Below are 219,114 nucleotides of genomic sequence, written 5' to 3' on the forward strand. Positions count from 1 at the left end.
GTCGCCAGACGCGCCCGCGACCGCACGGGCGCTGTCGAGAAGCGTCATACCCGAAATCGGTGCCGTGTCGGGATAGGCCTTGTCCTCAGTCGGGAGCCGCTCAGATCTCGGTGTCGGTCGCGGCGCCGCCCAGCTTGCGCTTGACGAGGAGCCCGGTGACGACGAGGAAGCCGAGGACGACGAAGAGGCCGAGGGCCTTGGACTCGCCGCGGCCGCACCCGACCCCGGCGCCGTCGACTTCGTCCGTCTCTTCCCCGTCGACCGGCGCGATGCCGACGTCGCCGCTCGATTCGTCGCCGAACTCGGCCTCGAAGGAGAGGCCGTCGTGCACGTGGAATTCGATGATGCCCATAGGCGTACGTCGTCGCGGAGGCGCAAGTGGGTTGCGACCGTCGACGCGTCCGCCGCGGACCGCGGGCGCGTCCGCCGCGACGGAGGCGACGGCGGCGACGAAGCGTCACGGTCGGTCGGGTTCCGGTGGCTTCTTCCCCGCGCCGGCCGCGCCGGTCGGTATGGACGACGATCAGCGGGAGTTCCTCACCGACCTGCTCGCCACGGCGAGCCCCTCGGGCTTCGAGACGCCCGCCCAGCGCGTCTGGATCGAGTACGTCGAGCGCTTCGCGGACGACGTCCGCACCGACGACTACGGGAACGCGATCGCGGTCTACGACGGCGGGAGCGGCCCCGAGATCGCCGTCGGCGGTCACGCGGACGAGATCGGCTTCGTCGTCTCGGCGATCAACTCCGACGGGTACCTCCACCTCGCGCCCGTCGGCGGGAGCGACAACTCCGTCTCGAAGGCCAGGCGGGTGCACGTCCACACCGCCGACGGGCCCGTGAACGGCGTGATCGGACAGGCGGCCATCCACGTCCGCGACCGGGACGACGCGGAGTACGACGACATCGAGGAGATGACCGTGGACGTCGGTGCCGCCGACGAGGCGGCGGCCCGCGAGATCGTGAGCGTCGGCGACCCGGTGACGATCGCGCAGTCGCCCGCCCCCCTCCGCGGATCGCTGCTCACCGGGCGCGGCCTCGACAACCGCGTCGGGATCTGGGTCGCCGCCGAGGCGCTCCGACGCGCCGCCGAACGCGGCGCCGAGTCGACCGTCTACGCCGTCTCCACGGTCCAGGAGGAGGTCGGCCTCTCCGGCGCGAAGATGGTCGGCTACGACCTTGATCCGGACGCGGCCGTGGCGGTCGACGTCACGCACGCGTCCGACCACCCCGAGTTCCCCGGGAACAAGCACAACGAGATCGCGCTCGGCGACGGGCCCGTGGTCGCGCGCGGGTCGACGAACCACAGCGCGGTCGTCGGGGCCGTCCGCGACGCCGCGGCCGACGAGGGGATCGACGTCCAGCTGCAGGCCACCGGGATCCGCACCGGGACGGACGCCGACGCCTTCTACACCGCCCGGAGCGGGGTCCCGTCGCTCAACCTCGGACTTCCGAACCGCTACATGCACACGCCCGCGGAGGTCGTCGACACGGACGATTTGGACGCCGCCGCGGACCTCCTCGCGGCGTTCGCCGTCGACGCGGCCGGGCGCGAGTCGTTCGCCGTCGAGCTCTGAGCCCGGGCCGGCCGGCGTTTCGAGTCGCGGCGCGGTGCCCTCGCGGGACCGCGGCGGTGAGTGCGGCCGTCAGACGCGTTTCGCGCGCCGGATGAGTCGGTACGTTTAAGCGTGCGACGGGCACCCGATGTTGTATGAGCGGCCGACCGCTGGACGTCCTCGAGGCTTCCCTCGAAGAGACCGTGACCGTGGCACTCAAGGACGGTGGAGAGCACACCGGCGTCCTCACTGGCTACGACCAGCACATGAACCTCGTTCTGGAGAACACCGACGCAGGTGAAGACACAATCGTTATACGCGGCGATAACGTCGTAACGATCAACCCATGACTGGAGCCGGTACGCCGAGCCAGGGGAAGAAGAACAAGACGACGCACGTCAAGTGCCGCCGCTGTGGCGAGAAGTCGTACCACTCGCGGAAGAAGGTCTGTTCGAGCTGTGGCTTCGGCAAGTCCGCGAAGCGCCGCAGCTACGAGTGGCAGTCGAAGCAGGGCGAATAACCCGTTCTCTCTTTCGTTCTCACGCCGCGTAGCCGCGGCTCCGTCTGCGACTATCTACGGCCACCCGCGATCGTTCGCGATCGGTGTCAACTCCGCCGCGTTCAGTGTCGCCTCGGTCGCGTCTCGTGACCGCGGCGGTTCGCTCCCCGAACCGACGGCCCGTGCGTTCCTGTCCGGCACCGTCTCGGTACTCCGCCTCGTCAGTCTCGTCGCCGGTCGGTCGGCGTACGGGCGCACGCGTCTCGATCGGGACGACCAGTGGCGTTACACGAACGTGTATACTGTGGGCGGTATAGCGGCGGATCGCTTCACAACCACGGATGTTTTACGTGATGCGAACGCAGGAGAGACCATGACAGGGCGGGACGAGACGGTCGAGAGCGGACCGCGGGAGAAGTGCGGCGTGGTCGGTGTCTCCCTCGGCGAGCGCCCGGCCGCGCTCCCGACGTACTACGCGCTGTACGCGCTCCAGCATCGCGGGCAGGAGTCCGCCGGGATCGTCACCCACGACGGCTTCCAGCAGCACGACCACGTCGAGATGGGTCTCGTCGGCGACGCGTTCGACGAGGACGACATCGAGGCGCTCCAAGGCAGCGCGGCCATCGGCCACGTCCGCTATCCCACCGCGGGGAGCGTCGACAAGTCGTGCGCACAGCCCTTCACGGTCTCGTTCAAGGGCGGCGCGCTCGGGCTCAGCCACAACGGCAACCTCGTCAACGCCGCGAGCGTCCGCGACGAACTCGCCGCCTCCGGCCACGCGTTCACGAGCGACGGCGACACCGAGGTCATCGCGCACGACCTCGCGCGCAACCTCTTGGAGGAGGACCTCGTGCGCGCCGTCAAGCGGACGATGAACCGCATCCACGGCTCGTACGCGCTCACGATCAGTCACGACGACACGATCCTCGGCGTCCGCGACCCGGAGGGGAACCGGCCGCTCTGTATCGGGGCGGTCGACGACGGCTACGTCCTCGCTTCGGAGTCCGCCGCCATCGATACGCTGGGGGGCACTCTCGTCCGCGACGTCCGTCCCGGCGAGCTCGTCGTGCTCCACGAGGACGGAAGCGGATTCGACTCGTATCAGCTCGTCGAACGCGACAACACCGCCCACTGCTTTTTCGAACACGTCTACTTCGCGCGCCCGGACTCGACCATCGACGGCGAGCTCGTCTACGAGGTTCGACGCGAGCTGGGCCGGAAGCTCTGGGAGGAGTCCAACGTCGAGAGCGACGTCGTGATGCCCGTCCCCGACTCGGGGCGGGCGTTCGCCTCCGGCTACGCCGACGCGTCCCAGGAGGGCGACGGCGAGGGCGTCGAGTTCGCCGAGGGGCTGATGAAGAACCGCTACGTCGGCCGGACGTTCATCATGCCGACGCAGGAGGCCCGCGAGCGCGCCGTCCGCCTGAAGCTCAACCCCATCCGCTCGACCGTCGAGGGCAAGTCGGTGACCATCATCGACGACAGCATCGTCCGCGGGACGACCTCGAATCAGCTCGTCCAGCTCGTCCGCGAGGCGGGCGCAGAGGAGGTCCACATCCGGATCGGCGCGCCCGCCATCGTCGCCCCCTGCTACATGGGGATCGACATGGCGACCCGCGACGAACTCATCGCCGCCGAGCAGTCCGCCGACGAGATCGCCGAGCAGATCGGCGCGGACAGCCTCTCCTATCTCTCCGTCGACGCCGTCACGGAGGCGCTCGGGCGCTCGCGCGCCGACCTCTGCCTCGGCTGTGTCACCGGCGAATACCCCTACGACATCGACGGCGAGACCACCGACCGGGACGTGCGACGCCCCACCGCCGGTGCCGACGCCCCCGCCGACGACTGAGACGGCGGGTCTCGAAGCCGATGTCCGCCGCCGACCGCGTCCGTCCTCACCGTCGCGTTCGTTCCGCGGCCCGCTCTCGCTTCGAGTCCGCTCTCGCTCCACGCCCGCTCTCGACCCCCTCCCCCCGTTCTGCAAATGTTCCGCGGCGATCTCCAGCGGGGGTGTCGGCGTCTGGACGCGACGTGACCGCCGTCGGGTTCGTCCCTCCGCGCTCGACTCCCTCTGTCCCCGGCTCCATTCACCTTCGACTCCACTCGCTCGCTCTACCGTCGCTTTCGTTCCACGCCCGCTCTCGATCCCCTCTCCCCGTTCTGCAAATGTTCGGGCGGGCGATCGACGGGCCCGGTTCGCCCCCATGCGTGCCGTCCGTCGCGTCTCGCGGTCGGCTGTGTCGTCGGGGCGATCGGCGCGTGCCGCGCGACGACTCGGTTCTGAACCTACCGCGCACGACACGACCGACCGGTCGCGCGCCGTGGATGACGCGAACACTCGAAATCCGGGGGTCGTGTGAAACACGTGAAACACTAGAATCAGTAGAAGAATACCTTTATGGAGAACGTCGTCGAACGGGGATTCGGATAGCGATGGACACGCCGTTCCGAAAGCGCACGGGCGTCTTCACGGACAAGAACGTCCTCAAACAGCAGTACGAACCCGAGGAGATCCTCGAACGCGACGAGGAGATCGAGGCGTACGCGAACGCGCTGCAGGACGTCGTGGACGGGTGGGAGCCCGAGAACGTCTTCGTCTACGGGAAAACCGGCGTCGGGAAGACCGCAGTGACGCGCTACATGATGGACATGCTGCGCGTCGAGGCCGATCAGCGCCCGGACGTCGACGACGTCCACGTCGCGGAGGTGAACTGTCATCACCATCCCTCGTCGTACCAGGCGGCCATCGCGCTCGTGAACGAACTCCGGGCTGACACCGAGCGGGAGGCGATCACCACCGGGCTCTCGACCTCCGACGTCCTCACCGCGCTCTTCGAGGAGATCGAGGACCGCGAGGGAACGGTGCTGGTCGTGCTCGACGAGATCGACAACCTCGGTGACGACGACGTGCTCCTCTATCAGCTTCCGCGCGCGAAGGCGAACGGCAACATCGAGCACTCGCAGGTCGGAGTGATCGGTATCTCGAACGACTACACCTTCCGGAACGACCTCTCCTCGAAGGTACAGGACACGCTCTGCGAGCGGGAGATCAAGTTCCCGCCCTACGACGCGAACGAGCTCCGGACGATCCTCTCGGATCGCGCGGAGAAGGGCTTATCGAGCGGCGTCCTCGACGACTCGGTTATCCCGAAGTGCGCGGCGCTCGCCGCCCAAGACCGGGGGAGCGCGCGTCAGGCCATCGACCTCCTCCGAGAGGCCGCGAACGTCGCCGTCGAGGACGGGTGCGAGACGGTCGCGGAGGCGGACGTCGACGCCGCGGAGAACCGCGTCGAGCGCGGCCGCGTGAAGGACTCGATCCGTGATCTGACGACGCACGGCCGCTACACGCTCCTCGCGGTCACGAACCTCGCCATCGAGGCGGAGACGCCGGTCCGGGCGAAGGAGGCGTACGGGATGTACGAGCGCGTCTGTGCGGAGAGTGGCGCGGACCCGCTCAGCCAGCGCTCCGTCCACGACCACCTGATCGACTTAGCGATGCTCGGCTTCTTGGCGCAGTACGACCGCAACCACGGTCGCGGTGGGGGCCAGTACTACGAGTACGAACTCGACGTCGAACCCGGCATCGTCACCTCCGTTCTCGGTGCCGAGGAGTGATAGTCGGCTCGGTAGGCTCTGCGGGAGACGCGTGGAGGAGACGCATAGACAGAGGCGTCGGCGTGTCCACGTCGACGAAGCCGTTTCTCCGCGGTGTCGACCTTCCGGCCGTCGCCGCGACGCCGCGCGTGCAGTCGCGGACAGCGACCGTCGCGCGCGTAACCGTAGACGCCGACCGTCGTGCGTGCAACCATAAACGGCGACGACGCCCCCGATCGCACCGCAGAACATTTGCAGAACGGGGTGGGGGAGCGTTCGCCGACGCGTGACGCGCCGGACGCACCGTGCTGTTCGCCGTCCTGTCACCCCGACTTCGACGTCCGGAAACATTTGCAGAACGGGGTGGGGGTGGTGTCCGTGCGATCCGTCGACGAGTCTCGGCCGGTCCCCGGAACGGTACCAGATCGCACGGAGACGGCACCAGCGGCGCGAAACGCCGCGCCGCTCCCTGCTTCGGTGTCGCACTCCGGGGTCGAATCGCAAGTCTCTTACTTAACCCAGCAGTACGAAGAAATGCGAACGCGAGAGCGAGCGTGGGTAGCCAAGCTAGGCCAAAGGCGCAGCGTTGAGGGCGCTGTCCTGTAGAGGTTCGCCGGTTCAAATCCGGTCCCACGCATCGCACTCACGCGGGCACTCACCCGCGGCAAAGCGATGCACGGTGATTCCCTTTCGGGACATCACCCACGCACAACTTCCTACTCCGAACGACGACGCACAGCGGGGCGACTACCCCGCGAAGCGCCGTATTGAAATGGTACCTCCGCCTACCGGGGGGTATGGCAAAATACTCCACGGGCGGCTCCTCCGGTGGCGGCGGTGGAGGGACCTGTGAGCTCTGCGGAACGTCCACAGACTCCCTCACGACCGCGTCCGTCGCGGGTGCCGAGCTCACCGTCTGCCAGAGCTGTGCGGACCTCGACGAGAGCAAGAAGCGCTCGCGGCGCGACGCGAACTCCGGCAACGGATCGCCCAGCGGGAGCAGCGGCGGGAGCGAGCGCGAGCGCAACAGCGCGGTCCGCACGGCCGCCAAACAGATCGACGCGACGCGCGGGGACTCCTCGCACTGGGAGGAGCACGGGACGAACTACGAGCGCGACCGCCTGCCGTACCTCGTCTCGGGATACGGCGAACGCGTCGAGGCGGCACGACAAGAAGAAGGGCTCCAGCTCGCCGAGCTCGCAGAGGAGCTCGACGTCGACGAGAACGACCTGTTGGCGATCGAGCAGGGCCGCGCGACGCAAGCCGGCGTCGGCGGAAGCGTCGTCCGCGCGCTCGAGGAGCGCCTCGACGTGACGCTCGTCTCGGAATAACTCGCCTCGGAGTACCTACCCTCGGAATCGGCGCGACGTCTCGATCCTCCTCGGCGGAACGCCGATCTAGTCGTCGCCGTCGGCTCGGGTCGCGTCGTCCGGCGTGGCGACCTCCGACTCGTCCGCGTCCGCGTTCCGATCGACGCGCTCGGCGGGGACGCCGATCATCGTCGCGCCCGGCTCCACGTCCGTCGTGACGACGGCACCGGCGCCGACCTTCGCGCCGTCGCCGATTTCGATGTCACCGAGGAGCGTCGCGTCGGCGCCGATGGTGACGCCGTCGCCGACGGTCGGGTGTCGCTTCACGGGGCGTGGGTTCGCGCCGCCGAGGGTGACGCCGTGGTACATATGCACGTCGTCGCCGACGACCGCGGTCTCGCCGATGACGACGCCCATCCCGTGGTCGATGACGACGCGCTCGCCGAGCTCCGCGCCCGGGTGGATCTCGACGCCGGTGAGCCAGCGGACGAGCTGGGAGACGACGCGGGCGAGCAGGCGTTCGCCGTCCTCCCAGAGGGCGTGCGTCAACAGGTGCGCCCAGACCGCGTGGAGCCCGGGATAACACAACAGCACTTCGAGGCGGCTCTTCGCGGCCGGGTCGGCCTCCAAGACGGCCTCGACGTCCGCGCGGAACCGTGCGAGGCTACCCACGGTCGTCACCGTCGCGTCGACCGCGACCGAACGCGAGGGTCACCTCGCCGTCTGCGTCTCTCATCATGCACTCTCGTGCGCCCGCACACGGCAAAAGGCCAGCGCTTCCGGCCCCGCGCGCCGAAGGCGCTATGACCGCCGGCGCTCAAAGACGTGACATGAGCGATACGGACGCGGACGACGGGTACGAAGGCGTCGTCTACGACCTCGACGGGACGCTCGTTCGCCTCGCCGTCGACTGGCGGGCCGTCGAACACGACCTCACGGACCTCTTAGCGACCGTCGACGTCGACACGAGCGGCTTCGGCGCGTGGGAGTACCTCGACGCCGCCGAAGAGGCCGGGATCGGCGCGGAGGCCGACGCGCTCATCAGCGATCACGAGCACGCCGGGGCGAAACGGGCACAGCGACTGCCGCACGCGGACGAGCTCCGCGACGCCACGCGACCGGCCGCGGTCTGCTCGCTCAACTGCGAGCGCGCCTGTCGCGTCGCACTGGAGAAAGAGGGACTGGCGGAGCGCCTCCGCGCGATCGTCGGCCGCGACACCGTCCCCGCCCGCAAGCCCGATCCCGCGCCGCTCCTGCGCGCCGTCGACGCCCTCGATCTCGACCCGGGCGACGTCGTCTTCGTCGGCGACTCCGAGCGGGACGCCGAGACCGCGCGGCGAGCTGGCACGGGCTTTCGGTACGTGTGAGCGGAGCGCTGTAAGCACGCTCACCCCTCCGCGTCCGCGTCGACGGCCGTCCGCCGCGCGTAGAGGTAGACGGCGACGGCGGTGACGATCCAGACGACGGCGCCGACCCGGATGGCGAAGGCGGCCTGCGCGCTCCACGTCGGGATCGAAACGCCGCTGACGAACGCGACGAGCGCCACGACGGGCGCGCCGACGACGATGGTGAGGACGAACGTCGTCTGCATCACCCACCCGTAGTCGACGCCCTCGGGATCGGTCTCTTCGACGACGTCCGGCATGCCCGTCCCTGCGTGGGCGTCCCGGATAAAAGCCGCGTGTTTAACGGTCTGCCCGGGGTAGACGACCGCATGACGTCCGTGCAGGACATCCGCGAGCGAACCGGCGACGACCCGATCACGATGCTGACGGCGTACGACACGCCGACGGCGCGCATCGCCGACGAGGCGGGCATCGACGTCCTACTGGTCGGCGATAGCATGGGGAACGCCGTGATGGGGTACGACTCGACGCTCCCCGTGACGATGGACGACGTCGCGTCGCGGACGGGCGCGGTCGCGCGCGGCGCGGAGGACGCCCTCGTCGTCGCGGACATGCCGTTTCTGAGCTACGGCGCGGACGACGCCGACGCGGTGGAGAACGCCGGCCGACTGATCCGCGAGGCGGGCGCGGACGCGGTGAAGTTGGAGTGCGGGCCGCACACCGTCGGCCTCACCGAGCGGCTCGTGAACCTCGGGATCCCGGTCATGGCGCACGTCGGACTGACCCCCCAACGGATCAACCAACTCGGCCTCGAACAGCAGGGTGCGACGGCGGAGGCCGCCGCGGAGATCGAATCGCTCGCGGAGGCTCACCAGAGCGCCGGGGCGTTCAGCGTCGTGCTCGAACACGTACCGGACGACGTGGCCGCCGACGTCACGGACGCGCTCTCCACGCCGACGATCGGGATCGGCGCGGGCGACGCGACCGACGGTCAGGTGCTCGTCATCACCGACGTCCTCGGGCTCTCCGAGCGCGTCCCCCCGTTCGCCGAGCGGTTCGGAGACGTCGCCGCGGAGATGCGCTCGGCGATCGAGGCGTACCGGGACGCGGTCGACGACGGCTCGTTCCCGCGCGACGACTGAGTGGGGCCAGAGGGATCGTCGCTCGACCCGTCGACGAACGACGACCGACCGCTCGCGTCGGCCGTCCGTGCGCCGTCACTCGACGGCCGGCTTCGACGGCGACGGTGGGACCGCAATTCAACCGCTCGCGCCGTTCTTTATAACAAGCGGCCGATTTCTACGACAGGTTTATATGCTCTCGAACCTAACCAGAAGTTAGCAACAATGAAGCCACAGAACACGCTGACCGACCAGCGCGGACTCGTCGAACGCTACGATTACGACGGCGAGACCGTCGTCGTGGCCGACACGCCTTTCGCCGACGAGCGGGTGGCCGTCGACGTCGTCGACGGCACCGCCATCGTCGTCGTCACGGGCGACGACGAGGACGCGCAGCACGAGATCGAACTCCCCGCGGGCGAGGTCGCCCGCGCGTTTATCAACAACGGGATCATCACCGTCGAGGTGAAGCGATGAAACTGACGGTCAAACCCCTCAAACAGGACCAGGCCGGTCGCGGCCTCGCGGCCGTCGACCGCCGGGCCATGGACGAACTGGGCCTCGACAACGGTGACTACATCGTCATCGAGGGTAGCGGCGACGGCCGCGCCATCGCCCGCGTCTGGCCGGGCTATCCCGAAGATCAGGGCGAAGGCGTCGTCCGGATCGACGGCGACGTCCGCCAGGAGGCCGACGTCGGCATCGACGACAGCGTCACCATCGAGAAGGCGGACGTCAACCCCGCGAAGTCGATCAGCGTTGCCCTCCCGCAGAACCTCCGCATCCGGGGGGACATCTCGCCGTACATCCACGACAGGCTCTCCGGGAAGGCCGTCACGACGGGGCAGACCATCCGCGTCCCCTTCGGCTTCGGCGGCTTCGGTCAGATGAGCGGCCAGCGCATCCCCGTCCGAATCGCCGGAAGCGACCCCGAGGGGACCGTCGTCGTCACCGACTCCACGGAGATCCAAGTGAGCGAGATCCCCGCCGAGGAGATCGGCGACGGACGCACCGGTACCGGCGGCGAGAACACGCCGAACGTCTCCTACGAGGACATCGGCGGTCTCGACGACGAACTCGAACAGGTGCGCGAGATGATCGAGCTCCCGATGCGCCACCCCGAGCTCTTCCAGCAGCTCGGCATCGAACCGCCGAAGGGCGTCATGCTCCACGGCCCGCCCGGCACCGGGAAGACGCTCATCGCCAAGGCCGTCGCCAGCGAGATCGACGCGCACTTCCAGACGATCTCCGGTCCGGAGATCATGTCGAAGTATTACGGGGAGTCCGAGGAGAAGCTCCGCGACGTCTTCGACGAGGCCGAGGAGAACGCGCCCGCGATCGTCTTCATCGACGAGATCGACTCCATCGCGCCCAAGCGCGAGGAGGCCGGCGGCGACGTCGAGCGCCGCGTGGTCGCCCAGCTGCTCTCGCTGATGGACGGCTTGGAGGAGCGCGGCGACGTCATCGTCATCGCGGCGACGAACCGCGTCGACGCCGTCGACCCCGCGCTCCGACGCGGCGGCCGTTTCGACCGCGAGATCGAGGTCGGCGTCCCCGACCAGGAGGGCCGCAAGGAGATCCTCCACGTCCACACACGCGGCATGCCCCTTGCCGACGGCGTTGCGGTCGACGAGCTCGCGGAGAACACGCACGGGTTCGTCGGCGCGGACATCGAGAGCCTCGCGAAGGAGGCCGCGATGAACGCCCTGCGGCGCATCCGTCCCGACCTCGATCTCGAATCGGACGAGATCGACGCCGAGATCCTTGAGTCCATCCGGGTCACCGAGGACGACTTCAAGGAGGCGCTGAAGGGCATCGAGCCGTCGGCGATGCGCGAGGTGTTCGTCGAGGTGCCGGACGTCACGTGGGCGGACGTCGGCGGCCTCGAAGACACGAAAGAGCGCCTGCGCGAGACGATCCAGTGGCCCCTCGACTACCCCGACGTGTTCGAGTCGATGGATCTCGACTCCGCGAAGGGCGTCCTGATGTACGGGCCGCCCGGCACGGGGAAGACCCTGCTCGCCAAGGCCGTCGCCAACGAGGCGAACTCGAACTTCATCTCGATCAAGGGCCCCGAGCTCCTCAACAAGTACGTCGGCGAGTCCGAGAAGGGCGTCCGCGAGGTCTTCGAGAAGGCCCGCTCGAACGCACCGACGGTGGTGTTCTTCGACGAGATCGACTCCATCGCGGGTCAGCGCGGTCGGAACCAGAGCGACTCCGGCGTCGGCGAACGCGTCGTCAGCCAGCTCCTCACGGAGCTCGACGGCATCGAGGACCTAGAGGACGTCGTCGTCGTGGCGACGACGAACCGGCCGGACCTCATCGACTCCGCGCTCCTCCGACCGGGTCGTCTCGACCGGCACATCCACGTGCCCGTCCCCGACGAGGAGGCCCGCCGCGCCATCCTCGACGTCCACACCGAGCGCAAACCGCTCGCCGACGACGTCGACCTCGACCGGATCGCCCGGCGCACCGAGGGCTTCGTCGGCGCGGACCTCGAAGCGCTCGTCCGCGAGGCGACGATGGCCGCGACGCGCGAGTTCGTCAACACCGTCTCGCCCGAGGACGCCGCCGACTCCGTGAGCAACGTCCGCGTGACGATGGCGCACTTCGAGGAGGCGCTCGGCGAGGTCGGTCCCTCCGTCACCGAGGACGTCCGCGAGCAGTACCAGGAGATCGAACAGCGATTCGAGACGGCCGAGTCGCCTGAGAAGGAACGCGACACCGGCCGCGCCTTCCAGTAACGCGACTCCCCCTTCTCCGATCGCTTCCGTAAGCCGTTTCTCCGCGTATCGCCCACTCGACCGGCATGGAAATCGCGCGGTTACGCGAGGCCGACCTCGACGGGTTCGTCACGGAGCTGTGGCTCCCGGCGAAGCGGGAGATGGCGGCGTCGATGACCGGCTACGAGATCGACGAGCGCGACGGCCTCCGCGAGACCGGCCGCTCGCACTATCGCTCGCGGCTGGCCGACGAGGGGACCGTGACGTACGTCGGGCGCGAGGACGGCGAGCGCGTCGGCTACGTGAGCGCCGAACTCCGCGGGCCCGCACCGATATTCGAGGACGTCCGCGAGTGTCACGTCAGCGACCTCTACGTCGTGCCAGAGACCCGCCGCCGCGGGGCCGGGCGCGCGCTCCTCGCCGCCGTCGAGGAGTGGGGTCGCCTACGCGACTGCGCGCACCTCGACCTCAACGTCGACGCCGATAACGAGGCGGCGCTCGCGCTCTACGAGGCGTCGGGGCTCACCGCCGAACGCTACCAGATGCAGAAACCGCTCGATTAGTCGGGTCTCGACTCACAGCTCCAGTTCGCTCTCGACGTCGTCGAGCCAGTCCGTGTTCGTCCGGTTCGCGTCCTCCTCGTAGACTCCGTTCGAGAGACCGATGAGCTTCCGATACGATTCGTCGATAGCACCTCTCGACGGGAGCCCGGCCAGATGGCGAACGTCCGAGTAGAACGGGACCCGATTGGTCGCGGCACGCAGCTCTGCGCCGTCCATGCGGAGCGCCTCGGACGCCTCGTCGAGCTCCGACGCCGCGTGACTGTTCGGTCCCGGGCTCGTGATCACGTCACGGTAGTAGCGCAGATCCGTGTCCACCTGTTGGATACAGGACGCGACGTCCGACAGCGGTTTGATGTAGAACCAGACGATGGTTGAGGAGACGACGCCGAGAACGAAGCTCGCGAGAACGGTGAACACCGCGATCAGTCCAGTTTCTCCGCGGCGTCGCGCGCGAGCAGCGGCTCGGCGTTCTCCACGGGGAGCGTGACGACGTCGTCGGCCTCGAGGGTGTACGCGCGCTCGTCGATCCCGTACACTTCGCCGACGTCCGTCGTGATGCGGACGGTCGAGCGCTCGATGTCGGGGTCGTCGGCGCTCGCGTCGGTCCCGACGTTCGCCTCCTCGCCGTCGGCGTCGTCGCCGTCGAGCGACGCACCGTCGCCGCCCATCGCCGCGGCAGCGGTGGACGATTCTGCGGCCGCGTCGTCCGCGTCCGCCCGTTCGTCGGGCGCGGGCTCGTCCGGCGGCGGCGTCGGCGCGCCCGCCCCGGACCCGGATGCGTTCGCTCCCGCCTTCTCCGTCCCGTCGCCCACCGCTCGGTCGTTCACGACGTCCGCCGGGTCGGGCGACTCGTCGCGTTCCGGCGGCGCGTGGGCGTCCGGGCCGGCGTCGGTCGCGGCGTCCGTCTCGCCCGCGAGGACGTCGAGGACGCGCGACTTGTTCGACTCGATACGCGCGACGAGGTCGGTGTAGAGGGCTCGCTCCTCCGCGGTCAGCCCGTCGGCGTCCGCTCCCATTCCGGCGGCCGAGAGACTGGCCTGCTTCACGATCTTGCCGACCCGACGCTCGTAGATGGCCTCCGCGACCTGCTCTGCGGTCTCGATCTCGTCGGTGAGCGACTGGACCTCGTCGTCCCCGAAGGGATCGTCCGCTTCGGCGGCCGCCTGCTCGCGGCGCTCGCGGAGGTCCGCGATGTACCCCGCGGCCTCCCGGTAGAAGGAGTCCGGCAGGTCCTGTAAGCCGTCCGTCGTCCGTTCGCGCGTCTGTGCCGCGCGGAGGTCGTCGATGTTCATGCTGTCATTCGGCCGCTTTCTCCGCCCATCCGCGGGCCATCAGGAAGACGCCCGCGTACTCCGGTAGTGTCTGCTCGCCCGGCGCGACCGTAATCGTTTCGCCCCGCATGGCGAGTTCGTACTCGCGCTCGACGTCCACGCGGATGTCGTGACCGACGAAGGTCTCCGGGACGGCGTCCACGAGGGGGTCGAACTCCCCGAGATCGTCGCGCTCGATCGGCGTCACGGCGAGTCCGCTCCCGCCGTGGAGCGACCCCGGAAGGCGGATGAGTCGGTGGGTGTCCGTCGTCACCGGCTCGTCGATCGGGGCCTCCTCGGCCTCGACCGTCTCCGCGAGGAGCTGGCGCGCGACGTTGAGGAAGGCCGGGTGGACGTCGACGTTCCCCGAGCGCACCGCCTCCGTGTTGTTCTGGACGACGTTGAGGACGGCCTCGGCGTTCTTCTCCCCGACGCCGTCGAACGTCTGCAGGCGTACGAGGGCGTCGCGCTCGTCCACGGCGAGCAACTCGTCGACGAAGTCGTCGATGTGCTCGACGGCGCGCCGCCCCCACCCCCCGTCGGCGGGCAGCGTCCGGCGCGTCGTCGGGTTCTTCACGCCGAGGCCGCTGACCGTCTCCTCGCGGACGAGCGACTCGAAGCCGAGACCGGTCCCGCGAACGTAGTCCACGATCTCGCGGCGCTCGTCGCGTTCGAGCGGGAAGACCGCGTCGTCGCGGACGTGGACGTGGTAGCCGCGGCCGCCCGAGAAGACGATCGAGAGGTCGTCGAAGCCGAAATCGGCCTCCAAGAAGTCGAGCAGTTTCACGAGCGCGTCCTTGCTCTTCGCGAGCATCTCCGCGTAGGTGTCCTCGCCGAGCGTGACTGTCGGGAGGTGGTCGGCGTCGATGTCGAAGACGAGGTCGGCGCCGCGCCACTCCTTCTCGGCCATCGTCGCGGCCCCCGGTGTCTCGTAGCGCCCCGCGGAGAAGTAGACGTGTCGGGGGCGTTTGCGCCTGAGGAACGCGCCCACCTCGCCGAGGTCGAGGAGGTCGCGGTGGCGGACCATCGTCTCGTCGGGGCCCTCCGTCCACGGGATGAACCCCCACTCGCGCTCGTCCGCGCTCGGCGGGAGCGGGACGTCGGCGCGCCGATAGTAGTCGCTGAACCGCCCCCGTAGGTACGCGCGCGTTCGCTCCTCCATCCCTCGCACGTACGCGTCGGGGTCGAAAAAGGCGTGTCGGTCTCCGGGTCGGGACGACGCGCGTCGACGCGTCGACACGCGCTCGACCGGCCGTCGAAGGCGGCTGATACCCACTCGAACCGTCCGGGACGGGCCGAGCGCGGTGCGCTACCGACGGAGGTACTCCGAGAGCCGATCACGCAGGCGCTCGCTCTCGCCGAGTCGGAGGTAGTAGGCCCCCTCGCCGTCCTCGTAGTAGTTGCCGATCTCGCGGACGATCTCGAAGCCGAGGTGTCGGTAGAATCCGAGAGCGGCGTCGTTCGAGACGCGGGCGTGACAGGAGACCGTCTTCGACCCTTCCGCGACGGTGGCGACGAGGCGCTCGCCGAACCCCTCGCCGCGGTAGTCGGTGTCGACGGCGAGGAAGAGTATGTAGCCGTCGTGTCGCGCGGCCGCGAAGCCGACGAGGTCCTCGTCGGGCGTGACGTAGACGTAGACGGTCGCGCGCCGATAGGCGTCCGCGAAGAAGCCGTACCGCTGTCGGAGGAGCCCTTCGCGTTCACGGATGCGTTCCTTGAGGTCCCACGCGTCGTCGAGGAACTCGTCGCTACCGCGCGGGACGATCCGTTGCTCGACCGTGACGCTCACTGCCCGCCTCTAGCCCACCGGAGAATATAGTTCCACCGTCCCCCCGGACGCGTGCCGCGGTTCCGCCGACGGCCGGACGCACGCTCCCGGACCCGACGGATGCCACAACCCTTTCGGTCACCCCCACCCGAGGTGAGACCGATGTCCTCCGACGGGCCCCGGACGCGACGGCGGATGCAAGCGGCCGGCCAGTCGGCCGCCTCGCACGTCAGAGAGGCCTTCATCACCGGGATCGCGGTGATGGTGCCGATCCTCATCACGTTCTACGTCCTCCACGCCGCGCTCGGCCTCTTCACGAACGTCCTCGATCCGCTCGCGTACGGCCTCCAGCGCCTCGACGTCGCCCCCGAACGCCGGTTCGTCATCGTCCAGTTGACCGCGGCGTTCCTGCTCGTCGCCCTGACCTTCTCAGTCGGCTTCTTCGCGTCCTTCCAGTCGGGCGAGCGCGCGCTCGAATACTTCGACCTCCTGATGGAGCGCATCCCGGGTATCGGCTCCGTCTACGCGAGCTTCCGGCAGATGAGCGACGTCATGCTCGAATCGGACGCGGAGAACTTCCGGAAGGTCGTCCTCGTCGAGTACCCACACGAGGGGGCGTACACGCTCGGGTTCGAGACAGTGCGGACGCCGGAGCCGATCCGCGACGCCGCCGGCGACGAGAGCCTGCGGACGCTCTTCCTCCCGCTCGCGCCCAACCCCGTGATGGGCGGCTTCCTCGCGCACGTCCCCGAGAGCCGGATCATGGACGTCGACATGACCGTCGAGGAGGGGATGCGGACGGTCATCACGACGGGCGTCGCCGTCGCCGACACGGCGGAGGCGGAGGGGCTCTCTCGCGCGCAACTCGAAGAGCTCGGCGGTGCCGAGGTCGGCGAGCGCTTCGTCGACGACGAGACGGAGGAGGAAGAGCGATGACCGACGCCTACACCCTCCGCGAGCACACCGCGGACGTCGCCGTCGAGGCCCGCGGACCCACCCTCGGGGCGTGTTTCGCCGCCGTCGCCGACGGGATGGCGGCCGCGATGTGCGACGAGATCCCCGCGTCGGGCGGCGAACGCTTCGCGCTCACGGCGCGCGCGACGACGAAGAAACGCCTCCTCTACGACTACCTCGACGATCTCATCTACGAGCGCGACGTCCGCGGCGTCCTCCCGGTCGACAACGAGGCGACCGTCGCACGCGACGGCGACGGGTGGACGCTCGACGCCTCGGCCCGCGGACTCTCGCTCGCCGACGTCGCCGCCCGCGATCTGAAGGCCGTGACCTTCTCCCAGATGCAGATCGAGGAGCGCGCGGACGGGTGGGAGGCCTACGTCGTCTTCGACGTCTGACGCACGCGCCGATACACGCGATCGACCCTCCGAGCCCCGTCTCGACGGCGCGGAACGGTCCTTTTACCACCGCCGGGCCGAACACTCCGAGTATGACTACGTTCGACGCGGGCGACGTCACCCTCAGCGAGGTCGAGGAGTTCGTCTGGGAGATCGCCCGAGAGGACGGGATGAACACGCCGGCGCGCGTCCTCGCCAGCGAGAGCCTCCTCGAAGCGATCGCCGACGACGACACCCTCCGGCAGATCCGGAACGTCACGCACCTCCCCGGCGTCGTCGAGCACGCGCTCTGCATGCCCGACGGCCACCAGGGGTACGGCTTCCCGGTCGGCGGCGTCGCCGCCATCGACGCCGAAAACGGCTGTATCAGCCCCGGCGGAGTCGGATTCGACATAAATTGCGGCGTCAGGATGGTGAAGACAAACCTCGAATACAGTGATATAACGGGACGCGAGGAGGAGCTCGTCGACGCGCTCTTCGACGCCGTGCCGACGGGGCTGGGCGGCGGCGGCGTCGTGACGGGCGACGCGGAGACGATGACGGGCGCGCTCGAACGCGGCCTCGACTGGGCGCACGAGGCGGGGTACGCGACCCGCGACGACCTGAAACACTGCGAGGACGGCGGCTACCGCCCGGACGCCGAACCCGAGAAGGTCTCGCAGAAGGCGACGGACCGGGGACGCAATCAGCTCGGGAGTCTCGGCTCGGGTAACCACTTCCTCGAAGTCCAGCGCGTCACCGACATCTACCGCGACGACGTCGCGGCGACGTACGGTCTGGAGGCCGACCAGCTCGTCGTCCTCATCCACTGCGGCTCCCGCGGGCTCGGCCACCAGGTCTGCTCCGACTACCTCCGGCGAATCGAGGAGGAGCACGCGGACTTCCTCGACGACCTGCCGGACGACAACCTCGCGGCCGCACCCGCGGGGAGCGAACTCGCCGAGGACTACTACGGCGCGATGTGCGCGGCAATCAACTTCGCGTGGGTGAACCGACAGCTCATCACCCACCAAGTGAGGGAGACGTTCGCGGACGTCTTCGACACGCCGTGGCCCGAGCTCGGCATGGAGCTCCTCTACGACGTCTCGCACAACATCGCCAAGCGCGAGACCCACGAGGTCGAGGGAGAGGAACGCGAGGTGTTCGTCCACCGGAAGGGCGCGACGCGGGCGTTCCCGGCGGGTCACCCCGAGGTCCCGACGGCGTACCGCGACGCTGGCCAGCCGGTCATCATCCCGGGGAGCATGGGTGCGGGAAGCTACGTGCTCCGGGGCGGCGCCGAGTCGATGGACCGGACCTTCGGATCGACGGCCCACGGCGCCGGGCGGCTGATGAGCCGGACGCAGGCGAAACGCGAATACCGCGGCGAAGAGATCCGATCCGACCTCCGCGAGCACGAGCACGTCTACGTGAAAGCCGAGTCGGGCGCGACGATCGCCGAGGAGGCCCCCGGGGTCTACAAGGACGTCGACGAGGTCGTGCGCGTCAGCGAGGCGCTCGGCATCGGCGATACGGTCGCCCGCACCTTCCCCGTGCTGAACATCAAGGGATGAGACGCTGACTCGACGACTGGGCCGCCACCGCCGGGTCGCGGCGGACCGGCGTCAGCCCGAGAGTACCGCCGCGCATCGAGACGGGCTCAGCGGTTCGTCGGCCCGCTCGGCCCGTTCGGTCCCCGCGGCCCGCGCGGTACGCGCCCCTCCGCGAGTTCGACGTACTCGCTCTCGCGCGCTCCCGCGGCCTCGACCTCCTCGCCGTCCTCGTACGTCACGAAGTTGAGGTAGAACGGCTCGCCACAGCCGCCGGCGTCCGTCTCCGTCCCCGCCCCCGCCCTCGCCCCGGTCTCCATCTCCGTCCCACCCGCCCGAGCTTCGGCGCGGGACCACTCGCAGCCGTCGCTCTCCCCGCAGACGAAGCGGACGCCGTCGACGTCCGACTCCTCGTAGTCCCCGTCGGGCGCGACGTACGTCCACCCCTCGAGCGGGTAGGGCGTGACCGACTTGTCACTGAGATAGGCGTCGCGCTCGACGGCGACGACGGTCTCGCATCGCGGACAGTAGTAGCGAACGGCGACCATACGCGCACCAGGAGCGCGAGAAAGTTAGGTCACGCGGCGGTGCGATCGGTATCACGGGCTCGGCAGTGTCGGCGGCGCCGTCGGGGCTCGACACGGCCTCGATCGATCGCACGCTCCCCGTCTCCGGACCTCCCGACTGGCGACTGCCCCCTGTCGGAAGCTTCAGGGTATCGCGGGTCGGTCGTTCGACCATGATCGACGAGACCGCCGAGGAGATCGCGGAGATGCGCACGCACTCCGCCTCGGCCGTCGCCGTGAAGGCCGCTCGCGCGCTTGAGGACCTACTCGACGACGAGTTCCCGACGGTCGAGGAGTACGTGCGCGCCCTCGAACGCAACAGTTCGGCGCTCCGTCGCGCGAGCCCCTCCCACGCCTCGCTGGTCACGACCCAACACGAGATCGTGGCCGCCGTCGCGGACGCCGACATCGAGACGGTCGCGGCGGCCAAAGAGCGCACGCGAGCGGCGATCGACGCCGTCGTCGAGCGCATCGAGACGGGCAAACACGAGGCCGCGACGGCCGTCGCCGAGGAGCTCGCCGACGGCACGACGCTGTTGACGCACGACTACTCCACGACCGCCCTCGAGGCGATCGAGACGGCGGCCGAGGGAGGCGCGTCCCTCGACGTCTACGTCACGGAGAGCCGCCCGCGATACATGGGCCGGCGGACCGCGCGCCGCCTCGCCGAGGTCGAGCGGGTGCGCGCGACGCTGATCGTCGACGGCGCGGCCGGCCACTACATGGACGAGGTGGACGAGGTCCTGCTCGGGATGGACTGCATCGTCGACGACTTCCTCTACAACCGCGTCGGCACCTACCCGATCGCGGCGGTCGCGGACGACGCCGACGTCCCCGTCGTCGTCACCGGGTCGTCGGCGAAGCTCGTCGACGGGGGCGGCTTCCGCTTCGAGAACGATTACCGGACGCTGACGGAGGTCCTGCTCGAACCGCCCGAGGGCTTCGACGTCGAGAACCCCGCGTACGACGCGACGCCGGTGGACCTGCTCGATCGCGTCGTCACGGACGCGGGCGTTCGCCAGTTCTGAGCGCCGCTCACTGGGCTTCGTCGCGCGCGACCGTGATCTCGTAGGCCTCGATGTCCTCGTAGGCGGCGACGCGGCCGCCGACGGTGACGACGTCGCCGTCCGCGGTTTCGACGTCGATGCTCGCCACCTCCTCCGTCTCCTCGTGTTCCGTGCTGACGATCCGTCCGCGGACGGTGCGGGTGTTCCCGCGTTCGACGTCCCGCCCCTCGACGGTCGCGTAGAGGTCGCCTTCGAGGGTTTCGAGGTCCTTGACGCAACGCCGGATGGAGGCGTAGCGTCGCGGGAGCGCGGGCGCCTCGCCGTCGGCGAGGAGCTCGGTCTCGGCGGTCGTCCAGAGGACGGTGCCGAAGAACCCGAGGACGAGGAAACCGAGCGCCGACCGGTTGAAGATGACGGCGTACTGATCGGGGTTCGACCCGACGGCGCCCTGCGTGGCGTAGATGGAGTAGTCGCCGTCGGCGACGGCGAGCAGCGGCGTCGTGACGCCGCGGCGGGCGCGCGCCGCGCTGGCGATCCGGCCGTAGTCGTACGTCCGCCGGTCGGGCGCGTCGGCGGCCGGGGTGACGATCAACTCGATGTCGACGCCGCGTTCGCGCGCCGCCGCGAGTTCGTCCTCGAAGCGCCCGACGAGCGACGGCGTCAGCGAGAGCGCGAGCTCGTATTCGGCGCGGGTGATGACCTCCTCGAAGTACCGCAGAATGGTCGTCCGACTCTTGACGAGCGAGACGGCCTCGGTCTCCCGCTCGGGGGCGGTGTAGAGGCTCTCGAGGTCGTCGACGAGATCCGTCAGCGAGGAGCGAAGCCCCGCGAAGGCCTCCTCGGGATCGACGGCGACGACGGTCATCGGCCGGGACTCGCGGATCTCGACGAGCCCGCGGTCCCCGAGGCTACGGACGGTGTCGTAGACGCGGGGCTGTGGAACGTCGGTCCGGTCCGCGATCTCGCTCGCCGTCAGTTCGCCGTGTTCGAGCACGACGAGGTACGCGGCGATCTCGTACTCGCCGAGGTCGAACCCCTCTCCGACGTGTTCGAGGACGGTTCGGAGGTCGGACTCACTCATGGGCGCACGTGCGCGTCCACCGGGCTAAAAACCCCCCGCTTCCGCGGGACGCCGAGGACAACCCTTTTCGCCGCGCCCGACGATCGACGCGTATGCCGTGGCCGAGCACCCTCCCGGAGTTCGTCGCCCGCGTCGGGGCCCTAATGCACAACTTCGGACCCGTCGTCGCGGTGCTCGCCATCGTCGCCGGCTGGTACCTCGGTCGCGTCCTCACCGGCGTCCTCGGCCGCCGCGTCGCCCGCCGCTTCATGCGTCCGTCCGTGACGCGTACCGTCCTGCGGCTCATCCGCACCGGCGTGCTCGGGGTGGGCGTGCTCGTCGCCATCTGGTCGCTCGGGCTCGGCCTCGGGAACCTCGTCGTCTCCGTTACGGTCTTCTCGGCGGTGCTCGGCCTCGTGCTCGCGCCGATCGTCGGCAGCGTCATCAACGGCGTCTTCGTCCTCGCCGATCAGCCCTACGAGATCGGCGACATGATCGAGTTCACCGACACGGGCCAGCGCGGCTTCGTCGAGGACATCACGCTGCGCTACACGAAGGTGTTCACTCTCGACAACACCTTCCTCGTGATGCCCAATGGCGAGATGCGCGAGATGAACATCGTCAACTACTCCGCGGAGGACGAACGCACGCGGTGTTCGCTGACCGTCCAAGTCACCTACGAGAGCGATCTCGCGACCGCCCGCTCGGCCATCGAACGCGCCGCCGCCTCCTGCGAGGAGGTCATCGAGGGAGGCCCCGACATCCGGATCGGAAGCGCGCGCTACCCGGCGAAACCGCGGTGCTACATCGACGAGTACGCCGACAGCGGCGTGACCCTCACGCTGCGCTACTGGGCGAAACAGCCCTACCGACTCGGGGCCGTGCGTTCGACCGTCCAGACGAAGATCTGGGACGAGCTGCAGGCACGCGACGACGTCACGTTCGCGTACCCGCACGTCCAGCACGTCTTCGACGAGGAGAGCGGCGAGGCGAGAGTGGCGCTCAGACGGGAACAGTGACGAGCTCGCAGTCGAGCTGTTCGCGGAGGTAGGACTCGACGTCGGGTTCGCCGAGGAGCGAGCGGAGGGCCTTACGCCAGCGCGAGACCTGCGCGCTCCCGATCACGACGACGTCGGCGTCCTCCGCGGCGACTTCGTCGAGGATCGTCTCCTCGACCATGAAGGAGCGACGGACGACGTACCGCGTTCGCTGGACGGTTCCGAAGGCGCGCTCGACGGCGCGTTTGAGATCGGTCCACGTGACGCGGCGATCGTTCTGGTAGAGATCGACGTGGAGGACGGTGAGGCTGGCGTCGCGTTCCGCTGCGAGGTCGATGGCGGCCCGGAGCGTCGCGCGCGAGTGTTCGGTGAGCGGGTAACGGACCGGCACGACGACGGTTGTCATCACCGTCCTCCAGGGTTCCCCCCGGCCTAAGCGTTCCCCACTGCGACGGGGAGAGTTAAGGGCACGACGCGCCGACGACGGTGTATGATCGAGGTGGAGACCGACGACGGAACGTTCTACGCCGCGGAGGACGAGGGCGAGCGCGGCGACGAGGGTGCGTTCCTCGTCGTCTACCGGACGCCCGACCAGGAGACGCGGTACGGGTGGTACTGCACGAACTGCGAGTCGATCGACAACGCGATGGACGCGATGGGCACTATCGTCTGCAACGTCTGCGGGAACTATCGGAAGCCGGACGAGTGGGACGCCGCGCACGAATAGCGTCGTTCCGAGCGTCAGCGAGGAACGACGGAGAGACGAGCGGAGAGCGCTAGCGATCCGCGAGTAGCGTCGAACGTCGCTACGCTCCGTTGTCGGACAGATGAGCGGGGAGCGTTAGTGACCCGCGAGTGCCGCGACCGCGCCGCGTTCTGAGCGTGACAGCCCGCGCGGCGGTTTCGTGGCCGGGCTCGGCGGCTCCGCGACGCGTGGTGTGATAGTGGTGCGCGCCACCGCGAACGCCTGAGCCGTCTGGACGGTGCCGCATCGACGCTGAGGCGGGGAAAACGTCCCAACGACCCGGACACAAGAATTACCGTTTCTGAGAGAACACTTCTACGCGGGTGACTTCCATGACCGGATCACTATCGGACGCGATCGACGAGGCGGGGAGCGCGCTGGAGCTGGTGCGGGGCAACTACCTCTACCCGGAGGACCTGCTGGACCTCGGGGGCGACATCCCCTCGGAGTTCTCGAACTGGCGCGAGGAACAGCGGGCGTGGACGGAGGGCGCGACGCTGATGGACCAGTCCCAGCACATGGTCGACCTGATCCTGGGTGGGCCCGACGCGATCGACCTCCTCGCGGACCTCGGGATCAACGACTTCGAGCGCTTCGAGCCGGGGAAGGCGAAGCAGTTCGTCGCGTGCAACCCCGAGGGCTACCTCATCAGCGACGCGATCCTGTTCTACCTCGACGAGGGGGAGCTCGATCTCGTCGGGACGCCGCCGGCGGCGAACTGGGTCGAGTACCACGCCGAGACGGGCGAGTACGACGTGACGGCCGAACGCGAGGAGAACGCGCTGCGACGCGACGGGCCGCCACGGCGCTTCCGCTATCAGGTACAGGGACCGAACGCCCTCGACATCATGCGGGAGGCGATCGACGGGTCGCTCCCCGACGTGGCCTTCTTCAACTTCGATACGGTGACGATCGCGGGACACGACGTCGAGGCGCTGCGCCACGGGATGCTGAACGAGGCGGGCCTCGAACTCTTCGGCCCGTGGGAGTACCGCGAGGACGTCCGCGAGGCGATCGTGGAGGCCGGCGAGGGGTACGGGCTCGTCCCCAGCGGGATGAAGGCCTACTTCACAAACAACGTCAACGGCTGGGTGCCCGCGCCGCTCCCCGCCGTCTACGGCGAGAGCATGTCGGAGTATCGGGAGTGGCTCGACGACCGGGGGTGGGAGGCCGGTTTCTCCGTCGGCGGGAGCCTCCACGCCGACGACGTGAGCGACTACTACCTGAACCCCGTCGAGGTCGGCTACGGTTCCTTCGTCGACTTCGACCACGACTTCGTCGGGAAGGAGGCGGTACGCGAGATGACGGAGCGCGAACAGCGCACGAAGGTCTCGCTGATCTGGGACCGGGACGACGTCGTCGACGCCGCGGCGGGGCTCTTCGAGGACCCGACGACGAAGTCGATGGACTTCCCGCGCCCGCAGTACGCGCTGTCGATGTACGACCGCGTGGAGGTGGACGGGGAGACCGTCGGCGTCTCGAAGTGGCCGTGCTACCGCGATCACGTCCAAGAGATGATGTCGCTCGGGATCGTCGATCCGGGGCTCGCGGACCCCGGGACTGAGGTCACGGTGGTCTGGGGTGAGGCCGACTCGCCGAAGGCGAACGTCGAACCCCACGAGGAGGTCGAGATCGACGCCGTCGTCGAGTCCATCCCCTATCACGACGAGGACAAGCGCAAGTCTATCGATTACGGCGGCCAGTGAGGTCGCGACGGCGACAACCGACGGGCGGTGACGCGGGTGCGGGCGGACGCGGGGACGCGCCGGTCGGTGCCGCCGGCGGTAGCCTTCACCTTTAGGGTCGGCTCGCGCGAACCACGTGGCGTGACCATCACCGCAGCACGGATGGCGGCCGTGGACCGGAACGCAGCCGCCCTCGACGTCTCGACGAAGCAGCTGATGGAGTCGAGCGGGCACGCGCTCGCCCGCGCGGTCCGCGACGTCGCCGCCCCCGGCGATTCCGTGACCGTCCTCGCGGGCCGCGGGAACAACGGCGGGGACGCCTTCGTCGCCGCGCGCTTCCTCGACGGCGATGTCGACGTCTCGGTCCGCCTCCTCGGACGCCCCGAGACGATCACGACCGAGATCGCCCGCGAGAACTGGGCGGCCCTCCAGTCCGCGGAGATCGACGCCGAGCGCGTCCTCGACTCGAAGTCGCTCGCACTCGGCGATCCGGATGTCGTCCTCGACGGCGTGCTCGGGACGGGCGTGACGGGCGCGCCGCGCGAACCCGAACGCTCGGCCATCGTTGCGGCCAACGAGGCGGACGCGACGGTGGTCTCGGTCGACGTCCCGTCCGGGATGGACGCGGACACGGGCGAGGTGGCGGACGTCGCCGTCGAGGCGGATCGGGTCGTCACCTTCCACGACCTGAAGCCGGGTCTCGACGGCCGCGACGACGTCACCGTCGCGGACATCGGTATCCCGGAGGCGGCGGAGACGTTCGTCGGCCCGGGCGACCTCCTGTCGCTCGAACGCGACCCGCAGGCGCACAAGGGGGACTTCGGGCGCGTGATGGTGATCGGCGGGGGCCCCTACACGGGCGCGCCGGCGCTCTGCGCGCAGGCGGCGCTGCGCGCGGGTGCGGACCTCGCGTACGTCGCCTGTCCGGACGCCATCGCCGACACGGTGCAGGGGTACGCCGAGGACCTCATCGTCGAGTCCTACGAGGGCGAACGCCTCCGTCCCCGCGACGTCGACGTCCTGCTCGCGGCCGCCGCCGACCGCGATGTCGTCGTCATCGGCCCCGGATTGGGCGGTGCGGACGACACGCTCGACGCGGTCCGCGACTTCCTCGCGGGCTACGAGGGGACGGCCGTCGTCGACGCGGACGCTCTCCAAGTCGTGCCCGACGTCGACACGGACGCGACCCTCGTCTGTACGCCTCATCAGGGCGAGCTCGCGACGATGGGCGGCCCCCGCGTCGACGACTGGGAGGAGCGCGCCGCGCTCGTCGCCGAGTTCGCGGCCGAACTCGACGTCACGCTCCTCGTGAAGGGCGCGTACGACGTGATCTCGGACGGCGACGTCACGCGCGCGAACCGCACCGGGAACCCCGGCATGACCGTCGGCGGGACGGGCGACGTCCTCGCGGGAATCACGGGCGCGATGGCGTCCACGCGAGCGCCCGTTCAGGCCGCGGCGATCGCGGCGTACGCCAACGGGAGCGCGGGCGACGCGGTCGTCGACGAGCGAGGATACGGCCTGCTCGCCTCCGACCTTCTCGGCGAGATCCCGCCGGCACTGTGGGGGGAGCGATGAGCGACGACGCCGGACGTGACGTCGAGGCCGACGCCGACGGACCCGAACCCGACGAGTTAACGCACACGACCGAGTCGGGCGACGTCCAGATGGTGGACGTCGGCGGAAAGCCGGACACGGCACGTCGGGCGGTCGCGCGCGGCGAAATCCGACTGGGGGCGTCGACGATCGCGGCGATCCGCGGCGACGAAATCGGGAAAGGGGACGTGCTCGCCACAGCGCGCGTCGGCGCGATCCAGGCCGTCAAACACACGTGGGAGACCATCCCGATGTGTCACCAGATCCCGATCACGAACGTCGAGACGACGTTCGACGTGCGGGACGAGCGCGTCGTCCTCACCGTCGCCGTCGAGACGACCGGGAAGACGGGCTGCGAGATGGAGGCCTTGGAGGGCGTGACGACCGGTCTGAACGTCGTCTGGGACATGGTGAAGGCCGCCGAAAAGGACGACAGCGGTCGGTATCCCGGGACCGCCGTCGAGGGAGTCGAAGTCGTCGAGAAGACGAAGCGGCCGATCGAGTAACCCTCAGAGCGTCGTCGGATCGTCCCGGCCGCCGTCGAGGCAGTACCAGGCGAGCGCGAGCGCGCCGAGCGAGAGCAGCGGCGTCACCCAGGGGAGGGGGCCGGTCGTCGCGCTCCGGAGGTGCGGGTGGAGATCGAAGGCGTAGTCCGCGACGTCGTTCGCGACGAACCAGCACGCGGTGACGCCGAGCGCGAACCGACTCGTCCGCCCGTAATAGGGGAGGAGGAACGCCTCGGCGACCATCACGAGGTGCGTGAAGAGGATGCCCCAGTAGCTCCAGACGTCCGGGTAGTACGCGCTGAAGAAGTAGTTGAGTGTGAACGCCGTCCAGAGGCCGTACTTCACCATCGACGCGAACGCGATCGTGTTCAGCGCGTCGAGGAAGGGCGAGGAGGGGTAGTAGCGTCGTCCCAGCCCCCAGAGCGTGAGGAGGCTGGCGGTCATCCAGCACAGCGAGAGCGGACTGTCGACGAGCAACGGCCACGTGAGCGCGCCGCGCGTCGTCATCTGTCCGAGGTAGAAGTTCAGCCCGACGAGGACGCCGATGGCGTTCGCGGCGAGGAGGAGGAACCGCGAGAGCTCGACGTCGAGGTAGGGAGCGGCGATCCGCTCCGGGATGGGCGACCACATGGCGGGGCGCTACACCGCGCCGCGTTGTAGGTTTCCCGCCTTTCGTCGCCGGGTCGGGTCGCGTCCGTCGCCGCCTACGCCGAGGCGAGCGTGCTTGCCTTGTCCCGCGACTGCTCGACGATCTTCGGGCGCGCCTCGAAGGCGACGACGACCTCGTCGTCGCCGTACGTCACGTCCTCGACGTGGGCGTTGTCGTGGAGCCACGAGACGACGCTCATCGTCTCGTCGGTCATCGGGAGGACGAGACGCTCCTTCTCCCGCCGCGGGAGGGCGTACGTCACGCGCTCGCGGAGGTCGTCGAGTCCGGTTCCGGCGAGCGCGCTCACGGCGATTGGGTTCGGCGCGAGCGCCGAGAGTGCCTCGCGCTTCTCAGCCAGTTCGTCCTCGGAGATCCGATCGACCTTGTTGAACACGGTGACGATCGGTGCCTCGTTGCGCTCGTAGAGCGTGTCGTGGGAGGTCGCGAGCTTCTCGCGGATCTCCTCGACGGGCTCGCTCGCGTCCACGACGAGCAGGACGAGGTCGGCCTGATACACCGAGTCGAGCGTCGACTTGAACGACTCGACGAGCCAGTGGGGGAGGTCGCTGATGAATCCGACCGTGTCCGTGAGGAGGACGTCGCGCTCGTCGAGTTCCATCCGGCGCGTCGTCGTCCCGAGCGTCGTGAACAGTTCGTCACGGGACTCGGCGGTCGTGTCGAGATCGGGGTGGAGCGCCTCGTTCTCGTCCAGGTCGAGGTCGGCGGCGAGCGCGCGCATCAACGTCGACTTCCCCGCGCTCGTGTAGCCCGCGAGCGCGACGAGGTCGAAGCCGGACTCGCGGCGCCGGTCGCGGCGCTGACGCTCCGTCGTCTCGATCTGTTCGAGCTCGTCGCGGATCCGCGAGATCTGGGCCTTGATGTCCTGCTCGCGCGACTCGTCGTACTCCCCGAGACCCATGAACCCCGGGCGCTCGTCGCGCTTCGCCAGACTCGCCTTTGCCTCCGCGCGCGGCAGTTCGTAGCGGAGCTCCGCGAGCTCGACCTGGAGTTGGGCCTTGCGCGTCTGTGCCCGCTGGCCGAAGATCTCGAGGATCAGCGTGAAGCGATCCATCACGGTCACGCCGTCCGGGAGGTGATCGCCGAGGTTGAACGTCTGGTAGGGGCCGAGGCGGTTGTCGAACACCACGGTCTCCGCGCCGGTCTCCGCGACGAGCGCCGCGAGCTCCTCGACCTTCCCCTCCCCGAGCTGGAGGGCCGGATCGGCCGTGCGGCTCTGTGTGACCTCGCCGGCGACCTCGTAGCCGGCCGCGCGGACGAGTTCGCGGATTTCCTCCGTGTCGGGTTCCCCGTCGTCGACGCGTTTCGCCACGACGGCGGAAGCGGTAGATGCGCCTGTCACTCGGATCGACCGTACGCTCCGAACCCACTTAAGCCCAATCCGTCCCGCGGGCCGTGGGCTCAGCGCCGGATCTCGAACCCCGTGATCCCCTCCGGGGCCTCGGACGCCACGTCGACGCCCTCGACCGACGCGGCGGGGCTCCCGGTCTCGCACCACTCGACCATCGCCTCGACGGCGTCTCCGGGGCCCTCGAAGACGGCCTCCACGCGCCCGTCGTCGAGGTTCCGCACCCACCCGTCCACGCCGCGCTCGCGCGCCGCGTCGCGGGTGCTCGCCCGGTAGAAGACGCCCTGCACGCGCCCGGTGACGTGGACGTGCGCGCGCACTCGGCCGTCGTCACTCGTCGCTCGCTCGTCGTCGCTCATGGCCGGACGCTCGACCGCCGGCCACTTAGCTCCCGTCCACGTCGTCGCCGCTCCGGAGATAATGGAAGACGTACGTCTGCGTGTATCCCGCGTTCGAGCCGAACGCCTCGCGGATCGCGCGCGATGTCTCGGCGTAGTTCCCCCTCGCGCAGTCGGGATAATACTCCTCGATGGCCGTGCGAATCCAGGTGTCCAGCGGGACGGCGTCGCGGTGGCCGAGCGAGAAGAGCGCGACGCAGTCCGCGACCTTGTCGCCGACGCCGACGAACCCCTTCAGGGCCTCGCGGGTCGTCTCGAGGTCCTCGCCGCGGACGTCCGACTCGGTCAGCTCGCCCGAGGCGACCAGCTTCGCCGTCCGGGCGACGTACGGCGCGCGGTAGCCGAGGCGTAACTCCCGGAGGTCGTCCTCGCTCGCGTCGGCGAGCGCGTCGGGCGTCGGGACGGCGTGATACGTCCGGCCGTCGAACGTTATCGTCTCGCCGTACGCCTCGCGGAGCGCCGCCTGCATGGCGAAGATCCGTCCGACGCGCATCTGCGCCGAGCAGATGAAGGAGACGAGACAGCCGAAGAAGGGATCGCGGACGATCCGCAACCCCCAGTACCGCTCGTAGGCCGCACGGATCAGGTCGTCGTCGCTCGCCCCCTCGCGGATCGCGGGGAGGTCGTCGTCGAGCGCGAGGAGGTCGAACAGACGCGACTCGGCGTCCGTCGTGCTCTCCCACTCCAACAGGCCGTCGCGCTGGCGGACGCGGATCACCTCCCCGTCGACGACGGTGCTGTACCACGCGTCACCGCCGCGGGCGCCGTCAGCGGCGTACGTCGCGTCGTCCTCACGGGTCCAGAGGTAGGTCTGGCCGCTCTCCAGCGTCGCCTGCAGGTCGAAGCCGCCGGCGAGGTCGGCGAGCGGCACCGAACCGGTTCGCATTGCGTACGCTCGGTTTCGCGGGGGCCAAAGCGTGTCGGTTTCGTCCGCGAGAACAGCCGTCGCTACGCGGTACGTGGATACGGACCCGGCTCGTCGTCGGGTTTCAGTCGGCCTGCGCCGCGACTTTCTCCGTTCCCTCCTCGGAGTCCATCGCGGTCGTGATGTCGTCGGCCAGCGCGAAAACAGCCGCCTTGTGGTCGGTCTTCGATTTGTGGATCGATGTCGGTCGAATGCCCAGTTCTTCGTAGCCGTCGAGGTCCAGGGAGGTCTCGCCCTCACACTTCGCGTAGTAGTTACCTACCTCTGCGAGAAGCCCGTGAAGGTGGATGAGCTCCTGTTTCTTCATGACATCACTCCCTATCGCCCGGAGGGTTATAGTATTATCTTGATAACTGTTATCACACGGTTATTCGGGCCGCAGAACGCGAGAGACGGCGATCGGGTAGTCGGGCTGAAACGCTTTTAGGCCGCCGGCGTTTCGGTCCGTCCATGGGATACGACGAGCAACTCGATCGGGCGATGACGGAGAAATCCGAGATCGACGCCGACGAGTCGCGCTTCGACGTTCCGGACCCGAACGTCCGCATCGAGGGCAACTTCACCGTCTACGAGAACTTCCAGGCGACCCTCGAACGCCTCGACCGCCAGCAGCGCCACGTCCTCCAGTTCATCCAGAACGACCTCGGGACGGCCGCGCAGATCGACGAGAACGGCCGCGTGCGTCTCACCGGGGAGTTCGACGGCGACCGGATCGCCGAGGCGCTCGACGACTACGTCGAGCGCTACGTCCGCTGCCCGGAGTGTGGCCTCCCGGACACGAACCTCGTCGAGGAGAACGACACGACGCACCTGCAGTGCGACGCCTGCGGTGCACGCACGCCCGTCTGAACGCGCCTTAGGACTGCAGCCGTTTCAGGTTCTCCAGGTCGCGCTCGGTGCGCATGAACTCGCTCGTCCGGTAGGTCGCCGCGCAGCCCGGACAGTCGAAGTTCTCATCGGACGCCGGGAGGTCGTTCGGCGACTCCTCCCACTGCTTCGTGCAGTCGGGGCACAGCAGTTGGACGTAGGCTTCGTTCGGCATACCCGTGAACTGGGCGGGCTGGCGAAAAAAAGGTACTGGCGAACGGTTCAGTAGTACGACTCGTCTCCGAGGAGTTCGAAGAGGTCGTCGTAGTCGGCGGGGAGCTGCGCGGTGACGTCGTCGAGCTCCGACTCCGGGACGGCGTCCGCGACGACGTCGACGACGACCTTCGCGTAGAAGGCCGCCTCGGCGGGGTCGACGCGAGCGCGCTGCGAGACGCGCGCGACGTACTCGTCGAAGTCGAAGAGCTGGCCGGAGTCGGCCGCGTGGAGGAAGCGGTCGATCTCCATCGGGAGCGGCCCGGCGAGGTCGGCGGCTTCGTCCGCTTGGAGGCGCTCGCCGAGCGTCTCCAGGACCGCCCGCGTCGCTCGGATGGCCTCGCCTCGGGAGGCGAGTTCGAGTCGATGCTGGACGTCGCCGACGAATTCGTCGTGGTCCATGCGCTTCGACGATACCGGCGCGTCTCGCCTAAGGATGGCGGCCGTCGGGACACCTGTTCACCGAGTCACTCGGTGAACAAGTGTCCCTCCGTCGGGACGTCGAAGAGGCCGATCCGAGCCCCGGCGTCCAGCCACGCGTGGCCGTAGCTGAACGCGGCGAGGGCGTTCACGGGGTCGTCGTGCTCGCGGAAGTGGCGACCGTCCTCGAGGTACGAGCGCGCCATCTCCTCGTACTCGTCGGTGGCGTCGGCGAGCGGCGTCCCCTCGGGTGCGACCGGCTCGGCCGCCGCGAGCGCTTCGGCGAGCAGCGCCTCGTAGCGATCCGTCTTCTCGGCGAGGTCGGCGGGCATACCCCTACTGCGTCGCCCGCTCGGGGTAAGGATATCGTCGTGGCCTCCGTGCACTCGCTTTTTCCGCCTCGCTCGTGCGCACGCGACACCGGCCAGCCTCCCGGGTGGCGCAACCTACAAGCCCCCGAGCCACGTTCTAGCGGGTATGAGCGATCATCCCCGCGTAGAGATTTACACGAAGACGGACTGCCCGTACTGTGAGAAGGCCAAGGACCTCTTCGACAGTAAGGGCGTGGACTACGTGACGTACAACGTCACGGGCGACGAGGAGCGCTTCGAGGAGATGAAAGAGCGCGCGAACGGCCGCGAGACCGCCCCCGAGGTCTTCATCGACGACGAACTCATCGGCGGCTGGGACGACACCTCCGCGCTCGACGCGACGGGCGCCCTCGACGAGAAGCTCGGGATCGCCGAGGAGACCGACGACGTCGTCGAGCACCGGAACCTCATCATCACCGGGACGGGCATCGCGGCGCTCACCGCCGGCATCTACGCGGCGCGCTCCGACAACGACCCGTTGCTCTTCGAGGGCGACGAGCCCGGGGGCCAGCTCACCCTCACCAGCGAAGTCGACAACTACCCCGGCTTCCCCGAGGGGATCAACGGCACGACGCTCGTCAACGACATGAAAGAGCAGGCCAAGCGCTTCGGCGCCGAACTCGAACACGGGATCGTCGCCTCCGTCGACGACGGTGTCCGCCCCTTCCGCGTCACGCTGGAGAACGGCGACGTCTACACCGCCGACGCCGTCATCGCCGCCTCGGGCGCGTCGGCCCGAACGCTCGGAATCCCCGGCGAGGACGAACTGATGGGGTACGGCGTCTCGACGTGCGCGACGTGTGACGGCGCGTTCTTCCGCGGCGAGGACATGGTCGTCGTCGGCGGCGGCGACGCCGCGGCCGAGGAGGCCGTCTTCCTCACGAAGTTCGCCGAGACCGTCTACCTCGTCCACCGCCGCGACGAACTGCGCGCGGAGGACTACTGGGAGAACCGCGTGCGGGAGCACGTCGAGTCGGGGGACATCGAAGTCCTCTGGAACACGGAGGCCACCGAGATCCACGGGAGCCCGCAGGACGGCGTCGACAGCGTCGACCTCGTCTACCACCCCGAGGGGCACCCGACGGCGAAGCTCGACGACGCGCAGACCGAGGAGCGCGCGCTCGACGTCGGCGCCTTCTTCGTCGCCATCGGCCACACGCCGAACACGTCCTACCTCGAAGAGACGGGCGTCGAACTCGACGACGAGGGGTACCTCCGCACGCAGGGCGGCCACGGCGCCGGTCAGACGAAGACCGACGTCGAGGGCATCTTCGGTGCGGGCGACGTCGTCGACTTCCACTACCAGCAGGCCGTGACGGCCGCCGGGATGGGGTCGAAGGCCGCGCTCGACGCCGACGAGTACCTCGAAGGCGCACTCTCCGGCGCCACCGGCGAAGCCGAGGGGAGCGCCGAAGCGCCCGCGGACGACTAGCGCGGTCCCGACGACGAGAGGACCGCGTCGTAGAACGGGCGTAAGCGAGTGACGCGAGCAGCGCGATCGTTACGCGATCGCGTTTACGCGAACGACGAATCCGTGAACAGCGCGATCACGTAGCCGCCACCTTCGCGCGAACGGTCACGAACCGGGGAGGATGTCGCCGAGTGCGGCACCGACGGCGGTCGGCGCCCACGCGACCGCGACGACGCACGCCGAGAGCCACGGCTCGGCCGTCCAGTCGACCTGTCCCCACCCCGTGAAGAGGAGTGTGGTGACGCCCATCGAGATGGTGACGACGCCCGCGAGACGACGGGGGATGACGCCGAAAATCGGGTTCTTGACGCGGACGTCCTGAATCTCCGCGACGTAGAGGATGCCGTACACCATCGCGACGGTCGCACAGAGGGTCCCGAACAGGTGGCCGACGTGCGCCGCCACGTAAGCGCCGACGTCGTGCGTTCCGCCTTCGACGACCATCGGGATGGCGAAGAGGACGCTCCCGAGCGCGGCCTCCGCGGCGTCCGCGCGGTCGAATCCGCGGATGACGCGCCCGAACGTCCCGCCATATCGGAGCTCGACCGCGGTCTCCATCGCCTCCGCGACCGCCTCGCGGGCCTCCTCGCTCTCGACGTGCGCTTCGAGCGCTTCGAGGTCGTCCATGAGGTCGGAGACGTCCGCGCCGTCGTCATCGTCGTCGTCCGTCGCCGTATCGCCCATGTCCTCGATGACGGCGCGCCGATACAAAAAGTCGGCCGCCACGCCCTTGTCTCCCGAGCCGTTCACCGCCGCACATGCCCGAGTATCCGAAGCCGCACGAACTGGAGACCGGGATGACCGTCGAGATCGAGCGCGGTGCGAACAGGGAACCGATCATCGGCGAGATCGGTGCGGTGATCGGTGAGGCCGACCCGACGGGGGCGGACGTGAAGCTGAAGTCCGGCGCTCGCGGTCGCGTCCGGAAGGTCACGCACCAGTAACGTCCCGTCTCCGCCGCCCCGCGTTCGGGAACGCCTATACGACCGGGCGGCATAGCCCGGCGCATGACCGAACAGACGCCCGCGGGTGACGCGGGCTGGTTCGCCGGTGTCGAGCGCGACGACACCGACGCCGCGGCCGCGGCGATACGCGAGGGCCGCGCGGACGCGCCCGCCGACTGGCCGGAGCGAGCGCTCGACGCCGGATTCGCGGCCGACGCCGACGACTACTACGACGCGCTTCACGAGGCGACGGTGGCGGCGACGCGCCGCGCCGTTCGGGAGGCCGAGTCTGCCGACGACAGGCAGCTCGTCCACGCGATCCGCGCGATGGACGACCTCGCGTCGACGACGAACGAACTCGCCGAGCGCGTCGCGGAGTGGGGCGGCACGCTCGACGACGAACCCGGGACGGGCGTGGCCTACGCCCGCGATCTGGCGGCCCGCGATCCCGAGACGGCGGCCGAGGAGCGCGTCGTCTCGCTCGCGGCGCGGGTCGTGGCCCTCGCCGACGAACGCGACGCCGAACGGGAGTTCCTCGAACGGACGGTCTCGACGGTCGCGCCGAACCTCGCGTCGATGGCCGGCCCGGTCCTCGCCGCGCGCCTGATCGAACTCGCGGGCGGTCTGGAGTCCCTCGCCAAGATGCCCTCGGGCACCGTGCAGGTGCTCGGCGCGGAGGACGCGCTGTTCGCGCACCTTCGCGGAAACGCCCCCTCGCCGAAGCACGGCGTCATCTACACCCACGAGTACGTCCGGGGCACCCACCCGGACGAGCGCGGGTCGGCCGCGCGAGCGCTCGCCGGCAAGCTGACGATCGGCGCGCGGATCGACCACTACGCGGGCGACTACCGCCCCGAGGTCGAGGCCGAACTCGACGAACGCATCGAGACGATCCGCGCGCGACGCGACGACGGAGGCGCGAAATGAGCGACGACGACCCCGACCTCCCGGCGGGCGTCGCGCGCCGCGACTTCGGCGACGGACCCGCGCTCGCCACGCGCGGCGAGTCGGTCTACGGCGAACCCACTGGCGACGGCTGGCGGCGCTGGGACCCGCACCGCTCGAAGCTCGGCGCGACGATCGAGAAGGGACTCGACACCGGTCTCAGCGCGGACGCCTCCGTCCTCTACCTCGGCGCGGCGAACGGGACGACGGTGAGTCACGTCGCGGACGTCGCCGGACCGACGTACGCCGTCGAGTTCGCGCCGCGCTCCGCCCGCGACCTGCTCGGCGTGTGTGACACCCGGTCGAACCTCTTCCCCCTGCTGAAGGACGCCCGCAAACCGGAGACGTACGCGCACGTCGTCGAAGCGGATCTGGACGTGCTCGTACAGGACGTCGCCACCCGGGGCCAAGCGCGCGTCGCGGTCGAGAACGCGCGGTTCCTCGCCGACGACGGACGTCTCGTCCTCGCGGTCAAGGCCCGGAGCGAGGACGTCACCGCGGCTCCCGAAGCGGTCTTCGACGAGGCGCTCGCCGACCTTCGGGAGGCCTACGACGTGCTCGCGCGCACACCCCTCGAACCGTACCACGACGACCACCTCGCGGTGGTCGCGACCCCGCGCTGAGGGCCGCCTTCGGTACTTATAAACTCGCCCCTCTCGAAGGCCGGGTGAATGACGACGGGTTCGCCGGACGCGTTCAGTGAGCTCGGGACGCTCGGCGTCGAGGAGGAGTTCTTCCTCGTCGACGCCGGTGGGCGTCCGACGGCGGGCAGCGACACGCTCGTGTACGAGGCCGACCCCCCGGAACTCTTGGCCGACCGCGTCGACCACGAGCTGTTCAAGTTCGTCGTCGAGACGCAGACGCCGAAACTCGACGGGGTCGAGGACGCCGGTGCGGCGATCCGTGACGTCCGGGAGGCGCTCGTCTCCTACGCGGCCGAGCACGGGTACGGCGTCGCCGCCGCCGGCCTCCACCCGGGCGCGCGCTGGCGCGACCACGAACACGCCGAGAAACCCCGGTACCGATCGCAACTCGATCGCATCCAGTACCCCCAACACCGGAACACGACCGCGGGGCTCCACGTCCACGTCGGCGTCGACGACGCCGATAAGGCGATGTGGATCGCCAACGAGATCCGGTGGTACCTCCCCGTGATGCTCGCGCTCTCCGCGAACTCGCCCTTCTGGAACGGCCACGACACGGGTCTCGCCTCGGCCCGCGCGAAGGTCTTCGAGAACCTCCCGAACACGGGGATGCCGACGGCGTTCGACTCGTACGCCGAGTTCGACGCCTTCGAGGAGCGGATGGTCGAACACGGATCGATGGAGGACCGCGGCGAGATCTGGTGGGACGTCCGCCCCCACTCGGGACACGGCACGGTCGAGGTTCGCGCGCCCGACGCCCAGCACGACCCCGCGGTCGTCGAGGCGTTCGTCCGCTACGTCCACGCGCTCGTGCTCGACCTCGCGGAGCGCTACGCGGACGGCGAGACGGGGTACGGCCACCGACGCGAGCTCCTCGACGAGAACAAGTGGCGCGCGACGCGCCACGGCCACGACGCCTCGTTTATCGCCCGCAGCGGCGAGGACACGGTGACGCTCGGTGACGTCGTCGAGCGTGAGTGCGACCGCCTCGGCGTCACGGGCATCCGCGACGTCTACGAGGCCGAGAGCGGCGCGGCGTTCCAGCGGCGCGTCCGCGACACCGAGGGGGCGCGCGCGCTCTACGACGCCATCCGGCTCTGAGGCGAGCGAGGACGGGGCGAGCAGGAGGTTTTTACGCTCCCGGGGCTTGTGTTCTCCCGAGAACGACATATGTCCGAGGACACCGACACACCCGAGGAGGGAGAGCGAAGCGCGCGCGACCGACTCGGCGAGAGTGCGGATCGGGCGCGTTCGGGGTTCGACGAGCGCGTCGTCGACATCCTCTCGTGGATGCTCGACACCGAGACCCGCGCCCGCATCTACGTCTACCTCCGCCAGCACCCGTGGAGCACGAGCGAGGAGGTCGCCGAGGGGACCGGACTCTACCCGAGCACGGTGCGCGAGGCGCTCGCCGAGCTCGCCGACGAGGACACCGTCGAGCGTCGCAAACGCGAGAGCGAGGGGGCCGGCAACAACCCCTACGAGTACACCGCGATCGCGCCGAGCGACCTCGTCGGCGGCGTCGTCGGCGGCGTACAGGACGAGCTGAACACGATCTTCACGCTGGGACGCGAGGACGAACGCGACGATCAACCGGTCCGTATCGAGGTCCACGGGGACGAGAGCGACGCCGACGCGTCCGACGACGCGGACGCCGCTGCGACGGGCGAGGACGCCGCCCCCGCGGGCGACGACGCGCCGGACCGGAACGCCTGAGAACCAAACTGCTAAACATGATGGAACCCTCGCCCGGTGTATGAACGTTGCGCTGGGCGGGACGTTCGACCCCATCCACGACGGCCACCGCGCGCTCTTCGAGCGCGCGTTCGAACTCGGGGACGTCACCGTCGGCCTGACGAGCGACGACCTCGCGCCTCGGACCCGTCAGGAGGAGCGCTACGTCCGCTTGTTCGAGGAGCGAAAACGCGATCTCGCGGACGAACTCGAACGGTTCGCCGACGAGTACGGCCGTGACTACGAGATCCGTACGCTGACCGAGCCGACGGGTATCGCCGTCGAACCCCAGTTCGATGCGCTCGTCGTCTCCCCGGAGACCGAAGCGGGGGCCGAGCGCGTCAACGAGATCCGCCGAGAGCGTGGCTATGACTCCCTCCGAATCGAGGTCGTCCCGCGCGTCGCGGCCGACGACGGCGGCGTCATCTCCTCCACCCGGATCGTGAGAGGCGAGATCGACGAACACGGCACCGTGACGCCCGACGCGACGCCGCGCGAATAACCACCGACCCCGCTACCACGACGGCGGTTCGAGACCCGCGTCCGCGAGGAGGTCCTTCCACCGGCTCTGTACGGCCTGCCGCGAGACGTCCGCGGCCTCTGCGACCGCCGTCTGCGAGCGCTGATCGCCCGCGACGAGCGAGCCCGCGTAGACCGCCGCCGCGAGCGCCGCGCGCTTCGAGCGCTCTTCCTCTGGAACCCCAGAGAGGAAGAGGTCCTCCGCGCTCGAACGCGCCTCGGCGTCGAGATCGAGTCTGTCCGCGACGCGGTCGAGTTTCGCCACCCACTCGGCGTTCTCGAACGCATCGCCCGCGCGATACATGTCTCGCGTGAGGTGGTGAAGGGACATAAGCCCACGGCGAAGGCGACACGCTCTTAGGGAACTCGGCCGTTCGTCCACGTGCGCACGGGTAGCCAAGCCTGGCCAACGGCGTAGCGCTTAGGACGCTATCCCGAAGGGGTCCGCCGGTTCGAATCCGGTCCCGTGCATTTTCTGTCCGAGCGAAGCGAGGACGAAAACCATCCGGGCCGGATTCGGGCCCTATCAGGCGCGCGCAGCAGCGCGAGCACGTCTGATTTCGGTTCGAATCCGGTTCCGTGCATCCCCTCCATCTTTTCCCGACTCGGCTCGCCTCCGGCGACTCCTCGTCGCAGAAACATGGGTGAAAAAGACCCGCGCGATTGAGTTCGCTGGCGAGTCCGCGACTGAACCGTCACAACCGTGGCGCATCCGACCGCCACTCCACCGCCCCGTTTCCGCCCTACTGACCGGTGATGACCTCGTCGGCCCGGATCCGCAGGAGGACGCGCTCGCTCTCGATGGGGACGGCGTAGTCGTCGCCGGTGTAGCGGTGCGCGAGGGCGTCGATGTGTTCGCGCGCGCCGTCGGTCGTGATCTCGGCGACCTCGCCGGTGACGGAGAGGAAGCGGTAGTCGTCGTCGGGGTCGGTCATGCTCGCGGCGACCGTCGGGTCGCGTTCGGCGTTGCGGGCCTTGCGGCGGTGGCGTTCGGTGTTGACGAGTAGGCGGTCGTCGTCGGCGTCGTAGCCGATCCAGACGGGCGTCGCGTGCGGCGTGCCGTCGGGGTTCATCGTGGTGACGTGTGCGATGGTCGCCTTCTCGAAGAGGTCGTGGTACGCGTCGGGGATCGTGGCCATGCGCGTGAGTTCGGCGGCCGGCCACGTAGTCCTTCGTCCCCCGGCAGACGGACGTCAGACGGGTCACAACCCTTTTTGCCGGCCCACGAGTCGTAACGCTAATGTCTGCGCTGAAGGATCTTCTCGGCGAACTCGTGACGGACGTCGACGCGCTGGTGTCGTTCTCCCCCAGCGGGTCGTATTACGAGCGCGCGCGGGACGCCACCGACGGGGGCGACGTCGACCTGATCGTGGTGGGCGCGGAGAACACGGTCGGCGCGGACGCCTTCGTCGAGCTCCCCCTCGAGTTCGCCGAGGTCACGGAGCGCGTGCGGTTCGGGATCGAGGGGGCGCTCGACAACGAGTACCTCTCGGACGGCGACGACGTCGCCTGCGCCACCGCGGTGTTCGACGACGACGTCGACACGGTCTCGCGGGTGCGCGTCGACGCCGAGCGCCACTCGGGCGTCTACGACCTCTTCGTCAACTCGCGGGCCGATCCGGCGGTCATCCGCGACGTCCTCGACGTCGTGATCGAACTCGGACAGAAGGGTCAGAAGGGCAAGCCGGTGGGCGCGCTGTTCGTCGTCGGCGACGCCGGGAAGGTGATGAACAAGTCTCGGCCGCTCTCGTACAACCCCTTCGAGAAGAGCCACGTCCACGTCGGCGATCCGATCGTGAACGTGATGCTCAAGGAGTTCTCGCGGCTCGACGGCGCGTTCGTCATCTCCGACTCGGGAAAGATCGTCTCCGCGTACCGCTACTTGGAGGGGTCGGCGGAGGGCGTCGACATCCCGAAGGGGCTCGGAACGCGGCACATGGCGGCGGCGAGCATCACGCGCGATTCGAGCGCGATCGCGGTGGTGTTGAGCGAGAGCGACGGGCTCGTCCGCGCGTTCAAGGGCGGTGAGCTCGTCCTCGAACTCGATCCGGAGGCGTATTGATGGACGTGCAGACGCTCGTGACGCGGGACGTCGACTACCTGCTCGCGCTCGGCGTGCTCGTCGTCGGACTCGTCGCGGGCTACCTCGTCGGACGGCTGAACGCCCGCCTCCTCCGGGCGGCCGGCGTCCCGACGGCCGTCGAGGGGACGAGCGTCGAACGGACCGCGCGGCGGTTCGGCACGTCGATCGTCGCGCTCCTCGCGCGCTTCTCCTCGCTCGTCATCTACGCCGTCGCGGTCGTCCTGGCGCTCGCCATCACTGACCTCGTCGACCTACGCGCGCTCTGGTACCGACTCGTCGGCTACCTCCCCGCGGTCGTCTTCGCGGTCGCGGTCCTCGTCTTCGGCGTCCTCGTCGGCGACAAGGTCGAGGTGGTCGTCTCGGAGCGCCTGCGCGGGGTGAAAGTCCCGGAGATCGGCGTGATCCCGCTCGTCGTCAAGTACGGCATCGTCTTCGTCGCGGTGCTCGTCGCGCTCGGCCAACTCGGCGTCGCCACCCTCCCGCTCGTCATCGTCTTCGCGGCCGTCATGCTCGCGCTCATCGTCTTCGTCGCCGTCGCCGCGCAGGACCTCCTCGCGTCCGCCGCGGCGGGCGTCTACGTCCTCCTCAATCAGCCCTACGGGATCGGTGATCACGTCCGCATCGGCGAGACGAGCGGGATCGTCCAAGAGCTGGACGTCTTCGTGACCTACATCGAGGACGACGGCACCGAACACGCCGTCCCGAACGCCCACGTCTTCGAGTACGGCGTCGTGAAGGAGCGCTAACCCCCCTACCCCTCCTCTACCCCTCACCCCTCGTCCTCCCGCCCCGCCTCGTCCGTTTCGCCGCCGCCAGCGTCCGCGCTGTCAGCGCGCTCGTCGCTCGTCCCGTCTCGCCCGCGTTCGAGCGGTTCCGCCGGAACGCCCGCGACCGTCGTCTCGGGGGCGACGTCCTCGGCGACGAGCGAGTTCGCGGCGACCTGCGCGTCGCGGCCGATCGTGACGCCAGGGAGGACGATCGCGCCCGCTCCGATCATCGCTCGCTCGTTGACGACGACCTCGCCCGTCCGGTACTCGTCTTGGAGGAACTCGTGGCAGAGGAGCGTGGCGTCGTAGCCGACGATGGCGTCGTCCGCGACGGTGACGAGCTCGGGGAAGAAGACGTCCGGCGTCGCCTCGAGTCCGAAGGAGACGCCGTCGCCGACGGTCATCCCGAGCAGCCGGTAGAGGACGACCTTCAGCCGGAGGCTCGGCGAGTGGCGCGCGAGCACGATACAGGCGTAGTTGAGCGCGACGCGAACGACCCCCTTCGCGTCCGGCCAGTGACGCAGCGCGTTCCCGGGTCCGGGCGTGGAGTGGCGCGCCAATCGGTCGTGGCGGCGATCGGTCATACCCCGCGTTCGTCACCGTCTCCCGTGAATCCCGCGCTCCGCCCACGGAATTTCGACGACTGTCGTAGCTAGGGTTTATGGTCGTCGTACCCATCACTACGCGTAACGAGATGCAAGCGCGACAGATGCCGAAGGGAGTTCCCGAAACGGTCGAATCGGCGCGAGGAAAGCTCGTCTATCTCTTCTTGCAGTTCCACGAGGGGGCGACTCTCGACGAGCTCCGCGATGGCCTCGACCTCCAACGGATCACGCTGTTCAGTATCCTCAAGACCCTCAAGGAACGCGGCGTCGTCGATCGCGACGGCGAAGTGTACGTTACCGCTCGACCGGCCTGAACTCGCCCGTTACGTCCCAGTCGTGGATACAGGCTACTTCCCCCTCGTTACCCTCGGGTACGCGCCACGCGTCGACGTCTTCGTTCCAGGCTTCCGTTCGTCCACATCGGACGCAGGAGCGCTCTTTCGGCGAGCGAATGGTGAGACTCATACGCACACGTAACGCGCCGATGTGTAAAAGCCTACGCTTCTTCGGCAACGATTGTCACCCGCGGCCACGGGTTCCTCACGGTCGTTATCCCCAGAATCCGTCCAACTTCGGTCCGAGGAACTCCGGCGTCATCCGGACGAACTCCTCGCGCTCCTCCCGGCCGAGGTAGCCGTGAACCGATCGGGGTGCGTCCGCCGTATAGCGCTCGTCGACGAAGGCGCGCACGCCGCGCTCGTCGCGTCCCCGCACGACGCGTCCGATGGCCTGTCGCGCGCGCCGGACCGCCGGTACCGTCAGCGCGTACTCGAAGGCGTTCTCCTCGCCGAACGCGTCCGTGTACGCCCGCTTCACCGCACGGATCCGCGGCGACGCGACGTTCACGAGCGGGACGCCGACGACCGCACAGCAGTGGAGTTTCTCGCCGTCGTAATCCACCCCCTCCGTCAGCGTCCCCCGCGTCGAGGTGACGAGCACCTTCCCCGGCCCCCGGAAGAACGCCCGCTTCAGCCGCTCCGTCTCCTCGTCGCTCGAACTCGAGTCCACCAGTACCTCCTTCTCCACCGCGTCGGTGAGGTAGTCGCCCGCCCACGCCGCCTCGCGGTAGTTCGGCATGCAGACGAGGACGTTCCCGTGGCTCCGCGCGAGCGTTCGGAGGACGTAGCGGTACTCCTCGCGGGTCGCGTTCGCGTTCTCGCTCGTCGGCGCACCCCGGTTCCGCGCGGTGAACGCCTCCGCCGCCACCGTCCACGACGCCCGGTTCTCCTCGGGGAACGGCAGGTCGTACGAGCGCTCCGCGACCGGCCGCGGGTCGTCCGGATCGTCCGCGAGCGCGTCGAGGCCGACGACCTCGCGGAAGACGTCGAGCGGTTCGAGCGTCGCGGACATCAACACGCCGCCGCCGAGGCCGGCGAACACGTCGCGGACCGCCCCGCCCGGCATGCAGTTGTACGTCACGAGCCCCGCGGTGTACGTGGCCTCCCACGGCTCGCCGCTCGGGGCCTCCGTCGGCGCGTGTTCGAGTTCGATCTCCCGGAAGTGCGTCGCGTGATCCCGCTCCCACCAGTTCGTGAAGACGCTCCCGACGGCCTCGCAGACCGTCGCGCGGTCCTCCTCGTCGAGGACGTCCTCGACCGCCGTCCCGACGGCGCGGAGGCGCCGCCAGAGATCACCGGTGTATCCCTCCCGCTCCGCCCACCGGGTCAGCTCGTCGGGTTCGGCGACGTCCGGATCGCGCAGCGGGAGTTCGACGTCGTGCGCCGGCCAGTCGCGCTCGCCGTCGAACTCCGCGGCGAGGCGTTCGGTCACCTCGCCGGTCAGCCACGCCGCGACGTCGTCGTAGAAATCCCGGGCGCGCTTCACGTCGCCGACCGTCACGTCGAAGTCCGCGAGATGCGCCGCCACCTCCTCTTTCGCGCCTTCGCTCTGGTTCGTCCGCGCGACGAGTTCGCTCAGGTCGTTGCGCGCCCGCCGGAGCGTCTGGCGACCGATGCGCTCCGAGAGCAGATCGCGCACGCGCTCCTCGATCCGGTGGGCCTCGTCGACGATCACGAACGTCTCCTCGCCGACGACGCCCTCGATCAGCGGTCGGCTCTGCGGATCGAAGAGGTGGTTGTAGTTCCCGACGATCACGTCCGCCTCGCCGAGGAGGACGCTCTGGACGCGGTGGGGACACGTCCCGGCCTCGACGGCGGCCGGCAGGAGATCGCGCGACGTGACGACGTGTTCGTCGCCCGCCGAGAAGTCGATCGGCGACCCGCGATTGCGGCCGTACCAGTCCGCCTCGAACGGACAGAACAGCGGTTCGTCCTCGTCGAACTCTGCATCCGCACTCGGCTGGACCGGGACGTACGGCGAGGCCGCCCCCGCCGTCTCCAGCGTCGACTGATCGATCGACTCCCGGCCCGGACGCGCGCTCTTCGCCAACGCACGGGCCGTCACCGGGTCCCACCACGCCTCCTCGATATCCTCGTCCGTCCGGATCGCCGTGAGGTCGTCGAGTTCCGCGCCGTCGTCGCGCGCCCCGCCGTCGCCCGCCTCGACCAGCTCGGCGGTCGTCTCCCGCAGGTCCTCACAGCGCTCGTGCGTGCTCGCGTCCGCGGGGAAGACGTCCTCGCGGCCGTACGGGCAGAGGTCGCGCTTACCGACGAGCGCCACGCTCCGCAGGGGATCGTCGCTTTCGGCGTTCATCGTCCGCAGGTCGTCGACGAACTGCCGGAGCTGCTGTTTGACCGGCGTGACGACGAGGACGTTCTCGTAGACGCCACGATCACAGAGCGTCGCGGCGGCCGTCAGCGCCGCCATCGTCTTCCCCGTCCCACACGCCCCCTCCATGGCGAGATAGCCGCCCTCGCGCCCGACGTCGACCGCGGCCTCGATCGCGTCCGCTTGGTTCTCGTACGGCTCGTCGAAGCCGAAGCGCTCGCGCCACGCGGCCCCCGCCTCCCCCTCGACGTCGGCGTCGCTCATTCACTTCGACTGGGGCCCGCTCGCATTTGAGTGTCGGGATCGTCGCGCCGACGGTTCAGAACCCGAGGTCGATGGGGAGCGCGCCCTTCGTGTATCCCTCGACGCGTCCGCTCGGACGCACGCGGAAGACCGCGGCGGGCCGGTGTTGGACGTCCGGCTCCGCCGCGAGGAGCGCGCGCCAGTCGTCGTCGGGGAAACTCGAACAGTCGACGAGGAGCGTTGCGCCGCCGCCGTGTTTCGCCAGCTGGCCGTCCGTCTTCGTCGCCACGGTGTCGCGGATCGCGGCCGTCGGCGTCCCCGCGGAGCGCTCGTTCACCGGGAGCGGGCGCGTCACCTCGACGAGGTGGGCCGCCGATCCGTCGGGGCGCTCCGCGCGGAAGTCCAGCGAGTGACCGGTCGCCACCTCGATCTCCGGGGTGACGTCGTAGCCCGCCTCGTGGAGGAGCCACGCGGCGTCGAACTCGCCCATCGCGGCGCTCGTCCGCGTCAGATCGAGGTACTCGGAGGTGCCGAGCTTCCCCGCCATCACGTGCCGGTGCGGTTCGAGGATCCCGGTCTTCAGGAAGTCGTCGTAGAACGCGAGCGCGTCGTCCCGGTCGGCGTCCGGGAAGCCCGCCGCGTGCTCGCGGAAGAACTCCCGGGAGGTCTCGCGGCCGTCCTTCGAGCAGAAGACCGGGAGGAAGAACCACGAGAGGTAGGTGTAGGGTTCGAGCCACGGGGCCTCGTCGTGGAGGCCGGCGAGGAACTCGCGTTGCGCCCACCGCGAGACGCCGTGCGGGGCCTCGTCGAACCCCTCCTTCTCCGTCCGCCAGAGCGCGCTCGGCGTCTCCGTGTTCCCCAGCCAGTACCCGCCGCTCCCGCTCTCGGCGTACGCGAAGAGCGCGACGTCGCCGTTGTCCATCTCGAAGCGCCGCGCCGCGTATCCCGACGGGGCGCGGTACCACGGCGACGTCGCCGTCGCGCCGATGTTCGCGTCGAGCGCCGCCAGCAGTTCGTCGCGGACCCGCCCCGCGCTCCACGTTTCGGTCGAACGCCTGAACCGGAGCGGTTGTGCCACGACCGACGGTAGTCGATCTGTCCGTTTACGTCTTCCGTCGGTCGGTCTCAGGCCGGCGCGAGCGGCGGAGGGCGGGCCTCACCGAGCTTCGGGTACCGCGGCGGACGCCGGTCGGGTCGCGGATGCGGATCGATCGCCCGCCCCGCCGGACCGCCCGCATCGCTCGATCGCGGACCGCCGCGAGTGCGCTTCCCTTTTGCCGCCGCCGCCCCCAGACCGTGGCGTGCGCGACACCGTGAACGACCGCTGGCTCTACGCGTGGGCGGGTGCGAACGTCGCCGTCGGCGCGCTCTCGCTGCTCGTCCCGCTCTTCATCGTCGGCCTCGGCGGCACCGCCTTCGACCTCGGCCTCTGCTGGTTCGCCACCTCGATCGCCATGGTGCCGGGCGCGCTCGGCGTCGGCACGCTGGTGGATCGCACCGGCCGCCACCGCCCGTTCGCGCTCGCCGGCCTCGCCGGGATCGCGCTCGCCACGGCGATCCTCCCGTTCCTCGACACCGTGGCCGCCGTGATCCTCGTCGACGCCGCCCTCTGGCTCTGCGTCGCCAGCGCCACTCCGGTGTTCACGACGCTCGTTCTCGCCGACGCGCCCGAACGCGAGTGGAACGGTCGCATCGCGCGTCTCAACCGCTATCAGGGGTACGGGTGGGCCGGCGGCCTCGTCCTCGGTGCGCTCTGGACGCGCCTCGCCAGCGGCGCGCTCGCCCCGCTCGCGTCCTCGTCGCTCGCCCTCCCCGGCGGCGTCGCCCTCGGACCGGTTACCCTGCCCGTCCAACGCTCGCTGTTCCTCGTCTGCGTCGCCCTCCTCACCGGCGCGACGCTCGCGGCCGCGCGGTGGCTCCCGACCAGCGACGCCGCGCCGAGCGCGAGCGCGCTCTCGCGCCGCCCGCGCCTCCTCGGCACCGCCCGCGGGGCGCTCAGCCCGCTTCTCCCGGGGCGACTCGTCTCGCTCGCGCGGACGTCGAACCCCCGCGCGCTCCTCCGCGGCGTCCGCCGCCCCCTCGCCGTCTACCTCGTCGCCGTCTCCGTCTTCTTCGCGGGGTTCAGCGTCTTCAGCGCGCCCCTCCCCGACTTCCTCGCGGGCGTCGGCTTCGGCGACGACGCCGTCTACGCCCTCTACGTCGTCTCCAGCCTCTCCTCGGCCGCGTTCTACGTCGGCGCGGGCGCGCTCGCTGACCGCTACGATCTCCGCCGCCTCCAGACGGGCGCACTGGGCTTCCGCGCGCTCGCGTTCCCCGCGGTCGCCGCCGCGGCCTCCGTGCTCGGCGCGCCCTCCGTCCCCAGCCTCGTCGGCGTCGCCGCCCTCAACGTCGTCGTCGGCCTCTCATGGGCCGTCGTCGCCGTCACCGCGAACACGCTCGTCGCGCGCTACGCCGCCCCCGACCGGCGCGGCGCGGCGCTCGGGCTCTACACCGCGCTCTCCTCGGGCGCCGGCGGCGTCGGCGGCCTCGTCGGCGGCTGGCTCGCCGCCCGCACCGACTACCTCCTCACCTTCGGCGTCGCCGGCGGCCTCGTCGTCCTCGGCGGCCTCGTCGTCTTCGCGCTCGGCTGGCTCGCGGACACGGGCCGCGTCGCGGGCGCGGCCGGCGCGGCGAACGCCGACTGACCCCGGACGCGGGGATGGGCTTTTCTTCGCCCCCGACGACGGGACAGTATGGCACCGCACGGCCACTACGTCGACGGCGACTGGCGCACCGGACAGGGAACCGCGACCTTCGAGAGCCGCTCGCCGGCGACGCGCGAGCGTCTCGGCGAGTTCGCCCGCGGGACGCCCGCGGACGTCGAGGAGGCCGTCGCGGCCGCGGAGGCCGCTCAGGACGAGTGGCGCGCGCTCTCCTACATCGACCGCGCGGAGTTCCTCTGGGAGATCTATCACGAGCTCAGAGACCGACACGACGAGCTCGGCGCGGTCGTCTCGCGGGAGTGCGGAAAGGAGATCAGCGAGGGGAAGGCCGACGTCACGGAGGCGTGGCACATGGTCGAGTGGGCGGCCGGGAACGCCCGCCACCCGCACGGCGACGTCGTCCCGAGCGAGATCGCCGCGAAGGACGCCTACATGCGCCGCAAACCCCGCGGCGTCGTGGGCTGTATCACCCCGTGGAACTTCCCCGTCGCCATCCCCTTCTGGCACATGGCGCTCGCGCTCGTCGAGGGGAACACGGTGGTGTGGAAGCCCGCCGAGCAGACGCCCTACTGCGCGCAGATCGTCGCCGAGATGTTCGACGACACCGGGATCCCCGACGGCGTCTTCAACATGGTGCAGGGGTACGGCGACGCCGGGAACGCCGTCGTCGAGAACGACGCCGTCGACACCGTGCTCTTCACCGGGAGCGCCGAGGTGGGACACTCCATCGCGGAGAAACTCGGGGGCGTCCCCGGGCGCGACGTCGTCCTCGAGATGGGCGGGAAGAACGCCGTCGTCGTCACCGAGGAAGCCGACCTCGACATCGCCGTCCACGCCGCCGTGATGAGCGCGTTCAAGACGACCGGCCAGCGCTGCGTCTCCGCCGAACGGCTCGTCGTCCACGAGGACGTCTACGACGACTTCAAAGCGCGCTTCGTCGACCTCGCCGCGGACGTCGCCGTCGGCGATCCGCTCGACGAGCGCACCTTCATGGGCCCGCTCGCCGACGCCGATCAGGTCGAGAAGTTCCGCGAGTACAACGCGCTCGCCCGCGAGGAGGGCGTGGACGTCCTCGTCGACCGCGCGGAGCTCGCCGACGGCGAGATCCCCGACGGCCACGAGGACGGTTTCTGGGTCGGGCCGTTCGTCTACGAGACCGACTACGACCCCGACCTGCGCTGCATCCGCGAGGAGGTCTTCGGCCCGCACGTCGCGCTCATCCCCTACGCGGGCGGCATCGAGCGCGCCGTCGAGATCCACAACGCCGTCGATTACGGTCTCGCGGGGGCCGTCATCAGCGAGGACTACCGACAGCTCAACTACTACCGCGACCACGCCGAGGTCGGCCTCTCCTACGGCAACCTCCCCTGTATCGGCGCGGAGGTCCACCTCCCCTTCGGCGGCGTGAAGAAGTCCGGCCACGGCCCCGCGTCGGCGCGCGAAGCCATCGAGGCCGTCACCGAGCGCACCGCGTGGACGCTCAACAACGCGACGGAGATCGAGATGGCTCAGGGGCTCTCCGCGACCCTCTCGACCGACGACGGGTAGCGCTCAGGAGAGCACGGCGCGCGCGGCGAACACGAGGTTCTCGCGGCGCTCCGCGACGCGCCGGTAGAAGTACTGGAGCCACTTCCCGCCGTAGGGCACGTACTGCGCCACCGCGTACTCCTCGGCGAGCGCGAACTGGGCGTCCTCACGGACCCCCATCAGCATCTGGAACTCGAAGTCCGTCCCGTGCTCGGCGGCGAGCGTCTTCGCGTGGTCGATCATCGCGGGGTCGTGGCTCCCGACCGCCACCTCGCCGTCGTCGTAGTGTGCGAAGAGGTAGTCGAGGCCCGCCCGGTACTGCTCGTTCACGGCCGCCTTGTCCGTGTACGCGACGGACGCCGGTTCGTCGTACGCGCCCTTGACGAGCCGGACCGCCGCGGGGACGTCCGCGAGGCGTTCGAGGTCGCCCGCCGTGCGACGGAGGTTCGCCTGCAGCGCGACGCCGACCCGTCCCGGGTGCGTCTCCGCGGCGCGTTCGACGACGTCCAGCGTCACGTCCGTCGTCGCGTGATCCTCCATGTCGACCCAACAGAAGACGTCGCTGTCGGCCGCGGCGTCGACGATCCGCAGGAGGTTCTCTCTGAAGACGTCCTCGCTGACGCTCACCCCGATCTGGCTCGGCTTCACCGAGACGCGGGCGTCGAGGTCCGTCGTGGCGATGTCCGCGAGCAGGGAGACGTAGGCGCCCGCATCCACGTCCGCGTCGCGGCGATCGCGGTAGTGCTCGCCGAGGAGGTTCAGGATCGCGTTTACGCCGCCGTCGTCGAGCGACGCGGCGTGCGCGAGCGCGGTCGCTGGTGACTCGCCCGCGACGAACCGGTCCGCGATTGGCGGGATCATGTCGCACTCTTGGTCGCTCGCGGGGATAAACGCACCTCCGGTTCGGAGGCGGCGCGATCCCGACTGCGCCGCTCGCGCTCGGAGCGTCGCCGAGACGGTGCACACAACGGTCGACAGGGCGGGCCAGCGGCGATCGCTGTCGGAACCCCCTCCCGATGAGAGAAGACCAGCGCTCGGGCTGACCCGCGGGTCTCCTGCTCCCCGACGACGCTCGTGCCGTCACGGGGAGACACCGTAGGAAAAACCGACGGTCCTTTCGCTGGCGGACGTCTCAGGAGTGGACCCTAAGCACTCGGTCGGAAGCCAAGGGAGGGATTTGAACCCCCGAATTCTCGATTACAAATCGAGTGCTTGAACCGCCCAAGCTCCCTTGGCGCGTCTCAGCGTTCGTCGCCCTCCTTTGTGTGCGTGTCGCTTTCCCCCGGCTTCTCCAGCACGCAGCGCTGTGGCCGATAGCCGCGGTCCTCGTAGAGGGCCCGCGCACGCTCGTTGTCGGCCATCACGGCGATCGAGAGGACGTCGACCCCGGCGTCACGGAGCGTGGCCTCAGCCGCGTCGAGCAGCGCGCTCCCGATCCCGCGATCGCGATGTGCGGGGTCGACGTAGACGTTGTCGACCACGCCGCGTGAGACGTCCTCCTCGTAGAGGCCGCTCTCGGGGTGGAACATGACGAACCCGACCGGCGTCCCGGCCTCGGTGCGTCGCGCGACGAGCACCCGATCGGTCGCCACGTACTGCGAGAGGACGTCACGGGCGGTCGTGCGGTTCTCGGCCGCGAGGAGATGCGTGCCGTGCGCGCGCTGGTCGGCGACGAGCGCGACCCAGAGGTCGACGAGCGTCTCGAGGTCGTCCATCGTCCCCGCCTCGATCACCACGCCGTCCGGTGCGCGTCGCGCCATCGCCGAAATCGACGAGCGCGTCGGCCTTAGGGCCGTCGCCTCCGCCTCACTCGCCGGTCGGGCGGTAGTCCCAGAGGTCGCCGTCGCGCATCCCCTGACCGACCTGCCTCCAGAAGTCGACCTTATCGGAGTACTCGTCGGCCTCGACGTGCTCGAAGATGTCCGCGACGGAGACGACCTTCCGGTAGTTGATCCGGACGGGATCGTCGCCGTACTCCGCGACGAACGCTTCCTTTTCGAGGGGGAAGTCCTCGTCCTCGTCGACCTTCTTCGAGAGGACGGCCATCCCGTACTTGCGCCCGCCCTCGCTCCCCTCCTCGCCGTCGGGGTCGTGGGGCCAGTCGCGGCCCGACTCGTCGTACATGTCCTCCATACACGGACGTGCGGTAGGGGTACCCAAAACGGTTACTCTCCACGCGCGCGTCGGCGTCGTGCTCACGTCCGCGCGCTCGCCTCGGACCGCCGTGCACGTCTCGTCTCGGTTCGATCGGCAGAAACGGCGAGACCGGGGTTCGAACTGGACGAGACGGGTCGCCCGTCTCGTATGCTCGCACCCAGCACGCCGGGCGTCTCACTCCGCTCGACAGCAACGGCGAGGCTGGGATTCGAACCCAGGAGGCTGAATGCCACCGGTTTTCAAGACCGGCGCGATAGGCCGCTCCGCCACCTCGCCGCGCAGCGTGTCGTTGTCGCTGGTCCCGTATGCGGCTTTCGGCATCGATCCGTGCCGGCCGTGGTCGTCGTCCCCGCGGCTACGCTTCGTCGGCGTCGTTCTCGGCCGGGGCGACGCGTTCGAGCGTCTCGACGAAGGTCTGTCGCCGGATGGGCTTCGTGAGATAGCCGTCGACGTCGTCCTCGCTCAGGACGGTGTCCTGCTCGTACGCGCTCACGACGAGGACTCGGCCGTCGAAGTCGGTCTCGTGGAGTCGTTCGACGATTTCGGGGCCCGTGAGGTCGGGCATCCGGCGATCGAGGACGAGCACGTCGACGTCGGCGTCGAGGGCGTGCAACGCCGCCTCACCGTCCGCGGCCGTCCGGCAGTCCCACCGATCCCCCGAGAGCCAGAGCCGGAACGTCTCGCGGAGCTCGTCGTCGTCGTCGGCGAGCAACACGGTGTCGGTCCGGTCGACGCCGGCGTCCGACTCGGCGTCGGAGATCGGCGCGAGGAACTCCTCGCCGGCGCCGCACACCTGGCAGGTCGCGTCGGATCGCAGGATCGAGAAGTTCTGCGCTGTCGAACACGCCTCACAGATCATCAACGCCATCGAGTCGCTCCTCCGGGCGCTCCTCGGACGCCCACGGTTCGGGACATATGCGCGTACTGATACAGTGGCGGTGGCCTCCCTAACCGTTTCGGTCACACCGACTCGCCGGGCCGTCGGTGGCGCCTCCCGCCAGCGCGGGCGTTCACGCGGGGCGTCGGTGACGGTCGCTCAGAGGTCGCGCGAGCGCGAGAGACTCCGGAGCGGACCGCCGCAGCCCTCACAGACCCGGGTCGCCGGGGCGACGACGCGCGCCCCACAGCGGAGGCACTCGTACGTTTCGCTGTCTTCCGTCTCCACGACTGGTCGCATGTCTATTGTTAACACGCTACCAAACATAAGCGTTTCTCCGACGCCGTCACGTTCGAACGAGCGTCCGCTCTCCGCCCCGGTCAGCGACGCGTACTGGAAGATCGTCGAGGAACGCGGCCGTGTGTGCCGGGACCGACCGCCCGGCGCGGCGGCGCGCCGCGATCCGGGGGAGGAGCGTGCGCAGATCCGCGCCCGTCCGCACCGCCGTCGACGGCGGGATGAAGTCCACGTCGCAGTCGGCGTCGCGCGCTCGCGCCGTCAGCGTCTCCAACTCCGGGGTGGCGTACGCCCCCGCGAAGTCGATCGGCTCACCGAACGCCGCGTAGTGGACGCGGCCGTCCGCCGCCGGCCCGAGCACTACGTCGCGACGTCGCAGTTTCATCGCCGCCGCGTCGAGCGCCGAGCGATCGAGCAGCGGCGCGACCGGCTCCGCGACCGCGACCGACGACCGCGCCTCCGTCTCCAAGAGGTGCGTCACCGTGTTCCCCACCCGTGCGTCGTAGCTCGACCCCACCTGGATCTCGAAGCGCGTTCCGTCCAGTTCGTCCCCGTCGAGCGCCTCGGCGACGAGTGCGCGCACCGCGTCCTCGCTGGTCCGCTCGCGCACGGCCGGCTCCGGCAGGAGGTCGTCCGGCCGGTAGTTCACGAGCACGTCGCCGCCGCTCTCCATGCCGGCGCGCAGGAGGTCCTTCGTCATCGCGCGGTAGAGGTCGACGACCTCCGCGGGCGTCAGCGGCGACGTGTCGGCCAACCGCGGGAGGACGAGTCCCTCGCGGGGCGGGTCGATCATGGCGACGAGGAGCGTCATAGCCCCTGATCCGCGTGCGCCGCCCTTCAACCCCCGCGTTCGCGGCCCGCGATTCGCCGACCCGTCCCCGTTCGGTGAGCGCCCTATCGCCCGCGCCGTCCCTTCGTCTGTCGGTAATCCGTATCGAGGAGGTCGAGGAAGGCGGTCACGAACGCGTCCGCCTGCTCGGTCGTCATCGACCCCGGGTGGATCATCGGCATCAGCTCGAAGCCGCGCCCGCGGATCCGCTCCGCGTGGTGTTCCACCACGTCGAGGTCGTCGGCCGGCGTCGTCGTGTACTCGGTGCCGATCTCCGCGAGCGCGCGTTCGCCGACCGGCACGATGATCTCGGGGTTGATCATCCGCAGGTCCGCGTTCAAGAAGGGCTCACACGTCGCCACCTCCGCGTCCGTCGGGTCCCGATCCGGGTGGCGACACCGCGTCAGATAGGTCAGATAGGCGTTCTCGATCTCCGGCTCGTCGCTCGTCGGGAGCGAGTGGTTCAGCCCGATCTGCCCGAGCACGTCCTGGAAGCGCTCGCCGGCCGCGTCGCCCGTGAACGGGACGCCGGTCCGCTCCGCACCGGCGCTCGGGCGCTCGCCGACGAAGACGAAATCCGCACCCGCGTCACCGTAGCCGTGGACGACGCGCTCGCGGACGTCGCAGAGGCCCTCGCAGTTGCGACAGTCCTCGTCCATCCCGAAGGGGTTGTACCGCGTCTCCTGTGCGGCGTCCATGCCGTGTCCGACGCGGGCGTCCCGCAAAGACGTGCCGACTCCCTATCGCCGCCAGCGCCGCGGCCGCACCCGATCTCGGAGGAGCCATCCCACCCCGAGCAGGACCGCGAGGACGCCGAACGTCGGGGCGACGCGTACGAGCCCGTCCGAGAGCGACCCCGCGGTCAGCGACCAACCGGGGCGCGCGAGCCCCGCCGCGGTCGTCGCGGTGACGGCGACGAGGACGATCGGGATCGCGTACTTCACGACCGGGTACGCGCGACCGAGCTCGGCGCGCACGACCGCGGTGTCCGCGGCCCACGTGAAGACGACGGCGAGGAGGAACGCCGTGACGGGAAGGGCGAACGTCCCGACGGACGCGTCAACGAAGTCGAGGAACGGGACGCCGAGGACCGCCGCGCCCGCGGGCGTGTAGCTCAGCGCCGAGGGGACGCCGAGGCAGAAGACGCCGCCCATCAGGACCGCGGTCGCGCGGGGGCGCGACCACTTCGAGGAGCGACACCGCGGACGTGAGCGCCGCGAGGAACAGCAGTCCGAAGAACGCGACCGCGACCACGCGCCCGAACGGCATCGCCGCGAACGCGCGCGGTAGCGTCGTGAACGCCAACTGGGTGCCGGCGCTCGGTTCGACGCCGAGCGTGAACACTATCGGAAAGACGACGAGGCCGGCCGCGCAGGCGACCGCGACGTCCGCCACCGCGATGACGCCCGCCGACTTCCAGAGCGACGTCCCCTCGTCGACGTACGCCGCGTACGTCAGCATGATCCCCTGTCCGACGGAGAGCGAGAAGAACACCTGCCCGAACGCCGCCGACCACACGCCGGGATCGGCGAGCACCGAGAGCCGCGGCGTCAGGAAGAAGGCGACGCCCGCCGCCCAGCCGGGGAGCGTCACCGCGTAGCACGCCAGCCCGCCCAACACGACGAAGACGATCGGCATCACGGCCGTCGAGAGCCGCTCGATACCGGCCTTCACGCCCGCGCTCACGACGACGGCGACGACCCCCGTCACGACGACGAACGCGACGGCCGGCCAGTACGTCGCGGCGAACCCGTCGAAGGTGAGCGTGACGCCGGCCAGCGACGCGACGAAGAAGGAGAGCACCCACCCCGTGAGGACGAGGTAGTACGAGAGGATCACGAGCACGGCGCCCGCGACGACCCACCCGAGCGCCGCGTATCGCCGCCCGACCGTCCGGAAGGCCGAGACGACGTCCGTCCGCAGCGAGCGTCCGACCGCGAACTCGAGGACGAGCAGCGGCACCGCGAAGACGAACGCCGCGAAGAGGTACGGGACGAGGTACGCGCCCCCGCCGTTCTGCCCGACGACCGAGGGGAACCGCCAGATGTTCCCGAGCCCGACCGCCGCGCCGATCGTCGCTAGAAGGAACCCGAGCCGGGACGACCACTGTTCTGCCATACTGACTCGGGCGCGTCCCGAGACCATCAACGTGCGCCCGATGCCGAGCGCTTACTCGACGTGCGTCTCGGCGTCGTCCGGATCGTTCTCCGGGCTCGCGGGATGGTAGTCGGTGTCGTACTCGCCGGGGTTCCCGTCCATCCGGTCGGGGTTGATCCGGCCGCCGAGGAGCATGAAGTCGAGGATCGTCAGCCGGCACATCGCCTCGACGACGGGGACGCCGCGGGGCGGCAACACGGGGTCGTGGCGGCCGATGACCTGCGCGGTCTTCTCCTCGCCCGTCTCCCAGTCCACCGTCGTCTGCTCCGACGGGATCGACGTCGGCGCGTGCAGCGTCAGCTCGCCGTAGATCGGCTGGCCGGTCGTGATCCCGCCCTGGAGACCGCCGTGGTCGTTGCCCACCGGGACGGGGTCGCCGTTCTCGTCGAACGTCCAGTCCTCGTTGCGCTCGCTCCCGCTGTACTCGCGCGCCTCGCGCCCGAGGCCGAACTCGAACGCCGTCGTCGCCGGCACCGACATGAGCGCCTGCCCCAGACGCGCCTCCACGCTGTCGAATCGCGGCGCGCCCAGCCCCCGGGGAACGCCGCGGATCTCGAAGTAGATCGATCCGCCGATCGAGTCGCCGCGCTCCTGATACTCCTCGATGCGCTCTTGCATCGCCGCGGCCGCATCGGGGTCCGCACAGCGCACGTCGTTCTCCTCCGTGTGCTCGAGCATCTCCTCCCACGACACCTCGCCCGCCTCGATGTCGTCGATCTGGTTCACGTGCGCCTTCACACGCACGCCGTTCTCGCGGAGGACCTTCTTTGCGATCGCCCCCGCGGCGACCCAGTTCACGGTCTCGCGCGCGGAAGAGCGTCCGCCGCCGCCCCAGTTCCGCGTCCCGAACTTCGCCGAGTACGTGAAGTCGCCGTGCGAGGGGCGGGGCGCCGTGATGAACGGCTCGTACTTCCCCGAGCGCGCGTCCTTGTTCTCGATCGTCAGCCCGATCGGCGTCCCGGTCGTGTAGCCGTCCTGCACGCCCGACTGGATCGTCACCGCGTCCGGCTCGCCCCGCGACGTCGAGATCATCGACTGGCCGGGCTTGCGCCGGTCGAGTTCGTACTGGATGTCCGACGCGTCGAGTTCGAGGCCCGCGGGGACGCCCGAGACCGTCGCACCCATCCCCTTCCCGTGGCTCTCGCCGTACGTCGTCACCTGAAAGAGCCGCCCGAAACGGTTCCCGTTCATTACTACGGGGTTCGACGGCGCGTGGTTAAAGGCCTTGCACAACGCGCAAAATCGGACCCGGAGCCGAGCGCGCGACTTCTTGATCCGGGACGCGACGACCCCGGGCTATGCACTGATCGACGCACTCGGGGCGGACGAGCGAAACTCGCCGGCGACCCGCCCCGGCGGACGGAGACCGGCGTGTCAGCCCTCTTCGCGCGAGACGCTCGCGCCGAGATCGTAGAGCGCGTCGAAGAACCCCGGGAAGGAGACGTCGACGTCCTCAGCGCCCGTGATCGTCGTCTCTCCCTCGGCGACGAGCGCCGCGACGGCGAGCGACATCACGACGCGGTGATCACCCAGTCCGTCCACGTCGGCCCCGACGAGATCGCTCTCCCCGCCGTGAACGATCAGGGCGTCGCGTTTCTCCTCGACCGCCGCGCCCATCTTCGTCAGCTCCTCCGCCATCGCGCTCACTCGGTCCGTCTCCTTGTAGCGGACGTGCTCCGCGTTCACGATCTCGGTGGTGCCGTCCGCGGCCGCGCCGAGCACCGCGAGCGTCGGGAGGAGGTCCGGCGTGTCACCGACGTCGACGGTCGTCCCGTCGAGGTCAGAGCGCCGCACGACCGCGAGCCCGTCGTCGCGGTGCCAGTCGAGATCCGCACCCATCTCCTCCAGGATCCCGAGGATCGCGCTGTCGCCCTGTGCGCTCGGATAGACGCCGCGCACCTCGACTTCCGGGTCGCCAGCGAGCGCGCCCGCCGCGAGCAGGTAGGACGCCGAGGAGAAGTCGCCGGGGACGGCGTACTCGCCCTCCGGCGGCTCGTACGTCTGGTCGCCGTCGACACGGTAGCCCGCCTCGGTCCGCGCGGCGTCCACGCCGAAGTCGTCGAGCAACTCGATCGTGATGTCGACGTACGGCGCGGACTTCAGCTCCGTCGAGAGTTCGATGTCGATCCCGTCGTCGGTCGAGGCGCCGGCCATCAGGAGCGCGGAGATGAACTGCGAGGAGACGTCACCGGGAATCGTCACCGATCCCCCCTCGATGGGGCCCTCGACGACGAGCGGCGCCTGCCCGTTCCCGCGCGTCGATCGCGCGCGTCCGCCGAGCTGTTCGACGGCGTCGAGGAGCGGTGCTTGCGGCCGCGAGCGCAGCGAGGCGTCACCGGTGAGGACGGTCCCGCCGTCGACGAGCGCGGCCGCACCGGTGGCGAGGCGCATCGTCGTCCCCGAGTTCCCGCAGTCGACGACGTCTGGCGGGGATTCGGGGGTCCCTCCGAAGCCGTCGATTTCGAGGACGCCGTCGACCTCGACGACGTCGCCGCCGAACGCCTCCACGGCGCCCATCGTCTCGCGGGTGTCGGCCGATTTCAGCGCGTGCCGGACGAGCGCACCCTCCGCGTAGCCAGCGGCGAGGATCGCGCGGTGCGTGTAGCTCTTCGACGGCGGTACCTGCGCGTCGCCGTGTACGCGCGACTGCGGGACCGTGACCTGCATACGCGAGCGGACGCGTGAGGCGCCCGTAAGCGTTCCGGGGCCGCCCGAGAGCGACGGCAAACCCTTTTGTCGCGGCGGGCGGACTCTCGCGCATGAACGACGAACGCGACTACGGCGCGCTCGACGCGTTCCTCCGGGAGACGGGCCGCGACGGCTACCTCCTCCACGCGAGCGCCGACCTCGCCGACCAGTACTACCTCTCCGGATTCGACGCGCCCGATCCGTTCGCGACGCTCTACGCGCCGGATCGGACGGCGATCCTCGTCTCTGGACTGGAGTACGGCCGCGCGACGAACGAGGCCCGCGCCGACGTCGTGCGCCGCTACGCCGACTACGACTACCACGCGCTCGCCGCCGACCACGGTCGCGAGGAGGCGTCCCGGCGCGTCCTCGCCGCCTTCCTCGACGAGTTCGCTGCCACGGACGTGGCGACGAACGAGCGCTTCCCGCTCGGCGTCGCGGACGCCCTCCGCGAGCGCGACGTGACCGTGACGGCCGACCGCGACGACCACGTCGGCGGCGTGCGCGCGGTGAAGACCGAGGCGGAGGTCGAGCACGTCCGCGACGCCCAGCGCGCCAACGAGGCGGCGATGGCGGCCGCCGAGGACCTCCTCGCGGAGGCCGACGTCGTCGACGGCGTGCTCCTCTACCGCGACGATCCGCTCACGGCCGAGCGCGTGAAAGAGGAGATCGAGGTGACGCTCCTCCGACACGGCTGTGCGCTCGACGAGACGATCGTCGCCTGCGGGGCGGACGCCGCCGAACCGCACAACCGCGGACGCGGTCCGCTCCGGGTGAACGAACCGATCGTGATCGACATCTTCCCGCGCGAGAAGGACTCGAAGTATCACGCGGACATGACGCGAACGTTCGTGAAGGGCGAACCCACCGAGGCGGCCCGCGAGTTCTACGACGTGACCGAACGCGCGTTCGACGCGGCGTTCGACGCGCTCGAACCCGGCGTGACGGGCGCGACCGTCCACGCCGCGGCCTGCGAGGTGTACGAGAACGCGGGGTACCCGACGCTCCGATCCGATCCCGACGCCGAGACGGGGTTCATCCACTCGACGGGCCACGGGGTCGGCCTCGACGTCCACGAGGCGCCGCGGCTGAGCGAGGGCGCGGACGAGACGCTCGAACCGGGACACGTCGTCACGATCGAGCCGGGGCTCTACGATCCGGCGGTCGGCGGCGTGCGCATCGAGGACATCGCCGTCGTCACCGAGGACGGCTACGAGGACCTGACGGACTACCGCGTGGAGTTCGTCGTCGAGTAATCCCACTCGTTGGCGAGCGTGATCGAGTGGGTGACCAGATCGTCCATCCGGTCGAGCGCGTCCTCCACGTCGTCGAGCCCGTCGATTCCGGGGTTCGACGCCTGCACCGAGTCGAGGGCGACACGCGCGTTGTCGATGGAGTCCGCGAGGTCGTACGAGAGGACGCTGGCGAGTTCCATCAGGTGATCGCCGCGCGTCGACTCGCCGGCGACGGTCTGGCGGAAGTGAATGGAGAGGCCGTCCTCGGAGGGGTACGCCCGGACCTCGAAGTGCTTATCGAGCGGGCCGAAGGACTCCTCGAAGGTCACTGGCTCCTGGATGGCGATCGCCCGGTGGAACTCCGTGTAGAACGTCGAGCCAACCGACTCGGGGAACACCTCCCAGACGTTCTGGCCGACGAGGCGCTCGGCGGTGACTTCGAGGAGGTTCTCGGCCTCCTGGTTGATGTAGGTGAACCGCCAGTCCCGATCGAGCGCGAAGAAGGCGTCCGTGATGCGTTCGTAGACGTTCCGTGCGAGGTCGTTCAGGAGCGCGACGTCCTGTTCGGCCTGATACCGCCGCGCGGCGGAGACGAGCGTCTCGACGAGTCGATCGAAGCTCTCCTCGGCGTCGGCGCGAACGTAGTCGGTGACGCCGGCGGAGATCGCGTCGGCGGCGAGCTTCTCGTCGCCGCCGGTCGCGTAGAGGACGAAGGGGACCGCGGGGTCCGCCTCGCGCACGAGTCGGAGCACGCCGAGCGCGTCGACGTCGGAGAAGCCGCTCTCACAGGCGATGCAGTCGACGTCGTGCTCGGAGAGGGTGTCGGCCACGGACGCGCCGTCCGGTTCGGTGACGACCTCGGTAATCTCCGGGGACGCGTCGAGTTCGCGCACGCGTGACCCGTCGGCGCCGTCACCGACGTAGAGTACGCGGACACCGTCGTCCATACACTATCGGAGAGTAGCAGTCGGACCGTCAAAAGCGCGTTGGCGGATCCTACTCGTCGCCGTGCGCGCGCAGCGAGCGGAAGACGGCGGCGACGTCGTCGTCGTCGAGATTGCTGAGCTCCTCGTCGAGATCGCCCTCCAACGCCTCGATGTCGGCGACGAGGCGCTGGTACTCCTCGTTGTCGGCGAGCTGATCGGCGTCCTTCTGGGTTTCGAGCGCGGCGCGTTTGGCGGCGAGCGAGAAGTACTCGCGGACCTCGACCGTGTACAGCCGGCGGGCGAGGAGTCGACTGACCAGGTCGGTGAGTTCGTCGCGCGAGACCGGCTTGACGAGGTACGCGTCGAACCCCATCTCGATGATGTCGAAATCGGGGTCGACGGCGCTCACCATCGCGATCTGCACGTCGCTCCCGGTCTCGCGTAGCTCGGCGAGCACGTCGTCACCGGATGACTCCGGGAGTCGTCGATCCAGTAACACGACGTCGATGTCGCCGTCGAACTGGTCGAGGGCCTCCGCCGCGGAGTTGGCGGTGCGGACGTCGTGGTCGCCCTCGAGCCACGCGGCGTAGAGATCCGCGAGGTCCCGGTCGTCTTCGACGACGAGTACGGTCGGCCGGTCGGTCATTCACTATCCGGTTCGGTACCGCGACGCTTAAAACCTCCCGACGGACCGACGGGAACGAACTCCTTTTGCCCGCGCGTGGGCTATCGATTCGCCATGGACGTACTCGTCGTCGGCGCGGGCGAGATGGGCCGCTGGTTCGCGGCCGCCGTCACGCCCGACGTCGCGTTCGCGGACGCGGACCCCGCGCGCGCCGAGGCCGCGGCGGACGCGCTCGGTCCGCGGGGGCGCGCCGTCCCCCTCGACACGACCGATTCGTTCGGTATCGTCTGTCTCGCCGTGCCGATGCGGGTGGCGAGCGAGGCGATCGCCGACCACGCCGGGAAAGCCCAGCAGGCCGTCGTGGACGTCACGGGGTCGATGCGCGCGCCGCTCGACGCGATGGCGGCCGCGGCGCCCGCGCGCGAACGCGTGAGCTTCCACCCCCTCTTCGGCGGCGACGCCGCGCCCGGGACGGTCGCCGTCTCGACCGCCGCCGGCGGCCCCGCGACCGACGGGATCAGACGCGACATCGAGGCCGCGGGCAACGACCTCGTCGACGTCACCCCCGAGGTACACGACGACGCGATGCGGACCGTCCAGGGCCGGACGCACGCCGCGATCCTCGCGTTCGCGCTCGCCGCCGCCGACGCCGACGACGACGTGCCGGACGAACTGCGGACGCCGGTGTACGAGCGCCTCGCCGCGCTCGCCGAGCGCGTCCTCAACGGGACGCCCCGCGTCTACGCCGACATCCAAGCGACCTTCGACGGCGCCCGCGACGTCGCCGCGGCCGCCGAGCGCCTCGCCGACACCGACCCCGACGAGTACGACGCCCTCTACGACGATGCCCGTAAATAAGGACGAACTCCGATCGAACGCGAAGTACCTCCGGGGCGTCCGACCGATCGACCCCGAGGAGATCTGTGACTACCTCAGCACGCCGCGTCACCCCGCGGTCGTCCGACGGGCCCTCCGCGAGGAGGCCGCGTCGCTCGGGCTCGTCGAACGCGAGGACGGCACGTTCGTCCCGGTCGAGACCGGCCCGGCCCGCGTCGAGCGCGAGTCCGTCACGGCGCTTCCCGACGAGCACGCGCGCGTGCTGGAGGACCGCCTCGTCGAGACCTACGGCCCGGACTGGCACCGCGGCGAGAGCGGCGATGCCCTCCGCGAGGCGATCCGCCGCCTGAAGGCCGATTACTACTACGAGAACGCCGTCACCTACGACGCGACGGCGGCGCTCGGCTACGCGATCTATCACCTCCCCGATTACTACGCGGTCGGTCGGTACGTCGCCGCGGACCTCGCCGCTGACGGTCTCCTGCCGCGCGACGCGCGCGTCCTCGACCTCGGCGCGGGCGTCGGTGGACCGTTCCTCGGCCTCGCGGACGCCCTCCCGGACGACGGTCTCCTCGACTACCACGCCGTCGAGCCGAGCCCCGCCGCCGACCTCCTCACGGACTACTTCGACGCCGCGGATCCGAACGTCCGCGGGACGCTCCACCCCGAGACCGTCGAATCACTCGATCGCGGCGCGCTCACCGACGAGGGCGACTTCGACCTCGTCACGGCGTTCAGCCTCCTCAGCGAACTCGACGATCCCGTCGCGGTCGTCGAGTCCTACCTCGACGTGCTCGCGGACGACGGCACGCTCGTCCTCGTCGCGCCCGCGGACCGCAACACGAGCATCGGCCTCCGGGACGTCGAGCGCGACCTCGAAGCGCGCGGCGTCACCGTCTACGCGCCGACCGTCCGCCTCTGGGACGGCGAACGCCCGACGGACCGCGGCTGGTCGTTCGTCGAGAAGCCCGACGTCGAGGCCCCGGGCTTCCAGCGGCGCCTCGCCGAGGCGTCCGAGCGCCCCGCCGAGTTCCTGAACGAGACGGTGAAGTACAGCTACAGCTTCCTGCGGACCGACGGCCGGCGGAACCACGACGTCTCGCTCCCCTCCTCGCGGTACGCGAAACTCGGCGACGCCGATCGACACGTCTCGAACCGCGTCGACCTCGTCGCCGCCAAGCTCTCCGGCGACCTCTCAGAGGGCGGCAATCCCCTGTTCAAGATCAGCGACGGGAGCGAGGACACGGACTGCTACGCCGTCCTCGTCGACCGGAGCGCGCTCAACCGCGACCTCCTCGGTGCCGACTACGGGGACCTCCTCTCCTTCGAGTCCGTCCTCTGCCTCTGGAACGACGACGAGGGCGCGTACAACTTCGTCGTCGACGACGAGGTCGTCGTCGATCGCCTCGGCTGAGACCGAACCGCTTTCTCCATTCGGCTCATCGTCATTCCGCTCGGTGGCTCTACCTATCCGTATCTACCGGCCTCACGTCGACATGAGGTGGATCCGACGTCGAATACGGAACGCGAATCAGAACTGACGGCCCGGATATTCTCGCAATATCTAGCCGAGTAGGTGCTTCAGACGAGGAATATGCTATCTGGTTCGTCCTATACGAGACTTTATGTGGGTTGCTTTCGTGTTACGCTTATGGATACTTCTCTCCCACGGCGGGCGAACCCGGAAATAGTGTACGAGATCTGCCGCGAGATGAAGGGTGCCGACGAATTCACCCGGAACGAGGTATACGAGGAGGTGTCGGGAAAGACGCGTGACCTCCGGCGTGGGCTCACGCTCGCCCGTCGCCTCGGGTTCTTGCGGGCGGTCGATAGCGGTACCGACGACGTGTTCCGACTCACCACACGGGGGACCGGGCTCGGCTATCAGTCGTCCTACGAGGGCAATGGGACCGTCGAGGAACTGTTCCGTGAGGCGATAGAGGAGTTCCGACCATACCGGGAGATTCTCGTTCGGGCCCACGAAGGGAACGCGACGTCCGAAGTGATGGGGGACACTTGTGTCACGCAGAGCGCGTTTCGGGAGGCCGCGGGCTCCGTAATCGACGACGAGGTGAAAGACCGGGAGGTGAACCTCCTGATAAAGACCGCTCAGGCGGCGGGTCTCGGCGAGTACCGCACGGGAAAGCGGGGGTACGAGACACGCCTCATACTCTCGGACGACTACGCGCCCTTCGTTGAGTCCCTCAGCCGAGAACACCCGTCGCCGACAGCGGCCACAGATCGGACGACCGATTCGGAACGGGAGACGGCGGCTGAGACGGAAGGTGCGGCGTCCGGGGACTCATCGGATTCGTCCGACGTGACCATCTCCGTCGAACTCGACGTCGGCGACCGCACGAGCGAGGAGATCGCCGCAATCGTCGACGAAATCCGTCACGTGACGGACGAGTAACGTGCCGGGGAACGACGTCAACGAGGAACTCTCGCGCCTCGTTGCGCGGCGGGTGGCCGGCCTGTCGATGGTCCGCGGCGTACGGACGTTCCCGCCGGCGAAACCCGACAGAGTCGTCGCACGTCTGGAGCGCGAACACTACCCGCCGGTCGTCGAGGACGTCACGGTCGACTTCCGGTTCGCGCGAGCGGACGAGTTCAACGTCGTGTACGTGGAACACTGGTCCGGCGAAACGTGGTCGTGTCGGTGGGACCGTCACGAGAACCCACATAGCGACCGTGATCACTTCCACCCGCCACCGGACCCGAACAACGCGTCCCGAGACGCGCTCGCCGCCGTCTATCCCGATGGCCAGAGCGCGGTTGTCGGCGTCGTCTTCGACGCACTCCGTGAACGCTACACTGCGCTCTGGGAGAACCCCGACGAACCGACCTATCCATCCGAATACGGGTTCGATCCCGGCGACGGCGACTGGCCGTTCCTCGGCGACTGACGCGATCGGCCAAGACCACTCATATATACGCCCATCCGCAGATTAATGTACGTGTACGCCCGAGAGGGTAGCATGACCGACGGGAGTGCCCCTCCGACCGACTTCTCCTTGACCGACGAGTGGGAGGACGTCGAGGCGAACCGGACCGTCCGCGAGCGGGTCTACGAGGTTGCCACCACGCTCACCGAACCGACCGCAGTCGGTGACGTCGCGGAGCGCGCCGACTGTGGGAAGGAGGGTGCGCGGACGCACCTCGAATGGCTCGTCGACCTCGGTGTGCTCGAAAAGGTCGCCGACAATCCCGCGCTCTTCACTCGACACGAACCGTACTTTGAGTTCCGCCGAGTGACCGAGCTCGCCCGTGACGCCGGCTCGGCAGATGCGCTCGACGAACGGTTGGACGCCTACCGCGAGCGCGCCGACTCCCTCTCTGAGCACTTCGACGCCGCGACCCCGGACGCGGTCGTGCTCGACGACGTTCCGGACGCGGAGTTCGAGGACGCCGCGGACAAACTCGGCGAGTGGCGGACCGTCGAGCGTCGCCTCCGCGAGGTCCGGCTGGCGAAGCTCCGCTTCGAGGGCGGTCGCGGGGCGTCGTCGAGCGTCGGCCCCTGATGCGGTCCGAATAGCAACATCGAAGGGACGCCTCCCCGACCGCCCGGTATGAAGATCGTTCTGACGAACGACGACGGGATCGAGAGCCCCGGGCTCGCCGCGCTCTACGAGTCCCTTTCGGCCGTCGGCGACGTCACCGCGGTCGCGCCCGCCGAGGACATGAGCGCGACCGGCCGCGCACTCTCCCGCGAGGTCGTCGTCGACGGGCACGAGTACGGCTACGCGGTCCGCGGGACGCCCTCGGACTGCGTCGTCGCGGCGCTGGAGGCGCTCGTCCCCGACGCGGACCTTGTCGTCTCCGGGTGCAATCGCGGGGGCAACCTCGGCATGTACGTCCTCGGCCGGTCGGGCACCGTGAGCGCGGCCGTCGAGTCGGCGTTCTTCGACGTCCCCGCGATCTCGGTGTCGCTCGCGCTGACGAGCGCGGACTTCGAGTCCGGCGAGACACCGAAAGCGGACTACGCCGAGGCCGCGGCCGTCACGCGCTACCTCGTCGAGCACACGCTCGACTCCGGCGTCTTCGAGCGCGCGGACTACCTCAACGTGAACGCCCCCCGTCCGGGGACCGAAACGGGCGACATCGCGGTGACGCGGCCGACGCACGGCTACGAGATGCACGTCGAGCGCGCGGGCGAGCGCCTCCGGCTCCACGACGAGATGTGGGAGCGGATCGACCGGGGGATCGTCGCGAACGAACCCGACGACAGCGACCTCCGGGCGGTCGTCGAGGGGGAGACGAGCGTCTCGCCGCTCACGGCCCCGCACACGACCGAGCACCACGAGATCCTCGATCACCTCGCCGCGGACTACTGACCGGACGGGTCGAGCTCGTCGACGAGGGATCGCACGCGCTCTTCGATCTCGTCGCGGATCTCGGCGACCGCCTCGGGATCGCGGCCGTCCGGGTCGTCGAGGTCCCAGTCGCGGCTCTCGCCCGCCCACCCCGCGGGGCAGACGTCGTCGGCCGAACAGCCCATCGTGATCACGTAGTCGGCGCGCTGGACCTCCTCGAACGTCACCTCCCGGGGCGCCCGGTCGCCGAGGTCGATGTCGATCTCGCGCATCGCCGCGACGACCTCCGCGTGGACGCGCTCGGCGGGGTCGGTGCCGCCCGTGACGATCTCGATCTCCTCACCGAGACCGCGCGCGGCGACCTCGCGCTCGGCGAACGCGGTGGCCATCTGGGAGCGACCCGCGTTCTGAACGCAGACGAAGGCGAGCGTGACGGTCATCGGTGTCGCAGTCGTCGGTGAGCACTAACACCGTGTCGATCTGCGAGCACGGCGTCGGTGGGAGCCACGGGGGCGTGGCTGGCGGCGCGTTCGCCGGGGTCGTGCCTGTCGTCGGGGGACGCGCTCGCGCACTCGGCGACGGGACCGGAGCCCGCGGCGTCGCGCCGATTCCCGGAGTACGCGGAGGCGAAGTCCCTTTGCCGGTGTCGGGGTAACGATCCGATATGCCTGCCGAAGACGTCGACGAGGTCGATCGGGCGATCCTGTACGCGCTCCAGGAGGACGCGCGGAACCTCTCGTCGAGCGACATCGCCGAACGAACCGGGACGTCCGGGAGCACGGTCAGGAAACGCATCCAGCGCTTGGAGGAGGCGGGAGTCATCAAGGGGTACAGCGCCGAGGTCGACTACGAGCGCTCGGGCTACCCGATCCGGATGCTCCTCTTCTGCACGGCGTCGATCCACGAGCGCGGCGATCTCATCCCCGACGTGTTGGCTCTCGACGGCGTCGTCTCGGTACAGGAGCTCATCACCGGCGAGCAGAACCTCCTCGTGACCGCGGTGGGGACGTCGGACAGCGACATCACGCCCATCGCCGAGTCGCTCCTCGAGATGGGCATCACCGTCGCCGACGAAGTGCTCGTCAAGAGCCACGTCACGACGCCCTTCGGCCGCTTCGAGGAGGAGTGAGCCCGGCGACGAGTCGATAACGAAAGATCACACACTCACGCGAACGGACTGGGAACAGACGAAGGATTTATTGCCCGATCTGTTCGTATTGTGGGGTAGGTGTGACCGGGCCCGCTCGCCCGCGTCACGATTCACACACGATGTCGGACACTCACCCCACTCGGACGGTCGGCGCACTCCCCGACGCGGCGTCGGAATCGACCCGTGCCCCCGTGTGGCTCACCCGACTCGTGTGGCTGCTGTGGGCCGCGAGCCTCGGCGTCCTCGGGGTGCACGCGCTCACCGGCGCCACGTGGGCCGTCCCCGGCGTCGTCGCCGTCGACGGCCTCACCGTCGTCATGTGGGCCGCCGTCACGTTCTTCAGCGGCATCGTTCACAGCTACTCGCGGCGCTACATGGCCGGCAGCGAGCGCCTCCGTTCGTTCTTCGCGCGCATCTCCGCGTTCACGCTCGTCGTGATGGTGCTCGTCGCCGCCGCGAACACCGCGCTCTTCGCCCTCGCGTGGCTCGCCATGGGACTGCTCATGGCCGACCTCGTCGGCTACGCCCGCGGCTGGCCGCAGGCGCGCGCCGCCGCCTCGCTCTCCCGCAGGTACTTCCTCGCCAGTAGCGCGCTCGTCGGCGTCGCCGCCGCGACCCTCTGGACGACGACCGGCGCGTCCACGTTCTCGGGCGTCGCCGCCGTCGCCGACTCGCTCCCCACCACCGTGTGGCTCGTCGTCGCCGGGAGCCTGTTGCTCGCCGCGATGATCCAGTCGGCGCTCGTCCCCTTCCACGGGTGGCTGCTCTCGTCGATGACGGCACCCACGCCCGCGTCCGCGCTCATGCACGCCGGCTTCGTCAACGCCGGCGGCATCCTCCTCGTCCGCTTCGCCCCCGTCGTCACCGTCGAGGCGCGCTTCATGCTCCTGATCGTCGCCGTCGGTGCCGCGAGCGCGCTCGTCGGTAAACTCCTCCGCACCGTTCAGACGGACGTCAAGGGCCGCCTCGGGTGCTCGACGACCGGCCAGATGAGCTTCATGCTCATGCAGGCCGGCCTCGGCTTCTTCGCCGCCGCGATCACCCACCTCATCCTCCACGGTTTCTACAAGGCCTACGAGTTCCTCTCGAACGGGAGCGACGTCTCGCGCACGACCCCCGGCCGCGGGCACGGCGAGACGCCGTCGCTCACCGCCGTCGGTGCCCTGGCGACCGGCGTCACCGCCGTCGCGGGCGGGGCGGTCTTCGCCCGCCTCACCGGCGAGGGCCTCCACGCCGACAGCGGCCTCCTCCTCGCCGGCCTCGTCGTGTTGACCACGCTTCACGCCGCCCGGCAGGCGATCGGCCACGCCGGCGTCTCGCCCGCCGTCCGCTACGGTGCGGTCGCCCTCGTCTTCCTCCCCGCGATCGCCGTCTACGGCCTCGTCTACGCCGCCATCGGCGACCTGATGGCCGGCTCGGTGATCGCGGCCGCCCCGACCGACCTGACCGCCGTCCACGCCGCCGTCGCGCTCGCGTTCGCCGCGATCTACCTCGCTATCGAGACCGGCGTCTACCGCCGCAGCACGCGGCTCTACGTCGCGCTCCGCACCGTCGCGCGGCCGGACGGCCGGACCGTCCTGACGAACACGGAGGCCTACGATGAGTACTGATACGACCCACGACACCGACGACGTCCGCGAGCGCATCAGCGACGCCGCCGAGACCGTCGGCACGAACTGGCCGCTCCACTCGTTCGTGACCGCGAACCCCCTCGCCGGCTACGAGGACCGCCCCTTCCACGAGGCCGTCGAGCGCGCGACCACCCTGCGCGGGGGCCGGGCCTACCCGGACCCGGACACGTTCCGCGCCGCGTGGGAGCGCGGCGACATCGACCCGTCGGTCCTCCGCGCCGAACTTGACGCGCACGGCTACTCGCTCGACCCAGAGGCGGCACTCGACCGGCTGGCCGACGCGGCGGGAGACGACGCGCGCACCGTCCGCGACGAGGCGACGGCGCGCGTCGATCACGCGCTCGCGTCGTGGCTCGCGGCCTTCTGCGACGAGGGCGAGGCGTCGTGGCCGATGCCGAACCGCGAGGCCGGCTTCTACGACGCCTTCCGCGCCGTCGCGCGCCACGACTCGACGATCCCGGACGCGGCCTCGCTCGCCGACGCGCCCGACGATCCCGCCGCCGCCATCGCCGACGTCCTCGCCGACCACCCGGGCGAGCGTCTGCCGGCGGTCTTCGAGGCGCATCTGAACGCGCTCCCCGGCTGGACCGGCCTGCTCAAGTACCGCGCCGAGCGCGGCGACGAGTGGCAGGACGCCTACCCGATCACGCTCGTCGGCTATCTCGCCGCTCGCCTCCTGCTCGCCGAGCGCTTCGACGCGCCGATCGATCCGCTCGCCGACGCGGGCGACGAGACCGACGCGAACGGCGCCGGCGCGATCGACGGGAGCGACGACGAGACCGACACCGCCGACGACGGCGTGCCGCTCGCAGAAGTCTGGCTGCGCGCGTGGGAGCAGTCCTACCGCGGCGACGTCGTCGACGCCGTCGCGGACGCGAGCGCGGCCCGCGCGGACCCCGCGGACGACGGGAGCCCCGACGGCCGCGCCGACGCCCAGCTCGTCTTCTGTATCGACACGCGCTCGGAGGTCTTCCGCCGCCACCTCGAGGCCACCGGCGACTACGAGACGCACGGCTACGCTGGCTTCTTCGGCGTCCCGATGCGCTACGAGGGGTACGACGAGGCCAGCGCGGACGCCTGCCCGCCGATCGTCGACGCCGAACACCACGTCCACGAGCGCCCCGACGGCGCACGCGCCGACGAGCACGCGATCTACGATCGCTGGACGGGCCGCCTCCGCGCGGCCGAGTCCGTGCTGAAGGCCGTGAAGTCCAACGCCGCGACGGCGTTCAGCTTCGTCGAGAGCGCGGGCAGCGCCTACGGGGCCGCGCTCGCCGCGCGCACGCTCGCACCCGAGCGCGTCCACGACCTCCGTGACGCCCTCGACGATCGCCTCCCGAGCGTCCCCGACTTCTGCACGCCGAGCGTCGAACGCGAGGGCGAGCGGGTCGGCGACCTCCCCGTCGGCATGACGCACGAGGAGCGCGTCGCGTACGCCGCCGCGGCCTTCGAGACGATGGAGTGGGACGAGTTCGCACGCCTCGTCGTCTTCACCGGCCACGCGAGCGAGACGACGAACAACCCCTTCGAGGCGAGCCTCGATTGTGGCGCGTGCGCCGGCAATCCCGGCGGGCCGAACGCCCGCGTGCTCGCCGCGATCTGCAACGACGACGCCGTCCGCGACGCGCTGGGCGAACGCGGGATCGACGTCCCCGACGACACCGTCTTCCTCGCCGCCGAGCACAACACGACGACGGACGAGGTGACGCTCTACGACGGCGCCGTCCCCGAGAGCCACGAGCGCGACGTCGAGCGCCTCCGCAGCGACCTCGATCGCGCGCGCTCCGGCGCGGCCGCCGAACGGGCGGAATCCATGGGCGCCGATCCCGAACGCGCCGTCCGCGACGCCGAGCGCCGCGCCGCCGACTGGGCGGAGACGCGCCCCGAGTGGGGGCTCGCCGGGAACGCCGCCTTCGTGATCGGGCCGCGCGACCTCACCGCCGACCTCGATCTCGGCGGGCGCGCCTTCCTTCACTCCTACGACTGGACGCAGGACCGCGAGGGCGACGCGCTCGACGCGATCTTCGCCGGCCCGGTCGTCGTCACGCAGTGGATCAACGCCCAGTACTACTGCGCGACCGTCGACAACGCGGCTTACGGGAGCGGGTCGAAGATCACGCACAACCCCGTCGGAAACGTCGGCGTCTATCAGGGCAACGGCGGCGACCTCGTCACCGGCCTCCCGCTCCAGTCGCTCATGGCCGCCGACGACGACCCCCACCACCAGCCCCTCCGCCTCTCTCTCGTCGTCCACGCTCCCGTCGAACGCGTCCGCGGCGTCCTCGCCCAGCACGAACACGTCCGCACGCTCTGCGAGAACGGCTGGCTCTCGCTCACCGTCGTCGATCCGACGCGCGGCCACGACGCGTACGCCTACGACGGAGGGTTCACCCTCGACGAACCCGAGGACTCGACGGCGGAGCGCGAGCCCGAACGCGAACCCGACCCGGAGGCGCGCGTCGCCGTCGCGGACGACTAGTCGCCGAGCAGGCCGGCGAGCGACTCGAACCACGCCGCGACCGACCGCCCGGGCGCCGTCGCGTCCCGGACCGTCGGATCGACGCCGAGACGCGTGACGGTCGCCGACACCGGTCCCGCGCCGCGTTGTCGTTCGAGCACCCACGCGTACGTCGCCGCTTGGAGGTCGTAGCGCCGGCGCGTCTCCCGGTCCGAGGGGGCGAGCGCGACCTTCAGGTCGTCGACGTGCCACGTCCCGTCCGGGCCGCGCGAGACGACGTCCGCGACGTTCTGCGTCTCGACGGCCGCACCTTCGCCGACGCGGACGACGGCGTCCAGCGACTCCTCGACGAACACCGGATCGCTCGCGTGCAGGCGCGCCCACGTCTCGCTCGCGGCGAACTGCGGGCACACCCGATCGGCGACGAACGCCCGGACGGCCGCGCGCTCCGCCTCGCTCACGTCCCGCCCGGCGAGCGCCTCGTCGAGTCGTCTGCGCAGCGGTCCGGCACACGCCGCAAGCGTCTCCGTCTCGACGCCCGCGGAGACGGCGCGCGCGAGCACCGCGTGCGCGACGGTGCCGACCGCGTCCGGGCCGAGCGCATCCAACGGGAGTCCGAGGTCGTCGGACGGCGCCGCCCGCTCCGTGTGGAGCGCGCGCCGCTGGAGGTGTGCGAGCAGGTGTCGCTCGGGATCGCTCGCCAGCGGGTAGAGCGTGCTCGCGTTGACGTATCGCGGAGTCCAGCCGGTCCGCTCGCGCACCGCGGGCGTCGCTGCGGCCGGCGTCGGCGGCGATTCGCGCGACGGCACCCGATCGACGAGCGGGACGTCGTTGACGCCGACCGCGAACGCCCGCTTCGGGTCGCCCGGACGCGGCGACGCGACGGCGTGCGTCTCCCCGCGCGTCGCGCGCTCCATCTCGAACGCCTCGGCGAGCGCGTCCGCCCAGTTCTCCCGCGGTCGGCGCCGCGACGCGTCGCGGTCCGCGGGGAGCGGCACGACGAGGTGGTCGCGGGCGCGCGTCATGGCGACGTAGAGCACGCGCCAGCGCTCCGCGCGCTGTGCGCCCGCGGCGGCGACGAGCGGCGGCGGGCCGGCGAGTCGCGTCCCGTCCGCGACCCATCGCTCGCTCGCCCAGCGGAGGCCCGCGTCGCGGCGCGTGTCGTTATCGTCGTGGCCGCCGTCGCGCTCGTCGCTGATCGGGTCGCGCGCCGGGTGCGCGTAGACGCCGGCGTCGAAGCCGGCGAGCGGTGGGGCGTCGTCACCGACGCCGGCCGGTGGCGCGAGCGCGAGGTGGTCGGCGCGCGCGACGAACGCGTCGGTGTGCGGCCCGTGGAAGCCGAGCCACGCCCCGAGGTCCGCGAGAGCGATCACGTCGGCCTCGTCGCCCTTCATGCCGTGGACGGTACGGAAGACGACGTCGTGGGCCGCCGCGTCCGGGACGGGGACCGTCGGGCCGTCGCCCGGCGCCGCGAGGAAGCGTCCGAGCGCGTCCGCGAGGTCGTCGAGTCCCTCCTCGTCACTCGTCCACTCCGCGACGCCGTCGCGGAGCGCGTCGAGCGCCGCTACTCGGCGCGCCGGATCGCCCCCCGCGAGAGAGAGCGGATCGGCCGCGAGATCGAGCGCGTCGAGCACGTCGTCGACGGCGGCGACGGGCGCGGCGACGTGGCGTGCGCGCCGGGCCGCGAGCGCCGCGAGGCCGTCGAGAAACGCGTCCGTGGAGTCGTCGAGCGCCGACCCCGTCGCCACAGCGGCCGCGCGCACCGACCACTCGGCGTCGGCGACGGCGTCTCGGAGCGCCGCGGGGAGCGTCGTTCCGTCGCCGCCGAGGTCGGTCCCGAACAGCGCGCGCGTCCGGTCGGGGTCGAACGGATCGACCAGCCACCGGGCGACCGCGGCGGCGAGACGGACGAGCGGCCGATCGAAGAGACGCTCGCTCGCGTCCGCGACCGAGAGCCCGCGCGCGTCCAGCTCCGCGGCGAACACCGCCATCCGCGTCCGCCGCGGGAAGAGGACGGTCACGCTCGGCCGCTCGCCCTCGTCTCTGTCGCCCCCGTCGCTCCCATCGCCCTTCTGCTCTTTCCCGTCGCGTCCACCGCCGCTTCCGTCGTCGTCACCGCCCCCGTCGTCACCGTTCTCGAACGTCCCGCCATCGAACGCACCCGCGAGGTAGGCGGCGAGTGCCTGCGCCTCCGCTTCGGCCCAACCGAATTCGCCGGGCGACGCGCTCGCGCCGTGCGTGGCGACGTGGACGCTCGCCTCGCGTGTCGCCTCGCGGTCGGCGACGAGGTGCGGATAGTCGATGTCGAGCGATCCCGCGGCGCCGCGAGTCGGATCGTCGAAGGCGTCGGCGAACACGGCGTCCACGGCCGCGGCGACGTCCGGCCGCGAGCGATAGGTGCGCGCGGCGCGTTCGCGGACGTGCGTGTCCCAGTCGACGCCGAAGTACTCGCCCGCGGCGGCGGCGCGCGCGAAGCGTTCAGGGCTGGCGTTCCGCCACGTGTAGATGCACTGCTTCCGATCGCCGACGAGGACGACCCGCGTGTCGGCGTCCACGAACGGCGCGAGCGCGTCGTGCTGGGCGACCGAGACGTCCTGCGCCTCGTCCACGATCAGCGTGTCGAGCCGGGCCGCGTACCGCTCGCGACAGTGCGTGCGGTAGTCGCTCGCGTACCGGTCGTCCTCGAAGTACGTCGCGATCCAGTGCGCGACATCGAGGTGCGTGACGACCCCACGATCGCGCGTCAGGGCGTCGTAGCGCTCGGCGTACGTCCCGAGGAGCGCCCGGACGTCCTCGATGGCCTCGCGCCACGACGCGTCGCACGCGCGATCCGCGGCGACGAACGCCGCGCGCGCGTCGGCGTCGAAGCCCGCGTCGGTCTCGGCCGCCGTCCGTCGATCGACGAAGCGCTCGACGTCGCGCAGGACGTCGGCGAACGACCCCGGCGAGCCGTCCGGATACGTCCCGTCGACGACCGCGCGGAGGCGATCGGCGAAGGCGTCGACCGACAGTCGGCGCTGGCGGGCGGCCCGGAGCATCGCCGGGAGGAGGTCGTCGAGCCCCGCCGTGTGTTCGCCGCCGGGGTACGCGGCATCGAGGCGCTCGACGCGCGCCGCGTGCTCGGGGTCGGCGCGGAGGGCGTCGACGCAGTCCGCCTCAAGCGTCGCGAGGCGCGTCTCGTCGCCGACCGTCGGGACCCCGTCGAATCCCACCGCCGTCGCGACGTCCGCGAAGACGGTGTGGAGGACGCTGTCGACCGTCCCGAGCGTGTCGCTCCGGCGGAGACGCCGGGCGAGGTCGCTCGCGTCGTCGGCGTCGATGCGGACGTCGTCGTGCGCGGCGAGCGATTCGAGCGCGGCCGCGACGCCCGGCCCGACCGCCGCGGCGTCGGCGCGTGCGAACGAGGTGACACAAAGCCGCCGCTCGGGTGCGCGCTCCCCCGCCCCGCGGCCGCGGGCGAGCACCTCGGCGGCGAGCCGATCCGCGACCGTCGACTTCCCCGCTCCGGGGTTGCAGTCGAGGACGAACAGCCCGGAGTCGTGCGCGAAGACGGCGTCGCGGAGGCGACGCTGTGCGCCCCGAAGCTCGGGAGCGCCGCCGCCCGCCGCTTCCGATGCGTCGGTCATCGTCCGGCCTCCCCGGCCGCTCCCAGCACGCCGGCCAGCGCGTCCGGCACGCGGCGATCGGCCGCGAGCAGGGACGAGAGGTCCTCCCCGTCGACGACGGGCGCGTCGGGCGCGACCTCGGCGAGGAACGGCGACCGGTACGCGGTAACGCCGTCGGCGCCGGTCGCGAAGCGCGTGCAGACGAGGCCCGCGCCGGCCGCGCCGACGGCGTCCGCGAGGTGGTCGCGCTCCCGGGCCTCCGTCCACGCCCCGCGCACCCCGAGCGCCGCGCCGCCACCGGGGCCGCCGTCGCCCGCCACGACCGCGTCGCGGAACGCCGGCGGGAACGCCCCGCTCGGGCGCTCGGGCCACTCGCCGTCGACGAACCCCACGGCGACGACGTACGGGACCGTCCGCACCCACGCGTCGGTCGCGTCCAGCACGTCGATCCGCTCCGCGTTGTCGTGTTCGCGTCGACCCGGTCGGGTCGTCACGAGGGCGTCGAGGACGTCCGCGACGGCCGCCCACGACGCCTCGACGTACCCGCGCCCGCACCAGTCGCCGTACTTCGCGCGGACCTCGCCGAGCAGGTCGCGCGAGCGCGAGAGCGCCCGCGCACCCCGCGAGGTCGCGCCCAGATCTGACGTGTCGGCGTCGCGAACCGCCGGTAGGACGACGCGCTCGCACGCGTCGAGTACCGGCCCGAGCGTCGGCTCGACGGTCTCGGGGCGCGGCGCGCCGGCATGCGTCTCGGCCCACGCCAGCAGTCGCCTGACCCCCGCACGCGCCGCCGCTTCGCCGTCCGTCGCCGGATCGAGCGCGTCGAGTCGTCGCCGCCACGTCTCGACGTCCCCCGAGTCGTCCGCGAGCGCGCGGCGGACGACCGCGACGTCACCGTGGTCCAGCGGCCAGACGCGCCCCCGGTCGGCGCGTGGGGGAACCCACTCGACGTCGAACGGCGCGAACAGGTCGGCGGGCGTGATTTCGCCCTCGCCCTCGTCACTCGTGGCGTCGAGGAGCGCGACGCAGGCGCTGAGGACGCGATACGGCCGCGTCTCGGTCACCGCGAGCTGCGTCCAGACGGAGAGGTGGCGGCCGTACTCCCGCCCCGCCCGCGTCAGGGCGCGCTCGTAGCGATCGACGTCGCGGGCGACGACCGCGACGTCGGCGACCGCGGCGCCCCGTTCGAGGAGCGCGTCGACGGCCGCCATCGCCGCGCGCGCCTCGGTCCGCCGGGTGGGCGCGACGACTTCGGCGACGGGGACGGCCGGATCGAGCCCGCCGGTCGGCGCGTCCGCGACCGTCACGTCCGCGCCGTCGACGGCCGGCCCCGCCGCGAGCCGGGACGCGAGCCGCTCGGCGATCCGCGGGCCCGTCCCCGCGCGCAGAACGCAGTGAACGTCGGTGTCCGTGTACGCCGCGACGGCGCCCAGGAGATCGAGCAGCGGGCTTTCGACGGTGCTCACGCCGGCGAGCGAGAGGCGTTCGATTCCGGGGTACGCGTCCGTCCACGCCGCTCCGTCGCTCCGGACGATCGCGTCCCGCGCCGCGCGCAGCGCCGCCGCCGTCGAGACGGGGCGATCCGCCCGTTCGGCGAGGGCCGCTTCGATCCCGTCGAGTCCGTCCAGCAACGCCCGCGTCTCGCGCGCCGCCGCGTCGGGGAGGGCACTCGCGACGGTGTCGAGCGCGTCGCGGCGTTCGCCCGCCCCGCCCGCGACGGTCGTCAGCTCCTCGCGCGCGGCCTCGATCGCGTCTGCGTGCGCGGCGAGATCCGGCCCGACCACCACCCGGAGCGGATCGCCCGCCACGCTTCCGTCGTCGAGGACCCGTTCGAGGAGGCGGAGACGGTCCGCGCGGTCGAGCGCCCCCCGGTCGACGGCGTGCGTGCGAACGTCGCGCGCCACGTCGCCCGGCGAGGCGAGACGAAGCGAGCTCCGCGGCCGCGATCGCTCGGCGAGCGCGCGCTTCAGGTTGCGCTTGTGGAGGCGCTCGGGGGTGAGAACGAGGTCCGTCGCGGCCGCGCGTCGCATCGCCCGATCGAGGAGCGTCGCGGCCGTCCCGACGTGGACGGTCAGCGACGCCGTGCGGTCGTCGCGAGAACCCGAGTCGGCGTCCGTCATCGAACGCCGCGTCGGTTCGCTCCGGTCCGTCTAAACGACGGCGGTTCCGCGACGACGCGCGTCTCGGGACGTGAATCCCACCGCCGGTCGGCGCTCTCGAAGGAGCGCGAACCGAGAGGCGCGCTTCAGCGGTTCTCGCGCTGTTGGATCTTGTTCAGCTCGATGAGTAGCCGAAACACCGCTTTCACGAGGTTCGAATCGAGGTCGAACGCCTCGGCGTTCTCGCCGGCGCGGGCCATCACGGCCTCCTCTTGGGCCTCGTCGGTCGTCGCCATCCCCTCGTCGGCTTTCACGTCGGCAACGGCGTCCGCGACGTAGGTGCGGCGTGCGATCAGTTCGACGATGTCGCGGTCGATTCCCTCGATCTCCTCGCGGAGTTCGTCGAGGCTCATCTCGTCCGTGCGCCGTCGTGCTGTGTCGTCGTGCGAAACGTCGTTCCCGGTTTCGTCTCCCATGTGTCCTGTAGGTCCTCCAAAGCGCTCCGCTCCCCGACGGCGACGTAGCTCGGGCCGGTGCCCGAGAGCGAGACGCCGTCGGCTGCGGGCATGGCCTCGACGAGCGGGGCGAGCGGAAAGTCGAGCGCCCCGCAGAACGCGAAGCCGTTGATCGTCATCGCGAGGCCGTATCGCCCCGCGAACGTCAGCTCTTCGACGTGTTCCGCGAGCGGCGCGATCCGCGCGCAGCGCTCGGCGTCCGCGTCCGCGCTGAACGCCCGCTCGTCCGGCGTCCAGACGAGCACGTCCCAGTCGGGGTCGTCGCGCGAGAGCAGGACGTCCCGATCGTTGTCGGTCACGGTGAGCCCGCCGAGCATGCTCGCGCTCGCGTCGTCGTACGCGCCGGTGACGGTCACGCCGACGTCGCGAGCGGCCCGAACCCCGAGCAGTGCCGCGTCCTCGCGCGGAACGTCGTCGGCGACGCCGAGCGCGTCGAGCGCGGCGAGCACGGTCGCGTTCGCGGCCGCGCTCGACGACTTGAGGCCCGCCGCCATCGACACCTCGGAGGACGTCTCCACGTGCCCGCCCCGGACCCCGTCGCCGTACGTCTCGCAGGCGAGTTCGACGCAGCGCTCGACGAGGCGGGTGTCGGCGTCCGGCTCGCCGGCGACTGACCCCGTGACCGCCCCGCCGCCGCCGAGCTCGACGTCCGCACGGGTGTAGCGGTCGATGGCGAAGGCGGCGCCCCGGCCAGTCGCGAGCGCGTTCAACACGGTGCCGGCCGCAGGGGCCTCGGCGCTCCCGTCCATATCTGAGGGTCACCGACGCACCACTTAGCGGTGGCGGTCCGCGCGACCGCATCGAACGCGGCGCTTTTGCGCGCGCAGACGTAGAACGGGACATGAGCTACCGGAACGACGTCGCCCCGGAGACCCTCCCGGTCGAACTCACGTCCGACGGTGTCGTGCTGACGTACGCGGACGGCCGCGAGACGTTCTACAACGGCGTTCCCGAGCGACACGAGGGGACGCTGCGGACGAACCCCGGGATGCACGTCCAGGTGCTCGTCCTCGATCCGACGGAGACGGAGGGCGTGATGTGTTACGTGAACGATCGGGACACGCACGATGAGGTGCTTGAGACCACCGGCGTCGGACGCGTCATGCTCGATCCCGGCGAGACGACGGAAGTCTTCCCGGGCGTCACCGTCGAGATGGACGGCTACGCGGCGGAGATCACCGCAGATCCCGAGGTCGCGCGCGGTCGCGTCTTCGTCTTCGAGGAGGACGAGACGCGGGAGTACAGTTTCGAGTTGTTCGCCGGCGAGTAGGCTACTGTAAGTAGGAGGGGTCCTCGGCGTCGCAGGTCTCCTCGTGTTGGGTCGCGTCGTCCTCCGAATCGAACATCAGTCCACATTTCTCACAGCGGTACCACGTCATGTCGTCCCGCTGGGTTTCCTCGACCATACTCTCACTCTCGACGCCCGTCCTGTTAGGCGTTTTCCCCACCGTAGTCATTTATCCCCCGCTCACCAACACGGGGATATGAGCGAGGACAGCGTCCCCCGCCTCGTCGTCCGCGAGGCCACCGCGCGCGACGCCGGTCGCGGGATCGTCCGCCTTCCCGACGCCGTCCGCCGCGATCTCGGCGTTCTCAGCGGCGACACCGTTCGCCTCGTCGGCGAGCGGGCGACGGTCGCCAAGGTGTGGCCCGACGCGGCGCTCGCCCCCGACGAACTCCGTATCGACGGCGCGACCCGCGCGAACGCCGGCGTTCGCGTCGGTGACACGGTCCGCGTCGAGCGCGCGTCGGTCAGCGACGCCGAGCGCGTCGCCGTCACCCCGGCCGTCCCACCGGAGCGCGAACGCGACGCGGTCGTCGACGCCGTCCGAACCGCCCTCTTCGATCGCCCCGTTCGCGCCGGCGAGACCGTCCGCGTCGACTCCCTCGGCCGTATCGGCGAGTTCGAGATCGGCGACACGACGCCCGACGGCGACGTCGTCGTGACGGACGCGACGACCATCGACGTGCGCGAGCCCGAACCCGGCGACGAGGGGCGCGAGCCGTCGGCCGACGGCGATCGCGTCGGCGTCACCTACGAGGACGTCGGCGGCCTCGGCGAGGAGCTCGCGGCCGTGCGCGAACTCGTCGAACTCCCGCTGACCGATCCCGGGCGCTTCCGGCGCTTCGGCGTCGACCCCCCGAAGGGCGTCCTCCTCTACGGGCCGCCGGGGACGGGGAAGACGCTGATCGCGCGCGCCGTCGCCACCGAGGTGGACGCGCACTTCGTCAGCGTCTCCGGGCCCGAGATCACCTCCAAGTACAAAGGCGAGTCCGAGGAACAGCTCCGCGAGGTGTTCGCGGAGGCGCGCGAGAACGCCCCGAGCGTCGTCTTCTTCGACGAGTTCGACGCCATCGCGGGCGAACGCGACGACGCCGGAGACATGGAGAACCGGATCGTCGGCCAGCTGTTGAGCCTCATGGACGGCCTTGAGGGCCGCGGCGAGGTCGTCGTCATCGGCGCGACCAACAGGGTCAACGCCATCGATCCCGCGCTCAGGCGGCCGGGGCGCTTCGATCGGGAGATCGAGATCGGCGTCCCCTCGCGGGCGGGCCGCGCGGAGATCCTCGACGTCCTCACGCGCGGGATGCCGCTCGCCGACGACGTCGACCTCGGGACGTTCGCCGACCGGACGCACGGCTACGTCGGCGCGGACCTCCGCGCGCTCGTCACCGAGGCCGCGATGGCCGCGATCCGCGACGACCGCGACACCGTGACGCGCGCGGACCTCGACACCGCGTTCGCCGCCACCGATCCCTCCGCGATGCGCGAGGTCGTCGCCGAGTCGCCGGACGTCTCCTTCGCCGACGTCGGCGGCCTCGACGAGGCGAAGGCGACGCTCCGCGAGGCCGTCCAGTGGCCCCTCCAGTACGGCCCGCTCTTCGAGGCCGCGAACACCGACCCGCCGACCGGGATCCTCCTCCACGGTCCGCCCGGCACCGGGAAGACGATGCTCGCGCGCGCCGCCGGCCACGAGGCGGGCGTGAACGTCGTCCGCGTCGCCGGCCCCGAGCTCGTCGATAAGTACGTCGGCGAGTCGGAGAAGGCGGTCAGGGAGGTCTTCGAGCGCGCGCGACGCACCGCCCCCTGCGTCGTCTTCTTCGACGAGATCGACGCCGTCGGAAGCGCGCGCGGTCCCGAGACGAGCGAGGCGACCGAGCGCGTCGTCAGCCAGCTCCTCACCGAACTCGACGCCGCCGCGGAGAACCCGAACCTCGTCGTCGTCGGTGCGACGAACCGCCGCGACGCGCTCGATCCCGCGCTCCTCCGGCCGGGGCGCTTCGAGACACACGTCCACGTCCCCCGGCCCGACGAGGCCGCACGGCGCGCGATCCTCGCCGTCCACACGGCCGAGAAACCGCTCGCCGCCGACGTCGACCTCGATCAGGTCGCCGAGCGCACGGAGGGGTACACGGGCGCGGACCTCGCCGCGCTCGTCCGCGCGGCCGCCCTCGACGCCATCCGCGACACCGTCGACGCCCACCCCGACGACGCCGCGTCTTACCCCGACGAGGTCCTGCTCCGCCGCGAGCATTTCGCCGCCGCGCGCGAGCGCTACGACGCCTCGCGCTGACGTCCCGATAGGTACAGGGGGTCCCGGGACGAAGCCGGCCCATGGCCATCGAAGCCGTCGTCTTCGACATGGACGGCGTCGTCGTCGACTCCGAGCGTTACTGGGTCGCTGAGCTCTCCGAGATCCTCGCCACCGCCGTGCCGGGCGCCGACCTCGCTCCGGAGTCCGTGGTCGGCATCAACGTCTACGATCAGTACGAACTGCTCGCCGCCGACCACGACATCGCGGTCACGCGTGATGAGTACTTCGACCTCTTCGATCGGCACGCCACGACCGTCTACACCGAGAAGGCGTCGCTCACCGACGGCTTCCACGACCTCCTCGCGGAGATCCGCGCCCGCGATCGCCCGCTCGCGCTCGTCACCTCCTCGTTTCCGAACTGGGTCGAGATGGTCTTCGAGCGCTTCGACCTCGACGACGCCTTCGACGTCGTCGTCACCGCCGCCGAGGAGGACGTCCCCGGCAAGCCCGAGCCCGACCTCTACGAACTCGCCGCGGCGCGCCTCGGCGTCGCCCCGTCGGACGTGCTCGTCGTCGAGGACTCGGAGCACGGCGTCGCCGCCGCGGACGCCGCGGGCGCGTACGTCGTCGGCTACCAACACGGCGTGAGCACCGACATGGACCACGACGGTGCGGACGCCATCGCGACCGATCCCGAGACGCTCCGCGCGCGCGTCCTCGACGCGCTCTGATCGGGCTCTGGCGGGACGAAACGAAAAACGTCGGGACGAAGCGGGACGGGGCGAAACGACGGAGGCGGGACGAAACGCGACGCCCTCTCAGGCCCGCGGGAGGGTGAGCGTGACCGCCGCGCCGCCGAGGTCGGACTCGTCGAACTCGACGCGCCCGCCGTACTCCTCGACGATCCACCGGACGAGCCAGAGACCGAGCCCGCTCCCGTGTTCGAGTTGCGTGATGTCTCGCTCCCCCGCGACGAGTTCGCGCTCGGACTCGGGGATCCCCGGGCCGTCGTCGGCGACGGTGACCGCGACCGACCGGCCGTCGCGCTCGACGTCGATCTCGACCGTCGGATCCTCGCCGGCGTGTTCCGCCGCGTTCTCGACGAGTTCGTCGATCGCGTCGCGCAGGTACTCGCTCGCCCGCACGGGCGCCGACTCGGGGGCCGCGAGCGCCACGTCGAGGCCGTACGCCTCCTCCGCGTCCGCGACGACCCGCCGACAGGTCGCGGCGACGTCCACCTCCGTCACGTCGGTGTCGAAGGCCTCCTCGACCGCGCGGACGTTCTCGTTTATCTCCGTGAGGTCGTCGGCGACGGCCTCGACCTCCGCCGCCGTCTCGGGGTTCGACTGTCGGATCCGCTCGACCGCGAAGAGCAGGCGCTGGGCCTCGTGGCGGAGGTTGTGCCGGACGAGCGTGTTGAGGACGGCGAGGCGTTCGCGCTCCGTGGCGAGCTCCTCCGCGCGGATACGCCGGACGTCGTAGACGCCGATGATGACGTGCGCGACGGCACCCGCGGAGAGCGCGACGGAGAAGAGGAAGCCGGCGTCCTCGACCGGCCGGTACGTGAACACCAGAGTGAAGACGGCGCCGAGGACGACGATGCCCAGGAAGTTCCACCCCGCGATCCGGACCGCGTTCGTCTGCGAGACGTCCAAGCGATAGACGACCGCGCCGACGGCGACGAGGCCGAGCGAGACGAGCACTCCCGCGACGCCCAGGACGATGCCGAGCGGCGGCGGCCCGGAGAGCAGGTGCGCGAGGATCGGAACGAGGAGGACGACGCCGGTGAGCGAGAGCGACCCCGTCGCCGCGAGCCGGAGTGGTTTCATCGTGTTCCTCGATTCATCGGACCGCCGACGGATAAATGATTAGTCATCACGGGTCGGTCCCGTCGGCACGCGCCGAGCGCGAACGCGGGGTCGAGCGGCCGGATACGGGGCGACGCGTAGCGGTGCGGGACGGCGCGTGGCGGCGGCGCGGTAGTGAGTGAGGACGTGGGAGTAGTGAGGTGCGTGTGAAGCGGCACGTGGCGGCGCGGGCCGACCCCGCGGACCGCACCGCGAGCGACGGCGGCGCTCGCGGGAGTTTTTGGTGAAGCTTTTCGGCGCGAGCGGTCGCCGTAGGCGACCCGAGCGCGAAAACGGTTCTTTACCAGAAGGCCTTCGTCCGGGCGTACTCGCGCTCGCGTTCGAGGATGTCGCGGTAGAAGTCCGCGTCGTCCTCGCGGTGGTTGTTGATCACGCGCGCGGCGTTCTGCGGACCGACGCCGCGTGCGGCGAGCGCGATCACGGCCTTCTTTCCGTGGCTCTGGACGATGCTGGCGTTCCGGTAGGCGCGCTCGACCGTCTTCTCCTGTTCGTCGTCGCGGTCGGCGGGGTCGGCGTCGAGGGCCGTCAGGACGTCGTCGGCCCACGGCGAGAGCGCGGCGATCCGCGTGGAGCCACAGCGGGGACACTCGGGCTGCTCGCGCACCCTGCGGACCTTCGTCTCCTGCTCCCACTCCCCGCAGTGCAAGCAGACGAGGTTCACGCGGTCGTCCATGAGGCGCTCCCGGACCGCTTTCACGACGCTCGCGTCCGCGTTCTCGGGCGTGAGGAGTTCCTTCCCCGAGGAGCGCCCGCCGACGCCGATCGGGGTGCGCTCGCCGTGACGGGCGACCGCGAGATCGTCCGACTGGACGCGTTCGAGCACGCGCGCGGCGCCCTCGGCGTCGAGGTCGGTGTGGAACACCTCGCGCAGCGCCTCGTCGTAGACGGGGGTGTCCTCCAAGGCGCTCAGGATGCGCGAGAAGCCGACACCGTCGCGGCTCTTCGAGCGGTCGAGCGCGCCGAACTTCGCGGCCACCTGCGCGAGCGTGAACTTCAGCGTGTCCGAGCGCTTCAACGAGAGTTCGAGGACGGCCGCGACGTGGCCGGGGTCCGTCTCGTGGAGCACCGCCTCGACCTCGCTCGCCCGCACGCGCTGGGGGACTTCGAGCTCGATCCGGTACGGTCCGGCGTCGAGGCCGACCGACGAGCCGGTACGTTGCCCGACGAGCGCGGAGAGCAACCGCCCGAGCGTCTCGTTCACCTCGTGGCCGAACGCGGTGTTCAGCGTGATCGCGCGACCCTGCGCCTCGATGACGAGTCGGTCGTCGCCGGGGACGGGCGCGTCGGCCTCGACCTGCCGCGCGACGGGATCGAGCGCCGCGGCGACGGTGTCGGCGTCCGCGGGGTAGCGGCCGGCGACGTCGCGCGCGACCGCCTCGCGGGTCGCACCGCGCTCGAACTGCGCGGCCGCCGCGACGCGCATCTCCCCGACCTCCTGGGCAACGTCGTAGGGCACCGGGATCTCGGAGCCCGTCCACGACGGAACCTCGCCGCTCGGGTCCGCGATCGGCGAGACGTTCACGCGCCCCTCCTCCTCGTCGATCTCCGCGATCCGCCACATCTCGCCGCGCTGGACGAACGTCTCGCCGGGCTCCGCAAAGTTGACGACGAAGCGCTCGTCGAGCGTCCCCACCTGTCTGCCGGCCGCCATGTCGTACACCTCGTAGGTCTCCTCGTCCGGGATCATCGAGAGGTTCGCGTAGACGTACTGCCACGTCCCCGAGGAGGAGAGCTCGTCCGCCTCCTCGTCGAGGTAGAACACTCGGTTCTTGTGGAGTTCGCGCACCACCTCGCGGAAGGTCTCCTCGTCGAGATCGCGGAACGGGTAGGCGCGCGTGACGATCCGGTACGCGCGGCGCGCGGCGACGTCGCCGAAGTCCATGGCGATCCCCGCGATCTGGTTCGCCACCGTGTCGAGGCTCCCGTGGTGGATGTCGACCGTCTCCACCTGACCCGCGCCGGCCCGCCGCGCGATGACGAGCGCCTCCGCGACCTCGTCGGGGTGCGTGGCGACGATCGTCCCCGAGGAGACGGCGTCCCGCCGGTGTCCGGCGCGCCCGACCCGCTGGAGGAGGCGGGCGACCTCCCGGGGACTGTTGTACTGGACGACGTGATCGATGTGTCCGACGTCGATCCCCAACTCCATCGAGGACGTACAGAGCATCGCGTCGAGGTCGCCGGCTTTGAACGCGTCTTCGACCTCGATCCGCGCCTCCTTCGCCAGACTGCCGTGGTGGACGCCGATCTCGCTCCCGAGCTCCTTGAAGCGCGACCCGAGCGCCTCGGCCGTCTGGCGCGTGTTCACGAAGATCAGCGTCGAGTCGTGTCGCTCGACGATCTCGCGGATCGCGCGCACGTGACTCGCCATCTCCGCGCTCGTCACGAGTTCGTTCCCGAGGCGCTCGTCCGCCTCCGTCACCGTCGGCGCGACCACGTCGAAGTCGACCTTCGAGGTGACGTCCACCTCGATCACGTCGAAGTCGCGCCCGCCGGTGAGGAACCGCCCGACTTCCCCGGGGTCGCCGACCGTCGCGGAGAGGCCGACGCGCTGGAAGTCGCCGGCGAGCTCGCGCAGTCGTTCGAGGCCGATAGCCAGTTGCGCGCCGCGCTTCGCGCCCGCGAGCTCGTGTACCTCGTCGATCACGACGTGCTCGACGTCGCTCAGCGCGGTGCGGAGCTTCTCGCCCGTCAACATCGCCTGCAGCGTCTCGGGCGTCGTCACGAGGACGTCCGGCGGGTCGTTCGCCTGCTTCGAACGCTGGTAGTCCGAGGTGTCGCCGTGGCGCACGTCCACCTCGACGTCCAGAACCTCACCCCACCAGTCGAGGCGCTCGCGCATGTCGCGGTTCAGCGCGCGCAGCGGCGTGACGTAGAGCGCGCTGATCCCGTGGACGTGGCCGTCGGCTTTGCGCTCGACGATCGCGTCGAGCACGGGGAGCATCGCCGTCTCCGTCTTGCCCGTCCCCGTCGGCGCGACGACGAGCGCGTCGTGTCCGGCGACGAGCGGCGGGATCGCGCGGCGCTGTGGCTCCGTCGGCGTGGCGAAGCCGCGCTCGGAGAGCGCGTCACGGACCGCGGGCCCGAGGCGGGTGAACGCGTCCACGACGCCGGTCTCACTCATCACCGGACGAAGGGGCGCGGGCGAGTTAAGCCACTCGGCGCCGGCGATCGGGCACGCACGTCCACCGGCGCGCGTCCCCGTGGAAAGCGAGCACGCACGGCGCGACGACTGTCGACGACGGCGGGTACCGGGCGTCGAGCGGCGCCACCCACCCGAGACGGGCCGCGAACGGATCCGCCCGCGTCCCTCAGAGGCCGCGGTACGGGCCGAGTCGAGTGCCGTCGAGCAGGTAGGCCTGCGCGTCCGGGCACGCCTCCGGGAGGAACGGGGCGAGGAACTCCTGCCCCTCGACGTTCACCCACGTCCCGCCGCTGTACTCGTTGAACGCCGGACAGACGACGAGCTCTCCCGAGACGGCCGCATCGCGCGTCGCGTCGTCGTGTTCCGCGAACGGCGCCCCCTCCAGGGGGCCGCGGAGCCAGACGCGCTCGACGCGACTCCCGCCGACCTCGTCCGCTAAGCGGACCGCCGGATGCTCGTGGCCGACGCAGACCACGTCGGCTTCGAGGACGTCGCGGCTCGGCCACGTGTGCCCGTGGCAGAATCCCACGTCACCGAACCGACCCCCTTCGGCGGGCGTGACGTCGATGTCGACGACGTCCGCGACGCCGCCGTCGTGGTTCCCCCGCACGAGCGTGGCCGGCACCGGGAGGTCGGCGACGAGCGTTTCGAGCTCGTCGCGTTCCGCGCCGCGCGGCTCGCCGATCCGGTGGCCGAGGTCGCCGAGGAAGACGACGCGTTCCGCGCCCGTCTCGACGACGAGCGACAGCACGCGATCCCGGCGTTCGTCGGCCCGCGAGGGGGCTTCGAGCCCGTCGCGGCGCAGCGACGCCTCGATCCCCGCGTGGTAGTCCGCGACCACGAGGGCCGACTCGTCACCGCAGTCCGCGACCGCCGCCGGCCGTCCCGGGACGGGCTCGACCCGCGCCATCTAGATGGCCTTCAGGTGGTCCTCGCCGGACTCGTAACACCGGCCGCTCATCAACGCCGACTGGATCGCGTCGGCGATCTCGCTCTCGTCGGCCTCCGTCTCTTCGAGCACGGTGCGCACGAGGTCGTCGCGGTCCGCGCCGTCGCCGTCGTCGAGGTCGTCCATGTAGTCGACGACGAGGTCTTCGAGGTCGACGTCCGGCGGCGCGGCCTCCGCGTCCTCGGCGTCGCTCTCGGGTTCGTCGTACTCGGACGCGGTGAAGTCGTCGAGGTCGTCCGCGTCCCCCCCGTCCTCCCCGAAGTCCGTCGACGCGTCGAAGTCGCCGAGGTCGCTCGCGCCCCCGCTTTCCGACGCCGACTCGGCGACGCCCGCCGCGGGTTCGTCCGCCGCCGCTGGCTCCTCGTCCGTGGCGAGGTCAGACTCGCCGCCCTCCGGGATGTCGTTCCCCGTCGAGAAGCCGACGTCGAACTCCTCTTCGACCTCGTTGCGGGTCTCCTCGTCCATCTCCCACTGCTCGTCTTCGCCGCTTTCGAGCGCGCTCTCCTCGTCGTCGACGTCGCCGTCGGCGCGCTCCGCGTTCTGGACCGCCGGCTCCCCGCCGTCGCCGAGATCGTCCGGCGAGGGCGCGGTCGTCTCCGTGGCCGTCTCGCCTTCCGGCGTCGCCTCGACGCGCTCGTCCGTCGTCGCCCCCGTCGTCTCCACCTCGGCGAGTTCCGCGCCCGCGTAGGAGAGGTCGGCGTCCGTCCCGCCGCCCTCGTTCGGCGCGAGCGCGAGCGCCTCGACCTCGTCGCGTTCGCCCGCGACGACGCGCGAGGCGTCGAGCGCGAGCTCGCGGACCGCCGCGAGATACGCGGGCGTCGTCCCGTAGTGGTCGATGGCGTGCGAGATGCCCGACGCGAGGCCGTACGGGACGTCGCGCGCGACCAGCGCGTCGGTCAGCTCGTCGCCGCGCTCCGGCATGTCGAGGGCGTCCGCGAACGTCGAGACGCGCGCAAGCGTGCGCTCCGCCGCCGTGACGACCCAGCGATCGCGGGTCTCGGACGTCACCGCGTTCACGCTCTCCGGCCGGATGGAGGTGTAGACCTGCTCCGAGTCCTCCGGGCTGAACGTCCGCGCTTTGCCCGTCACCGCGACGAACGACGGCACGTCCGCGTTTTCGAGCGAGGCGAGCGCGTCCGGCTGGTACTGGCCGGCGTAGACGACGAACGCGCCCGTCGGGTCGACGACGCGCGCTCGCACGACGTCCTCGTTCACCTGCTCGACCGAGGTGAGGACGCCGACCGCGAACAGCCGATTCACGCGCGCGCCCGTCGGCGTGACGACGTAGTTCGGCGCGCGCTCCTCGTCGCTCTCCGCGTACTGGTAGTCCGCGTCGTCGAACTCCGCGGCGAACAGCCGCCACGCGACCTCGCGGCTCGGGCGCTCCTCGCCGTCGTCCCCGGACGATCCCGAGTTCGAGTTCGAGGTCGAATTCGCGCTCATGCGCTCACCTCCGCGAGCAGGTCGTGCGCCCGCTCGGCCGGATCGCCGTCGCTCTCGCGGAACCGGACCGTTTCGAGGTTCGCGCCGTACTCGTCGACGGAGAGGTGCCCGCGCACCGCGTACTCCTTGCCGACGACGGACTCGCGGATGTCGTCCGCGACGACCTCGCGGTTCATCGCGTCCCGCGCGGCCTCAAGGGCGTCCTCCAGGGTGCCGCCGTACACGGCCTCGGTCAGCTCTCGATCGAGGATCGCGGTCGCGGTCCCCGTCCCGTCGTCGAGGATCGCCTTCACGCGCATGTCGTCCTCGCCCTCGACGTCGCCGTGCGTGCGACACTGGCCCTTCTGGATGACGCGCCCGCACTCCGGGCAGCGCTCGATCAGCCCCGAGCCGTCCCGGACCTCGATGACGTTCCCGACGAGCTCAACGTCGTACGCGCCCCCGCCGGAGACGGCCTCGCGGATCGTCATGCGCGTCGGGCCGCCGACCTCGACCGGCTCGCGCTCGGTGACGACGGAGAACTCGGAGACGTTGACCGACGGGACGCCGCGGAACTCCCGGACGTACGCGTTCTCGACGTGGACGCTCGCGCCCTCCTCGGTGAGCTCGGGGACGACCTCCCACGCCGTGAAGGGGAGACGCGCCGTCTCGTCGCCGAGCACGCCGGAGAGGATCTCCGTCTCCCCGTCGCGTCCGTCGATGGTCTTGCGCTCCACCTCGACGACGCGGACGTCGAGCGTCACGCCCCGATCACCCGCTTCGAGGTCCGCGAGGTCCGCCTCGCCGCCCGCCTCGTAGGCGATTTCAAGAGGCTCGTCGACGACCGAGACCGTCGAGGACTCCCCGAAGTTCAACTCGGGGCGTCCCTCGTACTCGCGGACGCCCGCGTTCCCGATGCGGACGACGTCGCCCGCCTCAAGGCCGAAGTCCTCCCACGCGGTGTAGGAGATCTTTCCGCTCTCGTCGGCGAGTTCGCCCTCGAAGATCACGTGGTCGTCGCCGTTGTAGCGGATCGAGCGTTTCCCGACGGTCAGGACCTTCGCGGTCACGGTGACGTTGCCCGAGTCGGGCGTCACCTCCGCGAGGTCGGCGGACGTCGGCGCGGACGAACCGCCCGAATCGCCGCCGTACTTCCGGCGGAGGCTCTGTTTGGCCTCCTCCATCGGCACGCTGTACTCCACGAGATTGCGGAGTCCCTCTGCGACCTCCTCTTTGTCGACACCGAGGTCGGAGGCGAGCTCCTCGGCGTGTCGGTCGATTTCCATCACGTGTTCGTTGGACCGGGCGCCGTAAAAGCGTTCCTCGCGCGGGCGCGCGTGAGTCGGCCCGAATAATCGCCATCGAGAAAACGCTTACGTGCGCGTCCGTCCTCGATGGCGACGTGACGCTCACCCCCCTCCCGCTCGCCGCGATCGGCGCGGGCTCGATCTTCCCTCTGCTCCTCCTGCTCGTCCAGCTCGCAATCGCGTACCTCGTCTACCGGGACGCGAAAGGCCGTAACAGCCGTCACGCCCTCGCGTGGGCGCTCGGCGCATTCTTCGGAAACCTCGTCGTCTGGATCCTCTACTACGTCGTGCGCGACGAGGTCGGGCGCTGAGGGACGGACCGCGAACGCTGATCTCACGCGGGCCGCGGACCGCCGACGCGGCGGCCCGAAACCCCCTCTGAGCGCCGTCACAGGCCCCGAGATGCGACGTGCGGGAGACGGGCGACTGCGGAGTCTCGGCGACGCGACGCACGGTCGCGCGGCTCACGGGTGGTGAAAACGGCGGACGGGAACCCCGTCCGCGGACGCGAAGCGCGTTTACAGGCGGCCGGTCTCCTGCACTTGGACCGACTCGACGCCCTCGACGTTCGTGAAGGCGTCCTCGACGGCCTCGGTACCGCCGGCGTCGTCGGGAACGACGACCGTGGAGAGGAGCGCGACGAGACCGAAGGCGACCTCCTCCTGGTCGAACCCGCGGAGCTTCGCCCCCTCGGGGAGCGAGTCTTCGAGGTCCGCCTTCAGCTCGTCGAGGTCGATCTCGGGGCTCTGCGGCATGACCTTGAGGACGGCGGCGACCTTCCCCATCGTTACGGCCCCCGGAACCCGCAGTCGGGACACTCGTAGAGGTTGCTCTGCTTGCGGCACTTCGCGCAGCGGTAGATCTGCTGGCCGCAGTCCGGGCACTTGAACGACGCGGCGTTCGTGCCGGAGATGTTGATCCCACAGGAGACGCACTTGCGCGCCTGTCGTGCTTCGCTCATACGAACAGGGTAGCCGCGCGAGCGGTTTTAACTCTTCCTTCTCGCTCCGTCGGCCCGTCCGGGGCTTCGGCAGGCTTTTGCGTCGGACGCGTGAACCGCGAGATCATGACTGACGAAGTCGAACCCGTGACGTTCAGCGTCGACGGTCCGGACGGTAGCGACGAGGTCGAGGTCCCCGCGGGACTCCTCAGGCTCCTCGCCGAGGAGGACGACGAGTCGATGGCGCAGGTCGTCGCCGACATCGCCCTGATGGGGTTCGCCAACCGCGCGCACACGCTCGCCCACCACGGCGAGGAGGACGCCAGCGACGAACTCGAAGCCATCGAGGACGCGACGCTCGACGCCTTCGAGGAGCGTTTCGGCGTCACGTACGGCGAGGCGACCGGCCACTCGCACTAACGCCGCGTCTCTCTCTCTCTTCTCCCCCGTCAGCAGTCGTAGCGCAACAGCACCCCGTCGTCGATCCGCTCGACGCCGGTGAGGTCGAGATCGGGGTAGTTCTCGACGAACCCCTCGCCGTCGGCGAGCGTCGGCGCGTCGCGGCCGCCGATGACCGTGCTCCCGATGTAGACGCTGAGCTCGTCGACGAGGCCGGCGTCGAACAGCGAGAAGATCAGCTCACCGCCGCCCTCCACCATCACGTCGACGAGACCGCGCTCCGCCAGCTCGCCGAACGCCGCCGGGAGGGCGACGCGCTCGTCCCCGACGCTCACGACCGTCGCGCCCGCCGCCTCGATGGCGGCGACGCGTTCTGCGGGGGCGTCCGACGCGACGAGCACGATCGTCGGGGCCGCGCCGTCGAGCACGCGCGCGTCCGGCGGCGTGCGGGCGTTCGAGTCCGCGACGACCCGGGTCGGCTGTGGGGGCGCGCCGCGCTCCTCGCGCTCGGCGACGAGGTCCGCATCGTCGACGGTGAGCGACGGATCGTCGGCGAGCACGGTACCGACGCCGACCATCACGGCGTCGTTCGCGGCGCGGACGCGCTCGACGCGCGCGAAATCGTCGGGGCCGCTGATCGCCAGTTGCTCGCGCCGCCGCGAGGCGAGCTTGCCGTCGACGCTCGTCGCGGCGTTGACGTGGACGACCACCGTTACTCGACCAGCGCCGCGACGTCCTCGGGGCCGGCCTCGACGTGCCCGCCGTGGAAGCAGAGGACGTCGGTGAACGCGAGGTCCGCGAGCCTCCCGAGGGAGTCGATCGCGCGGTCCATGTCGGGCGTGAAGCGCTCGTTCGGCCCGCGGAGCTCGCCGTCCTCCGCGACGGAGGCGTCCGCCGCGAGCAGGACGCCGGCGTCCGGGAGGTGACACGAGATGTGGCCGGGCGTGTGACCCGGCGTGGCGACGACCTGGAGCGGGCCGACGGCCGTCCGGATCTCGACGCCGTCGACGACCTGCACGTCGACCGGTGCGGGATCGTAGCGGTCGCTCGGGTCGCCCTTGATCGGATCCTCGGCGCCCTCGATGGCGGGCGCGTCGTCGCGGTGCGCGAACACCGGCGCGTCGGCACGGTCGGCCACCTCGGCCGCACCGCCCGCGTGGTCGCCGTCCTGATGCGTGAGCACGAGGTACTCGACGTCGTCGTAGCCGAATCCCTCCTCCGCGAGCGCGTCCGCGAGGAGATCGACGGTGTCCGGGAACCCCGCGTCGAGGAGGACGAGGCCGCCGTCGGGCGTCTCGACGCCCGCGGGGTTGATCGTGAGCGTCCGATCCGGATACGAGACGGTGACGGGGAAGCTGTAGACGCCGCGAGCGAGTTCCATACGAGTCGGTGACCGCGGCGCGCGGAAAACAGTTGAGGTGGCGGCGGTCGAGACGGGAACGTGCGTTTTATAACCGCGACGCCAGTACGAGTCGGCATACGACTATGCCGAGCTCCAACGGTCCTCTCAACAGCACGCGGAACAAGCTCGCCAACAAGCCCCGAGAGCGCGGTACCTCCCCGCCCCAGCGCGCCGTCGCCGAGTTCGACGAGGGACAGAAGGTCCACCTGAAGATCGACCCCTCGGTGAACGAGGGCCGCTTCCACCCGCGCTTCTCCGGTCACACCGGAACCGTCGTCGGCACGCAGGGCCGCGCGTTCAAGGTCCAGATCACCGACGGCGGCAAGGAGAAGACGATCATCGCCAAGCCCGCGCACCTCCGCGCGCAGGAGTAAGCGTGACCATCTTCAAGGAGACCGTCGACGAGGAGTTCCTCACCGTCTCGGAGGCGCGTGACCTCCTCGCCGATGTCGAGGCCGAGCGCGCCGCCGACGAGGAGCGCGAACTGCGCTACGAGCTCGCGCGCGCCGTCGAACACGTCAATCGGTTCGCCGTACTCGAAGGCGAGGAGTCCCGCGAGCTCGTCGCGGAGCTCCTCGAACTCGACGGGATCGACGAGACCGAGACCGCCGTGAAGATCGCCGATCTCCTCCCGCGAAACCGCGACGAACTCCGCGCGGTCTTCGCCCAGGAGCGCTACGCGCTCTCCGGCGACGAACTCGACGACGTGCTGGACGTCGTCGTCAAATACGCCTGACGGCGCCGCGACCGGCGATCCGTCAGCCGACCTTTTAAGTCGCCCCTCGCCCTACCTCCGTGCATGAGCGACGATTCAGCCGACGGAACGGAGGCCGTCGTCCTCGACGTGCTCCGGCACGGCCGCTCGGGCGACGACCGCGCGGCGTTCCGACGGGAGCAGGTCGGACTCGCCGTCGGAACCGAGGACTTCGCGCTCTACGAGTTCCTGATGGCCGACGACTCCGACGTCTCCATCGGCGACCGGGTGCGACTCGCCCCCGAGCCCGAGGCGGGCATCAGTCGGGTGAACGCCGTCCCCTACGACGATCTCTCTCCCGGCGCTCAATCCGAACTGGAGTACGTCGTCGAGGAGCTGATCGAGGCGGACCCCGAGCCGTTCCTCGACTTCTACAACGAGGCCGGGGCGGTCTCGCTGCGCCTCCACCAGCTCAACCTCCTCCCCGGGATCGGGGACACCCTCCGCGACAACATCCTCGACGAGCGCAAGCGCGGTCCCTTCGAGAGCTTCGCGGACGTCGCCGAGCGCGTCGACGGCCTCCACGACCCGAAGGAGGTCGTCGTCGAACGCGTCCTCAAAGAGCTCAAGGGCGACGACGTGAAGTACCACGCCTTCACGCCGAGCGACCGCGGAGAGTAGGGTTTACACGACCCGGGCGTCTACCGTGGGCAATGACCGACCGACGGGACCCCGACGCGCTCATCCGGCGCGCGGGCCGCGGGAACCCGGATTTCGACCAGCACTTCCTCGTCGACGACCGCGTTCTCGACCGGATTCCGACGTACGCGGAGTCGTTCGACCGGTCGCACGTCTTGGAGATCGGACCCGGCCCCGGGGCGCTCACCGAGCGCCTCCTCGACGTCGCGGACCGCGTGACGGCCGTGGAGCGCGATCCGGACCTCGCCGCCCACCTCCGCGAGGAGTTCGCTGACGCCGTCGCCGACGGGACGCTCACCGTCGTCGAGGGCGACGCGCTCGATGTCGCGTTGCCCGATTACACCTGCTGTATCTCGAACCTTCCCTACTCGGCGTCGAGCGAGATCGCCTTTCGTCTGCTCCCCCGGGCGACGCCGGCCGTGCTCATGTTCCAGCGGGAGTTCGCCGAGCGGATGGCGGCGAGCGTCGACGACGACGCGTACGGCCGGCTGAGCGTGAGCGCCCAGCACTACGCGGACGTCGAGGTCGTCGAGGAGATCCCGAAGGAGGCCTTCGACCCCCAGCCGCGCGTCCGCTCGGCCGTCGTGCGGACGACGCCGCGCGACCCCGACTACGAGGTGGACGACGAGGCGTTCTTCCTCGACTTCGTGAAGGCGCTGTTCACCCAGCGGCGCAAGACGGTGCGGAACGCGATCCGGAACACCGCGCACATCTCGGGGCTCGACGATCCCGAAGCAGTCGTCGCGGCGGCCGACGAGGACCTCCTCCGGAAGCGGCCAGGGAACCTCTCGCCCGCGACGTTCGCCGAGCTGGCGTCGCTCGCCGCCGAACACGGTGACCCCGCCTGATGGCGCTCCCGCTCGTCGCCGGGGTGTCGCTCGCGGCACACGCCGACCAGCTCGCGCTCTCCGTCGGCTCGCTCGTCGCGTTCGTCGCGCTCTGGTGGGCCATCGGCCGCGTCGGCGAGTCGCTGCGCGACGAGTTCGACCTGCGGCTCATCGACCTCCTGCTCGGGCTGTTGGTGCTCTGTCTCGCCGTCACCGAGCTCGGGGCTCTCATCTACATCTGGGGGCTCCAGTCGATGCTCGTCACCGTCATCGAGCGGTTCGGCGATCCGCTGGCGCTCGGCGCGAAGGCGTTCGTCTCGCTCGCGGTCGTCGTGCTCTGTTACGCGGGGACCGGCGTCGTGCAACGCGCCGTCGAGAACGCGTCGAAACGCCGCGACGGCCTGAGCGACCACGAGGCCGAGATCGCCTACCGGATCGCGCAACTCGGCATCTACCTTGCGGGGCTGCTCGCGCTCCTCGGCCTCTGGGAGATCGACCTCTCGGGGCTGCTCATCGGCGCGGGGTTCCTCGGGATCGTGCTCGGGATGGCGGCGAGGCAGACGCTCGGGGCCGTCCTCGCCGGCTTCGTCCTCATGTTCGCCCGCCCGTTCGAGATCGGCGACTGGGTGCAGGTCGGCGACAACGAGGGGATCGTCACGGAGATCAGCATCGTCAACACGCGCATCCAGACGTTCGACGGCGAGTACGTGATGCTCCCGAACGATTACGTCGGCTCCGAGGAGGTCGTCAACCGCTCGCGGAAGGGCCGCCTCCGCCTGCACGTCGCGGTCGGCGTCGACTACGATGCGGACGTCGAACGGGCCGCCGAGATCGCCGAGGAGACGATGGGCGACCTCGATGAGATCCTCTCCGTCCCGCGCCCGCAGGCCGTCCTCACCGAGTTCGGCGACTCGGCGGTCACGATCGACCTCCGGTTCTGGATCGACAAACCCAGCGCGCGACGGAAGTGGCGTGCACACACCGCGGTCATCTCCGCCGTTCACGAGGCGTTCGCGGAACACGACGTCAAGATCCCGTACCCGCAGCGCGAACTGTCGGCGCGCCCCGAGACGGAGGGGTTTCGGGTGCGCGATGACGCGGGCGAGGCGACGGGGACTGACGCCGCGGTGACCCCGGGGGACGAGTCGCCGGTCGCCGGCGCTGACGGTGACCGTCACGAAGCGCGGGCGATCGACGCCGATACCGAGTCCGATGCCGACGTCGATGCCGCCGACGCTGTGGGCGATGAAACCGACTCCGACGTGGAGGGCGAGCAATGACCGGTGAGGACCTCGCGGCACGGCGCGGCGTCGAAACGGATGTCTACGATCCGGCCGAGGACTCCCGCCTGCTCGCCGACGTCGCGTGCGACGAGGTCGCGTCAGACGACTTGGTGCTCGACGTCGGAACGGGCTCGGGGTACGTCGCCGCGACCGTCGCCGACGAGACGGGCGCGCGCGTCCTCGGCGCGGACCTGAACCCGCACGCGTGTCGGCGCGCCCGCGACGCCGGCGTCGAGGCGGTGCGCGCGGACCTCGTCTCGCCCTTTTGCGACGGCGCGTTCGACGTCGTGACGTTCAACCCGCCGTACCTGCCGGCGGACGCCGCGGCGGCGCGCGACGACTGGATGGAAGTGGCGCTCACTGGCGGCGAAACGGGTCGGGAAGTCGTGGAGGCGTTCCTCAACGATGCCGCGCGCGTGCTCGCGCCAGGCGGGTACGTCCTCCTGCTCGTGAGCACGCTCACCGGCGTCGAGGAAGTGGCGACGTACGCGGGCGAGCGGGGATTCTCGGCCGTCGCGCTCGCCGACCACGCCTTCCCCTTCGAGACGCTCACGGTCCTCAAGCTCGTCCGGTAGGTGTTTGTCCGCGCGCGTTCCTACTCGGGCACATGAGCGATGGGGCGGTCGACTCGCGCTGGTGGTTGCTCGTCCTCGCGATGCCGCTCGTGACGCTCGCCGAGGCCTGTCTCGCCTTCCTGCTCGTGGGGTTCGTCACGGCCTCGACGGGCGCGAGCGGGTTCGTGACGCTCCTCGTTCCCGCCGCGCCGTTCCTCGCCATCGCGCTCCTCGTTCGGCTCCTCCTCCCGCTCGCGCTCTACAAGGACGCAACGGCGATCCGCGACGCCGACGTGGCGTGGGACCCTGATCCAGCGAACTGGGGATTTCTCGGCCTCGGGCTCATATTCGTCCCCTTACTCGACTCTATCCTCGCCGTCGTCTACCTGACGCTGCGCTCGCGCGCCCTCGATGGCTGATTACCGGCGTTCATGCCGTCGTAAAGAAAATATTAACCGCGGCGATACCGTAGCGCCGCGTCGATGGAACACGTCGCGACGACGGCCGGACTCTTCCCGATACCGGACGCCCAGCGCGGGCGTCTCGTCGATCTCACGGGACGCGGAAAGGGCGCCCTCATCGACGGAGACGAGTCCGCCGACGTGGCCGCGGCCTACGACGCCGCCCGCGAGCGCCTCGTCGCCGCCCAGCGTGAGGCCGGCCTCGACCGCGTCGTCGAGGGCCAAGCCCGGTGGGACGACATGCTCGCCCACCCGCTCTGTGTCCACGAGAACGTCCGAGCGGGCGACGTCGTGCGCTACTACGACAACAACAACTTCTACCGCGAACCCGTCGTCACGGGTCCGCTCACCGAGGACGGCGATCTCGCCGCCGACCTGTCGGCGGCCGCCCGACTCACCGACAGCCTCCAGGCCGTCGTCCCGGGACCCTACTCGCTGACCGACCTCGCGCGCGACGAACAGTACGGCTCGTCCGCGGCGTTCCTCGACGGGCTCGCGGACTTCCTCGCGGGCGAAGTCGACGCCTTCCCCGACGCGGTCGACACCGTCCTCGTCCTCGAACCGAGCCTCGTCACGTCCCCGCCCGACGACGACGCCCACGTGCGCGTCCGCGACGCGCTGGCCGCCGTGAACGCCGCCACCGACGCGGACGTGGTCGTCCACACCTACTGGGGCGCGCTCGGCGAGAAACTCCACGCCCACCTCCTCGACACGGACGTCGCGGCGCTCGGCTACGACCTCGTGAGCGCTCACGAGGAGTGCGTCTACCTCGTCCAGGAGTACGGCACCGCCGACTCGGTCGCCCTGGGCGTCGTCGACGGACAGAACACGCGCGTCGAGGCCCCCGAGACCGTCGCCGATCGGCTGTCGTGGTTCCGGGAGAGCGTCCCCGTCAGCGACTTCGAGACCGTCTACGCGACCCCGAACACCGAACTGTTCTACCTCCCCGTGAGCGCCTTCGAGGACAAACTCGGTGCGCTCGCCGCCGGCGTCGAGCGCGTGGAGGTGGCCGAATGAGCGCCGACCGCGACGGACGCGGCGGGGACGAGACGCGCGTCGGTCGCGAGCGCTTCCGTCCCGCCGACCACCCGAACGATCACTTCCTCCTCACCACGGTCGTCGGCTCCTACCCGAAGCCCGCGTGGCTGACGGACGTCCGCGAGCGCCACGAGGCGGACGGCGACGCCGTCACCGACGACGAGTGGACCGAGGCCATCGACGACGCGAGCCGGCTCATCACGGGCGAACACGAGCGCGCCGGCCTCGACGTCGTCTGCGACGGCGAGATGCGCCGCGAGGAGATGGTCGAGTTCTTCGCTCGGCGCATCGGCGGCTACGAGTTCAAGGGCCCGGTAAAGGTGTGGGGGCACAACTACTTTGACAAGCCCAGCGTCGTCTCCGAAGTCACGTACGACGAACCGTGGCTCCGCGAGGAGTACGAGTTCACCGCCGGCGTCGCCGAGCGCCCGGTCAAGGTCCCGATCACCGGCCCCTACACCCTCGCCACGTGGAGTTTCGACGAGGTCTACGACGACGACGCCGGGCTCGCCTACGCCCTCGCCGACCTCATCAACGAGGAGATTTCCGGCCTCGTCGCGGCCGGTGCGCGCTACATCCAGATCGACGAGCCCGCGCTCGCCACGACGCCCGAGGATCACGCCGTCGTCGGCGAGTGCCTCGAACGGATCGTCGCCGGCCTCCCCGACGACGTCCGACTCTGCCTCCACGTCTGCTACGGCGACTACGGCGAGATCTATCCCAAGATCAACGACTACCCGATCGACGAGTTCGACGTCGAACTCGCCAACGGCGACTACGACCAACTCGACGTCTTCGCCGACGGGGACGTCGATCCCGACCTCGGACTCGGCGTCGTCGACGCTCACACCCCGACCGTCGAGCCCGTCGCCGAGATCGAGGCGAACATCCGCGAGGGTCTGACGGTCGTCCCCCCCGAGAAGCTCACCGTCAGCCCGGACTGCGGGCTCAAGATCCTCCCGCGCGAGGTCGCCTACGCGAAACTCGAGAACATGGTCCGGGCCGCGCGGAACGTCGAGGCCGACCTCGACAGCGGTGAGATCGATCCCGACGCGCTCCGAACGGGACCGTGACGTCGATCGCTGGGACCGTCACACCTACTGGTCGTCCGACGCGCCGACGGGCAGGACTCCGACGGCGCCACGTTCGCTTACGGACGCGTCGGACGCCGCGTCGCGACGCACCCCCGTCGCTCTCGAACGCCGCCGGGCGCGGATCGCGTGGTCACACGGTGCGCGGTCCTCGGTACCGCGGGAGTAACAGTTATTTGTGCCGGGCTACTACCGCTGTTCGTCTCCGACAGACGGTGACCCCTTCGGGGGGAGGGGTCGTCATCGGAACCTCGTCGGAGACACGTTCCGAACGGGGAGCGGCGGCGTCGAGCACACGCCATCGGAGCCGGATTCTGACGACGCGCCACGTCGCTCCCCGACTCGATTCTGTCACCAGCAGAGTCCGGACGCGACGCCTCGGTCACCGACACGATTCCTCGGCGTGGTCAGACTCACCTTCGTTCGCAGGAAAAACGGGCCGGGAGGGAATTGAACTGGACGAGACGGTCCTCGCGCCGCCCGGCTGCGACTCGCGTGCTCAATTCCCTCTAGGCCGCTCCGATCGTCACGGACGACACGCTCTACGTGTCGTCGGTTCCTCGAAAGAAGCGGGCCGGGAGGGAATTGAACCCCCGACCGTCTGATTAAGAGTCAGACGCTCTGCCTAACTGAGCTACCGGCCCAACGCATCCACGACTTACCGCGGGGTAGTCAAATAAGTTTCTTTCCGGTGACGACGTGCGTGGCGCTGGCACGCCGAGCGAGACGCGGTCGCACCCGCTGTCGGGAGCGTTAAGTGACGCCGCGCGGTAGCGAGCCGTAATGAGTAGCCGGGCTACGATCTCGTCCATGTCGACGTACGCGATCCTCGGTTGCGGGAGCGTCGGTCACGCGGTCGCCGAGGAGCTCGTCGAGCGCGGGAAGGACGTGCTCATCGTCGACCGGGACGAGTCCCGGGTGGAGGCGTTGCGCGATCAGGACCTGAATGCGCAGGCCGCGGACATCCGCGACGAAGAGGTCGCCGCGCTCGTCGCCGACCGCGACGTCGTCCTCGTGATGGCCTCCGACGTCGAAGCCAACGAGGCTGCGGTGCGGAACATCCGCTCGCGCGACGACGAACAGTTCCTCGTCGTCCGCGCGAGCGATCCGGTCTCCAGCGACGAGCTCACCGGGCTCGGCGCGGACGTCGTCATCAACCCCTCCTCCGTCATCGCGGACGCCGCCCTCCACGCCCTCGAATCGGGCGAGCTCGAATACAAGGCCCGGCAGCTCGCCGAGGTCATCGAGGGGACGACCGACCGGCTCGCCATCGTCACCCACGACAACCCCGACCCGGATTCGATCGCCGCGGCGGCGGCGCTCCAGTCCATCGCGGACCACCTCGGCGTCGGTGCGGACATCCTCTACTTCGGCGAGATCGGCCACCAGGAGAACCGGGCGTTCGTCAACCTCCTCGACATCGAACTCACGCCGTACGACGACGTCGACATCGACGATTACGACACGATCGCGCTCGTCGACCCCGCGAAGGCCGGCGAGATGCAGGTCGAGGGCTCCATCGATGTCTTCATCGATCACTACGAGGCCGACGACGAGATCGAGGCCGAGTTCGTCGACGTCCGTCCGAACGTCTCGGCGACGTCCACGATCCTCACGAAGTACATCCAGGAGTTCGACCTATCGGTCTCCCAAGAGGTGGCGACGGCGCTCCTCTACGGGATCCGCGCGGAGACGCTCGACTTCCGGCGCGAGACGACGCCCGCGGACCTGACGGCCGCCGCGTACCTCTACCCGTTCGCGGATCACGACGTCTTAGAGCAGGTCGAGTCGCCGAACATGAGCCCAGAGACCCTCGACGTGCTCGCGGAGGCGATCACGAACCGCGACGTCCAGGGGAGCCACCTCGTCAGCGACGCGGGCTTCATCCGGGACCGGGACGCGCTCGCGCAGGCCGCCCAGCAGCTCCTCAATCTGGAGGGAATCACGACGACGGCCGTCTTCGGCATCGTCGACGACACCATCTACCTCGCGGCGCGCTCGAAGGACATCCGGATGAACATCGGCAAGGTCCTCCAAGACGCCTTCCACGACATCGGCGAGGCCGGCGGACACTCGACGCAGGGGTCCGCGGAGATCCCGCTCGGGATCTTCACGGGGATCGAGACGTCCGAGGAGAACCGCGAGACCCTCTTGGGGCTCACCGAGGAGGCGGTGAAGCGCAAGCTCTTCGACGCGATGGGCGTCGATCAGGAGGCGACGTCCTCGGGGCAGAACGGGAGCAGCTAGGCCATCGCGTGGTCGGCCTCGTCGTCCGACTTGAGGCGCTCGACGATGTCGTTGATGAGCACGACGTCGCCGACGGCGCGCACCCACCGGTAGGGGACGATGACGCCGCGTCGCCCGGTGTCGTAGTCCGAGAACAGATCGGGGTTGAGTTCGCCGAGCGCGAGGCCGTTGACGACCTCGGCGTCGAGGTCGAGTTGGATGTCCTCGATCTCGCCGACGAAGACGCCGTTGTTCGAGTAGACCTCGCGGCCGACGAGCGACGTGATCTCCTGCGGTGTGTCGTCCATGTCCGCTCCGAAGGTGCGCCGCCTCTTAACTCTTGGAGCTATCGGGCGCGTCGAGCAGGCTCGCGAGGGCGCGGAGCGCGGCGTCCATGTCGGTCGGCGCGCGCCCGAGGCTGAGACGGACGCGCGCGTCGTCCTCAAAGAACCGTCCGGGGGCGAGCAGGATGCCGTCCTCCCACGCGCGCTCGACGAGCTCGTCGGCGTCGACGCCCGTCAGTTCGAGGAAGGCGAACGTGCTGCCGTCGGCGACGAACCCCTCGACGTCGTCGCGCGCCGCGACGAACTCCGCGAGCAGCGCCGAGTTCTCCGCGAGCAGCGCACGCTGCTCGGCGAGCAGGTCCTCGACGTGGTGGAACGCGCGCATCCCGTACGCCCGCGAGACGTCGGCGACCCCGGGGACGTGGTGGGCGACCTCGCGGGCCCGCTCAATGAAGTCGGCGTCCGCGACGAGCCAGCCGATCCGGAGGTCGCCGAGGCCGAGGAACTTCGTGAGCGATCCCGTGACGACGGCGTCGTCGAGGCCCGCGGCCGTCGGTCCGCCGAGCGCGCCGTCCGGACGCACCTGCTCCTCGGTGACGAACGGGGCGTACACCTCGTCGACGAGCAGGCGGGCGTCGTACGCGCTCGCGTTGGCGGCGACGTCGGCGAGCGTCTCGCGGTCGGCCAGTCGCCCGCTGGGGTTGTGGCGGTTCGTGATCGTGACGAGGCTCGTGTCGGACGTGAGTGCCTTTTCGACGCGCTCTGGGACGAGCTGGTAGTCGTCCTCCCGGAGGAACCGATCGACGGCCGCGTCGAACGCCGCCGGCGTCCGGCGGTGGGGTTCGTAGCCCGGCTTCTCGACGAGCGCGCGCTGGCGTTCGTCCGCGCGCTCGCTCGTCGGGTCTGCGTCGAGCGCGGTGGCGGTGGCGAGGAAGTTCGCGTGGCTCGCGCCCGCGGTCACGAGGACGCACTCGGGATCGACGCCGTACTCGCTCGCGATCTGCAACTCGAGGGTGGCGCCGACCGGCGGGTCGGAGCGTCCTTCCAGCGCCGGCGGAACGGTCGCGGGTCGCTCCTGCGTCTCCGTGACGCCGCGCAGGTCGCTGGACCCGAGATCGTACATGGCGACGTCCGGGCGACCCCGGAGCCACTCCAGATACTCGATGTGGGGGAACATACAGTCGCTTTCACACGCGCCGCCCAAAGCCGTTGTCGCTCGCTACGCCGGGTAGTCGTACGGGACGTCGAGTCGGTCGAGCACGAGCAGCGAGTGGACGCGGAGGTAGGCGCTCGCGGGCCCGCGGAGACAGAGGAGGTAACAGCCGGTGCCGACGGCCGCGATGGCGATCGCCACGACGCCCGCGGCCGCACCGACCGATCCCCCGAGGGCGGTCGCGCCGTACGCGAGCGCGAACGGGAGGGCGAACGCCCCGGCGACGACGCTCCCGGCGACGACGTACGCGACGCCGAGGCAGGCGCGGACGACGAGGTAGACGCCGAACTCCCCGGGGGCGGCGGCGAGCGCCGGGCGGACGAGCCGCCATCCCGCCCTGACGCCGCCCTCGCCGCGGGCCATCAGCGGGACGACGAACGACGTCGTGAGCGCGGAGGCGGCGAGCGCGCTCACGACGAGCGCGCCCACGACGGGAACGCAGATGGCCGTGAGAACGATCGCGACCGCGGAGCCGTCCCGCGCCGCGGCGACGATCCCGGCGACGAACGCGCCGACCGGGACGACGACGAGCGCGCCGAGACAACACCGGAAGCCGAAGAGTCGGGCCCCGTCGCCGACGTGCGAGACGAGCGATCGGCGGAGTCGATCGCCGTCCGGCTCGACGAAGTCGACGAGAAGGAACTCGAAGACGGAGGCGACGAACCCGACGGCGAGGAGCGCCGCGAGGAGCGCGAGCGCCCGAGGTGCCGGCGCCGGGACGTCGAAGGCGTTCAGCGGGAGCGTCACGATGCCGACGCCGGGCGGCCGGACGGACGTCCCTCCGGCGAAGACGGCGAGGAGCGCGAGTCGGAGCCAGACGCCCGCACGGACGGGACGGAGGAGATCGCGCGTTTCGGTAAACGCGCGGTGGAGCGTCTCGACGGCGTACCACGACATACCCGGTCCTGGATGCGACGGGGGAAAAAGACGACGACCACCGCGATCGCGGCGGCGACGCGACGGTGGGGACGACGACGCCCGCCGGTCCGAGAACCCCCGAACTTTAGGCCAACCGAAAACAAATTTTTCACAAAGAGAAAAACCAAGTGGGTAGAGTGGCAAATCCGACGTGAGGATGGATGTCTTCGCAGCCTACGCGTTCGTCTTCGTCGCGGGCCTCGTCACTTGTCTCGCCACCGGGATCGGGGCGTTCCCGTTCTTCGTCGTTGATGACGTCTCCGAGCGGTGGACCGTCGCCCTCTGGGGGCTCGCGTCCGGCATCATGCTCGCCGCGTCGGGCTTCGGGCTCCTCCGCGAGGGGCTCGCGCTCACCGTCGGTCTCCCCGCGGTCCTCGTCGCCGGCGTCGCCGTCGGCGTCGCCCTCGTCGTCGTCTCGAACGCGATTCTCGACCGCCTCGACGTCGGCGGGCACGAGCACAGTGGTGAGCACGACCACGAACGCGAGCACGAACCCGACACGCACCTCGATCCCGAGGCCGTCGCCGAGGGCGACGCGAAGAAGCTCGCGCTCATCCTCGGCGTCCTCACGGTCCACTCGTTCCCCGAAGGCGTCGCCATCGGCGTCTCCTTCGCCGAGATGGGGCTTCAGGGCGGCGTCCCGTTCTTCGGCCTCTCCGTCCCGCTCCTCGCGCTCGTGATGACGGTCGCCATCAGCGTCCACAACGTCCCCGAGGGGCTCGCCATCTCGATCCCGCTCAAGGCCATGGACGTCTCGAAGTGGCGGATGGTCGGCGCCGCCGTCTTCTCCAGCCTCCCCCAGCCTATCGGGGCCGTCATCGCCTTCGCGTTCGTCACGTGGGCGTACGACTTCCTCCCCTTCGGCTACGGCTTCGCCGCCGGCGCGATGATCTACCTCGTTCTCACCGAGTTCGTCCCCGAGGCCCTCGAGGCCGGGCGGGGTCTCGACGGGCACGGCTACCTGGAGCTCGCGCTCGGCGTCGTCGCCGGCTTCGCCGTCATGGTTCCGCTGCTCTTCGTCTGAGGCCGTCGCGGGACGAGGCGGAGAGGGCCTAGTCCCCCTTCACGTAGCGCTCGTAGGCGGAGTCGAACGCCTCGTCCTCCTCGGTGAGCTGGTCCCACTCGTCGAGGCCGCGTTCCTCCCGGGTGCCCTCGACGGTGTTGTCGAGGACGAACGCGATGAGGCCGCCGACGGCCATCCCGGTCCCGCCGACGACGTAGACGGTGTCCGAGATCGCCTGCACGCCGAGGATCGGCCCCAGGATCGGCGTGCTCGCCATGCCGGCCTGGAAGGCGCTCGCGCTCTCGACGTTGCCCATGTACGCCGGCAGCGCGAGCCCGCAGAAGAGCGCGAGCCCGACGATGAAGACGTTCCGCGAGCTGTCGAGATCGACGTGTTTGAGGTTCGAGAGGCCGACGGCCGCGATCTGCCCGAACATAGCGATGTAGAGGCCGCCGATGATCGGATCGGGGATGGTGGTGATGAGCGCGCCGAAGTACCCGACGAACCCGACGACGAGCATGAGGACGGCCCCGATCTGAATGACGTAGCGCGAGGCGACGCCGGTGAGACCGATGGCGCCGATGTTCTCCGAGTAGGACGTCGAGCCGTTTCCGGTGCCCATGATTCCAGCGAAGAGGGTGGCGAGGCCCTCGGTACCGATGCCGTGGTTGATTCGGCGCGCGGACGGCGCGCGCTCACCGGCGAGGCGCGCGACGGCGTGATAGTCGCCGAAGGACTCGATCATGGAGGCGAGGACGCCCGCGAACATCCCGATGATGAAGGACGTCTGGAAGGTCGGCATCCCCCACTGGAGCGGCATCGGGACCTGCACGAGGGGGGCGTTCGCCACGGTCGAGAGGTCGACGAACGCGGCGGACCCGCTCGGGATGATCCCGGTGACCGAGAGGGCGGTGGCGATCACCCACGCGGCGACGATCCCGAGGAGGACGGGGTAGAGCCGGAAGATCCGGTGGGAGTCGTCGAGGTACTGACTGAAGAGGACGATGAGGACGACGGTCAGCCCGACGAGCCACCACGCCTGTCCCGCCATCGTGACCTGCGGGGCGCTGAAGAGCGAGAGACCGATGAGCGCGATGGTAGGCGCGATGACGACCGGCGAGAGGTACCGCTTCAGCCACCCCATGACGCCGAAGTAGCCGAACGCCACCTCGACGATCCCGCCGACGATGATCGCGCCCTGTAGGGCCACGATCGACTGTTGCCACTGCCCGGGTCCGGTCCCGACGAACCCGATGATGGCGATGGCGGGCGCGAGCATCGAGAACGTCGCCCCCTGCACGATCGGATAGCGGTTTCCGACGATCGTCTGGAGGAGCGTGGCGACCCCGGAGACGACGAAGAACGTCCCGATGTAGAGGGGCTGATACTCCGAGGGCATCCCCATCGCGCCCGCGAGCGCGAGCGGGACGGCGATGTTCGCGCCGACCATCGTGAGGTAGTGCTGGAGGCCGAGCAGCACCGACTCCCCCGTCGGTGGCCGCTCGTCGACGCCGTATTCGACGTCGTCGGACCGTTCGACCGACTCGGTCCCAGGTTCGCCCGCCAACCCCTCGGGGGGCGTCTCCGGGTTCGTGTCTCCTGCCATGCGTACCACCACATCGGTGCTCGCGGCGCCGGTTAAGGGTGTTGTGTCGTCGAACGGGGGCGGGACGCCTTTGTCGGTTCGCGCCGTGGACCTGCCGTGTCCGCACCCACCGTCGCCGCCTGTCAGCACGCCATCGCCGACTGTGACCCCGCGGCGAACGTCGCCACCGTTCGCACGCGCCTCGCCGGCCTCGCCGACCGCGTCGACGTCGCCGTCTTCCCCGAGTACGCCCTCACGGGATTCGTCGCGGACGACCGCGTCAGCGACGCGGCGCTCGCGCGCGACGGGGCCGAACTGGCGACGATCGCCGACGCCGCGGAGAGGGCCGAAACCGCCGCGCTCGTCGGCTTCGTCGAGGACGCCGGCGACGGACTGTACAACACCCTCGGATACCTCGGACGCGACGGCGAGCGATCGTACTACCGCAAGCGGCACCTCTGGGGCGACGAGACCGATGTGCTCGACGCGGGAGACCGGCGGACCGTCGTCGAGACGCCGGTCGGTCGAACGGCGTTCCTGACCTGCTACGACCTCAACTTCGTCCGCGAGAGCGCGGCGCTGGTCGACGCGGACGTCGACGCGCTCTTCGTGCCGGGCGCGTGGCCGGCCGTCCACGCGTCGAACTGGGACCTCCTCCTGCGGGCGCGCGCCCTCGACGGCGTCCGCTGGGTCGTCGGCTGCGGCCGGACGGGCGCGCGGACGCTCGGCGATCCCTGCGAGTACGCGGGGCGTTCCGCCGTCGTGCGCCCCGACGGAACGGTCCGCGCGCGCCTCGGCCGTGACGAGCGCGATCTCGTCGCGCCGCTCGACCCCGCGATCCTCGCTGAGCAACGGGCTCTCGTCGGGAGCGTCGGCGAGTCGCGGGAGTGATCGGCGCGGCCGTAAGGACGTAGTGTCGTGGGCGCGTTCCGTGCGCCGAGGTATGAGCGACGACGACATCGACGTCGAGGTGGAAGTCGAAGTGGAGATCGATCGGGACGAGCTCGAAGTCGAACTGGGGTCGTCCAGCGAGGCCGAGGCCGAACTGTCGGTCGGAGGCGCGGCGGTCGAAGTCGAGATCGAGGTCGAACGCCACGGCGACCCCAGGGCGACGTCGGACGAGGTCGACGGGGACGACGGGACGGTCCCCGTCGCGGACCATCCCGACGACGAGTAACGCGGCCTCGGGCGGATGGCGGCAATCGCCCCCGCGTCCGCCGGCCCTTTTCGGGTCCGCGACTACTCTCACACGATGACGCATCTCTTCGATTCCGTGACGCTCCGCGACACGGAGCTCCCGAATCGGCTCACCGTCTCCCCGATGTGCCAGTACTCCGTCGAGGAGCGCGACGGGCTCGCGACGCCGTGGCATCACGTCCACCTCGGTAGCCGCGCGGTCGGCGGCGCGGGTCTCGTGATCGCCGAGGCGACCGCCGTCGAACCCCGCGGGCGCATCACGCCCAACGACCTCGGCATCTGGAGCGAGGAGCACGCGGACGCGCTCCGCGACACGACCGAGTTCGTCAAGAGTCAGGGTTCGGTGCCCGGCATCCAGCTCGCCCACGCCGGCCGGAAGGCCTCCACGAGCCGCCCCTGGGAGGGCCACGATCCCCTCCAGCCCGACGAGGGCGGCTGGGAGGTGGTCGGGCCGAGCGACGACCCGTGGCCCTACGAGGACCAGGCGGCGCCGCCCACGCGAGCGATGGACGCAGACGACATCGAGGACGTGATCGCGTCCTTCCGCGAGGCGGCCGAGCACGCCCTCGACGCCGGCTTCGAGGTCGCCGAGGTCCACGGCGCGCACGGCTACCTCCTCCACGAGTTCCTCTCCCCCGTCACGAACGACCGCGACGACGAGTACGGGGGCAGCTTCGAGAACCGCGCGCGTCTGATCCGCGAGGTCACCGAAGCCGTCCGTGACGTCTGGCCGGCCGAAAAGCCCGTGCTCGTCCGGCTCTCCGGGACCGATTGGATCGACGACGAGGAGTCGTGGACGGTAGAGCAGTCCGCGCGCCTCGCCGACCTCCTGCACGAGGCCGGGGCGGACCTCATCGACGTCTCCTCCGGCGGGATCAGCCCCGCCTCCTTCCCGGACTGGACGGGACCGAACTACCAGCTCGCGCTCGCCGAGCACGTCCGCGAGAACGCGGAGAGCGATATCCGCGTGGGGACCGTCGGCGGCGTCACCACGCCCGAGCAGGGCGAGGCCATCGTCCGCAACGACCGCGCGGACCTCGTCATCGTCGGCCGCGAGTTCCTGCGCGACCCCTACTTCGGTCTCCACGCCGCCCACGAGCTCGGCCACGAAGACGACGTCGAGGTTCCGGCTCAGTACCGCCGCGGCTTCACCGAACGCCTCTGAACCGGCGGTAGCCCTATCCGTTCGGCCGCCCCGCCTACGCGTATGTCCGACGACACGGCCGACGACGATCTCGCGGCGCGCGTCGACGCCCTCGAAGACGCCGTCGCCGACCTCCGCGCGGCGCGGGCGGACGCCAGCCCGGCTCGACGCGACACCCGCCGACGCGGTCCCTCCTCCGTCCCGCGTCCGCCGACGCCGCGCGAGCTCGTCCGCTTCGCCGTCGACGACGCCATCCCGGCGACGGTCGCGGTCCTCGACGCCCAAAAGCGCGCGCTCGAAGCCCTCCGCGCCGCGCTCCGACTCGTCGAACCCGGACGCGCCGGCGACGAGAACGCGGGCGCGAGCGTCGGCCGCGAGACGCTCGACAGACTCGACGCCGCGCTGACCGACCTCCGCGCCGCCGTCTCCGGGGACGCGCTCCCCGCGGACGACGCGGCCCGCGACCTGCTCGAAGACGCCCGCGCGCTCACCGCCGACCTCGAAACGGAAGTCGCGGCGGCGCGCGAGGAACGCGAGACACGCGACGCGCGCGACGTCGAGGGAGCCGGAAGGGACGCGTCGGCGGCACACGACGCCGACGACCGCGAGCGCCGCACCGCGCGCGTCGAGGACGAACTCGATCAGCTACGCGACGAGTACGACGACGGCGACGGCGGCGGGGACAGTAACGACGGCGACGGACGCAGAAACGGAAGCGGAAACGGAACCGACGCTGACGACGCCGGCGGCGTCTGAGGCGACGGCGGCGAAAGCGAGGATAGCGGTGCGGTGCCGTGCCGTATCGTGTCTGAGACCCCGACCGAATCGACGCCGGCGGCGTCCGGGCGCTACCGGCCGGCTCAGTCCTCGACGGGCGCGAAGCGATAGCCGTCCCACGACTGGCTCTCGGGTTCGCGGATGCCGGCGTCGGGGTCGCGGAGTTCGTCGCAGTAGACCGGCGTCATCCGATCCCCGCTCTCGACGTCGCCCGTGGTGAGCTGGCCGAGCGCGCGCACCGTCCCGCCCTCGACGTCGAACTCGACGATCCCGAGGTGGTTGGGTTCGCGGACGCCCGGCGGCGTCGCCGTGCTCGTCGTCCACGTGACGAGCGTTCCGGTTTCGGCCTCGAGGTCGACGGTCGCCGTCTGTTCCGCGCCGCACTCCGGACAGACGGTGTGGCCGGGATACGTGACGTGGCCGTTCTCGCAGCGGTGGGCCTCGAAGCTCATTCCGCGGCCTCCACGACGGTGGTCGTGACGCAGTTCCCGAAGCCGCCGACGTTACAGGCGAGGCCGACGTCCGCCGCGACCTGCCGGTCGCCGGCGTCGCCGGTGACCTGCCGGTGGATCTCGTACACCTGCGCGACGCCGCTCGCGCCGAGCGGGTGACCCTTCGACTTGAGGCCGCCGGAGGTGTTGACCGGAAGTTCGCCGTCCCGCGTGGTGATTCCCTCGTCGGCCGCCCTCCACCCCTCGCCCTTCTCGAAGAAGCCGAGGTCTTCGAGCTGGAGGACTTCGAGGATCGTGAACATGTCGTGGAGCTCGGCGACGTCGACGTCGTCCGGCGTCAGCCCGCTCATCTCGTAGGCGTCCGCCGCGGAGTCGACGACGCCGCCCATGACCGTCGGATCGTCGCGCTCGTGGACGACGTGCGTGTCCGTCGCGCCGCCGATACCCGAGACGACGGAGTAGTCGTCGGTGTACTCGGCGGCGACCGATTCGGGACAGAAGAGCAGCGCGGCGCTCCCGTCCGTGATCGGACAGAAGTCGTAGAGGCGAAGCGGGTCGGCGACGATCGGCGACTCCAGTACCGTCTCCGCGTCGACCTCCTTTCGGAACTGCGCGTGCGGGTTGTCGACGCCGTTCCGGTGGTTCTTCACCGCGACCGACGCGAGCGACTCGCGCGGCGCGTCGTACGTCTCTAGGTAGTGGCGCGCGGTCATCCCCGCGAAACTCGGGAGCGTGACGCCGTGTTTGTACTCGGCGGGGTGCGTCAGCGACGCGATGACGTCCGTCGCGTCGGCCGTCGAGCGATGCGTCATCTTCTCGCCGCCGACGAGCATCGTCAGTTCGCTCGCGCCCGAGGCCACCGACTGCCACGCGGCGTAGACGCCCGCGCCGCCCGACGCGCTCGTCTGGTCGACGCGCTGCGTGTACGCGCCGATCGCGCCGAGGTCGTGCGCGAGGGCGTTCGGGATCCCGGTCTGCCCCTCGAACTCGCCGCTGGCCATGTTCGAGACGTAGAGGTGGTCCAACTCGTCCGCGGCGACGCCGGCGTCGTCGAGGCAGGCTTCGCCGGCCTCCGCGAGCAGCTCGCGGACCCAGGCGTTGCGCTGCCCGAACTGGGTCATCGACGCGCCGATGACGGCTACCCGATCCATACTCGCCCACTCACGGAGGCGGCCCTTGAGGGTTCCGTCCCGTTTCGATCGGCGGGTCGCGGCGCGTCGAACCGGGCTCCGTTCGTCGGATCCGCGTCACTCGGTCTCGGCCGGCTCGGCCGCGCGCTTCTCTGCTGCGTATCGCTCCCGCGCCCACTCGCGGAGCGCGTCGTCGGCCGTCCACGCGACCGCCCGCATCGCCCGCGCCCGGCCGACGGTGGCGACGAACACTTCGGCGTCGGTCACGGTGAGCGCGTACTCGAAGCGCTCCGGGTGGACGTAGAGGTCGAACTCGGGGAGGGCGAGCGAGCGCGCGACGGTCTCCGGTCGCACCTCCCGCTCGGCGGCGACGACCGCGCTCGGACAGACGAGCTCGACGCTCGCGCCGTCGTCGAGTCGCGCGTCGAACGCGTCGATGTGGAGACGCGTCATCATCGGCGAGAGACAGGCGTAGTGGTCCGCGTCGCTCTCGTCGATGCGCTCGGCGAACGCCCGCGCGGCGCGGTGGGGTTGTTCGGGCGTCGAGACCACTAGCTCGGCGTCGGCGAGCGGCTTCAGTGGGAGCGGCGGGTCGAAGCACGGGAGGTCGTCGAGCAGCGCCCCCGCCGCGTCGATGGCGTCGAGATCCGCGAGCAGGGCGTCGCAGGACCGGACGACGCGCGCGCCCGTCGGCGTGGGTCGGTAGTCGCCGTCGACGCGCTCGACCCACCCCCGATCGGCGCAGTCGCGGAGGCAGCGCTGCGCCGTCGCCCGCGAGACGTCGACGCGCTCCGCGACGTCCCGCGGCCGCCCCGGGGTCGAGCGAAGCGCGCGCAGCACGGCGAGACGGTTCGGTGATCCGAAGACGAACCGTGCGGCCTCGGTCGCGTCCATGAGCGGGTGTAACGCGGGTTGTCGGTATCAATCCTCGGCCTCCTCGAATCCGAGAGTCGCCGCGGGCGTCGGGGTGTGCACGGTGCGAACGAGCGTGCACGGCGTAACGCTAACTGGGACCGGGCCCAACTCTCGGACGCCCCCGGCCCCGCGACACCCGGGCCTCGCCCGCTTCGGCCCTCCACCGCATCGGCCCGTCGGGGCACGTCGCACGCTGGTTCTCTCTGCATCGCACGACGACGGCCGCGAGCGCGCTGCCGGTGTCCTGCGTCTTCTCAGTTACACGGTCGCGGCGACGACGAACGAGAAGTGATCCGCGGCGTCCTCGACCGCGTTCGGTACCGCGTCGAGCGCGAGCGCCACCTCCCTGAGGGCGAGACCGTTGACGGAGAGCCCGGGTTCGAACGCGGCGGCGAGCGCCGCCTGCTTCAGCTCGTCGCAGCGGTCTTCGAACTCGCGGACGTCGTCGAAGTCGCCGTGATCGACGGTCGGACGGCGACCGTCGCACAGCGCCGCGACGTACTCTTCGACGGCGTCACAGAGCCGCGCCGCGCACTCGGCCGCGAGGTCCGACAGCGAGACGAGGCGGTCGGCGACGCCGTCGACGTCCGGCTCCATCGCCGCCAGCGCGGCGAGGGCGTCCTCGACCGCGTTCGCCACGGCGTCGATGCGACTGAGGAGTTCGAGGAGGTCGCGCGCACGCAGATACACGCCGGTGAGCTCCGGGTCGAGTGCCACGAGCCCGTCGCGGACGTCCCGCGCCCGGTCGTCGCACGCGGACTCGATCGCGGCCGCGTCGGCCGCGGTCTCGTGGAACGATTCCGCGTCCCCGTCGCCGTAGGCCGCGACGGCGACCGGGAGGTGCGCGGTGCAGTCACGGACTCCCTCACAGAACGACGACATAGCATCGGCGAGTTCGGCGTCGGCGTGATCTCCCTCCATACGTGAGGCGGGCCGCTACGGGTAGAAACGGGTTGCTATGACCGAAACGTAGGGGTATATAGTCGACTCCGAGGTCGGCGGACGCGCCGGGGCGGCCGTCCGTCGCGTCCGGACGCGAAGCTATTTGTCTCCCACGGACCGTCGGTTCGGACGATGGGTAGCCTGTTCCCGTTCCGCACCGACGTCGAGGCGGACGCGGGGAGCCCACGGCTCGTCGGAATCGACGAGGACGCCGCGGACGAGGTCTTCGACGCCCTCGGCTCGCGCACCGCCCGCCGCATCCTCGCCGCGATCTACGACGATCCCCGCCCCGCCTCCGACCTCGCGGACGACGTCGACACCTCCCTCCAGAACGCGCGGTATCACCTCGACAACCTCAGCGACGCCGGTCTCGTGACGGTCGCCGACACCTGGTACTCGGAGCGCGGCACCGAGATGAAGGTGTACGCGCCGGCGAACGACGCCGTCGTGGTCTTCGCCGGCGATGACGGAGCGAAGACCGGCGCGTTCGCCGCCCTCAAACGTTTTCTGGGCGGCGTCGCCGCCGTCGGAATCGGCGCGCTCGTCGTCCAAGCCCTCCTCGCGCCCGGGTCGCTCCTCCCGGCGTTCGGGTCGGCCGGCGAGTCGTCGCCCGCGACCACGCCCAGCGACGGCGGTGGCGGCTTCAGCGCGATGGACGTCGAGCGCACGACCACCACGACAGCGACGACAGCGACGACAGCGACGACCGACGGCGGGCACGGCCTCCTCGCGCTCCTCGCCGAGCCCGGCGTCGCGTTCTTCCTCGGCGGGCTCTGCGTGCTGTGCGTCGCCCTCTCGTACTGGTACGTCCGGACGCGTCGCCGGGGCTGATCGCCGCCCGCGTCGACGACGCAAACCGTTTCAAGCCGAATCACCTACCGCCGGGTAGTGACAGACGACGAAACCGACCCGACGCTCTCCCTCGACGCCTTCTACGACGCCCTGGAGTCCGTCGGCCGCCCGGTCGTGACGGCCGGCCGCCTCGCGGGCGTGCTCGGCTGGACGCAGGCCGAGGCGAGCGACGCGCTCGATCGTCTCGCCGACGACGACGCGGCCGTCCAGCGCGTCGACGTCTCGAACGACCCCGTCGTGTGGTTCCCGACGGACTGGGCGCGCACGACGGAGCGCGAACGCGTCGTCGTCTTCCCGGAACACCGCGAGGTCGTCGTCGACCAGCCCACGCAGTTCACGCGCGCCCAGCTCGCGCAGTTCGCCACGCTCACCGACACGACGGGCGAGAACGCCTATCGGTATCGCGTGCGCGAAGAGGACGTCTGGGGCGCGCCCCACGGGGACGTCGAGGCCCTGCAGCGCACGCTCCGACAGGCCCTCGGCGATCGGTATCCGACGCTGGAGGAGTTCGTCACCGACCAGTGGCGGCGGGCGCGCCAGTTCCGACTCTACACGCACGACGAGGGATACGTCGTCCTCGAGGCCTCCTCGCCGGAGATGATGGGGAACGTCGCGGAGCAACACCTCTCCGAGGGGACGATCCGCGCGCCGATCACCGACACGGAGGCGTGGGTGGCCGCGGAGGCCGTCGCCACCGTCAAGCGCGACCTCTACGAGGCGGGCTATCCCGTCCAGGACGATCGGACCCTCGACGAGGGGGCGGCGATCGACATCGACCTCCGCCTCTCGCTGCGCGACTACCAGCGCGGGTGGGTCAAACGCTTCGTCGAATCGGGCTCGGGCGTGCTCGTCGGTCCGCCGGGGAGCGGTAAGACCGTCGCCGCGCTCGGCGTGATGGACGACATCGGCCGCGAGACCCTGATCCTCGTGCCCGGACGCGAACTCGTCGGCCAGTGGCGCGACAGCCTCCTCGAATACACGACCCTCACGCACGACGACGTTGCCGAGTACCACGGCGGCGTGAAGGAGATCGGTCCGGTGACGATCGCCACGTACTCCTCCGCGGGGATGGAGCGACACCGGCGGCTCTTCGACGAGAAACGCTGGGGGCTCGTCGTCTACGACGAGGCCCACCACATCCCGGGCGACGTCTTTCGCCGGACCGCGGACCTCCAGGCGTCGGCGCGCCTCGGATTATCGGTCGATGGGGACACTGTCGTTCCGGTACGCTCCGAGACGGGCGTCGAGATGCGGCGCATCGAGTCCCTCGCGTCTGAATATCTCGGTGACGGCGTCGGCGTCGCGTCCGTCTCGGACCTCGAAACGCTGGCCGTCACCGAGGACGGCGCAGTCGAGTGGACGCCGCTGACGTCGGTAATGCGCCACGCGCACGACGGACCGCTCTATCGCGTCCGCGCGCGGAACGGGCGGGAGGTCACCGTCACCGAGGATCACTCGCTCATCGTCTTCGACGGCGACGAGATGGCGATCACGAGTAAGCTCCCGGGCGACCTTGGCGACGACGACTTTCTCCTCCAACCGTCTACTCTCCCCGACGCGGTCGCGTCCGCGGAGTCGACCGGCGATGCCGACACCAGTACCGTGGACGTCATGGGACTGCTCGATGAGGGGTACGTGCTCGTGAACGAGGACGCGCCGACGTCGGCGTTCGACGCACTGTACGAGCGCGACGTCGGCGACAACAAGGCACGCTATCGCTGGAAGTCACGACGCTACCTCCCGCTCGACGTCGCACGGGAGATCGACTTCGAGCGCGAGTTCGTGAAGGGCGTCTACGTGCACGGCCGTCGGACGTACGTTCCGCCGGTGGTCTCGACCGAGGCGTTCGCCCGTCTCGCCGGGCTCTTCGTCGCGGACGGCGCAATCGACGACCATCGCGTCGAATTCTATGCGGAGGACTCTGCGCAGACCTCGGAGGTAGACGCGTTCCGCGACGTCATCCGCGCGGTCTGCCCCGAAGCCGACATCAACTCGGTGGCGAACGGTGAGAACTGTACGACGCTACGCGTCTCCGGCGTCCTCCCACGGATCCTCGAGAAGATCGGGCTCTCGAACGGCGCGCGCGAGAAGCACGTGCCACCGATGGTTCTCTCGAACCCGGACGCGTACGAGCCGTTCCTCGAGGGCGTCGTGCTCGGTGACGGACACCGCGCGACGCGCGAACGGGGCCGTGAGATGGTCACGATTTCGACGTCGAGTGACCGCCTCGCGCAGGGATTGAACCTGATCCTCGCGGAGCTCGGGTACGTGGGCGGCGTCTACCGCCGTGACTGCGACGTCGGCGTCCGAGAGGGAGAGCACGACACGGTGACGAACAACCTCGTCCGGTTCAACTCCAAGAACCGGCAAAGCGGTGGACGGCTCTCACTCACGCCGTTCACGGAGACGCTCTCGGATGCGTACGAGGGACTCCCGCGCGATCCGTCTCGGGCGGCTGACGGCGGACAGCTCACTTCCGGGCTCTCGGATCGGGTGCGGTTGAACGACGACGAGCTTCGAACGATCTCCGCGCGCAGCGGTATCGACGCCGATTGGCTCGCCGAGACTGACGTTGCGATGCTCGACGTCGAGTCCGTGACGGAAGTCGACGGCGAGGAGTACGTCTACGACGTCTCGACGGAACACGAGAACTTCCTCGGGAACCACCTCTTCTGTCACAACTCTGCGACACCAGTCCGGGGCGACGACCGCGAGGCGGACATCTACACGCTCATCGGGCCGCCGATCGGCACGGACTGGGAGGCGCTCTTCGAGGCGGGATTCGTTCAGGAACCCGAGGTCGAGATCCGATTCGTCCCGTGGACCGACGACGAGCACCGCTACGAGTACGCGAGCGCGGACGGCCACGAGCGTCGGATGCTCGCCGCCTCGAACCCCGCGAAGATCGACGAAGTGCGCGCGATCCTGGAGTCCCACCCCGACGCGAAGACGCTGCTCTTCGTCGACTACCTCGATCAGGGCGAACAGCTGAGCGACGCGCTCTCGATCCCGTTCGTCAGCGGCGACACGCCCCACTCGCATCGCGAACGGCTCTTCCACGAGTTCCGCGCGGGCGAGCGCGACACCCTGCTCGTCTCGCGCGTCGCCGACGAGGGGATCGATCTCCCGGACGCCGAGCTGGCGATCGTCGCCTCCGGGCTCGGCGGATCGCGCCGTCAGGGTGCCCAGCGCGCCGGTCGAACGATGCGACCCGCGGGGCGCGCGCTCGTCTACGTGCTCGCCACGCGCGGGACCGAGGAAGAGGACTTCGCGCGGAACCAGACGCGCCACCTCGCGGAGAAGGGCGCGCGAGTGCGGGAGGCGGACGCGGAGGCGCACGCGGATGCGAACGGCGGTGAGCATCCGCGGAACGGGCGAACGGGGAGCGAGCGCGACCCGTGAGCGACGTGGCGACTCGCTCTCGCTCGCCACGGAACGACGAGCGGGAGTGAGCGCCGTCGCGGCGTCACCCGCCGCGGCGGGTGGCTTTTTCACCCGGACGAGCGATCCCCCACACATGGACGCAGCCGTCTACCACGGCGAGGGCGACATCCGCGTGGAGGAAGTCCCGGACCCCGAAATCGAGGAGCCGACGGACGCGATCGTGCGCATCACACACACGGCGGTCTGTGGCTCCGACCTCTGGTTCTATCGAGGCCAGCGCGACTACCCGACGCCGGGGCGCGTCGGCCACGAGCCGATGGGCGTCGTCGAGGCCGTCGGCGACGACGTGACGCACCTCCGGCCGGGTGATCGGGTGCTCGCGCCGTTCGCTATCTCCTGTGGCGAGTGCGAGTTCTGCCGGAAGGGCCTCTACACGTCCTGCGTCGAGGAGGAGGGGTGGGGCGGCGAGCACGACGGCGCGCAGGGCGAGAAGGTCCGCGCGCCGTACGCCGACGGGACGCTCGTCCGCGTGCCGGAGCGCCACGCGAACGACGAGGACGTCCTCGAAGCGCTGCTCCCGCTGACGGACGTCATGTGCACGGGCCACCACGCGGCGGTGAGCGCGGGCGTCGAGGCCGGCGATACCGCGGTCGTGGTCGGCGACGGCGCGGTCGGCCTCTGTGGCGTGCTCGCGGCGAAGCGCCTCGGCGCGGAGCGCGTGATCGCCATGGGACACCACGAGGACAGATTGGCGATCGCGGCGGAGTTCGGCGCGACGGAGACGATCGCGGCCCGCGGCGAGGCGGCCGTCGAGCGGGCGCGCGAACTCACGTACGGCGGGGCGAATCACGTGCTCGAGTGCGTCGGCGCGGAGTCCTCGATGGACACGGCGTTCGCGGTCGCGCGCCCCGGCGGGACGGTCGGGTTCGTCGGCGTCCCGATGGGCGTCGACGAGGCGGCGTTCCTCGACGACGCCTTCCGGAAGAACGTCGCGCTCCGCGGGGGCGTCGCGCCCGTCCGCGAGTACGTCGACGACCTGATGGCCGACGTCCTGCAGGGCACCCTCGATCCCTCGCCGATCTTCACGAAGACGGTGGACCTCGACGGCGTCCCCGAGGGATACGCGGCGATGGACGAGCGCGACGCCGTGAAGGTCATGGTGAAGCTCTGATCGGACGGGGGGTGGTGATCGGAATAGCTATCCGCGTGGCGGGCGAATCCTATCGGTAGCTAGACCCCCGTTATGTCATCATCAGGACCGTTGTCCGACGCCGAGGAGCGCGTCGGCTCGCCCATGTTCGACGAGAGCGGGAACGTCGAACCCGGCGTCCTCGACAAGGACTTCTTCGAGGTGTTGGTCGAGAACGGTTCGGACGCGATCGTCTCCATCGACGAGCAGAGCCGGATCCTCTTCGCGAACCGGTCGGTGGAGCGGGTCTTCGGGTACGAACCCGAGGAGCTCGTCGGCGAGCCGCTGACGAAGATCATGCCCGAGCGCTTCCGCGACGCGCACCACGCCGCCATCGACGCGTACCTCGAGACGGGGGAGCGGACGCTCGACTGGCAGAACGTCGAACTACCGGCCCGGCACAAGGACGGCCACGAGGTCCAGCTCTCGATCACCTTCGAGGAGCACCACTACGACGGCCGACGGGTCTTCTCGGGGATCATGCGGGACATCACGGAGCGCGTCGAGCGCGAGCGCGAGCTGCAGCGCCAGAACGAGCAGTTAGAGCGCTTCGCCTCCATCGTCAGCCACGACCTGCGCGACCCCCTGCAGACCGCGAAGGCGGACGTCGCCATCCTCGAATCGCAGCCTGACGACGGTGACGAGCTGCTCGCCGAGCTCGACGACACGCTCGATCGCATGGACGAACTCATCGAGGACGTCCTGACGCTCGCCAAGCAGGGGGAGAGCATCGGCGACACCGCACGCGTCCCCCTCGAACGCGTCGTCAAGGACGCGTGGCGGACCGCCGGCACCGACGCCGCGACGCTCGACGTCGAGGGCGACCTGCTCGCCGTGAAGGCGGACCGGGAGCGCTTCGAGACGCTGCTCCAGAACCTCTTCCGGAACGCCGTCGAGCACGGCGGCGACGACGTGACGGTTCGCGTGGGCCTGCTCGACGACGGCTTCTACGTCGAGGACGACGGTCCCGGCATCCCCGCGGACGCGCTCGACGACCTCTTCGCGTACGGCTTCACGACGAGCGACACCGGCACGGGGTTCGGGCTCTCGATCGTCGAACAGATCGCCGACGCCCACGGCTGGTCGGTCGAGGCCTCGACCGGCGAGCGCGGCGCTCGCTTCGAGTTCCACGACGTCACCATGTCCTGATACGAACATGAACACCGCTGATCCATCGACGCCGTTTCGAACCGCTCGCCTCCTGACCGACGGCGGCGCCGCGCCCGACGATCGACCCGTCGTCCTCGTCGTCGACGACGAGGAGCGCATTCCGCAGGCGTTCGCGCTCTGGCTCGACGACGACTACGAGGTCCGAACCGCCACGAGCGGTGAGGAGGCCCTCGAACGCCTCGACGACGCCGTCGACGTCGTGCTCCTCGATCGCCAGATGCCGGGGCTCTCCGGCGACGCGGTGCTCGAACGCATCCGCGAGGAGGGATACGGGTGTCGCGTGGCGATGGTGACCGGCGTCGACCCCGACTTCGACATCGTCGACATGCCGTTCGACGACTACCTCAAGAAGCCGGTCGGCCGCGACGAACTCCAGGCGACGGTCGAGCGCTTGCTCTCGGTGAGCGACTACGACGAGGCGGTCCGGCGGTATTTCGCGCTCTCGGAGAAGCGCGCGACGCTGGAGGCCGAGAAGAGCCGCGCGGAACTCGACGCGAGCGACGAGTACGCGTCGCTCCTCCGGGAGCTCGACGAGCAAGAAGAGCGGATGAACGACCTGATGGGGCGGATGGACCCCGATCAACTCGACGCGCTCTTCCGCGAACTCGACGACGGGGAACGAAGCGCGGGCACGCCGGGTTCTACGGACGGCTAGCGGTCCGTCGCGTTCGCGCGCCCGCTCACGACCGTAGTACCGACGCCGCGACTCCCTCGGCGAACCCCACCCCGTACGCGACGTACTGCACGACGAGGAGCAGCGGCGCGAGCAACGCGAGCGGCGTTCGGCGCTCGCGGTAGACGGCGCGCGTCACGAGCGCGGCGACCGGGAGGAACGCGAGGCAGAGCGCGGGGACGTAGCGCGGGCCGCGGCGGAGGTCGCGGAGCGCGGCCGCGGCGCCGCCGAGGAGGGCGAGCGTCGGGACCGGGGAGTACCACCGGACGAGTCGGCGGTGACGACACTGGATGCGCGCCATCGCGTCGCCGTAGCTGCGGCTCTTGCGCGCGAACGCCCGAAGCGTCGGCGTGAGGTGGTGGCGGACGACGATCCGCGGATCGTAGCAAAAGCGGTAGCCGTCGCGGGCGAGACGGTAGTGGAACTCGGCGTCCTCGCCGACGTTGACGGTGTCGTCGTAGCGGTACTCGTCGAAGACGTCGCGTCGGTAGCAGACGTTACACGCCGCGACGGAGCGCACGAGCCGGACGTCGTCGATGGCGCGGGACTGGGGGCTGCCCCCGGAACCGAACGCGGTCCGCTGGAGGCTCCCGACGACGCGCGCGAACGCGGGATCGTCCTCGAAGGCGACGTTCGGTCCGCCGGCCCCGACGACCACGGGGTCGTCAGCGTACGTTTCGAGGCGCGCGACGTGGTCGGCCAGCCACGTCGGGGGCACCCGACAGTCCGAATCGGTGAACGCGACGTAGTCGCCCTCGGTCGCCTCGACGCCGCGATTGCGACACGCGCCGATCCCCGCGCCGTCCGCGCTCACGAGTCGGGCGTCGAACTCCGCGACGACGTCGCGCGTCGCGTCCGTCGATCCGCCGTCGACGACGACGACCTCGTAGCGCTCGTCGGGGTAGCGCTGCCGGTCGAGCGACGCCAGCGTCTCCGCGACGGTGTCGGCCGAGTTGTACGTCACGACGATCACGCTCACGGTCGGGTCGACCGACTCCGGGTCGCGTTCCGTCATCGTCGCCGCTACGTCGCTCGCCCGAATAACTGTGTAGGGCCGCCGCGGTACCGACAGATGTCGAACACGAAGCGGGCGATAGTCCGTCTCACGGCCGGCATCCGGTCGGTCCCTCGTCGGTGGTACGCCGCCGTCGACCGCCTCGTCCGCCCTCGACCGCCCGTCGACGCCGTCGGGCACGGCGAGCGCTGACGTGAGTACGCACCCCGTCCCTCGTGGGTACATATATATCGACGGACGTCGAACTATGAGACATGGATGGAGATCGAGAACCGGTCGACGGACTCACCAGACGCGACTGGCTGAAGCTCGCCGGCGTCGCGGCCGCCGTACCGCTCGCGGGCCCCGCGACGGGCACGGCGAGCGCCGCCGCGGCGGACGGGGTAGCGTACGGCTACGGCGGGGGCGCGGTCCGCGTCGCCGCGCCCGCGCTCCTCGGTGAGCTCGGCACCGCCACGGCGAGCGTTTCGCTCCCGACACCGGTCGCGCACTGGACGTTAGACGAAAACGGCGGACGGGTCGTCCGCGACACCGCCGGCGATCACGACGGGACGCTCGTCGGGAACCCCGTGCTCGGTGAGCCGGGAGTCCGGGGCTCGGGCGCGCTGGACTGCCGTCGACGCGACGGCCACTACGCGACGGTCCCGCACGACCCGACGCTCGCGCCGCGCGAGTCGCTGACGATCTCGGGGTGGTTCCGCACGAGCGCGGACGACACCGAACAGACGATCATGCAAAAGGCGACCGACCACGTGCGCGGATCTGGGTACGTCCTCGACGTCCAGGCCGGACGGGCGTTCCGGGCGAAGCTCGGCGTCGAGTCCGGGCGCGCGTTCGTCAACCCTTGGGCGGACTTCGACGCGCACGACGGCGTGTGGCACCACCTCCTCGCCACGTGGAACGGGGACGCGCTCGTCCTCTACTACGACGGCGAGGAGGTCGGCCGCGACGAGAGCCAGTCGGGTGCGCTCGTCGCCGACGACAGCCCGTTGCACATCGGTCACGGGCACAACGCGTGGGCGACGGTCTACGACATGGCGGGCTCGGTCGACGACGTGCGGCTCTACGACGTCGCCCTCGACGCCGACGCCGTCCGCGCGCTCTACGAGGGGACGTCGACGGTCGACGACGGCGGTGGGTCGACCACGACTACGACCACACCGACCACGACGACGACCACGCCGACCGACGACGCTGACGACGAGTACGGCGAGCAGGGGTACGGCGCGTACGGCTACGGCGGTGTTCCCACCCAACCATGACTGAGAACCACGGATACAACACGCCCGCGGCGGGCACGACCGACTGGCACGTACCGCTGAACGAGAACTTCGAGGCCTTCGACGCGGACGTCGAGGTCCGCGATACGGACGCGAACCGGACGAACTACGCGCCGAAGTCCGGAGCGAAGTTCCTCGCGACCGACACCGGCCGCGTCTACCTCGGCGACGGGTCCGCGTGGAGCTCCCTCGGATCCCTCTCCGGCGACGCGGCGGGCGGCGGAGGCGTCACCGAAGCGCTCGTGAAGGGGAACCTCGTGGTGCTCGGGCGTCAACTCGCCGCGCCCGAGACGATCGACCCCGCCTCGACGGACACTCCGGTACAGGACGGGCTCGATCGCCTCGCGTCGAACGGCGGCGGCACCGTCCGCCTCCCGCCGACGACAGTCTCGGAGGGAGGGATGATCAGCGTGCCGAGCAACGCCGCGATCTTCGGTTTCGGACCGGACGTCTCGAAGGTCGCCATCACGCCCGCCGGCGTCGACGGCGTCGTCTTCGACGAAGCGGGCGGCGTCGATCACGCCCAACTCGACGGCTTCGCGCTGAACGGTCCCGGGCCGGGCGTCGACTCGGGCGTCGCCATCCACCACGTGAACGGCGACACGCAGAACCTCCGCATCGGCCGCCTCGTCCTCTGGGGGTGGACGAACAGCGTCTACCGCGTCGATCAGGGCGTCGGCCCCTTCCAGTGTCGCCACGAGGAGATCACGGTCTACGACTGCGACGCCGGGGCCGAGGACGGCCTCTTCGAGTTCCGCTCGTGGTACGGGCCGGCGAACTGGTTCGGCACTATCGCGGCCTATCCGACCGCGGACGCGAGCGGGCAGAACACGACGGTGTTCTTCACGCGCGGGGGCACGCAGACCATCGACTACCTCACGATGGGCGGCTCGGCCGGGACGGCGCTCCACCAGACGTGGGACGCCCAGCTCCGCGTCGAGAGCGTCCACTGGGAGCCCACCGAACTCCGCTCGACCCCGGACGCGATCGTGCGGCTGCTCGGCCACGGCGTCGCCCAGATCGGGAACGTCAAACACATCACGGGCGCGACGCGACACGTCTACGAGCTCGGCTACGACGCGTACAACGCGAACGCGCCCGCGGCGAAGGTGCTCGGGCCGTACTTCGGTCTCGGGGGGTCGCTCGGTGCGGCCGTCGTGAACCTCGCGGCGGCCGCGGACGCCGCGCGGCCGTCGTTCTACTGGGGCATGGCGGCCGACGTCGACGTCACGCACGGCGACGGCGCGACCGGCGGTCTGCGTGCGCTCGGCGAGGCCGGGGCCGCGGTCGGCTAGACTAATGTGGTCGTCGCCCGACCGGTGAGGCATGCAGACAGTCGTCCTCGCCGCGGGTCGTGGCACTCGGATGCGGCCGTTGACCGACCGCCGACTGAAGCCGATGCTGCCCGTCGCGGGCCGCCCGCTCGCCGCGCACACGGTCGAGGCGGCCGCCGACGCGGGCGCGTCGCGCGTCGTCCTCGTCGTCCAATCCGACGACGACGCCGTGCGCGAGTACTTCGGTGACGAGCACGCGGGCGTGGAACTCGACTACGCCGTCCAGACCGAACAGCGCGGCACCGCGGACGCCGTGCGCGCCGCCGCCCCGACGCTCGACGACGCGCCGTTCGTCGTCCTGAACGGCGACGCCCTCTACGATCACGACTCGCTCGCCGCCCTCTACGACCGCGCGCCCGCCGTCGGCGCGTTCCGCGTCGCGGACCCGACGCAGTACGGCGTGCTCCTCACTGACGAGTCGGGCGAGCGCGTCACGGGCGTCGTCGAGAAGCCCGCCGATCCCCCCTCCGATCTCGTGAACACGGGCGCGTACGCCCTCCCCGCGGCGGCGAAGTCGTGGCTCGACGTCGACGAGTCCGCGCGCGGCGAGCTCGAGTTCACGGACGTCCTCGCACGGGCCTGCGCGGAGTTCGCCGTCAGCCCGGTCGCCTTCGAGCGCTGGCTCGACGTCGGCCGCCCGTGGGAGCTGCTGGCGGCGAACGAGTGGAAGCTCGCGGAACTCGGTGGTCGCGTGGAGGGCGACGTACACGTCGACGCCGAACTCAGCGGTGACGTCGTCGTCGCGGACGGCGCGACGGTGCGCTCGGGCGTCGTGATCGAGGGGCCCGCGTACGTAGATCGCGGCGCGACGGTCGGGCCGAACGCCTACGTCCGGGGCGCGACGTACATCGGCCCCGACGCGAAGGTCGGTCACGCCGTCGAGGTGAAAAACAGCGTCATGATGGCGGACGCGCACGCTGGCCACCTCAGCTACGTCGGCGACAGCGTCCTCGGGCGAGCGACGAACCTCGGCGCGGGGACGAAGGTGGCGAACCTCCGCCACGACGGCGACTCGGTGAAGATGCTCGTGAAGGGCGAAGTCGTCCCGACCGGCCGCCGTAAGCTCGGCGTGGTCCTCGGCGACGGCGCGAAGACGGGGATCAACACGAGCCTGAACGCCGGCGTGAAACTCCCGACCGACGGCGCGACCCGGCCCGGCGAAGTCGTCATGTTCGATCCCGACAGCGAGCGGGGCCGCGCGGCGCGTGACGGGCGCGAGCGCGACGATGAGTGACGACCGGGGGGGCCGGCGCGACGCGGACGCCGCGCCCGCGCCCCACCCCCGAGGCCGCAACCTCGCGGGCGACGCCCTGCGCGCCCTCCGCACTCGCCTCGGCGCGTCGCCGGCCGTCGGAAACGCCGCGTGGCGCCTCGGCGAACTGCTCCATCACGGGGGGGGCGAGCGACGCCCCGGAACCGCGGAGGCCGGCCGGATCGCGGGCTTGTCCGACGGGCCGGACGCTCCGACGTATCCGATCGAGGCACCGATCGCGGACCCCCTCGATCCAGCGCCCGCGCCCGGCGTCGTCAACCCCGTCTTGACGGTCGCGGACGTGACCGACGTGACGGGCGCCCACTGCGTCGCCGATCCGTTCCTCCTCCCCCTCGCGGGGACGTGGCACCTCTTCTTCGAGGTGTACGCCCACTACCGGCGGCCGACGGCCGTCATCGCGCACGCGACGAGTCCCGACGGCGCCGACTGGACGTACGACGGCGTCGTCCTCGAAACCGAACACCACCTCTCTTACCCCTACGCCTTCCGGTGGGACGGCGACCACTACATGGTCCCCGACGCGTGGTCGAAGGACCCCGCGAACCCCGCGCCCGTCACGCTCTACCGGGCGCGCGACTTCCCGCGGGGCTGGGAGCCGATCGCCGACCTGTTCACCCCGCCCGGCGACCTCCACGACTGCACGCTCTTCCGGTGGGACGGGCGTTGGTGGGCGCTCTGCGGCGACGGCCGCGACCTCTACGCCTACCACAGCGACGCGCTCGACGCCGACGGGTGGACGCCACACGCCGCGAACCCCGTCGTCGCAGGCCGGCCCGCCGGCGCGCGCCCCGGTGGTCGCCCGATCGTCCGCGACGAGCGCGTCCTCGCCTTCTACCAGGACGGCACCGACCACTACGGTGGGCAGGTGCGCGCGTACGAGATCACCGATCTCACCCCGGAAACGTACCGCGATCGGGAAGCCGACGGCTCGCCCGTGATGCACGCCGACGGGGAACGGTTCGGGTGGCTCTCGGGGTTCACCCACCAGTTCGACCCGTGGTACGACGGCGAGGGGTGGTGGTGCGCGGTGGACGGCAACCCCGGCTTCGGCTGGCGGCTGACCGGCGACCACCACTGGGCGATCGGGATGTTCCGGGCTTAGGCGAGGCCGACGCCGGCGTCCCCGAGGACGCGCAGGCGTCCCTCGTTCGGAACGCCGAGCGAGACCGTTACGTCGTCTCGCACCCCGTAGTACCACGAGCGCGACCCGCGCTCCCCCCGACCGTTGACGCGGACGACGTTCCCCGTGACGGTGCCGCGGGTGGCGCCCGGCGGTACGAGGTGCTTGTTCCCGAAGCCGCTCGCCAACTCGTAGACGTAGGGGACCGTCCCGGTGTCGACGACGACGTCGGCGACGTGCGTGACGCCCGATCCGGCGAGGCGGACGAGCGCCTCGGGCGTCGCCGGCTGGGACTCGGGCTCCCAGTGGAGGCGGCCCGCGCGGAGACGGCCGTCGGTCTGCTCGACGAGCGTGCCGGCGGTCCCGCCGACGGAGACGTCCTCGAACGCGAGCTCGCCCCCGGCCTGTCGGAGGACCGTCGTCGGCGCGCCGCTCGCGCGGGCGTTCGGGTACGCGACGACCGTCCCGAAGTGGTTCGCGGGCCCGTACTCCGAGCGCCAGTCGAGCAGCGCGCCGGCCGCGCCCGCGTCGCAGTCGTCCGCGCGGAGGAAGTCGTAGCGACATTGGAACGGGCCGACGCCCTCCTCGACGCGGAGGACGCTGTTCCCCCACTGGCGACAGTAGAGCCGTCCCACGTGGACGTCCGCGGGGTCGTTCGCCGGGTCGTCCGTCGCGTCGACGTAGTGAATGGCGACGCCGGTGTCCTTCCGGACGCCCGGCCCGCGTAGCTCGAAGCCGTCGAGCGCGACGCGCTGGACGGACTCGTCGCGGTCGAAGCGAACCCCGTCCGTCCCGGACGAGCGGACGTGGATCACGGAGACGTTCATCCCGCAACCGTAGAGCCCCGTGTTCGGGTGCGGGCGGACCGGGCCCGCTTCGGTGACCGTCGTCGGCGGGAGGTAGACGCGCCCGCCGCCCACCGCGTCGACCGCATCGAGGGCGTCCTGCACGGGGGTCGCCGTCGCCGTCGGATCGAACGCCGCACCGCCGATCCCCGCGGCTACCGCGACGACGCGACCGTCGCGAAGCGCCGCGAACGCGCCGCCCTCGATCGACGCGCCCTCAGACACGGTCCTGTCCCCGCCGTTCGCATCGTCCACGTCGAGGATCGACGCGCAGCCGGCGGTCGATCCCGTGATCGCGGCGGCGAGCGAGGCGCGGAGGACCGACCGGCGTCGCGGGTCGTCGACGTCGGTTCGCTCGGGACACACTACCGCTTAGGTCTCCGCCCGTCACGATAACCCTTCGCCCCGAACCGCGCGCCGAAGGCGCTCGGCGGCCCCGGTGAGCTCCCAGCGGACGACCGACGGCGGTTGCGCGCCGTCGATCCGCGGGAGCAGCGCCGGATCGGCCCGCCGGCCGACGAGCCCGTCGCCCGCCGTCGCGTAGTCGTGCGATTCGCGGACGACGTCGACGGCGGTCGGCGAGTGGTCGCCGTACGGATAGCAAAAGCGCGTCACGTCGAGGCCGAAACGCGATTCCAAGCGCTCCTTCGCGCCGACGACCTCGTCGCGGACCGCGTCCGGATCGAGGCGGTCGAGGTGGGCGTGCGTTCGCGTGTGGTTGCCGACGGTGATGCGCTCAGCGTCGCCGAGCGCCGCGACGTCGTCGGCGTCGAGGTACGGGACGCCGTTGTCGCTCAGGCCGCCCACCCGGTCGGCGATGACGAACACCGTCGCGGGCGCGTCGAACTCGCGGAGGACGGGGAGCGCGTGGGTGCGAAAGTCCCGGTAGCCGTCGTCGAAGGTGAGCGCGACGCGCGGCGTCGTTCCCGCGTCGAGGACCGCGGGGAGGTCGACGAACTCGTAGCGCGCGTCGAGCCACGCGAGCTGTGCCCGGAGCGCCTCCGGGTCGAAGCGTCGGCCGGCCGCGTTCCCCTCCTCGCCGTCGAGGGAGTGGTACATCATCACCGCGTTCCGCGTCCCCGGCGTCCCCACGTGTAGGTACGCGTCGAACGCCGCGCAGAGCCGCCACGACGCCGCTTTCCCGGCCGCGACCACGTCTCCGATCATACCCTCGGTACGCATCGACACGGGTAATCGTTTCCTCCCCGACCCCCGGAAGCGTTAACCCCCGCGTGAGCGACCTATCGGTATGCCCGCGGACGCCCCCCCGGACTACCGTGCGCTCGCCGTCGCCGCCGAGCATCCGAGCCACGTCCATCCGGTTCGGACGCCGTTCAACCACCGCTCGCTCGACGCGCTCTGCGAGGCGGGCGTCGACCTCGACGTCGTCTCCCCCTCGCCGATCGCGCCGCCGGTCGGGCCGTACTCGGAGTACCGACACGTCCCGCGGACCGAACGGTGGGGGCGCTACCGCGTCCACTACCCACGCTATCTCTACGCGCTCCCGAAATCGCGCTTCTATCAGGTCTCGGGGAACTCGATGCGTCGGCGTCTCGCCGCCTTCGTCCCGGAGACCTTCGAGACGCCCCACGACGTCGTCCACACCTGCGGCGTCTACCTCGACAGCTACGGCGCGCTCGACTACTGCCGGGACCACGACGTCCCCCTGGTGGCGATGACGCACGCCGGGGACCTGCGAAACTACGACGCGTTCAACGACGACGTGCAGGCGAAGATCCGCGAGACGATCGACTACGCGAGCCGCGTGCTCACGGTCAGCGACGAGCTCGCGGGCGTCGCGCGGCGCTTCGCGCCCGAGGCGAAGGTGGAGACGGTGCCGATCGGTGAGGACCCCTCGAAGTTCCCGACGGACAGACGCGACGCCATCCGGCGCGAGCTCGGCCTCGATCCGGATACCGAGGTCCTCCTCTACGTCGGGCGCTTCGAGGAAGCGAAGGGCGTGCGCGAGCTCGTCGCCGCACTGCACGAGCTCGACCGGACCGACGTCTTCCTCGCGGCGATCGGCCACGACGGCGACCTCCGCTGGTGGTTCGTGAACGAGCTCGGCGAGATGGACCACGGCACGCACGCCTTCTGGCGGCTGGATCCCGTCGCGGTGCGGCGCTGGCACGTCGCCGCCGACCTGCTCGTCCACCCGAGCCACACGGAGGCGCGCCCGACCGTCATGTACGAGGCGATGGCGGCGAAGACGCCGATCCTCGGGACGACCGTCGGCGGCGTCCCCGAGATGGTCGCGGACGGCGAGACGGGGATCCTCGTCCCGCCGCGCGACGCGGACGCGCTCGCGGACGCCATCGACGCCCTCCTCGACTCGCCCGAGGGCCTGCGCGCGATGGGCGAGCGCGGCCACGAGCGCCTGCTGGCGAACGACTGGACGTGGGAGCGCCACGCCGACCGCCTCCGCGAGATCCATCGCGCGGTGATCGGGGAATGAGCGACCGGCGGTCGGACACGCGAGAGGGCGACGACGCGCGCGGCGGCCGGCGGGGCTCGATCGAACGCGACGGCGGCGACGACGCCACCGCCGAGCCGCCGCGCGTCAGCGTCGTCATCCCCGCCTACCGGCGCGCGGACGTCCTGCCGCGGGCCATCGACGGCGCGCTCGCGCAGACGGTGACGGCTCTCGAAGTGATCGTCGTGGACGACGGGTCGCCGGACGACACCGAGTCGGTCGTCCGCGCGTACGACGACCCGCGGGTGCGCTACGTCGCCCACGAGACGAACCGCGGCGTGAGCGCCGCGCGTAACACGGGCGTCGACGCGGCCCGGGGCGACTACGTCGCCTTCCTCGACTCGGACGACGAGTGGCTCCCCCGGAAGCTCGATCGCCAGCTCGCCGTCCTCGACGCGAAGGGAGCCGACTGGATCGGCGTCTACTGCGACTACGCGACCGTCGGAGGCGGCCTCGGCGCGCGCCTCGCCGCCCTCGTCTCCGAGCGGGTCTTTCGCGCCGGCGCGCCCCGCGAGGGCGGGCGCGAGCTCGCCGAATCGCTCCTCACGATGCGCGTCTTCATGGGCCCCGGTTCGACGCTCCTCGTCGCCCGCGACGCCCTCGACGGTCTCGCCTTCGACGAGGGGCTCTCCATCTACGAGGACTGGGACCTCGTCCTCCGCCTGCTCGCGCGCGGGAAGCTCGCGCACGTCGCCGAGCCCCTCGCGGTCGTCCACGACACCGGCGACGCGCCCCCGGACGCCTACGCCCGCAACGACCGTCGGTATCTCGAACGCAACGCCGACCTCGTCGCCGACCTCGAAGGGCGCGGCATCGACGTCGCGCGGATCCACCGCATGGGTCTCGTCGGCCACTATCTCCACGAGGGCCGCTTTCGGGACGCGCTCAGCTACCTCGACCCCGGCGTGCTCGCTCGCCCCGGCGACCTCCTGCGCCTCGCGTGGTGGACGTGCGTCGGAGCGCGGGTCGCGCTCCGCACGTAAGCTCCACCCTCGCCGTCGACCTCCGGCGAGAGGCGACGAGAGACCGGATGGAACGGCCTGAGGAGGGCGAGCGCCCCGGGAGCGAAGACGACGAGCGCGGCGGGTGCGAGCGACTAAGTGGCGTCCCGTCCTCCCCTCACCCGAACGCCCGTGTCCGACTACCCGCCCGTCTCCGTCGTGATCCCGTACAGCGAGCAGTACACCCCCGAGTGGATGCTGGAGGAGGCGACGGCCTCGGTGGAGGCGCAGGCCGTCGAGACCGAACCCCTCGTCGTCGCGGGCGACGACGGCCCCGCGGCCGCGCGCAACGAGGGACTGGACCGGGCCAGCCATCGCCACGTCGCGTTCCTCGACGCCGACGACACGTGGCACGACGACAAGCTCGTCCGCCAGCTCGACGCGATGCGCGAGGCGGACGCCGGCCTCTGCGTCGAGGGCGACTCACGCACGATGGACGATTTCGTCTACGACGTCTTCGTCGGCGATCTCACCTCTCTCATGTCCTCGGTGCTCGTCGACACCGCGCGGATCGATGCGCGCTTCGACGACGATCTCGAACGCGGCGAAGACCTCCTCTACGTCCTGACGGCCGCGACGCAGGCCGGCGTCTGTCTGCGCCCGGATCTCTTCGCGCACCGCGAGCACGCCGACAGCGTCACCGCGCGCGGGATGGCCGTCGAGGAGTACCTCGCGCAGTCCAAGCGCTTCGTCTACCGGGTGAGCGAACGCGTCCCCGAAGCCCAGCCCTACCTCCCGATCTACTACACGCAGCTGTACACGGACGTCGGGCGGGCGCACGCGGCGGACGGCGACGCTCGGCGCGCGCGGACGTACTACCTGCGGGCGCTCCGAATCAGCCTCCACCCTCACACGCTCGCGGCGCTCGCCCGGACGTACCTGCCGTTCTAGTCGGGCCGACCCGCGGTCGGCGCGGTCCCGTTGCCGAAGAGCGCGTCGCCCTCGCGCGTCTCCACGACGTGGACGCCGTCGCTACTGAAGACGACGTCGCGCGTGGCGAGGGCGTGCCGATAGCGCTCCTCGGAGACCGTGTACCACTGGAGCTGCGCGGAGACGGCGACGTCGCTCTCCGCCGTCGGGACGAAGTGTCGCGTCCACGCGTCACGGACGATAACGCGGTCGGTGGGCGCGGGCGCGGTTAGGCCACGGGCGGTGGCGTTCAGCGCGCCGACGCGCGGTCGCGCATCCGGTGGGCCCTGAACGGACGCGAGCGCGCGCCGCATCACGACATCCGCGGCCGCCGTTCCGTTCGTGTCCGCGAGGTAGGCCGCGACGTCGCCGACGGCCGCGTACTCGGCGTCGCTCATCGCCACCTGCGCGCCCCGCTGTTCGACGTAGACGGGTGGACCATCGAGATCGTCGGCGCTCGATCTGGTGAACGCGCCCGCGCTTCCGAACGCCGCGACGAGGACGACGGCGGCGACCAGGACGACGCGGTAGCGAGGCCGGGCCCGGAGGAGGCGCGCGAGGCCGAGCCCGATCGGGAAGACGGCGAGCAGGACGACGACGAACTGGATGCGCTCGCCCTGCGGGAGCGCCACGGGGAGCGGGAGGAGGACGGTGGCGAGAACGAACGCCGTGGCGACGACGCTCGCGCCGCGAGCGTACGTCTCGGTGCGTTCGAGGAACTCGTAGCCGCCGAGCAGGAGGACGGCGGTGGTGAGCGACGCGTAGACCCCGACCGGCGTGGCCAGCCACGCGAGCGCGCGCCCGACCGAGTCCGACGGGAGCGTCGCCCCGTAGCTGAAGACGACCGACGACGCCGCGCTCACCGCGTCCCCGAGCACCTGCGCGGCGATGGCGACGATCGCGTAGAGCATCAGGCTCGGCGAGTAGACGAGGTAGGCGAAGACGCAGAGCAGACCGAGGACGATCGGGAACGTCCACCGGAGGCGCGCCCACTCCCACGGCCGCGTCGCCAGCGCGTCCCACCCGAGGCGGCCCGCGAGGACGCCGCGGAGAACCGAGACGCCGGCGACCGCGACGATGAGGCCGACGAGCAGGACGTACGTGAGGTGGTGTGCGAGGACGAGCGTCGGGACGAGGGCGAGCGCGTAGGCGGCGTGTTCGCGCCGACGGGCCGTGTGACCGACCGCACGCCGCGCGAGGACGGCGTAGAAGCCGACTGCGAGCAGCGCCAGCGCGAACGACTGCGGGAAGAAGTAGAGCGCGTCGTACGCCGGGAGGTCGAGTATCGTGAACGCCGCGGCGCAGCAGAGCGCGATCCGCCGGTCGCCGAGCAGGCGGACGCCGACGAGGTACGTCACGGGCACGAGCGCCGCGTACGTGAGGACGCCGGTGAGGACGATCGCGTCGTACGGGACGAAGCCGGTGACGAACGTCACGGTACCGGTGAACAGGTGGAAGACGGGGAAGAGGTCGTAGCCGTAGGGGAGGAGGGCGCTGCGTCCCGTCGAGAGCAGGCGATCGAGCGCGGCGACGTGCGCGAAGACGTCCGTCCCGCCGAAGTAGAACCCGGTCGTGAGGTACTTGGCGATGACGGGGACGGCGAAGGTGGTCGTGAGCGCGAGCAGCGTCGGGCCGGGGTCGGGGTCGTCGGCCGCGAGCTGGTCGGCGACGAGCACGTACGCGACGAGGAGGAACGCGACGACGGGGAGGAGCCGCGAGCCGAGCTCGACCGTGGCGATAATCGATCCCGCTCCGCCGACGACGACGAGCTTCGACGCGACGGAGGCGGGGAGGAACGCGCGCCGCTCGCGCTCGCCTCCCGTCGCGGCGTAGGCGACGAGCGCGATGACGGCACCGGCGAGCGCGTACGTCGAGCGGATCGCCGTCGGCGGCTGCAGGACGTCCAGCGCGGCGAGCGCGGCGAGGAGCCCGACGACGACGCAGCACGCCAGGACGGCGAGCGCGAACACGAGACGGCGACGCGTCGGCATACCACGACCCACCGCGGGCGAGCGCAAAACCCTGCCGGTGGCCGGGAAACCGTTACCACCCGGGGTCGCGTTGGTCGAGCCATGGAACGACGGAGCTACTTCGGTACGAGCGGGATCCGCGGGCGCGTCGGCGAGGACGTCACGGCCGACCTCGCGTTACACGTCGGGCGCGCGCTCGCGGCGGACGCGGAGACGGTCGTCGTGGGGCGCGATCCGCGACCGAGCGGCACCGTGCTCGCGGACGCGCTCGCCGCCGGCCTCGCCGAGTGCGGCTGTGACGTCGTCGACCTCGGGCCGGCCGCGACGCCGACGGTCGCGCGAGCCGTCGCGTGGCACGACGCGGACGCCGGCGTCGCCGTGACGGCCTCGCACAACCCGCCCGCGTACAACGGGCTGAAATGCTGGCAGCCCTCCGGACAGGCCTTCGACGGCGCGATGCAGGACGCCGTCGTCGAGCGCCTCATCGCGGAGGAGTACGACCTCGCCGCGTGGGACGAGACGGGCGCGCGCCGTGAGCGTTCGGACGCGCGCGAGCGCCACGTCGCGGCCATCACCGACTCGGTGACCATCGACCCCGCGGACGCCCCGAGCGTCGTTGTCGACCTCGGTAACGGCGCGGGCGCCGCGTCCGTCGACGCGCTCGTCGAACTCGGCTGCGACGTCGAGACGCTGAACGCCCAGCCGGACGGGCGCTTTCCCGGCCGGCCGAGCGAGCCGACGGCCGCGAACTGCGAGTCCCTCTGCGACCTCGTCGCGGCCACGGACGCCGACCTCGGGCTCGCGCACGACGGCGACGCCGACCGGATGATGGCCGTCACGGCCGACGGCGACTTCGTCTCCGGCGACGCCCTCCTCGCCGTCTTCGCCGCGGCGCTCGCCGACGCCGGCGACCGCGTCGCCGTCCCGGTCGACACTAGCATGCTCGTCGCCGACGCGCTCGCGGACGTCGGCGCGGACGTCGTCTACACCGAGGTCGGCGACGTCCACGTGGCCGAGCGCGCCGTCGCCGAGGACGCCGCGTTCGGCGGCGAACCGAGCGGCGCGTGGATCTTCCCCGACGACACCCTCTGCCCGGACGGCCCGCTCGCCGCCGCGAAGCTCGTCGAGCTCGTCGCCGACGGACCCGGACTCGCGGAGCGCGTCGCCGCCTTCCCGTCGTACCCCATCCGGCGAGCGAGCCGGGAGGTCGCGGACAAACTCGGCGTCATGGAGCGGTTGCACGACACGGTGCGCGAGGCCTACGACGACGTGGACACGCTCGACGGCGTTCGCGTCGATCTCGGCGACGCGTGGTTCCTCCTCCGTCCGAGCGGAACGGAGCCCATCGTCCGCGTCACCGCCGAGGCCCGTGACGACGCCCGCGCGGACGAGGCCTTCGAGGAGGCGCGCGCGCTCCTCGAAGCGGCGGCCTAACCGAGCAGGGCATCGAGCCCGTCAGCCAGCGCCGTCTCGGCCTCGAACCCGAGCTCCGCGCGGGCCTTCGAGACGTCGGCGACGCTGGCGCGGATGTCGCCCGGGCGGGCGTCACCGTTGACGACTTCGGCCTCGGGCGCGACGCGATCGCGGATCAGCGCGGCGAGCTCGCGGATCTCGACTGCTCGCCCCGTCCCGACGTTGTACGCCGCGCCGGTCTCGTCGGTCGTCGCGGCCGCGAGGTTCGCGCGCACGACGTCGGAGACGTGGACGAAGTCGCGCGTCTGCGTGCCGTCGCCCTGCACCGTGATCGGACCGCCCGCGCGGGCCTGCTCGGCGAACGTCGTGATGACGCCGCTGTACGGGCCGCCGCGCTGACCCGGCCCGTAGACGTTGAAGTAGCGCAGCGCGACCGTCTCGACGCCGTAGAGGTCGGCGTAGAGCCGGCAGTAGTGGTCGGCGGAGAGCTTTTCGAGGCCATACGGCGAGCTCGGTTCCTTCGCCGCGTCCTCGGGAACGGGGGTCGTCTCGGGCGCGCCGTAGATCGCCGCGCTAGAGGCGAAGACGACGCGCGCACCGACCTCGCGCGCGGCGTCGAGCACGCCGAGCGTCGCGTCGACGTTCACCGCGTGCGTCGCCTCGGGGTCCTCGACGGAGCGCTCGACGCTGACGATCGCGGCCTCGTGGAAGACGACGTCGACGCCCGCCATCGCCTCGCGGACCGCGGCGTCGTCGCGCACGTCGCCCTCGACGAACGTCGCGTCGGCGGGGACGCGCTCGCGCGTGCCGGTCGAGCAGTCGTCGAGGACGCGGACCGTCGCGCCGCGCTCGCCGAGGGCGTGCGCGAGGTGGCCGCCGACGAATCCCGCGCCGCCGGTCACGAGCGCCGTCGCCTCTGAGAGTCGAGCCATACGGCGCGTTCGACGCCGGCCGGGAAATCCCTATCGCCGACGCCGGCGCCCGGGGTCGTCGCCGGTGCCCGCGCTGCCGGCGCGCCACACGTGGTAGCAGAAGACCGTTCCGAGGAGCGCGCCGACGGCGAGCTGGAGCGCGAACGCCGGCGAGAACTGCGTGCCGAGCACGGCCGTGAGTAGCTCGCCGAGGTTCCCCGGTTCGTCGTAGGGCGGCGGCGGCGTCAGCGGCCACAGCAGGAAGCCGAGCTCGCCGTAGTCGCCGGCGAGGAACGGCCCGAGGGCGTCGAGTACGAGGTGGGAGAGGACGCCGAAGCCGAACGCGACGCCGGCCTCCCGGCGCGCGCGCCGCCGGCAGACGACCGCGACGATCAGGAGCAACGGCAGGACGAAGACGAGCGAGTGGGCGAGCGAACGCCCCGAGGGGAGGACGCCGAACACCCACGCGGCGGGCTTGTCGATCAGATCGGGGAGTTGCGTGCCGAGCACGAGCGCGCCGAGCGTCAGCCGATCCGCGCGCCACCACGCCCGCGGTCGCACGAACAGGTAGGCGACGTACGCGAGTCCGAGGTGTGCCCACGGCCACATCGCTCGACACTACTACGGCCGCCGACATAACGCGTGCCATCGGTACCGGCGGGTATTAAGCCGCCGCCGCCCCACCGTCGGATCGATGCCGACGCCGCGACAGCGCCGCCTCGTCCGCCAGCACGCCGCGTTGACGCTCGTCGCGCTCGTCGCACTCGCGCTCGGCGACGCCCTCACGCTCCCCGTGGCGGTCGTGGCGTCGCTGCTCGCGCTCCTCCTCGCGGCCGAGTTCACGGCCCCCGTGTACGCCCGCCCGCCGTGGCGCGCGCGCCTCCGCTGGATCCTCCTGCTCGGCGCGCTCCTCGTCGTCGTCCTCGGGGCGACGCACGTCGCGACGGTCGCCCGGACGCTCGACCCGTCGCTCGCCTACTCGTAGTTCCTCATCGCCGCTCGCGCTACTCGGAGCGGTACGTCAGCCGAACGCGCCCGTCGGCCTCGGCCTCGGCGTCGACGGTCAGCGCCTCGTCGCGGCTGCGGACCAATCCGACCGCGAGCAGCGACGCGACGGGCGCGTCGACGGCCGCCGGATCGCCGATCGCGTCGGTGACGACGACGGCGGCGACGCCGTCCGTCTCGACCGGACGCACGTCTCCCGCGAGCTCGAACCGTCCGGTAGCGACGTCCGCGAGGCGCGCCGTCACGGTCTCCGGGGCCGTCGCGCCCCCGATGGGATCGCGCTCGATCGCCGCGAGCAGATGTACGCCGACGGGCGAGAGCGTCGCGCCGTCGACGAGCAGTCGAACGCCACCGTCGCTCGACGCGTATCGCGGCGTCGCGTCGTCGTCGATGCGCTCGCTGACGTCCGCGTTCCGGGCGGCCTGCATCGCGGCCGGGACCGATCGCGGGACGGCGCCGCCGGGCGTGAGCACGATATCGAGGACGCCGGCGACGAACGCGACGCCGCCGACGACGAGCACGTCGGCGCGCCAGCCACCCGTCGGGGGCCGAAACGCCGGCAGCTCGACGGCGATCGTGAGACAGCAGACGCCGAACAGCGCCGCGAGCGCCCCCCGTCGATACCGGCCGCTCACCGTTCGTCCCTCCCGTGCTCGCGGCCGTCCGCGTTCCGTCGCCGAGTCACACGTCGCCCCGACGGCGGCCGGCGGCTTAGCTGTTGCCGGACGGGCGCGGGTCGATCCGCTCGGAGCCGCCGTGACCGGCGGACTTTTGCCCCCGCGCGTCGACTGCTCTCGGTATGTTCGAACGCGGGGACGGATCGACGGACGGGGACCTCCTCTGCGTCGCCGTCGCGTCCGCGCTCGTTCCCGCGGTCGCGTTCGTTCCGGCGCTCGCGCCGCTTCGCCCCCTTACGCTCCCGGTCCTCCTCCTCGCGCCCGGCTACGCGTTCGTCGCGGCGTGCTATCCCGGCCGCGCGGCCTCGCTCGGTGCGTCCGTCACGGAGGGACCGGACGATCCGCGGCTGTCGACGCTCGGGCGACTCGCCCTCTCGCTGGGCGGGAGCGCCGCCGTCGTTGCGTCGGTCTCCCTCCCGCTCGCCCTCCTCGGTCGCTTCGCCGCGCTCCCGGTCGCCGCGGGCGTGAGCGCGCTCGTCGCCGTGCTCCTCGGGACCGCGTGGAACCGCCGCCGGCGGCGCACGGACGCCTTCGGCGTCGATCCGAGCGCCGCGCTGTCGTGTCTCGGCACGTGGAGCCACGGGACGCGAACCGACGCCGTGCTCACGGGCGCGTGCGTCGTCGCGCTCGTCGCGACCGGCGGCGTCGTCTACGCGGACGCGAACGCCGCGGACCCGGGACCGACGAGCGCGGCGCTCCTCGCGCCCGCGAACGGGAGCGACGCCCGCACGCTCACCGCCGACGCGACCGCCCCCTATCGCGTCGCCGTCTCGAACCCCGACTCGGAGCCCGCGAACGCGACCGTCGTCGCCGCCCTCGAGACGTACGCTCCGAACGCCACGGACGACGCGACGCTCCCCGATCCGCGGAGTCGGGAGGTCGTCGGGCGACAGACGCGATCGGTCGACGCCGACTCGACCGCGGTCGTGGTGGTCCCCGTCAGACCGACTCAGCCCGCGTCGAACGCCCGACTCGTCTTCCTCGTCTACCGCGGCGGCGTCCCCGCCGATCCGACCGTGGCGAACGCCGACGCCGAACTCCACCGCTGGGTCGCGGTCGGGGGCACCGACGCGGCGGCGAGCGCGGGGACGAACGCGATCACGCTGACGGCGGCGAACAGGCCCGACGGGACGCGGACCCCGACGCCCGTGCCGCCGACGGGGGTGACGGCGTGACGGGGCCGATCGCGGCCGACGTGACGGTCGAGAAGTCGGTGATCACCGACGGCGTCACCCGCCCCCTCGTCCGCCTCGTCGTCCGCTCGACGGCGGCGAACCCCGTCGTCGCGCGGATCGTCGACCGTCTCCCGCCCGAGCGGCGACTCGCCGCGACCACTGAAACGGAACTCCTCGGCGGCCGACTCGAGGCCACTCTCGCGCTCGCGCCGGGCGAGACGACCGCGCTCCACTACGCGCTCGACGGCGGCGTGCCCGACGAGCACGCGCTTCCCGTCGCCGAAATCGCACACGTCGGCGCGTCCACCGGTGCGGTCTTCGACCCCACGGTCCGCTGGTCCAACGCCGACGGCGACTGGCGCGCCCTCGCCCTCGTCGGCCCCGCGGACGCCGACGTCGTGCGCGAGCCGAGCGTTGTCGACGGGCCGGTCGTCGCCGGCGTCCGGGCCGCTCAGGACGGGACCGACATGCCCGCGATCGGCGTGATCGCCACCGACGATCACGCCGACGCGGTCTACCGGACGATCCTCCGAGCGCACGCGCGCGGCTTCGGCGTCTACGTCACGCACGACGGCGCCGACGCGGAGGTCGCCCGGTTCGCGACGCAGCTCGGCGCGATCCTCGTCGATCCCGCGACGCCGAGCGAGGACGAACCGGCCGAACGCGCTCGGGAGCGCGCGCTCGCCGCCACGGCCCGCACCGCCGGCCACCCCGGCATCGTCCACCAGCCACTCGCGTGCCCCCGGATCGACTACGCCCGGACGCTCGATGCGTTCGCCGCGAACGGCTGGGAGGTCCGCGCCGTCCCGGAGCGCAGCGCCCGTCCCGCCGACGGCCCCGACGTGCTCGTCGCCATTCCCGCCTACCGCGCCGAAGCGACCATCGGCGACGTGGTTCGCGAGGCCCGCCGCTACGCCGATCAGGTGCTCGTCGTCGTCGACGGCGGCGGAGACGACACCGCGGAACGCGCCCGCGAGGCCGGCGCGGCGGTCGTCGAGCACGCCCGGAACCGGGGGTACGGCGGCGCGCTGAAGACGATCTTCCGCGAGGCCGCCCGCCGCGGCGCGGCGTACACGGTCACGCTCGACGCCGACGGCCAGCACGACCCCGCGGACGCCCCGTCGCTCGTCGCCGCCCAGCGCGACGGCCGCGCGGACGTCGTCGTCGGCAATCGGTTCATGGCCGGCGCGACGACCGAGATGCCGTTCGTCCGAGCGATCGGCCTCGGGACGGTGAACCTCCTCACGAACCTCAGCATGGGTCGTTTCCTCCCGCACGAGTGGGTGCGAGACACCCAGAGCGGATATCGGGCGTACACGCTTGAGGCGGTTCGCACCCTCGCCGAGACGCGCGACATCGGCGACGGCATGTGGGCGAGCACCGACATCCTCTACGCGCTCGAACGCGAGCGCTACACGTTCGCGGAGGTGCCGACGACGATCCGCTACGACCTCGAGGGAACGAGCACCGAGGGCGTGCTCGAACACGGACTCGGGCTCCTGCGGAACCTCGCCGGGCTCCTCGAACGCACCCGTCCGATGGTGCTCATCGGCCTCCCGGGCGCGATGTGCGTCCTCCTCGGCGCGCTCCTCGGTGTCCTCGACGTCCAGCGCTTCGTCACGACCGGGTCCGTCCCCATCGGCCTCACCGTCGCCGTGAGCGCCTCGACTGTCCTCGGCGTCCTCCTGTTGTTCACCGCGGTGCTCGTCCACACGATCAACACGCACCCGTCGCTCCGCGAGCGCGAATGAACGGAGCGAGCGACGCGGACGGCGACGACCACGACTCGCTCGCCCCGCGCTCGCCCGCACTCGGCGTCGTCGTCCCCGAAGCCAGACAGGTCGACTTCGCCCGTGCCGGCGTCCTCCTCACGGCCGTCGAGGCGCTGAGCGCGCTCGTCGGCTTCGCGGGCACCGTCTACTTCGCGTGGGTGCTCGGCGCGAGCGCGCTCGGGGTCTTCTTCCTCTTCGACGCCGTCCTGAGCACCGTCGCCACCGTCGCCGACTTCGGCCTCCGCGACGCCGTCGAAAAGCGCGTCAGCGAGGGCGAACACCCCGGCGCGATCCTCGGCGCCGCCCTCGTTCTCAAGCTCACCCTGCTGTGTCCGTTCGTCCTGCTCGCCTACCCTCTCGCGCCCGTCATCGACGGCTACGTCGGCGCGCCGCTCACCGGCGCGCTCGTCGCCGGGGTCCTCGTCTACGAGTTCGGCCTACTCACCCTCCACGTCCTCCGCGCGGAGCTCCGCGTCGCCGAGACCGCGCTCCTCTCCTTCGCTCGCCTCGTCGTCTACGTCGCCGTCGCGGTCACCCTCGTCGGACTCGACTACGGCGTCCGCGCGCTCGTCTACGCTTTCATCGGCAGCTATCTCGTCCTCTGCGCCCTGGGTGCGGCGCGCGTCTCGACGCGGCCCGCGCGCCCCGGCCGCGCGCAGTTCCGCTCGCTCGTCCGCTACGCCAAGTACAACGGGATCAGCGCGCTCGGAGGGTACGTCTACAACACGATGGACGTCCTCGTCGTCGGCTACGTCCTCGCGCCGGCGTTCGTCGCGGCCTACGAGCTCGCGTGGCGCGTCACGACCATGCTCCTCCTCGTGACGAACGCCGTCTCGAACACCGTCTTCGCGCAGCTGAGCGCGTGGCACACCCGCGGCGAACACGAGCGCGCCCGCGACACGATCGGGAGCGCGCTCACCGCCTCGCTGTTCTTCGTGATCCCCGCGGCCGTCGGCGTCTTCCTCCTCGGTCGCGAGATCCTCGGCGTCGTCTTCGGCCCCGAGTACGTCGTCGCCGCGCTGGCGTTCGTCGTCCTCGCCGCCGAGAAGCTCGTCACCGCCGTGAACGTCGTCCTCGACGCCGCCGTCCGCGCGTTCGATCACCCGCGTGCGGGCGCCGTCGCCACCGTCGTCTCCGCGACGCTGAACGTCGCGCTCAACCTCGCACTCGTGCCGCGCTACGGCCTTGTCGGCGCCGCCGCCGCCACCGCGAGCGCCGTCGTCGTTCACACGCTGATCGTCGGGGCCTCGCTTGCCCGACTCACACCGCTGCGTGCCAACACGCACGACCTCGGCTGGTGCGCGCTCGCCGCCGTCGCCATGGGCGTCACGCTGCTCGGCGCCGAACGCGTCGTCGATCCCACCACGCCGATCGGCCTCGGGGCGCTCGTCGCGCTCGGCGGCGTCGTCTACCTCGGCGTCGTCCTCGCCGATCCGTCGCTGCGCGAGCAGACGCGCGCGGTGCTCCGCAGCGCCGTGTGAGCGCACGTCCGCCGGTCACTCGTCCGCCCGCGCCGGTCGTCGACTCCTTACTACGTCGCCGGGCGCGGCGTGTCGTACGTCCGAGTCGGTATCGTCGGGCCCGGCGGGCCGGGACCGCGCCGCGATCCGTCACGAGGAGCCCCGCGACGCGAGCGACGTCCGAGACCGCCTCGCCGCCGTGTGAGGGTGGAGCGCACGGCGGGGCCGTGGCCTTTAGGCGCATTGAGGAAAGACGTCTGCTATGGACCTTCAGGTCGTCGGACTGGAGGATCTCGAGAGTAGGATTCGGGACGCGGTTGATCGAATCGGCGAGTTGCAAACGGGGACACAAGTCCAGTCGGAGGTATTCTTTTCGCCGCAGTTCATGCGCAACCACACCGAATTCGAGTCCTTCGACACGTTCTGCGCGCAGAGTCCATTGGCTCTTGACGATGCGAGCGACCTAGAGGGTGCTCCTCGTGACCAACTCAATGAGTACATCGCTGTCACGACGGCGTTCGAAACGTGGGAGGAGATGAAGACTCGAGCCGCGGAGGAAGCGATCATCGATCACGTCGTCTCCTGACTAGCCCATGCCGGAAGCGGCGTTCAGTAGGTCGTATAGTCCGTAGCTGATGATACCCGCACCCACCATTGATCCAACCCACGATACGATCGTGACGCCGACTTTTCGGGGTGAGACACCACTTCCTCCAGACGAGCGCGTGGCGAGGCCGCTGCCGACGATGCTGGCGATCATCACCTTGTTGAATGAGATGGGGATCCCTAGAACGATGGCGAGTTGGGCGATCAGAAACGCGGGTATCAGGGCAGCGATTGATCGTCGCGGCCCGAGTGAGGCGTACTCGTTCGAGACGGCCTGCACGAGTCGTGGCCCTCTGATCCACGCCCCGAGGAGTATCCCGCCACCACCGAGCGCGAGCAAGTAGGCTGACGGAAGCTGAAGATCCGTTTCGAAGACCGTTTCGAGCGGCCCGGTTGCGAGCCCGACCTGCGTGCCACCGCTCGTAAACACGACGACGAGACCCAACACGATCAGAAACTGATTGATACCCGCCGCCTCGTCGCGGTACAACAGCGCACGTGTCCCGACGAGTGCGAGGAGGCCGCACGCGACGCTCACGGCGACCATCCCGAGCGTGTAGGATCCACCAACGGCTGTCGGGAGCAGGTGATACGCGGTAGCGAGGTATCGGGCGACTGATCCCTGTGCGCCGCTCGCTGTCGGAATCACGGTGAGCTGGATGTTAGCTAGCGTGTATCCGACCGCTCCGCCGAGAACGGGAATTCCGATGACTTCGGGTATGGATTCGCTCTGAAGGCCACGCGCGAGTCCGTACGCGAGGACACTCTCAACGAGAGGAATCGCGAACCAGAACCCGAGAATGACGACATACTCGTGAACGGCGAACCCACCTCCGAGTGCGATACCCGCCCCGACCATCGCTCCCGTGACGGTGAATGCTGACGGAATCGGATATCCGTAGGTGTTCCCGATCGTGATGAGTGTCGCTGCAGTAAGTAACGCTGCTGCTGCCGCAAGCGGCGTAATCGTCACGCCCGTCACGAGGTCTTTGCCGATCGTTTCGGAGATACTGCCTCCTTGGAGGATTGCGCCGAGTCCGGCCACGACTCCGACTAAGAGGGCCGCTCGGAGGACTGAGAGCGCGTTCGCACCAACGGCGGGTGCCACGGGGGCTGAGTTACTGTTCGCCCCGACTGTGAACGACATGAACAGTGCCGCGAACAGCGCAACCGCGAGAACAAGCGCTACAGATGCCATGTGTTCAACGACCCAGACTCAGTCTCTGGTAGATGCTACTCAAGTACGACCGAATAAAACCGTATACTGTCATGTTCCTAAAACCGCGTCATGGATCGGATTAATGTGTCGGAATCACATACGAGTGATGTCAAGATAATGGTATTTTCGATGTGTGATGCGGTTCATATGATGTCCGGATCCAGACGGTGGGGGCGTAAACAGCACATTCTCCGTGTTCGTTAACATTGATTTCTCGGCACGGGCAGTAGCCCCCGCCCGACCCACGACGAAGCGATAGATACCCGGCATGAGCGGAGGGAGGTCCCGTAGACAGTTACGAGGCTCTGACGATGTCACGGCTTCCGCACGCAGTAGGTAAACACGGCTCGTTCGCGGAATGCACATTACTCACTCCATCGAACACGTGAGAACACATCTAGTTTTATATAGCTACATGGGATTTACAGACTGGATTTCGGACGCCGATACCGCGCATGGTAATACTTATCCGGTTTTGAATTAATCATTCTGCATAGATCGCGGGACGCGACAGCCGGGGCCGCGTCCCGCCGCGAGCGTCGACCCCGGCCCGAGACCGATGATCGAGACAGTCACGCGACGGACGACACGCACCGAGACGACGACTACGCACGGTCGCGCGCCATGAGCGACCTCACGACGTTCCTCGACGGGTTCGACGAGCGGGACTGGCAGACGGCCACCGCCGCGGACGGCCCGGTGCGGTTCGCCATGGTCGGCGTCGGCTGGTGGGTGACCGATCAGGCCGCGCCCGCCGTCACCGCGAGCGAGCTCTGCGAGACGACCGCTCTCGTCTCGCGCGGCAAGGAGAAAGCCGCGGCGGCCGCCGCTGATCTCGGCGTCGAGCACGGCCTCTCCAGCAAGGAGTTCCGCGACGGCGTCGCCGCCGAGGACTACGACGCCGTCTACGTCTGCACGCCGAACGCCACGCACCTCGAAACCGTCGAGGCGGCCGCGGAGCTCGGCAAGCCCGTGCTCTGCGAGAAGCCCATGGAGGCCTCGACGGAGCGCGCCGAGGCGATGGTCGAGGCCTGCGAGGCCGCAGACGTCCCGCTGATGATCGCCTACCGGATGCAGACCGATCCCGCCGTCCGCCGGGCGCGCGAGCTCGTTTCGGCGGGTGCCGTCGGAGACGTCGCGCACGTCCACGGCCACATGAGCCAGTCGCTGCTGCGCGACATCTTCTCCGACCCCGACCAGTGGCGCCTGAACCCCGACCTCGCCGGCCCGGGCGCCTCCGTCACGGACCTCGGCGTCTACCCGCTCAACACGACGCGCTTCGTCCTCGACGCCGACCCGCTCGCCGCCCAGTCCATGCTCTACAGCGAGCACGAGGGCTTCGAGGACGTACCCGACGAGCGCGCGGCGTTCACCGTCCGCTTCCCCGACGGCGTCTTCGCGTCCTTCTCCGCGAGCCAACGGGCCCACGAGACCGGCTTCCTCCGAATCGTCGGCACCGAGGGCGAAATCGCCCTCGACCCCGCCTTCTTCAACCGAAACGACGCCGGCCTCACCGTCGCGCGCGGCGATCAGACGGCCGACATCGACTTCGACTCCGTCGACCAGATGGAAGAGGAGTTCGACTACTTCGCCGATCGACTCCTCACGGGCCGCAAGATCTACCCGGACGGCACGCACGGCGTCACCGACATCCGCGCCGTCGAAGCGATTCTCGCCGGTGAGACGGCGACGCGCTCGCTCTGAGACCCGGACCCGCTCAGGCGAGCGAGTAGACGTGTTCGAGGTAGACGTCCCGGACCCGATCGCCCCAGTTGTGCGTGTAGGTGTCGATGACGTCCGCGGCGACGTCGCCGCGGAGGTACTTCACGACGCCCCGATCCCCCGTCCGGTCACGGAGGTGCGTCGTGAAGAAGTGCCGGAAGTAGTGGGGGGTGACGTTCTCGCTCGCGCCGCCGCCCGTCCGGTACCACCCGACCTCACGGGCGTAGCCGGTCACCGTCTCGCGCACCATCTCCGGGGTGAGACGGGCGCCCCACGCGTCCCGCGTCGAGCAGAACAGCGGCTCCGCCGCCGATCGCGCGTCCGGGCGGACGGCCAGCCACGTCGCGAGCGCGTCGCGTAACTCCGGATCGACCGGGAGGAGCGTCACGCGCTTGCGCTTGTTCGACGCCGATCGCACCTCGCCGTTCGTCGCCTCGCCCGCCGAGACCTCGGGGTCGACGAGGAGCGTGTCGGGTCGGCCGTCGAGTCGCCCGCGCGTCCCGAGTGCGGGGTAGGCGTCCCGAGCGCCCCCGTGCGCGAGGTTCACGTCCCGCAGGTCGAGGTTACAGAGCTCGCCGACGCGCAGACCGGTCTTGAGGAGCGTGAGGAGCACCGCGCGATCCCCCGGATGCGTGATCCCGTCGAGAAACGCCCGCATCCGCGGCACCGATATCTCCCGTCTCGTCGGGTCGGCATCGATCGTCTCGTCCATCTCCTCGACGACGAGCGTCATCGGGTTCGCCTCGAACGCGCCCACCTGCGTCATGTACGCGTAGAAGCGATTGCAGTACGACGCGTAGGTCGCCACCGTCGACTCGGCGTACTCCTCGCGCAGCGACGCGACCCACGCGAGACAGGCGCGTCGGTCCGCCGCCGCGGGACCCGGGACGCCGCGCTCGGCGAGGAACGCCTCGAACCCACGGAGGACGCGCTCGTAGGCCGCGCGCGTCCGCTCGTGCTTGCCGTGATACCCCATGTCTTCGAGGAAGTACGCGACGGGGTCGCCGACGTCGTCCGCCTCCGCCCCGCTCATTCGCCGTCACCCCGGAGGACGTAGCCGCCATCGCGCGGGCTGTACTTCACGACGCCGCGCTCCGTGAGGCCGTCCAGCGTCCCCTCCAAGCGCTCCTCGAAGTCGCCGGCGAGCGCGTCGACGAGCGTCTCCCATCCCGCGACGTCGCGCTCACGGAGTTCGTCGAGCACCCGCCGTTCCAGCGACGGTCCCGCGTCGTCGGCGTGGCCGCCCCCGTCGTCGGTGTCGTCGTCATCGAGGCCGAGCTCGCGGACCCCGGCTTGCACCATCAGGCGAACGAACTCGCTCTGCGAGACGTCCATCTCTTCGGCGCGCTCGACCCACTCCTCCTTCTGGTAGCGCGGCACGTACGTCTTCACCGAGACGCGCTCGTCGCCGCTCACGCGCACCACCGCCGCGACGGTGGTAGATTCTCCGACACTTCGTGAAGATTGACGCCGACGCGGCTTCCAGACGTCGAATACTCGGGATCCAACGATCCGACTTTCGATTCAGTTCCGTCGAGTGCCGTTCTCGGTCCGTGACCCCTACCCGATACGGTTCGAGGACGGGGATGCGTCGCTTGAGCAGTCATCGGTCGTCGTTGTCGGTGCGTCACGAGCCACGACCAAGAAGGTATCTCCGAAAGTGCGGATAAATACACTTATCCTCGAAGCTAGCACTCTGTTGCCGCCGTGTTGTGGGCCTACAGAAGTGCATATTCTCTATGTGGTTCCACAGAGACGGATTACGAGACAGCGTTCGTAGTTCTACTCTCCCGCATCTGTTGGATCTCCGTGGACCGGTTCGCACGGCGGCCGGAGCGATCGCTCACCGTCGCCCGCGGTTCTCCAGCGATCGCTGAGCCACCTGCCCGGCCTCGCGGACGGCACGCTGGCGACCGGAGGAACCGAACGACCGATAGAGGAGACCGAGGACCCCGAGCGTCGCGGTCCCGACCGCGATGGTCGCGTCCGTCAGCGCGGCGGTGTAACAGAGCGTCGTCACGACGACGCCGGCGCTCGCGGCGACGCCAAGGACGACGCGGCGTGCGAGACGGCGGAGGACGTCGTTCTCGTCCGCGACGTCGGTGCGGACGGTGAGGTCGTCCCGATCGGCGCGATCGAGCGTCCGTTCGAGTTTCTGCGGGATGTCGAGGGCCGCGCGCGCGGACGCGGCGACGTCGTCACCGGCGTCCCCCAACAGCGCCTCGATGCGTTCGCGGGGGTCCTCGGGTTCGGTCTCGACGGCGTCCTCGACGACCGCGACGAAGTCGAAGTCGGGGTCGAGGGTGAGACAGACGCCTTCGAGGACGGTCGCGACGCGGACGACGAGGGCGAGGTCGCGCGGCATCCGGAAGGGAAGGTCGTGGAGCGTCCCCTCGAAGCCCGCGACGAGGTCGCGGACCTGCGCGCGCTCCACGCGCTCACCGTGGAGGTGCTCGACGGCGAGCGAGAGGACGTCGGTGACGAACTGCCGGTCAGCCGCGGGATCGAGCGCGCCCATGGCGACGAAGGCGTCGACGACGCCCTCGATGTCGTCGTTCGCCACCGCGAGGTAGCACTCCCGTAGGTGTCCGCGACGCTCGGCGTCGAGCGTCCCGCTCATTCCGAAGTCGTAGAAGACGAGGGTCCCGTCGTCCTGCACGGCGAGATTGCCCGGATGCGGATCGGCGTGGAAGACGCCGTCCTCGACGAGCATTCCGATGTAGCAGCGTTCGAGTCGCTCGGCGAGTGCCGCCCGGTCGATCCCCATCGCGTCGAGCGCGTCGACGTCGTCGATCTTCGTCCCCTCCACGTAGTGCATCGTCAGCACGCGGTCGGTCGATCGTTCGGGGACGGACGCCGGGACGACGACGTCCGGGTCGTCCGCGAGGTTCCCGCGCACGGTTTCGAGGACCTCGCGCTCGTGTTCGTAGTCCATCTCGTCGCGGATCGTTTCAGCGAACTCCGTGGTGACGTTCGAGAGCGTGAACCGCTGGGCCGGCGGCGCGCTTCGGACGAGCAGGGGGAAGAGCGTCCGAACGACGCGGAGGTCGGCGTCGACGAGCGCCTCGACGCCGGGACGCCGGACCTTGACGGCGACGCGCTCGCCCTCGTAGGTGGCGGTGTACACCTGCCCGAGGCTCGCGCCGCTGATCGCAGCGGTATCGAAGTCGTCGAACGCTTCCTCGATGGGGCCGACCTCGGCCGCCACCACCTCGCGCGCGTCGTTCCAGTCGGCCGGCGGGACGTCGTCTTGGAGCCGCGCCAGCTCCTCGACGTACGCCGGTGGGAGGACGTCCGGGCGCGTCGAGAGGAGCTGACCGAGCTTGATGAACGTCGGCCCGAGCGAGACGAGGGTCTCGCGGAGCGCGGCGGCGCGTCGTTCACGCGTCGCCTCCGAGACGTCGCGTGAGCCGCCGAAGAGGAGGAACCGCCGCCGATCGCGGTAGTACGCGAGGGCGAACGGCGTGAACGCGACGACGACGGCGACGAAACGCCGACCGGCGAGCAGCGCGCGCCGGAGGGGCCCGAGTTCACGAGGCATCGTCTCACGTTCGCTCGCGCCGAATAAAGTAGTGGCGGAGGTTCCGCGCGGGCGTTCGACGGCTGATCGGTGTTCGCGGCGTCCGGCGTCGCTCTCGACGTCTCGGCGGTGTCGCACACCCCACTCGTAAATCTCATTACGCTATATCGAATGAGTCCGGTCGGTATCGGGCGGACGACCGGGACCGCACTCCGACTATCGCGACACGGTAGCGACGGCGCGGTCGTCGAAGCGCGCGGTGCGACCAGCTACGACGCGTCCGTCGCGTTCGCGCTGTGGGACGTGCTCGTCGGACCGGATGGCGAGGTGCCGCCGCCGTTAATCGAGACGGTGGTTCGGCGTGCCGAAACGAGATCGTGGTCGTCGCGGACCGTTCTCCGGTGAGCAGTGCGTCGCGTCGGAGTCGACGATCCGGTGCAGTCGCGGGAGGTCGGTGGTCTCTCGGTCCGTCGCGGCGGCGATCCCTCGACGAGGCCGTCGACACCATTCAGACGGAGCACGACGATCGCACGCGGTCGCTTCGAACGCACCGTGCGGACTCGATCCGACAGCCGACGACACGGAGATCAGCCGACTACTGTTGGTGGATCGTGAGGCGGTCCCGGTCGGTTCGGTCACCGAGACCAGCGGGGACGGTCGGGAACACGAACGGGGCGTCTTCGGCCGCGGGTTCCACGACGGACTGGTCACGATCGTCCGGCGGCTGATGGCTACAGGATTATTGCGTGACGACGATCCGAGGAACGACAGTGGGGACTGACCACCGGCGTGCTTGGTGTCGCCTCGGTGTTAGGAAGACGCCCGCGCTTGCCCCGTCGGTATCGTCCTCCTGACGTTCGTGACCGTATCCGTCGGTCGAAACCCACTTCTCTCCGGCACGTTTTGGAGGCCGATATGTGTACACGGAGGGGTCGGCGATGCGCGTGCTGATCGTCGGGGCCGGCGAGGTCGGTTCGAGCATCGCCGCGAGCCTCGCGGAGAGCCACGAGGTCGTCGTCGTCGACGTGGACTCCGAGCGCGTTGAGCAGTTGACTTACGAACACGACGTGCTGACGGTCGAGGGAGACGGGGCGTCGCTCGACACGCTTCGAACGGCGGACGTCGGCAAAGCCGACATCGCCATCGCGTCGACGGACGACGACGAAACGAACCTGGCGATCTGTGGGACGGTGAAAACCGCGAGCGACGCGTTCACGATTGCGCGCGTGCAGAACCGCGCCTACCTAGAGACGTGGCGGCACTCACAGGGCGTCTTTGGCGTCGATTTCATGGTCTGTACGGATCTGCTGACCGCCCAGTCTATCGTCCGCATCGTCGGCCTCCCGACGGCACGCGACGTCGACCCGTTCGCGGGCGGGCGCGTACAGATGGCCGAGTTCGAGGTCACCGAGGGGAGCCCCCTCGCCGGACAGACCGTCCAAGAAGCCGATCGTTTCGACGCGCTGACGTTCGCCGCCGTCATCCAGGGAGACGACGTCGAGATCGCTCGCGGCGACACCGCCATCGCTGCGGGCGACAAAGTCGTCGTCATCGGCCGACCCGGGAGCGTCGAGGCGTTCGCGGCCGCCGTCGTCCCCGAAGGGGGCGCGGAGGAGGTCGGAAACGTCGTCATCGTCGGTGGCAGTTCGGTGGGCGAACTCACGGGGCGGCTGCTCTCCGAGCGCGGGTTCGTCCCCCGGCTCATCGAGCAGGATCCCGAGCGCGCTCGAGAACTCGCGGAGGCCCTTTCGAAGACCACCGTCCTTGAGCACGACGCGACGGACGCGGAGTTCCTCGAACGCGAGCACGTCGGCGAGGCCGGTCTCCTCGTCGCCGCGCTCGACAGCGACGAACGGAACCTCCTCGTCTCCCTACTCGCCAAACGCCTCGGCGTGAGTCGAACCGTTGCTATCGTGGACAACCCTGCGTACGTCGACCTCTTCGAAGCCGTCGGCGTCGACATCGCGATCAACCCGCGGGAGGTGACCGCCGAGGAGATCACGCGCTTCACCCGCGAGCGTCGCATGGAGAACGTCGCCATCGTCGAGCCGGGCGCGGCGGAAGTCCTCGAAGTGGAGATCGGTGAGGAAAGCGTGCTCGCCGGACGTTCGATCCGCGAGGCGGTTGCCGACCTCCCGGACGGCGTCGTCGTCGGCGCCATCACACGCGGCGGGGAGTTCGTAATGCCCCGCGGCGACACCGTCATCCAAGTCGGCGACCACGTCGTCGCGTTCGTCCGCGAAGACGCACTCGACGCGGTGACCGCGACGATATGAGCTCGACACTCCGAGTCGACTGGCGCGCAAGCGTCAGCCTCACCGGTCGCGTCGTCAGGTGGCTCACCGTCCCAATGCTGTTCCCGCTCGCGCTCGCGCTCTTCTACGGGCGCGGGCTGAAGGCGATCCTCCCCGCGATCGCCATCGCGTTCGTCGTCGGCTGGGGGCTCGAACGCCTCCACTCCGATCCGGCGGCCGCGCTCGGCGCGCGCGAGGGTTTCCTCATGGTCGCGCTCACGTGGCTCCTCATCAGCGTCGTCGGCGCCCTCCCGTACATCTTCGAGGGGAGTTTCACCGCCTACGGTGCGACGTCAACGCTCCGGCTCCCCGTGAACGCGCTCTTCGAGACGATGAGCGGCTTCACCACCACCGGGTCGACGGTCATGGGCGACATCAGCTTCGAGACGCATTCGCGCGCGCTCATGATGTGGCGTCAGGAGACGCAGTGGCTCGGCGGAATGGGTATCGTCGTCCTCGCGGTCGCCATCCTCCCCGAACTCTCCGTCGGCGGCGCCCAGCTGATGGACGCGGAAGCGCCCGGACCGGGCATCCAGAAGCTCACGCCGCGCATCGCGGAGACGGCGCGCGCGCTCTGGGGGATGTATATCGGCCTCACCGTCCTCGAAATCGTCGGCCTCTACGGCTTCCATCAGCTCGGGATGGCGCCCGAGATGACGCTGTACAACGCCGTCGCGCACGGGTTCACGACGATGCCGACCGGCGGGTTCTCCCCGGAAGCGCGCTCCATCGAGGCGTTCACCGCCGTCGTCCAGTGGTTCATCATTCCGTTCATGGTCGCGGCCGGGACGAACTTCGCGCTCTTCTGGCACGTCTGGAACCGCGACTTCAACGTCGTCTGGGACGACATCGAGTTCAAGACGTACCTCGGCGCGATAGGCGTCCTCACGGCGATCACCGCCGGTCTCCTCTTCACGACGCCGGGCTTCGACATGCTGACCAACGCGCTCGAACCGTCGCTTCGCCACGCCACCTTCCAAATCGCCTCCATCGTGACGACCACCGGATACGCGAGCATGGACTTCAACAACTGGGGGCAACACGCCAAGTACGTCCTGCTGTTCGCGATGTTCATCGGCGGGTCGGCGGGGAGCACCGGTGGCGGCATCAAGATCATCCGCTGGGTGGTGATTCTGAAGACGCTGCGTCGCGAACTGTTCACCGCCGTCCACCCCGAGGCGGTTCGTCCCGTCCGCCTCGGCTCGACGGTCATCGACGAGGACGCGATTCGCGGCATCTACGCCTTCACGCTCCTCTACCTCGTCATCTTCGCGTTCGGAACCCTCGTCGTCCTCCTCGTCGGCGTTCCCGGCCAAGAGCTCTCCGCGTTCGAGGCGACGAGCGCCGTCGCGGCGACCCTCGGCAACGTCGGGCCGGGTGTCGGCATCGTCGGCCCGATGAACAGCTTTCTGCCGTTCCCACGGGCCTCGAAGCTCCTCATGGTGTTCTTCATGTGGGTCGGCCGCCTCGAGATCTTCCCGGTGCTCGTGCTCCTCACGCACGCCTACTGGCGGAGCTGAGACGTATCCTTTTAGCTCCGGCGACGAATAGGGCCAACGAATGTCTACGCGCGGACTCGCAGTGGTCGGCCGCGATCTGGGGCGGATCCTCCAGGTGTACGCGGTCATGCCGGCGGCCACCATCGCCGTCGCGTTCGTCTGGGGGGAGTTCTACGCGGCGCCCGCGCTCCTCGCCTCGGCGGCGCTCCCGCTCGCCGTCGGCTACGGCCTCTCCGAGCGCTACGCGGACGTCACCGAACCCGGGAAGCTCCACGGCATGGTCATCGCCGCCTCCGGGTGGTTCCTCGTCGCCGTCTTCGGTGCGCTCCCCTTCCTCCTCCTCGCCGCGACGATGCACGCCGGCCTCTTCGGCGCGCCCGCGCTCAACGACACCGTCGCCGCGTTCCGCCACCCGCTGAACGCGCTCTTCGAGTCCATGAGCGGCTTCACCGGCACCGGGCTGACCATGACCGTCCATGAGGACCGACTGCCCCGCGTCCTGCAGTGGTGGCGCTCGTTCATGGAGTGGGTGGGCGGCGTGGGCGTCATCGTCCTGACGACGGCGATTCTGGCGCGCCCCGGCTCGGGGAGCCTGACGCTCTACGAGAGCGAAGCGCGCTCGGAGAAGATCCACCCGAGCATCGTCTCGACGGTCCGCACCATCTGGTGGATCTTCCTCCTCTTCACCTTCCTCTCCGTCTGCGTCCTCTGGCTCGCCGGCATGCCGCTCTGGGAGGCGCTCAATCACGCGATGACCGGACTCGCCACCGGCGGGTTCTCCGTCACCGACAACTCCATCGCGACCTACGACAGCGTCGCTATCGACTTCGCGCTCGTCCCCATCATGCTCCTCGGGAGCATCGCGTTCCCCGTCCACTACCTCGCCCTCCAAGGCCACCTCGGCGACGCGCTCGACGACCTCCAGACGCGGTGGATCGTCGGCTTCTTCGGCCTCGGAACACTCGCGCTCACCGCACTCCTCTACGCGAACGGCGTCTACGCCGCGACCGGCCCCGTCTCCGCGCTCGGCGTCAGCCTCACCGGCACGGGCGCCACCGTCTTCCAGTCGTTTCGCTACGCCATCTTCCAGTTCGTCTCGGCGGCCTCCTGTGCGGGCTTCCAGACGGCGGCCATCGGGACGCAGTGGAGCGCGGGCGCACACCTCCTCGTCTCGCTCGGCATGGTCGTCGGCGCCGCGGCCGGGTCGACGGCGGGCGGGATCAAACTCGTTCGCGTCGCCACCCTCCTGAAGGGCGCCGCGTTCCGCATCGCCGGCGTCTTCTACCCCCGCTCGGCCGTCCGGTCGTTCCGCCTCGACGACCGCACGCTCACGAGCGACGAACTCGCCCGGGAGTTCGAGGAGGCCGCTATCATCACCCTCCTCTGGTTCGTCTTCCTCGGCTTCGGGGCCGCCGTGCTCCTGCTCACCGTCGACTCGTCGTTCACGCTCGAAAACGTCCTCTTCGAGGTGGCGAGTACGCAGGGGAACGTCGGGCTCTCGGCGGGTATCACCGGTCCCGAAATGCCGACGCCCGCGAAGGTGGTCTTCCTCTTCAACATGTGGATCGGCCGCCTCGAGATCGTCCCCGTGCTCGTCACGCTCCGCGGGCTCTTCTACGGCTTCGGGGTGCGTCGACGATGAGTAGCGGTCTCCCCGCGCTCTACACCGCGCTCCGCGAGGCCGGGCCGGACGACCGCGTCCTTGACGCTTTCGTCCTCCTCGGTCCCTCCGTCCTCGCGCTCCTCGCGCTCCTCGGACGGGGCCCCGTCACCGAGGTGCTCGCCGCCGGATACGTCCTCGCGCTCCCCACGTACGTCGCGGCCGCCGCCGTCCGTACCGCCCGCACCACAAGCGATTAACTGGTTGGCCGGCCCCACCACGAGTGTGTACATCATCGTCGTCGGCGCCGGGCAGATCGGTTCGCAGGTGCTCGAACTCGCGACCGCCTCCGCGAACGAGGTTGTGGTCGTCGAGCGCGACCCCGAGGTCGCCGAGGCCGCGAGTCAGACATACGACTGCCTCGTGTTGAACGCGGACGCGACGGAGAAGGAGACGCTCGAAGACGCGGGCGCCGCTGATGCCGACGCCATCATCTGTACGACCGACGAGGACGCCACCAACATCATGGTCCTCCTGCTCGCGAAGGAGTTCGAGATTCCCTCCCTCGTCACCGTTGTCCAGAACCCCGAGCACATGAACATCTTCCGTCGCGTCGGCGCGACCGTCCTCGAGAATCCGCAGCGTCTCATCGCCCAGTATCTCTTTCGCGCCGTCGAGCGACCGTCCGTCGAGGACTTCATGGAGGTCGGCGGCGACGCGGAGATCTTCGAGGTGACCGTCTCGCGCGGTTCGCCCATCGCCGGCAGGACGCTCAGCGATGTCGGCGACGACGGTCTGCTCGGAACCGACCTCCTGCTCGTCGCGATCGAACGGGACGAGGACACCCTCATCACGCCGCGCGGCGACACCGACGTGCAGGCGGGCGACGTCGTCACCGTCTTCTCGCGGGTCGGCATGACCGACGACGTCATCTCGATATTCACCGGTGCCGACGACGGTCGCTGATCACGCGAGGGCCCCCACGGCACCGATTCGTGTCGCGTCGTTTTCGACGACGACATCGCTGTCGAGACGACGCTGCTTGAGGGCGCGGACGTCGCGGACGCCATCGTCGATGCGACGGCGGACGCCGACCTCACGGTCCTCGGCGCGACGCGCGAGAGTGCCGTCGAGCAGTTCCTCTTCGGCTCGATCCCCGAATCCGTCGCGCAGCGCTCGGAGAGCCCCGTCATCGTGACGAAACGCCCCGAGGGCATCCGCGGTTGGCTCAGACGCCTCCGCGACGTCCTCCGGTGAGCCGCGTCCCCTGAGCGCGGGCACAGCGCGCGGATCCGCACGTTACCGTCGCTACTCGCCGAGCGTGACGCTCGCCGTGTCGAAGAACGCGGTCTCGTAGCCGCCGTGGCGCGAGACCTGTGGCGGAACGTCGAGGCCGATCGTGACGCGCGAGACGTCGCCGTCGAGGACGACGCCGTAGTGGTGGCCGAGAGCGGCGTCGATCGTCTCGACGAGGTCGTGGTCGGTCCCGTCGACGCGGGCGCCGAAGCCCGCCATCGGGAGGGGATAGTCGTTGTACGGCGTGCGCGGCGAGACGGCGAGGTAGACGTCGGATTCGTCCCCGCCGAAGCCCGTCGCGTCGTCGAGGAGGGTCGCGGCGACGGCGGCGTCGCCGATCGTCCCGGTCCCGAGGCGGCGGCCGGGGAGCGCATCGACCGCGGGGAGCGCGCCCCCGGGGATCATTCGCATCGACATGGGATCGAGGGCGCCGCGCTCGCCCGCGCGGTCGATGGTGCGGTAGGAGATCGCGTCGATCTCGGCGGCGGAGTACGCGAGCGAGAACTCGAACGTCGCGGACTCGGGGGCGGCGAGCGCGCCGGTGCGTCGCGCGGCGGGCGCACCGACGTGGACCGTGACGTCGTACGTCCCGCCGCTGGGGAGCGCGACGTTGTCACCGTAGTGGAACCCCATCCGCTGGGCGAGCATCGGCCACGGCGCGTTCGACGCGACGACGCTCCCGTCGTCGACGAACCGGAGCATCGGGCTCACGTCGGTGAGCCGCTGGCCCGTTTCGACGTCCCAGACGACCGGCATGACGTGGAGTTCGTCGCCGGCCGCCGGCGTCGCTTTCGCGGCGTCCGTGCCGCCGACGAGCCAGAACGTCTCCGGGATCGTGTAGGTGAGCGCGCAGGCGTACCCGCGGGTCTTCTGCACGCCGCTCATCTGCATGCCGGTGGCGTGCGTCGGGTAGTAGACGGCCGCGGGCCGGTCGATCGTCGTCGTGCGCCGACCGTTGCTCCCCGTCTCCTCGCTGGTGAGGTTCAGCGACGAACAGCCGGCGAGACCGGCGAGCGTGCCCGCCCCCGCCGCCGCGAGGAACGCCCGACGGGACGTCCGGCGAGAGCTGTTCGCCGGCGGGGTCGCGCGACGGGGCCCCGGCCGCCGCGCCTCGTCCTCACGCACCGCCGTCACCCGTCGGCGTCGGGAGGGAGCGCTCGGAGCGTGGCGGGACGAGGTAGTTGCCGCGGTTTGCGACGTCCATGTACTGGAGGATGCCGTTGTTGGTGCGTTGCCCGACGGGGGAATCGGTGGCGAGGTCGGCACCGGTCATCGCCTCGCGGGTGGCGACGAAGTCGTCGATGGCGCGCTGGAAGCTGACGAAGTGGAGGCCGGCGTGGCCGCCGTCGGTCGAGTCGAAGTCGCGCCGGAGGATGATCGGGCGGCCGTCCTCGCGGACGTCGACCATCTTCTGGTTGTGGCCGACGAGGCCGTCCTCCTCGGCGGCCTGCCCGGCGGGCTTGGCTTTGTCCATGCCGGCGTCGGTGCCGAGGTTGTCACCCGTCCCCTCGACGACGTCGTTCTCGGCGTGATAGGGGCAGAACATCTTCCCGACGCGCTGTCGGCGATCGTCCTGTTCGTACCACTGTTGGAGGTTCAGGCGCATGTACGAGGCGTGCTGGGTGGTGCCGCCGGCGAACGGGCCGTCCTGGATGGTGACGCGCTCCTCGGGCGGTTGGGTCTTCTCGTAGCCGGACTTGAACCCCATGTAGAGGGGGGCGTCCTCGGAGACGGGGTGGGAGGTGGGAACGCCGTCGGCGTCCTGGTTGTCGGCGGGCGTCCCGTCGCCCTTGAAGCCGGTGCGGCGCTCCGTGACGGAGAAGACCCCGCGGAGCGACGCCGCGACGTCGACGCCGTTGAGAGCGTCCTCCTCGCCGGTGAGGGCCTGCTCGGCGGCGAGGAGGACGTGTGCGTGATCGCTGGCGAGGTAGAGGAGGGCGTCGGGCGCGTCGAGCGTCGGGTCCTCGAAGGAGGCCAGTGCCTCGGGTGCGGGGAGGTCGACGCTCGCCGGAAGCGAGGCGTCGAAGCGCTCGAAGTACGCCGGCGAGTACGCCATCGTCGAGAGGAGGCCGTCGTGGCTCCACGCGTACGCCCGATCGAGCGTCGAGAGAGCGCGTTCGACCTGCTGGCGGTCGCTGTCCGTCGGTGCGCCCTCGCCCTCGTAGTCGAGGAGGAGCATGAGGCGATGCGTCGGTTCGACGACGTTCCCGTGGTCGTCGCGAGCGAGCGCGTCGGTCCACGCGTGCTGGCGCTCCGGGCGGGCGTCCGGCGAGCCGGTCGGCACGTCGGCGTCGCCCCCGCCGCGGTCCAGACACGCCGCGAGCGCGCTCGCCCCGCCGATCGCCAGCGCCGACTTCACGAACGCTCGTCGCTCGATCCCGCGGTTCGGTCCGTCACTCATGCGCGTCGGTTGGGGACGCGGAGGCATATGCGCTACTGGTCCGCGGTGAGCCGCGTTTCGTCCCTTTTCCCTCGACCTCGCGGCGCTACCCGTCGTCCGTCGCGTGCACGTACCACCGTGTGCCGCTCGAATACGCCCAGCGCTCCGCGACGATCCCCGTCTCCTCGCCGTCGAGTCCCCCGAGGAACTGCCCGATCTGGCTCGCCGAGAGCGGCAGGTCCGCGGCGAGGTCCTTGCTCTTACAGTAGAACGCCCCGCCGTCGAGACGCTCGCGGAGGTGGCGTTCGAGGCGCGCGGCCTTCGGGTTCCGGCGCGTGTCGCCAGTCGACATGACGGTCGGTCGTTCGCGGCCGCCCGGTAAGTACGATTGCCGAGATTCGTCCCGAGTGGGACCCAAATTCGACCCGACTACGTGTTGCTCTGGTAGTAGAGGACGAGCGCGGCGACGCAGGCGAAGACCTCCGGGAGGAAGGTGAACGGGCCGATCGGGTGGAAGAGACCGAACCCGAGCAGGAGTGGGACGAGGGGGTTCGTCGTCGCGGCGTAGAGGAGGAGGGCCGCCGTGAACAGCACGAGGCCGCGGCTGAACCCCGTGGGGACCTCCCGATAGAGTCGTACGTACGTGACGAACAGCGCCGCGAGGAGGGCGACGGCCAGCGTCGCGAAGAACACCTTCAGGCGCACGAGGACGCCGAAGACGCCCGGCGGGTAGAACGGTACGACGAGCCGTGGAACCGCGAGCACGACGACCGCGGCGACCGCGAGTGCGACGGCGAGGAGGGCCGCGGTCCGGCGCAGGGCGTCCCCGTGCACGCTCACCCGCGCAGGGCCTCCACGGGCGAGTCGTTCGCGGCCTTCCACGCCGGGTAGATCCCGCTCAGCACGCTGGCGAAGACGGCGAACGCGAACCCGTAGAGGAGGTAGCGCGCGCTCGCCCACTGGAGGACGCCGGTCGGATCGCCCACGACTAACTGGAACATCACCGCGCCGACGACGAGCGAGCAACCCGCGCCGACGAGGCCGCCGAGCGTCCCGAGGAACGTCGCCTCGGTGAGGATCATCCGCAGGACCTCGCCGCGTCTGATCCCGACGGCGCGCAGGACGCCGATCTCGCCGCGGCGTTCGACGGTGCTCATCAGCATGACGTTCAGGATGGCGACGCTGGCGACGACGAGCGAGATACCGCCGATCCCGAGCAGCGCGAGCTGGAGCGTGTTCAGGAACGAATTGATGTTCTCCTGTGCGCTGGCGTAGCTGGAGACGCGGAGGATCTCCTCCTCGTCGCGGCCGTCGGTGTTGAAGTGCTCGTCGAGCGTCTCCGAGATCTCGGTCGCGGCGTCGCCGTCCGCCGCGATGATCGTCACGCTGTCGTAGTGCTCCTGGTCGGCGAGCCCGGAGATCGGGATGACGAGCTCGCCGCGGCCGCCGCCCGGCCCGAAGCCGCTACCGGAGTCGATCAGTCCCGTGATGCGGTAGAGCTGACCGTCGTACTCGACGGGGTCGCCGAGTTCGAGCCCGAGCTCTCGGGCGGTGCTGTTCGAGATGAGCGCGCCCGTCTGGAGGCGCTCGGGGGCCTCGCCGGACGTGACGTCGTAGAGCGCCGCGGCGTTCGTCACCCCCGTCACGCTCACGTAGGCCTCCTGACCGCGCGAGGAGACCGTCGTCGAGTTCGACTTCTGCGGGATCACCTCCGCGTCGGTGATGATGCTCCTGATCTCCTCGACTTGATCCTCGGTCACGCCGTCGTAGTCGCTGTCCTGCCCGGCGGAGACCGACACCTGATTCGTGAGGCTCCCGAGGTTCGACGTCGCCTGCTGTTGGAGTGCGACGCCCGCCATCCCGAGCGAGGAAATGGCGACGACGCCGATGACGATGCCGAGCGCGGCGAGCGCGGTGCGCATCCGGTTACGACCGAGATTCCGCCACGCCATCATCGCGCTCGGGAAGCGCCAGAGGGCGTCGGCGACGCTCACGACTGGATCACCCCGTCGACGATGCGGACGGTGCGGTCCGTGTAGTCGAGCATCTGCTCGTCGTGCGTCACGGCCACGACGGCGATGTTCTCTTCCTCTTTGAGCCGCGTCACCTCTTCGAGGATCGTCCGTCCGGTGTCCTGATCGAGGTTCCCGGTCGGCTCGTCCATGAGGAGAATGTCCGGCCCGTTGATGAGCGATCGCGCGATGGCGACGCGTTGTTGTTGCCCCCCGGAGAGCTCGTCGGGGGTGTGATCGAGGCGGTCGCCGAGGCCGACGCGCTTCAGCAGGTCGATCGCCCGGTCGCGCCGGTCGACGGACGTGTCCCAGACGGACGGCAACTCGACGTTCTCGACCGCGCTCAGCATCGGGAGGAGGTGGAAGTCCTGGAAGACGAACCCGAGGGTCGTCCGGCGCTCCTCGGTCAGTTCGTCCTCCGTGAACCCCGTGACGTTCCGACCGTCGAGGTGGACCGTCCCCTCGGTCGGCGTGTCGAGGAGGCCGATCATGTTGAGCATCGTGCTCTTCCCGGAACCGGAAGGACCGATGATCGTCACCATCTCGCCGCGGTCGGCGTGGAAGTCGACGCCCTTGAGCGCCGTGACGGTCTGCGCGCCGCTCTCGTAGCGCTTCACGACGTCGTCGAGCTCGATGACGCTCATGGGTTGCGCCAGCGGTAGACGAGTACGCCGACGACGAGGAGGGCGATGACGCCGCCGCCGATGAGGAGGACGGGCGGGCCGCCGCTCGACCGACTCGGCGAACCGCTCTGTCCGGCGGCGTTCCCGGCGTTCGATCCCGACCCCGCGTTCGCGCTCGCGGCGTTCGTCCCGTCCACGTCCACGTCGACGACCGTCGAGTACTCTTCGCCGTCCGCGGCGTAGTCGAGACGGACCGGGACGCTGTCGACGTCGCCGGAGACGTCGGCGGACACCTCGAAGGTGGCGAACTCGCTCGTCTCGATCTCCCCGACGTAGTAGGAGTTCGTCTCGGAGACCGCCTCGGTGTCGACGACGCTGACGACGACGGACTTCGCGTCCGCGCTCCCGAGGTTCGAGGCGTCGCCGCTGATCGTGTAGCTCCCGCCGCCGCCGGTGACTTCGAGGCCCGTGATGGCCATGTTCCCGGCGTCCTGCGGCGCGTATCGGAGCGTCGTCTCAGTCGACGCGCGCTCGTCGGTGGTGGCGACGGTGTAGTGCGCGACGAGCGACACGTTGCCGGTCGGGACGTCCGCCCCGTCGAACGTCACCGACTGTTCGCCCTGTGCCGCGACGTCCGCGATGGACGCCCGCGAGACGGTTTCGCCGTCGACGACCGCGTCGATGCGCGCGTCTTCGAGGTCGACCGTCCCGCGCTCGGCGAGCGTGGCCTCCAGGACGGACGAGCCGTTCTCGACGGTCGCGCTCGCGCTGAGGTCCGGATCGACCGTCGCCTCGTCGACGTCGACGTAGATCGGTTTTCGAACGACGAAGACGCTCCCGTTCGACGCGATCCCGCGGAGCGTGACGGTGAGGCGCTTCTCACCCGCCGACTCGAAGGACGTCGAGAACGGGACGGTGAGGTCCGTTCCGGGGCCGAGCGTCCCGACGTCGTTCGCGGTGACGAACGTCGAGGGGCCCCGAACGCTCACCTCGGTGACTTCCGCGCTCTCCGTGCTCGCCTCGGCGCTCTCGAAGGTCGCAGTGATCGACGTCCGTTCGCCGACGACCGGGTCGTCCGGTTCGACGGTGACGTTCCCGATGGTCACGTACGCGCCCATCGACGTGGCCGCCGCGGCGTCGCCGCTCCCGGTCGCCGCGGACGCCGTCGGCGCGAACGCGCCCAGCGCGCTGACGACGACGAGCGCGGCGAGCGCCAGCGAGCCGAGTCGCCGCCCCCTCATACGCGCCACCACCGGCGGGCCTCGCGGCGTGCTCGTCGCGTCGTTCGAGTCGGCGGTTCCGCTGCGTCGGTATCGGACTGCGTGCTCACGTGCGGGTGGAGTGACGCGAGGGGTTTAGCACTTTACCGAGATGGCGCCGGAGTCGCTCACAGAAGAGGCCCAAATTCGGCCCGCTTCTCACGTCTGGCTCTGATAGAAGAGCACGACCACCGCGACCCCGACGAAGAAGTTCGGGAGGAAGGTGAAGGGGCCGAGACCGGTGATCGGCGGGAAGCCGAACGCCATCGGGACGAGCGGGTTCGAGGAGAGCGCGTACAGGAAGAGCGCGACGCTCGTCAACAGGAGGCTGAGCGTGTACTTGTTCGGGAGGCCGCGATAGAGCCGGACGTAGGCGACGACGAGCGCCGCGAGGAGCACGAGGTTGAACGTCGAGACCGCGAACTGGACGCGGGCGAACGTCTCCAGGATCGCGTGGTGGTCGATCGGCGGCGGCATCGGGACGACGGGGAGCGCGATCCCGGCGACGGCCCCGCAGAGCGCGGCGACGGCCGCGACGACCGCGGTCTTCGTCAGCGGCGTGAGATCACGCGTCATCGGACTCTACCTCGATGTCTGCTTGGTCGGCGATCTCCTCGAGGATGTCGAGGTTCTCGCGCATGCGATCGGTCAGGAAGTACATCTTGCCGTAGTTGTCTCCGCGCGTCGTGACGACGTCGTTCTCCTCGAGCACTTCGAGGTGGTGTTGGACGGTCTTGTAGTTCAACGCGAGCTCGTTCGACAGCTGATTGGTGTTCATCGGACGCGCCTGGAGCGTCCGGACGATCCGCAGGCGGTTCTTCCCGCCACGAGAACCGCCGATGAGCCACCAGAGCAGCTGTCGCATCGCGTGAACGTCAACATCGAGGGGATGAAACAGTTCCGTCTCGGCGACGGCGTCAGCCGTCGTCCGCCGCGAGCACCGCACCGTCGGCGAGAGCGTGCTGGAGCACGCGTCCGATGGCGAGGTGTTGGGCCATCGCCTCGCGGACCCGCTCGCGCGCGGCCGCCTCGTCGGCGACCGTGTACTCCTTCGTGCGCACCATCTCGTGGACATCGATCGCGCCCGACTCCTCCAGCCCGTGGAGGCGGGGGTAGACCGTCCCCGGACTCAACTCGGCGTCGAACGTCCCTTCGAGGTCGTCCATCAACTGCTTGCCGTGCGTGCCGTCGCCCCGGAGCGCGATGAGCGCGAGGAGTAACTCGTCGAGGCTGTGCTTGATCGTGGCCTCATCGAACGCGAAGTCCCCCCCGCCGCCCTCTGTCGGGCGGATGGCGTCGAGGAGACGGGCGGGCGAGACGTCCGTCGACGGACCGGGGGTCCGCTCGTCCCCGAGTTCGCGGAGCAGCGTCTCGACGCTGGCACTCGCCGATCCCGTGGCGCTCGACTCGCCGTATCGCTCCGTCGTCCGTTTCATACTTTCGCGTTCGGACCTCATCGGATTAAGGAGGGGCGTGCGGTTTCAGCGTTTGAGAAAGCTTAATCCAACCCGACGGTGACAGACGAACAGTGCACTCCGAGCGGGTCGACGACCTCCTCGACGCCCTCGGCGACGAGCGGTCGCGCGCGGTCCTCGCCGCGCTCAACGAGGAGCCGCGCTCGGCGAAAGAGCTGGCGAACGCCCTCGACGTCTCACTGCCGACGGTGTACCGGCGCCTCGACACGCTCGAGGAGTCGGATCTCGTCACCGCCCAGACCACCGTCGCGGACGACGGGAACCACTACAAGCAGTACGCCTGCGCGTTCGCGGCGCTCTCGATCCGCCTCGACGGCGACGAGTACGTCGTCGACGTCCAGCGCACGGACGGACTCGCAGATCGCTTCGACGACCTCTGGACGGAGCTGAGCGGGGGAGAGGAGTAAGTTTATGCGCGCGCTAACACACCCTCACGTCGTGACCTCGATCGCGTCGGTCGTCCTCGTCGCCGTCCGGATGGCGACGTTCGCGCTCACGCTCGGGCTGACGCTCATCAGTTTCCGGGCGTATCGGCGCGCGCGGACGCGCCGACTGGAGTACGCCTTCGTCGGGTTCGCGTTCGTGAGCATCGGCGTCGGTCTCTCGGCGCTCGCCGACCAACTCCCGGTCGGTCCCGTCTTCCACATCGGCGCGACGCTCCCGTTCCTCGTCGGGTTCGCCACGCTCTACGTCTCGCTCTACCGCTAGTCGCTCCCGGCGGCCCCCGACGGCGCCGACGCCTCCTCGCCCGGTTTCACCGTATCGGAGACCTGCGTGTAGACGAGCACGGCGCCGAGGAGCGCGAGCAGGCCGCCGAGGACGAACGGCGCGGCGTACGCGATCGTGGCGAGCGCGCCGGAGGCCAGCGGGCCGATGGCGACGCCGAGGCCGAACGCCATCGTCAACACGGAGAGTTGCGTTCCGGACTGCCCGGCGCGCGCGTAGTCACCGGCGAGCGCCAGCGCGGGCGCGAAGACGGCCGCGCCGGCGATCCCCTGTACGAAGCGCGCGACGATCATCATCCACGGTTCGGTGACGAACCCCTGAACGGCCGTCGAGGGCGCGAGCAACAGGAGCCCGTAGAAGACGAACGGCTTGCGCCCGTAGTCGTCGCTCGCGGAGCCGATCGGCGCCTGGAGGAGGACCTGCGCGAGGACGAACGCGGCGAACTCGATGCCGAAGAGGAACGCGGTCTGGTCGAGGCGCGCGTTCACGTCCGCCTCGATCGCGGAGATGAGGGCGATCCCGATCGCCATGAACAGCGAGGCGAGACCGAGCGTGAACACCGGATCGAGGAGTTTCTCGTCGCGCTCGTGATCGAGGACGGCGATCGAGAGGTCGTCGCCCGCGTCCGCCTCGACGCGTTCCGGGTCCGTGACGAGGAGGGCGACGAGGACGAGACTGAGGAGCGCCCCTCCGGCGGCGATGGCGAACGCGGCGTTGTAGCCGCTGATCGAGATCGACCCGAGTGCGTACGGACCGCCGTGGACGAGACCGCCCGCGACGATGGGCCCGAGGCCGAAGCCGAGCAGGCGGAAGGTGTTGAAGACGCCCATGTTGTTCCCCCGGGTGTCGTCGGTGGCGAGTTCGTTCACGAGCGCGATGGTCGCGGGGACGGTGAACGCGACGCCGAAACCCTGGACCGCCCGGATGACGAACAGGCTGACGTAGTTCCCGGCGAAGGCGTACGCGACGTTCGTGACGGCGAGGACGGCGAGTCCGAAGAGCACGAAGGCGCGGCGCTTACCCACCCGGTCTGACCACCGGCCGGTGAACGGTTGGCCGAAGCTGTTGAGGAAGCCGAACATCGAGAGCACGATCCCGACGGCGAGGCTCTGGGCGAGCGTGACGTCGATCCCGGCGACGCCCACGGTGATGCCGGCGCCCGCGGCGCCGATGACGTCGGCGATATAGAGCGGGAGGACGATGATCAAAAACGAGTTGCCCAGTGAGTCGACGGCGCGCGCGAGCGCGAGGACGAGGACCCGACGGTCGACCGCGAACAGCCGTCGGACGTACGCGATCGGGTTCACGCGGTGCCCCCGTCCCCGGACGGGCCGGTCGTCACTGAGCGGTGGCGCCGAGACATGCGTATCTGCCCCCCACTCGGACCGGCGCGAGTAAAAACCGTGCGGACCCGGAAAGTCAGCCGTCAGCGGCCGTGCGGGGCGTCGTCACGGGACCGTCGTCCGTGACGGCGCGGGCGACGAGCGCGATCGCGGCCACGCAGAGCAGCGCGCACCCGGCGTACTCGGCCGCGTACCCGTACGTCGTGGCGATCGGTAGCGCGACGAGCGGACCGACGGTCGAGCCGAAGTCGCCGAAGACGTTGTAGACGCCGCCGAGCTTCCCGACGTCGTCCGTGGGGCTGATGTCGCCGAGATAGGCGAGCAGCGGGAGGTTCGCGCCCTCGACGCCGAGACCGATGAGCGCGACCCCGGTGATCGTCCCGACGAGCGTCGGTGCGAGCGCGAGGCAGGCGAACCCGACGCCGAGCACGCCGAGCGACGGTACGGCGACGGACGACCGGGACGGGGCGCGATCCGCCAGCGGGCCGGCGACGACCGTCGCCGCGGCGGCGAAGAGCGCACAGACGGCCATCACGACGCCGCTGACACCGGTCGCGGAGAGCGAGCCGACGCGGATGTCGTTCGCGGCCGCGTACTCGACGACCGTGGAGAGGAGGACGCCGGCGTAGAGGAGGCGAACGACGAAGTTCGTCGCGCCGACCGCGAAGACGCGCGCGTCGCCGAACGCGAGGCGGGGGACGTCGCGGAGGCGACTCTCGTGGCCGTCGGCGCCGGACTGGAGGTCGGGGAGGACGAGCGCGCAGACGACGAGCGCGACGGCGAACGCCGCGCGGAAGCCGACGAGGTCGGCGACGAGGCCGCCGGCGACGAGTCCCGCCGGGAATCCGAGGCTCTGTCCGCCCCGCATGTATCCGGTCCACGTGCCGCGGTTCTCGGGCGTCGTCACCTTCGTCACGGTGCTGAACGCCCCGACGAGGACGAACGCCGAGCCGACGCCCCAGACGACGCGTGCGAGGACGAACGTCGCGGCGCTCGCCGCCGTCGCGCTCGCCGGGAGCAGGTGGGCGAGCCCGTTCGTCCACCAGTCCGTGAGACCGAGGACGTAGCCGACGGGCGCGACGCCCTCCAGGAGGAAGCCGGCGAGCATCGGCCGTCGCGTCCCGACGCGGTCGAGGACGGCGCCGGCGGGCGCGTTCACGACCATCCGCGTCGCGCGGTTGATCGCCAGGATGACCCCCACGACAAGCGCCGAAAAACCGAGGACCGACCCCAGTCGGGGGAGCGTGGGGAACGCGACGCCGCCCACCATCCCGCCGAAGAAGACGCCGATGACGAGGCTGGCGACGACCGTCCGCGCGTCGTACTCGACCGTCGTGCCGTCGCCGTCGTACATACTTACCGGGTAGTCAGCGCGGTGTTGTAAGCGGACGGATCCGGGCCCGCGTCACCGCACCTCCTCGACGGCCAGCGGCGCCGCACAACACGCCGTCCGGTACGTCTCGGGCGTCTCGACCGTCGGACACCGCCGGTAGCGTCGGCCGACGACGGTCTCGCAGTCCGTACAGCGCAGCCGATACGCCGGGTCGGCGAACGGCGGGCAGTCGAGCGGGACGTCGAGGGCGGCGGTGCGCTCGCGGAACGCCGGTCCGTGGTCGGTGACGCCGTAGGCCTGTACCTGCTCGACGTGGAGGAGCTCGTGACGGAGGACGCCGCGGAGCGTCGCCTCGTCGAACGCCGCGGCGGCGCGCGCGGCGAGCGTCACCGTCGCCTCCCGGTGGAGTCGCGTGCGCTCGCCCCACGCGGGTTCGACGCCGACCGTCCCCGTCGGGAGCGGCGTGTAGCGACACGCGCCCGCGCGGCGCTTCGCGCGCGACGACACCGCGTAGGTGACGAGCGCGGGGTCGACGTCGAGCGCCGTCTCCGTGACGGCCCGGCGGGTCTCGTGGGCCATCCACCCGCGCAGGGCCGCGGCGTCCGTGAAACGCATACGGGACGGTGAGGCGTCCCGGTACTTGAACTTTCGACGGCGAGTCCGTGGCCTTTTCGCCGCCCGGCCGCAAGCGTGCCCATGAGCGACAGTCCGACGACGGAGTTCGAAGAGGTCCGCGAACAGGCGATCGAGGCGTTGGAGCGCGAGGACCTGCGGTCGGTCTACGTCGGCATCCTCGACGCGAGCGAGGAGAACGAGTTCTTCTTCGGGAACGAGACGGAGGACCCCCACGCGCTCCAGCGGACGGCCGCGACGCAGCTCGGGATGCTCTGTCGCGTGCTCGCCGACCAGTCCGACCTCACGGTCGAGCAGGTGGCGAACCTCGCCGCGGAGCGCGCGAACGAACTCGGCGTCCAGCGCTGAGGCGTCAGTCCCGCATCGAGACGGGGTACGCGGACACGAAGGGCGCGTACGACGTCGCCGCGAAGACGCTCTTGCGGACCGCTCCCTTCGCGTATTGGCTCGCGCTCCGCCGGACCGGCGTCCGTCCGCCCTCGACGCCCGTCGCGCCGTCGCGGATCGCGGCGACGACGTCGCCGTAGTCGACGTTCGCGGGCGCGTCCGGGCCGGGTATCTCGACGGTCGTGTACGCCCGCCCGAGGTTCATGAGGTAGTGTGCGTCACTCGACCCGACGCCGGGGAGGCCCTGCGAGCGTGCGAAGCGCCGCGCGCGGCGGTTCCGGTATCCCGTGAATAGCATCGAGTTGTAGACCTCGATCGCGTCGACGGGGTGCTCGCCGTCCCGCGGCGTGAGGTGCCGGCGTCGGACTCCGTGGCGCGAGCGCTGGAAGGGGTGGGGTGCGATGACGACGCCCCCGGCGTCTCTGACCGTCGCGGCGGTCTCGCGGTATCCCATGCCGGGGTCGGGCGGTTCCTCCACGCCGATCGCGAGCAGGTGCCCGTGCTTCGTCGACACCTCGACGCCGGGGACGCCGACGAGGCCGTAGTCGGACGCGAGGCGCGCCGCGCGCAGCGACGCGTCGATCTCGTCGTGATCGGTGACGACGATCCCGTCGAGCCCGATATCGGCGGCGTGTTCTAAGAGCAGCTCGACGGGCTCGTGGCCGTCGTAGGAACCGTCCGAGTGGACGTGGAGGTCCAATCGGAGTGTAGACATAGGCCTTCGAAGGGGTTCGTGACGTATAGCGTTTCGTCCCGCGGATCAGGCGACGGGCAGCTCGGTGTCGACGCCCTCCGCGACGGCGTTGCGGACGCGTTCGATCGCGTCGCCGTTCTCAGTCAGCTCGCGCACCTCGCTCGCGTTCTCCATCAGGACGGTTTCGCTCGGGAAGAGCCGCTCGCCGAGCGTGAGGCCGTGCTCGCGCGCGGTCGACCCGGTGACCGTGAGGTAGACGCCGAGACCGACGTCCGCGATGGCGGCCTCCTCTTCTTCCCCGTCGGCTGGATAGACGAAGTCGACGCCTGCGAGGGCTTCGAGGCCGACGACGGCCTCGACGAGGCGTTCGTAGCGCGGCGAGATGCAGAGCGGGCCCTCGTAGGCTTCGAGGAACGACCGGTCGAAGGCGTCGACGTCGAGTGCCTCCGTATCGCCCATCAGCGTGTGGTATACGGTGTCACCGATCCCGGTGACGACGCGGACGTCGGTGTCCTGCGGGTCGATGCGTTCGTTGACGTCCGCGATGGTGGCGAGGGGCTCGCCCCGGAGGCCGACGACTTCCTCCAAGACGAGATCGGCGCTGTCGAAGCCGAGTGCGAACTCGTGTTTGCGCAGGGCGCGGAAGGGCTCCTCCCGGCCGACGAGCTGGACCGGAACGCCCGCGACGTCGAGCGTGAGGGTGTCGAAGACGACGCGTCGGGGTTTGCCCTCGCGGTCGTCGCGCAGGAGGGTGTAGTCGGGTCGGTAGGGGTCGTCGGGATCGCTGTACGCCGCGAGGCGCTCGTAGACCCCCGCGGCGGCCGTCGCGTTCCCCTTCGTGACGGCCTTCTCGTGGCGGAGCGTCTCGGTCACGTCGTCGACGACCCGTCGGGCGTCAGGATGGCCCGCGAGCCGGTCGAGGACGGCTTCGAGCGGGCGACCCTTGCGCGGGACGGCGACGGTGACTGGCTCCATCGGTGTCGGACGAACGGGACGCGGGGGCTTTTGTGTTTCGTGAGGATGCGTCGCAGGGAGCCCCGTCAGAGCGAGAAGCGATCGCCGATCTCGACGAGTTCGAGCTCGGCGGGGTACGCGAAGCTCTTCGCGTGGTGGTGGAGGACCGTCGGATCCGCGGTGAGGCCCCGCCACATGTCGTAGTGCGTGGGGACGAGCCGGTCGAGTTCGAGGTCGCTGGCGCACTCGACGATCTGGTTCTCGTCGTTGTACCAGCGGGTGCGCTTCGGTTCGCCGGTCTCCTTATCGGGGACGTTCCCGACGGTGCCGAAGGCGAGCGCGCCCGCGTCGATGTCGAAGCGCCCGGCGAGGTCGGCGAAGGAATCGCTGGGTTTGCTGTCGCCGGCGTGGAAGAACGTCCCGGCGTCGTGCTCGAAGACGTAGCCGACCGGATGCGTTGCGTCCGGGTCGTGCGTCTCGACGACGTGGACGGTGAACGAACCGACCTCGACGGTGTCGCCCTCCGCCACCTCGGCGAACTGGTCGTCGGCGACGCCGTACTCGACCGCCCACTCCTCGTCCTCGGCGACGGCGAGCGAGTCGTCGGGGCCGTAGAAGGTCGCCCCCGTCGTTTCGAGGATCGGGGCCTGACTCGGCCCGTGGACGTGATCGGTGTGTTCGTGCGTCGCCAACACGGCGTCGGCGGCGACGACGTCCTCCGGATCGAAGGGGACGGGGATCATCCGCACGGTGCGCGGCGGATCGCCCGTGCCCAAGTAGGGGTCGACGAAGACCGTCGTTCCGTCGCTCGCCTTCAGCACGAAGCCGTTACAGCCGAGATACCAGACGTCGACGCCATCGGGGTCGGCGTCGGCGACGGCCTGCGGCAGCCAGTCGCCCCAATCGCTCTCCATAGACGACTCTGTGTATGCCCCGATCCTAAGGGTTGCGACCGGCGGCGCCAGTCGGTCGCCGCGTCGTACGCGTCCCGGGAGCCGTCGTCACGGAACGCCGGAAGCGAGAGGCGCGTCGGCGCCTTCGGTCGTTCGGACGGGCTGCCGAGTACTTCGCCTTCGAGCGCGCTCACGCGCTCCTCGAAGAGCGCCGGCCCGCCGGACTAGAGCTGTTCGGCGAGCCACTCGATGTTCATCAGCGCCGCGGAGACGAGGACGCCGAGGATGGAGACCCCGACCAGGAACGCCGAGACGACGCTGACGAGCGGGGTCAGCGACGACTGGAGCGACGTCCACGCGAGGACGGGAACGGTCTGTACCTCGTAGCTCTTGAGGAACAGCGCCATGATGAACTCCTGGAGGCTGACGATGAACGCCACGACGGCGGAGATGACGACCCCGCTCCGGACGTTCGGCAGGACGACGTGGTAGAAGACGCGACTCGGTCGCGCCCCGAGGTCCATGCCGGCGTCGCGCAGGTCCCAGTCGAAGCGGGCGAAGACCGACTGCATCACGAAGAAGACGAGCGGCGTCGCCCACAGCGCGTGCGCGATGACGATCGTGAGGTAGGTGCTCCCGAAGCCGACGCGGTTGAAGTAGATGAGGAGCGTCAGCCCGATGACGACGGGTGGGAGGAGGAGCGGGAGGAGGATGACGGGCGGGAGGACGCGCGCCAGCGTCGAGTCCGAGCGCTGGACGGCGAGCGACCCCGTCACGCCGAGGGCGGTGGAGAGCACGGCCGCGCCGACGCCGATGACGACGCTGTCGCGGACGGCGCTCAGCCACTCCGCGCTGGCGAAGAACTGCGCGTACCACCGGAGGCTGACCCCCTCCGGGGGGAAGGTGAGATACTCCCCCTGCTGGAAGGACGTGGCGAAGACGACGACGATGGGGAGCATGACGATCCCGAACAGGAGCCAGTAGCCCGCGCGGAAGAGCGCGTCCTCGACGCGCTCGCGCGTCAGCTCGACCTCAGACACCCTCGACACCCCCGATGGATCCGGTGAGGAGGCGCATCACGCCGAGCGAGACGACGAGCATCGCCGCGAGCATCAGGAGGCTGAACGCCGCGCCCGTCGGGTAGTCGAACTGCGTGAGCATCAGGCTCTCTATCTCCATGGCGAACGTCGTCTGCGCGCCCGACCCCAGCTGGCTGGGCGCCGCGTACGCGCCGACGCTCCACGCGAACGAGACGACGGTGGCGACCGCGATGCCGGGGAGCGCCTCGGGGACGACGACTTCGAGGAACGACCGCGGGCGCGACGCGCCGAGGTCGCGGGCGGCCTCGACGGTGTCCCAGTCCAGCGTCGAGAGGACGCTGTAGATCGAGAGGACGGCGTACGGGAAGACGATGTACACCTGCCCGATCACCGTGCCGACGATCCCGGGCGCGAACTGGATCGGGCTTCCGATCAAGCCGGCGCCCACGAGCACGTCGTTGAGGACGCCGTTGGGCGCGAGGAGCGGCCGCCACGCGTACGTCTTCACGACGAGCGTCGTGAGCAGGGGAAGGATGATCGAGAAGAGGAGGAGCGACTTGCGGAGGCCCGTCGCCCGGTAGGCGGCGTACGCGTAGAACAGCGCGAGCGAGACGGCGATCACGGTGGCGATCACGCCGAGCTCGAAGGAGAACACGACGAGGTCCCGGTAGAGCCCGGAGGCGAGGACGGCCCGATAGGCCTCCAGCGTCCACGCCGGCTGGTAGAACCCCGGATCGGCGTTCGCGTTCAGGCTCATCCGCACGAGGATGAGGAACGGCACGACGAAGAAGACGAGCTCGAACGCGGCCAGCGGCGCGATGAGGAAGACGCTCCCCGCGTCCCGACGCTTGATCCGCTCGCCGAGCCACGCGAAGGTCGACTCCGACACTACGCACCACCCCCGCCGACCCGGTCGCCGTCGGCGGCGAACGCGAGGAGATCCGCGGGGTCCCACGACACCGTGACCGCGTCGCCGACCGCGAAGTCGGAGTCCGCGCCGACGCTCTGCTCGAAGAAGAGGTACTCGCCGGCGCTCTCGACGTAGAAGCGGACCGTGGATCCGCGATAGAGGACGTCCGTGATCTCGCCGGTGATCGACGGGGACCCGTCGGCGGCCGCGTCGGCGCGCTCGACGTCGAGTTCCTCCGGGCGGAAGGAGACGGTGAGGTCGTCGCCCACGGCGACCGACGCGTCGCCCGTCGGGAGTTCGACCGCGGTCCCGAGCGCGACGTCCGCGACGACGCCCGTCTCGGTGGTCTCGGTGACGGTCGCCTCGATGAGGTTCGTGTCGCCGAGGAACTCCTCGATGAACAGGCTCACGGGGTCGTCGTAGACCTCGCGGGGCGCGCCGACCTGCTCGATCTGTCCGTCGTTCATGATGGCGATGCTGTCCGCGAGCGTGAACGCCTCGTTCTGGTCGTGCGTGACGTGGACGAACGTCGTCTCCACCGCGTCGTGGATGTTCCGCAGTTCGAGTTGCATCTGCTCGCGCAGGCGCTTATCGAGGTTCGAGAGGGGCTCGTCGAGCAGGAGGACGTCGGGTTCGATGGCGAGCGATCGCGCGAGCGCGACGCGCTGTTTCTGCCCGCCGGAGAGGTCGGTCGGGTCGTGGTCCTCGAACCCGCCCATCTCGACGACGTCGAGCATCTCGCGGGCGCGCTCGCGGCGCTCGTCCTCGCTCACGCCGTCCATCTTCAGGCCGAAGGCGACGTTCTCCAGGACCGTCTTGTGCGGGAAGAGCGCCCACGACTGGAACACCATCGACGTGTTCCGCTCGTACGGCGGTTGGTCGGTCACCGGCTCGCCACCGATGTGGACGTCGCCGTCCGTCGGCGTTTCGAGGCCGCCGAGCATGCGCAGCGTCGTGGACTTCCCGCAGCCCGACGGGCCGAGCAGACAGAGGAGCTCGCCGTCGTCGACGTCGAGCGAGAGGCCGTCCACGGCCGTGAGGTCGCCGTACTCCTTGCGGAGGCCGCTGAGGGTGACGGAGGCCATCAGCCCTGGGTCTTCATCTGCTTGAACTTGTTCGAGAACGTCTCGGAGTAGGGCGCGACGTCGTCCCAGCGCGGGAGGGCCATCTGCTCGGCCTCCTCGGCGGTCGTCGGGAGGTAGTCGCCGAGGTCGCCCGCGTACGACATCCCCTCCGTCGTGAAGAAGAGCGGGTGGTCCTCGGACCACTTGCTCTGCACCTCGGGATCGAGGAGCATGTTGATGAACTCCTCGCCGAGCGTGCGCTTGTCCGTCCCGCGGACGACCGCCCAGTTGTCCATGTAGCCGGCGTTCGCCTCCGGCATGGAGAACGAGATGCCCTCGTGGTTCTCCATGTCGTAGTAGACCTGTCCGAAGTACCACTGCGCGGCGTCGATGATGCCGTTCTGGAACTGCTGCCAGACGTCGGTGCCGGAGGAGGCCCACCCGGTGATCGGCCACGTCTCCAGCGTGTCCATGAGGGTGTCGTGGTACTGCTCCTCGTAGAGCTCGCCCGCGCCCGGCGCGGCGTCCGTGCCGACCGCGGCGCCGAGCAGCGGGTAGATCCAGAAGCCGGAGTCGACGCCGACGCCAGCGGAGTTCGTCACCGTCTCGCTCGTGAAGTCGCCCCACGTCTCCACGGGCTGATCGAGGCCGTCCCGGTAGAGGATCGTGAGGGGCGCGCCGTCGACGGGGGCGCCGTGCGAGATCGGCCGGACATCCTTGTAGTAGTCGTAGACGCCGTCGATGTTCGGGATGTTCTCGTCGTAGCGCAACGGCTCGAAGAGGTCCGCGTTCCGCCCGTTGTAGTAGATGGGCTCGCACGTCACCGTGACGTCGAACGGCGGGTCGTCCGGCGGTGCGGATTGGATCTTCGCCAGGAGGCTGTTCCACCCGGTGTTCACCTCCAGCGTTGCGTCGAAGCGCGACTCGAAGATGGGCTTGATCGCCTGCGTGAACCGCTCGCCGTAGTTCCCGCTCCACGCGGTCACGCGGAGGGTCGGCGTGCCGTCGCCGCTGTTCCCTCCCATCCCGCTGCAGCCGGCCATCGCGGTCGTCGCCGCGGCACCGGCCACGCCGAGGAAGGTCCGGCGGTTCACTGCGGAGTGACCCGTCTCACCGACGCGATCCGCCCCGCTCTGCGAGTGCTGACGTTCGGACACGAGGGGTACATACAGCATGTCACTGAAAAGGGTGCTGTCTGCAGCAGGCGTGTGCGACTCGTGGGCATGCGACGGCGGCGGCACCGCTCGCACGCGGTGCGCGGAGGCGTGGCACGCGGCGCGCACCCCGTGAAACGCCGAGGTTATACGGCCAGATACAGTACGAGTGGCCAATGAGTCAGGACGAGCGGTCGGCGGGCGACCTCCGGAACACGGGGCTGTCGCTGCGACACGACCGGACGTGGGATTACGAACTCGAACGGATCGTCGAGGCCGTCGAGGAGCGCGACGCCGAGAAGGTCGGGATGCAGTTCCCCGAGGGACTCAAGCGCCGCGCGCCCCACGTCGCGGACGACCTGCGCGAACTCCTCCCCGACGGCGTCCGCGTGATGATCTCCGGGAAGCCCTGTTACGGCGCGTGCGACCTCGACACGTACATGATGCGCCGGACGGACGTCTTCGTCCACTTCGGGCACTCCCCGATGAAGGACTCGGAGAAGATCATCTACGTCCCGCTGTTCTCGAACGTCGAGGTGACGCCGATCATGGAGGACGCCACCGAGGAGCTCGAAACTGGGGACGTCGGCCTCGTCACGACCGCCCAGCACATGAACAAGTTCGAGGAGATGCGCGAGTGGCTCGAAGAGCGCGGCTTCACCGTTCACACGCGCCGCGGCGACGAGCGCCTCACCAACGAGGGCCAAGTCCTCGGGTGTAACTACGCCTCCGCCGACATCGACGCCGATCAGGTGCTCTACGTCGGCGGCGGGAAGTTCCACCCGGTCGGGCTCGCCATGGAGCATCCCGAGAAGAACGTCGTCATCGCCGATCCCGTGAACAACGTGGTGACGATCGCCGACCACGAGCAGTTCATGAAACAGCGCTACGCGTCGGTCCACAAGGCGATGGACGCCGAGAAGTGGGGCGTCATCTTCTGCACGAAGATCGGACAGGGGCGCTGGGAGCAGGCGAACGAGATCGTCGAGAACAACGACGACGCCTACCTCATCACGATGGACGAGGTCACTCCGGATCGCCTGCGGAACTTCGACATGGACGCCTTCGTCAACACGGGTTGCCCGCGCATCACGACCGACGACGGCCCGCAATTCCACAAGCCGATGTTGACGCCCGGCGAGTACGAGTGCGCCGTCGGCAACAAGCCCCTCGACGAGATGGAGTTCGACACCTTCCACGGGACGTGGTGAGCGCGGTTCCGTAGGAACCGCGGTACTGCGAGCGGGAGCGGACGGCGCGGTTTCATAGCGAGAGAGATCGCTTGAGAGCGTGGGATATACGCGGCGTGTCCGCCGCGCTCGCGGCGCGCGACATCGGCGCGGACGCCGAGCGATAGCGAGGCGCGACGCGCGGCCTCGGTGCACGCGTCGTGTTCCGTGCACGCGCCACGTTCTTGGTACTCAGGGGCGGTGCGACTCGCGCCGTCGCGTCGCACGTTCTCCTCTCCGCCCCTCTCCGGGGCTGGAGCGGCGGCCACACAACGGCTTTGTCCTCGGGCGTCCTTCGACGGGCATGGACCCCCTCTTCGTTCCCCTCCAGCAGGTCGACCCGTACGGCGTCCAACAGGCGCTTGGCGTCGGCGGTCGCGCCGCGGGTGCCTTCCTCGGGACGATGCTCATCGGCGCGCTCATGCTCGCGTTCGCCGGCGAGCGCGTCGAGCGGCTCGTGGACGTCGTGGCGGACGAGCCCGTCCCGTCGTTCCTCTGGGGGATCGGGACGCTCGTCGTGTTCGTCTGCGTGGCGGTCCTGCTCGTGCTCACGATCGTCGGCATCATCGTCGTCGTCCCGCTGCTCGTCGTCGGCGCCGCCGTCTACTACGTCGGGAACGTGCTCGTCTACGTCTACGTCGGCGGGCGGGCCGCCGACGGCTTCGGCTGGGAGACGACGCGATGGGGACACCTCCTCGTCGGCGCCGCGTTCGCGGCGGTCGTCGCGGCCCTCCCGGCCGTCGGCGGCCTCGTCAGCTTCGTCGTCAGCAGTATCGGCGTCGGCGCGATCGTCCACACGTGGTACCGCTCGCACGAGGCGTGACGGCGATCGACGCGGCTTTTCCGCTCGCGGTCCTGTCTCCGGCCATGAAGCGCGCCCTCGAACGGCGACTCGCGGCCGTCGCGGGGTTCGACGACCCGGACGTCGCCCGCGAGCAGTATCCGACGCCGGCGGAGCTCGCGGCGCACGTCCTCCACGCCGCGGACCTCCGCGGCGACCTCGACCGCGACGTCCTCGACCTCGGCACCGGGACGGGGATGTTGGCGCTCGGTGCGGCGTGTCGCTCACCGCGGCGCGTCGTCGGCCTCGACGTCGACGGCGACGCGCTGGCGACCGCGCGCGAGAACGAGCGGCGCGTCGCGCCCGCCGTCCCGGTATCGTGGGTGCGCGGGGACGCGACCGATCCGCCGCTGACCTTCGCCGACGCCCCGACGGTCGTGATGAACCCGCCCTTCGGCGCGCAGCGCGGGAACCGGCACGCGGATCGGCGGTTCCTCGCCGCGGCCGCCGACCTCGCCGCCGTCTCGTGGTCGATTCACAACGCCGGGAGCCGCGACTTCGTGGAGTCGTTCGCCGCCGACCGGGAGGGCGCGGTGACCGACGCCTTCGCGGCGGCGTTCGACGTCGCGCGGCAGTTCGACTTTCACACGCGCGAGCGCGAGACGCTCGACGTCGAGGTGTATCGAATCGAGTGGCCCTACGAGTAGGTCTCGCGGGTCGCCACGGTGACGCGCGTCCCGTTGCGCGCGGCGACGAGCGTGTTCCCCACGCGCCCGAAGCCGAGGCCGCCGGCGGTCGCCGTCCCGTTGTCCGTGGGGAGCGGCGCGCGGCCGAGCGTCTCGTTCGCGTGCGTGACGACGACGCTGAATCCGTCGGCGGTGTTGGCGACGGTGACGTTCCGCCCGTCGATCACGGGCGATGCGGTCGCGTTCGGCGAGGTGTAGGCGAGCGACCGCTCGCCGTCGGGGCCGACGAGCGAGACACGGTAGACGGGCGACGCGCCCGTCGGGACCCACCCGGATCGCGTCGCCGCGACGGTGTCGCTCCAGCCGACGCCCCCGACGCGGACCGACTCGCGGCCCGAGTACGCGAGCGTGCCGGCCGAGATCGCCTGCGTCCAGATGGCGCGCTCGGGGTTCGAGACGATGACGCCGCTCGCGTTCACGCTCGTCGACTCGTTCAACAGCTCGACGTCGAACGCGCCGACGCGTTCGTTCCGGACGTCCTCCGCGTAGGTGACGGTGTACCCCTCGACGTGGACGGCGTTCGCGGCCGCGCTCTCGCCCCCGCCGGACGAGACGGCGGCGAGGTTGGTCGGGACGGCGACCGCGAGGGTGACGAGGAGGGGAAACAGGAGACAGAGGGTGGCGACCTGCCGCCGCGTCAGGCCGGTGTCGACGCGGTCGAGGAGCGGCCGGGAGCGGGCGCGGACGCCGGCGGCGACGAAGAGGCCGAGCGCGACGACGAGGAGGACGCCAAGGCCGCGATAGAGCACGTACGTCGAGGGACCTCGATACCACCAGACGGCGTAGAGCGGGACGCTCGCGGCGTAGACGATCGCCGCGCCCCAGAGTCGGAGGGCGCTCGGGCGTTCGTCGCGCGCGGCGACGAGGAGCGCGCCGAGGAGCACGCCCACGAGGACGCCGACGGCGTGGCCCTGCACGGCGACTCCCGCCCACCACGGGCCACCGTAGGAGGGGCCCGCGGACGCGACGACGACGGGATCGCGAAGCGCGTAGTAGAACGTGGACGCGAAGCCGCTCGCGGCGCTGGCGACGACGGTCCCCACGGGGTAGCGCGTGAGCGCGAACGCGCCGAAGGCGAAGACGACGCCCGAGAATCCGACGATCGGGCCCCACGCGAGCGCGCTCGTCAAGACGGCGACGACCGCGACGGCGAGGACGAACGCGCCGATCCGCGCGAGCGGGTTCGTCCGAAGCGAGCCGAACGTCGATTCGCCGCGCCGCGTCGGATAGTGACTCCACGCGTACTCCGCGAGCGGCGCGTAGACGAGCGTCCCGAGGAGGTTGCCCGTGACGTGCGAGAGGCCCGCGTGTGCGAACGGCGCGGTGAGGACGCCCAGCGGGTAGAGATACGACCACGACGTGAAGGGCAGCGAGAGCGGGTCGTTCGGGTGCATCCATCCCTGCTGGACGAACAGGTAGAAGCCCGCGATCCCCGCGACGACGACGAGCGTCCCCCACGGGACGCCGAAGAGAAAGCGCGCGCGGAGGCGACGACCCCACTCGTCGCCGACGCCGTCGAGGGCGCGGACGCAGGCGAGCGAGACGAGCGTTCCCGAGAGCACGGCGGGGGCGAGCGCGTCCGCGGGCGGGAGACCGAGCGCGGTCGCACAGCCGAGCCCGACGAGCGGGCCGAGCGGGAGACCGACCCGGAGCGCCGTCCCCGCGCGAACGCCGCCGAACGCGACGACCGCGACGACGAGGAGCCAGCAGCAGAGCGCGCCGGCGCCGCCGGCGAGGAGGACGGACGAGAGCATGTGGGATCGCTCGCCCCGCGTGCCCTTAAACGTCGGCGGGATCGAGACGGGCGCGACCGCAACGTTCAAACGCCGTAGAACCAAGGTGTACGCATGGATCTCCGGGTCATCGAGCAGCAGGACACAGAGCTCACAATCGAGATCGCGAACGAGGACCACACCTTCATGAACGTGCTGAAGGGAGCGCTCCTCGAACTCGACGACGTCGCGGCCGCGACGTACGACCAGAACCCCGAGCAGTCCGGCGGTCAGACCGAGCCCGTCCTCACGCTGAAGACCGAGGGCGCGAAGCCGCTCGACTGCCTCGAAGAGGGCGCCGCGCTCGTCGGCGAGCAGATGAACGAGTTCCGAACCGCCTTCGAGAACGCCCGCTAGACGAAACGCCGACTACAGCCGCACCGGCACGCCGCGCTCGTCGAGATACGCCTTGACTTCTCCGATGGTGTACTCCTCGAAGTGGAAGATGGAGGCGGCGAGCGCGGCGTCCGCGCCCGACTCGAAGGCCTCTAACATGTGCTTCGGTTCCCCGCAGCCGGAGGAGGCGATGACGGGCGTCGAGACGGCGTCGCAGACGGCGCCCGTGAGCGGGAGATCGTAGCCGTCCTTCGTGCCGTCGGCGTCGATGGAGTTGACGAAGAGTTCGCCCGCGCCCCGCTCCTCGGCTTCGGCGGCCCACTCGACGACGTCGATGCCGGTGCCTTCGCGCCCGCCCTTGACGGTACACTCGAACCAGCAGGACTCGCCGTCGACGTCGACGTAGTGTTCGCCGCCCTCGTCGAAGCGCCGACGCGCGTCGACGCTGATGACGATGCACTGGCTCCCGAAGGCCTTCGCGCCTTCCGTGATGAGCGCGGGTCGTTCGAGCGCGCCCGTGTTGATCGAGACCTTGTCGGCGCCGGCGCGCAGCGTCTCCTTGATGTCGTCGGTGTCCCGGATGCCCCCGCCCACGGTGAGGGGGATGAACACCTCGTCCGCGACGTCCTCGACGACGGAGAGCATCGTCTCGCGTCCGTCGGCGCTCGCCGTGATGTCGAGGAAGACGAACTCGTCCGCGCCGGCCTCGTTGTACTTCTTGGCGAGTTCGACCGGGTCGCCGGTGTACTCGAGGTCCTCGAAGTTCACGCCCGTGTAGACGGCCGCGTCCCCGTTCTCGTCGAGGTCGACGTCGATACAGGGGATGACGCGCTTCGTGAGGGTCATACCCGTGATAGGCAGCCACCCCCTGAAAAGGTGTCCGACTCCTCGACTCTACTCGTCCGTGAGCGCGACCTCGCGGACGCCGCTCCCCGTGACGCCCGTCACGGAGCCGTCGCGGCACGCGAACGTCACGCCGTACGTCCACTTCGTCTCGGGCCCGTCCGCGCTCGTCCCCGGGAACGCCGACGCGCCGCTCGTCGCGCGGTAGTCGCCGTCCGGGAGACACGGGCCGTCGCCGTACGTGTAGACGTCGTAGGCGACGCGCAGCGACTCGCCCGCGGCGAGCGTCCGTGCGTACGCGACGTCGTCCGTCGCGTAGCTTCCGGTGACGCGCCAACACTCGTCGGCGCGGCTCTCGGGCGGGAGATCGGGGGCGTCCGTCGCGTTCTCCCCGAACCGCGCGACGGCGCGCACGTGCTGGCGGGCCTCCGGAGCCACGGGATAGCAGAAGAGCGACGCGTCCCCGTCGACGGCGTCGAGCGTCGTCACCGAGAACGGCGGCGCGAACCCGCACATGACGGTGAAGGCCTTGTTCCCCTCGTTCGTCAGCGTCGCCGCGAACCGCGGCGGGTGGTCGACCGTGACGCCGCGGACGAGATCCGCCTCGAACGACGTCGCGTCCGGGGGGAACGGTTCGTGATCGGCCGGCGCGGTCGTGGTGCTCGTCTCGTTCGCGGCGGTCGTCGGGTTCGTCGCCGTCTCCTCGCTCGCATCGCGTCCGCCACAGCCGGCGAGAGTGCCGAACGCGCTCGCGCCGGCCGCCGCGAGGATCGCGCGTCTGGAGGGCATACGTGACGACACTCGACGGGGCGTGACATACGTCCTGTGGAGCGACCGAAATCCGAAAGTACCGCGCCACAGAATACGCGGGCATGGACACGACACACGAGGGACGAACCACGTCACCGATGCAGTCGTTCACGACGAGACAGGTCGCCTACGGCGCGGCGGCCTTCGTCGTCGGCGCGGTCGTCACGTTCGTCCTCCCGCTCCTCGGATAGCTCAGTCCATCGCGGCCGCGATCGTCTCGCGGAACGCGACGATCTCCGCGTGGTCGTAGGCGGCGGTCTCGTCGCCGGTGGTGAGCGTCAGCGTCCCGCTCGCGTCGCTCGCACCGAGTTCGACGACCGTCGCGACGCCGTCGAAGGCGGCCTTCACGCCCTCGGGATCGGTCGTCTCGATCACGGCCCGTCCGGGCGCCTCGGAGAAGAGCGCCTCCGTCGACGGCGCGGAGACGTCCGCACCCGCGTCGGCAGTGATCGTCTCCGCGAGCGTGACGGCGAGGCCGCCGTCGCTGACGTCGTGGACGGCCGTCGTCGTGTCGTCGCCCGCGACGGCGCCGAGCGTCGCCACGACGTCGCCCGCGTTCTCCGAGACGTCCGGGAAGGCGTCGCTCCCGCCGAACTCGGCGAGGAGCTCGGAGCCCCCGAGCGTCTCGTCGTGGTCGCCGACGAGGAGGAGCGTGCCGTCGCCCGCGAGTGCGCTCCCGGGGGCGTCGACGCCGTCGGTCGTGCCCAGCATGGCGAGCGTCGGCGTCGGGGGGATCGGGCCCGCCTCGCTGTCGTTGTAGAGCGAGACGTTCCCGCCGACGACGGGGACGGAGAGGTCGCGGCAGCCGTCTGCGAGCCCGTCGACGATCGCGCCGAAGCCGCCGTACACGTCGGGCTTCTCCGGATTACCACCGTTGAGGCAGTCGACCGCGGCGACGGGGTCGGCGCCGACCGCCGCGAGGTTCGTCGCGTTCTCGACCGCGGTGGCGTACGCGCCCGCGTAGGGTTCGCAGGCGGTCCAGTTCGGGTTCGCGCCGGCGGCGAGCGCCAGCCCGGGGGCGTCGGCGACGTCACCGCCGGTATCCCCGTCTTCGCGGCCGTCGCCGTTCGACGTCGCCATGGCACCCCCCGCCGCGTCGGCGAGCTCGTGGAGCGCGAGCACCGCGCCGTCCTCGCCCGGCCGAACGGCGGTACGCGCGCCGACCTCGTGGTCGTACTGCCGGTATACCCACCGCTTCGAGGCGGTGTTCGGGTTGGCGACGACGGTCTCGAACGCCTCGTCGAGGGCAGGGAGGTCGTAGTCGGTCGCGGGCGTCTCGGGCTCCGTCATCGGCAGGTCGTTGAGCGGCGCGCCGTCCGCGAGGAACTCCGCGGGGGCGTCGACGACGACGTCGCCGTCGAACCCGCAGACGTACTGCCCGTCGCCGGTCACCTCGCCGATGTCCGAGCAGCCGAGGTCGAACTTCGCGGCGACCTCGCGGACGGCGTCGACGTTCTCCGGGGCGACCTCGTACACCATCCGCTCTTGGGACTCGGCGAGCAGGATCTCGGTGGCGTTCATCCCGGGTTCGCGCTGGTGGACGGCGTTCAGGTCGATCTCGCACCCGAGGTGGCCCTTGGCGACGAGCTCGGAGGACGCGCCCCCGAGGCCGGCCGCACCGAGATCGCGCGCGGACTGGACGAGACCGGCGTCGATCAGCTCCTCGTTCGCCTCGATGAGGCGTTTTTCCGCGTACGGGTCGCCGACCTGCACTGCGGGTCGGTCCTCGGTTTCGGCGTCCTCCGCGAGGTCCTCGGAGGCGAAGGAGGCACCGCCGAGCCCGTCGCGGCCCGTGCTGTTGCCGACGAGCACGAGGCGGTTCCCGGGGCGTTGGGCCTCCGCGGTGACGAGCCGGTCGGGCGTGAGGAGGCCGACGCAGGCGACGTTCACGAGCGGGTTGCCCTCGTAGCCCTCGTGGAAGGCCGTGCTCCCGCCGACGGTGGGGACGCCGATCGCGTTGCCGTAGTGGCTGATCCCCTCGACGACGCCCTCCAAGAGGTAGCGCGAGTGCTCGCGCTCGAAGCCGCCGAAGTAGAGGCAGTCGGCGAGCGCGACCGGATACGCGCCCATCGAGAGGGTGTCGCGGACGATGCCGCCGACGCCGGTCGCCGCGCCGTCGAACGGGTCGACGTACGAGGGGTGGTTGTGGGACTCGACGCCGAACGTGGCGTAGAGCCCGTCGCCCACCTCGACGACCGCGGCGTCGTCGCCGGGACCGACGACGACGTCCTCGCTCTCCGAGTCGAACGCGGAGAGCAGCGGCAGCGAGGAGCGATAGGCGCAGTGTTCACTCCAGAGGTTCTCGAACAGCGCGGCCTCGGCGCGCGTCGGGTCGCGGCCCAGCTCCCCGACGACGCGCTCGCGGTCCGACTCGGCGAGAGTCATTCACCTCCATGGTTCGTCGGGCCGGATTTATGCGTTTCTATATCCACGGTCGTGTATATTCGACGGTGGCGACGGCGCGCGGCGGGGGCGGCGAGTCCGCCTCCGGTCCCTCGGACCGGCGCGCTTTTGCCCGCCGGCCGCGAAGCGCCGCGTGTGCTGTCGGTCGAGCTCCACACCCACTCGTCGCACTCTTACGACGGCCGCGATCCCGTCGAGATGCTCCTAGAGCAGGCGGCGGCGGTCGGTCTCGACGCGATCGCCGTCACCGACCACGACGAGTACGAGGCGAGCGCCCGCGCGGCCGAGCTCGCCCCCGACTACGGGCTGGTCGGGATCCCCGGCATGGAGGTGACGAGCGCGGCCGGTCACGTCCTCGCGCTCGGCGTCCGCGAGCCCGTCCCGGTCGGCCGCCCCTTCGCGGAGACGCTCGAACACATCCGCGACGCCGGCGGGATCGCCGTCGTCCCTCACCCGTTCCAGGGGTCGCGCAGCGGCGTCGCCGCACGCGTCACCGACGCCGAACTCGCCTCGGCCGACGCCATCGAGGTGTACAACTCCCGACTCCTCACCGGCCGTGCGAACCGGAAGGCCGAGTCGTTCGCCCGCGAGCACGGCCTCCCGATGACCGCCGGATCGGACGCCCACATCGCCGAGATGGTCGGTCAAGCGGTGACGCGCGTCGACGCCGAACGCGCCGATCTCGACGCGATACTCGACGCGATCCGCGACGGTCGCACGAGCGTCGAGGGCCGTCGGACGCCGTGGCACGTCAGCTTCCGGCAGGCCGCCGGCGGTGCGAAACGCCGCGTGAAAAACCGTCTGCGCGAACTCCTCTGAGCGGGGGTTTTTATCGTGCCGGGTCTGACACGTCTGGCGTGAACGTCTTCCGCACCGACGCCCCGTCAGTTGGCCTCGGCCTCTTCGCCGGCGTCGCCGTCGGCGCCGGCCTCTACACGCTCGTCCTCCCGTCGCTCTACGTCGCCGTCGCGCTTGGCGCGCTCTACGGCGTCGGTGCCTACCTCCTGCGCTGCGTCCACGCCGCCGTCGGCGCGCGCGTCGACTCGTTTGGCACGAGCGTCTGGGACCGGCTGTTCGGGGTTGTCGGCGTCGTCGCGGGCTTCCTCTCGGTGACCCTCGTCCCGGTCGACGCGCCCTACCGGGTCGTCGTCGCGGTCCTCACCATCGGCGTCCTGGTGCTCTCCTTCGACGTAGCCGTCGCTGCGACGCTCGGCTGGCTCACGGACGCGAAGGGGCAGCTCCGAACGGGGCGTTAGCGCTCGCCGACGGCTTCGATCGCCTCGATCCCGATCGTCTCGACTTCGTCGCCGACGTCCGCCTCGCGCAGCCGTTCGGGCGTGAACCACTCCCAGTGTTCGGGGTCGCGCTCGTCGCCGTCCGGGTCGATCGCCCGCGAGTCGACCGCGGCGAAGTAGACGAAGTCGACGTGCTGGTGGCCGACCTCGCCGCCCTCGTAGGCGTGGATGTCCTCCAAGAGCAGGTGTTCGGGCTGGGGGAGCGATCGCACGACCCCGGTCTCGATCTCGGGGTCTGCGAGCAGGAGCGTCGGGTCGAGGCCGGTCTCCTCGCGTACCTCGCGCTCGCCGGCGTGATGGGGGAGTTCGTCGCGCTCGACGTGGCCGCCCGGCGGCAGCCAGAGGCCGAGGCGGTCGTGTTCGTGGAGCGCCGTCGCGCCGTCATGGACGACGTAGACGGTGGCGGTGTTGTGGCGAGTGGTCTCCATACGAACCACGCATCGGCGCGTCGGCCTAACGTCTGTCGACGCGAAAACGAGGGGAGAGAGGGACCGCGCCGTCGGCGCGTCGGGCCTACGCCTCGACCGGGATGTCGTCCTGCGCTTCGAGGAGCTCGTGGTAGCGGTTGCGGATCGTGACCTCGGAGATGTTCGCCACCTCGCTCACCTGGTTCTGCGTGACGCGGTCGTTCGTGAGGAGGCCGGCGGCGTAGACGGCGGCGGCGGCGAGGCCGACGGGCGATTTCCCGGAGTAGATGCCCTCGCGCTTCGCGGATTCGAGGAGGTCGCGGGCCTGGCGTTCGACCTCGTCGCTGAGGCCGAGGTCGCTGACGAAGCGCGGGACGTAGCTCGTCGGGTCCGCGGGGGCGATCTCGAGGCTGAGCTCGCGGACGACGTACCGGTACGTGCGCGCGATCTCGTCCTTCTCGACGCGCGAGACGTTCGTCACCTCGTCGAGCGAGCGCGGCGTGCTCGCCTGTCGGGCGGCGGCGTAGAGGGCGGCGGTGGCGACGCCCTCGATGGAGCGACCGGGGAGGAGGTCCTCGTCGAGCGCGCGGCGATAGATGACCGACGCGGTCTCCCGGACGTTCTTCGGGAGGCCGAGGGCGCTGGCCATGCGCTCGATCTCGCCGAGCGCCTGCTTCAGGTTCCGCTCCTTCGAGTCCCGCGTGCGGAAGCGCTCGTTCCAGGTGCGCAGGCGCTGCATCTTCTGGCGCTGGCGGCTCGACAGCGAGTTGCCGTAGGCGTCCTTGTTCTGCCAGCCGATGTTGGTCGAGAGCCCCTTGTCGTGCATCATGTTCGTCGTCGGGGCTCCGACGCGCGATTTCTGGTCCTTCTCCTGGCTGTTGAACGCCCGCCACTCCGGCCCCCGGTCGATCTCGTCCTCGTCGACGACGAGGCCGCATTCCTCACAGACGGTCTCGCCGTGGGACTCGTCGACGACGAGGTTCCCGCCGCACTCCGGGCAGACGAGTTCCTCGTCGGCTGCGGATTCCTGTTCTCGCTCCTGTTCGTCCGATTGCGTCGGCCGTCGCTCCCGTCGTCGTGTACGTGAGTTACTCATGGTGGTATCGAACTGGTCGCACTCGGCTCCCGCCGCCGAACGGGCCGTGATTCACTAGTGTATCGTGCGGCGGCGGCATAAGCTTGATGACTGTTCGCGGTCCGTATCGCCCCTACTGCCCCCGTCGCGTCTTCCGAAACGCTTAGACGAACGCGGGACGCAGGGCGACCATGAGCGATTCGACCGTCGACGCCGACGAGGTTCGGCACGTCGCAGACCTCGCCCGCGTGGCCCTCGACGAGGACGACGTCGGACGGTACGCGGACCAGTTCGCGGAGATCCTCGGTCACTTCGAGACCTTAGAGGAGGTCCCGGACGTCGAGGCCGAACCCGACCTCGTGAACGTGATGCGTCCCGACGAGGTCACGGAGAGCCTCGATCAGGAGGCGGCGCTGGAGAACGCCCCCGAGACCGAGGACGGCTTCTTCAAGGGGCCGAAGGTGTCGTAGATGGCGGACGCACACAACGCCTTCGTCACCCGAGTCGAGATCGAGGGCGCCGCTGAGGGGCCGCTCTCGGGCGCGACGGTCGCCGTCAAGGACAACATCTCGACCGAGGGCGTCCGCACCACCTGCGGCTCCGAGATGCTCGCGGACTACGTGCCCCCCTACGACGCGACGGTCGTCTCGCGGCTGACGGACGCGGGCGCGACCATCGTCGGCAAGACCAACATGGACGAGTTCGGAATGGGGACGACGACGGAGACGTCCGCGTTCGGCGCGACGGCGAACCCCGTCGACGAGGAGCGCGTCCCCGGCGGCTCCTCCGGGGGGAGCGCGGCGGCCGTCGCCGCCGGCGAGGCCGATTACGCCCTCGGGAGCGACACCGGCGGCTCCGTCCGCTGTCCCGCCGCCTTCTGCGGCGTCGTCGGCATCAAGCCGACGTACGGGCTCGTCTCCCGGTACGGTCTCGTCGCGTACGCGAACAGCCTCGAACAGATCGGGCCGCTCGCCCCGACCGTCGAGGGCGCGGCCGAGCTCCTCGACGTCATCGCCGGCCCCGACGAGCACGACGCGACGACGCACAACGCGGGCGCGTCGAGCGACTACGCGGCCGCCGCGACCGGCGACGTCGACGGCCTGACGATCGGCGTCCCGACGGAGCTCGTTGAGGGCGCGGACGACGAGGTACGCCGCGTCTTCGAGGGCGCTCTGGACGCCTACCGCGACGCCGGGGCCGAGGTCGAGGACGTGAGCCTCCCCTCCGTCGAGTACGGCGTCGCCGCCTACTACGTCATCGCGATGAGCGAGGCCTCCTCGAACCTCGCGCGCTTCGACGGCGTCCGATACGGCGAGTCCGGCGGCTTCGAGGGCAACTGGAACGAGTCGTTCGCGGAGACGCGCGCCGAGAACCTCGGCGACGAGGTGAAGCGCCGCATCCTCCTCGGAACGTACGCCCTCTCCGCGGGCTACCACGACAAGTACTACGAGCAGGCCCAGGAGGCCCGCGCGTGGGTCCGCCAGGACTTCGGGGAGGCCTTCGCGGACGTCGACGTCCTCGCCACGCCGACGATGCCCGTCCTCCCGCCGAAACTCGGCGAGAGCGTCGACGACCCGCTCCAGATGTACCTCATGGACGCGAACACCGTCCCGGTGAACCTCGCCAACCTCCCGGCGATCAGCGTTCCCGCCGGCGAATCGGACGAGGGGCTCCCGGTCGGGCTCCAGCTCGTCGGGCCGAAGTTCGGCGAGGAGACGATCATCGACGCGGCGGCGCTGTTGGGCTAATACCGCCCGAATTCGTCGAGCGGGGGTTTCTGCGGCGTGTGTTCGGATCCGATCGATCGCCGGCGACAGATTCGAGATCGACGCGTGTGTTCCGGTGCGCGTCGACGGCGCCGACCACGATCGGGGGCGACGCGTCCGGACTGGATCCCGTCCGTCGGCGCTACCCGGAACCGCTTTGAGTGAGGCGGCCGACCACGTCCGTATGCCGATCACGACCCTCGTAGCGCAAGCCGGGTCCGTGCCGCCAGTCACGACGGAGATGCTCGTCGTGTTCGGCGTCGTCCTGCTCGCGCTCTTCCTCTTTATCACCGAGCTCCTGCCGATCGACGTCACGGCGATCCTCGTGATGGTGTTGCTCACCGTTCTGCCGTGGACGGAGGTGTCCGTCGCCGAGGGCATCTCCGGGTTCTCCAGTACGGCGACCGTCGCCGTGCTGGCGATGCTCATCCTCTCGACGGGCGTCAACCGCACCGGCGTCGTCCAGATCATCGGGCGGAAGATGGCGGCGTTCGCGGGCGACAGCCAGCCGAAGCAGCTCGCCGCGACGATCGGCGTCGCGGGGCCGGTCTCCGGGTTCATCAACAACACGCCCGTCGTCGCCATCCTCGTGCCCGTCATCTCCGACCTCGCACACAAGGGCAAGACCTCGCCCTCGAAGCTCCTCCTCCCGCTCTCCTACGCCTCCATGTTCGGCGGGATGCTCACGCTCATCGGGACGTCGACGAACCTGTTGGCTTCGAGCGTCGCCGAGCGGCTCATCGGCCGCGGTTTCTCGATGTTCACCTTCACCGGGCTCGGGATCGTCGTGCTCGTCGCCGGGACGGCCTACCTGATGACGATCGGCCACCGCCTGATCCCCGAGCGCGTCCCGGCGCGCGAGGACTACCTCAGCGAGTACGAGCTACAGGATTACGTCACGGAGGTCGTCGTCCGCGACGACGCCCCGATCGCCGGGCAGACCGTGCAGGACGCCATCGACGAGGCACGCTTCGACGCCGACATCCTCCAGATCGTCCGCGACGGCGAGACGTACTTCGAGGGGATCGCCAGCAAGCACATCCGCTCCGGCGACGTCCTCACCATCCGCACGGACCGCGAGACGCTCGCGTCGCTTCGCGAACTCGACGGGCTCGACCTCGTCGGGACGCCGCCGACCGACGAGGAGCTGGAGGCGGACCCGGACGCACAGACGCTCGTCGAGATCGTCATCCAGTCCGGATCGAGCCTCCTCGGAGAGACGCTCACCACCTCCGCGTTCCGCCAGCGCTACGACGCCAGCGTCCTCGCCTTTCGGTCCGGCGGCGAGACGATCCGATCGCGCCTCGACGACGTCGAGCTCCGCGTGGGCGACACCCTCCTCGTGCAGGCTCCCACGGACAGCATCGATCGGCTCTCGACGAACTCGGACTTCATCGTCGCACACGAGTCCGAGACGCCGAACTACCGGACGGAGAAGATCCCGTGGGCCGTCGCCATCGTCCTCGGCGTCGTCGGCCTCGTCGGTGTCCCGTGGGGGACGGTCGCGACTCTCACGGGCGTCGACGCGTTCGGTTCGCTCGACTTCAGCATCGTCCAGACCGCGCTCGCGGGCGTCGTCGCCATGGCCGTCACCGGCGTCATCAAGCCCGGCGAGATGTACGAGGGCGTCGACTGGAGCGTCATCTTCCTGCTCGCCGGCGTGATCCCGCTCGGCATCGCCCTCGAACAGACGGGCGCGGCGACGTTCCTCGGCGCGCTCGTCGCCCTCTCGGGGAACTACCTCCCGGTCATCGGCGTCCTCTGGGTGTTCTACATCGTGACGGGCCTCGTGACGAACGTCGTCTCGAACAACGCCAGCGTCGTGTTGATGATCCCCGTCGCCGTCGAGACGGCCCACGAAGTCGGCGGAAACCCGTTCGCGTTCGTCCTCGCCGTCACGTTCGCGGCCTCGACGGCCTTCATGACGCCCGTCGGCTACCAGACGAACCTCTTCGTCTACGGGCCCGGCGGCTACAAGTTCTCCGATTACGCCCGCGTGGGGGGCCCGCTCCAGTTACTCCTCTCCGTGGTCACGACGGTCGGGATCGCGTTCTTCTGGGGGCTCTCCCCCTGACTCGACGGCGACGACAGGACCGGACCGGATCCCGTCGCGCTATCCCTGCTCTTCGGGCGGCGCGCCCGCCTCCTCCTCGGGGATCACGGGGTCCTCGTAGACGAGGTTCATGATCCACTGCGAGAAGGCGTCGCTGCGCGGATCGACCTCCTCTTCGCCGACGAACGGCGAGAGCATGTCGCCGGCCATCAGCAGCGAGAAGTCGAGGTTCTCGGGCTTGATGATCGGCTTGATGAGGTAGGTCGTGTTCCCGGCGTGGACGGCGTCCTCGCGCTCGACGTACCCCTTCTCCTCGAGTTTCTTCGCGATCCGACTCCCCTTGCGCGAGGAGACGTCGAGTGACTTCCAGAACTCGCTCTGGTAGATCTGCCCCTGCTCGCGGACCAGTTCGAGGGCGCGCGCCTCGTCCTCGGAGAGGTCCTCTGCCTCGGCGCTCATACTCGCATACGCCGGCCGCGAGCGGTTTAAATGTGACCGTCCGACCGCCCGACTGCCGGCATCGGTTCGCCCTCACGATCGCGCGAACCCGCCGGCGTCTCGATACGGCGTGCGACACGGCGGGCCGTCGGCGAACTCGTAGCGGATCGCGTCGCCGACGGTGATCACGGAGGACGAGCGGGTGCCGTAGCCGTGGCCGTGGAGACACGCGCCGACGCCGCCGGCCGTGAGGACGCGCTTCGCCCGTCCGCGGAACCCCGCGGCACTGCCGGGACGCCGGCGGGTGAGCGCCTCGCGGACCCGTGTGCGCCGACCGGTCGCGTCGGGCGCGCCGGTCGTCGTGACGACCGTGACGCCCGGTTCGAGCGCGTCCGCGCGGAGGTCGCCGTCCCATCGAAGCAGGTACGCGCGCTCGGCGGACGCGAGCACGATGTTGAACCCGGCGTAGTCGCGCGTCGCCACCTCGCGTTCGACGAGGGCGCGCGCGCGTCCCGGGTCGCCGGCGCGCAGGACATCGACGACGAGGCGCCCCCGCGAGCGCCCGGGATCGAGGTCGCTCCAGCGGTTCGTGAGCCCGACGTAGAAGCCCGCGTCGGTGACGCCGGTCCAAGTGCCGCCGGCCTCCTCGTCGCGCGGGGCGAGGATGCGTGCGTCGGACGCCTCCGACCACACGTGCGGCGGCGTCGCGGGGCGATCGGTCGCTTCGTCGCGGTTCGCGGCGACGACCACGGGGGCGTCGTCGTAGACGCGCCACGCGACGGCGAGCGTACACACGGGAGACGGATAGGCCGCCGATCGGCTTAAAGGTCGTCGGCCGCGGCGACGACGCGCTCGCGCGCCGCCGCGCGATCGACCGTCCCGGAGGCGGTCCGCGGGAGGGCGTCGACGAAGACGACCGTTCGCGGGTGCGCGAAGCCCGCGAGCCGGTCCGCCCAGTGCGCTTCGAGGGCGTCGCGTTCGAGGGTCGCCCGGTCCTCCGGGACGACGAGCGCGGCGACGCGCTCGCCCCACTCGGGATCGTCGACGCCGACGACGGCGACGTCGCGGACCCCCGGGTGCGATCGGACCACCTCCGCGACCCGGCCGGGATCGACGTTCTCACCGCCGGTGATGATCCGATCCGAGCGGCGATTGAGCACGTAGATCCGCCCCGCGTCGTCGCGGTAGCCGACGTCGCCCGTGCGGAGACCGTGCGGTCCGAACGCCGCCTCGTTCGCCGCCGGCGCGTCGTAGTAGCCCGGCGTGACGGTCGGGCCGGCCACGCAGAGCTCCCCCGTCTCGCCCGCCGGGATCGGGTCTCCCGCGTCGTCGACGACCGTCACCGTCGTCCCGAAGAGCGGTCGGCCGACCGTCTCGGGGTTCGCGTACGACTCCGCGGGGCGCGCGGTGGCGATCTGCGAGGTCGTCTCCGTCATGCCGTACGAGGGGTGGATCGGCACGCCCGCGTCCTCGCTGGCCGCGACGAGGTCCGTCGGCGTCGGCGCGCCCCCGCAGAGGACGAACCGAAGGGAGTCGGGGAGCGTGCGGTCCGCCCGGAGCAGTCGATCGAGCATCGTCGGCACGACGGAGACGCCCGTGCAGTCGTGCTCGTCGAGTGCGCGCGCCGTCTCCTCGGCGTCGAAGCCGCGCTGGAGGACGCACGTCGTCCCGTAGAGCGCGCACCGCAGGGGGATCGAGAGCCCGCCCATGTGGTACATCGAGAGACAGCAGAGCCAGCGGTCGTCGGGGAGGACGCCGAGCACGAACGCGCTCGCGCCCGCCGCGGCGACGACGTTCCCGAACGTCAGCGTCACAGGCTTGGGGTCGCCGGTCGTCCCCGACGTGTAGAGGAGCGCGAGGGTATCCTCTAGCCCCCACTCCGCGGGAGCGACGGTGTCGGGGACGCACTCGTCGAGGGCGCGGATGTCCGGGGCGTCGGGGTCGTCGACGGCGGCGACCGGGACCGGGCCGGACGCGGCGCGGGCGTCCGACGCCGTGTCGTCCTCGCAGACGAGCAACACGAGGTCCGCCCGCTCGCGCTGGGTCTCCAGTTCGCTCGGCGAGAGGCGCGCGTTCAGCGGGACGAGCGTCGCGCCGAGGCGCTGTACGGCGAAGACGAGACGGACGAACGCCGGCCGCGTCTCCATCAGCACGCCGACGTGGTCGCCGCGCGTCACGCCGAGCGCGGCGAGTCGGCCCGCCGTTCGATCGACCGCCGCGTCGAGCGCGGCGTACGTCCACTCGCGCCCGCTGGCGTCGTCGACGAGCGCGGCGTCGCCGGGGGACGCCCGCGCCCGCGTGGCGAGGAGGTCGCGCATCTACTCGACGTGAGGCCCGGCGACGCCATTGCCCTTTCCCTGTGGGACGGCGATCGCACCGTCGGCGACGGGCGCGGGATCGGCGGCGAGGTCCCGAGCGAGCGCGTCGCCCGTCGCCAGCCCGCACGCCGGAAGCGGGGCGAGGACCGCCGCGGCGTGGACCGCCGCCGTCCGCGCGTACACGGCGTCGAAGGCCGTCGTCACCACGGGCTCGACGCCCGCCGCGCGCGCTCTCCGACCCGCGTCGACCGTTCGATCCACGCCGCCGAGCGCCATCGGCTTCAGGACGACGACGTCCGCCGCGTCGGTGGCCACCACTTCGTCGACGCCGGCCGCCGCGACCGACTCGTCGAGCGCGATCCGTCCGCGGTCGCGGAGGGCGGCGTGTTCGCCGAGCGACGGGGCCGCGAGCGGCTGTTCGACGTATTCGACGTCGCCGACGGCGTCGAGCGCGCGCCGCGCCGTCCCGCGGTCCCACGCGCCGTTCGCGTCGACGCGCAACGCGGCGTCGGGGGCGGCCGCGCGCACCGCGTCGAGGCGGGCGATGTCGTCGGCGAGCGACCGCGCGCCGACCTTCAGCTTCGCCGTCCGGAAGCCGTCGCCGAGGACGCCGCGGACGCGCGCGGCGGTCGTCGCCGGGTCGGCGTCGCCGACCGTCGCGTTGACCGGAACGCGCTCGACGCGTCCGTCCGCCCCGAGCTGTCGGTAGAGCGGACGCTCGCGGGCGCGCGCCGCGGCGTCGGCGAACGCGAGCGAGACGCCGTGGCGGGCCGCGGGCGCCCCCTCACAGGCCGCGAGCGCTTCGTCTCTCGCGTCCGTCGCGGCGGCGCGTTCGAGCGCCGACCGACAGGCCTCGCGCGACTCCGTCCACCCGGGGAGCGGTGTCGCCTCGCCGACGCCGGTCTCGCCGTCGCGCTCGACCGTCACGAGGAAGCCGCGGCGCTCGCTCACCGTCCCGCGCGCGGTGTCGACGGGGTCCGCGAGCGGCAGGGAGAAGGGCTCGACGTTCACAGCGCGATCCCGACGGCGAACAGCACCGAGTAGAGCGCGAGCGCCTGACCTGTCCGGGTGAGCGCCGGATCGAGGTGGTCGGCGTCGGTGCGTCGACAGACCGTTCGGGCGACCGAGGCGGCGAGCGGGATCGAGAGCCACGGGAGGAGGGCGCCGAGGCCGAACCCGTTCGCCACGAACCAACACGGGACGAGGTAGGCGACGCCGAGGAGTGCGACGTACTCGACGCGACTCCACGTGTAGCCGATGTAGACGGCGAGAGTGTACTTGCCCGTCTCGCGGTCGGTCTCCATGTCGCGGAGGTTGTTCACGACGAGGATGGCGGTGGAGATGCAGGCGACGCCGACGCTGGCGACGACCGCCGCGATCGGGAGCGTGCCGGGCGGGGGCGTCAGCGGGAACGCGGGCGCGTACGCCGCGGCCTGCACGTAGACGGTGCCGACGACGGCGATCACGCCGAAGAACAGGAAGACGAAGACGTCGCCGAGGCCGTGGTAACCGAAGGGGAACGGACCGCCCGTGTAGGCGACGCCCGCGACGATGCTGGCGAGGCCGACGACGACGATCGGGAGACCGCCGACGGAGACGAGGTAGCACCCGACGACCGTCGCGGCGAGGAAGGCGAGGTACATCGCGCGCTTGACCGACCCCGGTTCGATGAGCCCGGACTGGGTGACGCGAGTGAACCCCTCGCGCTCCTCGGTGTCCGCGCCGTTGATCGCGTCGTAGTAGTCGTTGGCGAAGTTCGCGCCGATCTGGATGAGCAGCGCGCCGACCAGCGCCGCGAGCGCCGGCAGCGCCGCGAAGACGCCGAGCGCGTACGCGACGCCGACGCCGACTACGACCGGCGAGATCCCGGCCGGGAAGGTGTGCGGGCGCGCCGCCATCAGCCACGCGCGCCGCCGCGAGACCGCTTCGTCACTCATACGCCCGCGTTCGGGCGGGAGCGTGAAAGCGACTGCGGAACGACCTACAGCCGCGTGGTGTCGAGCGAGACGCCCGGCGGCGTGGCGACGAGGAAGCCCCGAAAGTGCATCAGGGTCGCGCCCGCGTCCTTCGCCGGGCCCGCGAACCCCGCCGCGAGGTCGTTGAGGTCGCCGTCGACGGCGAGGACGAGCACGCGGCCGGCTTCGAGCGCCGCCAACCACTCCGCGTCGGGCGTCTCGCCGTTCAGCACCCCGAGGACGACGTCGTCCGCCCCGCCCTCGACGTCCCACTCGTCGATCTGGTCCTCCGCGTTCCGCAAGTCGAGACCGAAGCCGTCGCTCATACGGCTACTGTCGCGGCCAGTCACCTCAAAGCTTCGCGGCGGAGCCCGTCTATTTATCCCCCTCGCCCACGTCGGTTGGTGTATGCCGAAAGTGCATTTCGACGAGGAGACCATCGAGCGCCTCGATGGCCTCCGCACCGAGGACGAGTCGTACGACGAGATCGTGAACGAACTGATCGACATCTACGAGGCCGAGGAGCTGACGATCTTCCACGGCGGCGACGTCGAATAAGCCGAGCGCGCGTTACTCGTCGCTGGCGGCGACGCGGCAGGCTTCCGCCCACCGACCGTTCTCTTCGAGGCGCTCTTGGAGGAGCGACGCGTACTCGCGGACGAGGGTCTCTGCCTCCTCGTAGCGCTCGTCCTCGTCGCCCCCGCCGAAGCCGAGTGCGCGCTTGACGCCGCCGAGGAATCCCTCGCCGGAGGACGTGCTCCCGCTTCCGCCGGCGCCCATCGACGCCATCTGCTTCTCGACGTTGTCGATCTCGGGCATCACCTGCGGGAGTTTCCCGGTGTCGACCGTGAGACGCGCCGCCTCCGGATCGTCCGGGTTCTCGATGCGGAAATTGACTGCCGTCATGATGAGGCCCCACTGCTGGCGTGAGAACGAGGACGCCTCGACTTGCTCGCCGAACTCGTCGTCGACGCTCATGCGCTCGCCGACGACGCGGTCCTTCCAATCTGCCATACTTCACGATACGACCGTGGGTGGTTTGTCTCTTGCCCTGCGGGAGAACCGCCGGCCGCGGCTACGATCCCGCGCTCAGACGGCGTCCGTTTCGACGGAGACGTCGGCGCGGAGGCCCTCACGAAGCGCCGCGCCGACGTGACTCGCGTCGAGGGCGTCCGCTGCGAGCGCGTTCGCGTCCGTCTCGTCGATGGCGGCCTCGACGGCGACGTCGAAGCGGATCGCGTCGAGCACCCCGTCCGCTCGGTCCGCTTCGGCTTCGATGCGGATCTCCCCGAGGTCGTCGTGGCCCGCGTCCGCGGCCGCGACGCGCAGCGCGGAGACGTAGCAGGCGGCGTAGTCCGCGAGGAGGACGGCACTCGGGTTCGGGCCGGCGTCGTCGTCCGCGTCGGTGGTGAGGCGGAAGTCGCCGAGCCGGGACGACGCGACGTGCCCCTCGGTCGAGACGGTCGTGGTTTCGAGGTCGGCCATGGTGTCGGATCGGACGCGTGCCCCCCGCCTAAGCGTTGTCCCCATCCCGCTCGTGTCGACGCACCCGGTACGGGGCACGCCGTCCGCGTGGTGTTCGCGTGGTGTCCGCGAGCCGTGTGCGCCGTGCGCGCCGCTCGGTGACAGAAACGAACGCCGCGAGAACGCGAACCGCGGGGGGTGGCGGGCCGGAGGTCGCGAGTCGCTATCTTTCTGCGAGGAGAGAATCCCGGCGTTCACGCCGTTGACGAGACGCGAAGCGCCTCGTTCGCACACCAGAACGCTTTGCGTTCTGAGGACGGGCGTGAATCCGACACCTCCTACACAGGGTATCGTCGATTGAAGGCCGGATATTCCACGAATCCATATCATTAAGTAGATTTACAAACATAGCCTATGTATGGCGATCAAGGTCACTCGCACCTACGTTGGTTCCATCCAGAACCATCGTCAGGTCAGCGATGACCTCAATTCGCTCGGAGACGCCGCCTCGAAAATCTGGAACGTCGCACGATGGACAGCAGATCGCGTCTGGGACGCTACTGGCGAAATCCCAGACGAAGGCCCGCTGAAATCGTACATGAAGAACCAACCGTGCTGGAAAGACTTGAACGCGCAATCCAGTCAGAACGTCATTGAAGAACTTTCTGACGCTTTCCACTCATGGTTCGACCTGCGGCACAAGGACGAGACGGCGAATCCGCCCGGCTACCGGAAACACGGCGACACCCGCCCCAAGAGCACGGTTACGTTCAAAGAGGACGGGTTCAAACACGACCCCGAGAACAACCGCGTCAGACTCAGTAAAGGTTCGAACCTCAAAGAATACTGGTCAGACTTCATCCTTTGCGAGTACAGAACGCGCCCCGACGTTGACCTCTCGGACGTCAACAGCGTGCAGAACGTTCGCGCGGTCTGGAACGGCGGGGAATGGGAACTGCATTTCGTCTGCAAAGTCAGCCTCGAAACCACCGACTCCACAGGCGACGAAGCGGCAGGAATTGACTTAGGCATCAAGAATATTGCCACGGTCGCGTTCCCCGACGAGTACGTTCTCTACCCCGGGAACTCGCTCAAGCAAGACAAGCACTACTTCACGCGTGCCGAGTACGACACCGAAGGGGAGAACGGCCCGTCTGCGAAGTCAATGAGGGCGCGCCGGAAACTCGCAGACCGGGAAACACACTTCTACCACACGCTCACGGACACCATCATCACGGAGTGTGTTGAACGCGGTGTTGGAACGCTTGCGGTGGGTTGGCCCGAAGACGTGCGCAACTCTGACTGGGGGAAGACGGGGAACAAGAAGTTGCACACGTGGGCGTTCGATCGCATCTACCAGTACCTCGCGTACAAAGGTGAGATTCGGGGTGTTGAGGTACTCAAAGAGAACGAATGGGATACCTCGAAGACGTGTTCGGCGTGCGGTGACAACACGAAGTCGAACCGTGTTGAGCGTGGGTTGTACGTCTGCTCGTCGTGTGGATTAGTCGGGAACGCGGATTGTAACGGCGCAGAGAATATGCGGCAGAAGATGACTCCGAGTCCTCACGGTGAGGATAGGAGTAACGGCTGTGTGGCACAGCCATCGGTACACCTGTTCGACCGCGAGAGTGGTGCGTTCGCACCGCGAGAACAGGTCGTATCGTAGACCGGCAAATATCCCACCTGCGGTACGGGAAGCCTCGCCGTCGTCGGGCGAAGCCCGACTGCATGAGGGATCTTCGATCCCTCTCCGTTTACGGCGAGGAGGATGTCACTCGTACTCTTCGAGCGTCGTGACGTAGGAGGTGAGATCCGTGGTCGTCGCGATACCGATGATGTGGTCGTCGTCGGTCACGACCGGGATGTGGTGAATCCGGTGTTCGAGCAGCTTTTCCGCGACGTCGGTCACGACGTCCTGTGCGCTCGCCGTCACGACGTCCGTGGTCATGAACTCGGCGACGGTCGACTCGTCTTTCGGCTGGCGCTCCGCGACGATGCGGACGAAGTCGGTCGTCGTCAGGATCCCCGCGAGCCGTCCCTCCTCGTCGACGACGACGACGGAGCCGATCCCCTGATCGAGCATCACTTGCGCGGCCTCCTCGACGGAGGTCTCCGGGGTGACGGTCGTCGCTCCGGCCGTCATCAGGCGTGCGATGAAGACGTCTTCCATGCACTCGTCATCGGACGCCCGCGAGTTAAGTGCTATCGAAGCGGATCCGATCGCGCGGTGAGTCGGCCACAAACGTTTTTCAAGTAGATTGCCGAACGTTGCATGATGTCCACGGACGACGCCGACGACGCGGCGGTCGGGAGCGCGGGGGGCCCGACCGACGACGTCGACGGTGCGACCACCACACCGGCGGCGGACGACGGCCCACGCGTCGCCAAGGACGAGTACACGTGGGCGGATTTCGAAGCCGAACACCGCGACGAGGACGAGGCCGAGGGGGCGCTCGACCCCGCGGACTACCTCGGGTTCGAGCGCGACGACCTCGAAGACGTCCTCGCGCGCGGGGCCGACGCCGCGACCGCGATCGAGTCGGTCGTCGACGAGCGGACGATCGACGTCGAGGCCGAAGTCGACGAGGACGCGTTCTTCTCCGACGTCCACGGCAACACGACGATGGCCAACCGCTACGACCTGGAGAAGGCCGTCGCGACGCCGAAGAAGACCCACTTCTCGGAGGTCGAGCGCTACTGGGTCAACAAGCCGTACGCGTTCGTCGTCCTCTTCCACTCTGATAAGGAGAACGAGATGAAGTACTACCTCGTCGAGCCGTACCGGAACGCGATCGAGGACGACCTCCAGGAGTTCCTGACGGGGAAGCTCCGCACCGCGATCAAGTATTCGAGCGGCGACGTCGCGGCGGAGGGGACGATGGACGAGCGCCGCGCGGTCATCGAGCGCGAGACCCGCGACCTGCTCGAACGATACGACATCTACGCCGAGACGCGCGGGGGCCCGTCGGCGGCCGAGCGGCTTCGCTCGCTCGTCGAGACGCTCACGGGGCAGGGCGACGCGACCGACGATGTGCCGGTCACCGAGCAGCTGCGCTCGCTCGTCGATCGCGGAGAGAACGCGGACGACACCGCGCCGAGCGTAACGGACGGCGGCGATTCGACGGGCTCCGAGGTCGACGAAACGACGGCGAATGCGGACGACGAGGCGGACGGTGACGGCACGAGCGACGGATCGGCGTCGAACGCGGACGGCGACGGGAGCGACGACGACTCCCGCTCGGCGGCCGATCGGCTCCGGGACGCCCTCGACGGCGACGAGGACGCCTCACCGCTGGAGCGCGTGAAGGGACTGTTGAGCGGCGGTGAGGGCGACGCGGAAACGGGCGACGAGGAAGACGGCTCGGAGGTCCCGGCGGCGCTCGACGGCATCGCGGCGCGTCCCGAGCCCGCGGTGCTGGCGGAGGACACGGACTCCCTCACGCAGTACCAAGTGGAGAAGCTCCTCTACTACCTCAAGCGCGACTTCATCGGCTACGAGCGCATCGACGGCATCAAACACGACGTGAACGTCGAGGACATCTCCTGTGACGGCTACAACTCCCCGGTGTTCGCGTACCACTCCGACTACGAGCAGCTGATCACGAACGTCTACCACGGCAAGGAGAGCCTCGACGACTTCGTCGTGAAGCTCGCCCAGCGCTCCGGGAAGGGGATCAGTAAGCGCCAACCGCAGGTGGACGCGACGCTCCCCGACGGCTCGCGCGCCCAGCTCACGCTCGGGCAGGAGGTCAGCGACCACGGGACGAACTACACCATCCGGCAGTTCAAGGACGTCCCGTTCACGCCGGTGGACCTCATCAACTGGAAGACCTTCTCCCTGGAGGAGATGGCGTTCCTCTGGCTCTGCATCGAGAACAACAAGAGCCTCATCTTCGCGGGCGGGACGGCGTCGGGGAAGACGACGAGCCTGAACGCCGTGTCGCTGTTCATCCCGTCCAACGCGAAGATCGTCTCCATCGAGGACACCCGGGAGGTCGAGCTCCCGCAGCGCAACTGGGTCGCGTCGGTGACCCGTCCGAGCTTCGGCGAGGACGAGAAGGGCGACATCGACGAGTTCGATCTGCTGGAGGCCGCGCTCCGCCAGCGGCCCGACTACATCGTCATGGGCGAGGTGCGCGGGGAGGAGGGCCGGACGCTCTTCCAAGTGATGAGTACCGGTCACACGACGTACACGACCTTCCACGCGGACAACGTCGGGGAGGTGCTCAAGCGCTTCACGACGGAGCCGATCAACGTCTCGAAGACGCTGTTCACCGCCCTCGATCTCGTCTCCATTCAGGCGCAGACCCGCGTGAACGGCCGGAAAGTCCGCCGGAACCGGAACATCACGGAGATCAACCGCTACGACGCCGAGAACGACGAGATCAACGTCAGCGACGTCTTCCAGTGGGAACCGGAGGGCGACGAGTTCCGCCAGCTCACGGACTCGAACACCCTCGACGAGATCCAGTTCGACCGCGGCTGGTCGCGCGATCGCCTCGAACGCGAGATCTTCGAGCGACAGGTCGTCCTCGCGTACCTCGTCCGCAACGGACTCAGCGACTACACGCAGGTCGCGGCGACGCTCCAGGCGTACATCGCGGATCCCGACACTATTCTGACGCTGCTGGCGAACGACGCGCTCACGGCGAGCCTCGATGACCTGCGCGGGATGGAGTCCGTCCTCATCGACGTCGACCCGGCGAAAGAGGAGATGGTGCCTCGTCCCGACCCGGCCGAGGACGTCTACGAGGAGGCCGGGGAGATCCTTGCGCGTGCGGAGGACGGCCTCTTCGAGGAGTACCGCGGCGAGGAGGCCCCGGACATCAGCTTCGCGCTCTCGGAGGCGGCGGCGAGCGCCGCCGACGAGGACCTCGTCGTCGACGACAGCGGCGACACGCCGACGATCGAAGCCGCCGGCGAGGAGGCGGCGGGGTCACGCGACGCCGAAGCGGACGGTGGCGAGCCTTCGGCCGCTGACGGCGTGACGGGCGACGAGACGGACGACACGGATACCGGGGCGTCGGACGCATGAGCCTCGGCGACGCGAGCTACAGTTCGTCGGACGCGCTCGGCGACGCCTTCTTCCCGCTCTACCAGTGGCTGTTCGACGATTCGAGCGACTTCGTCGCCAGCGTCGAGACGACGCTCGCCGAGGCGCGCCGCGACGAGACCGTCGAGTTGTTCCTCTCGCGCGCGCTCGGCGTCGGCGCGATCGTCGGGGGTCTCTTCTGGATCGTGGGGACGCTGCTCGGCTGGGTGCTGTTCGTGACGGTGATCAACACGGAGACGATCATCGGCCTCTACGTCGCCAACGACGCGCTGCTCGCGGTCATCAACGCGATCAAGGTCCCGGCGCTGGTGCTCTTGACCGGGCTCTTCTTCGGCTCGATCGGGTTCGCCGCGGGGTTCGGCGGCCTCGTCGGCGTCCCGTACATGCAGGCCGGCGAGCGCAAACGCGAGATCAACATGCTGCTCCCGGACGCCATCGCGTTCATGTACGCCCTCTCGATGGGAGGGATGAACCAACTGGAGATCCTCTCCGCGATGGCGAAGGCCGACGACACGTACGGCGAAGTCGCCCTCGAGTTCCGCAGCATCGTCCAAGAGACCGAATACTTCGACACGGACTACCGGAGCGCGGTGCGCAACCGCTCGATGGAGACGCCGTCGGACGAACTCGGACAGTTCCTCACGGACATGCTCTCCATCGTCAACAGCGGGGGCGACATGACGGACTTCCTCTCCGATAAGAAGGACAAGCACATGCGGACGGCGAAACAGGAACAGGAGCTCACCCTGGACACCCTGGAGCTCTTCGGCGAGATGTACATGACGCTCTCGCTGTTCCCGCTCCTCCTCATCATCATCCTCGTGATCATGAGCATGATGGGGGACTCGAAGACGACGCTCCTCTACGGGACGGTGTACGCGCTCATCCCGCTGGTCGGCGTCGGCTTCCTCGTCCTCGTCTCGACGGTGAAGGAGGACGAACCCGGCGACGGCTACCTCCGTCTCAACGAGGGAGAGGAGGGCGACGCCGCCTCGACGAGCCGCGAACCCGGGCTCTTCAACCTCGGCCTCATCGAACGCTTCCGCGGGAACGGCAGGCTCTTCGAGCGCATCTACAGCCGCGAGGGGACCCACGAGGCGAAGTGGCTCCTCACGCATCCCCACCTGTTCTTCAAGCGCCACCCGCTCTACACGCTCGGTCTCACGGTCCCGGTCGCGCTCGTCATCCTCGGGCTCGCCGTCGCGCAGGGAACCGCGCCGACGAGTCTCGCCCGGATGGAGGCCAACCCGATCGCGGGGACGTTCGTGTGGGTCTACGTGCCGCTGTACATCGTCTTTCTCCCGCTCGCGGTCTTCCGGATGTGGAACCTCCGCTCGCGTCGACGCGTCGTCAACAACCTCTCGGACGACCTCCGAAAGCTCTCCTCTGCGAACGACACCGGCCTCACCCTCCTCGAATCTATCCAGACGGTCTCCGAGACGTCCTCGGGGAAGCTCGCCGAGGAGTTCCGGGTCATCCACGCGAAGGTGAACTACGGGACGAGCCTGCGCGACGCGCTCGTCGAATTCAACAACAAGTACCACATCCCCCGCCTCGCGCGCACCCTCAAGCTCGTCAGCAAGGCCCAGGAGGCGTCCAGTCAGATCTCCGCAGTGCTCACGACGGCCGCGCAGGCTTCCGAGACGCAGGACGACCTCGAACGCGAGCGCAAGTCCCGCACCCGGATGCAGATCGTCATCATCATGATGACGTACCTCACCCTGCTGGCCGTCATGGCGATCCTGAAGGTGAAGTTCCTCGACGTGATGGCGGGGCTCGCCACGCAGGCCAGCGGCGGCGCGTCGAGCAGCGCGGGCGGCGGGAGCATGAGCTTCGGCGCGAACATCGACATCCAGATGATGAACATGATGTTCTTCCACGCGGTGACGATTCAGGGCATCCTCTCCGGGTTCATCGCGGGATACATCCGCGACGCCGACCTCCTCTCGGGCGTGAAGTTCGCCATCGTCCTGCCGACCGTGGCGTTGCTCGTCTTCGCGTTCATCTGACGATGGCACGGAACACCCGAGACCGCGCGCAGACGACGCTCGATTTCACGATCGGAACGAGCGTCTTCCTCGTGACGCTGGTCCTCGTCTTCGCCACCGCGCCGGGGCTGTTGAGCCCGTTCGCCGGCGGGAACGTCGCCACCTCGACGGTCGCAGACCGGATCGCCAACGACCTCGTACAGGACGAACTCGCCGCTCCGGACGAGCCGTACGCGTTGGGCGGTGACGTCGACGCGAGGCTGACGAACGCGACGCTGAGCGCGCCGGGGACGGTGTCCGTGAACGTGACCGTCACGAACGCCAACGGCGTCGTCGCGTCGCGCGGCCCGTCTGTCTCACCGAACGCCGACACGTCCGTCGCGTGGCGGGTCGTGACCGTCGACGGCGAGCACGCCGAACTCGAGGTGCGAGTGTGGTGAGCGGAACCGATCGGGGACAGGCGCACACGCTCGAAGGGGTGGCGGCGGCGCTCCTCGTCGTGATGAGCATGCTCCTCGCGCTCCAGATGACGGCGGTGACGCCGCTGACGGCCTCGACGTCGAATCAGTACATCCAGGCACAGGAGCGCGCCGCGGCGCAGGGCGTCCTCGCCACGAGCGACGACGGCGAACTCCGGCGCGCGGTCCGGTACTGGAACGCGACGAACGAGACGACGGCCGGCTTCTACGGTGCCGACCCCGAACCCTACTACACGAGCGAGGGCCCCGTCGACGAGCTCGGATTCCTCTCGCGGTTGAACGAGACGTTCGCCGGGACGGGGATCGCGTACAACGTCCGGTTCGTCTACGTCAATCCCGACGGGGATCGCGTGCGACAGCAGTTCGTCTACAACGGCCGTCCGACGTCGAACGCCGTGACGGCGACCCGCGTCGTCACCCTCTACGACCACGACCGCCTCGTCGGTCCGAACGGCTCGTCAGGACGGACCGTCTCCGACCCGGTGTACTTCGCCAACAACGACACGGCGCGCGGGTCGCCGGTGCACACGACCGTCTCCGTGGAGGTGGTCGCGTGGCGGATGTAGACCGCCGCGGCGTCTCGACCGCCGTCGGCTACGTGTTGAACCTCGCCGTCGCGCTCCTGCTCGTCACCGGCCTCCTCGTCGCCGCCTCGGGGCTGATCACCGATCAGCGAGACCGCGCGGTCCGGACCGAACTCACCGTGATCGAGGAGCGCGTCGCGGCCGACCTCGCCACCGCCGACCGCCTCGCGCGCGCCGCCGAGGGCGGCGGGAGCCGGGTCGCCGTGACGTCCGACTTCCCGCGGCGCGTCGCCGGGCGCTCCTACCGGGTCTCCGTCACCGACTACGGATCGACGGTCGAGATCCGTCTGGTCGAACCCCAGTCCGACATCTCCGTGATCAGCCGCGTGCCGATCGAGACGGACGTGGAGAACACGACTCGCGCGGGCGGCCCCATCCGGGTCCGCACCGACGGGAACGGGACGCTGGTGGTGGCGGATGACTGAGCGCGCCGTCAGCGACGTCGTCGGATACGTCCTCATCATCTCGCTCATCCTCACCAGCGTCGGCGTCGTCTACACGACGGGGGTCACGACGCTCCAAGACACGCGGGACGCGGAGCGCGTCTCGAACGCGGAGCAGGCGTTGGCCGTCCTTCAGTCGAACACGAACGACGTCCGGTATCGGGGCGCACCGTCGCGGATGACCGAGATCCGCCTCTCGAACGCCCGTCTCGGTCCCGGTGACCGCGTCTCGATCAACGTCTCGGGAGCCGGGACGGCGTCGAACACGACCGTCAGACCCGTCGTGTACACGTCGGAGGGCGGGGCGAAACTCGTCTACGCCCACGGTGCCGTCATTCGCGTCGAACCCGACGGCGGCGCCGCGATGCTCGAAGAGCCCGACTTCCGGTTCGGTGAACGCTCGCTCGTCCCGGTCGTCGACACGGAGTTCAGCGATCCGACGACGGTCGGCGGTCAGACGCGCGTCTTCGTCCGCGTCGCGGCCAACGACCGTGCCACCCGGATCCACGACGCCGGGGGCAGCGCGAACGTCACGCTCACGACGCCGCGCCCGGCGCCGTGGCGGCGGTACTTCACGGACGAAGCGCGCGTCGAAGACTGCACGGAGACGAACGCGGGCGACGGCCGGACCGAGCTCACGTGCACCGTCGACACGGAGTCCGTCGTCGTCTCCGAGACGGACATCGACGTCACGTTCCGCTAGCGGCGCGCTTCACGTCGAGACGTTCACGGTCTGGTTCGTGACGTGGAGGTAGTTGATCGTCGCCACGTACTCGGTGTCGAAGACGTTCTCGCCGCGGAGCGCCTCGTCGTAGTGGATGTTCCCCGATCCCTGGGTGTGGTCGACGTAGCCGACGATCCCGCCGTAGACGTCAGCCGTACTCTGGACGCGGACCGACACCCCCGGATTCGGTCCCGACGACGGACCGTAGATGACCCCGACGAAGACGCCGTGCCCCTGAATCTTCGCCTGCTCGTGCGACTTCATGTACACCCAGAGCTGGGGGGCGTTCTGATCCGGAACGACCATCCTCGCGTCGCTCTGTACGCGCAGCGGACCGTTCGTGTATACGTTGACGCGCCCCTCCCCCTCGACCGTGACGTCGGAGTCGCCCTTGAGCTTCAACCGGCCGTCGACGACGAGCTCGATGTTCCCGTCGGTCGTGTCGAGCGTGAGCTGCTCGTCCTGCTTCAACACGAGGTCGGAGAGGTAGTAGCGACCGGCGTCGAGCTCCCACGAGGTCTGGCCGTCGCGGAGGGAGTCGGTACTGGCGTCGATGTCGTCCGCGGCGTCGTTATCGTTCACCGAGTCGTTCCGGAGGGTGTCTCGCTTGGCGTTGATCATACCGTCCGCCGAACTGAGCGACGGGATCGAGACGTCACCGGAGACCGTGCCACCGACCGGGTCGCTCCCTCGAAGCGTCAGGTCGCCGCCGTAGGAGAGGTCCCCCGTGATCTGCGCACCACTCTGCACGGTGACGTCACCGCCCGCGACGAGATCGCCCTTGACTCGGGTCCCCGACCCCTGTACCTTCACGGAGCCGGCGGTGATGACGGACGTGTTCTCCGCCGCGGTCTCGCTGTAGTTCCCCACGGAAGAGTTGTAGCTGTCCACGATCGCACCGCTCTGAATGCGGAGGTGGTCGCCCGCGGTCGAGACGATCGCCCCACCGACGGTCGGGTTGTTCGTCGACTCCACGAGACGCATCGTCACCTGCTGGCGCGAATCGTCGACGTCGATGTCGGTTCGCGTCCGCGACTCGAAGTACCGCGCCCACGCGCGGTAGTAGTCGCTCTGGATCGTGACGTAGACCGTCCCCTCGGTCAGCGGGTTCGTCCAGTCCCGACTCGCGTTCGGGTAGACGACCGTCGACGCCCCGGTCTGGGTGAGCGTCATCGTCGAACCGCCGCCGTTCGCCGACCCGTTCATCGAGATGATCGGGAGCGTCAGCGTCCCGTCCTCGTAGTGGATCTCGGGGGGCGTGATCATCATCGTCCCGTTCCCTTGCGAGCGCCAGACGCCACCACCCTGATAGGCGATCTCGGCGTCGTCGTTCGTGTACGTCACCGCGCCGAGCGGCATCGTCTCGTTCAGGTTCTCGTCGCCCGTTCCGTTCACGTAGCGCACGCGTACCCATCCGGCGTCCGGGTTCACCGCGTACCGATCGGCGTCCGTCCGCGGGAGGTCGATCGACTGGCTCTCGGCGGAACCGAGGGCGACGAGCGAGGCCTTCGCGTCGACGTGCGACAGCACGTTCTCGGCGTTCGTGGACTCGACCTGCTGTTGGGTCGAATCGATCGCGTCGCTCCCGATCGCCACGGTCGCGCCCGTGACGACGATCGTCAACCCCAGCAGGAGGACGACGCCGACGACCTCGGACTGGGCCCGTCGCGGGCCGTTCATACGCCTAGTGAGCGCTTCGTTACGGATGAACCTATTGGCGCCGTCGGACATCGAGCCGTCGGCCACGAGACGTTCCGCGGAGAGCGGATCGCGTCGATCCACTCGTTGATTTACACCTCAGACGCGTCGGCTATTCGTCCCACGACGTTCGACAGAATAGCGGGCGTGACGGGAGTCTCGCGAGCGAACGTAGTGAGCGAGGGGGGGAGACTCAGCGAGACCGTAGGTCTCGCGGAGCCACCCCCGTTTTCCGACGCAGTCGTGAAAACGGGCGTGGCGGGATTCGAACCACGGTCGGACGTGTTCGCTCCGCTGCGCGCGACCTCACTGATTCAAATTCCACCGTGCCGGTTCGACCGTCGCTTCGCTCCTCACTGCACGGGCGTGGCGGGATTTGAACCCGCGGTCTAGCGGTTAGGAACCGCTCGCCGTATCCGCTTGGCCACACGCCCCGCGGCGGTGGCTACGCGACCGGGGATGAAAAACGGTTGCTCTTCAGGTGGCGGCGTTCAGGCGTTCTTCGACGACGCGCTCTCGGCGTCGGCGCCGACGGACTCCGTCTCGACGTCGGTGTCCGTGCTGATGTCGGCCTCGCTCTCCGTCGTGGAACCGCCCTCGCGGACCTCTTCGAGTTCGTTCTCGATCTCCTCGCGGCCGCGCTGGAACTCCCCCATCGCCTGCCCGGTGGAGCGTGCGAGCTTGGGGATCTTGTTCGCACCGAAGAGCAGTACCGCGATGAGCAGGACGAGCGCCAACTCCATCCCGCCGGGGAAGCCGCCCAGGAACAGTGGCGTACTGGTGACCATCTCTACCACACCGTAGCAAATTGCTGGTTATAGGCCTTTTGCTCGTTGTGCCGAGAGCGCAACCGTCATACCGGATGCGTCCGAAACGACGCGTATGGTTGACGTTGGAGACGACGCACCCGACTTCACGGCACCGCTCGCCGACGGCGACGTAGACTCGTTCACCCTCTCCGAGGCGGTCGGCGACGAGCCGCTCGTCCTCGCCTTCTACCCCGGCGCGTTCACGGGCGTCTGTACGGACGAGATGTGCACGTTCCGCGACAACCTCGACGCGTTCGAGGACATCGGCGCGACCGTCTACGGCGTCAGCGTCGACACGCCCTTCGCGAACAACGAGTTCCGCGAGCAGAACGACCTCTCGTTCGGCCTCGTGAGCGACTCCGATAAGGAGGCCATCGAGGCCTTCGACGTCGTCGACGACGACTTCGCGGGCTTCGGCTACGCGGCCGCCAAGCGCTCCGTCTTCGTCGTCGACACCGACGGAGAGGTCGTCTACAAGTGGGTGACCGACGACCCCGGCGTCGAGCCGGACTACGACGAGGTCGAGGACGCGGCCGCCGACGCCGCGTAACGCACCCATCGGTGTCGCGCGGACACGCCGGCACACCGACCCGACCCCACCGTCTTTTTAGCGCGTCCGGTCGCACGTCCACACATGAGCGACAGCGACTTCCCCGACGCCGACGGGTCCGGCGGACTCCGCGAGTACGACCCCGAGGCCGAGCACGCCTTCCCGGACGAGCGACTCAACGACGTCCTCGCCGTCGTCCGCGAGGACCCCGAGATCACCGCGCTCCTCGACGCCCAGAACGTCAACCCCGTCACGCGCAAGGGGTACAACGATCACGGGGCGAAACACGTCGAGATCGTCCGAAACCGCGCGTTGCGCCTCTACGACCTACTCAAGCGCGGCGACGTCGAGTTCAACGGCGCGGCCGACCAGGGCCTCGACGAGGCGGACGAGCCGGTCATCGTCGCGCTCGCCGCGACCCTCCACGACATCGGTCACGTCGTGCACCGAGACGAGCACGCCTACTGGTCGATTCCGCTCGCGGCCGACGTCCTGGATCGCCTCCTCCCGGAGTTCTACGACACCGCAGACGCCGTCCGCGTGAAGTCCGAGGTGCTCCACGCGATCCTCTGTCACCACACGGAGGAAAAGCCCCTGACGCGCGAGGCGGGCGTGATCCGCGTCGCGGACGGCCTCGATATGGAGCGCGGGCGCTCGCGCATCCCCTACGAGCGCGGCGGGCGCGGCATCAACACGATCTCGAGTCAGGCGATCGAGTCCGTGACGCTCCGATCGGGCGACGACGTGCCCGTCCTCGTCGAGATCCGGATGCGGAACGCCGCGGGCGTCTACCAGGTCGACAACCTCCTGAAGGAGAAACTCCACGAGTCGACCCTCGAATCCGACATCCGCATCGTCGCGGTGAACGTCGGCAGCGACGACGACCAGCTCGTCGAGCGGATCGAGCTCTGAGGAGACGCGCGAGACGCGGACGACGCGGCGGTTCCGGCCGTTCCCACGTCCCCAATCCTCGCATCCTCGTCCGCACGGTCTGTTCCCCCTTCCGTTCTCGCGTCGTCCGCGTGTCGGGTCGTTTATGCCCGCCAGCGCGATAAGCTGCCACCACGTGTCCACGACCGACGGCCGGCTCGGCGTCTTCGCCGACCGCGAGTTCATCGCCCTCTCCGGGACCGCGTTCGCCCGCGCGCAGGCGTACTCGACGATCCTCATCGCCATCGCGCTGTTCGCGGACGCCTTCGGCACGACCGGGTTCGTCGAGGGGCTCTTCGGGACCGCGTTCGCCGCCGTCCAGCTCCTCATCGTCCTCCCCCTCGGCCGCCTCGTCGACACCCGGAACGCGAAGCGCTTCCTCCTCGTCGGCCTCCTCGTCAACGTCGCCACGTTCGTCGGCTTCATCTTCGTCTCGAACGCCATCGACGTGATCCTCGTCCGGATGCTACAGGGGCTCGGTTCGAGCGTCCTCTGGATCACGGGCTCCAGCGTCGTCGGCGAGATCAGCCCCGACGGCGAGCGCGGGCGCTGGCTCGGCTCGTACAACCAGGTCGCCGCCTTCTCCAGTTTCGTCGGCGACCTCGTCGGCGGCGCGCTCCTCTACACCTTCGAGACGTCGGTCACGTTCGTCCTCCTCTCCGGCGTCACGCTCGTCGCCTTCGGCCTCGTCTACCTCTACCTCCGCGACGACCCCGGCGGCACGATGGACCCCGAGGAGGCCGGCGGCATCGAGACCTTCCGCGACCTCCTCGCGCGCCCGATGGTCAACTCCCTCGTCACCTTCCGCTTCGCCTTCAGCGTCGGGAAGATGGCGGTCATCCTCTTCTTGCCCATCTACGCCCGGACCGAGTTCGGCGTCTCCGCGTTCGCCATCGGCCTCCTGCTCGCCGGCGGGAAGCTGATCAAGGCGCTCCTTCAGGGGTGGATGGGCGATCTCACGGACCGCCTCGGCAACGAGCAGTACTTCGTCCTCGGCGGCGCGCTGACGTACGCCCTCGGAACCGCGCTCATCCCCCTCGCGCGCCCCGCTCAAGCGCTCCTCCCCGCGTTCGACATTAGTGCACTCGGCCACACGATCGGCCTCGACGGCGCTTTTCTCACGATGTTCGTCGCCTACGGGATCATCGGCGTCGCCGACAGCATCCGCCTCCCCGCGAGCATGTCGCTCTTCGTCGAGGAGGGCGAGCGCCTCGACTCCGTCGCCTCCGCCATGAGCCTGCGCTCTCTCTCGTGGAAGGTCGGACAGGTCGTCGGCCCCGTCGCCGTCGGCGCGATCAAGGACGGGTACGGGATGGCCATCGCCTTCTGGACCGCCGCCGCCTTCATCCTCGTCGCCAGCGCCGGCTTCTTCCTCATGTACCGCTACGGCCACCACGTGATGGGCGGAGCGCGGGCGGGGGCGGGCTGACGAGAGGCGCTCGTCGGCTTCCCGTTAGTTCGCTTCGCCCGCGGCGGTTTCCCGGTCGATCAGCATACCGCGAACGGTCGGCGTGATCGCCCACGCCGTTCCGAAAACCGAGACCAGCCCGGCCGCGAGGAAGAAGACGGCCCGGATCCCGGCGAACGCGTCCCGGGGTACGCGACGACGGCCCCCGAGAGTGCGACGAAGAGGAACTTTCCGCCCAATCCGATCGTAGGAGACACCATACTCATCGGAGTCGGTGAGAGAGTGATACCTCCGTCCATCTGCCGGAACCGCGGTGTCGGAAACGCCCAGAGGAGAGGTACGAACGGAGCGAGTACCACACTGGAGAGTCGAGACTCCGATGTGGTACGGACAGTGAGCCGCGAGATGCACCGACCGGGATTTGAACCCGGGCCATGAGCTTGGAAGGCTCAGGTCCTAGCCACTAGACCATCGGTGCTAGCTTCGCTCCCATCTTCTCGTCGGTCGCTAAAGACGGTTTCCTTTCACGACGTGACGACGGCGTAGGAGTTTCCCCGGGACTCGGAGACGTCGACGACGCCGAGCGCCGACGCGTCGAGGTCGGCGCGGAACTCCGCGGGGTCGTAGATGTGGTAGAAGCGTCCCTCGACGTCGCCACCGGGGAGCGTCCACTCGACGGTCGTGTCGAAGCCCTCGTCCTCCGCGAAGCGCTCGTGGGTCGTGCTCCAGACGCTCACGAGCGCCTCGCCACCGGGTGCGAGGACGCGCGCGAGCTCGTCGAGGCTGGCGACGCGCGCCGTTCGACTCGGGAGGTGGTGGAGCGTGGCGACGTAGACGGCGAGGTCGATCGTCTCGGCGGCGAGCGGGACGCGTCGGGCGTCGCCGCGGACGAGCGCGAGCGCGTCGGCGTATCCCCTCTCGGCGGCGCGCGCTCGCGCCTCAGCGAGGAGGCCCGCGCTGGCGTCGACGCCGATCGCGGTCTCGCACTGCTCGACGAGGAGCTCAGCGTGCCGACCGTTGCCGCAGCCGAGGTCGAGCCCGCGTGCTCCCTCGCGTTCCGCGACGAAGTCGGCGACGTCGGGCCACGGGTGCGCGCGGGTCTCGGAGAAGTGCGCGGCGATGCGGTCGTAGACGCGGTGCGGGGCGGGATCGCCGGTCGGGGTGGGTGGATCGGGCATGGATCAGGCCGAGAAGAGGAAGACGCCGTAGGCGATGACGAGCATGATGAAGGCGTGTTTCGCGCCCGAGCGGATGTCCGTCTCGCTCATCTGCCCGGCGACGAACCCCGAGCAGACGGCTTGGACGAGGGCGGTGTGAAAGAAGAGGAGGCTGTAGGCGGCCTTCTTCTCCTCGGTGAGTTGCCCGATGCTCCCGAGCGACTGGCCGGCGGGACCGGCGAACTGATCGGCGGTCGGGATCGCGGGGACGAAGATAGTGTCGAGCGCGACGATGATGGCGATGAAGACGAAGAACGCGAGGTAGATGACGACGAGGTAGGTGACGAGCTCGTTCCGGCGTTCGCGCTTGAGGCGCTGCGTCGATTGGGCCTCGTCAGCGGCGATCCGGAGGACGGGCGCGAGGTCGCTCGTCGCGCTCATCGCGTTCGTCGTGAGCGTGACGACGCGGGTGATCATCGGCGTTCGAACCCGGGTCTCGAAGCGCTTGAGTGCGGCCTCGACCGGCGCGCCCCAGCGGACGTCCGTCCACGTCCGGTCGACTTCCTCGTTCAGGCCGCCGAGGTCGCCGCGGGCGACGCGTTCGATGCTGGCGACGATCGGCATCCCGGCCTCGTTCGTGCTCGCCAGCCGATCGAGGAAGTCGGGGACGGCGCGCTCGACGGCCTCCAGTCGGCGCTTTCGGATCTCCCAGACGACCGCGAACGTCCCGATGAGGAAGAGCAGCGCCTGCACGACGGCGTCGTCGAACATCGGGAGGAGGGTTTCGAGGGCCGCGGGGCGGACGAGCGCGAGGAGCGAGAGATCACGTTCGGCGAGCGTGAGCCCCCAGCGGACGGCGATCGAGAGCACGGCGAGCGGGGCAGTGAGGGCGAGGAGCCAGACCGGGCGTTCGGTGATCGTCTCGATCGGATGCGTGAGCGCGTATCGGATCGGGGCGAGGGCGTTGTAGGCACGGAGGCGCGCGCGATTTCGCGCGGCGGTCGTGACGCCGTCCGACTCGATCGCTCGGGCCGCGACGCCGCCGTCGGCCGCGGTGCTGACCTCGTCGGGCGTCCGGGTGACGTAGTCGTAGCGCACCGTGGCCTCCTGCTCGCCGTTCCCGCCCTGCGTGTCGCTCGTGATCGTATCGAGGTAGACGACGAACCCCAGCGTCGCCAGCGGGAGGATCAGGTAGGTGAACGCGCGGAGGAAGTCCAGCGTCCCGCCGGAGACGAGGCCGATGACGACGAGGATGGTGATGAGGAAGAGCGGACCGGCGACGAAGACGGTGACGTACCCCTCGGCGAGCGTCGAGAGCAGTTCGAGGAAGCGTTGCTGGTCGCTTTCGGCCTCTTCTTTGTACTGGTCGTACTCGTTGCGTAGGAAGACGCTGACGCTCTGCCCCGACTGGAGGACGCTCGTCAGGTTCTCGACGAACTCCTGAAGCTCCTCGCTCGGGGTCCGCCGGCCGGTCCGGCGCAGCGCGCTGATGACGTCCGCGCCGAAGAGGTCGATGTCGCGGACGGTGACGCCGAACTCGGCGGCGGTCTCGCCGTAGACGTGCTGGTTGCCCGAGAGGATCCGCAGGATCTTCGTGAACCCCATCCCGGAGCGCGAGAGCGCGAACATGAACGCGATGTTGCGCTGGAGGGTGTTGTCGATGAAGCGCTCGCGCTCGCCCGCCCTGTACTGCGGGAGGTACCATCGGTACTGGTACGCGCTCACGCCCGCGAGCAGGCCGACGCCGACGCCCGCGAGCGCGACGACCGCGAACAGCTCGACCGGGGAGAACGACGCGGCGATCGGGACCGTCGTGCTCAGCCGGGCGGCGGCGACGTCGAGGAGGAGGAGAGCCGCGACGCCGAGATAGAGGCCGAAGACGCTGCCGATGACGAGCGCGACGCTCGTGTAGAGGTAGGTGACGGACGCGTACGCCGCGTACGGCCGGGAGACGTGTGCGGCACGGAGCGAGCGGACGTGTCCCTGATTCACGCGCTGGCGCGAGCGGGCGAGCGAGCCGAACAGGCCGATGGCGAGGCGTCGCATCAGTCGTTCGACCGTGTCGCTCAACGGGACGCAGGCGAGACCGACGAGGAGGACGCTACCGACGGCGAGCGGGAGGTACTCCAGCACGGCTCACTCCGTTTCGAGGTGGCGATCGACGCGCTCGACGACCGCTTCGGGGTCCGCGTAGTACTCGTTGACGAGGGCGGTGAACTCCCGGTAGTCCGTGACGTCGCGCTCGACGAGATAGCGCAGGACGCGCTTGCGGTTGCGGAGTTCGCGCAGGAGTTCGGAGCGCCCCCAGCCGCGATCGGCGCGGATCTCGTCGAGGACGGCGCTGTCCTGTTGGACGAAGCGATCGCTCCCCGCGTCCCACTCGAACGCCGTCGAGTAGTCGAGGTCGCCGGTCCGCTGATCGATCCCCTCGATCTCGGCGATGACGCGGTTGCGCCGGACGCGCTCGTCGCCGACGTAGGTGAGCGTCTGGACGCAGAGGATGTCGAGGCTCTGGATCATCGCCCGCGGGACGTTGATCGGGTCGTTTTCCAACCTATTTATCGCGGTCTGGACGCTGTCGGCGTGCATCGTCGAGTACGTCGTGTGGCCGGTGTTCATCGCCTGGAACAGCGTCATCGCCTCCTCCCCGCGCACCTCGCCGACGATGATGTACTCGGGGCGGTGGCGCAGCGCGGAGCGCAGCAGGTCGTACATCGTGATGTCCGAGTTTTCCCCGAGGCTCTCGCGCGTCACGGAGGAGAGCCAGTTATCGTGGTAGAGGGTGAGCTCGCGGGTGTCCTCGATGGTGAGCACCTTCGAGCGCGGCGGGACGAACATCGAGACGGCGTTCATGCTCGTCGTCTTCCCCGACGCCGTCCCGCCGGCGAACAGCAGGCTCTTGTTGGACTCGATGGCGAGCCAGAGGTACGCCATCTGATCGAGGTCGAACGTCTCGTAGTCGACAAGCGTCGCGGGCGTGAACGGCTCCTCCGAGTACTGGCGGATGGTGAACGCCGACCCGCGCGGCGTCACCTCCTCGCCGAGCGCGAGTTCGGCCCGCGAGCCGTCGGGGAGCGTCGTCTCCGTCACGGGGTCGCCCACGCTGATGTGGCGACCCGACTGCTGGGCGAGGCGGACGACGAAGTTGTCGAGCTCCTCGCGCTCGTAGGAGATGTTCGTCTCGATGTCGGTATAGCGGTCGTGATAGACGAACAGCGGGATCTCGTACCCGTCGCAGGAGATGTCCTCGACGTGGTCGTCGTGCATCACCGGGTCGAGCTGGTCGTACCCCTCGAACGCCCGGTGGAGGTAGTAAAAGAGCCGGTGGAAGGTCTCGGGGGTGACGTCCGCGCCGTACTCCTCTAAGAGCTTGCGGGTCCGATCCCGGAGGACGGATTCGGCCTCGTCGGGGTCGTATTCGGCGTCGTAGACGAGCGTGTCGCGGACGTCGGCGAAGAGGTTCGAGAGGAGGTCGCGCTCGACGTCGTCGAGGTCGGGTTCGACGACGTGGTATCGGTGTTCGTTGGCCTCGTCGTCGTACCCGACCCAGACGAACGCGTACGGGGCGTTGACCCAGTAGCGGTCCACCTCCTCGTACCCCTCCAGCCCGTCGAACGTGACGAGGGGATCGTGGTCCGCCGGTCGGTAGTCCTCGGCGGGGACCGTCGAACCGCGGAGCACCTCGACCGTTCGGGCGAGACGCCACTGCAACCGCTCGACGCGGCCCGAGACCGAGTCGGGAAACTGACTAGACATCGAGGCTCTACCCGACAACCACACCGCCGGCGGGTAAAAAGTTGTCCGCACGCGGAATCGCGGCGTCACGTTCAAGTCGTGGGACACCGTACCGTAGAGCGTACTCAGATGCGGCGCGAGGATTTCACGCTCGACGTCAGCGACGTGGAGTGGGTGGAGACGGGCGGCGACCCGCAGCGGCCGACGGTCACCATCGACTTCGACGGCTCACGAACCGATCTCGACGAACGCCTCACCGGCTCCGAGGAGCAGGCGCTCGATGCCGACGAGACCGACGTAACGCTCCGTTTGCAGGGAGACCCCGACGATCCCACGACGACGGGCGTCGTCGCCGTCACGGATCGAGTCACCGGCGGCCTCCTCCTCGAACTGGACGAGGACGCCGACGACGTGCTCCGGTTCGTCCGGGCCGCGCGCACGTACGGCGAACGCTCGGAGACCGACGACGGCGGCTATCGCGTCGTCGTCGCCGTCGACGGCGAGCCCGTGCGCGCCTACGAGAAGGAGACCTTCCTCGTCTACAGCGAGGACGGCGACCTCCTGCGCAGCCGCAGCCTCATCCCGGGCGGCGTCGAGCTGTAGTCGAAGCGAACCGAACCATAGGCCTTTCTCCACGGCGCCGCCACTCCCCCGTATGGACCTCTTCGGCACCGCGGGTATCCGCGGGAGCGCGCGTCACCGTGTGACGCCGGAACTCGCCCTCGCCGTCGGTCGCGCGGCCGGTCGGCGCGTCGGCTCCGACGCGTTCGTCGTCGGCCGCGACGGCCGCGAGACGGGCGACGCCCTCGAAGCGGCGATGGTCGCCGGTCTCGAATCCGCCGGCGCGGACGTCCGGGTCGTCGGACGGGTACCGACGCCCGCCCTCGCGTGGGCCTCGCGCGGCCGCCACGGCGTCATGCTCACCGCCTCGCACAACCCGCCGGCGGACAACGGCATCAAGCTCTTCGCGGACGGCGTCGAGTACGGCGACGACGCCGAGTCGGCGATCGAGTCGGGCGTCGCGGCCGACGAGGGTCCCGTCGCGTGGGACGCGTGGGGGTCGCGCGAGCGCGTCGACGTCCTCGATGACTACCGCACGGCAGTCGTCGATTACGCCCGCGGCCACGGCGCGCCCCTCGACGGGCTCCGCGTCGCCTGCGACTGCGGGAACGGGATGGCCGCGCGCGCGGTCCCGCAGGTCCTGCGTGCGCTCGGCGCGACTGTCACGGCGCTGAACGCCAACGTCGACGGGCACTTCCCGGGACGGCCGAGCAAGCCGACGCCCGAGACGGTCAGCGACCTCCGAGGGGTCGTCGCCGACGGCGGCGCGGATATCGGCCTCGCGCACGACGGCGACGCGGATCGGATCGTCGTCGTCGCCGGCGACGGCGACATCGTCCACGAGGACACCGTGCTCGCGGTGCTCGCCGAGCACTACACGCGCGCGAGCGACGCCGACGACCCCATGGTCGTGACGACGCCGAACGCCTCCGCGCGGATCGACGAGCGCGTCCGCGCGGCCGGCGGGCGAACCGAACGCGTCCGCCTCGGTGCGCTCCACGAGGGGATCGCGGCCGCCCGCGAGGCCGGTGGCGACGTCGTCTTCGCGGCCGAGCCGTGGAAACACGTCCATCCGGCGTTCGGCGGGTGGATCGACGGCGTCGCCTCCGCGGCGGTGTTCGCGCGTCTCGTCGCCGACGCCGGCGACCTCGCGACCCTCCGCGCGCCCGTGACCGAACGCCCCTATCGGAAGGTCTCGGTCGAGTGTCCGGACGACGCCAAGGCGGACGCGATGGCCGCTCTCGAGGAGACGCTCCCGGCGGCGTTCCCCGACGCGGACGTCGAGACGGAGTACGGCGTCCGCCTCACGCTCCCCGACGACGCGTGGACGCTCGTGCGTCCGTCCGGAACGGAGCCCTACGTCCGAATCTACGCCGAGAGCGAGGACGTCGACGCGCTCGTCGCGGACGTGCGCGCGGTCGTCGCGGACGCAATCTCGGACGCGACGTAGTCGAGGACTACCCGTCCCGTCGTCGGACCGCGCGACGCTTTTGTCGGCGTCGCCCGATATCGTAGTTATGTCAGTCGACGCGCTGCTCGACGCCGCCCGCGACGCCTGCGAGAACGCTCACGTCCCCTACTCCGACTACCCGGTCGGCGCCGCGCTCCGAACCGCCGACGGAACGGTGTACGTCGGCTGTAACGTCGAGAACGCGAACTACTCGAACAGCCTGCACGCGGAGGAGGTCGCGCTCGGTGACGCCGTGAAAAACGGCCACGACGCGTTCGACGCGCTCGCCGTCTCCTCGGGCGCCCGCGACGGCGTGACGCCCTGCGGGATGTGTCGGCAGACGCTCGTCGAGTTCTGCGGCGACGACCTCCCGATCTACTGCGACACCGGAGACGGCGTCGAGCGCCACGAGCTCGGCGTCCTGCTGCCGGACACGATCACCGCCGCGAACCTCGACTAGGCGAGCAGTCGGGCGACGACGCGTCGGTTGACGAGGAGGAACCCGCAGACGATGAGCGCGAAGCCGCCGACGAGCGGGAGCGTCAGCGGCTCGTCGAGGAAGAGGACGCTCACGACCGCGGTGACGATCGGGACGAAGTAGGAGACGAGCGTCGTTCTGGCCGCGCCGATCTCCGCGATCAGCGTGAAGTACGCGACGTACGCGATCGCGGTCGCGGCGATCGCCAGATACGCGAGCGACCAGTAGAAGGTCGGACCGGCGGCACCGAGAGTGAGCGGCTCGCCGAGTGCCCACGCCGTCGCGGCGAGGCCGATCCCGCCACAGAGGAGCGCCCACGACGTGCTCGCGACCGTGTCGATGTCCGCCGGGAAACGCTGGCTCCCGACGCTCCCGACGGCGACGCAGATCGCCGCGCCGAGCAGGAGGACCTCACCGAGCGTGTGCGCGCCGCCGAACTGGCTCGGGTCGGGCCGCGCGATGACGACGACGCCGAGGATCCCGAGGAAGACGCCGATGGCCTGACTCGCCGAGAGCTCGTCCTCGGGGACGACGATCGCCGCGAGCGCCGTGGCGATGACGGGGTTGAGGCTGAAGAGGACGGAGCTCACGCTGCTCGTGACGTACTGCTGGCCAGCGAAGAGCAGGGCGTTCGCGCCGCCCGTGATGAACAGCGCACCGAAGCCGACGACGACGAAGTCGCTGCGCGAGCGCGGGAGCCACCGGTCATCGCTGTCGGCGAGGAGCGCGGCCGCGGGAACGGCGACGACGCCCGCGACGAGGAGTCGGAGCGCGGCGAAGAAGACCGGGGCGTCCGGGAGGGCGTTCAGACCGACCTTGATGGCGACGAAGGAGCCGCCCCACGCGAGCGCGACGTACGCGAAGAGGGCGGCGATCCGGTTCCGTGACACGAGACGTCGCTACGATCGGGTGGTGTTTTCAGCTGTCGGAAGCGGCACGCGACGCGGCCGCGTCGCGTACGGTCTCCGTCGCCCGCGTCGAGTGTGAGCGGCCGTTACAGGACGCTCCACGCGTCGACGACGCGCTTCGGGCCGGTGATCTTGTTGATCCAGCGGGCCGCGGCGGCCTTCTTCAGGTTCTTCGCCGCGGGGCCGCCGAACGTCTCGATCGGGCTGTCGAAGCCGTTGAACGACACCTGATGGGCGACG

At 70.1% G+C, this 219,114-nt stretch carries 231 protein-coding genes and 7 tRNA genes (2 of these 238 only partly in view); 117 read left to right on the plus strand and 121 right to left on the minus strand.

What is annotated here, in order from left to right:
• Window positions 1-48, minus strand: the 5' end (the start) of a protein-coding gene (locus tag IEX91_RS07735) for a zinc-dependent metalloprotease (protein WP_188878144.1). 900 nt of this gene lie to the left of the window's left edge; 48 of the gene's 948 nt are visible here — the first part of the coding sequence; it begins with the start codon at window positions 46-48; its stop codon lies beyond the left edge, outside the window.
• A 52-nt stretch (window positions 49-100) separates the two neighbouring features.
• The gene (locus tag IEX91_RS07740; RefSeq protein WP_188878145.1) at window positions 101-352 is read right to left on the minus strand and encodes a hypothetical protein; all 252 of its coding nucleotides are present in this window, start codon (window positions 350-352) and stop codon (window positions 101-103) included.
• A 160-nt stretch (window positions 353-512) separates the two neighbouring features.
• On the opposite strand from IEX91_RS07740, the gene IEX91_RS07745 reads away from it, so the two are divergent.
• The 7 genes from IEX91_RS07745 (at window position 513) to IEX91_RS07775 (ending at window position 6,977) form a co-directional block, all read left to right on the plus strand.
• Window positions 513-1,574, plus strand: coding sequence for a M20/M25/M40 family metallo-hydrolase (locus IEX91_RS07745; protein WP_188878146.1), 1,062 nt, complete (start codon window positions 513-515; stop codon window positions 1,572-1,574).
• 134 nt (window positions 1,575-1,708) lie between these two features.
• Window positions 1,709-1,903, plus strand: coding sequence for an LSM domain-containing protein (locus IEX91_RS07750; protein WP_188878147.1), 195 nt, complete (start codon window positions 1,709-1,711; stop codon window positions 1,901-1,903).
• A complete protein-coding gene (locus IEX91_RS07755; protein ID WP_188878148.1) occupies window positions 1,900-2,073 on the plus strand; it encodes a 50S ribosomal protein L37e in 174 nt (57 codons plus the stop codon). The genes IEX91_RS07750 and IEX91_RS07755 overlap by 4 nt, the downstream gene beginning before the upstream one ends.
• A gap of 352 nt (window positions 2,074-2,425) precedes the next feature.
• Entirely contained in the window at window positions 2,426-3,901 is a 1,476-nt protein-coding gene (gene purF, locus IEX91_RS07760) for an amidophosphoribosyltransferase (protein WP_188878149.1), read from the plus strand.
• A gap of 584 nt (window positions 3,902-4,485) precedes the next feature.
• Complete coding sequence (locus tag IEX91_RS07765) at window positions 4,486-5,667, plus strand: orc1/cdc6 family replication initiation protein (protein WP_188878150.1); 1,182 nt, start codon at window positions 4,486-4,488, stop codon at window positions 5,665-5,667.
• A gap of 531 nt (window positions 5,668-6,198) precedes the next feature.
• Window positions 6,199-6,283 (plus strand) — tRNA-Leu (locus IEX91_RS07770).
• A 160-nt stretch (window positions 6,284-6,443) separates the two neighbouring features.
• Window positions 6,444-6,977: a helix-turn-helix domain-containing protein gene (locus tag IEX91_RS07775; protein ID WP_188878151.1), complete on the plus strand. Its 534-nt coding sequence runs from the start codon at window positions 6,444-6,446 to the stop codon at window positions 6,975-6,977.
• A gap of 66 nt (window positions 6,978-7,043) precedes the next feature.
• On the opposite strand, the gene cysE is transcribed toward IEX91_RS07775, so the two are convergent.
• On the minus strand, window positions 7,044-7,628 hold the full coding sequence (cysE, locus tag IEX91_RS07780) for a serine O-acetyltransferase (protein ID WP_407647949.1): 585 nt from the start codon (window positions 7,626-7,628) through the stop codon (window positions 7,044-7,046).
• A 158-nt stretch (window positions 7,629-7,786) separates the two neighbouring features.
• Here cysE and IEX91_RS07785 point away from each other — a divergent pair, with 158 nt between their 5' ends.
• Window positions 7,787-8,323 (plus strand): HAD family hydrolase, encoded by a 537-nt coding sequence (locus tag IEX91_RS07785; protein ID WP_188878153.1) that lies wholly within the window; start codon window positions 7,787-7,789, stop codon window positions 8,321-8,323.
• A gap of 20 nt (window positions 8,324-8,343) precedes the next feature.
• Here IEX91_RS07785 and IEX91_RS07790 read toward each other — a convergent pair whose 3' ends face one another.
• On the minus strand, window positions 8,344-8,601 hold the full coding sequence (locus IEX91_RS07790; RefSeq protein ID WP_188878154.1) for a DUF5822 domain-containing protein: 258 nt from the start codon (window positions 8,599-8,601) through the stop codon (window positions 8,344-8,346).
• Between the two features lie 69 nt (window positions 8,602-8,670).
• Between IEX91_RS07790 and panB the strand changes: the two genes are divergently transcribed.
• The 4 genes from panB to IEX91_RS07810 all read left to right on the plus strand — a co-directional run bounded on the left by panB (window position 8,671) and on the right by IEX91_RS07810 (window position 12,709).
• Window positions 8,671-9,444: a 3-methyl-2-oxobutanoate hydroxymethyltransferase gene (panB, locus tag IEX91_RS07795; protein WP_188878155.1), complete on the plus strand. Its 774-nt coding sequence runs from the start codon at window positions 8,671-8,673 to the stop codon at window positions 9,442-9,444.
• Between the two features lie 204 nt (window positions 9,445-9,648).
• On the plus strand, window positions 9,649-9,900 hold the full coding sequence (locus IEX91_RS07800; RefSeq protein ID WP_188878156.1) for a DUF7127 family protein: 252 nt from the start codon (window positions 9,649-9,651) through the stop codon (window positions 9,898-9,900).
• Window positions 9,897-12,167 carry a CDC48 family AAA ATPase gene (locus IEX91_RS07805; protein ID WP_188878157.1) on the plus strand — a complete coding sequence of 757 codons (2,271 nt, stop codon included), beginning with the start codon at window positions 9,897-9,899 and terminating at the stop codon, window positions 12,165-12,167. Before IEX91_RS07800 ends, IEX91_RS07805 begins: the two co-directional genes overlap by 4 nt.
• Window positions 12,168-12,232: 65 nt before the next feature.
• Window positions 12,233-12,709 (plus strand): GNAT family N-acetyltransferase, encoded by a 477-nt coding sequence (locus tag IEX91_RS07810; RefSeq protein ID WP_188878159.1) that lies wholly within the window; start codon window positions 12,233-12,235, stop codon window positions 12,707-12,709.
• A 12-nt stretch (window positions 12,710-12,721) separates the two neighbouring features.
• Here IEX91_RS07810 and IEX91_RS07815 read toward each other — a convergent pair whose 3' ends face one another.
• From IEX91_RS07815 to IEX91_RS07830, 4 genes are all read right to left on the minus strand, one after another.
• The gene (locus IEX91_RS07815; protein WP_188878160.1) at window positions 12,722-13,126 is read right to left on the minus strand and encodes a hypothetical protein; all 405 of its coding nucleotides are present in this window, start codon (window positions 13,124-13,126) and stop codon (window positions 12,722-12,724) included.
• A 5-nt stretch (window positions 13,127-13,131) separates the two neighbouring features.
• Window positions 13,132-14,001: a hypothetical protein gene (locus tag IEX91_RS07820; RefSeq protein ID WP_188878161.1), complete on the minus strand. Its 870-nt coding sequence runs from the start codon at window positions 13,999-14,001 to the stop codon at window positions 13,132-13,134.
• Window positions 14,002-14,005: 4 nt separating this feature from the next.
• A complete protein-coding gene (gene priS / locus IEX91_RS07825; RefSeq protein WP_188878162.1) occupies window positions 14,006-15,181 on the minus strand; it encodes a DNA primase small subunit PriS in 1,176 nt (391 codons plus the stop codon).
• Between the two features lie 147 nt (window positions 15,182-15,328).
• Window positions 15,329-15,808 (minus strand): GNAT family N-acetyltransferase, encoded by a 480-nt coding sequence (locus IEX91_RS07830; RefSeq protein ID WP_188878163.1) that lies wholly within the window; start codon window positions 15,806-15,808, stop codon window positions 15,329-15,331.
• A 141-nt stretch (window positions 15,809-15,949) separates the two neighbouring features.
• Between IEX91_RS07830 and IEX91_RS07835 the strand changes: the two genes are divergently transcribed.
• The 3 genes from IEX91_RS07835 to IEX91_RS07845 all read left to right on the plus strand — a co-directional run bounded on the left by IEX91_RS07835 (window position 15,950) and on the right by IEX91_RS07845 (window position 18,692).
• Complete coding sequence (locus IEX91_RS07835; RefSeq protein ID WP_188878164.1) at window positions 15,950-16,723, plus strand: DUF502 domain-containing protein; 774 nt, start codon at window positions 15,950-15,952, stop codon at window positions 16,721-16,723.
• On the plus strand, window positions 16,720-17,139 hold the full coding sequence (locus IEX91_RS07840) for an archease (RefSeq protein WP_188878165.1): 420 nt from the start codon (window positions 16,720-16,722) through the stop codon (window positions 17,137-17,139). The genes IEX91_RS07835 and IEX91_RS07840 overlap by 4 nt, the downstream gene beginning before the upstream one ends.
• 92 nt (window positions 17,140-17,231) lie before the next feature.
• Window positions 17,232-18,692 carry an RtcB family protein gene (locus tag IEX91_RS07845; RefSeq protein ID WP_188878166.1) on the plus strand — a complete coding sequence of 487 codons (1,461 nt, stop codon included), beginning with the start codon at window positions 17,232-17,234 and terminating at the stop codon, window positions 18,690-18,692.
• 86 nt (window positions 18,693-18,778) lie between these two features.
• On the opposite strand, the gene IEX91_RS07850 is transcribed toward IEX91_RS07845, so the two are convergent.
• Window positions 18,779-19,216, minus strand: coding sequence for a hypothetical protein (locus IEX91_RS07850; protein WP_188878167.1), 438 nt, complete (start codon window positions 19,214-19,216; stop codon window positions 18,779-18,781).
• A 191-nt stretch (window positions 19,217-19,407) separates the two neighbouring features.
• On the opposite strand from IEX91_RS07850, the gene IEX91_RS07855 reads away from it, so the two are divergent.
• The gene (locus IEX91_RS07855) at window positions 19,408-20,262 is read left to right on the plus strand and encodes a translation initiation factor eIF-2B (protein ID WP_188878168.1); all 855 of its coding nucleotides are present in this window, start codon (window positions 19,408-19,410) and stop codon (window positions 20,260-20,262) included.
• A 7-nt stretch (window positions 20,263-20,269) separates the two neighbouring features.
• On the opposite strand, the gene trmB is transcribed toward IEX91_RS07855, so the two are convergent.
• Window positions 20,270-21,322 (minus strand): HTH-type sugar sensing transcriptional regulator TrmB, encoded by a 1,053-nt coding sequence (gene trmB, locus IEX91_RS07860; RefSeq protein WP_188878169.1) that lies wholly within the window; start codon window positions 21,320-21,322, stop codon window positions 20,270-20,272.
• Window positions 21,323-21,414: 92 nt separating this feature from the next.
• Between trmB and IEX91_RS07865 the strand changes: the two genes are divergently transcribed.
• Window positions 21,415-22,320 carry a mechanosensitive ion channel family protein gene (locus tag IEX91_RS07865; protein WP_188878170.1) on the plus strand — a complete coding sequence of 302 codons (906 nt, stop codon included), beginning with the start codon at window positions 21,415-21,417 and terminating at the stop codon, window positions 22,318-22,320.
• Here IEX91_RS07865 and IEX91_RS07870 read toward each other — a convergent pair.
• A complete protein-coding gene (locus IEX91_RS07870) occupies window positions 22,304-22,705 on the minus strand; it encodes a universal stress protein (RefSeq protein WP_188878171.1) in 402 nt (133 codons plus the stop codon). The genes IEX91_RS07865 and IEX91_RS07870 overlap by 17 nt on opposite strands.
• A gap of 84 nt (window positions 22,706-22,789) precedes the next feature.
• On the opposite strand from IEX91_RS07870, the gene IEX91_RS07875 reads away from it, so the two are divergent.
• The 4 genes from IEX91_RS07875 to moaC all read left to right on the plus strand — a co-directional run bounded on the left by IEX91_RS07875 (window position 22,790) and on the right by moaC (window position 26,831).
• Window positions 22,790-23,026, plus strand: a complete 237-nt coding sequence (locus tag IEX91_RS07875; RefSeq protein WP_188878172.1) for a DUF5816 domain-containing protein — start codon at window positions 22,790-22,792, stop codon at window positions 23,024-23,026.
• A 350-nt stretch (window positions 23,027-23,376) separates the two neighbouring features.
• Entirely contained in the window at window positions 23,377-24,750 is a 1,374-nt protein-coding gene (locus IEX91_RS07880; RefSeq protein WP_188878174.1) for an aminomethyl transferase family protein, read from the plus strand.
• Window positions 24,751-24,870: 120 nt separating this feature from the next.
• Window positions 24,871-26,307 (plus strand): NAD(P)H-hydrate dehydratase, encoded by a 1,437-nt coding sequence (locus IEX91_RS07885; protein WP_268238679.1) that lies wholly within the window; start codon window positions 24,871-24,873, stop codon window positions 26,305-26,307.
• Complete coding sequence (moaC, locus tag IEX91_RS07890) at window positions 26,304-26,831, plus strand: cyclic pyranopterin monophosphate synthase MoaC (RefSeq protein ID WP_188878176.1); 528 nt, start codon at window positions 26,304-26,306, stop codon at window positions 26,829-26,831. The genes IEX91_RS07885 and moaC overlap by 4 nt, the downstream gene beginning before the upstream one ends.
• 3 nt (window positions 26,832-26,834) lie before the next feature.
• Here the strand turns inward: moaC and IEX91_RS07895 are convergent, their stop codons facing one another.
• From IEX91_RS07895 to IEX91_RS07915, 5 genes are all read right to left on the minus strand, one after another.
• Window positions 26,835-27,461 carry a DUF1405 domain-containing protein gene (locus IEX91_RS07895; RefSeq protein WP_188878178.1) on the minus strand — a complete coding sequence of 209 codons (627 nt, stop codon included), beginning with the start codon at window positions 27,459-27,461 and terminating at the stop codon, window positions 26,835-26,837.
• Between the two features lie 74 nt (window positions 27,462-27,535).
• Window positions 27,536-28,840: a GTPase HflX gene (gene hflX, locus IEX91_RS07900; protein WP_188878180.1), complete on the minus strand. Its 1,305-nt coding sequence runs from the start codon at window positions 28,838-28,840 to the stop codon at window positions 27,536-27,538.
• 59 nt (window positions 28,841-28,899) lie between these two features.
• On the minus strand, window positions 28,900-29,205 hold the full coding sequence (locus IEX91_RS07905; RefSeq protein WP_188878181.1) for an acylphosphatase: 306 nt from the start codon (window positions 29,203-29,205) through the stop codon (window positions 28,900-28,902).
• 25 nt (window positions 29,206-29,230) lie between these two features.
• Window positions 29,231-30,130 (minus strand): DNA-3-methyladenine glycosylase family protein, encoded by a 900-nt coding sequence (locus tag IEX91_RS07910; RefSeq protein WP_188878182.1) that lies wholly within the window; start codon window positions 30,128-30,130, stop codon window positions 29,231-29,233.
• Window positions 30,131-30,233: 103 nt separating this feature from the next.
• Window positions 30,234-30,476, minus strand: coding sequence for a UPF0058 family protein (locus IEX91_RS07915; RefSeq protein WP_188878184.1), 243 nt, complete (start codon window positions 30,474-30,476; stop codon window positions 30,234-30,236).
• A gap of 143 nt (window positions 30,477-30,619) precedes the next feature.
• Between IEX91_RS07915 and IEX91_RS07920 the strand changes: the two genes are divergently transcribed.
• Complete coding sequence (locus tag IEX91_RS07920) at window positions 30,620-31,018, plus strand: translation initiation factor IF-2 subunit beta (RefSeq protein ID WP_188878185.1); 399 nt, start codon at window positions 30,620-30,622, stop codon at window positions 31,016-31,018.
• Window positions 31,019-31,025: 7 nt separating this feature from the next.
• On the opposite strand, the gene IEX91_RS07925 is transcribed toward IEX91_RS07920, so the two are convergent.
• From IEX91_RS07925 to IEX91_RS07935, 3 genes are all read right to left on the minus strand, one after another.
• Window positions 31,026-31,211, minus strand: coding sequence for a DUF7836 family putative zinc-binding protein (locus IEX91_RS07925; protein WP_188878186.1), 186 nt, complete (start codon window positions 31,209-31,211; stop codon window positions 31,026-31,028).
• 47 nt (window positions 31,212-31,258) lie between these two features.
• Window positions 31,259-31,651, minus strand: a complete 393-nt coding sequence (locus IEX91_RS07930) for a DUF2267 domain-containing protein (protein WP_188878187.1) — start codon at window positions 31,649-31,651, stop codon at window positions 31,259-31,261.
• Window positions 31,652-31,716: 65 nt separating this feature from the next.
• A complete protein-coding gene (locus IEX91_RS07935; protein ID WP_188878188.1) occupies window positions 31,717-32,001 on the minus strand; it encodes a DUF357 domain-containing protein in 285 nt (94 codons plus the stop codon).
• A gap of 145 nt (window positions 32,002-32,146) precedes the next feature.
• Here IEX91_RS07935 and IEX91_RS07940 point away from each other — a divergent pair, with 145 nt between their 5' ends.
• On the plus strand, window positions 32,147-33,472 hold the full coding sequence (locus IEX91_RS07940) for an FAD-dependent oxidoreductase (RefSeq protein ID WP_188878189.1): 1,326 nt from the start codon (window positions 32,147-32,149) through the stop codon (window positions 33,470-33,472).
• Window positions 33,473-33,616: 144 nt separating this feature from the next.
• On the opposite strand, the gene IEX91_RS07945 is transcribed toward IEX91_RS07940, so the two are convergent.
• Entirely contained in the window at window positions 33,617-34,195 is a 579-nt protein-coding gene (locus IEX91_RS07945) for a DUF2391 domain-containing protein (RefSeq protein ID WP_188878440.1), read from the minus strand.
• Window positions 34,196-34,269: 74 nt separating this feature from the next.
• Between IEX91_RS07945 and IEX91_RS07950 the strand changes: the two genes are divergently transcribed.
• From IEX91_RS07950 to IEX91_RS07975, 6 genes are all read left to right on the plus strand, one after another.
• On the plus strand, window positions 34,270-34,455 hold the full coding sequence (locus IEX91_RS07950) for a hypothetical protein (RefSeq protein ID WP_188878190.1): 186 nt from the start codon (window positions 34,270-34,272) through the stop codon (window positions 34,453-34,455).
• A 63-nt stretch (window positions 34,456-34,518) separates the two neighbouring features.
• A complete protein-coding gene (locus IEX91_RS07955; RefSeq protein ID WP_188878191.1) occupies window positions 34,519-35,382 on the plus strand; it encodes an NOP5/NOP56 family protein in 864 nt (287 codons plus the stop codon).
• Complete coding sequence (locus tag IEX91_RS07960) at window positions 35,379-36,023, plus strand: fibrillarin-like rRNA/tRNA 2'-O-methyltransferase (protein ID WP_188878192.1); 645 nt, start codon at window positions 35,379-35,381, stop codon at window positions 36,021-36,023. Before IEX91_RS07955 ends, IEX91_RS07960 begins: the two co-directional genes overlap by 4 nt.
• A 48-nt stretch (window positions 36,024-36,071) precedes the next feature.
• Window positions 36,072-37,145 (plus strand): glutamate--cysteine ligase, encoded by a 1,074-nt coding sequence (locus IEX91_RS07965; protein WP_188878193.1) that lies wholly within the window; start codon window positions 36,072-36,074, stop codon window positions 37,143-37,145.
• 69 nt (window positions 37,146-37,214) lie between these two features.
• Window positions 37,215-37,760: a winged helix-turn-helix domain-containing protein gene (locus tag IEX91_RS07970; RefSeq protein ID WP_188878194.1), complete on the plus strand. Its 546-nt coding sequence runs from the start codon at window positions 37,215-37,217 to the stop codon at window positions 37,758-37,760.
• 40 nt (window positions 37,761-37,800) lie between these two features.
• Window positions 37,801-38,280, plus strand: a complete 480-nt coding sequence (locus IEX91_RS07975) for a phosphopantetheine adenylyltransferase (RefSeq protein WP_188878195.1) — start codon at window positions 37,801-37,803, stop codon at window positions 38,278-38,280.
• A gap of 12 nt (window positions 38,281-38,292) precedes the next feature.
• Here IEX91_RS07975 and IEX91_RS07980 read toward each other — a convergent pair whose 3' ends face one another.
• Entirely contained in the window at window positions 38,293-38,601 is a 309-nt protein-coding gene (locus tag IEX91_RS07980; RefSeq protein WP_188878196.1) for a transcription initiation factor IIB family protein, read from the minus strand.
• 82 nt (window positions 38,602-38,683) lie between these two features.
• Here IEX91_RS07980 and IEX91_RS07985 point away from each other — a divergent pair.
• Window positions 38,684-38,768: transfer RNA gene (locus tag IEX91_RS07985), tRNA-Leu, on the plus strand.
• A 272-nt stretch (window positions 38,769-39,040) separates the two neighbouring features.
• On the opposite strand, the gene IEX91_RS07990 is transcribed toward IEX91_RS07985, so the two are convergent.
• Entirely contained in the window at window positions 39,041-39,436 is a 396-nt protein-coding gene (locus IEX91_RS07990; RefSeq protein ID WP_188878198.1) for a pyridoxamine 5'-phosphate oxidase family protein, read from the minus strand.
• A gap of 101 nt (window positions 39,437-39,537) precedes the next feature.
• On the opposite strand from IEX91_RS07990, the gene dacZ reads away from it, so the two are divergent.
• Both dacZ and IEX91_RS08000 read left to right on the plus strand, forming a co-directional pair.
• Window positions 39,538-40,359, plus strand: a complete 822-nt coding sequence (gene dacZ, locus IEX91_RS07995) for a diadenylate cyclase DacZ (protein ID WP_188878199.1) — start codon at window positions 39,538-39,540, stop codon at window positions 40,357-40,359.
• Window positions 40,359-41,126 (plus strand): mechanosensitive ion channel domain-containing protein, encoded by a 768-nt coding sequence (locus tag IEX91_RS08000; RefSeq protein ID WP_188878200.1) that lies wholly within the window; start codon window positions 40,359-40,361, stop codon window positions 41,124-41,126. Before dacZ ends, IEX91_RS08000 begins: the two co-directional genes overlap by 1 nt.
• A gap of 23 nt (window positions 41,127-41,149) precedes the next feature.
• Here IEX91_RS08000 and IEX91_RS08005 read toward each other — a convergent pair whose 3' ends face one another.
• Complete coding sequence (locus tag IEX91_RS08005; protein ID WP_188878202.1) at window positions 41,150-41,731, minus strand: acyltransferase; 582 nt, start codon at window positions 41,729-41,731, stop codon at window positions 41,150-41,152.
• A gap of 110 nt (window positions 41,732-41,841) precedes the next feature.
• Here IEX91_RS08005 and IEX91_RS08010 point away from each other — a divergent pair, with 110 nt between their 5' ends.
• On the plus strand, window positions 41,842-42,066 hold the full coding sequence (locus IEX91_RS08010) for a TrmB family transcriptional regulator (protein WP_229772823.1): 225 nt from the start codon (window positions 41,842-41,844) through the stop codon (window positions 42,064-42,066).
• Here IEX91_RS08010 and IEX91_RS16600 read toward each other — a convergent pair.
• From IEX91_RS16600 to IEX91_RS08020, 3 genes are all read right to left on the minus strand, one after another.
• Window positions 42,047-42,217, minus strand: a complete 171-nt coding sequence (locus IEX91_RS16600) for an HEWD family protein (RefSeq protein WP_326838209.1) — start codon at window positions 42,215-42,217, stop codon at window positions 42,047-42,049. The two genes, IEX91_RS08010 and IEX91_RS16600, sit on opposite strands and share 20 nt — an antisense overlap.
• Before the next feature lie 84 nt (window positions 42,218-42,301).
• Complete coding sequence (locus IEX91_RS08015; RefSeq protein WP_188878204.1) at window positions 42,302-44,683, minus strand: ATP-dependent DNA helicase; 2,382 nt, start codon at window positions 44,681-44,683, stop codon at window positions 42,302-42,304.
• Window positions 44,684-44,738: 55 nt separating this feature from the next.
• The gene (locus tag IEX91_RS08020; RefSeq protein ID WP_188878206.1) at window positions 44,739-45,740 is read right to left on the minus strand and encodes a DUF5784 family protein; all 1,002 of its coding nucleotides are present in this window, start codon (window positions 45,738-45,740) and stop codon (window positions 44,739-44,741) included.
• Between IEX91_RS08020 and IEX91_RS08025 the strand changes: the two genes are divergently transcribed.
• Both IEX91_RS08025 and IEX91_RS08030 read left to right on the plus strand, forming a co-directional pair.
• On the plus strand, window positions 45,649-47,346 hold the full coding sequence (locus tag IEX91_RS08025) for an MFS transporter (RefSeq protein WP_268238680.1): 1,698 nt from the start codon (window positions 45,649-45,651) through the stop codon (window positions 47,344-47,346). The two genes, IEX91_RS08020 and IEX91_RS08025, sit on opposite strands and share 92 nt — an antisense overlap.
• A 48-nt stretch (window positions 47,347-47,394) precedes the next feature.
• Window positions 47,395-48,912: an aldehyde dehydrogenase family protein gene (locus tag IEX91_RS08030; RefSeq protein ID WP_188878209.1), complete on the plus strand. Its 1,518-nt coding sequence runs from the start codon at window positions 47,395-47,397 to the stop codon at window positions 48,910-48,912.
• A 3-nt stretch (window positions 48,913-48,915) separates the two neighbouring features.
• Here IEX91_RS08030 and IEX91_RS08035 read toward each other — a convergent pair whose 3' ends face one another.
• The 13 genes from IEX91_RS08035 to aroA form a co-directional block, all read right to left on the minus strand.
• Window positions 48,916-49,752: a proline dehydrogenase family protein gene (locus IEX91_RS08035; protein WP_188878211.1), complete on the minus strand. Its 837-nt coding sequence runs from the start codon at window positions 49,750-49,752 to the stop codon at window positions 48,916-48,918.
• Between the two features lie 301 nt (window positions 49,753-50,053).
• A tRNA-Thr gene (locus IEX91_RS08040) sits at window positions 50,054-50,127 on the minus strand.
• 5 nt (window positions 50,128-50,132) lie between these two features.
• Window positions 50,133-50,651: a GNAT family N-acetyltransferase gene (locus IEX91_RS08045; RefSeq protein ID WP_188878212.1), complete on the minus strand. Its 519-nt coding sequence runs from the start codon at window positions 50,649-50,651 to the stop codon at window positions 50,133-50,135.
• Window positions 50,652-50,697: 46 nt separating this feature from the next.
• Entirely contained in the window at window positions 50,698-51,024 is a 327-nt protein-coding gene (locus tag IEX91_RS08050; RefSeq protein WP_188878213.1) for a DUF5785 family protein, read from the minus strand.
• Between the two features lie 217 nt (window positions 51,025-51,241).
• Window positions 51,242-51,324, minus strand: a tRNA-Ser gene (locus IEX91_RS08055).
• Between the two features lie 79 nt (window positions 51,325-51,403).
• Complete coding sequence (locus tag IEX91_RS08060; protein WP_188878216.1) at window positions 51,404-51,916, minus strand: response regulator; 513 nt, start codon at window positions 51,914-51,916, stop codon at window positions 51,404-51,406.
• A gap of 168 nt (window positions 51,917-52,084) precedes the next feature.
• Window positions 52,085-52,225, minus strand: a complete 141-nt coding sequence (locus tag IEX91_RS08065; RefSeq protein ID WP_188878217.1) for a rubrerythrin-like domain-containing protein — start codon at window positions 52,223-52,225, stop codon at window positions 52,085-52,087.
• Window positions 52,226-52,271: 46 nt separating this feature from the next.
• Window positions 52,272-53,033 carry a DUF2064 domain-containing protein gene (locus IEX91_RS08070; protein ID WP_188878220.1) on the minus strand — a complete coding sequence of 254 codons (762 nt, stop codon included), beginning with the start codon at window positions 53,031-53,033 and terminating at the stop codon, window positions 52,272-52,274.
• Window positions 53,034-53,116: 83 nt separating this feature from the next.
• The gene (locus tag IEX91_RS08075) at window positions 53,117-53,749 is read right to left on the minus strand and encodes a uracil-DNA glycosylase (protein ID WP_188878221.1); all 633 of its coding nucleotides are present in this window, start codon (window positions 53,747-53,749) and stop codon (window positions 53,117-53,119) included.
• Between the two features lie 42 nt (window positions 53,750-53,791).
• Window positions 53,792-54,205, minus strand: coding sequence for a hypothetical protein (locus IEX91_RS16275; RefSeq protein ID WP_229772824.1), 414 nt, complete (start codon window positions 54,203-54,205; stop codon window positions 53,792-53,794).
• Window positions 54,111-55,169 carry a sodium-dependent transporter gene (locus IEX91_RS08080; protein ID WP_229772825.1) on the minus strand — a complete coding sequence of 353 codons (1,059 nt, stop codon included), beginning with the start codon at window positions 55,167-55,169 and terminating at the stop codon, window positions 54,111-54,113. The genes IEX91_RS16275 and IEX91_RS08080 overlap by 95 nt, the downstream gene beginning before the upstream one ends.
• A gap of 51 nt (window positions 55,170-55,220) precedes the next feature.
• Entirely contained in the window at window positions 55,221-56,399 is a 1,179-nt protein-coding gene (gene aroC / locus IEX91_RS08085) for a chorismate synthase (protein WP_188878222.1), read from the minus strand.
• A gap of 183 nt (window positions 56,400-56,582) precedes the next feature.
• Window positions 56,583-57,875 (minus strand): 3-phosphoshikimate 1-carboxyvinyltransferase, encoded by a 1,293-nt coding sequence (gene aroA / locus IEX91_RS08090; RefSeq protein WP_188878223.1) that lies wholly within the window; start codon window positions 57,873-57,875, stop codon window positions 56,583-56,585.
• A gap of 92 nt (window positions 57,876-57,967) precedes the next feature.
• Here aroA and IEX91_RS08095 point away from each other — a divergent pair, with 92 nt between their 5' ends.
• Window positions 57,968-59,152, plus strand: coding sequence for a M24 family metallopeptidase (locus IEX91_RS08095; protein WP_188878226.1), 1,185 nt, complete (start codon window positions 57,968-57,970; stop codon window positions 59,150-59,152).
• Here IEX91_RS08095 and IEX91_RS08100 read toward each other — a convergent pair.
• Both IEX91_RS08100 and IEX91_RS08105 read right to left on the minus strand, forming a co-directional pair.
• Window positions 59,125-60,078: a PAS domain-containing protein gene (locus IEX91_RS08100; RefSeq protein ID WP_188878227.1), complete on the minus strand. Its 954-nt coding sequence runs from the start codon at window positions 60,076-60,078 to the stop codon at window positions 59,125-59,127. The two genes, IEX91_RS08095 and IEX91_RS08100, sit on opposite strands and share 28 nt — an antisense overlap.
• A 49-nt stretch (window positions 60,079-60,127) precedes the next feature.
• Window positions 60,128-60,703 (minus strand): HalX domain-containing protein, encoded by a 576-nt coding sequence (locus IEX91_RS08105; RefSeq protein WP_188878228.1) that lies wholly within the window; start codon window positions 60,701-60,703, stop codon window positions 60,128-60,130.
• 93 nt (window positions 60,704-60,796) lie between these two features.
• Here IEX91_RS08105 and IEX91_RS08110 point away from each other — a divergent pair, with 93 nt between their 5' ends.
• The 6 genes from IEX91_RS08110 (at window position 60,797) to surE (ending at window position 65,853) form a co-directional block, all read left to right on the plus strand.
• Window positions 60,797-61,540: a prephenate dehydrogenase/arogenate dehydrogenase family protein gene (locus tag IEX91_RS08110; RefSeq protein WP_188878229.1), complete on the plus strand. Its 744-nt coding sequence runs from the start codon at window positions 60,797-60,799 to the stop codon at window positions 61,538-61,540.
• Complete coding sequence (locus tag IEX91_RS08115) at window positions 61,527-62,933, plus strand: small ribosomal subunit Rsm22 family protein (RefSeq protein WP_188878231.1); 1,407 nt, start codon at window positions 61,527-61,529, stop codon at window positions 62,931-62,933. Before IEX91_RS08110 ends, IEX91_RS08115 begins: the two co-directional genes overlap by 14 nt.
• Before the next feature lie 162 nt (window positions 62,934-63,095).
• Complete coding sequence (locus IEX91_RS08120; RefSeq protein ID WP_188878232.1) at window positions 63,096-63,932, plus strand: hypothetical protein; 837 nt, start codon at window positions 63,096-63,098, stop codon at window positions 63,930-63,932.
• A 1-nt stretch (window position 63,933) separates the two neighbouring features.
• Window positions 63,934-64,425: a hypothetical protein gene (locus IEX91_RS08125; protein WP_188878233.1), complete on the plus strand. Its 492-nt coding sequence runs from the start codon at window positions 63,934-63,936 to the stop codon at window positions 64,423-64,425.
• A 72-nt stretch (window positions 64,426-64,497) separates the two neighbouring features.
• On the plus strand, window positions 64,498-65,040 hold the full coding sequence (locus IEX91_RS08130) for a DUF7342 family protein (protein ID WP_211086829.1): 543 nt from the start codon (window positions 64,498-64,500) through the stop codon (window positions 65,038-65,040).
• A 48-nt stretch (window positions 65,041-65,088) separates the two neighbouring features.
• Complete coding sequence (gene surE / locus IEX91_RS08135) at window positions 65,089-65,853, plus strand: 5'/3'-nucleotidase SurE (RefSeq protein ID WP_188878235.1); 765 nt, start codon at window positions 65,089-65,091, stop codon at window positions 65,851-65,853.
• Here the strand turns inward: surE and IEX91_RS08140 are convergent.
• On the minus strand, window positions 65,847-66,272 hold the full coding sequence (locus IEX91_RS08140) for an arsenate-mycothiol transferase ArsC (protein ID WP_188878236.1): 426 nt from the start codon (window positions 66,270-66,272) through the stop codon (window positions 65,847-65,849). The genes surE and IEX91_RS08140 overlap by 7 nt on opposite strands.
• 224 nt (window positions 66,273-66,496) lie before the next feature.
• Between IEX91_RS08140 and IEX91_RS08145 the strand changes: the two genes are divergently transcribed.
• The 3 genes from IEX91_RS08145 (at window position 66,497) to IEX91_RS08155 (ending at window position 71,092) form a co-directional block, all read left to right on the plus strand.
• Entirely contained in the window at window positions 66,497-66,961 is a 465-nt protein-coding gene (locus IEX91_RS08145) for an Lrp/AsnC family transcriptional regulator (RefSeq protein WP_188878237.1), read from the plus strand.
• 140 nt (window positions 66,962-67,101) lie between these two features.
• The gene (locus tag IEX91_RS08150; RefSeq protein WP_188878238.1) at window positions 67,102-68,592 is read left to right on the plus strand and encodes a proton-conducting transporter transmembrane domain-containing protein; all 1,491 of its coding nucleotides are present in this window, start codon (window positions 67,102-67,104) and stop codon (window positions 68,590-68,592) included.
• Window positions 68,582-71,092: a DUF2309 domain-containing protein gene (locus tag IEX91_RS08155; protein WP_188878240.1), complete on the plus strand. Its 2,511-nt coding sequence runs from the start codon at window positions 68,582-68,584 to the stop codon at window positions 71,090-71,092. The genes IEX91_RS08150 and IEX91_RS08155 overlap by 11 nt, the downstream gene beginning before the upstream one ends.
• On the opposite strand, the gene IEX91_RS08160 is transcribed toward IEX91_RS08155, so the two are convergent.
• From IEX91_RS08160 to IEX91_RS08175, 4 genes are all read right to left on the minus strand, one after another.
• Window positions 71,089-74,697: a UvrD-helicase domain-containing protein gene (locus tag IEX91_RS08160; protein ID WP_188878242.1), complete on the minus strand. Its 3,609-nt coding sequence runs from the start codon at window positions 74,695-74,697 to the stop codon at window positions 71,089-71,091. The genes IEX91_RS08155 and IEX91_RS08160 overlap by 4 nt on opposite strands.
• Window positions 74,694-76,796, minus strand: a complete 2,103-nt coding sequence (locus IEX91_RS08165; protein ID WP_188878244.1) for a hypothetical protein — start codon at window positions 76,794-76,796, stop codon at window positions 74,694-74,696. Before IEX91_RS08165 ends, IEX91_RS08160 begins: the two co-directional genes overlap by 4 nt.
• A gap of 125 nt (window positions 76,797-76,921) precedes the next feature.
• Window positions 76,922-77,188 (minus strand): chorismate mutase, encoded by a 267-nt coding sequence (locus IEX91_RS08170; RefSeq protein WP_229772826.1) that lies wholly within the window; start codon window positions 77,186-77,188, stop codon window positions 76,922-76,924.
• A complete protein-coding gene (locus tag IEX91_RS08175; RefSeq protein WP_188878247.1) occupies window positions 77,185-78,039 on the minus strand; it encodes a shikimate kinase in 855 nt (284 codons plus the stop codon). The genes IEX91_RS08170 and IEX91_RS08175 overlap by 4 nt, the downstream gene beginning before the upstream one ends.
• 92 nt (window positions 78,040-78,131) lie before the next feature.
• On the opposite strand from IEX91_RS08175, the gene IEX91_RS08180 reads away from it, so the two are divergent.
• Window positions 78,132-78,560 carry a DUF5796 family protein gene (locus IEX91_RS08180; RefSeq protein WP_188878248.1) on the plus strand — a complete coding sequence of 143 codons (429 nt, stop codon included), beginning with the start codon at window positions 78,132-78,134 and terminating at the stop codon, window positions 78,558-78,560.
• A gap of 1 nt (window position 78,561) precedes the next feature.
• Here the strand turns inward: IEX91_RS08180 and IEX91_RS16500 are convergent, their stop codons facing one another.
• Complete coding sequence (locus tag IEX91_RS16500; RefSeq protein WP_268238682.1) at window positions 78,562-78,696, minus strand: DUF7128 family protein; 135 nt, start codon at window positions 78,694-78,696, stop codon at window positions 78,562-78,564.
• A gap of 78 nt (window positions 78,697-78,774) precedes the next feature.
• On the opposite strand from IEX91_RS16500, the gene IEX91_RS08185 reads away from it, so the two are divergent.
• Window positions 78,775-80,865, plus strand: coding sequence for an AAA family ATPase (locus IEX91_RS08185; RefSeq protein WP_188878249.1), 2,091 nt, complete (start codon window positions 78,775-78,777; stop codon window positions 80,863-80,865).
• 41 nt (window positions 80,866-80,906) lie between these two features.
• Entirely contained in the window at window positions 80,907-81,557 is a 651-nt protein-coding gene (locus tag IEX91_RS08190) for an HAD family hydrolase (RefSeq protein WP_188878250.1), read from the plus strand.
• Between the two features lie 87 nt (window positions 81,558-81,644).
• On the opposite strand, the gene IEX91_RS08195 is transcribed toward IEX91_RS08190, so the two are convergent.
• From IEX91_RS08195 to IEX91_RS08215, 5 genes are all read right to left on the minus strand, one after another.
• Entirely contained in the window at window positions 81,645-82,655 is a 1,011-nt protein-coding gene (locus tag IEX91_RS08195; protein ID WP_188878252.1) for a sensor histidine kinase, read from the minus strand.
• Window positions 82,656-82,974: 319 nt separating this feature from the next.
• Window positions 82,975-85,815, minus strand: coding sequence for a DEAD/DEAH box helicase (locus IEX91_RS08200; RefSeq protein WP_188878253.1), 2,841 nt, complete (start codon window positions 85,813-85,815; stop codon window positions 82,975-82,977).
• Window positions 85,816-86,002: 187 nt separating this feature from the next.
• A complete protein-coding gene (locus tag IEX91_RS08205; protein ID WP_188878254.1) occupies window positions 86,003-86,746 on the minus strand; it encodes a metallophosphoesterase in 744 nt (247 codons plus the stop codon).
• Window positions 86,747-88,228 (minus strand): RPA family protein, encoded by a 1,482-nt coding sequence (locus tag IEX91_RS08210; RefSeq protein ID WP_188878255.1) that lies wholly within the window; start codon window positions 88,226-88,228, stop codon window positions 86,747-86,749.
• Window positions 88,225-89,493, minus strand: a complete 1,269-nt coding sequence (locus IEX91_RS08215; protein ID WP_188878256.1) for a Single-stranded DNA binding protein — start codon at window positions 89,491-89,493, stop codon at window positions 88,225-88,227. The genes IEX91_RS08210 and IEX91_RS08215 overlap by 4 nt, the downstream gene beginning before the upstream one ends.
• 116 nt (window positions 89,494-89,609) lie before the next feature.
• Between IEX91_RS08215 and IEX91_RS08220 the strand changes: the two genes are divergently transcribed.
• Entirely contained in the window at window positions 89,610-89,825 is a 216-nt protein-coding gene (locus IEX91_RS08220; protein WP_188878458.1) for a hypothetical protein, read from the plus strand.
• Window positions 89,826-90,032: 207 nt separating this feature from the next.
• On the opposite strand, the gene IEX91_RS08225 is transcribed toward IEX91_RS08220, so the two are convergent.
• Window positions 90,033-90,299 (minus strand): elongation factor 1-beta, encoded by a 267-nt coding sequence (locus IEX91_RS08225; RefSeq protein WP_188878257.1) that lies wholly within the window; start codon window positions 90,297-90,299, stop codon window positions 90,033-90,035.
• Between the two features lie 2 nt (window positions 90,300-90,301).
• Window positions 90,302-90,475, minus strand: a complete 174-nt coding sequence (locus IEX91_RS08230; RefSeq protein ID WP_188871213.1) for an HVO_2753 family zinc finger protein — start codon at window positions 90,473-90,475, stop codon at window positions 90,302-90,304.
• Between the two features lie 105 nt (window positions 90,476-90,580).
• Here IEX91_RS08230 and IEX91_RS08235 point away from each other — a divergent pair, with 105 nt between their 5' ends.
• The gene (locus tag IEX91_RS08235) at window positions 90,581-90,874 is read left to right on the plus strand and encodes a DUF7545 family protein (RefSeq protein ID WP_188878258.1); all 294 of its coding nucleotides are present in this window, start codon (window positions 90,581-90,583) and stop codon (window positions 90,872-90,874) included.
• Window positions 90,875-90,903: 29 nt separating this feature from the next.
• Here IEX91_RS08235 and IEX91_RS08240 read toward each other — a convergent pair whose 3' ends face one another.
• Together IEX91_RS08240 and IEX91_RS08245 are read right to left on the minus strand one after the other, a co-directional pair.
• Window positions 90,904-91,563: a 2,5-diamino-6-(ribosylamino)-4(3H)-pyrimidinone 5'-phosphate reductase gene (locus IEX91_RS08240; protein WP_188878259.1), complete on the minus strand. Its 660-nt coding sequence runs from the start codon at window positions 91,561-91,563 to the stop codon at window positions 90,904-90,906.
• 2 nt (window positions 91,564-91,565) lie between these two features.
• The gene (locus IEX91_RS08245; RefSeq protein WP_188878260.1) at window positions 91,566-92,234 is read right to left on the minus strand and encodes an MBL fold metallo-hydrolase; all 669 of its coding nucleotides are present in this window, start codon (window positions 92,232-92,234) and stop codon (window positions 91,566-91,568) included.
• A 104-nt stretch (window positions 92,235-92,338) separates the two neighbouring features.
• Between IEX91_RS08245 and IEX91_RS08250 the strand changes: the two genes are divergently transcribed.
• From IEX91_RS08250 to IEX91_RS08290, 9 genes are all read left to right on the plus strand, one after another.
• Complete coding sequence (locus IEX91_RS08250; RefSeq protein ID WP_188878261.1) at window positions 92,339-92,629, plus strand: 50S ribosomal protein L21e; 291 nt, start codon at window positions 92,339-92,341, stop codon at window positions 92,627-92,629.
• Window positions 92,630-92,631: 2 nt separating this feature from the next.
• Window positions 92,632-92,991 carry an RNA polymerase Rpb4 family protein gene (locus tag IEX91_RS08255; RefSeq protein ID WP_188878262.1) on the plus strand — a complete coding sequence of 120 codons (360 nt, stop codon included), beginning with the start codon at window positions 92,632-92,634 and terminating at the stop codon, window positions 92,989-92,991.
• A 63-nt stretch (window positions 92,992-93,054) separates the two neighbouring features.
• Window positions 93,055-93,630: a DUF655 domain-containing protein gene (locus IEX91_RS08260; protein WP_188878263.1), complete on the plus strand. Its 576-nt coding sequence runs from the start codon at window positions 93,055-93,057 to the stop codon at window positions 93,628-93,630.
• Window positions 93,631-93,662: 32 nt separating this feature from the next.
• Complete coding sequence (locus IEX91_RS08265) at window positions 93,663-94,496, plus strand: 16S ribosomal RNA methyltransferase A (RefSeq protein ID WP_188878264.1); 834 nt, start codon at window positions 93,663-93,665, stop codon at window positions 94,494-94,496.
• Entirely contained in the window at window positions 94,496-95,755 is a 1,260-nt protein-coding gene (locus tag IEX91_RS08270) for a mechanosensitive ion channel family protein (protein ID WP_188878265.1), read from the plus strand. Before IEX91_RS08265 ends, IEX91_RS08270 begins: the two co-directional genes overlap by 1 nt.
• A complete protein-coding gene (locus IEX91_RS08275) occupies window positions 95,752-96,333 on the plus strand; it encodes a HemK2/MTQ2 family protein methyltransferase (RefSeq protein WP_188878266.1) in 582 nt (193 codons plus the stop codon). The genes IEX91_RS08270 and IEX91_RS08275 overlap by 4 nt, the downstream gene beginning before the upstream one ends.
• Before the next feature lie 32 nt (window positions 96,334-96,365).
• Window positions 96,366-96,731 (plus strand): hypothetical protein, encoded by a 366-nt coding sequence (locus IEX91_RS08280; RefSeq protein WP_188878267.1) that lies wholly within the window; start codon window positions 96,366-96,368, stop codon window positions 96,729-96,731.
• Between the two features lie 63 nt (window positions 96,732-96,794).
• Entirely contained in the window at window positions 96,795-97,790 is a 996-nt protein-coding gene (locus IEX91_RS08285) for a 5-methyltetrahydropteroyltriglutamate--homocysteine methyltransferase (protein ID WP_188878269.1), read from the plus strand.
• Window positions 97,787-98,884, plus strand: coding sequence for a methionine synthase (locus IEX91_RS08290; protein ID WP_188878270.1), 1,098 nt, complete (start codon window positions 97,787-97,789; stop codon window positions 98,882-98,884). The genes IEX91_RS08285 and IEX91_RS08290 overlap by 4 nt, the downstream gene beginning before the upstream one ends.
• A 588-nt stretch (window positions 98,885-99,472) precedes the next feature.
• Here the strand turns inward: IEX91_RS08290 and IEX91_RS08295 are convergent.
• Window positions 99,473-99,546: transfer RNA gene (locus tag IEX91_RS08295), tRNA-Lys, on the minus strand.
• A gap of 139 nt (window positions 99,547-99,685) precedes the next feature.
• Here IEX91_RS08295 and IEX91_RS08300 point away from each other — a divergent pair.
• On the plus strand, window positions 99,686-101,149 hold the full coding sequence (locus IEX91_RS08300) for a DHH family phosphoesterase (protein ID WP_188878271.1): 1,464 nt from the start codon (window positions 99,686-99,688) through the stop codon (window positions 101,147-101,149).
• Here the strand turns inward: IEX91_RS08300 and IEX91_RS08305 are convergent.
• From IEX91_RS08305 to IEX91_RS08315, 3 genes are read right to left on the minus strand one after another with little or no spacing between them, the layout of a single operon-like run.
• Window positions 101,146-101,436 (minus strand): PRC-barrel domain-containing protein, encoded by a 291-nt coding sequence (locus IEX91_RS08305; protein ID WP_188878272.1) that lies wholly within the window; start codon window positions 101,434-101,436, stop codon window positions 101,146-101,148. The genes IEX91_RS08300 and IEX91_RS08305 overlap by 4 nt on opposite strands.
• Window positions 101,437-101,461: 25 nt before the next feature.
• Window positions 101,462-102,589, minus strand: a complete 1,128-nt coding sequence (locus IEX91_RS08310; protein ID WP_188878273.1) for a pyridoxal phosphate-dependent aminotransferase — start codon at window positions 102,587-102,589, stop codon at window positions 101,462-101,464.
• 42 nt (window positions 102,590-102,631) lie between these two features.
• On the minus strand, window positions 102,632-103,522 hold the full coding sequence (locus tag IEX91_RS08315) for a DUF7544 domain-containing protein (RefSeq protein ID WP_188878274.1): 891 nt from the start codon (window positions 103,520-103,522) through the stop codon (window positions 102,632-102,634).
• 178 nt (window positions 103,523-103,700) lie between these two features.
• On the opposite strand from IEX91_RS08315, the gene IEX91_RS08320 reads away from it, so the two are divergent.
• Entirely contained in the window at window positions 103,701-104,567 is an 867-nt protein-coding gene (locus tag IEX91_RS08320; RefSeq protein WP_188878275.1) for a ZIP family metal transporter, read from the plus strand.
• Window positions 104,568-104,595: 28 nt separating this feature from the next.
• Here IEX91_RS08320 and IEX91_RS08325 read toward each other — a convergent pair whose 3' ends face one another.
• Complete coding sequence (locus tag IEX91_RS08325; protein ID WP_188878277.1) at window positions 104,596-106,152, minus strand: uracil-xanthine permease family protein; 1,557 nt, start codon at window positions 106,150-106,152, stop codon at window positions 104,596-104,598.
• A gap of 96 nt (window positions 106,153-106,248) precedes the next feature.
• On the opposite strand from IEX91_RS08325, the gene IEX91_RS08330 reads away from it, so the two are divergent.
• The 4 genes from IEX91_RS08330 (at window position 106,249) to IEX91_RS08345 (ending at window position 109,228) form a co-directional block, all read left to right on the plus strand.
• Entirely contained in the window at window positions 106,249-107,022 is a 774-nt protein-coding gene (locus IEX91_RS08330) for a carbon-nitrogen hydrolase family protein (protein ID WP_188878278.1), read from the plus strand.
• Window positions 107,023-107,074: 52 nt separating this feature from the next.
• Window positions 107,075-107,308: a hypothetical protein gene (locus IEX91_RS08335; RefSeq protein ID WP_188878279.1), complete on the plus strand. Its 234-nt coding sequence runs from the start codon at window positions 107,075-107,077 to the stop codon at window positions 107,306-107,308.
• A gap of 75 nt (window positions 107,309-107,383) precedes the next feature.
• The gene (locus IEX91_RS08340) at window positions 107,384-108,493 is read left to right on the plus strand and encodes an NADH:flavin oxidoreductase/NADH oxidase (protein WP_188878280.1); all 1,110 of its coding nucleotides are present in this window, start codon (window positions 107,384-107,386) and stop codon (window positions 108,491-108,493) included.
• Window positions 108,494-108,535: 42 nt separating this feature from the next.
• Entirely contained in the window at window positions 108,536-109,228 is a 693-nt protein-coding gene (locus IEX91_RS08345; RefSeq protein ID WP_188878281.1) for a DUF7547 family protein, read from the plus strand.
• Window positions 109,229-109,332: 104 nt separating this feature from the next.
• Here IEX91_RS08345 and IEX91_RS08350 read toward each other — a convergent pair whose 3' ends face one another.
• The 4 genes from IEX91_RS08350 to IEX91_RS08365 all read right to left on the minus strand — a co-directional run bounded on the left by IEX91_RS08350 (window position 109,333) and on the right by IEX91_RS08365 (window position 112,667).
• Window positions 109,333-109,701, minus strand: coding sequence for a Zn-ribbon domain-containing OB-fold protein (locus IEX91_RS08350; RefSeq protein WP_188878283.1), 369 nt, complete (start codon window positions 109,699-109,701; stop codon window positions 109,333-109,335).
• Window positions 109,698-110,852 carry a thiolase family protein gene (locus IEX91_RS08355; protein WP_188878285.1) on the minus strand — a complete coding sequence of 385 codons (1,155 nt, stop codon included), beginning with the start codon at window positions 110,850-110,852 and terminating at the stop codon, window positions 109,698-109,700. Before IEX91_RS08355 ends, IEX91_RS08350 begins: the two co-directional genes overlap by 4 nt.
• Window positions 110,853-110,948: 96 nt before the next feature.
• Window positions 110,949-111,725, minus strand: coding sequence for a helix-turn-helix transcriptional regulator (locus tag IEX91_RS08360; protein WP_188878286.1), 777 nt, complete (start codon window positions 111,723-111,725; stop codon window positions 110,949-110,951).
• A gap of 279 nt (window positions 111,726-112,004) precedes the next feature.
• Window positions 112,005-112,667: a DUF47 family protein gene (locus IEX91_RS08365; RefSeq protein ID WP_188878287.1), complete on the minus strand. Its 663-nt coding sequence runs from the start codon at window positions 112,665-112,667 to the stop codon at window positions 112,005-112,007.
• A 153-nt stretch (window positions 112,668-112,820) separates the two neighbouring features.
• On the opposite strand from IEX91_RS08365, the gene IEX91_RS08370 reads away from it, so the two are divergent.
• From IEX91_RS08370 to IEX91_RS08395, 5 genes are all read left to right on the plus strand, one after another.
• A complete protein-coding gene (locus IEX91_RS08370; protein WP_188878288.1) occupies window positions 112,821-113,519 on the plus strand; it encodes an ArsR/SmtB family transcription factor in 699 nt (232 codons plus the stop codon).
• Window positions 113,520-113,576: 57 nt separating this feature from the next.
• Window positions 113,577-116,942 (plus strand): DEAD/DEAH box helicase family protein, encoded by a 3,366-nt coding sequence (locus tag IEX91_RS16730; RefSeq protein ID WP_229772827.1) that lies wholly within the window; start codon window positions 113,577-113,579, stop codon window positions 116,940-116,942.
• Between the two features lie 115 nt (window positions 116,943-117,057).
• Window positions 117,058-118,095, plus strand: a complete 1,038-nt coding sequence (locus tag IEX91_RS08385) for a zinc-dependent alcohol dehydrogenase family protein (protein ID WP_188878289.1) — start codon at window positions 117,058-117,060, stop codon at window positions 118,093-118,095.
• Window positions 118,096-118,185: 90 nt separating this feature from the next.
• A complete protein-coding gene (locus IEX91_RS08390; RefSeq protein WP_188878290.1) occupies window positions 118,186-119,262 on the plus strand; it encodes a two-component system sensor histidine kinase NtrB in 1,077 nt (358 codons plus the stop codon).
• Window positions 119,263-119,269: 7 nt separating this feature from the next.
• Window positions 119,270-119,938, plus strand: a complete 669-nt coding sequence (locus IEX91_RS08395; RefSeq protein WP_188878291.1) for a response regulator — start codon at window positions 119,270-119,272, stop codon at window positions 119,936-119,938.
• A gap of 25 nt (window positions 119,939-119,963) precedes the next feature.
• On the opposite strand, the gene IEX91_RS08400 is transcribed toward IEX91_RS08395, so the two are convergent.
• Window positions 119,964-120,971, minus strand: a complete 1,008-nt coding sequence (locus IEX91_RS08400; protein WP_211087540.1) for a glycosyltransferase — start codon at window positions 120,969-120,971, stop codon at window positions 119,964-119,966.
• 57 nt (window positions 120,972-121,028) lie between these two features.
• Between IEX91_RS08400 and IEX91_RS16505 the strand changes: the two genes are divergently transcribed.
• The 5 genes from IEX91_RS16505 to IEX91_RS08420 all read left to right on the plus strand — a co-directional run bounded on the left by IEX91_RS16505 (window position 121,029) and on the right by IEX91_RS08420 (window position 125,960).
• Window positions 121,029-121,163, plus strand: coding sequence for a hypothetical protein (locus IEX91_RS16505; RefSeq protein WP_268238683.1), 135 nt, complete (start codon window positions 121,029-121,031; stop codon window positions 121,161-121,163).
• 62 nt (window positions 121,164-121,225) lie between these two features.
• The gene (locus IEX91_RS08405; protein ID WP_188878293.1) at window positions 121,226-122,233 is read left to right on the plus strand and encodes a LamG domain-containing protein; all 1,008 of its coding nucleotides are present in this window, start codon (window positions 121,226-121,228) and stop codon (window positions 122,231-122,233) included.
• Window positions 122,230-123,546, plus strand: coding sequence for a hypothetical protein (locus IEX91_RS08410; protein ID WP_188878294.1), 1,317 nt, complete (start codon window positions 122,230-122,232; stop codon window positions 123,544-123,546). Before IEX91_RS08405 ends, IEX91_RS08410 begins: the two co-directional genes overlap by 4 nt.
• A 31-nt stretch (window positions 123,547-123,577) precedes the next feature.
• Window positions 123,578-124,819 carry a bifunctional sugar-1-phosphate nucleotidylyltransferase/acetyltransferase gene (gene glmU / locus IEX91_RS08415; RefSeq protein ID WP_188878295.1) on the plus strand — a complete coding sequence of 414 codons (1,242 nt, stop codon included), beginning with the start codon at window positions 123,578-123,580 and terminating at the stop codon, window positions 124,817-124,819.
• On the plus strand, window positions 124,812-125,960 hold the full coding sequence (locus IEX91_RS08420; protein WP_188878297.1) for a glucosamine inositolphosphorylceramide transferase family protein: 1,149 nt from the start codon (window positions 124,812-124,814) through the stop codon (window positions 125,958-125,960). Before glmU ends, IEX91_RS08420 begins: the two co-directional genes overlap by 8 nt.
• On the opposite strand, the gene IEX91_RS08425 is transcribed toward IEX91_RS08420, so the two are convergent.
• A complete protein-coding gene (locus IEX91_RS08425) occupies window positions 125,957-127,189 on the minus strand; it encodes a hypothetical protein (protein WP_188878298.1) in 1,233 nt (410 codons plus the stop codon). The two genes, IEX91_RS08420 and IEX91_RS08425, sit on opposite strands and share 4 nt — an antisense overlap.
• A gap of 21 nt (window positions 127,190-127,210) precedes the next feature.
• Window positions 127,211-127,990, minus strand: a complete 780-nt coding sequence (locus IEX91_RS08430) for a polysaccharide deacetylase family protein (protein WP_188878299.1) — start codon at window positions 127,988-127,990, stop codon at window positions 127,211-127,213.
• An 82-nt stretch (window positions 127,991-128,072) separates the two neighbouring features.
• On the opposite strand from IEX91_RS08430, the gene IEX91_RS08435 reads away from it, so the two are divergent.
• The 3 genes from IEX91_RS08435 to IEX91_RS08445 all read left to right on the plus strand — a co-directional run bounded on the left by IEX91_RS08435 (window position 128,073) and on the right by IEX91_RS08445 (window position 131,188).
• The gene (locus IEX91_RS08435) at window positions 128,073-129,278 is read left to right on the plus strand and encodes a glycosyltransferase (protein WP_188878301.1); all 1,206 of its coding nucleotides are present in this window, start codon (window positions 128,073-128,075) and stop codon (window positions 129,276-129,278) included.
• The gene (locus IEX91_RS08440) at window positions 129,275-130,279 is read left to right on the plus strand and encodes a glycosyltransferase family 2 protein (RefSeq protein ID WP_188878302.1); all 1,005 of its coding nucleotides are present in this window, start codon (window positions 129,275-129,277) and stop codon (window positions 130,277-130,279) included. The genes IEX91_RS08435 and IEX91_RS08440 overlap by 4 nt, the downstream gene beginning before the upstream one ends.
• Before the next feature lie 150 nt (window positions 130,280-130,429).
• Entirely contained in the window at window positions 130,430-131,188 is a 759-nt protein-coding gene (locus IEX91_RS08445) for a glycosyltransferase family 2 protein (RefSeq protein WP_229772828.1), read from the plus strand.
• Here the strand turns inward: IEX91_RS08445 and IEX91_RS08450 are convergent.
• Window positions 131,185-133,197, minus strand: a complete 2,013-nt coding sequence (locus tag IEX91_RS08450; RefSeq protein WP_188878303.1) for a hypothetical protein — start codon at window positions 133,195-133,197, stop codon at window positions 131,185-131,187. The genes IEX91_RS08445 and IEX91_RS08450 overlap by 4 nt on opposite strands.
• Before the next feature lie 81 nt (window positions 133,198-133,278).
• Between IEX91_RS08450 and glmM the strand changes: the two genes are divergently transcribed.
• Window positions 133,279-134,610, plus strand: a complete 1,332-nt coding sequence (glmM, locus tag IEX91_RS08455; RefSeq protein WP_188878305.1) for a phosphoglucosamine mutase — start codon at window positions 133,279-133,281, stop codon at window positions 134,608-134,610.
• Here the strand turns inward: glmM and IEX91_RS08460 are convergent.
• Together IEX91_RS08460 and IEX91_RS08465 are read right to left on the minus strand one after the other, a co-directional pair.
• On the minus strand, window positions 134,607-135,521 hold the full coding sequence (locus IEX91_RS08460; RefSeq protein ID WP_188878306.1) for an NAD-dependent epimerase/dehydratase family protein: 915 nt from the start codon (window positions 135,519-135,521) through the stop codon (window positions 134,607-134,609). The genes glmM and IEX91_RS08460 overlap by 4 nt on opposite strands.
• A gap of 30 nt (window positions 135,522-135,551) precedes the next feature.
• Entirely contained in the window at window positions 135,552-136,109 is a 558-nt protein-coding gene (locus IEX91_RS08465) for a metal-dependent hydrolase (protein WP_188878307.1), read from the minus strand.
• 85 nt (window positions 136,110-136,194) lie between these two features.
• Between IEX91_RS08465 and IEX91_RS08470 the strand changes: the two genes are divergently transcribed.
• Complete coding sequence (locus IEX91_RS08470) at window positions 136,195-136,485, plus strand: hypothetical protein (RefSeq protein WP_188878308.1); 291 nt, start codon at window positions 136,195-136,197, stop codon at window positions 136,483-136,485.
• Between the two features lie 19 nt (window positions 136,486-136,504).
• Here IEX91_RS08470 and IEX91_RS08475 read toward each other — a convergent pair whose 3' ends face one another.
• Complete coding sequence (locus tag IEX91_RS08475; protein ID WP_188878309.1) at window positions 136,505-137,140, minus strand: hypothetical protein; 636 nt, start codon at window positions 137,138-137,140, stop codon at window positions 136,505-136,507.
• A 164-nt stretch (window positions 137,141-137,304) separates the two neighbouring features.
• Here IEX91_RS08475 and IEX91_RS08480 point away from each other — a divergent pair, with 164 nt between their 5' ends.
• From IEX91_RS08480 to IEX91_RS08495, 4 genes are all read left to right on the plus strand, one after another.
• Complete coding sequence (locus IEX91_RS08480; protein WP_188878311.1) at window positions 137,305-138,357, plus strand: DUF1616 domain-containing protein; 1,053 nt, start codon at window positions 137,305-137,307, stop codon at window positions 138,355-138,357.
• A complete protein-coding gene (locus tag IEX91_RS08485; RefSeq protein ID WP_188878312.1) occupies window positions 138,354-140,108 on the plus strand; it encodes a glycosyltransferase family 2 protein in 1,755 nt (584 codons plus the stop codon). Before IEX91_RS08480 ends, IEX91_RS08485 begins: the two co-directional genes overlap by 4 nt.
• Window positions 140,105-141,610, plus strand: coding sequence for an oligosaccharide flippase family protein (locus tag IEX91_RS08490; RefSeq protein WP_188878313.1), 1,506 nt, complete (start codon window positions 140,105-140,107; stop codon window positions 141,608-141,610). The genes IEX91_RS08485 and IEX91_RS08490 overlap by 4 nt, the downstream gene beginning before the upstream one ends.
• A 241-nt stretch (window positions 141,611-141,851) precedes the next feature.
• Window positions 141,852-142,175, plus strand: a complete 324-nt coding sequence (locus IEX91_RS08495) for a hypothetical protein (RefSeq protein ID WP_188878314.1) — start codon at window positions 141,852-141,854, stop codon at window positions 142,173-142,175.
• Here the strand turns inward: IEX91_RS08495 and IEX91_RS08500 are convergent, their stop codons facing one another.
• Complete coding sequence (locus IEX91_RS08500) at window positions 142,176-143,393, minus strand: inorganic phosphate transporter (RefSeq protein ID WP_188878316.1); 1,218 nt, start codon at window positions 143,391-143,393, stop codon at window positions 142,176-142,178. It lies immediately after the preceding gene.
• Between the two features lie 645 nt (window positions 143,394-144,038).
• On the opposite strand from IEX91_RS08500, the gene gfo6 reads away from it, so the two are divergent.
• Window positions 144,039-145,118, plus strand: a complete 1,080-nt coding sequence (gene gfo6 / locus IEX91_RS08505) for a D-xylose 1-dehydrogenase Gfo6 (RefSeq protein ID WP_188878318.1) — start codon at window positions 144,039-144,041, stop codon at window positions 145,116-145,118.
• A gap of 13 nt (window positions 145,119-145,131) precedes the next feature.
• Here the strand turns inward: gfo6 and IEX91_RS08510 are convergent, their stop codons facing one another.
• From IEX91_RS08510 to IEX91_RS08520, 3 genes are all read right to left on the minus strand, one after another.
• The gene (locus IEX91_RS08510; protein WP_188878319.1) at window positions 145,132-146,169 is read right to left on the minus strand and encodes a tyrosine-type recombinase/integrase; all 1,038 of its coding nucleotides are present in this window, start codon (window positions 146,167-146,169) and stop codon (window positions 145,132-145,134) included.
• Window positions 146,166-146,552 (minus strand): DUF5805 domain-containing protein, encoded by a 387-nt coding sequence (locus IEX91_RS08515; RefSeq protein WP_188878320.1) that lies wholly within the window; start codon window positions 146,550-146,552, stop codon window positions 146,166-146,168. The genes IEX91_RS08510 and IEX91_RS08515 overlap by 4 nt, the downstream gene beginning before the upstream one ends.
• Window positions 146,553-146,979: 427 nt before the next feature.
• Window positions 146,980-148,677, minus strand: a complete 1,698-nt coding sequence (locus tag IEX91_RS08520) for an ABC1 kinase family protein (protein WP_188878322.1) — start codon at window positions 148,675-148,677, stop codon at window positions 146,980-146,982.
• 917 nt (window positions 148,678-149,594) lie between these two features.
• Between IEX91_RS08520 and trkA the strand changes: the two genes are divergently transcribed.
• From trkA to IEX91_RS08545, 5 genes are read left to right on the plus strand one after another with little or no spacing between them, the layout of a single operon-like run.
• A complete protein-coding gene (trkA, locus tag IEX91_RS08525) occupies window positions 149,595-150,932 on the plus strand; it encodes a Trk system potassium transporter TrkA (RefSeq protein WP_188878448.1) in 1,338 nt (445 codons plus the stop codon).
• Window positions 150,929-152,470, plus strand: a complete 1,542-nt coding sequence (locus IEX91_RS08530; RefSeq protein ID WP_188878324.1) for a TrkH family potassium uptake protein — start codon at window positions 150,929-150,931, stop codon at window positions 152,468-152,470. The genes trkA and IEX91_RS08530 overlap by 4 nt, the downstream gene beginning before the upstream one ends.
• A 40-nt stretch (window positions 152,471-152,510) precedes the next feature.
• Complete coding sequence (locus tag IEX91_RS08535) at window positions 152,511-154,091, plus strand: TrkH family potassium uptake protein (RefSeq protein ID WP_188878325.1); 1,581 nt, start codon at window positions 152,511-152,513, stop codon at window positions 154,089-154,091.
• On the plus strand, window positions 154,088-154,309 hold the full coding sequence (locus IEX91_RS08540; RefSeq protein WP_188878326.1) for a hypothetical protein: 222 nt from the start codon (window positions 154,088-154,090) through the stop codon (window positions 154,307-154,309). The genes IEX91_RS08535 and IEX91_RS08540 overlap by 4 nt, the downstream gene beginning before the upstream one ends.
• 25 nt (window positions 154,310-154,334) lie before the next feature.
• Window positions 154,335-155,015: a potassium channel family protein gene (locus IEX91_RS08545; RefSeq protein WP_188878327.1), complete on the plus strand. Its 681-nt coding sequence runs from the start codon at window positions 154,335-154,337 to the stop codon at window positions 155,013-155,015.
• On the opposite strand, the gene IEX91_RS16810 is transcribed toward IEX91_RS08545, so the two are convergent.
• From IEX91_RS16810 to IEX91_RS08600, 11 genes are all read right to left on the minus strand, one after another.
• A complete protein-coding gene (locus IEX91_RS16810; protein WP_229772829.1) occupies window positions 155,016-155,330 on the minus strand; it encodes a hypothetical protein in 315 nt (104 codons plus the stop codon).
• Between the two features lie 27 nt (window positions 155,331-155,357).
• Window positions 155,358-156,470: an iron transporter gene (locus IEX91_RS08555; protein ID WP_188878329.1), complete on the minus strand. Its 1,113-nt coding sequence runs from the start codon at window positions 156,468-156,470 to the stop codon at window positions 155,358-155,360.
• On the minus strand, window positions 156,463-157,746 hold the full coding sequence (locus tag IEX91_RS08560; RefSeq protein WP_188878330.1) for a DUF7405 family protein: 1,284 nt from the start codon (window positions 157,744-157,746) through the stop codon (window positions 156,463-156,465). Before IEX91_RS08560 ends, IEX91_RS08555 begins: the two co-directional genes overlap by 8 nt.
• An 85-nt stretch (window positions 157,747-157,831) precedes the next feature.
• Complete coding sequence (locus tag IEX91_RS08565; protein ID WP_188878331.1) at window positions 157,832-158,077, minus strand: DUF7123 family protein; 246 nt, start codon at window positions 158,075-158,077, stop codon at window positions 157,832-157,834.
• 77 nt (window positions 158,078-158,154) lie between these two features.
• Window positions 158,155-158,565, minus strand: coding sequence for a hypothetical protein (locus tag IEX91_RS08570; protein ID WP_188878332.1), 411 nt, complete (start codon window positions 158,563-158,565; stop codon window positions 158,155-158,157).
• The gene (locus IEX91_RS08575; protein WP_188878334.1) at window positions 158,562-159,719 is read right to left on the minus strand and encodes an ABC transporter permease; all 1,158 of its coding nucleotides are present in this window, start codon (window positions 159,717-159,719) and stop codon (window positions 158,562-158,564) included. The genes IEX91_RS08570 and IEX91_RS08575 overlap by 4 nt, the downstream gene beginning before the upstream one ends.
• The gene (locus IEX91_RS08580) at window positions 159,716-160,381 is read right to left on the minus strand and encodes an ABC transporter ATP-binding protein (protein ID WP_188878336.1); all 666 of its coding nucleotides are present in this window, start codon (window positions 160,379-160,381) and stop codon (window positions 159,716-159,718) included. Before IEX91_RS08580 ends, IEX91_RS08575 begins: the two co-directional genes overlap by 4 nt.
• Window positions 160,378-161,601 (minus strand): COG1361 family protein, encoded by a 1,224-nt coding sequence (locus tag IEX91_RS08585; RefSeq protein WP_188878338.1) that lies wholly within the window; start codon window positions 161,599-161,601, stop codon window positions 160,378-160,380. The genes IEX91_RS08580 and IEX91_RS08585 overlap by 4 nt, the downstream gene beginning before the upstream one ends.
• Before the next feature lie 177 nt (window positions 161,602-161,778).
• Complete coding sequence (locus IEX91_RS08590; protein WP_229772830.1) at window positions 161,779-162,195, minus strand: hypothetical protein; 417 nt, start codon at window positions 162,193-162,195, stop codon at window positions 161,779-161,781.
• The gene (locus IEX91_RS08595) at window positions 162,185-162,484 is read right to left on the minus strand and encodes an ArsR/SmtB family transcription factor (RefSeq protein ID WP_188878339.1); all 300 of its coding nucleotides are present in this window, start codon (window positions 162,482-162,484) and stop codon (window positions 162,185-162,187) included. The genes IEX91_RS08590 and IEX91_RS08595 overlap by 11 nt, the downstream gene beginning before the upstream one ends.
• A gap of 52 nt (window positions 162,485-162,536) precedes the next feature.
• Window positions 162,537-163,055, minus strand: a complete 519-nt coding sequence (locus IEX91_RS08600; RefSeq protein ID WP_188878341.1) for a PadR family transcriptional regulator — start codon at window positions 163,053-163,055, stop codon at window positions 162,537-162,539.
• 92 nt (window positions 163,056-163,147) lie between these two features.
• Here IEX91_RS08600 and IEX91_RS08605 point away from each other — a divergent pair, with 92 nt between their 5' ends.
• Both IEX91_RS08605 and IEX91_RS08610 read left to right on the plus strand, forming a co-directional pair.
• Window positions 163,148-163,501 carry an ArsR/SmtB family transcription factor gene (locus tag IEX91_RS08605; protein ID WP_188878343.1) on the plus strand — a complete coding sequence of 118 codons (354 nt, stop codon included), beginning with the start codon at window positions 163,148-163,150 and terminating at the stop codon, window positions 163,499-163,501.
• 4 nt (window positions 163,502-163,505) lie between these two features.
• Complete coding sequence (locus IEX91_RS08610; protein ID WP_188878344.1) at window positions 163,506-163,802, plus strand: DUF7521 family protein; 297 nt, start codon at window positions 163,506-163,508, stop codon at window positions 163,800-163,802.
• On the opposite strand, the gene IEX91_RS08615 is transcribed toward IEX91_RS08610, so the two are convergent.
• The 3 genes from IEX91_RS08615 to IEX91_RS08625 form a co-directional block, all read right to left on the minus strand.
• Window positions 163,799-165,118 carry an MFS transporter gene (locus IEX91_RS08615; RefSeq protein ID WP_188878454.1) on the minus strand — a complete coding sequence of 440 codons (1,320 nt, stop codon included), beginning with the start codon at window positions 165,116-165,118 and terminating at the stop codon, window positions 163,799-163,801. The two genes, IEX91_RS08610 and IEX91_RS08615, sit on opposite strands and share 4 nt — an antisense overlap.
• 121 nt (window positions 165,119-165,239) lie before the next feature.
• Window positions 165,240-166,517 carry an MFS transporter gene (locus IEX91_RS08620; RefSeq protein ID WP_188878345.1) on the minus strand — a complete coding sequence of 426 codons (1,278 nt, stop codon included), beginning with the start codon at window positions 166,515-166,517 and terminating at the stop codon, window positions 165,240-165,242.
• A 51-nt stretch (window positions 166,518-166,568) separates the two neighbouring features.
• Window positions 166,569-167,111 carry a SprT-like domain-containing protein gene (locus IEX91_RS08625; protein ID WP_188878346.1) on the minus strand — a complete coding sequence of 181 codons (543 nt, stop codon included), beginning with the start codon at window positions 167,109-167,111 and terminating at the stop codon, window positions 166,569-166,571.
• Between the two features lie 81 nt (window positions 167,112-167,192).
• Here IEX91_RS08625 and IEX91_RS08630 point away from each other — a divergent pair, with 81 nt between their 5' ends.
• On the plus strand, window positions 167,193-167,477 hold the full coding sequence (locus IEX91_RS08630) for a hypothetical protein (RefSeq protein ID WP_188878347.1): 285 nt from the start codon (window positions 167,193-167,195) through the stop codon (window positions 167,475-167,477).
• Window positions 167,478-167,481: 4 nt separating this feature from the next.
• Here IEX91_RS08630 and IEX91_RS08635 read toward each other — a convergent pair whose 3' ends face one another.
• From IEX91_RS08635 to IEX91_RS08665, 7 genes are all read right to left on the minus strand, one after another.
• Entirely contained in the window at window positions 167,482-168,231 is a 750-nt protein-coding gene (locus tag IEX91_RS08635; protein ID WP_188878349.1) for a CehA/McbA family metallohydrolase, read from the minus strand.
• Between the two features lie 45 nt (window positions 168,232-168,276).
• On the minus strand, window positions 168,277-169,185 hold the full coding sequence (locus IEX91_RS08640; protein ID WP_188878350.1) for a hypothetical protein: 909 nt from the start codon (window positions 169,183-169,185) through the stop codon (window positions 168,277-168,279).
• Between the two features lie 65 nt (window positions 169,186-169,250).
• On the minus strand, window positions 169,251-170,078 hold the full coding sequence (locus tag IEX91_RS08645) for an MBL fold metallo-hydrolase (protein WP_188878351.1): 828 nt from the start codon (window positions 170,076-170,078) through the stop codon (window positions 169,251-169,253).
• Between the two features lie 203 nt (window positions 170,079-170,281).
• Entirely contained in the window at window positions 170,282-171,097 is an 816-nt protein-coding gene (locus tag IEX91_RS08650) for an ABC transporter permease (protein WP_229772832.1), read from the minus strand.
• A complete protein-coding gene (locus tag IEX91_RS08655; RefSeq protein WP_229772833.1) occupies window positions 171,090-171,986 on the minus strand; it encodes an ABC transporter permease in 897 nt (298 codons plus the stop codon). Before IEX91_RS08655 ends, IEX91_RS08650 begins: the two co-directional genes overlap by 8 nt.
• Entirely contained in the window at window positions 171,986-173,092 is a 1,107-nt protein-coding gene (locus IEX91_RS08660; RefSeq protein ID WP_188878353.1) for an ABC transporter ATP-binding protein, read from the minus strand. Before IEX91_RS08660 ends, IEX91_RS08655 begins: the two co-directional genes overlap by 1 nt.
• The gene (locus tag IEX91_RS08665; RefSeq protein WP_188878354.1) at window positions 173,092-174,228 is read right to left on the minus strand and encodes an ABC transporter substrate-binding protein; all 1,137 of its coding nucleotides are present in this window, start codon (window positions 174,226-174,228) and stop codon (window positions 173,092-173,094) included. The genes IEX91_RS08660 and IEX91_RS08665 overlap by 1 nt, the downstream gene beginning before the upstream one ends.
• A 173-nt stretch (window positions 174,229-174,401) precedes the next feature.
• Between IEX91_RS08665 and dph2 the strand changes: the two genes are divergently transcribed.
• From dph2 to IEX91_RS08680, 3 genes are all read left to right on the plus strand, one after another.
• Window positions 174,402-175,436, plus strand: a complete 1,035-nt coding sequence (gene dph2 / locus IEX91_RS08670) for a diphthamide biosynthesis enzyme Dph2 (RefSeq protein WP_188878355.1) — start codon at window positions 174,402-174,404, stop codon at window positions 175,434-175,436.
• Between the two features lie 322 nt (window positions 175,437-175,758).
• Window positions 175,759-176,277, plus strand: coding sequence for a hypothetical protein (locus tag IEX91_RS08675; protein ID WP_188878357.1), 519 nt, complete (start codon window positions 175,759-175,761; stop codon window positions 176,275-176,277).
• Between the two features lie 44 nt (window positions 176,278-176,321).
• Window positions 176,322-176,942 carry an METTL5 family protein gene (locus tag IEX91_RS08680; protein ID WP_188878358.1) on the plus strand — a complete coding sequence of 207 codons (621 nt, stop codon included), beginning with the start codon at window positions 176,322-176,324 and terminating at the stop codon, window positions 176,940-176,942.
• Here IEX91_RS08680 and IEX91_RS08685 read toward each other — a convergent pair.
• Window positions 176,933-178,735, minus strand: coding sequence for a rhomboid family intramembrane serine protease (locus tag IEX91_RS08685; protein WP_188878359.1), 1,803 nt, complete (start codon window positions 178,733-178,735; stop codon window positions 176,933-176,935). The two genes, IEX91_RS08680 and IEX91_RS08685, sit on opposite strands and share 10 nt — an antisense overlap.
• 93 nt (window positions 178,736-178,828) lie before the next feature.
• Between IEX91_RS08685 and IEX91_RS08690 the strand changes: the two genes are divergently transcribed.
• The gene (locus IEX91_RS08690) at window positions 178,829-179,110 is read left to right on the plus strand and encodes a DNA-directed RNA polymerase subunit L (RefSeq protein ID WP_188878361.1); all 282 of its coding nucleotides are present in this window, start codon (window positions 178,829-178,831) and stop codon (window positions 179,108-179,110) included.
• A 12-nt stretch (window positions 179,111-179,122) separates the two neighbouring features.
• Here IEX91_RS08690 and hisF read toward each other — a convergent pair whose 3' ends face one another.
• A complete protein-coding gene (gene hisF / locus IEX91_RS08695; RefSeq protein ID WP_188878362.1) occupies window positions 179,123-179,935 on the minus strand; it encodes an imidazole glycerol phosphate synthase subunit HisF in 813 nt (270 codons plus the stop codon).
• 48 nt (window positions 179,936-179,983) lie between these two features.
• A complete protein-coding gene (locus tag IEX91_RS08700; protein ID WP_188878364.1) occupies window positions 179,984-180,721 on the minus strand; it encodes a hypothetical protein in 738 nt (245 codons plus the stop codon).
• A 50-nt stretch (window positions 180,722-180,771) separates the two neighbouring features.
• Between IEX91_RS08700 and IEX91_RS16510 the strand changes: the two genes are divergently transcribed.
• The gene (locus IEX91_RS16510; RefSeq protein ID WP_425350994.1) at window positions 180,772-180,933 is read left to right on the plus strand and encodes a DUF7550 family protein; all 162 of its coding nucleotides are present in this window, start codon (window positions 180,772-180,774) and stop codon (window positions 180,931-180,933) included.
• A 1-nt stretch (window position 180,934) separates the two neighbouring features.
• Here the strand turns inward: IEX91_RS16510 and purL are convergent, their stop codons facing one another.
• Window positions 180,935-183,127 (minus strand): phosphoribosylformylglycinamidine synthase subunit PurL, encoded by a 2,193-nt coding sequence (purL, locus tag IEX91_RS08705; RefSeq protein WP_188878366.1) that lies wholly within the window; start codon window positions 183,125-183,127, stop codon window positions 180,935-180,937.
• A gap of 153 nt (window positions 183,128-183,280) precedes the next feature.
• Here purL and IEX91_RS08710 point away from each other — a divergent pair, with 153 nt between their 5' ends.
• Together IEX91_RS08710 and IEX91_RS08715 are read left to right on the plus strand one after the other, a co-directional pair.
• Complete coding sequence (locus tag IEX91_RS08710; RefSeq protein ID WP_188878368.1) at window positions 183,281-183,964, plus strand: PHP domain-containing protein; 684 nt, start codon at window positions 183,281-183,283, stop codon at window positions 183,962-183,964.
• Window positions 183,965-184,002: 38 nt separating this feature from the next.
• Window positions 184,003-184,401, plus strand: a complete 399-nt coding sequence (locus IEX91_RS08715) for a hypothetical protein (RefSeq protein WP_188878369.1) — start codon at window positions 184,003-184,005, stop codon at window positions 184,399-184,401.
• On the opposite strand, the gene IEX91_RS08720 is transcribed toward IEX91_RS08715, so the two are convergent.
• Together IEX91_RS08720 and IEX91_RS08725 are read right to left on the minus strand one after the other, a co-directional pair.
• Window positions 184,398-184,868 carry an NUDIX hydrolase gene (locus IEX91_RS08720; RefSeq protein ID WP_188878371.1) on the minus strand — a complete coding sequence of 157 codons (471 nt, stop codon included), beginning with the start codon at window positions 184,866-184,868 and terminating at the stop codon, window positions 184,398-184,400. The genes IEX91_RS08715 and IEX91_RS08720 overlap by 4 nt on opposite strands.
• Window positions 184,869-184,953: 85 nt before the next feature.
• The gene (locus IEX91_RS08725; RefSeq protein WP_188878372.1) at window positions 184,954-185,943 is read right to left on the minus strand and encodes a transcription initiation factor IIB; all 990 of its coding nucleotides are present in this window, start codon (window positions 185,941-185,943) and stop codon (window positions 184,954-184,956) included.
• Between the two features lie 170 nt (window positions 185,944-186,113).
• Here IEX91_RS08725 and gatC point away from each other — a divergent pair, with 170 nt between their 5' ends.
• The 3 genes from gatC (at window position 186,114) to IEX91_RS08740 (ending at window position 189,762) form a co-directional block, all read left to right on the plus strand.
• Complete coding sequence (gene gatC, locus IEX91_RS08730) at window positions 186,114-186,392, plus strand: Asp-tRNA(Asn)/Glu-tRNA(Gln) amidotransferase subunit GatC (RefSeq protein ID WP_188878373.1); 279 nt, start codon at window positions 186,114-186,116, stop codon at window positions 186,390-186,392.
• Window positions 186,393-187,670 carry an Asp-tRNA(Asn)/Glu-tRNA(Gln) amidotransferase subunit GatA gene (gatA, locus tag IEX91_RS08735; RefSeq protein ID WP_188878374.1) on the plus strand — a complete coding sequence of 426 codons (1,278 nt, stop codon included), beginning with the start codon at window positions 186,393-186,395 and terminating at the stop codon, window positions 187,668-187,670.
• 202 nt (window positions 187,671-187,872) lie between these two features.
• Window positions 187,873-189,762 (plus strand): SLC13 family permease, encoded by a 1,890-nt coding sequence (locus tag IEX91_RS08740; protein ID WP_188878375.1) that lies wholly within the window; start codon window positions 187,873-187,875, stop codon window positions 189,760-189,762.
• Window positions 189,763-189,801: 39 nt separating this feature from the next.
• Here IEX91_RS08740 and IEX91_RS08745 read toward each other — a convergent pair whose 3' ends face one another.
• From IEX91_RS08745 to IEX91_RS08770, 6 genes are all read right to left on the minus strand, one after another.
• Window positions 189,802-190,200 (minus strand): helix-turn-helix transcriptional regulator, encoded by a 399-nt coding sequence (locus tag IEX91_RS08745; RefSeq protein WP_188878377.1) that lies wholly within the window; start codon window positions 190,198-190,200, stop codon window positions 189,802-189,804.
• A gap of 72 nt (window positions 190,201-190,272) precedes the next feature.
• Entirely contained in the window at window positions 190,273-190,974 is a 702-nt protein-coding gene (locus IEX91_RS08750; RefSeq protein ID WP_188878379.1) for an NRDE family protein, read from the minus strand.
• A 26-nt stretch (window positions 190,975-191,000) separates the two neighbouring features.
• The gene (locus IEX91_RS08755; RefSeq protein WP_188878380.1) at window positions 191,001-192,497 is read right to left on the minus strand and encodes a class I adenylate-forming enzyme family protein; all 1,497 of its coding nucleotides are present in this window, start codon (window positions 192,495-192,497) and stop codon (window positions 191,001-191,003) included.
• Window positions 192,498-193,508 carry a mandelate racemase/muconate lactonizing enzyme family protein gene (locus IEX91_RS08760; RefSeq protein ID WP_188878382.1) on the minus strand — a complete coding sequence of 337 codons (1,011 nt, stop codon included), beginning with the start codon at window positions 193,506-193,508 and terminating at the stop codon, window positions 192,498-192,500.
• Window positions 193,505-194,434 (minus strand): 1,4-dihydroxy-2-naphthoate polyprenyltransferase, encoded by a 930-nt coding sequence (locus IEX91_RS08765; protein WP_188878383.1) that lies wholly within the window; start codon window positions 194,432-194,434, stop codon window positions 193,505-193,507. Before IEX91_RS08765 ends, IEX91_RS08760 begins: the two co-directional genes overlap by 4 nt.
• Window positions 194,435-194,478: 44 nt before the next feature.
• Window positions 194,479-194,778: a DUF5779 family protein gene (locus IEX91_RS08770; protein ID WP_188878386.1), complete on the minus strand. Its 300-nt coding sequence runs from the start codon at window positions 194,776-194,778 to the stop codon at window positions 194,479-194,481.
• Window positions 194,779-194,860: 82 nt separating this feature from the next.
• On the opposite strand from IEX91_RS08770, the gene IEX91_RS08775 reads away from it, so the two are divergent.
• Window positions 194,861-195,010, plus strand: a complete 150-nt coding sequence (locus IEX91_RS08775) for a DUF7557 family protein (protein ID WP_188878388.1) — start codon at window positions 194,861-194,863, stop codon at window positions 195,008-195,010.
• Between the two features lie 12 nt (window positions 195,011-195,022).
• Here IEX91_RS08775 and IEX91_RS08780 read toward each other — a convergent pair whose 3' ends face one another.
• Complete coding sequence (locus tag IEX91_RS08780; RefSeq protein WP_188878389.1) at window positions 195,023-195,466, minus strand: DUF5799 family protein; 444 nt, start codon at window positions 195,464-195,466, stop codon at window positions 195,023-195,025.
• A 75-nt stretch (window positions 195,467-195,541) separates the two neighbouring features.
• Complete coding sequence (locus tag IEX91_RS08785; RefSeq protein WP_188878390.1) at window positions 195,542-195,937, minus strand: OsmC family protein; 396 nt, start codon at window positions 195,935-195,937, stop codon at window positions 195,542-195,544.
• 397 nt (window positions 195,938-196,334) lie between these two features.
• On the opposite strand from IEX91_RS08785, the gene IEX91_RS08790 reads away from it, so the two are divergent.
• Complete coding sequence (locus IEX91_RS08790; protein WP_188878391.1) at window positions 196,335-197,585, plus strand: RNA-guided endonuclease InsQ/TnpB family protein; 1,251 nt, start codon at window positions 196,335-196,337, stop codon at window positions 197,583-197,585.
• Between the two features lie 105 nt (window positions 197,586-197,690).
• Here IEX91_RS08790 and IEX91_RS08795 read toward each other — a convergent pair whose 3' ends face one another.
• A complete protein-coding gene (locus tag IEX91_RS08795; protein WP_188878392.1) occupies window positions 197,691-198,089 on the minus strand; it encodes a CBS domain-containing protein in 399 nt (132 codons plus the stop codon).
• Window positions 198,090-198,194: 105 nt separating this feature from the next.
• Here IEX91_RS08795 and IEX91_RS08800 point away from each other — a divergent pair, with 105 nt between their 5' ends.
• From IEX91_RS08800 to IEX91_RS08825, 6 genes are read left to right on the plus strand one after another with little or no spacing between them, the layout of a single operon-like run.
• Window positions 198,195-200,954, plus strand: coding sequence for a type II/IV secretion system ATPase subunit (locus IEX91_RS08800; protein ID WP_229772834.1), 2,760 nt, complete (start codon window positions 198,195-198,197; stop codon window positions 200,952-200,954).
• Window positions 200,951-202,981 (plus strand): type II secretion system F family protein, encoded by a 2,031-nt coding sequence (locus IEX91_RS08805; RefSeq protein ID WP_188878394.1) that lies wholly within the window; start codon window positions 200,951-200,953, stop codon window positions 202,979-202,981. Before IEX91_RS08800 ends, IEX91_RS08805 begins: the two co-directional genes overlap by 4 nt.
• 2 nt (window positions 202,982-202,983) lie before the next feature.
• Complete coding sequence (locus tag IEX91_RS08810; RefSeq protein ID WP_188878395.1) at window positions 202,984-203,400, plus strand: DUF7287 family protein; 417 nt, start codon at window positions 202,984-202,986, stop codon at window positions 203,398-203,400.
• Window positions 203,397-204,005: a DUF7288 family protein gene (locus IEX91_RS08815; RefSeq protein ID WP_188878396.1), complete on the plus strand. Its 609-nt coding sequence runs from the start codon at window positions 203,397-203,399 to the stop codon at window positions 204,003-204,005. Before IEX91_RS08810 ends, IEX91_RS08815 begins: the two co-directional genes overlap by 4 nt.
• A complete protein-coding gene (locus IEX91_RS08820) occupies window positions 203,993-204,448 on the plus strand; it encodes a DUF7266 family protein (protein WP_188878397.1) in 456 nt (151 codons plus the stop codon). Before IEX91_RS08815 ends, IEX91_RS08820 begins: the two co-directional genes overlap by 13 nt.
• Complete coding sequence (locus IEX91_RS08825) at window positions 204,441-205,169, plus strand: DUF7289 family protein (protein WP_188878398.1); 729 nt, start codon at window positions 204,441-204,443, stop codon at window positions 205,167-205,169. Before IEX91_RS08820 ends, IEX91_RS08825 begins: the two co-directional genes overlap by 8 nt.
• Before the next feature lie 9 nt (window positions 205,170-205,178).
• Here IEX91_RS08825 and IEX91_RS08830 read toward each other — a convergent pair whose 3' ends face one another.
• The 3 genes from IEX91_RS08830 to IEX91_RS08840 form a co-directional block, all read right to left on the minus strand.
• Entirely contained in the window at window positions 205,179-206,870 is a 1,692-nt protein-coding gene (locus IEX91_RS08830; RefSeq protein ID WP_188878399.1) for a polymer-forming cytoskeletal protein, read from the minus strand.
• Between the two features lie 379 nt (window positions 206,871-207,249).
• Window positions 207,250-207,322, minus strand: a tRNA-Arg gene (locus IEX91_RS08835).
• A 57-nt stretch (window positions 207,323-207,379) separates the two neighbouring features.
• Window positions 207,380-207,676, minus strand: a complete 297-nt coding sequence (locus IEX91_RS08840; RefSeq protein WP_188878400.1) for a Sec-independent protein translocase subunit TatA/TatB — start codon at window positions 207,674-207,676, stop codon at window positions 207,380-207,382.
• Window positions 207,677-207,770: 94 nt separating this feature from the next.
• Here IEX91_RS08840 and IEX91_RS08845 point away from each other — a divergent pair, with 94 nt between their 5' ends.
• The 3 genes from IEX91_RS08845 to IEX91_RS08855 all read left to right on the plus strand — a co-directional run bounded on the left by IEX91_RS08845 (window position 207,771) and on the right by IEX91_RS08855 (window position 210,606).
• Entirely contained in the window at window positions 207,771-208,247 is a 477-nt protein-coding gene (locus IEX91_RS08845; protein WP_188878401.1) for a redoxin domain-containing protein, read from the plus strand.
• Between the two features lie 84 nt (window positions 208,248-208,331).
• Complete coding sequence (locus tag IEX91_RS08850; RefSeq protein WP_188878402.1) at window positions 208,332-209,159, plus strand: HD domain-containing protein; 828 nt, start codon at window positions 208,332-208,334, stop codon at window positions 209,157-209,159.
• 154 nt (window positions 209,160-209,313) lie between these two features.
• Window positions 209,314-210,606, plus strand: coding sequence for an MFS transporter (locus tag IEX91_RS08855; RefSeq protein ID WP_229772835.1), 1,293 nt, complete (start codon window positions 209,314-209,316; stop codon window positions 210,604-210,606).
• Between the two features lie 385 nt (window positions 210,607-210,991).
• On the opposite strand, the gene IEX91_RS08860 is transcribed toward IEX91_RS08855, so the two are convergent.
• The 4 genes from IEX91_RS08860 to IEX91_RS08875 all read right to left on the minus strand — a co-directional run bounded on the left by IEX91_RS08860 (window position 210,992) and on the right by IEX91_RS08875 (window position 215,498).
• Window positions 210,992-211,063, minus strand: a tRNA-Gly gene (locus IEX91_RS08860).
• A gap of 46 nt (window positions 211,064-211,109) precedes the next feature.
• On the minus strand, window positions 211,110-211,763 hold the full coding sequence (locus IEX91_RS08865) for a class I SAM-dependent methyltransferase (RefSeq protein ID WP_188878404.1): 654 nt from the start codon (window positions 211,761-211,763) through the stop codon (window positions 211,110-211,112).
• A 3-nt stretch (window positions 211,764-211,766) separates the two neighbouring features.
• Window positions 211,767-213,875 carry a type II secretion system F family protein gene (locus IEX91_RS08870; protein ID WP_188878405.1) on the minus strand — a complete coding sequence of 703 codons (2,109 nt, stop codon included), beginning with the start codon at window positions 213,873-213,875 and terminating at the stop codon, window positions 211,767-211,769.
• A 3-nt stretch (window positions 213,876-213,878) separates the two neighbouring features.
• The gene (locus tag IEX91_RS08875; protein ID WP_188878406.1) at window positions 213,879-215,498 is read right to left on the minus strand and encodes a type II/IV secretion system ATPase subunit; all 1,620 of its coding nucleotides are present in this window, start codon (window positions 215,496-215,498) and stop codon (window positions 213,879-213,881) included.
• 108 nt (window positions 215,499-215,606) lie between these two features.
• On the opposite strand from IEX91_RS08875, the gene IEX91_RS08880 reads away from it, so the two are divergent.
• From IEX91_RS08880 to cdd, 3 genes are all read left to right on the plus strand, one after another.
• On the plus strand, window positions 215,607-216,080 hold the full coding sequence (locus IEX91_RS08880; RefSeq protein WP_188878407.1) for a DUF5793 family protein: 474 nt from the start codon (window positions 215,607-215,609) through the stop codon (window positions 216,078-216,080).
• 52 nt (window positions 216,081-216,132) lie between these two features.
• Window positions 216,133-217,488 (plus strand): phosphohexomutase domain-containing protein, encoded by a 1,356-nt coding sequence (locus IEX91_RS08885; RefSeq protein WP_188878408.1) that lies wholly within the window; start codon window positions 216,133-216,135, stop codon window positions 217,486-217,488.
• 67 nt (window positions 217,489-217,555) lie between these two features.
• Window positions 217,556-217,948 carry a cytidine deaminase gene (gene cdd, locus IEX91_RS08890; protein WP_188878409.1) on the plus strand — a complete coding sequence of 131 codons (393 nt, stop codon included), beginning with the start codon at window positions 217,556-217,558 and terminating at the stop codon, window positions 217,946-217,948.
• On the opposite strand, the gene IEX91_RS08895 is transcribed toward cdd, so the two are convergent.
• Window positions 217,945-218,856: a DMT family transporter gene (locus IEX91_RS08895; RefSeq protein ID WP_188878410.1), complete on the minus strand. Its 912-nt coding sequence runs from the start codon at window positions 218,854-218,856 to the stop codon at window positions 217,945-217,947. The genes cdd and IEX91_RS08895 overlap by 4 nt on opposite strands.
• Before the next feature lie 104 nt (window positions 218,857-218,960).
• Window positions 218,961-219,114: the end of an NAD(P)/FAD-dependent oxidoreductase gene (locus IEX91_RS08900; RefSeq protein ID WP_188878411.1), read on the minus strand. The gene runs 1,013 nt beyond the window's last position; 154 of the gene's 1,167 nt are visible here — the last part of the coding sequence; its start codon lies off the right edge, out of view; the stop codon is at window positions 218,961-218,963.

The sequence above is a fragment of the Halarchaeum nitratireducens genome, assembly GCF_014647155.1.
GTDB classification, from domain to species: Archaea; Halobacteriota; Halobacteria; order Halobacteriales; family Halobacteriaceae; genus Halarchaeum; species Halarchaeum nitratireducens.

Bases quoted from the DNA above. Each gene is read 5' to 3' on its own strand.
- IEX91_RS07740 (WP_188878145.1), bottom strand. From the start codon at position 352: ATGGGCATCATCGAATTCCACGTGCACGACGGCCTCTCCTTCGAGGCC.
- IEX91_RS07745 (WP_188878146.1), top strand. From the start codon at position 513: ATGGACGACGATCAGCGGGAGTTCCTCACCGACCTGCTCGCCACGGCG.
- IEX91_RS07750 (WP_188878147.1), top strand. From the start codon at position 1,709: ATGAGCGGCCGACCGCTGGACGTCCTCGAGGCTTCCCTCGAAGAGACC.
- IEX91_RS07755 (WP_188878148.1), top strand. From the start codon at position 1,900: ATGACTGGAGCCGGTACGCCGAGCCAGGGGAAGAAGAACAAGACGACG.
- purF (WP_188878149.1), top strand. From the start codon at position 2,426: ATGACAGGGCGGGACGAGACGGTCGAGAGCGGACCGCGGGAGAAGTGC.
- IEX91_RS07765 (WP_188878150.1), top strand. From the start codon at position 4,486: ATGGACACGCCGTTCCGAAAGCGCACGGGCGTCTTCACGGACAAGAAC.
- IEX91_RS07775 (WP_188878151.1), top strand. From the start codon at position 6,444: ATGGCAAAATACTCCACGGGCGGCTCCTCCGGTGGCGGCGGTGGAGGG.
- IEX91_RS07785 (WP_188878153.1), top strand. From the start codon at position 7,787: ATGAGCGATACGGACGCGGACGACGGGTACGAAGGCGTCGTCTACGAC.
- IEX91_RS07790 (WP_188878154.1), bottom strand. From the start codon at position 8,601: ATGCCGGACGTCGTCGAAGAGACCGATCCCGAGGGCGTCGACTACGGG.
- panB (WP_188878155.1), top strand. From the start codon at position 8,671: ATGACGTCCGTGCAGGACATCCGCGAGCGAACCGGCGACGACCCGATC.
- IEX91_RS07800 (WP_188878156.1), top strand. From the start codon at position 9,649: ATGAAGCCACAGAACACGCTGACCGACCAGCGCGGACTCGTCGAACGC.
- IEX91_RS07805 (WP_188878157.1), top strand. From the start codon at position 9,897: ATGAAACTGACGGTCAAACCCCTCAAACAGGACCAGGCCGGTCGCGGC.
- IEX91_RS07810 (WP_188878159.1), top strand. From the start codon at position 12,233: ATGGAAATCGCGCGGTTACGCGAGGCCGACCTCGACGGGTTCGTCACG.
- IEX91_RS07820 (WP_188878161.1), bottom strand. From the start codon at position 14,001: ATGAACATCGACGACCTCCGCGCGGCACAGACGCGCGAACGGACGACG.
- priS (WP_188878162.1), bottom strand. From the start codon at position 15,181: ATGGAGGAGCGAACGCGCGCGTACCTACGGGGGCGGTTCAGCGACTAC.
- IEX91_RS07835 (WP_188878164.1), top strand. From the start codon at position 15,950: ATGTCCTCCGACGGGCCCCGGACGCGACGGCGGATGCAAGCGGCCGGC.
- IEX91_RS07840 (WP_188878165.1), top strand. From the start codon at position 16,720: ATGACCGACGCCTACACCCTCCGCGAGCACACCGCGGACGTCGCCGTC.
- IEX91_RS07845 (WP_188878166.1), top strand. From the start codon at position 17,232: ATGACTACGTTCGACGCGGGCGACGTCACCCTCAGCGAGGTCGAGGAG.
- IEX91_RS07850 (WP_188878167.1), bottom strand. From the start codon at position 19,216: ATGGTCGCCGTTCGCTACTACTGTCCGCGATGCGAGACCGTCGTCGCC.
- IEX91_RS07855 (WP_188878168.1), top strand. From the start codon at position 19,408: ATGATCGACGAGACCGCCGAGGAGATCGCGGAGATGCGCACGCACTCC.
- trmB (WP_188878169.1), bottom strand. From the start codon at position 21,322: ATGAGTGAGTCCGACCTCCGAACCGTCCTCGAACACGTCGGAGAGGGG.
- IEX91_RS07865 (WP_188878170.1), top strand. From the start codon at position 21,415: ATGCCGTGGCCGAGCACCCTCCCGGAGTTCGTCGCCCGCGTCGGGGCC.
- IEX91_RS07870 (WP_188878171.1), bottom strand. From the start codon at position 22,705: ATGACAACCGTCGTCGTGCCGGTCCGTTACCCGCTCACCGAACACTCG.
- IEX91_RS07875 (WP_188878172.1), top strand. From the start codon at position 22,790: ATGATCGAGGTGGAGACCGACGACGGAACGTTCTACGCCGCGGAGGAC.
- IEX91_RS07880 (WP_188878174.1), top strand. From the start codon at position 23,377: ATGACCGGATCACTATCGGACGCGATCGACGAGGCGGGGAGCGCGCTG.
- moaC (WP_188878176.1), top strand. From the start codon at position 26,304: ATGAGCGACGACGCCGGACGTGACGTCGAGGCCGACGCCGACGGACCC.
- IEX91_RS07895 (WP_188878178.1), bottom strand. From the start codon at position 27,461: ATGTGGTCGCCCATCCCGGAGCGGATCGCCGCTCCCTACCTCGACGTC.
- IEX91_RS07905 (WP_188878181.1), bottom strand. From the start codon at position 29,205: ATGAGCGACGACGAGCGAGCGACGAGTGACGACGGCCGAGTGCGCGCG.
- IEX91_RS07910 (WP_188878182.1), bottom strand. From the start codon at position 30,130: ATGCGAACCGGTTCGGTGCCGCTCGCCGACCTCGCCGGCGGCTTCGAC.
- IEX91_RS07915 (WP_188878184.1), bottom strand. From the start codon at position 30,476: ATGAAGAAACAGGAGCTCATCCACCTTCACGGGCTTCTCGCAGAGGTA.
- IEX91_RS07920 (WP_188878185.1), top strand. From the start codon at position 30,620: ATGGGATACGACGAGCAACTCGATCGGGCGATGACGGAGAAATCCGAG.
- IEX91_RS07925 (WP_188878186.1), bottom strand. From the start codon at position 31,211: ATGCCGAACGAAGCCTACGTCCAACTGCTGTGCCCCGACTGCACGAAG.
- IEX91_RS07930 (WP_188878187.1), bottom strand. From the start codon at position 31,651: ATGGACCACGACGAATTCGTCGGCGACGTCCAGCATCGACTCGAACTC.
- IEX91_RS07935 (WP_188878188.1), bottom strand. From the start codon at position 32,001: ATGCCCGCCGACCTCGCCGAGAAGACGGATCGCTACGAGGCGCTGCTC.
- IEX91_RS07940 (WP_188878189.1), top strand. From the start codon at position 32,147: ATGAGCGATCATCCCCGCGTAGAGATTTACACGAAGACGGACTGCCCG.
- IEX91_RS07945 (WP_188878440.1), bottom strand. From the start codon at position 34,195: ATGGGCGATACGGCGACGGACGACGACGATGACGACGGCGCGGACGTC.
- IEX91_RS07950 (WP_188878190.1), top strand. From the start codon at position 34,270: ATGCCCGAGTATCCGAAGCCGCACGAACTGGAGACCGGGATGACCGTC.
- IEX91_RS07955 (WP_188878191.1), top strand. From the start codon at position 34,519: ATGACCGAACAGACGCCCGCGGGTGACGCGGGCTGGTTCGCCGGTGTC.
- IEX91_RS07960 (WP_188878192.1), top strand. From the start codon at position 35,379: ATGAGCGACGACGACCCCGACCTCCCGGCGGGCGTCGCGCGCCGCGAC.
- IEX91_RS07965 (WP_188878193.1), top strand. From the start codon at position 36,072: ATGACGACGGGTTCGCCGGACGCGTTCAGTGAGCTCGGGACGCTCGGC.
- IEX91_RS07970 (WP_188878194.1), top strand. From the start codon at position 37,215: ATGTCCGAGGACACCGACACACCCGAGGAGGGAGAGCGAAGCGCGCGC.
- IEX91_RS07975 (WP_188878195.1), top strand. From the start codon at position 37,801: ATGAACGTTGCGCTGGGCGGGACGTTCGACCCCATCCACGACGGCCAC.
- IEX91_RS07980 (WP_188878196.1), bottom strand. From the start codon at position 38,601: ATGTATCGCGCGGGCGATGCGTTCGAGAACGCCGAGTGGGTGGCGAAA.
- IEX91_RS07990 (WP_188878198.1), bottom strand. From the start codon at position 39,436: ATGGCCACGATCCCCGACGCGTACCACGACCTCTTCGAGAAGGCGACC.
- dacZ (WP_188878199.1), top strand. From the start codon at position 39,538: ATGTCTGCGCTGAAGGATCTTCTCGGCGAACTCGTGACGGACGTCGAC.
- IEX91_RS08000 (WP_188878200.1), top strand. From the start codon at position 40,359: ATGGACGTGCAGACGCTCGTGACGCGGGACGTCGACTACCTGCTCGCG.
- IEX91_RS08005 (WP_188878202.1), bottom strand. From the start codon at position 41,731: ATGACCGATCGCCGCCACGACCGATTGGCGCGCCACTCCACGCCCGGA.
- IEX91_RS08010 (WP_229772823.1), top strand. From the start codon at position 41,842: ATGCAAGCGCGACAGATGCCGAAGGGAGTTCCCGAAACGGTCGAATCG.
- IEX91_RS16600 (WP_326838209.1), bottom strand. From the start codon at position 42,217: ATGAGTCTCACCATTCGCTCGCCGAAAGAGCGCTCCTGCGTCCGATGT.
- IEX91_RS08015 (WP_188878204.1), bottom strand. From the start codon at position 44,683: ATGAGCGACGCCGACGTCGAGGGGGAGGCGGGGGCCGCGTGGCGCGAG.
- IEX91_RS08025 (WP_268238680.1), top strand. From the start codon at position 45,649: ATGTTCGCGTCGAGCGCCGCCAGCAGTTCGTCGCGGACCCGCCCCGCG.
- IEX91_RS08030 (WP_188878209.1), top strand. From the start codon at position 47,395: ATGGCACCGCACGGCCACTACGTCGACGGCGACTGGCGCACCGGACAG.
- IEX91_RS08035 (WP_188878211.1), bottom strand. From the start codon at position 49,752: ATGATCCCGCCAATCGCGGACCGGTTCGTCGCGGGCGAGTCACCAGCG.
- IEX91_RS08045 (WP_188878212.1), bottom strand. From the start codon at position 50,651: ATGGCGCGACGCGCACCGGACGGCGTGGTGATCGAGGCGGGGACGATG.
- IEX91_RS08050 (WP_188878213.1), bottom strand. From the start codon at position 51,024: ATGGAGGACATGTACGACGAGTCGGGCCGCGACTGGCCCCACGACCCC.
- IEX91_RS08060 (WP_188878216.1), bottom strand. From the start codon at position 51,916: ATGGCGTTGATGATCTGTGAGGCGTGTTCGACAGCGCAGAACTTCTCG.
- IEX91_RS08065 (WP_188878217.1), bottom strand. From the start codon at position 52,225: ATGCGACCAGTCGTGGAGACGGAAGACAGCGAAACGTACGAGTGCCTC.
- IEX91_RS08070 (WP_188878220.1), bottom strand. From the start codon at position 53,033: ATGACGCTCCTCGTCGCCATGATCGACCCGCCCCGCGAGGGACTCGTC.
- IEX91_RS08075 (WP_188878221.1), bottom strand. From the start codon at position 53,749: ATGGACGCCGCACAGGAGACGCGGTACAACCCCTTCGGGATGGACGAG.
- IEX91_RS16275 (WP_229772824.1), bottom strand. From the start codon at position 54,205: ATGGGCGGCGTCTTCTGCCTCGGCGTCCCCTCGGCGCTGAGCTACACG.
- IEX91_RS08080 (WP_229772825.1), bottom strand. From the start codon at position 55,169: ATGGCAGAACAGTGGTCGTCCCGGCTCGGGTTCCTTCTAGCGACGATC.
- aroC (WP_188878222.1), bottom strand. From the start codon at position 56,399: ATGAACGGGAACCGTTTCGGGCGGCTCTTTCAGGTGACGACGTACGGC.
- aroA (WP_188878223.1), bottom strand. From the start codon at position 57,875: ATGCAGGTCACGGTCCCGCAGTCGCGCGTACACGGCGACGCGCAGGTA.
- IEX91_RS08095 (WP_188878226.1), top strand. From the start codon at position 57,968: ATGAACGACGAACGCGACTACGGCGCGCTCGACGCGTTCCTCCGGGAG.
- IEX91_RS08100 (WP_188878227.1), bottom strand. From the start codon at position 60,078: ATGGACGACGGTGTCCGCGTACTCTACGTCGGTGACGGCGCCGACGGG.
- IEX91_RS08105 (WP_188878228.1), bottom strand. From the start codon at position 60,703: ATGACCGACCGGCCGACCGTACTCGTCGTCGAAGACGACCGGGACCTC.
- IEX91_RS08110 (WP_188878229.1), top strand. From the start codon at position 60,797: ATGGACGTACTCGTCGTCGGCGCGGGCGAGATGGGCCGCTGGTTCGCG.
- IEX91_RS08115 (WP_188878231.1), top strand. From the start codon at position 61,527: ATGCCCGTAAATAAGGACGAACTCCGATCGAACGCGAAGTACCTCCGG.
- IEX91_RS08130 (WP_211086829.1), top strand. From the start codon at position 64,498: ATGACCGACGGGAGTGCCCCTCCGACCGACTTCTCCTTGACCGACGAG.
- surE (WP_188878235.1), top strand. From the start codon at position 65,089: ATGAAGATCGTTCTGACGAACGACGACGGGATCGAGAGCCCCGGGCTC.
- IEX91_RS08140 (WP_188878236.1), bottom strand. From the start codon at position 66,272: ATGACCGTCACGCTCGCCTTCGTCTGCGTTCAGAACGCGGGTCGCTCC.
- IEX91_RS08145 (WP_188878237.1), top strand. From the start codon at position 66,497: ATGCCTGCCGAAGACGTCGACGAGGTCGATCGGGCGATCCTGTACGCG.
- IEX91_RS08150 (WP_188878238.1), top strand. From the start codon at position 67,102: ATGTCGGACACTCACCCCACTCGGACGGTCGGCGCACTCCCCGACGCG.
- IEX91_RS08155 (WP_188878240.1), top strand. From the start codon at position 68,582: ATGAGTACTGATACGACCCACGACACCGACGACGTCCGCGAGCGCATC.
- IEX91_RS08160 (WP_188878242.1), bottom strand. From the start codon at position 74,697: ATGACCGACGCATCGGAAGCGGCGGGCGGCGGCGCTCCCGAGCTTCGG.
- IEX91_RS08165 (WP_188878244.1), bottom strand. From the start codon at position 76,796: ATGACGGACGCCGACTCGGGTTCTCGCGACGACCGCACGGCGTCGCTG.
- IEX91_RS08170 (WP_229772826.1), bottom strand. From the start codon at position 77,188: ATGAGCCTCGACGAACTCCGCGAGGAGATCGAGGGAATCGACCGCGAC.
- IEX91_RS08175 (WP_188878247.1), bottom strand. From the start codon at position 78,039: ATGGACGGGAGCGCCGAGGCCCCTGCGGCCGGCACCGTGTTGAACGCG.
- IEX91_RS08180 (WP_188878248.1), top strand. From the start codon at position 78,132: ATGAGCTACCGGAACGACGTCGCCCCGGAGACCCTCCCGGTCGAACTC.
- IEX91_RS16500 (WP_268238682.1), bottom strand. From the start codon at position 78,696: ATGGTCGAGGAAACCCAGCGGGACGACATGACGTGGTACCGCTGTGAG.
- IEX91_RS08185 (WP_188878249.1), top strand. From the start codon at position 78,775: ATGAGCGAGGACAGCGTCCCCCGCCTCGTCGTCCGCGAGGCCACCGCG.
- IEX91_RS08190 (WP_188878250.1), top strand. From the start codon at position 80,907: ATGGCCATCGAAGCCGTCGTCTTCGACATGGACGGCGTCGTCGTCGAC.
- IEX91_RS08195 (WP_188878252.1), bottom strand. From the start codon at position 82,655: ATGAAACCACTCCGGCTCGCGGCGACGGGGTCGCTCTCGCTCACCGGC.
- IEX91_RS08200 (WP_188878253.1), bottom strand. From the start codon at position 85,815: ATGAGTGAGACCGGCGTCGTGGACGCGTTCACCCGCCTCGGGCCCGCG.
- IEX91_RS08205 (WP_188878254.1), bottom strand. From the start codon at position 86,746: ATGGCGCGGGTCGAGCCCGTCCCGGGACGGCCGGCGGCGGTCGCGGAC.
- IEX91_RS08210 (WP_188878255.1), bottom strand. From the start codon at position 88,228: ATGAGCGCGAATTCGACCTCGAACTCGAACTCGGGATCGTCCGGGGAC.
- IEX91_RS08215 (WP_188878256.1), bottom strand. From the start codon at position 89,493: ATGGAAATCGACCGACACGCCGAGGAGCTCGCCTCCGACCTCGGTGTC.
- IEX91_RS08225 (WP_188878257.1), bottom strand. From the start codon at position 90,299: ATGGGGAAGGTCGCCGCCGTCCTCAAGGTCATGCCGCAGAGCCCCGAG.
- IEX91_RS08230 (WP_188871213.1), bottom strand. From the start codon at position 90,475: ATGAGCGAAGCACGACAGGCGCGCAAGTGCGTCTCCTGTGGGATCAAC.
- IEX91_RS08235 (WP_188878258.1), top strand. From the start codon at position 90,581: ATGACTGACGAAGTCGAACCCGTGACGTTCAGCGTCGACGGTCCGGAC.
- IEX91_RS08245 (WP_188878260.1), bottom strand. From the start codon at position 92,234: ATGGAACTCGCTCGCGGCGTCTACAGCTTCCCCGTCACCGTCTCGTAT.
- IEX91_RS08250 (WP_188878261.1), top strand. From the start codon at position 92,339: ATGCCGAGCTCCAACGGTCCTCTCAACAGCACGCGGAACAAGCTCGCC.
- IEX91_RS08260 (WP_188878263.1), top strand. From the start codon at position 93,055: ATGAGCGACGATTCAGCCGACGGAACGGAGGCCGTCGTCCTCGACGTG.
- IEX91_RS08265 (WP_188878264.1), top strand. From the start codon at position 93,663: ATGACCGACCGACGGGACCCCGACGCGCTCATCCGGCGCGCGGGCCGC.
- IEX91_RS08270 (WP_188878265.1), top strand. From the start codon at position 94,496: ATGGCGCTCCCGCTCGTCGCCGGGGTGTCGCTCGCGGCACACGCCGAC.
- IEX91_RS08275 (WP_188878266.1), top strand. From the start codon at position 95,752: ATGACCGGTGAGGACCTCGCGGCACGGCGCGGCGTCGAAACGGATGTC.
- IEX91_RS08280 (WP_188878267.1), top strand. From the start codon at position 96,366: ATGAGCGATGGGGCGGTCGACTCGCGCTGGTGGTTGCTCGTCCTCGCG.
- IEX91_RS08285 (WP_188878269.1), top strand. From the start codon at position 96,795: ATGGAACACGTCGCGACGACGGCCGGACTCTTCCCGATACCGGACGCC.
- IEX91_RS08290 (WP_188878270.1), top strand. From the start codon at position 97,787: ATGAGCGCCGACCGCGACGGACGCGGCGGGGACGAGACGCGCGTCGGT.
- IEX91_RS08300 (WP_188878271.1), top strand. From the start codon at position 99,686: ATGAGTAGCCGGGCTACGATCTCGTCCATGTCGACGTACGCGATCCTC.
- IEX91_RS08305 (WP_188878272.1), bottom strand. From the start codon at position 101,436: ATGGACGACACACCGCAGGAGATCACGTCGCTCGTCGGCCGCGAGGTC.
- IEX91_RS08310 (WP_188878273.1), bottom strand. From the start codon at position 102,589: ATGTTCCCCCACATCGAGTATCTGGAGTGGCTCCGGGGTCGCCCGGAC.
- IEX91_RS08315 (WP_188878274.1), bottom strand. From the start codon at position 103,522: ATGTCGTGGTACGCCGTCGAGACGCTCCACCGCGCGTTTACCGAAACG.
- IEX91_RS08320 (WP_188878275.1), top strand. From the start codon at position 103,701: ATGGATGTCTTCGCAGCCTACGCGTTCGTCTTCGTCGCGGGCCTCGTC.
- IEX91_RS08325 (WP_188878277.1), bottom strand. From the start codon at position 106,152: ATGGCAGGAGACACGAACCCGGAGACGCCCCCCGAGGGGTTGGCGGGC.
- IEX91_RS08335 (WP_188878279.1), top strand. From the start codon at position 107,075: ATGAGCGACGACGACATCGACGTCGAGGTGGAAGTCGAAGTGGAGATC.
- IEX91_RS08340 (WP_188878280.1), top strand. From the start codon at position 107,384: ATGACGCATCTCTTCGATTCCGTGACGCTCCGCGACACGGAGCTCCCG.
- IEX91_RS08345 (WP_188878281.1), top strand. From the start codon at position 108,536: ATGTCCGACGACACGGCCGACGACGATCTCGCGGCGCGCGTCGACGCC.
- IEX91_RS08350 (WP_188878283.1), bottom strand. From the start codon at position 109,701: ATGAGCTTCGAGGCCCACCGCTGCGAGAACGGCCACGTCACGTATCCC.
- IEX91_RS08355 (WP_188878285.1), bottom strand. From the start codon at position 110,852: ATGGATCGGGTAGCCGTCATCGGCGCGTCGATGACCCAGTTCGGGCAG.
- IEX91_RS08360 (WP_188878286.1), bottom strand. From the start codon at position 111,725: ATGGACGCGACCGAGGCCGCACGGTTCGTCTTCGGATCACCGAACCGT.
- IEX91_RS08365 (WP_188878287.1), bottom strand. From the start codon at position 112,667: ATGGAGGGAGATCACGCCGACGCCGAACTCGCCGATGCTATGTCGTCG.
- IEX91_RS08370 (WP_188878288.1), top strand. From the start codon at position 112,821: ATGGGTAGCCTGTTCCCGTTCCGCACCGACGTCGAGGCGGACGCGGGG.
- IEX91_RS08385 (WP_188878289.1), top strand. From the start codon at position 117,058: ATGGACGCAGCCGTCTACCACGGCGAGGGCGACATCCGCGTGGAGGAA.
- IEX91_RS08395 (WP_188878291.1), top strand. From the start codon at position 119,270: ATGAACACCGCTGATCCATCGACGCCGTTTCGAACCGCTCGCCTCCTG.
- IEX91_RS08400 (WP_211087540.1), bottom strand. From the start codon at position 120,971: ATGACGGAACGCGACCCGGAGTCGGTCGACCCGACCGTGAGCGTGATC.
- IEX91_RS16505 (WP_268238683.1), top strand. From the start codon at position 121,029: ATGTCGAACACGAAGCGGGCGATAGTCCGTCTCACGGCCGGCATCCGG.
- IEX91_RS08405 (WP_188878293.1), top strand. From the start codon at position 121,226: ATGGATGGAGATCGAGAACCGGTCGACGGACTCACCAGACGCGACTGG.
- IEX91_RS08410 (WP_188878294.1), top strand. From the start codon at position 122,230: ATGACTGAGAACCACGGATACAACACGCCCGCGGCGGGCACGACCGAC.
- glmU (WP_188878295.1), top strand. From the start codon at position 123,578: ATGCAGACAGTCGTCCTCGCCGCGGGTCGTGGCACTCGGATGCGGCCG.
- IEX91_RS08420 (WP_188878297.1), top strand. From the start codon at position 124,812: ATGAGTGACGACCGGGGGGGCCGGCGCGACGCGGACGCCGCGCCCGCG.
- IEX91_RS08430 (WP_188878299.1), bottom strand. From the start codon at position 127,990: ATGATCGGAGACGTGGTCGCGGCCGGGAAAGCGGCGTCGTGGCGGCTC.
- IEX91_RS08435 (WP_188878301.1), top strand. From the start codon at position 128,073: ATGCCCGCGGACGCCCCCCCGGACTACCGTGCGCTCGCCGTCGCCGCC.
- IEX91_RS08440 (WP_188878302.1), top strand. From the start codon at position 129,275: ATGAGCGACCGGCGGTCGGACACGCGAGAGGGCGACGACGCGCGCGGC.
- IEX91_RS08450 (WP_188878303.1), bottom strand. From the start codon at position 133,197: ATGCCGACGCGTCGCCGTCTCGTGTTCGCGCTCGCCGTCCTGGCGTGC.
- glmM (WP_188878305.1), top strand. From the start codon at position 133,279: ATGGAACGACGGAGCTACTTCGGTACGAGCGGGATCCGCGGGCGCGTC.
- IEX91_RS08460 (WP_188878306.1), bottom strand. From the start codon at position 135,521: ATGGCTCGACTCTCAGAGGCGACGGCGCTCGTGACCGGCGGCGCGGGA.
- IEX91_RS08465 (WP_188878307.1), bottom strand. From the start codon at position 136,109: ATGTGGCCGTGGGCACACCTCGGACTCGCGTACGTCGCCTACCTGTTC.
- IEX91_RS08470 (WP_188878308.1), top strand. From the start codon at position 136,195: ATGCCGACGCCGCGACAGCGCCGCCTCGTCCGCCAGCACGCCGCGTTG.
- IEX91_RS08480 (WP_188878311.1), top strand. From the start codon at position 137,305: ATGTTCGAACGCGGGGACGGATCGACGGACGGGGACCTCCTCTGCGTC.
- IEX91_RS08490 (WP_188878313.1), top strand. From the start codon at position 140,105: ATGAACGGAGCGAGCGACGCGGACGGCGACGACCACGACTCGCTCGCC.
- IEX91_RS08495 (WP_188878314.1), top strand. From the start codon at position 141,852: ATGGACCTTCAGGTCGTCGGACTGGAGGATCTCGAGAGTAGGATTCGG.
- IEX91_RS08500 (WP_188878316.1), bottom strand. From the start codon at position 143,393: ATGGCATCTGTAGCGCTTGTTCTCGCGGTTGCGCTGTTCGCGGCACTG.
- gfo6 (WP_188878318.1), top strand. From the start codon at position 144,039: ATGAGCGACCTCACGACGTTCCTCGACGGGTTCGACGAGCGGGACTGG.
- IEX91_RS08510 (WP_188878319.1), bottom strand. From the start codon at position 146,169: ATGAGCGGGGCGGAGGCGGACGACGTCGGCGACCCCGTCGCGTACTTC.
- IEX91_RS08520 (WP_188878322.1), bottom strand. From the start codon at position 148,677: ATGCCTCGTGAACTCGGGCCCCTCCGGCGCGCGCTGCTCGCCGGTCGG.
- trkA (WP_188878448.1), top strand. From the start codon at position 149,595: ATGCGCGTGCTGATCGTCGGGGCCGGCGAGGTCGGTTCGAGCATCGCC.
- IEX91_RS08530 (WP_188878324.1), top strand. From the start codon at position 150,929: ATGAGCTCGACACTCCGAGTCGACTGGCGCGCAAGCGTCAGCCTCACC.
- IEX91_RS08535 (WP_188878325.1), top strand. From the start codon at position 152,511: ATGTCTACGCGCGGACTCGCAGTGGTCGGCCGCGATCTGGGGCGGATC.
- IEX91_RS08540 (WP_188878326.1), top strand. From the start codon at position 154,088: ATGAGTAGCGGTCTCCCCGCGCTCTACACCGCGCTCCGCGAGGCCGGG.
- IEX91_RS08560 (WP_188878330.1), bottom strand. From the start codon at position 157,746: ATGAGTGACGGACCGAACCGCGGGATCGAGCGACGAGCGTTCGTGAAG.
- IEX91_RS08565 (WP_188878331.1), bottom strand. From the start codon at position 158,077: ATGTCGACTGGCGACACGCGCCGGAACCCGAAGGCCGCGCGCCTCGAA.
- IEX91_RS08580 (WP_188878336.1), bottom strand. From the start codon at position 160,381: ATGAGCGTCATCGAGCTCGACGACGTCGTGAAGCGCTACGAGAGCGGC.
- IEX91_RS08585 (WP_188878338.1), bottom strand. From the start codon at position 161,601: ATGAGGGGGCGGCGACTCGGCTCGCTGGCGCTCGCCGCGCTCGTCGTC.
- IEX91_RS08590 (WP_229772830.1), bottom strand. From the start codon at position 162,195: ATGACGCGTGATCTCACGCCGCTGACGAAGACCGCGGTCGTCGCGGCC.
- IEX91_RS08595 (WP_188878339.1), bottom strand. From the start codon at position 162,484: ATGCGACAGCTGCTCTGGTGGCTCATCGGCGGTTCTCGTGGCGGGAAG.
- IEX91_RS08600 (WP_188878341.1), bottom strand. From the start codon at position 163,055: ATGAAACGGACGACGGAGCGATACGGCGAGTCGAGCGCCACGGGATCG.
- IEX91_RS08610 (WP_188878344.1), top strand. From the start codon at position 163,506: ATGCGCGCGCTAACACACCCTCACGTCGTGACCTCGATCGCGTCGGTC.
- IEX91_RS08620 (WP_188878345.1), bottom strand. From the start codon at position 166,517: ATGTACGACGGCGACGGCACGACGGTCGAGTACGACGCGCGGACGGTC.
- IEX91_RS08625 (WP_188878346.1), bottom strand. From the start codon at position 167,111: ATGCGTTTCACGGACGCCGCGGCCCTGCGCGGGTGGATGGCCCACGAG.
- IEX91_RS08630 (WP_188878347.1), top strand. From the start codon at position 167,193: ATGAGCGACAGTCCGACGACGGAGTTCGAAGAGGTCCGCGAACAGGCG.
- IEX91_RS08635 (WP_188878349.1), bottom strand. From the start codon at position 168,231: ATGTCTACACTCCGATTGGACCTCCACGTCCACTCGGACGGTTCCTAC.
- IEX91_RS08640 (WP_188878350.1), bottom strand. From the start codon at position 169,185: ATGGAGCCAGTCACCGTCGCCGTCCCGCGCAAGGGTCGCCCGCTCGAA.
- IEX91_RS08645 (WP_188878351.1), bottom strand. From the start codon at position 170,078: ATGGAGAGCGATTGGGGCGACTGGCTGCCGCAGGCCGTCGCCGACGCC.
- IEX91_RS08660 (WP_188878353.1), bottom strand. From the start codon at position 173,092: ATGGCCTCCGTCACCCTCAGCGGCCTCCGCAAGGAGTACGGCGACCTC.
- dph2 (WP_188878355.1), top strand. From the start codon at position 174,402: ATGAGTCAGGACGAGCGGTCGGCGGGCGACCTCCGGAACACGGGGCTG.
- IEX91_RS08675 (WP_188878357.1), top strand. From the start codon at position 175,759: ATGGACCCCCTCTTCGTTCCCCTCCAGCAGGTCGACCCGTACGGCGTC.
- IEX91_RS08680 (WP_188878358.1), top strand. From the start codon at position 176,322: ATGAAGCGCGCCCTCGAACGGCGACTCGCGGCCGTCGCGGGGTTCGAC.
- IEX91_RS08685 (WP_188878359.1), bottom strand. From the start codon at position 178,735: ATGCTCTCGTCCGTCCTCCTCGCCGGCGGCGCCGGCGCGCTCTGCTGC.
- IEX91_RS08690 (WP_188878361.1), top strand. From the start codon at position 178,829: ATGGATCTCCGGGTCATCGAGCAGCAGGACACAGAGCTCACAATCGAG.
- hisF (WP_188878362.1), bottom strand. From the start codon at position 179,935: ATGACCCTCACGAAGCGCGTCATCCCCTGTATCGACGTCGACCTCGAC.
- IEX91_RS08700 (WP_188878364.1), bottom strand. From the start codon at position 180,721: ATGCCCTCCAGACGCGCGATCCTCGCGGCGGCCGGCGCGAGCGCGTTC.
- purL (WP_188878366.1), bottom strand. From the start codon at position 183,127: ATGACTCTCGCCGAGTCGGACCGCGAGCGCGTCGTCGGGGAGCTGGGC.
- IEX91_RS08720 (WP_188878371.1), bottom strand. From the start codon at position 184,868: ATGGAGACCACTCGCCACAACACCGCCACCGTCTACGTCGTCCATGAC.
- IEX91_RS08725 (WP_188878372.1), bottom strand. From the start codon at position 185,943: ATGAGTAACTCACGTACACGACGACGGGAGCGACGGCCGACGCAATCG.
- gatC (WP_188878373.1), top strand. From the start codon at position 186,114: ATGAGCGATTCGACCGTCGACGCCGACGAGGTTCGGCACGTCGCAGAC.
- gatA (WP_188878374.1), top strand. From the start codon at position 186,393: ATGGCGGACGCACACAACGCCTTCGTCACCCGAGTCGAGATCGAGGGC.
- IEX91_RS08740 (WP_188878375.1), top strand. From the start codon at position 187,873: ATGCCGATCACGACCCTCGTAGCGCAAGCCGGGTCCGTGCCGCCAGTC.
- IEX91_RS08745 (WP_188878377.1), bottom strand. From the start codon at position 190,200: ATGAGCGCCGAGGCAGAGGACCTCTCCGAGGACGAGGCGCGCGCCCTC.
- IEX91_RS08755 (WP_188878380.1), bottom strand. From the start codon at position 192,497: ATGCGCGACCTCCTCGCCACGCGGGCGCGGGCGTCCCCCGGCGACGCC.
- IEX91_RS08765 (WP_188878383.1), bottom strand. From the start codon at position 194,434: ATGAGTGACGAAGCGGTCTCGCGGCGGCGCGCGTGGCTGATGGCGGCG.
- IEX91_RS08770 (WP_188878386.1), bottom strand. From the start codon at position 194,778: ATGAGCGACGGCTTCGGTCTCGACTTGCGGAACGCGGAGGACCAGATC.
- IEX91_RS08775 (WP_188878388.1), top strand. From the start codon at position 194,861: ATGCCGAAAGTGCATTTCGACGAGGAGACCATCGAGCGCCTCGATGGC.
- IEX91_RS08780 (WP_188878389.1), bottom strand. From the start codon at position 195,466: ATGGCAGATTGGAAGGACCGCGTCGTCGGCGAGCGCATGAGCGTCGAC.
- IEX91_RS08785 (WP_188878390.1), bottom strand. From the start codon at position 195,937: ATGGCCGACCTCGAAACCACGACCGTCTCGACCGAGGGGCACGTCGCG.
- IEX91_RS08790 (WP_188878391.1), top strand. From the start codon at position 196,335: ATGGCGATCAAGGTCACTCGCACCTACGTTGGTTCCATCCAGAACCAT.
- IEX91_RS08795 (WP_188878392.1), bottom strand. From the start codon at position 198,089: ATGGAAGACGTCTTCATCGCACGCCTGATGACGGCCGGAGCGACGACC.
- IEX91_RS08800 (WP_229772834.1), top strand. From the start codon at position 198,195: ATGTCCACGGACGACGCCGACGACGCGGCGGTCGGGAGCGCGGGGGGC.
- IEX91_RS08805 (WP_188878394.1), top strand. From the start codon at position 200,951: ATGAGCCTCGGCGACGCGAGCTACAGTTCGTCGGACGCGCTCGGCGAC.
- IEX91_RS08810 (WP_188878395.1), top strand. From the start codon at position 202,984: ATGGCACGGAACACCCGAGACCGCGCGCAGACGACGCTCGATTTCACG.
- IEX91_RS08825 (WP_188878398.1), top strand. From the start codon at position 204,441: ATGACTGAGCGCGCCGTCAGCGACGTCGTCGGATACGTCCTCATCATC.
- IEX91_RS08830 (WP_188878399.1), bottom strand. From the start codon at position 206,870: ATGAACGGCCCGCGACGGGCCCAGTCCGAGGTCGTCGGCGTCGTCCTC.
- IEX91_RS08840 (WP_188878400.1), bottom strand. From the start codon at position 207,676: ATGGTCACCAGTACGCCACTGTTCCTGGGCGGCTTCCCCGGCGGGATG.
- IEX91_RS08845 (WP_188878401.1), top strand. From the start codon at position 207,771: ATGGTTGACGTTGGAGACGACGCACCCGACTTCACGGCACCGCTCGCC.
- IEX91_RS08850 (WP_188878402.1), top strand. From the start codon at position 208,332: ATGAGCGACAGCGACTTCCCCGACGCCGACGGGTCCGGCGGACTCCGC.
- IEX91_RS08865 (WP_188878404.1), bottom strand. From the start codon at position 211,763: ATGCCCGATCCACCCACCCCGACCGGCGATCCCGCCCCGCACCGCGTC.
- IEX91_RS08875 (WP_188878406.1), bottom strand. From the start codon at position 215,498: ATGTCTAGTCAGTTTCCCGACTCGGTCTCGGGCCGCGTCGAGCGGTTG.
- IEX91_RS08880 (WP_188878407.1), top strand. From the start codon at position 215,607: ATGCGGCGCGAGGATTTCACGCTCGACGTCAGCGACGTGGAGTGGGTG.
- IEX91_RS08885 (WP_188878408.1), top strand. From the start codon at position 216,133: ATGGACCTCTTCGGCACCGCGGGTATCCGCGGGAGCGCGCGTCACCGT.
- cdd (WP_188878409.1), top strand. From the start codon at position 217,556: ATGTCAGTCGACGCGCTGCTCGACGCCGCCCGCGACGCCTGCGAGAAC.